At 32.3% G+C, this 191,744-nt stretch carries 186 protein-coding genes, 1 tRNA gene, 4 pseudogenes, 2 riboswitches and 1 other annotated feature (1 of these 194 only partly in view); of the genes and pseudogenes, 50 read left to right on the top strand and 141 right to left on the bottom strand.

Features of this window, described 5'->3' with window-relative positions:
• From BUA82_RS15165 to purR, 6 genes are all read right to left on the bottom strand, one after another.
• A protein-coding gene (locus BUA82_RS15165) for a HAMP domain-containing sensor histidine kinase (protein ID WP_073010087.1) crosses the window boundary here: on the bottom strand, positions 1–599 show its 5' portion. Its footprint begins 823 nt before the window's first position; the window shows 599 of its 1,422 coding nt (coding positions 1–599); the start codon lies at positions 597–599; the stop codon falls past the left edge of the window.
• A complete protein-coding gene (locus tag BUA82_RS15170; protein ID WP_073010091.1) occupies positions 600–1,286 on the bottom strand; it encodes a response regulator transcription factor in 687 nt (228 codons plus the stop codon).
• Positions 1,287–1,466: 180 nt separating this feature from the next.
• A complete protein-coding gene (locus tag BUA82_RS15175) occupies positions 1,467–2,426 on the bottom strand; it encodes a ribose-phosphate diphosphokinase (protein WP_073010094.1) in 960 nt (319 codons plus the stop codon).
• Positions 2,427–2,487: 61 nt separating this feature from the next.
• The gene (gene glmU / locus BUA82_RS15180; RefSeq protein WP_073010097.1) at positions 2,488–3,867 is read right to left on the bottom strand and encodes a bifunctional UDP-N-acetylglucosamine diphosphorylase/glucosamine-1-phosphate N-acetyltransferase GlmU; all 1,380 of its coding nucleotides are present in this window, start codon (positions 3,865–3,867) and stop codon (positions 2,488–2,490) included.
• 215 nt (positions 3,868–4,082) lie between these two features.
• On the bottom strand, positions 4,083–4,373 hold the full coding sequence (gene spoVG / locus BUA82_RS15185; RefSeq protein WP_073010100.1) for a septation regulator SpoVG: 291 nt from the start codon (positions 4,371–4,373) through the stop codon (positions 4,083–4,085).
• 195 nt (positions 4,374–4,568) lie between these two features.
• Positions 4,569–5,384, bottom strand: coding sequence for a pur operon repressor (purR, locus tag BUA82_RS15190; RefSeq protein WP_073010103.1), 816 nt, complete (start codon positions 5,382–5,384; stop codon positions 4,569–4,571).
• A gap of 211 nt (positions 5,385–5,595) precedes the next feature.
• Between purR and BUA82_RS15195 the strand changes: the two genes are divergently transcribed.
• The 4 genes from BUA82_RS15195 (at position 5,596) to BUA82_RS15210 (ending at position 12,198) form a co-directional block, all read left to right on the top strand.
• The gene (locus BUA82_RS15195) at positions 5,596–6,645 is read left to right on the top strand and encodes an HD-GYP domain-containing protein (RefSeq protein WP_073010106.1); all 1,050 of its coding nucleotides are present in this window, start codon (positions 5,596–5,598) and stop codon (positions 6,643–6,645) included.
• A 187-nt stretch (positions 6,646–6,832) separates the two neighbouring features.
• Positions 6,833–8,206 (top strand): UDP-N-acetylmuramate--L-alanine ligase, encoded by a 1,374-nt coding sequence (murC, locus tag BUA82_RS15200; protein ID WP_073010109.1) that lies wholly within the window; start codon positions 6,833–6,835, stop codon positions 8,204–8,206.
• A 468-nt stretch (positions 8,207–8,674) separates the two neighbouring features.
• Positions 8,675–10,411, top strand: a complete 1,737-nt coding sequence (locus tag BUA82_RS15205; protein ID WP_073010112.1) for an ABC transporter ATP-binding protein — start codon at positions 8,675–8,677, stop codon at positions 10,409–10,411.
• Positions 10,411–12,198: an ABC transporter ATP-binding protein gene (locus tag BUA82_RS15210; RefSeq protein ID WP_073010115.1), complete on the top strand. Its 1,788-nt coding sequence runs from the start codon at positions 10,411–10,413 to the stop codon at positions 12,196–12,198. Before BUA82_RS15205 ends, BUA82_RS15210 begins: the two co-directional genes overlap by 1 nt.
• A gap of 133 nt (positions 12,199–12,331) precedes the next feature.
• Here the strand turns inward: BUA82_RS15210 and BUA82_RS15215 are convergent.
• Positions 12,332–12,523 (bottom strand): annotated as a pseudogene (locus BUA82_RS15215) (Rdx family protein); the annotation flags it as partial.
• 344 nt (positions 12,524–12,867) lie between these two features.
• Here BUA82_RS15215 and BUA82_RS15220 point away from each other — a divergent pair.
• Positions 12,868–13,641: a L,D-transpeptidase family protein gene (locus BUA82_RS15220; RefSeq protein WP_242948988.1), complete on the top strand. Its 774-nt coding sequence runs from the start codon at positions 12,868–12,870 to the stop codon at positions 13,639–13,641.
• A gap of 67 nt (positions 13,642–13,708) precedes the next feature.
• On the opposite strand, the gene BUA82_RS15225 is transcribed toward BUA82_RS15220, so the two are convergent.
• Genes BUA82_RS15225 through BUA82_RS15235 form a run of 3 tightly spaced genes read right to left on the bottom strand, consistent with a single transcriptional unit; the run spans position 13,709 to position 15,605 of the window.
• Positions 13,709–14,470, bottom strand: a complete 762-nt coding sequence (locus BUA82_RS15225; RefSeq protein ID WP_073010121.1) for a hypothetical protein — start codon at positions 14,468–14,470, stop codon at positions 13,709–13,711.
• Positions 14,463–15,383 carry an ABC transporter ATP-binding protein gene (locus tag BUA82_RS15230; protein ID WP_073010124.1) on the bottom strand — a complete coding sequence of 307 codons (921 nt, stop codon included), beginning with the start codon at positions 15,381–15,383 and terminating at the stop codon, positions 14,463–14,465. The genes BUA82_RS15225 and BUA82_RS15230 overlap by 8 nt, the downstream gene beginning before the upstream one ends.
• A 24-nt stretch (positions 15,384–15,407) precedes the next feature.
• Positions 15,408–15,605 (bottom strand): PLD nuclease N-terminal domain-containing protein, encoded by a 198-nt coding sequence (locus BUA82_RS15235; RefSeq protein ID WP_073010127.1) that lies wholly within the window; start codon positions 15,603–15,605, stop codon positions 15,408–15,410.
• Between the two features lie 177 nt (positions 15,606–15,782).
• On the opposite strand from BUA82_RS15235, the gene BUA82_RS15240 reads away from it, so the two are divergent.
• Positions 15,783–16,046, top strand: a complete 264-nt coding sequence (locus BUA82_RS15240; RefSeq protein ID WP_073010130.1) for a GIY-YIG nuclease family protein — start codon at positions 15,783–15,785, stop codon at positions 16,044–16,046.
• Positions 16,047–16,218: 172 nt separating this feature from the next.
• Here BUA82_RS15240 and BUA82_RS15245 read toward each other — a convergent pair whose 3' ends face one another.
• From BUA82_RS15245 to sigY, 3 genes are read right to left on the bottom strand one after another with little or no spacing between them, the layout of a single operon-like run.
• Positions 16,219–16,431, bottom strand: coding sequence for a hypothetical protein (locus BUA82_RS15245; RefSeq protein ID WP_073010138.1), 213 nt, complete (start codon positions 16,429–16,431; stop codon positions 16,219–16,221).
• The gene (locus BUA82_RS15250) at positions 16,431–16,829 is read right to left on the bottom strand and encodes a hypothetical protein (protein ID WP_073010145.1); all 399 of its coding nucleotides are present in this window, start codon (positions 16,827–16,829) and stop codon (positions 16,431–16,433) included. The genes BUA82_RS15245 and BUA82_RS15250 overlap by 1 nt, the downstream gene beginning before the upstream one ends.
• Positions 16,822–17,358, bottom strand: coding sequence for an RNA polymerase sigma factor SigY (gene sigY / locus BUA82_RS15255; protein WP_073010148.1), 537 nt, complete (start codon positions 17,356–17,358; stop codon positions 16,822–16,824). The genes BUA82_RS15250 and sigY overlap by 8 nt, the downstream gene beginning before the upstream one ends.
• Before the next feature lie 289 nt (positions 17,359–17,647).
• On the opposite strand from sigY, the gene BUA82_RS15260 reads away from it, so the two are divergent.
• A complete protein-coding gene (locus BUA82_RS15260) occupies positions 17,648–18,346 on the top strand; it encodes a metallophosphoesterase family protein (RefSeq protein ID WP_073010151.1) in 699 nt (232 codons plus the stop codon).
• A gap of 114 nt (positions 18,347–18,460) precedes the next feature.
• Positions 18,461–19,483, top strand: coding sequence for a mediator complex subunit 15 domain-containing protein (locus BUA82_RS20745; RefSeq protein ID WP_073010154.1), 1,023 nt, complete (start codon positions 18,461–18,463; stop codon positions 19,481–19,483).
• A gap of 87 nt (positions 19,484–19,570) precedes the next feature.
• On the opposite strand, the gene BUA82_RS15270 is transcribed toward BUA82_RS20745, so the two are convergent.
• Complete coding sequence (locus BUA82_RS15270; RefSeq protein WP_073010157.1) at positions 19,571–20,062, bottom strand: cytochrome b5 domain-containing protein; 492 nt, start codon at positions 20,060–20,062, stop codon at positions 19,571–19,573.
• Between the two features lie 146 nt (positions 20,063–20,208).
• Positions 20,209–20,444 (top strand) — a binding site (T-box leader).
• 58 nt (positions 20,445–20,502) lie between these two features.
• On the opposite strand from BUA82_RS15270, the gene asnS reads away from it, so the two are divergent.
• Positions 20,503–21,894 carry an asparagine--tRNA ligase gene (asnS, locus tag BUA82_RS15275; protein ID WP_073010160.1) on the top strand — a complete coding sequence of 464 codons (1,392 nt, stop codon included), beginning with the start codon at positions 20,503–20,505 and terminating at the stop codon, positions 21,892–21,894.
• A 164-nt stretch (positions 21,895–22,058) separates the two neighbouring features.
• On the opposite strand, the gene BUA82_RS15280 is transcribed toward asnS, so the two are convergent.
• A complete protein-coding gene (locus BUA82_RS15280) occupies positions 22,059–23,135 on the bottom strand; it encodes a M24 family metallopeptidase (protein WP_073010163.1) in 1,077 nt (358 codons plus the stop codon).
• A gap of 229 nt (positions 23,136–23,364) precedes the next feature.
• Between BUA82_RS15280 and BUA82_RS15285 the strand changes: the two genes are divergently transcribed.
• Positions 23,365–24,186, top strand: coding sequence for an undecaprenyl-diphosphate phosphatase (locus tag BUA82_RS15285; protein WP_073010166.1), 822 nt, complete (start codon positions 23,365–23,367; stop codon positions 24,184–24,186).
• A 100-nt stretch (positions 24,187–24,286) separates the two neighbouring features.
• Here BUA82_RS15285 and BUA82_RS20750 read toward each other — a convergent pair whose 3' ends face one another.
• Entirely contained in the window at positions 24,287–24,439 is a 153-nt protein-coding gene (locus BUA82_RS20750; protein WP_178140746.1) for a hypothetical protein, read from the bottom strand.
• A gap of 77 nt (positions 24,440–24,516) precedes the next feature.
• Between BUA82_RS20750 and BUA82_RS15290 the strand changes: the two genes are divergently transcribed.
• Complete coding sequence (locus tag BUA82_RS15290; protein ID WP_073010169.1) at positions 24,517–25,410, top strand: alpha/beta fold hydrolase; 894 nt, start codon at positions 24,517–24,519, stop codon at positions 25,408–25,410.
• Between the two features lie 377 nt (positions 25,411–25,787).
• Here BUA82_RS15290 and nrdG read toward each other — a convergent pair whose 3' ends face one another.
• Together nrdG and BUA82_RS15300 are read right to left on the bottom strand one after the other, a co-directional pair.
• Positions 25,788–26,294: an anaerobic ribonucleoside-triphosphate reductase activating protein gene (gene nrdG / locus BUA82_RS15295; RefSeq protein ID WP_073010172.1), complete on the bottom strand. Its 507-nt coding sequence runs from the start codon at positions 26,292–26,294 to the stop codon at positions 25,788–25,790.
• A 183-nt stretch (positions 26,295–26,477) separates the two neighbouring features.
• A complete protein-coding gene (locus BUA82_RS15300) occupies positions 26,478–27,002 on the bottom strand; it encodes a hypothetical protein (RefSeq protein WP_073010174.1) in 525 nt (174 codons plus the stop codon).
• Positions 27,003–27,233: 231 nt separating this feature from the next.
• On the opposite strand from BUA82_RS15300, the gene BUA82_RS15305 reads away from it, so the two are divergent.
• Positions 27,234–27,632: a hypothetical protein gene (locus BUA82_RS15305; RefSeq protein WP_073010177.1), complete on the top strand. Its 399-nt coding sequence runs from the start codon at positions 27,234–27,236 to the stop codon at positions 27,630–27,632.
• Positions 27,633–27,650: 18 nt separating this feature from the next.
• Positions 27,651–27,851 (top strand): annotated as a pseudogene (locus tag BUA82_RS15310) (VanZ family protein); the annotation flags it as partial.
• Between the two features lie 95 nt (positions 27,852–27,946).
• Here the strand turns inward: BUA82_RS15310 and BUA82_RS15315 are convergent.
• Positions 27,947–28,786, bottom strand: coding sequence for an AraC family transcriptional regulator (locus BUA82_RS15315; RefSeq protein WP_083599991.1), 840 nt, complete (start codon positions 28,784–28,786; stop codon positions 27,947–27,949).
• 171 nt (positions 28,787–28,957) lie between these two features.
• Between BUA82_RS15315 and BUA82_RS15320 the strand changes: the two genes are divergently transcribed.
• From BUA82_RS15320 to BUA82_RS15330, 3 genes are all read left to right on the top strand, one after another.
• Complete coding sequence (locus BUA82_RS15320; RefSeq protein ID WP_073010186.1) at positions 28,958–30,415, top strand: UDP-N-acetylmuramoyl-L-alanyl-D-glutamate--2,6-diaminopimelate ligase; 1,458 nt, start codon at positions 28,958–28,960, stop codon at positions 30,413–30,415.
• A gap of 100 nt (positions 30,416–30,515) precedes the next feature.
• The gene (locus tag BUA82_RS15325) at positions 30,516–31,805 is read left to right on the top strand and encodes a dicarboxylate/amino acid:cation symporter (RefSeq protein WP_073010189.1); all 1,290 of its coding nucleotides are present in this window, start codon (positions 30,516–30,518) and stop codon (positions 31,803–31,805) included.
• Positions 31,806–31,981: 176 nt separating this feature from the next.
• Positions 31,982–32,055 (top strand) — tRNA-Gly (locus BUA82_RS15330).
• Positions 32,056–32,170: 115 nt separating this feature from the next.
• Here BUA82_RS15330 and BUA82_RS15335 read toward each other — a convergent pair.
• From BUA82_RS15335 to BUA82_RS15350, 4 genes are all read right to left on the bottom strand, one after another.
• Positions 32,171–32,680, bottom strand: a complete 510-nt coding sequence (locus BUA82_RS15335; RefSeq protein WP_073010192.1) for a hypothetical protein — start codon at positions 32,678–32,680, stop codon at positions 32,171–32,173.
• A 226-nt stretch (positions 32,681–32,906) separates the two neighbouring features.
• Positions 32,907–33,854, bottom strand: coding sequence for an anti sigma factor C-terminal domain-containing protein (locus BUA82_RS15340; RefSeq protein ID WP_073010196.1), 948 nt, complete (start codon positions 33,852–33,854; stop codon positions 32,907–32,909).
• Entirely contained in the window at positions 33,847–34,353 is a 507-nt protein-coding gene (locus BUA82_RS15345) for an RNA polymerase sigma factor (RefSeq protein ID WP_073010199.1), read from the bottom strand. Before BUA82_RS15345 ends, BUA82_RS15340 begins: the two co-directional genes overlap by 8 nt.
• Positions 34,354–34,681: 328 nt before the next feature.
• Complete coding sequence (locus tag BUA82_RS15350) at positions 34,682–35,269, bottom strand: nucleotidyltransferase family protein (RefSeq protein ID WP_073010203.1); 588 nt, start codon at positions 35,267–35,269, stop codon at positions 34,682–34,684.
• A gap of 186 nt (positions 35,270–35,455) precedes the next feature.
• Positions 35,456–35,637, top strand: a riboswitch (Lysine riboswitch).
• Positions 35,638–35,806: 169 nt separating this feature from the next.
• Between BUA82_RS15350 and BUA82_RS15355 the strand changes: the two genes are divergently transcribed.
• The 3 genes from BUA82_RS15355 to BUA82_RS15365 are packed head-to-tail and all read left to right on the top strand — an operon-like array spanning position 35,807 to position 38,221.
• Positions 35,807–36,637, top strand: coding sequence for a transporter substrate-binding domain-containing protein (locus BUA82_RS15355; protein WP_073010206.1), 831 nt, complete (start codon positions 35,807–35,809; stop codon positions 36,635–36,637).
• Between the two features lie 55 nt (positions 36,638–36,692).
• Entirely contained in the window at positions 36,693–37,460 is a 768-nt protein-coding gene (locus BUA82_RS15360; RefSeq protein ID WP_073010209.1) for an amino acid ABC transporter permease, read from the top strand.
• Between the two features lie 17 nt (positions 37,461–37,477).
• Positions 37,478–38,221: an amino acid ABC transporter ATP-binding protein gene (locus BUA82_RS15365; protein ID WP_073010213.1), complete on the top strand. Its 744-nt coding sequence runs from the start codon at positions 37,478–37,480 to the stop codon at positions 38,219–38,221.
• A 92-nt stretch (positions 38,222–38,313) separates the two neighbouring features.
• On the opposite strand, the gene BUA82_RS15370 is transcribed toward BUA82_RS15365, so the two are convergent.
• The 4 genes from BUA82_RS15370 to BUA82_RS15385 form a co-directional block, all read right to left on the bottom strand.
• Positions 38,314–39,243, bottom strand: coding sequence for a DUF4097 family beta strand repeat-containing protein (locus BUA82_RS15370; protein WP_073010216.1), 930 nt, complete (start codon positions 39,241–39,243; stop codon positions 38,314–38,316).
• Positions 39,240–39,902 carry a permease prefix domain 1-containing protein gene (locus BUA82_RS15375; RefSeq protein WP_073010219.1) on the bottom strand — a complete coding sequence of 221 codons (663 nt, stop codon included), beginning with the start codon at positions 39,900–39,902 and terminating at the stop codon, positions 39,240–39,242. Before BUA82_RS15375 ends, BUA82_RS15370 begins: the two co-directional genes overlap by 4 nt.
• Before the next feature lie 13 nt (positions 39,903–39,915).
• Positions 39,916–40,236: a PadR family transcriptional regulator gene (locus BUA82_RS15380; protein WP_073010222.1), complete on the bottom strand. Its 321-nt coding sequence runs from the start codon at positions 40,234–40,236 to the stop codon at positions 39,916–39,918.
• A 260-nt stretch (positions 40,237–40,496) separates the two neighbouring features.
• A complete protein-coding gene (locus tag BUA82_RS15385; RefSeq protein ID WP_207650309.1) occupies positions 40,497–41,315 on the bottom strand; it encodes a class I SAM-dependent methyltransferase in 819 nt (272 codons plus the stop codon).
• A 744-nt stretch (positions 41,316–42,059) separates the two neighbouring features.
• Between BUA82_RS15385 and BUA82_RS15390 the strand changes: the two genes are divergently transcribed.
• Positions 42,060–42,686: an SIMPL domain-containing protein gene (locus tag BUA82_RS15390; protein ID WP_178140747.1), complete on the top strand. Its 627-nt coding sequence runs from the start codon at positions 42,060–42,062 to the stop codon at positions 42,684–42,686.
• 50 nt (positions 42,687–42,736) lie between these two features.
• On the opposite strand, the gene BUA82_RS15395 is transcribed toward BUA82_RS15390, so the two are convergent.
• Positions 42,737–43,639 (bottom strand): GNAT family N-acetyltransferase, encoded by a 903-nt coding sequence (locus tag BUA82_RS15395; protein WP_073010226.1) that lies wholly within the window; start codon positions 43,637–43,639, stop codon positions 42,737–42,739.
• A 383-nt stretch (positions 43,640–44,022) separates the two neighbouring features.
• Here BUA82_RS15395 and BUA82_RS15400 point away from each other — a divergent pair, with 383 nt between their 5' ends.
• The 3 genes from BUA82_RS15400 (at position 44,023) to BUA82_RS15410 (ending at position 46,810) form a co-directional block, all read left to right on the top strand.
• The gene (locus BUA82_RS15400) at positions 44,023–44,853 is read left to right on the top strand and encodes a hydrogenase small subunit (RefSeq protein WP_073010601.1); all 831 of its coding nucleotides are present in this window, start codon (positions 44,023–44,025) and stop codon (positions 44,851–44,853) included.
• Positions 44,854–44,933: 80 nt separating this feature from the next.
• A complete protein-coding gene (locus BUA82_RS15405; RefSeq protein ID WP_073010229.1) occupies positions 44,934–46,340 on the top strand; it encodes a nickel-dependent hydrogenase large subunit in 1,407 nt (468 codons plus the stop codon).
• Positions 46,337–46,810 carry a hydrogenase maturation protease gene (locus BUA82_RS15410; protein ID WP_073010232.1) on the top strand — a complete coding sequence of 158 codons (474 nt, stop codon included), beginning with the start codon at positions 46,337–46,339 and terminating at the stop codon, positions 46,808–46,810. Before BUA82_RS15405 ends, BUA82_RS15410 begins: the two co-directional genes overlap by 4 nt.
• A 94-nt stretch (positions 46,811–46,904) precedes the next feature.
• Here the strand turns inward: BUA82_RS15410 and BUA82_RS15415 are convergent, their stop codons facing one another.
• The 7 genes from BUA82_RS15415 to BUA82_RS20760 form a co-directional block, all read right to left on the bottom strand.
• On the bottom strand, positions 46,905–47,456 hold the full coding sequence (locus BUA82_RS15415) for a GNAT family N-acetyltransferase (protein ID WP_073010235.1): 552 nt from the start codon (positions 47,454–47,456) through the stop codon (positions 46,905–46,907).
• A 156-nt stretch (positions 47,457–47,612) separates the two neighbouring features.
• Entirely contained in the window at positions 47,613–48,254 is a 642-nt protein-coding gene (locus tag BUA82_RS15420) for a lactate utilization protein (RefSeq protein WP_073010238.1), read from the bottom strand.
• Between the two features lie 244 nt (positions 48,255–48,498).
• A complete protein-coding gene (add, locus tag BUA82_RS15425; protein ID WP_073010241.1) occupies positions 48,499–49,491 on the bottom strand; it encodes an adenosine deaminase in 993 nt (330 codons plus the stop codon).
• 196 nt (positions 49,492–49,687) lie between these two features.
• Positions 49,688–49,787: riboswitch (purine riboswitch) on the bottom strand.
• The gene (locus BUA82_RS15430) at positions 49,784–50,239 is read right to left on the bottom strand and encodes a YhfM domain-containing protein (RefSeq protein WP_073010244.1); all 456 of its coding nucleotides are present in this window, start codon (positions 50,237–50,239) and stop codon (positions 49,784–49,786) included. Its footprint overlaps the riboswitch before it by 4 nt.
• A 752-nt stretch (positions 50,240–50,991) precedes the next feature.
• Positions 50,992–51,633, bottom strand: a complete 642-nt coding sequence (locus BUA82_RS15435; protein ID WP_242948989.1) for an HAD-IA family hydrolase — start codon at positions 51,631–51,633, stop codon at positions 50,992–50,994.
• 248 nt (positions 51,634–51,881) lie between these two features.
• Entirely contained in the window at positions 51,882–53,807 is a 1,926-nt protein-coding gene (abc-f, locus tag BUA82_RS15440; protein WP_073010246.1) for a ribosomal protection-like ABC-F family protein, read from the bottom strand.
• Between the two features lie 389 nt (positions 53,808–54,196).
• The gene (locus BUA82_RS20760) at positions 54,197–54,340 is read right to left on the bottom strand and encodes a hypothetical protein (RefSeq protein ID WP_178140748.1); all 144 of its coding nucleotides are present in this window, start codon (positions 54,338–54,340) and stop codon (positions 54,197–54,199) included.
• A 279-nt stretch (positions 54,341–54,619) separates the two neighbouring features.
• On the opposite strand from BUA82_RS20760, the gene BUA82_RS15445 reads away from it, so the two are divergent.
• Positions 54,620–55,396, top strand: a complete 777-nt coding sequence (locus tag BUA82_RS15445; protein ID WP_073010247.1) for a 3-hydroxybutyrate dehydrogenase — start codon at positions 54,620–54,622, stop codon at positions 55,394–55,396.
• A 290-nt stretch (positions 55,397–55,686) separates the two neighbouring features.
• Here BUA82_RS15445 and BUA82_RS15450 read toward each other — a convergent pair whose 3' ends face one another.
• The 4 genes from BUA82_RS15450 to BUA82_RS15465 form a co-directional block, all read right to left on the bottom strand.
• Positions 55,687–56,175 carry a hypothetical protein gene (locus BUA82_RS15450; RefSeq protein WP_073010249.1) on the bottom strand — a complete coding sequence of 163 codons (489 nt, stop codon included), beginning with the start codon at positions 56,173–56,175 and terminating at the stop codon, positions 55,687–55,689.
• 163 nt (positions 56,176–56,338) lie between these two features.
• Positions 56,339–56,794, bottom strand: coding sequence for a hypothetical protein (locus BUA82_RS15455; protein ID WP_073010251.1), 456 nt, complete (start codon positions 56,792–56,794; stop codon positions 56,339–56,341).
• A 174-nt stretch (positions 56,795–56,968) separates the two neighbouring features.
• Positions 56,969–58,771, bottom strand: a complete 1,803-nt coding sequence (locus BUA82_RS15460; RefSeq protein WP_073010252.1) for an LTA synthase family protein — start codon at positions 58,769–58,771, stop codon at positions 56,969–56,971.
• Positions 58,772–58,786: 15 nt separating this feature from the next.
• The gene (locus tag BUA82_RS15465) at positions 58,787–60,235 is read right to left on the bottom strand and encodes a glycosyltransferase family 39 protein (RefSeq protein WP_073010254.1); all 1,449 of its coding nucleotides are present in this window, start codon (positions 60,233–60,235) and stop codon (positions 58,787–58,789) included.
• Between the two features lie 227 nt (positions 60,236–60,462).
• On the opposite strand from BUA82_RS15465, the gene BUA82_RS15470 reads away from it, so the two are divergent.
• Positions 60,463–60,675 carry a hypothetical protein gene (locus tag BUA82_RS15470; RefSeq protein WP_073010256.1) on the top strand — a complete coding sequence of 71 codons (213 nt, stop codon included), beginning with the start codon at positions 60,463–60,465 and terminating at the stop codon, positions 60,673–60,675.
• A gap of 85 nt (positions 60,676–60,760) precedes the next feature.
• On the opposite strand, the pseudogene BUA82_RS21020 reads toward BUA82_RS15470, so the two are convergent.
• The 9 genes and pseudogenes from BUA82_RS21020 to BUA82_RS15505 all read right to left on the bottom strand — a co-directional run.
• A pseudogene (locus tag BUA82_RS21020) lies at positions 60,761–60,863 on the bottom strand (IS982 family transposase); the annotation flags it as partial.
• Positions 60,851–62,344 (bottom strand): glycosyltransferase family 39 protein, encoded by a 1,494-nt coding sequence (locus BUA82_RS15475; protein ID WP_073010607.1) that lies wholly within the window; start codon positions 62,342–62,344, stop codon positions 60,851–60,853. The gene BUA82_RS15475 and the pseudogene BUA82_RS21020, both read right to left, overlap by 13 nt.
• A gap of 424 nt (positions 62,345–62,768) precedes the next feature.
• A pseudogene (locus tag BUA82_RS21195) lies at positions 62,769–62,924 on the bottom strand (serine hydrolase); the annotation flags it as partial.
• A gap of 104 nt (positions 62,925–63,028) precedes the next feature.
• Positions 63,029–64,513 carry a sulfatase gene (locus BUA82_RS15480; RefSeq protein WP_073010258.1) on the bottom strand — a complete coding sequence of 495 codons (1,485 nt, stop codon included), beginning with the start codon at positions 64,511–64,513 and terminating at the stop codon, positions 63,029–63,031.
• A 106-nt stretch (positions 64,514–64,619) separates the two neighbouring features.
• On the bottom strand, positions 64,620–66,068 hold the full coding sequence (locus tag BUA82_RS15485) for an arylsulfatase (protein ID WP_073010260.1): 1,449 nt from the start codon (positions 66,066–66,068) through the stop codon (positions 64,620–64,622).
• Between the two features lie 99 nt (positions 66,069–66,167).
• Positions 66,168–66,980, bottom strand: coding sequence for a PTS system mannose/fructose/sorbose family transporter subunit IID (locus tag BUA82_RS15490; RefSeq protein WP_073010263.1), 813 nt, complete (start codon positions 66,978–66,980; stop codon positions 66,168–66,170).
• The gene (locus BUA82_RS15495) at positions 66,980–67,762 is read right to left on the bottom strand and encodes a PTS mannose/fructose/sorbose/N-acetylgalactosamine transporter subunit IIC (protein ID WP_073010266.1); all 783 of its coding nucleotides are present in this window, start codon (positions 67,760–67,762) and stop codon (positions 66,980–66,982) included. The genes BUA82_RS15490 and BUA82_RS15495 overlap by 1 nt, the downstream gene beginning before the upstream one ends.
• 36 nt (positions 67,763–67,798) lie before the next feature.
• The gene (locus tag BUA82_RS15500; protein WP_073010269.1) at positions 67,799–68,272 is read right to left on the bottom strand and encodes a PTS sugar transporter subunit IIB; all 474 of its coding nucleotides are present in this window, start codon (positions 68,270–68,272) and stop codon (positions 67,799–67,801) included.
• Positions 68,273–68,296: 24 nt separating this feature from the next.
• On the bottom strand, positions 68,297–68,728 hold the full coding sequence (locus tag BUA82_RS15505; protein WP_073010272.1) for a PTS sugar transporter subunit IIA: 432 nt from the start codon (positions 68,726–68,728) through the stop codon (positions 68,297–68,299).
• Positions 68,729–69,210: 482 nt separating this feature from the next.
• Between BUA82_RS15505 and BUA82_RS15510 the strand changes: the two genes are divergently transcribed.
• Positions 69,211–72,069: a sigma 54-interacting transcriptional regulator gene (locus tag BUA82_RS15510; protein ID WP_073010275.1), complete on the top strand. Its 2,859-nt coding sequence runs from the start codon at positions 69,211–69,213 to the stop codon at positions 72,067–72,069.
• Positions 72,070–72,107: 38 nt separating this feature from the next.
• On the opposite strand, the gene BUA82_RS15515 is transcribed toward BUA82_RS15510, so the two are convergent.
• The 9 genes from BUA82_RS15515 to BUA82_RS15555 all read right to left on the bottom strand — a co-directional run bounded on the left by BUA82_RS15515 (position 72,108) and on the right by BUA82_RS15555 (position 79,324).
• Positions 72,108–73,226, bottom strand: coding sequence for an anaerobic sulfatase maturase (locus tag BUA82_RS15515; RefSeq protein ID WP_073010279.1), 1,119 nt, complete (start codon positions 73,224–73,226; stop codon positions 72,108–72,110).
• Positions 73,227–73,421: 195 nt separating this feature from the next.
• Positions 73,422–74,006, bottom strand: coding sequence for a chromate transporter (locus BUA82_RS15520; protein ID WP_073010283.1), 585 nt, complete (start codon positions 74,004–74,006; stop codon positions 73,422–73,424).
• A gap of 3 nt (positions 74,007–74,009) precedes the next feature.
• Positions 74,010–74,594, bottom strand: a complete 585-nt coding sequence (locus tag BUA82_RS15525) for a chromate transporter (protein WP_073010286.1) — start codon at positions 74,592–74,594, stop codon at positions 74,010–74,012.
• A 96-nt stretch (positions 74,595–74,690) separates the two neighbouring features.
• On the bottom strand, positions 74,691–75,908 hold the full coding sequence (locus BUA82_RS15530; RefSeq protein ID WP_073010289.1) for an ROK family protein: 1,218 nt from the start codon (positions 75,906–75,908) through the stop codon (positions 74,691–74,693).
• A 181-nt stretch (positions 75,909–76,089) separates the two neighbouring features.
• On the bottom strand, positions 76,090–76,941 hold the full coding sequence (locus BUA82_RS15535) for a tagatose bisphosphate family class II aldolase (protein ID WP_073010292.1): 852 nt from the start codon (positions 76,939–76,941) through the stop codon (positions 76,090–76,092).
• Positions 76,942–77,003: 62 nt separating this feature from the next.
• Positions 77,004–77,522 carry a galactose-6-phosphate isomerase subunit LacB gene (lacB, locus tag BUA82_RS15540; protein WP_073010295.1) on the bottom strand — a complete coding sequence of 173 codons (519 nt, stop codon included), beginning with the start codon at positions 77,520–77,522 and terminating at the stop codon, positions 77,004–77,006.
• Between the two features lie 19 nt (positions 77,523–77,541).
• Positions 77,542–77,970: a galactose-6-phosphate isomerase subunit LacA gene (lacA, locus tag BUA82_RS15545; protein ID WP_073010298.1), complete on the bottom strand. Its 429-nt coding sequence runs from the start codon at positions 77,968–77,970 to the stop codon at positions 77,542–77,544.
• Positions 77,971–78,009: 39 nt separating this feature from the next.
• The gene (locus BUA82_RS15550) at positions 78,010–78,765 is read right to left on the bottom strand and encodes a DeoR/GlpR family DNA-binding transcription regulator (RefSeq protein ID WP_073010301.1); all 756 of its coding nucleotides are present in this window, start codon (positions 78,763–78,765) and stop codon (positions 78,010–78,012) included.
• A gap of 352 nt (positions 78,766–79,117) precedes the next feature.
• Positions 79,118–79,324 carry a hypothetical protein gene (locus BUA82_RS15555; RefSeq protein ID WP_073010304.1) on the bottom strand — a complete coding sequence of 69 codons (207 nt, stop codon included), beginning with the start codon at positions 79,322–79,324 and terminating at the stop codon, positions 79,118–79,120.
• A gap of 409 nt (positions 79,325–79,733) precedes the next feature.
• Here BUA82_RS15555 and codB point away from each other — a divergent pair, with 409 nt between their 5' ends.
• The 3 genes from codB to BUA82_RS15570 all read left to right on the top strand — a co-directional run bounded on the left by codB (position 79,734) and on the right by BUA82_RS15570 (position 82,763).
• On the top strand, positions 79,734–81,005 hold the full coding sequence (gene codB, locus BUA82_RS15560; RefSeq protein WP_073010307.1) for a cytosine permease: 1,272 nt from the start codon (positions 79,734–79,736) through the stop codon (positions 81,003–81,005).
• A gap of 69 nt (positions 81,006–81,074) precedes the next feature.
• Positions 81,075–82,340, top strand: coding sequence for a cytosine deaminase (locus BUA82_RS15565; RefSeq protein ID WP_073010310.1), 1,266 nt, complete (start codon positions 81,075–81,077; stop codon positions 82,338–82,340).
• A gap of 75 nt (positions 82,341–82,415) precedes the next feature.
• Positions 82,416–82,763 carry a hypothetical protein gene (locus BUA82_RS15570; RefSeq protein WP_073010313.1) on the top strand — a complete coding sequence of 116 codons (348 nt, stop codon included), beginning with the start codon at positions 82,416–82,418 and terminating at the stop codon, positions 82,761–82,763.
• A 30-nt stretch (positions 82,764–82,793) separates the two neighbouring features.
• Here the strand turns inward: BUA82_RS15570 and BUA82_RS15575 are convergent, their stop codons facing one another.
• The 8 genes from BUA82_RS15575 to BUA82_RS15610 all read right to left on the bottom strand — a co-directional run bounded on the left by BUA82_RS15575 (position 82,794) and on the right by BUA82_RS15610 (position 89,881).
• Positions 82,794–83,915: a ribose-phosphate pyrophosphokinase gene (locus BUA82_RS15575; RefSeq protein ID WP_073010315.1), complete on the bottom strand. Its 1,122-nt coding sequence runs from the start codon at positions 83,913–83,915 to the stop codon at positions 82,794–82,796.
• A gap of 146 nt (positions 83,916–84,061) precedes the next feature.
• Positions 84,062–84,883, bottom strand: a complete 822-nt coding sequence (locus BUA82_RS15580) for a MurR/RpiR family transcriptional regulator (protein WP_073010317.1) — start codon at positions 84,881–84,883, stop codon at positions 84,062–84,064.
• A 150-nt stretch (positions 84,884–85,033) separates the two neighbouring features.
• Positions 85,034–86,548, bottom strand: coding sequence for a DUF4127 family protein (locus BUA82_RS15585; RefSeq protein ID WP_073010319.1), 1,515 nt, complete (start codon positions 86,546–86,548; stop codon positions 85,034–85,036).
• Positions 86,548–86,847, bottom strand: a complete 300-nt coding sequence (locus tag BUA82_RS15590) for a PTS sugar transporter subunit IIB (RefSeq protein ID WP_073010322.1) — start codon at positions 86,845–86,847, stop codon at positions 86,548–86,550. The genes BUA82_RS15585 and BUA82_RS15590 overlap by 1 nt, the downstream gene beginning before the upstream one ends.
• A gap of 1 nt (position 86,848) precedes the next feature.
• Entirely contained in the window at positions 86,849–87,157 is a 309-nt protein-coding gene (locus BUA82_RS15595; protein ID WP_073010324.1) for a PTS sugar transporter subunit IIA, read from the bottom strand.
• Positions 87,150–87,911, bottom strand: coding sequence for an HAD-IIB family hydrolase (locus tag BUA82_RS15600; protein WP_073010326.1), 762 nt, complete (start codon positions 87,909–87,911; stop codon positions 87,150–87,152). Before BUA82_RS15600 ends, BUA82_RS15595 begins: the two co-directional genes overlap by 8 nt.
• Complete coding sequence (locus BUA82_RS15605; protein ID WP_073010328.1) at positions 87,904–89,187, bottom strand: PTS sugar transporter subunit IIC; 1,284 nt, start codon at positions 89,185–89,187, stop codon at positions 87,904–87,906. Before BUA82_RS15605 ends, BUA82_RS15600 begins: the two co-directional genes overlap by 8 nt.
• Before the next feature lie 7 nt (positions 89,188–89,194).
• Positions 89,195–89,881 carry an N-acetylmannosamine-6-phosphate 2-epimerase gene (locus tag BUA82_RS15610; RefSeq protein ID WP_143148648.1) on the bottom strand — a complete coding sequence of 229 codons (687 nt, stop codon included), beginning with the start codon at positions 89,879–89,881 and terminating at the stop codon, positions 89,195–89,197.
• 649 nt (positions 89,882–90,530) lie between these two features.
• On the opposite strand from BUA82_RS15610, the gene BUA82_RS15615 reads away from it, so the two are divergent.
• Complete coding sequence (locus BUA82_RS15615) at positions 90,531–91,031, top strand: GNAT family N-acetyltransferase (protein WP_073010332.1); 501 nt, start codon at positions 90,531–90,533, stop codon at positions 91,029–91,031.
• A gap of 727 nt (positions 91,032–91,758) precedes the next feature.
• Here BUA82_RS15615 and BUA82_RS15620 read toward each other — a convergent pair.
• The 21 genes from BUA82_RS15620 to BUA82_RS15715 all read right to left on the bottom strand — a co-directional run bounded on the left by BUA82_RS15620 (position 91,759) and on the right by BUA82_RS15715 (position 116,942).
• Complete coding sequence (locus BUA82_RS15620) at positions 91,759–92,007, bottom strand: DUF1653 domain-containing protein (protein ID WP_073010334.1); 249 nt, start codon at positions 92,005–92,007, stop codon at positions 91,759–91,761.
• Positions 91,991–92,212, bottom strand: a complete 222-nt coding sequence (locus tag BUA82_RS15625; RefSeq protein WP_178140749.1) for a hypothetical protein — start codon at positions 92,210–92,212, stop codon at positions 91,991–91,993. The genes BUA82_RS15620 and BUA82_RS15625 overlap by 17 nt, the downstream gene beginning before the upstream one ends.
• 30 nt (positions 92,213–92,242) lie before the next feature.
• Complete coding sequence (locus BUA82_RS15630) at positions 92,243–93,910, bottom strand: DNA cytosine methyltransferase (RefSeq protein WP_073010337.1); 1,668 nt, start codon at positions 93,908–93,910, stop codon at positions 92,243–92,245.
• A gap of 275 nt (positions 93,911–94,185) precedes the next feature.
• The gene (locus tag BUA82_RS15635) at positions 94,186–96,264 is read right to left on the bottom strand and encodes an AIPR family protein (RefSeq protein WP_073010339.1); all 2,079 of its coding nucleotides are present in this window, start codon (positions 96,262–96,264) and stop codon (positions 94,186–94,188) included.
• A gap of 12 nt (positions 96,265–96,276) precedes the next feature.
• Positions 96,277–97,233 carry a PD-(D/E)XK motif protein gene (locus tag BUA82_RS15640; RefSeq protein ID WP_207650310.1) on the bottom strand — a complete coding sequence of 319 codons (957 nt, stop codon included), beginning with the start codon at positions 97,231–97,233 and terminating at the stop codon, positions 96,277–96,279.
• A complete protein-coding gene (locus BUA82_RS15645; RefSeq protein WP_073010346.1) occupies positions 97,202–99,955 on the bottom strand; it encodes a Z1 domain-containing protein in 2,754 nt (917 codons plus the stop codon). Before BUA82_RS15645 ends, BUA82_RS15640 begins: the two co-directional genes overlap by 32 nt.
• A 1-nt stretch (position 99,956) precedes the next feature.
• Positions 99,957–101,414, bottom strand: a complete 1,458-nt coding sequence (locus BUA82_RS15650; RefSeq protein WP_073010349.1) for an ATP-binding protein — start codon at positions 101,412–101,414, stop codon at positions 99,957–99,959.
• Positions 101,415–101,427: 13 nt separating this feature from the next.
• Positions 101,428–101,667 carry a methionyl-tRNA formyltransferase gene (locus tag BUA82_RS15655; protein ID WP_083599979.1) on the bottom strand — a complete coding sequence of 80 codons (240 nt, stop codon included), beginning with the start codon at positions 101,665–101,667 and terminating at the stop codon, positions 101,428–101,430.
• A 5-nt stretch (positions 101,668–101,672) separates the two neighbouring features.
• Positions 101,673–101,804 (bottom strand): hypothetical protein, encoded by a 132-nt coding sequence (locus BUA82_RS21150; RefSeq protein ID WP_278321592.1) that lies wholly within the window; start codon positions 101,802–101,804, stop codon positions 101,673–101,675.
• A 92-nt stretch (positions 101,805–101,896) separates the two neighbouring features.
• Positions 101,897–103,072 carry an HNH endonuclease domain-containing protein gene (locus BUA82_RS15660; protein ID WP_073010355.1) on the bottom strand — a complete coding sequence of 392 codons (1,176 nt, stop codon included), beginning with the start codon at positions 103,070–103,072 and terminating at the stop codon, positions 101,897–101,899.
• Complete coding sequence (locus BUA82_RS15665) at positions 103,065–103,376, bottom strand: nucleoside triphosphate pyrophosphohydrolase (protein WP_073010358.1); 312 nt, start codon at positions 103,374–103,376, stop codon at positions 103,065–103,067. Before BUA82_RS15665 ends, BUA82_RS15660 begins: the two co-directional genes overlap by 8 nt.
• Before the next feature lie 666 nt (positions 103,377–104,042).
• A complete protein-coding gene (locus BUA82_RS15670; protein WP_073010361.1) occupies positions 104,043–104,681 on the bottom strand; it encodes a hypothetical protein in 639 nt (212 codons plus the stop codon).
• An 11-nt stretch (positions 104,682–104,692) separates the two neighbouring features.
• Positions 104,693–106,840 carry a hydantoinase/oxoprolinase family protein gene (locus BUA82_RS15675; protein WP_073010610.1) on the bottom strand — a complete coding sequence of 716 codons (2,148 nt, stop codon included), beginning with the start codon at positions 106,838–106,840 and terminating at the stop codon, positions 104,693–104,695.
• 69 nt (positions 106,841–106,909) lie between these two features.
• Positions 106,910–108,211, bottom strand: a complete 1,302-nt coding sequence (locus BUA82_RS15680) for a transporter (protein WP_073010364.1) — start codon at positions 108,209–108,211, stop codon at positions 106,910–106,912.
• A gap of 105 nt (positions 108,212–108,316) precedes the next feature.
• Positions 108,317–110,218 (bottom strand): leucine-rich repeat domain-containing protein, encoded by a 1,902-nt coding sequence (locus BUA82_RS15685; protein WP_073010367.1) that lies wholly within the window; start codon positions 110,216–110,218, stop codon positions 108,317–108,319.
• 23 nt (positions 110,219–110,241) lie between these two features.
• Positions 110,242–111,693, bottom strand: coding sequence for a hypothetical protein (locus BUA82_RS15690; RefSeq protein WP_073010370.1), 1,452 nt, complete (start codon positions 111,691–111,693; stop codon positions 110,242–110,244).
• Positions 111,694–111,712: 19 nt separating this feature from the next.
• Positions 111,713–113,071, bottom strand: a complete 1,359-nt coding sequence (locus tag BUA82_RS15695; RefSeq protein ID WP_083599980.1) for an FAD-dependent oxidoreductase — start codon at positions 113,069–113,071, stop codon at positions 111,713–111,715.
• Between the two features lie 13 nt (positions 113,072–113,084).
• On the bottom strand, positions 113,085–114,626 hold the full coding sequence (locus tag BUA82_RS15700; RefSeq protein ID WP_073010372.1) for a DUF4127 family protein: 1,542 nt from the start codon (positions 114,624–114,626) through the stop codon (positions 113,085–113,087).
• Positions 114,614–115,333 (bottom strand): beta/alpha barrel domain-containing protein, encoded by a 720-nt coding sequence (locus BUA82_RS15705; RefSeq protein WP_073010375.1) that lies wholly within the window; start codon positions 115,331–115,333, stop codon positions 114,614–114,616. The genes BUA82_RS15700 and BUA82_RS15705 overlap by 13 nt, the downstream gene beginning before the upstream one ends.
• Positions 115,334–115,575: 242 nt before the next feature.
• Complete coding sequence (locus tag BUA82_RS15710) at positions 115,576–116,424, bottom strand: MurR/RpiR family transcriptional regulator (protein ID WP_178140752.1); 849 nt, start codon at positions 116,422–116,424, stop codon at positions 115,576–115,578.
• A gap of 92 nt (positions 116,425–116,516) precedes the next feature.
• Positions 116,517–116,942: a hypothetical protein gene (locus BUA82_RS15715; protein ID WP_073010380.1), complete on the bottom strand. Its 426-nt coding sequence runs from the start codon at positions 116,940–116,942 to the stop codon at positions 116,517–116,519.
• A 214-nt stretch (positions 116,943–117,156) separates the two neighbouring features.
• Between BUA82_RS15715 and BUA82_RS15720 the strand changes: the two genes are divergently transcribed.
• From BUA82_RS15720 to BUA82_RS15730, 3 genes are read left to right on the top strand one after another with little or no spacing between them, the layout of a single operon-like run.
• A complete protein-coding gene (locus tag BUA82_RS15720) occupies positions 117,157–117,807 on the top strand; it encodes a cobalamin B12-binding domain-containing protein (protein WP_073010384.1) in 651 nt (216 codons plus the stop codon).
• Positions 117,804–118,961 (top strand): ABC transporter permease, encoded by a 1,158-nt coding sequence (locus BUA82_RS15725; protein WP_073010387.1) that lies wholly within the window; start codon positions 117,804–117,806, stop codon positions 118,959–118,961. Before BUA82_RS15720 ends, BUA82_RS15725 begins: the two co-directional genes overlap by 4 nt.
• A complete protein-coding gene (locus BUA82_RS15730) occupies positions 118,954–119,643 on the top strand; it encodes an ABC transporter ATP-binding protein (RefSeq protein WP_073010390.1) in 690 nt (229 codons plus the stop codon). The genes BUA82_RS15725 and BUA82_RS15730 overlap by 8 nt, the downstream gene beginning before the upstream one ends.
• A gap of 129 nt (positions 119,644–119,772) precedes the next feature.
• On the opposite strand, the gene BUA82_RS15735 is transcribed toward BUA82_RS15730, so the two are convergent.
• On the bottom strand, positions 119,773–121,299 hold the full coding sequence (locus BUA82_RS15735; protein WP_073010393.1) for a PucR family transcriptional regulator: 1,527 nt from the start codon (positions 121,297–121,299) through the stop codon (positions 119,773–119,775).
• A 139-nt stretch (positions 121,300–121,438) separates the two neighbouring features.
• On the opposite strand from BUA82_RS15735, the gene BUA82_RS15740 reads away from it, so the two are divergent.
• From BUA82_RS15740 to BUA82_RS15750, 3 genes are all read left to right on the top strand, one after another.
• Positions 121,439–123,376 carry an NAD(P)/FAD-dependent oxidoreductase gene (locus BUA82_RS15740; RefSeq protein ID WP_083599982.1) on the top strand — a complete coding sequence of 646 codons (1,938 nt, stop codon included), beginning with the start codon at positions 121,439–121,441 and terminating at the stop codon, positions 123,374–123,376.
• A 249-nt stretch (positions 123,377–123,625) separates the two neighbouring features.
• Positions 123,626–124,090, top strand: coding sequence for a LytTR family DNA-binding domain-containing protein (locus tag BUA82_RS15745; protein ID WP_073010398.1), 465 nt, complete (start codon positions 123,626–123,628; stop codon positions 124,088–124,090).
• Positions 124,074–124,739 (top strand): DUF4318 domain-containing protein, encoded by a 666-nt coding sequence (locus tag BUA82_RS15750; protein ID WP_073010401.1) that lies wholly within the window; start codon positions 124,074–124,076, stop codon positions 124,737–124,739. Before BUA82_RS15745 ends, BUA82_RS15750 begins: the two co-directional genes overlap by 17 nt.
• 137 nt (positions 124,740–124,876) lie before the next feature.
• On the opposite strand, the gene BUA82_RS15755 is transcribed toward BUA82_RS15750, so the two are convergent.
• The 7 genes from BUA82_RS15755 to BUA82_RS15790 all read right to left on the bottom strand — a co-directional run bounded on the left by BUA82_RS15755 (position 124,877) and on the right by BUA82_RS15790 (position 131,165).
• Complete coding sequence (locus tag BUA82_RS15755; RefSeq protein WP_073010404.1) at positions 124,877–125,476, bottom strand: hypothetical protein; 600 nt, start codon at positions 125,474–125,476, stop codon at positions 124,877–124,879.
• Positions 125,477–125,778: 302 nt separating this feature from the next.
• On the bottom strand, positions 125,779–126,168 hold the full coding sequence (locus BUA82_RS15760; protein WP_143148649.1) for a hypothetical protein: 390 nt from the start codon (positions 126,166–126,168) through the stop codon (positions 125,779–125,781).
• A gap of 317 nt (positions 126,169–126,485) precedes the next feature.
• Positions 126,486–127,277, bottom strand: coding sequence for a sugar phosphate isomerase/epimerase family protein (locus BUA82_RS15770; protein WP_073010416.1), 792 nt, complete (start codon positions 127,275–127,277; stop codon positions 126,486–126,488).
• Positions 127,278–127,364: 87 nt separating this feature from the next.
• On the bottom strand, positions 127,365–128,156 hold the full coding sequence (locus tag BUA82_RS15775; RefSeq protein ID WP_073010419.1) for a tryptophan-rich sensory protein: 792 nt from the start codon (positions 128,154–128,156) through the stop codon (positions 127,365–127,367).
• A gap of 135 nt (positions 128,157–128,291) precedes the next feature.
• Positions 128,292–128,795 carry a hypothetical protein gene (locus BUA82_RS15780; RefSeq protein WP_073010422.1) on the bottom strand — a complete coding sequence of 168 codons (504 nt, stop codon included), beginning with the start codon at positions 128,793–128,795 and terminating at the stop codon, positions 128,292–128,294.
• Between the two features lie 40 nt (positions 128,796–128,835).
• The gene (locus BUA82_RS15785) at positions 128,836–130,272 is read right to left on the bottom strand and encodes a potassium/proton antiporter (protein WP_073010425.1); all 1,437 of its coding nucleotides are present in this window, start codon (positions 130,270–130,272) and stop codon (positions 128,836–128,838) included.
• Between the two features lie 158 nt (positions 130,273–130,430).
• Positions 130,431–131,165 (bottom strand): SagB/ThcOx family dehydrogenase, encoded by a 735-nt coding sequence (locus tag BUA82_RS15790; RefSeq protein ID WP_073010427.1) that lies wholly within the window; start codon positions 131,163–131,165, stop codon positions 130,431–130,433.
• A gap of 353 nt (positions 131,166–131,518) precedes the next feature.
• Between BUA82_RS15790 and BUA82_RS15795 the strand changes: the two genes are divergently transcribed.
• Both BUA82_RS15795 and BUA82_RS15800 read left to right on the top strand, forming a co-directional pair.
• Positions 131,519–133,774 (top strand): ribonucleoside-diphosphate reductase subunit alpha, encoded by a 2,256-nt coding sequence (locus BUA82_RS15795; RefSeq protein WP_073010429.1) that lies wholly within the window; start codon positions 131,519–131,521, stop codon positions 133,772–133,774.
• 49 nt (positions 133,775–133,823) lie between these two features.
• Entirely contained in the window at positions 133,824–134,858 is a 1,035-nt protein-coding gene (locus BUA82_RS15800; protein ID WP_073010431.1) for a ribonucleotide-diphosphate reductase subunit beta, read from the top strand.
• 145 nt (positions 134,859–135,003) lie between these two features.
• Here the strand turns inward: BUA82_RS15800 and BUA82_RS15805 are convergent, their stop codons facing one another.
• The 10 genes from BUA82_RS15805 to BUA82_RS15850 are packed head-to-tail and all read right to left on the bottom strand — an operon-like array spanning position 135,004 to position 145,561.
• Positions 135,004–135,879, bottom strand: a complete 876-nt coding sequence (locus tag BUA82_RS15805) for a ribokinase (RefSeq protein WP_073010433.1) — start codon at positions 135,877–135,879, stop codon at positions 135,004–135,006.
• 24 nt (positions 135,880–135,903) lie between these two features.
• Entirely contained in the window at positions 135,904–136,890 is a 987-nt protein-coding gene (locus BUA82_RS15810; RefSeq protein WP_073010435.1) for an ADP-ribosylglycohydrolase family protein, read from the bottom strand.
• A gap of 20 nt (positions 136,891–136,910) precedes the next feature.
• The gene (locus BUA82_RS15815) at positions 136,911–137,672 is read right to left on the bottom strand and encodes an alpha/beta hydrolase (RefSeq protein WP_073010437.1); all 762 of its coding nucleotides are present in this window, start codon (positions 137,670–137,672) and stop codon (positions 136,911–136,913) included.
• Entirely contained in the window at positions 137,673–139,775 is a 2,103-nt protein-coding gene (locus tag BUA82_RS15820; RefSeq protein ID WP_073010439.1) for an ADP-ribosylglycohydrolase family protein, read from the bottom strand.
• A gap of 49 nt (positions 139,776–139,824) precedes the next feature.
• Complete coding sequence (locus BUA82_RS15825) at positions 139,825–141,294, bottom strand: extracellular solute-binding protein (RefSeq protein WP_073010441.1); 1,470 nt, start codon at positions 141,292–141,294, stop codon at positions 139,825–139,827.
• Between the two features lie 25 nt (positions 141,295–141,319).
• Positions 141,320–142,210 (bottom strand): carbohydrate ABC transporter permease, encoded by an 891-nt coding sequence (locus BUA82_RS15830; RefSeq protein ID WP_073010443.1) that lies wholly within the window; start codon positions 142,208–142,210, stop codon positions 141,320–141,322.
• Between the two features lies 1 nt (position 142,211).
• Complete coding sequence (locus BUA82_RS15835) at positions 142,212–143,177, bottom strand: ABC transporter permease subunit (RefSeq protein WP_242948990.1); 966 nt, start codon at positions 143,175–143,177, stop codon at positions 142,212–142,214.
• 15 nt (positions 143,178–143,192) lie between these two features.
• A complete protein-coding gene (locus BUA82_RS15840) occupies positions 143,193–143,504 on the bottom strand; it encodes a DUF4387 domain-containing protein (RefSeq protein ID WP_073010444.1) in 312 nt (103 codons plus the stop codon).
• The gene (locus tag BUA82_RS15845; protein ID WP_073010447.1) at positions 143,497–144,867 is read right to left on the bottom strand and encodes an acyclic terpene utilization AtuA family protein; all 1,371 of its coding nucleotides are present in this window, start codon (positions 144,865–144,867) and stop codon (positions 143,497–143,499) included. Before BUA82_RS15845 ends, BUA82_RS15840 begins: the two co-directional genes overlap by 8 nt.
• The gene (locus tag BUA82_RS15850) at positions 144,860–145,561 is read right to left on the bottom strand and encodes a FadR/GntR family transcriptional regulator (protein ID WP_073010450.1); all 702 of its coding nucleotides are present in this window, start codon (positions 145,559–145,561) and stop codon (positions 144,860–144,862) included. The genes BUA82_RS15845 and BUA82_RS15850 overlap by 8 nt, the downstream gene beginning before the upstream one ends.
• A gap of 500 nt (positions 145,562–146,061) precedes the next feature.
• Here BUA82_RS15850 and abc-f (BUA82_RS15855) point away from each other — a divergent pair, with 500 nt between their 5' ends.
• Positions 146,062–147,801, top strand: a complete 1,740-nt coding sequence (abc-f, locus tag BUA82_RS15855) for a ribosomal protection-like ABC-F family protein (RefSeq protein WP_073010453.1) — start codon at positions 146,062–146,064, stop codon at positions 147,799–147,801.
• A gap of 205 nt (positions 147,802–148,006) precedes the next feature.
• Here abc-f (BUA82_RS15855) and BUA82_RS15860 read toward each other — a convergent pair whose 3' ends face one another.
• Positions 148,007–148,285 (bottom strand): hypothetical protein, encoded by a 279-nt coding sequence (locus BUA82_RS15860; protein ID WP_073010456.1) that lies wholly within the window; start codon positions 148,283–148,285, stop codon positions 148,007–148,009.
• 84 nt (positions 148,286–148,369) lie between these two features.
• Here BUA82_RS15860 and BUA82_RS20770 point away from each other — a divergent pair, with 84 nt between their 5' ends.
• Positions 148,370–148,546: a hypothetical protein gene (locus BUA82_RS20770; RefSeq protein WP_178140753.1), complete on the top strand. Its 177-nt coding sequence runs from the start codon at positions 148,370–148,372 to the stop codon at positions 148,544–148,546.
• Here BUA82_RS20770 and BUA82_RS15865 read toward each other — a convergent pair whose 3' ends face one another.
• The 9 genes from BUA82_RS15865 to BUA82_RS15905 form a co-directional block, all read right to left on the bottom strand.
• Entirely contained in the window at positions 148,547–150,193 is a 1,647-nt protein-coding gene (locus BUA82_RS15865) for a hypothetical protein (protein ID WP_073010459.1), read from the bottom strand. It lies immediately after the preceding gene.
• A 1-nt stretch (position 150,194) separates the two neighbouring features.
• Positions 150,195–150,986 (bottom strand): ABC transporter ATP-binding protein, encoded by a 792-nt coding sequence (locus tag BUA82_RS15870; RefSeq protein WP_073010462.1) that lies wholly within the window; start codon positions 150,984–150,986, stop codon positions 150,195–150,197.
• 89 nt (positions 150,987–151,075) lie between these two features.
• Positions 151,076–151,531: a hypothetical protein gene (locus tag BUA82_RS15875; RefSeq protein WP_073010465.1), complete on the bottom strand. Its 456-nt coding sequence runs from the start codon at positions 151,529–151,531 to the stop codon at positions 151,076–151,078.
• Positions 151,532–151,721: 190 nt separating this feature from the next.
• Positions 151,722–153,500, bottom strand: coding sequence for an ABC transporter ATP-binding protein (locus tag BUA82_RS15880; protein ID WP_073010619.1), 1,779 nt, complete (start codon positions 153,498–153,500; stop codon positions 151,722–151,724).
• A gap of 55 nt (positions 153,501–153,555) precedes the next feature.
• On the bottom strand, positions 153,556–155,292 hold the full coding sequence (locus BUA82_RS15885; RefSeq protein WP_073010468.1) for an ABC transporter ATP-binding protein: 1,737 nt from the start codon (positions 155,290–155,292) through the stop codon (positions 153,556–153,558).
• A gap of 162 nt (positions 155,293–155,454) precedes the next feature.
• Positions 155,455–156,354: a GNAT family N-acetyltransferase gene (locus BUA82_RS15890; RefSeq protein ID WP_073010471.1), complete on the bottom strand. Its 900-nt coding sequence runs from the start codon at positions 156,352–156,354 to the stop codon at positions 155,455–155,457.
• A gap of 39 nt (positions 156,355–156,393) precedes the next feature.
• Entirely contained in the window at positions 156,394–156,849 is a 456-nt protein-coding gene (locus tag BUA82_RS15895) for a hypothetical protein (RefSeq protein WP_073010474.1), read from the bottom strand.
• Between the two features lie 142 nt (positions 156,850–156,991).
• Positions 156,992–157,753, bottom strand: a complete 762-nt coding sequence (locus tag BUA82_RS15900; protein WP_073010477.1) for a class I SAM-dependent methyltransferase — start codon at positions 157,751–157,753, stop codon at positions 156,992–156,994.
• A gap of 111 nt (positions 157,754–157,864) precedes the next feature.
• Positions 157,865–158,662: a M55 family metallopeptidase gene (locus tag BUA82_RS15905; RefSeq protein ID WP_073010480.1), complete on the bottom strand. Its 798-nt coding sequence runs from the start codon at positions 158,660–158,662 to the stop codon at positions 157,865–157,867.
• Positions 158,663–159,198: 536 nt separating this feature from the next.
• Between BUA82_RS15905 and BUA82_RS20775 the strand changes: the two genes are divergently transcribed.
• A complete protein-coding gene (locus BUA82_RS20775; RefSeq protein WP_178140744.1) occupies positions 159,199–159,360 on the top strand; it encodes a hypothetical protein in 162 nt (53 codons plus the stop codon).
• A gap of 611 nt (positions 159,361–159,971) precedes the next feature.
• Here BUA82_RS20775 and BUA82_RS15910 read toward each other — a convergent pair.
• The 6 genes from BUA82_RS15910 to BUA82_RS15935 all read right to left on the bottom strand — a co-directional run bounded on the left by BUA82_RS15910 (position 159,972) and on the right by BUA82_RS15935 (position 164,680).
• The gene (locus BUA82_RS15910; protein ID WP_073010483.1) at positions 159,972–160,943 is read right to left on the bottom strand and encodes a MerR family transcriptional regulator; all 972 of its coding nucleotides are present in this window, start codon (positions 160,941–160,943) and stop codon (positions 159,972–159,974) included.
• Positions 160,944–161,106: 163 nt separating this feature from the next.
• Positions 161,107–161,559: a GNAT family N-acetyltransferase gene (locus tag BUA82_RS15915; RefSeq protein ID WP_073010621.1), complete on the bottom strand. Its 453-nt coding sequence runs from the start codon at positions 161,557–161,559 to the stop codon at positions 161,107–161,109.
• A gap of 360 nt (positions 161,560–161,919) precedes the next feature.
• On the bottom strand, positions 161,920–162,432 hold the full coding sequence (locus BUA82_RS15920) for a hypothetical protein (RefSeq protein WP_073010486.1): 513 nt from the start codon (positions 162,430–162,432) through the stop codon (positions 161,920–161,922).
• A gap of 97 nt (positions 162,433–162,529) precedes the next feature.
• On the bottom strand, positions 162,530–162,991 hold the full coding sequence (locus BUA82_RS15925) for an NUDIX hydrolase (RefSeq protein ID WP_073010489.1): 462 nt from the start codon (positions 162,989–162,991) through the stop codon (positions 162,530–162,532).
• A gap of 69 nt (positions 162,992–163,060) precedes the next feature.
• Entirely contained in the window at positions 163,061–163,696 is a 636-nt protein-coding gene (locus BUA82_RS15930; protein WP_073010492.1) for a hypothetical protein, read from the bottom strand.
• A 114-nt stretch (positions 163,697–163,810) separates the two neighbouring features.
• Entirely contained in the window at positions 163,811–164,680 is an 870-nt protein-coding gene (locus tag BUA82_RS15935) for a LysR family transcriptional regulator (protein ID WP_341430544.1), read from the bottom strand.
• Between the two features lie 115 nt (positions 164,681–164,795).
• Between BUA82_RS15935 and BUA82_RS15940 the strand changes: the two genes are divergently transcribed.
• Both BUA82_RS15940 and BUA82_RS15945 read left to right on the top strand, forming a co-directional pair.
• Positions 164,796–166,118: an MATE family efflux transporter gene (locus BUA82_RS15940; protein ID WP_073010499.1), complete on the top strand. Its 1,323-nt coding sequence runs from the start codon at positions 164,796–164,798 to the stop codon at positions 166,116–166,118.
• A 230-nt stretch (positions 166,119–166,348) separates the two neighbouring features.
• Entirely contained in the window at positions 166,349–167,224 is an 876-nt protein-coding gene (locus tag BUA82_RS15945; RefSeq protein WP_073010502.1) for a helix-turn-helix domain-containing protein, read from the top strand.
• A gap of 87 nt (positions 167,225–167,311) precedes the next feature.
• Here BUA82_RS15945 and BUA82_RS15950 read toward each other — a convergent pair whose 3' ends face one another.
• The 15 genes from BUA82_RS15950 to BUA82_RS16015 form a co-directional block, all read right to left on the bottom strand.
• Positions 167,312–167,650, bottom strand: a complete 339-nt coding sequence (locus BUA82_RS15950; RefSeq protein ID WP_073010505.1) for a magnetosome magnetite crystal formation protein family — start codon at positions 167,648–167,650, stop codon at positions 167,312–167,314.
• Positions 167,651–168,006: 356 nt separating this feature from the next.
• On the bottom strand, positions 168,007–169,119 hold the full coding sequence (locus BUA82_RS15955; RefSeq protein WP_073010508.1) for a PQQ-dependent sugar dehydrogenase: 1,113 nt from the start codon (positions 169,117–169,119) through the stop codon (positions 168,007–168,009).
• Positions 169,120–169,504: 385 nt separating this feature from the next.
• Positions 169,505–169,642 carry an OadG-related small transporter subunit gene (locus BUA82_RS20780; RefSeq protein WP_178140745.1) on the bottom strand — a complete coding sequence of 46 codons (138 nt, stop codon included), beginning with the start codon at positions 169,640–169,642 and terminating at the stop codon, positions 169,505–169,507.
• 95 nt (positions 169,643–169,737) lie between these two features.
• Positions 169,738–170,874, bottom strand: coding sequence for a sodium ion-translocating decarboxylase subunit beta (locus BUA82_RS15960; RefSeq protein ID WP_073010511.1), 1,137 nt, complete (start codon positions 170,872–170,874; stop codon positions 169,738–169,740).
• A 23-nt stretch (positions 170,875–170,897) separates the two neighbouring features.
• A complete protein-coding gene (locus BUA82_RS15965) occupies positions 170,898–171,272 on the bottom strand; it encodes an acyl-CoA carboxylase biotin carboxyl carrier protein subunit (RefSeq protein WP_073010514.1) in 375 nt (124 codons plus the stop codon).
• A gap of 32 nt (positions 171,273–171,304) precedes the next feature.
• Positions 171,305–171,508 carry a hypothetical protein gene (locus tag BUA82_RS15970; RefSeq protein WP_073010518.1) on the bottom strand — a complete coding sequence of 68 codons (204 nt, stop codon included), beginning with the start codon at positions 171,506–171,508 and terminating at the stop codon, positions 171,305–171,307.
• Between the two features lie 22 nt (positions 171,509–171,530).
• Positions 171,531–172,931, bottom strand: a complete 1,401-nt coding sequence (locus BUA82_RS15975) for an oxaloacetate decarboxylase subunit alpha (protein ID WP_073010521.1) — start codon at positions 172,929–172,931, stop codon at positions 171,531–171,533.
• 135 nt (positions 172,932–173,066) lie between these two features.
• Positions 173,067–173,612, bottom strand: coding sequence for a citrate lyase holo-[acyl-carrier protein] synthase (gene citX, locus BUA82_RS15980; RefSeq protein WP_178140754.1), 546 nt, complete (start codon positions 173,610–173,612; stop codon positions 173,067–173,069).
• Between the two features lie 28 nt (positions 173,613–173,640).
• Positions 173,641–175,173 (bottom strand): citrate lyase subunit alpha, encoded by a 1,533-nt coding sequence (gene citF / locus BUA82_RS15985; protein ID WP_073010525.1) that lies wholly within the window; start codon positions 175,171–175,173, stop codon positions 173,641–173,643.
• Positions 175,163–176,062 carry a citrate (pro-3S)-lyase subunit beta gene (citE, locus tag BUA82_RS15990; RefSeq protein WP_073010528.1) on the bottom strand — a complete coding sequence of 300 codons (900 nt, stop codon included), beginning with the start codon at positions 176,060–176,062 and terminating at the stop codon, positions 175,163–175,165. The genes citF and citE overlap by 11 nt, the downstream gene beginning before the upstream one ends.
• Positions 176,062–176,361, bottom strand: a complete 300-nt coding sequence (citD, locus tag BUA82_RS15995; RefSeq protein WP_073010531.1) for a citrate lyase acyl carrier protein — start codon at positions 176,359–176,361, stop codon at positions 176,062–176,064. The genes citE and citD overlap by 1 nt, the downstream gene beginning before the upstream one ends.
• 13 nt (positions 176,362–176,374) lie before the next feature.
• Complete coding sequence (citC, locus tag BUA82_RS16000; protein WP_073010534.1) at positions 176,375–177,418, bottom strand: [citrate (pro-3S)-lyase] ligase; 1,044 nt, start codon at positions 177,416–177,418, stop codon at positions 176,375–176,377.
• 119 nt (positions 177,419–177,537) lie between these two features.
• Positions 177,538–178,413, bottom strand: coding sequence for a triphosphoribosyl-dephospho-CoA synthase CitG (gene citG, locus BUA82_RS16005; protein WP_242948991.1), 876 nt, complete (start codon positions 178,411–178,413; stop codon positions 177,538–177,540).
• A gap of 54 nt (positions 178,414–178,467) precedes the next feature.
• Complete coding sequence (locus BUA82_RS16010) at positions 178,468–179,163, bottom strand: GntR family transcriptional regulator (protein WP_073010539.1); 696 nt, start codon at positions 179,161–179,163, stop codon at positions 178,468–178,470.
• 179 nt (positions 179,164–179,342) lie between these two features.
• The gene (locus BUA82_RS16015; protein WP_083599989.1) at positions 179,343–180,656 is read right to left on the bottom strand and encodes a CitMHS family transporter; all 1,314 of its coding nucleotides are present in this window, start codon (positions 180,654–180,656) and stop codon (positions 179,343–179,345) included.
• Positions 180,657–180,899: 243 nt separating this feature from the next.
• Here BUA82_RS16015 and BUA82_RS16020 point away from each other — a divergent pair, with 243 nt between their 5' ends.
• The 4 genes from BUA82_RS16020 (at position 180,900) to BUA82_RS16035 (ending at position 185,772) form a co-directional block, all read left to right on the top strand.
• Positions 180,900–181,592, top strand: coding sequence for a response regulator transcription factor (locus BUA82_RS16020; protein WP_073010545.1), 693 nt, complete (start codon positions 180,900–180,902; stop codon positions 181,590–181,592).
• A gap of 54 nt (positions 181,593–181,646) precedes the next feature.
• Complete coding sequence (locus tag BUA82_RS16025; RefSeq protein WP_073010549.1) at positions 181,647–182,699, top strand: sensor histidine kinase; 1,053 nt, start codon at positions 181,647–181,649, stop codon at positions 182,697–182,699.
• A 354-nt stretch (positions 182,700–183,053) separates the two neighbouring features.
• On the top strand, positions 183,054–183,821 hold the full coding sequence (locus BUA82_RS16030) for an ABC transporter ATP-binding protein (protein WP_073010554.1): 768 nt from the start codon (positions 183,054–183,056) through the stop codon (positions 183,819–183,821).
• Positions 183,808–185,772, top strand: a complete 1,965-nt coding sequence (locus BUA82_RS16035; RefSeq protein ID WP_073010557.1) for an ABC transporter permease — start codon at positions 183,808–183,810, stop codon at positions 185,770–185,772. The genes BUA82_RS16030 and BUA82_RS16035 overlap by 14 nt, the downstream gene beginning before the upstream one ends.
• A 146-nt stretch (positions 185,773–185,918) precedes the next feature.
• Here the strand turns inward: BUA82_RS16035 and BUA82_RS16040 are convergent, their stop codons facing one another.
• Complete coding sequence (locus BUA82_RS16040) at positions 185,919–186,377, bottom strand: DUF3888 domain-containing protein (RefSeq protein WP_073010560.1); 459 nt, start codon at positions 186,375–186,377, stop codon at positions 185,919–185,921.
• Positions 186,378–186,678: 301 nt separating this feature from the next.
• Positions 186,679–187,368, bottom strand: coding sequence for a Crp/Fnr family transcriptional regulator (locus BUA82_RS16045; RefSeq protein ID WP_073010564.1), 690 nt, complete (start codon positions 187,366–187,368; stop codon positions 186,679–186,681).
• 92 nt (positions 187,369–187,460) lie between these two features.
• Between BUA82_RS16045 and BUA82_RS16050 the strand changes: the two genes are divergently transcribed.
• A complete protein-coding gene (locus tag BUA82_RS16050) occupies positions 187,461–187,883 on the top strand; it encodes a DMT family transporter (protein WP_073010567.1) in 423 nt (140 codons plus the stop codon).
• Positions 187,884–187,894: 11 nt separating this feature from the next.
• A complete protein-coding gene (locus tag BUA82_RS16055) occupies positions 187,895–188,359 on the top strand; it encodes a DMT family transporter (RefSeq protein WP_073010571.1) in 465 nt (154 codons plus the stop codon).
• A gap of 94 nt (positions 188,360–188,453) precedes the next feature.
• Here BUA82_RS16055 and BUA82_RS16060 read toward each other — a convergent pair whose 3' ends face one another.
• Positions 188,454–188,705 carry a kinase to dihydroxyacetone kinase gene (locus tag BUA82_RS16060; RefSeq protein ID WP_073010575.1) on the bottom strand — a complete coding sequence of 84 codons (252 nt, stop codon included), beginning with the start codon at positions 188,703–188,705 and terminating at the stop codon, positions 188,454–188,456.
• A gap of 216 nt (positions 188,706–188,921) precedes the next feature.
• Between BUA82_RS16060 and BUA82_RS16065 the strand changes: the two genes are divergently transcribed.
• Positions 188,922–189,617 (top strand): YjjG family noncanonical pyrimidine nucleotidase, encoded by a 696-nt coding sequence (locus tag BUA82_RS16065; RefSeq protein ID WP_073010578.1) that lies wholly within the window; start codon positions 188,922–188,924, stop codon positions 189,615–189,617.
• A 120-nt stretch (positions 189,618–189,737) separates the two neighbouring features.
• Here BUA82_RS16065 and BUA82_RS16070 read toward each other — a convergent pair whose 3' ends face one another.
• From BUA82_RS16070 to BUA82_RS16080, 3 genes are all read right to left on the bottom strand, one after another.
• On the bottom strand, positions 189,738–189,929 hold the full coding sequence (locus BUA82_RS16070) for a hypothetical protein (RefSeq protein WP_073010581.1): 192 nt from the start codon (positions 189,927–189,929) through the stop codon (positions 189,738–189,740).
• A 191-nt stretch (positions 189,930–190,120) separates the two neighbouring features.
• The gene (locus BUA82_RS16075; protein ID WP_073010585.1) at positions 190,121–190,972 is read right to left on the bottom strand and encodes a pentapeptide repeat-containing protein; all 852 of its coding nucleotides are present in this window, start codon (positions 190,970–190,972) and stop codon (positions 190,121–190,123) included.
• A gap of 138 nt (positions 190,973–191,110) precedes the next feature.
• Positions 191,111–191,641 (bottom strand): GNAT family N-acetyltransferase, encoded by a 531-nt coding sequence (locus BUA82_RS16080; protein WP_073010589.1) that lies wholly within the window; start codon positions 191,639–191,641, stop codon positions 191,111–191,113.
• Positions 191,642–191,744 lie beyond the last annotated feature (103 nt).

Here is a 191,744-nt window from a genome sequence, read left to right on the forward strand (position 1 = left end):
ATTAAAATTCTTTGAGCAAAATAGTATATTACTATACTTGATACTATCAGAGCCAGTATAGCTGAAATCCATATTATAGCATAAACCTTTTTTAAAGGAGTTTTTATCTGCTCTAATGGAGTAGACATTACAATAACTCCTTTAAACCACTTACCATAAAATACAGGTTTCATATATACATATGCCTTTCTATTGAAAACATCATCATGTACAGCTCGCTTTTCTACTGCCTTCCCCCCAGAAAGTTCATCCATTTCATCAATACTCAATTTTGAAAATCTAATGTTATTATATTTGGGGTTAGAAACCGCAAATACATAGCCATTATTATCAGTTAAAAGTATATCTGCTTTTAAAGAATCCCCAATAAAGGTTAAAACATTCTGAAGATTTAAAAGCGAAGCTTCTTGGTGTTCGTTTAAATGACCTACCATAGCGTTAGCGATGAGCTTACCTTGATTATCCAATTGATCCTTAGTCTGTTCAAAATAATAGTTCTCAAACCAAATGGATAATACCGTAGCTATGATGATAAAAGTAAAGGCAATAATGGCAGTGAAGGTTACCAACAGTTTAGAAACCAAACTGTTTTTTCTCATCTACTTGACCTCAAATTTATAACCCACGCCCCATACAGTTTCTAATTGCCAATTTGCTCCTCCGTGCAGTTTTTCTCTCAATCTCTTTATATGAACGTCTACAGTTCTTGAATCACCAGGGTAATCATATCCCCAAACCTCGCAAAGTAATTGTTCTCTAGTAAATACCCTATTTTTATTGCTAGCTAAATAGTAAAGTAATTCAAATTCTTTTGGAGGCATCTTAATTTCATTTCCATTGTAGGTTACATTATAAGAATTTACATCCACAGTAAGATCAGGGTAAGTTATGGCTTCTTTAACCCCAACTTCTACGTTATATCTTCTCATAACCGCCTTAACTCTCGCTATAAGCTCTTTTGGCTCAAAAGGTTTTACTATGTAGTCATCTGCTCCTAGCTCTAAAGCTAGAACCTTATCAAAAGTTTCCCCTTTTGCAGTAAGCATTATTACAGGAGTTTCACTGTCTTTTCTTATCCATTTTAGCACATCTACCCCATCCATATGAGGTATCATAACATCTAATAAAACAAGATCAGGCTTATATTCCATAAAGAGCTCTTGTGCTTCTTTACCATTATGACCAACCTTGGTATCATAACCCGAATTTTCTAAATACATTTTTATTACTTCACATATATTTTCATCGTCATCGATAATTAATATCTTACCTAATATTCCATCCATTTAGCACACTCCTTAGTTTTAGTTTTTGTTCATAATTTAAATTTATCAAATTTATTAAACATTTTATATAGCTTTTATTAAAAGTTACAAATATTTAAAATGTGATAAAAAAAGGAATTCCTTTAAGAAATCCCTTTTTATGTCACTTTGTGCATATTTCATGTTTTAATAATTATAATTTTAATCTTCAAAAAGCTTGCTTAGTGGAACATCATCATATATTCTTCTAATAGCTTCTGCAAAAATTGGCGCTACTGATAAAGAAGTAAACTTATGTAATTCTGGTATATCAGGAAGTTTAATAGTATTTAGCATTACTAATTCTTTTATTGCACTATCGTTAATTCTTTCAAAGGCAGGTCCTGAAAGAACTCCGTGAGTACAACAAGCATAAACTTCTTTTGCTCCAAGATCCATAAGCGCATTAGCAGCATTGGCTATGGTTCCTGCAGTATCTATCATGTCATCAATAAGTATGCAAGCCTTATCTCTTACATCTCCTATTATATTCATTATTTCAGATACATTAGCTTTTGGTCTTCTCTTATCAATTATAGCTATAGGTGCATGAAGTTTATCTGCAAAGTTTCTAGCTCTAGTTACGCTTCCTAGATCTGGAGAAACCACTACAATGTCATCTCTTTGCTTCATACCTTTTTCCACAAAATGCTTAGCCAATATAGGTGCACCTAATAGGTGGTCAAGAGGTATATTGAAGTAGCCTTGAATTTGAGGAGCATGTAAGTCCATAGTAAGGATTCTATCAGCACCTGCAGTAGTTATGATATCAGCAACAAGCTTTGCTGTAATAGGATCTCTAGATTTTGCTTTTCTATCCTGTCTTGCATACCCATAGTAAGGTATAACTGCAGTAATCCTTCCTGCTGAAGCTCTCTTGAAAGCATCAATCAATATTAATAGTTCCATAAGATGGTTATTTACAGGTTGATTAGTAGATTGAACTATAAAAACGTCTGCGCCTCTCACCGTTTCGTTAATATCTACTTTTATTTCTCCATCGCTAAAACTTCCAACTTCTGCATCTCCTAATGGGACTCCCAATATTTCAGCTATATCTCTGGCCAATTGTGGATGAGAATTACCAGAAAATATTTTAATATTCTTTCCATGGGTTATCATCTGTGGAAACCTCCTTGTAAATAATTATGAGTGTGACTATAAAGATTAAATATATTTAAATTTATTTATCTTTCCTTTTTATTAGGCCCTTTTTTTCTACCCAGCCTTGAATATTAACCTGTCTAGCTCTTGCTATAGCCAAACTTGCTTCTGGAACTTCCTCTGTTATAGTAGAACCTGCAGCTATATAACTATAGTCTTTTACTTCCACAGGGGAAACTAAATTAGTGTTACAGCCTACAAAAACATTATCGCCTATTTTAGTTTTAAATTTATGGGTTCCGTCATAATTTACAACTACTGTTCCACAGCCAAAATTACAATCACTACCTACTTCCGCATCTCCTATATAGGTTAAGTGTGAAACTTTAGTTTTATCTCCTATAGTAGATTTTTTAATTTCCACAAAATCTCCTATACGAGCCTTTTTGCCTATGATGCTTTCAGGTCTAATATATGCATAAGGTCCTACGGTAGTTCCTTCTCCAATTTTACTTTCCAGTACCACGGAGGCTTGGATAGTTACACCATCTTCTATAATACTGTTAAATATTCTAGAATTAGGATATAGCAAACAATCCTTACCTATCACTGTATCCCCTTCAATTACATTATTTGGATATATCACTGTATCTTGACCTATTTCTGCTTCTAAAGATATATAAGTACTATTTGGATCAATAAGGGTTACCCCATTATCCATATGCTTTTTATTTATTCTATCTCTTAAAATCTTTTCAGTAACAGCTAATTCTCCTCGTGAGTTAACGCCAATGGTTTCTTCAAAATCTACTGGTAAAGCTCCTACCTTCTTATTATCTTCTTTTAATATTCCAATTACATCTGTTAAATAATATTCACCTTGTGCATTATTATTTGAAAGCTTATTCAATGAAAATAATAAATCCTCTATATCAAAACAGTACATTCCAGCATTAATTTCTTTAATTTTTAATTCTTCTTCATTACAGTCTTTATGTTCAACTATTTTTAAAACAGCTTCACCTTCTCTTACTATTCGTCCATAACCATTAGGATTGTCTATAATGGAGGATAATAAGGTAGCTGAGTTTCCTTGTTCTTCATGAAGCTTAATAAGAGCTGAGGCTGTCTCTGCCCTTACAAGAGGAGCATCCCCAGTAAAAATTGCTACCGTTCCCTGTTTTCCTTTTAAAAAGTCCACAGCACAAAGGACAGCATGACCTGTTCCTAGCTGTTCTTCCTGTAGAGAATAAGTTACATTCCTAGAAGCCGTAGCACCTTTTACCATTTCTGAGCCTTTTCCTATAATCACATTCACATCTTCAAGTCCAGCAGTTCTCATAGTGTCAATAACATGATTTACCATTTCCTTGCCACATACCTTATGCAGTACCTTAGGAGTATTAGATTTAATCCTCTTTCCTTGTCCAGCAGCTAAAATCAAAGAACATTTATACATTGTAAACACCTCTATAAACCATTTTAAAGTTTAAATACTATATTCTAATTAAAAAATAATCTAACATAATACCATACCTTACTATTATATTTTAACACATATATTATTGCAACGTAATAAAAAAAGTTATACTTTTCATACTCCCTTAAGTAAACGATTTTGCTTAGTTTTTTAAGGATTCCCACAAAAAAACAAAAGGGAGATAAATCTCCCTTTTACTCCTCAACTGTTTCTTCAGATTGTGGCTCCTCGTTCTTAACTTTTTCATACTCGCTTAAAATAGCGTTCTGAATCTTTTCTCTTGTAGTAGTATTGATGGGGTGAGCTATGTCCTTGAATTCTCCATCAGGAGTCTTCCTGCTTGGCATAGCAATGAAAAGACCATTTTGACCTTCTATAACCTTAATATCATGAACCACAAATTCATTATCAAAGGTTACGGATACTATGGCTTTCATTTTTCCATCCGCTGCTATCTTTCTTATTCTAACATCAGTAATCTGCATTAAAAAACACCTCCAGTAGCTTTTAACGATGATATATAATTCTCTATATAATTCAATATTCCTCTTTTTTTCTTAGAATTTTTTGAAAATTAAATATTTATTAATAAATTTGCACATTTTGTTCACATTTTAACCTATTTATATACGGTTGAGAGTATACTACAAGGTTATTGGCCACAATGATAATACTTTAATTTATTTATATAAAGATGAAAGACTCATATTTATATTTCCTTCTTCATCTACAGAATTAAACTCTATGATGGAAACCCTTTCATCCACTAATTTTCTAGCACTTGCTACATTGTCCACCAATACACCAATTCCCACCAGCTGACTTTCAAATTCATTAAGCAAATCTTTTATTCCTTTTGCAGTTCCTCCAGCTCTCATAAAATCGTCTATAAATATGCATTTACTCCCTTTTTTTAAACTTCTTCTAGCTAAAGACATATTTTGTATGCGTCCAGAAGAACCTGATACATAGTTTATACTAACTGTGGGTCCCTCAGTCACCTTATTTTCTCTTCTTACAGTAACTAACTGTACTCCAAGGTTCTTAGCTACTTCATAGGCTAAAGGTACCCCTTTAGTTTCTACAGTAACCACACAGTCTATGTCTATATCGTAAAAATTTGAAGCTAAAATTATCCCTGCTGTACTTACTATCCTTGGATTAAACATAATATCTGTCATATAAATAAAGTTTCCTGGCACTACCCTGCTTTTATCCATAAGAAGTTCACATAAATTTTCAGCAAATATTTTTTTATCCTCATAGCTTATGTCAGGAATATACTTCACTCCTCCAGAGGCTCCTGCTATGGTCTCCACTTTTCCAAAATTTAATTTTTCCATTATATCTCTTACAATTACTATATCTTCACTTATGGTGGATTTAGCCCCATTTAATAATTCAGAAAAGTAGTTAAGGCTCATAACCTTATTTGGATTTTCTGCTAATATTCTAGTTATAGCTGATATTCTGCTGTTTCGACTTAACTTTTCCATAAAAATCACCTTCGCTATTTTATTATTATTCCCACAAATACGAATTTTATAACACATTTCTTTATCTAATATTCATATTTTATTTCATTTTTTCATTCTTGGCAACAAAAAGGCCGTGAAAATCTGTGCTTTGTACTGTCTCATCAGTTTACATTTAATGATATTCTTGATAAAATTAAGGTAAATTTATGTAAAAAAAGGTAGGATTCTCATGAAGAAATTAATTAAATCTTTAAAGAGTTTGGACTTACAACCTGGTATGATATTAGCAGAAGATTTCATAGTTAATGGAGTAAAGCTACTAACAAAAGATATGGAAATCTCATACAAAGCAATTCTTAAGATTACGAATCAATTTCCTGAGGAATACCTTGAAGTTTATTGTGATGATAATATAAATTATGAAAGCCTTGATGCTAAGAAAGAAAAAATCGAAAAAAACTTAACCTTTCTTACCAACATAACAGAAAAAATTTTTTTTAAGATCAGAGAAAATGATAAGATAGAAATTAATGATGTAAGAAATCTTTCTGATATGCTGTTAAATACTAAAGATGATTTTGGTTTAATACTTAAGAGCATAATAGTATCTAGAAAAGTTGATGAATATACCTTTAGGCATTCTGTAAATACTGCTGCTCTAGCTGTAATGCTAGGTAGATGGTTGGATTTTTCTGAGAGATCCCTTAGGCTTTTATGTTATTCAGGATTACTTCATGACGTAGGTAAATCTAAAATAAAGCCTGAGATTTTAAATAAAAAAGGTCCATTAACTCATAAAGAATATAAAGAAATGAAAGGTCATGCAAAGATTGGATACGATATAGTAAAGAAGATTCCTTATATAGATAATAGCGTTAGTTTAGCAGTACTTATGCATCATGAAAGAGAAGATGGTTCTGGATATCCACTTAAGCTTAATGGTGGTAACATACACACCTTTGGCAAAATAATAGCTATTGTAGATACCTTTGATGCTATGACTTCTAACCGGGTTTACAGAAATAAAATTTCCCCATTAAATGTGCTAAAAGTCATAAAAGAAGAATCTTTTTCAAAACTTGATCCTGTGTATTGTAATATATTTATCACTAATTTATTGGATTATTATATAGGTGATAATGTGGTTTTAAGTAATGGTAAAATAGGTAGAATAATAAAAATGAATATAAATGATATAACTTGTCCTTTGGTTAAAGTGGATAGCACCTTCTTTGACCTTTCCAAAAATAAAGATATAACTATACAGGATATGTTATAATGTAATAAGTCAATGTCTTTAGATAATCTATGGATATTGACTTATTTAATGCTTGCATTAATATTATATTTATTGTATCCTAATACACTTTTTAGAATAATATAAAATATAATCATTAAATTATGTGTGTTTTTTCTAAAAAGTGTATATAATTATTGATGAACTTGTAATAGAGGGGTTGGTTTATATGTCATTTAATTTTATAAAAGATAAGGATAAAAAAGTCCATTTTATTGGAATAGGCGGCATTAGCATGAGTGGCCTGGCAGCGGTATTATTAAATGCAGGCTACAAGGTATCTGGTTCCGATGCCAAGGAGTCACACATCACTGATAACTTAAAAAAACTTGGAGCAGAGATTTACATAGGACATAATGCATCAAATATATCAGATGTGGACTTGGTGGTTTATACAGCAGCAATACCAAAGGATAATCCTGAACTAATCTATGCTGAGGAAAATAATATAACACTCATGGATAGAGCAGAATTTCTTGGTCACATAATGCAAGGGCATAAATATAATGTGGCTGTAACAGGAACTCATGGTAAAACTACCTGTACTTCTATGATTTCCCATATAACATTAAAGGATAATTTAGATCCTACTATACTGGTAGGTGGAGAATTAGATGTTATAAATGGAAACTTTCGTGTAGGTGATAGCGAGTACTTCATCACAGAAGCTTGTGAATATAAAGCCTCTTTCTTGAAGTTTTTCCCTTATATCGGCATCATATTAAATATAGATGCAGATCACTTAGATTATTATAGAGATATTAACCATATAAAAGATACCTTTGAGGAGTTTTCTAAGCTAGTTCCCCAAGATGGCTATCTTATTGGCTATGCTGAAGATGAAAGAGTACAAGACATCTTGTCTAAGTCTACCTGTAATATCCTAAGCTATGGTATTGAAAAGGGCGATATTACAGCTAAAAATATCTCCTTTGATAAAAAAGGCTGCCCTATATTTGATGTATATAAAAATGAGGAAAAACTATATACAATTCACCTTGGAGTTCAAGGAAAGCACAATATATTAAATGCTTTATGCACTATTTGTGTAGGTCTTATATTTAACTCTTCCAAGGAGGCTATAACCCAAGGCTTGGCAGAGTTTAAAGGCGCTCATAAGAGATTTGAATTTAAAGGAGACAAAAATGGTGTTACAGTTATCGATGACTACGCTCACCATCCCACTGAGATAAAAGCTAGTTTATCCACTGCAAGGGACTATCCTCATAAAAAGATTTACTGTGTATTCCAGCCTCATACTTACACTAGAACTAAGGCCCTCTTTAATGATTTTACAGAATGTTTTAATGGTGTAGATGAATTAATATTAATGGATATCTATGCTGCTAGAGAAAAAGATACTGGAGAAATAAGCTCACAGATGTTAGGAGATGCTATAAGAGAAAAAGGCATTAGTTGTGTAAATGTTCATTCCCATCAGGAAGCCTTGGAATATGTATCTAAAAAACTTTCACAGGGAGACTTACTTCTTACTGTGGGAGCTGGTGATGTGGTTAAGGTTGGAGAATTGTATCTAAAGTAAAAGAAATTCATATTAATAATTGTGTAATACTCCTTAGCTGACCTTAAATCTTAATTTATAATATCAAATAAAAATTATTAAATAATAAAAAACATATTGCTTATCCTTGGATAATACTGTAATATGGAAATGTAATTCATTATTCTTAAGAAAGGAGATAGGAACATGAGAACTAAAAACTTTAATAATTCAGCTAACTTAAATAAAATTAAATATGTTATCGGTGGCCTATCTTTGTCTTAGTTAAGTAAATAATGAGTGTATTACTTTTATTTTAATTAACAAAGCCCGGGCTATCTCCCGTGGCACTTACAACCTGTATATCTTTTTGAAATTGGATTTATTGCCATGGGATTCCCATGGCTTTTTGTTTTGTTAAAATTCAATAATAAACACCAAAATTTACTTATAGGGCATTATGAGGGTTATATAAATGTCAGTTTGCTTGCAAAGGGGGTTTAAGCAAGAATGAAAAGAACTTTAAATTATGTACTAAAGTATAAGCTGCTATTAATCATACCCACTGTGGCCATGATATGCGTAATTGCAGTGGATACCGTTAACCCATATCTAACTAAACTTATAATAGACAGGGTTATCATCGGAAAAGAAACTTCTCTATTGAAGCTTCTTATAGGACTTATGATTGGAATTACCATTATTAAGGCAATCTTTGGATATGCAAAAGAATATCTCTTCGACGTACTTTCTTCAAAAGTAGCAGAAGATATTAAAAATGATGTTTTTAACCATATTCAAAGTTTGGAATTTAGCTATTTTGACAAGATGAATACCGGAGAGCTGATGTCAAGGATAGGTGAAGATGTAGATAATATTTGGAGAACCATCGGCTTTGGCCTCAGACTCTTTGTGGAAAATATATTTTATTTTGTACTAAGCTCTATAGTACTATTTTCATTAAATTGGAAACTAGCATTAGCTTGTATCAGTATAATGGCGCCCATTGGGTATATAGCTATTAAGCTAGAAAATAAAATTCTTCAAAGTTATGAAAAGATATCAGACCAGGCAGCGGTAATAAATACCACCGCTCAGGAAAATATAGCTGGTGTAAGGCTGGTTAAAGCTTTTGCCAGAGAAAAACATGAAATACTAAAGTTTTTAAAGATGAATAGAGCCAATTATGATTTAAACATGGAACAAGCAACAAGCCTTGGAAATTACTATCCTCCCATTGAACTATTAACTAACTTTTCTATAGTTATTATGATAATTTTTGGAGGGGTATTGGTGATAGGTAAATCCATGAGTATTGGTACCTTAGTGGCTTTCAGTCAATATATATGGAGCCTTATTTGGCCTATGAGAATGCTGGGCTGGCTTACTAATATGCTGGCTCAAAACAAAGCTTCTTCTAAGAAAATTTTCGATATTTTAGATACAAAGCCTACAATTCAAACTCCTATAGATGCTGTTAAACCAGAAAGTATTCAAGGAGATATAGATTTTAATAATGTATCCTTTAAATATAAAGAAGAAACTGTACTTCATGATATAAATCTTAATATACCTGCTGGAAGCACAGTGGCAGTTATGGGTGGAACAGGTTCTGGTAAATCTACTCTTCTTCATCTTATAGGAAGATATTATGATGTCAGTGAAGGTGAAGTAAAGGTAGATGGTATTAATGTAAAGGACATTGACCTAAAAACTTTAAGAACCCATATGTCCGCTATACCTGAGGATACTTTCCTATTTTCAGACAGCATAGAAGAAAATATTAAGTTTGGTAAGAGAGACGCTTCTGATGAGGAGGTTATAAAAGCATGTAACATCGCCTGCTGTTATGACTTTATAACAGAATTTGAAGAAGGCTTTAATACACTGGTAGGAGAAAGAGGTATAGGTCTTTCCGGTGGACAAAAGCAAAGAATATCCATTGCCAGAGCTTTAGTGAGAGATGCCTCCATTTTAATATTAGATGATGCCACTTCTGCTTTAGACATGGACACAGAATATAATCTATTAAAAAATCTTAATGAAAGAACAAAGCAATGTACGACCTTCATTATAGCTCATAGGATTTCTGCTGTAAAAAATGCAGATAAGATTATATTCTTAGAAAATGGAACCATATTAGAACAAGGAACTCATGATGAGCTCTTAAAACTTAAAGGCAGATATTATGAAATATACTGCGAACAATTTAAAGACTTTGAAGCCTTTGAAAGCGAGGTGGTATAATGGCTAAAAATACTGTAAAACAAGACGAGGATCTTCAAAGGCATTCAAAATTAGAAATAACCACAAGGCTCTTAGGCTATCTAAAGCCCTATAAATTCAAGGCTACATGGATAGTACTCCTTATGATATTTGTAATGATATGCGGTATACTAAACCCTTATCTTCTTAAAATCGCTATAGACAATAATATTACTAATGGAGATATTAAGGGTCTACTTATAATCGGAGTAATATTATTAATACTGAATATATTAGCAGCCATAGCTACTCGAATAAGGATTATATCCATGTCCTCTATCACAAATAATATACTAATTAATATAAGAGAGGAGCTTTATACTCATATTCAAAAGCTCTCCTTCTCCTTTTTTGATAATAGGCCTGTAGGCAAAATACTAGCTAGGGTAATAGGTGACGTAAATGCTCTTCAAGAGCTATTCACTAACAGCATAACCAGTTTCATACCTGAACTTTTAAGCTTGGTATGCGTTACTATAATGATGTTCTTTTTAAACTTTAAGCTAGCTCTAGCCAGTATAATAATTTTACCCATACTTTTTATAAGTATGTTTGCTGTAGAAACCATATCAAGAAAACGTTGGGATGCTTATAGAAAAAAGCGTTCCAACCTAAATGCCTTTACTCATGAGGACTTTGCAGGTATAAAAGTTGTTCAAGCATTTGCCAACGAGGACCATACCTCAAAAACTTTTGACAAGCTTATAAAAGACCTTATGGGCACCTTTGTAAAAACCGTAAGATTAAACGATCTATTCTGGCCTCTAGTAGAATTATCCTGGGGTGTTGGAACCATAGTAGTATTTTTAGTAGGGGTAAGGCTAATAAATGACGGATCCATAACTGTAGGTACCCTTATCGCCTTCACCATGTATATAGGCATGTTCTGGAGACCTATTATGAATATAAGCAACTTCTACAACACATTAATATCCAACTTCTCCGCTGCAGAAAGAATATTTGACATACTGGATATAGAACCAGAAATCGTAAATATTAAAGACGCAGTTAAGATGCCTAAAATAAAAGGTAATGTAGAGTTTAAAAATGTAACCTTCTCCTATGAAGAAGGAAACCCAGTGCTAAATGATATAAGCTTTAAAGTTTCTCCTGGAGAAAACATAGCCCTAGTAGGTGCCACAGGAGCTGGTAAAACCACTATAACTTCACTCCTTAGCAGGTTTTATGACACTGAAATTGGTGAAGTGCTTATAGATGGAAGGAACATCAAAAAGGTAGACTTAGAGTCCTTACGTTCTCAAATGGGTATAATGCTTCAAGATACCTTCTTATTCTCCGCCACCATTAAAGAGAATATCAGGTACGGTAAGCTAGATGCCACAGATGAGGAAGTTATAGCCGCAGCCAAAGCTGTAAATGCCCATGACTTTATCATGAATATGGAAAAAGGTTATGACACAGAAGTTAATGAAAGAGGCTCAAGGTTGTCCCTAGGACAAAGGCAGCTAATTTCCTTCGCTAGAGCTATGCTGGCTAACCCCAGAATACTAATTCTTGACGAAGCTACCTCCAACATTGATACCTTCACTGAAAAGTTAGTTCAACAAGGCATCAAAAAACTTCTAAGAGGCAGAACCTCCTTTGTCATAGCCCACAGACTCTCTACCATAAGAGACTGTGACCGCATTATGGTAATAGATGACGGCATGATCAAAGAAAGCGGCACCCACGAAGAGCTGCTATCACAAAGAGGTATTTACTTCAACCTCTACATGTCCCAGTACAAATTCCTCAACGAAGGCGCCTAATATAGTTAAATATTGATATGACAATATTTCCATCGCACACTGCAAAAAAAATGTCAGCACCTCAGGGGTGCTGACATTTTTTGTATCCGCCCCTGGAGTGCATCCATTTTATGGAATCACCCCAGAGGTGGTTCTATTTTATTCTTTCTCTTATAATATTTTCAACTTCTCCCTCTTCTGGGAACCTGTCCAATTGTTTTTTAGAAAAAATAAGTTCATCATTAAGGCTTATTTCAAATACACCACCTGAAGATGGAAGTATTATAAGCTCTTGGATTTTATTTTTATGTTCTTTTAGCAATACTTGAGAAAGACTCACGGTCCTTGGAACATATCCTCAAGAGGTGCAGTACTCTATACTTATTTTGAAGTTTTCCACTTTTACTCCTCCTTGTCCAATAACTATTTAATATCATTATAAGTATTTTGTGAACTATTATAAAGTTAAATACTATGAAAAAATTGTTAAGTATTATAATTTTTGTACAGAATACTTTATGATATTTTGTACATCTTAATTATTAGAACTGTTTTTATTTAATTTCTTAATTTATTAACTTATTAACTTATTAGCTTATTAATTAATTGCATTGTCCCATTATAAAATTATAGTTTTATCAACTTATTTAAATATATTAAGCTTATTATATTGATAATATGGAGGTTTCTATGAATAAGACTCCTTTTGTTATATCTTCAATGAACTATACCTTTAGGATATCAACTTTATCCACTACTAGATCAAAAATCATCTCAAAAGCTATAATAAAAATTATTATAGTAACTTTGTTTTTAGCATATTTGCCATGTATATCCACTAAAGCACAACCTGGCAAAAATCCAGAGCAACCTATAAAAAGGAATTATGTTGTTTTAATAGATGTAAATGAATGCAGACTCCTCCTTATAGATAGTGACACTAAAGAAATAGTAAAAAATTATCCTGTAGCCCTGGGGAGATTAGACCTTCCCTCTCCTATGGGCACTTGGAAAATCATAAATAAAGGTCATTGGGATGAAGGTTTTGGTGGAAGGTGGCTTGGTTTAAATGTCCCTTGGGGTACATATGGTATTCATGGAACCTCCAAGTCTTCTTCCATTGGAAGTTATGCATCTCATGGATGTATAAGAATGTTTAACTCTGATGTAAAGGAGTTATATAATTACGTAAACCATGGTACAACAGTTATTATATATGGAGGTTCTAGCTGGCTCTTCACCAGCTACTCCAGAACTATACTCCCTGGGGACAGAGGTGCAGACGTTTATGATGTTCAAAGAAGACTCAAGGACTTAGGGTATTATAAGGGGACTTTAGATGGAATTTACGGTGAAGGCATGAAAGCTGTGGTTATAAAATTCCGTAAAGACAACAATCTATCTCCTTCTCATAATGTGGATAAAGACTTATTAAAAGCTTTAGAAATATATAAATTTGAATAACAATAAATATATAAAATTCAATACCTTACAAATAAATTCCTATAAAAAACCTATTAAACTTTAATAATTAATTTATATTAGATTTTTTTATATCAAATATCTTTATAGCAAAAATCAATAAGAGCATAGTATATAAAATTGTTGCGGGTATAGACCAATGAAATTCTATTGGTTTAAGAGCATTTGCTTCACTTACAAGATTATAAGGAATAACTTTACTTATGCTTTTAATACCATTTAAAGCAGCCATAGTATAGGTAACTATCAAGCTCAATATACCCGCGATAAAGCTTTTAGATAACAAAGCGCTAAAAAATAGCGTTAAAGCGATAATAAAGCAGTAATATATAGAAAAATAAGTAAATCCAGCTAACACTCCCTTTAAATCTATGTTACCACCTGTGAAGAGTATATTCACATAGTAATAATTTGTCATAAATCCTATGGAAAGTGTAATTATCACTGTCACTGCAAAATGAGCAAACTTAGCTAATACTATACTACTTGACTGTGCCCCTTTGGATAAGGGAATCATTAGCTTTTTAGAGTTGATTTCCTCACATATACTTGAAGAAATAACAAATACCAAAATCATACTTCCTATTTGGAAAAGATCCTTAAAATAGTTAGTCACTGCAGTATCTCTTGTAACCTTCATTATATTAACTAGCTCTGCTGGAATCTCATTAGCTAGCAGTTTGGGTAAAAGTTTTAACAACATAGGATCCAGTATGGCAAAAAACAATATGGCTGCTCCTATAATTATATATTTATGCTGGCGCCTAGCCTCTAAAATTTCTTTACCAAAATAAGCGGTAAAACTATTCATTACCCTTCACCGTCCTTGTAAAAATATCTTCTAAACTCATTTCTCTAGGGTTGTAACTTTTAATAATCCCACCCAAACTAATTATTTCAGGTATTAGCTTTACCCTTCCCACCTCAGTATCCTTTAATAGAACAGACATGCTATCTTGAGATATCTTAATTTCATCTATCCATGAAAATTCTGAAAGCTTACTAGAAATATTCTGTATATCCCCTTCTATATTAATATCAAACACAGGTTTAATATACTTATGCTTCAGATGCTTTAATTCATCTGAAATTAGTATTTTCCCCTTTTCAATTATGGTTACATCATCACAAACTTTCTCCACATCGCTTAATATATGCGTGGATAAGAATACTGTAATTCCCTTATGCTTTAAAAGTCTTATAAATTCTAGTATCTCTGCGCGTCCTTCAGGGTCTAAAGCAGAAGTAGGCTCATCTAATATAATAAATTCTGGATTATTAAATATAGCACTGGCTAAGGCTAATCTTTGCTTCATTCCTCCGGAATATTCACCTATTAATTTTCTTTTGTGCTCTTTTAAATTCATAAAGTCTAGTAAACTATCTATTTGATTTTTTAATGCCATGCCCTTAATATTTGTTAACTTTCCCAGAAACCCAAGATATTCCTCTGCAGTCATATATTCATAGAAATGATGATCCTGAGGAGCATAACCTACACTGTTCAGGACTTGACTTTTAATGTTTTTATAATCTTTCCCCTTATAACTTATTAATCCTGAATCATAGCTTAATATACCAGATAGAATATTCATGGTGGTGCTTTTACCAGCTCCATTTCTACCTAAAAATCCATGTACTCTACCTTCTCTTAGTTCAAAGCTTATACTATCTAAAGCTTTAAAACTTCCAAAGCTCTTAGTTAAATTTTCAATTTTCCACATACTAATTACTTCCTTTAACTTTAATTAATATTTCTGTCTACCGAATATAAGATATGCAATAGATCCAAAGGTATTTATAAGAACTATTACTAATACCCAACCTATTTTAGGTAGATATTTAACCTTATCCTTTTTTAAAGAAACGAGGCAAAATATTTTCAATGCAACTTCTAATACAATAAATGGTGCCAAAAGCTTTAACATTTCCATGGCTTCATTCATTTAAACTCTTCCTCTCCTATATGAATTTATAAATTAAACGAAAGAAAGGATAAATAGTTCATTTAAAAATCTTTATTCTTTGAGAAATTTCATATATTATAAGTTTTAGAAATAGAATTATTTTTATTATGTAAAGATCTCTTGTTAAGAATTAGTGATAAGAAGGTGGAATAGCTAATGTGTTATGTATATATATTAGAATGTGGTGATAACACACTTTATACAGGTTGGACAAACAATCTAAATAAAAGGATACAAACTCATGCTGAAGGAAAAGGTGCAAAATATACCAGAGGGAGATTACCTGTGAAGCTTGTATACTTTGAAAAATTTGAAGATAAGGTTTCAGCTCAAAAAAGAGAATATGCTATAAAAAAACTTTCTAAAGAAAACAAATTAAAACTATTAAATAAGGAAAAAGCCCCGGAATTAGATTACTAATTTCCGTGGCTTTTTCCTCTATTAAGTTCCCCCTTAATGATTAGCTATATTTTATCATTTATTAAATCTAGAATCAAATTCCTAGTACAATAATCCATGTGGTGTAAAAGTGTTCTTTTAACTACATTGATAATTGATGCTGTGTATCCATTTAATACACCTTCTCATTAAATTAAGTGTTATTGTTCTTCCTTTTTTCTCTTATAACTCTAGAAAATAACAGGTAAATTAATAGGTTTGTGGGGGTATTCATGGTACACAATATTCCCCAAATCCAATAAAACTTTATTCCTCTCTTTTTAGCATCATTAAACACCCAAAAGCCTTGGAAAAGCAGTAAGGGTACTAAGAACATAAGTAGTATTATTTCAAATTTACTTAGCATTAATCTCTCCCCTCTTCCACCCGTTTATAGCTATATACGCAAAATGCAACTACACAAATGGTAATAATTACTTGTATGGTAATAAATGCTTTATGTCCTGCAAAGAATGCTAAAGAAAAGATAAAAGAAATAACCCCAAAAGCGCTTAGTAAAAAATACAAATTCTCTTTTTTATCTTTTTCTTCTTCTCTTATCCTTTCTCCTTTATCAATAATTGAGAGAAAGTTTATATCTTCCACATAATTATCTTCTGCTTTATCCATAATGATTTTCATATGGCTAAGCTCTTCTATTAATTCATCTTTATTATCCTTATGGCACCATGATTTTATAGATTCATCCTCTAATTCTCCATAGAATCTATCCACTGCTTCTTTAAAATCTTTATCTTTATTCATTCAGCATTCCCCTTTCTTTCATAATCTTTAGTAGTTCTTTTATGGTATTATGAAGCCTTGAACGAACAGTACCCACAGGGCATTTCATTATTACAGCTATTTCTTCATATTTATAATTGTAATAATGCTTTAGTATAAATACCGTTCTCTTTTCGTAAGGCAGTTCTTTTATAATTTTCATAACTTCTTGCTGCTCTATTAACTCCAAAGCTTTCTCCTCTGTTTCAGAAATACTGGGTTCAGCTATTTCTTCTAGGGATATTACCCTTTTATTCTTTCTAAGATAATCTCTATAAAGATTAGTAGAAATTGTAATAAGCCAAGTAGAAAACTTTGCTTTAGGTGTAAATTTTTCTATGTTAATAACAGCCTTCAAAAGTGTTTCCTGAACTAAGTCCTTAGAAATTTCCTCATCTCCAGTTAGCTTTATCATATATCCATATAGTATTTTATAATTATCTACAAAAAGCTGATTTAAAGCGCTTTTATTTCCCTGTATTGCTTTTTCAATAAGTTCTAACTCTGCCAAAGCGCTCCTCCTCCCCATGTAATAAGCATTTTAACACTTTACATATTTTCTTTTTAGTACATTATTAAAAATAATAAAACTTACATCAACCATATAACGATTTACTGTAGAAAAAGTTCATTTAAATGCTATAATATTTTTTGTAACAAAATATTCATATTTATTTATTTTATCTATATAATAATATTATTATATTTTTTCATAATTTCCGATACAAATAATAGATTTTATAAATATTTATATAAAACACATATAAGTCAACTTCTATAAAGATTAAGGCGGTGTAACTATGAGAATTGCATGTATCAGTGATATTCACGGAAATATTTATGCACTAAATAAAGTTCTTGAAAATATTGAAGAAAACAATATTGACCAAATAATATGCCTTGGAGATTTAACCGGTTATGGCCCTCACCCTAATGAAGTAGTGGCTCTTATCAGACGTAGAAAAATATTATGCCTTAAAGGTAATTATGATGCTTCAGTGGTAGAAAATAAATTTAGTTACATAAGAGAAACAGATATAAATAGTTTTTCACTTCCTTGGACTGTGGATGAGCTTAGAGCATCTCATAAATTTTACCTAGAAAGCCTCCCAGAGAAATTAACCTTAACTTTTGAAGAAAAGAGTATATTGCTAGTTCACGGAAGCCCTAGAAGTATTAATCAATATCTCCACTATGAATCCTTGGATGCAGAAGAAATTATGCAAAGTATACTGGAGGATGTTTTAGTATGCGCTCATACTCATATACCTTATGTTAAACAGTATGAGAATAAGCTTCTTATAAATGATGGAAGCGTAGGAAAACCTAAAATAGGCAGGCCTAATGCAACTTATGTGATATTAGATATTGAAAAAAATAGAGATATAAAAGTAGAAATAAAAGAAGTATCCTATGATATATTAAAAACTGTAAAAGACATGGAAATGAAGAACTTTCCTACAAAGCTCGTATACTCCATTAAATCAGGAAATGAATAGAAATTAATTAAAACCTCTTGTGCCCAGCTATTTTAAAGTAAAATATACAAACTATCACTTTCAGAAAATTTTAGCATATATTAAAAATGTGGTTAATATTTTTTGGAGGCAGTTATGTACATTAATGACAATGATTCTAATAAAAACTATGATTCATCGGTTTTTGGCAATGATGCCGTAGAATCCACAGATGATAATGAATCAAAAAGAGAAGAAAATTCTCCTATGAACAGCCCTATGCAGATGCAAGATCCTTCTTCCTACATGGGCTATCCAATGATGGGAGCCAACCCTACTGGAGAAGGTACTATGCCTATGGGAACCCCTATGATGGGTTCAACACCTTGGGAACAAGATAATCCTTCTATGGGTTATCCCATGGGGCAAGGCTCTCCTATGAGTGGTTATCCCATGGAACAGGATTATCCTATGGGTCAAGGTTTCCCTATGGGACAGGGTTATCCTATGAGTCAAGGTTATCCCATGAGTCAAGGTTATCCCATGAATCAGGGTTATCCCATGAGTCAGGGTTATCCTATGGGTCAAGGTTATCCTATGGGACAGGGATATCCTATGAGTCAGGGCTATCCTATGAGTCAGGGATATCCTATGAGTCAAGGTTATCCCATGAATCAGGGTTATCCTATGGGTCAAGGTTATCCTATGGGACAGGGATATCCTATGAGTCAGGGATATCCTATGAGTCAAGGTTATCCTATGGGACAGGGCTATCCTATGAGTCAGGGATATCCTATGAGTCAAGGTTATCCCATGAATCAGGGTTATCCTATGGGTCAAGGTTATCCCATGAATCAGGGTTCCCCATATATGGGTCAAGGCTATCCTATGATGCCTAGTTATCCATATATGAGCCCTTCTCCATATTCAAATGAACCTTCTTATGAAGAAGACTCAGATAACAGCAGACAGAAAAAGAGTAATAAAAATTATTATCCTCAATCCCATCATAATAAGCCTTATTATCATTATCCTAATCATAACTATTATTATCATCACAACTACCCTGGTTCCCACCACTACAATGATTATGATTATTACTATGATTATGGCTACAATAATAATATTCCATACTTTTTACTTTATCCTTTACTCTTTAACCTTGGCAGAGATGAATAAGAATATTTAAAATTTAACTTTACATTAAAATCTAAAGGCTGTGAAATAAATATTCCACAGCCTTTGGATTTTAAAACTTTTCATGTACTATTGGTTATTTATTATTCCCACCACGGGAAGCTTTTTTATGGCTTTCATATCCTTATGACAGGCTGCATATTCATTGGTTAAATCTTTTCCTGCCATTACACCGAAATGACTCCCTCCTCCCCAGCTGCTTTCTTTACTTACATCATAAACCCTTCCGTTAATAGCTACGTAGGCTGGCTTACCTCCTTTACCATCATAGGTAGCTAACTCCTCAATGGTGAAGGTCTTCATAGGAGCTGTCTCTCTATAAGGTCCAAAGCGTCTTACAGGCTCATTCTCCTGAAAATTATCATTTTGAAGGGTTACTGTTCTTCTCATATTTTTTATTTTACATTCTTCTAAATAGTCTTCAATTTCCTGGGACTTATCTAAAAATGCTCTTTTGTAATACTCTTTCATCTTTTCAGTAGGGGCAAAAATCATAAGCTGTCTCAGATAGCAAAGTTCTTGATGTTTTGTATCAAGAATTTGCTGACCATTATCTCTCACTAAACCACCTCTAAATAAATTAACTATCAATTATATATATGAAAATTCCAGTGTGTTAGTGCTTAAATCTATTTATTTTAATTATATATAAGTTACTAGTTGATTATTTTATTTAAGTATTGTAAAATTAAATTTAAATTATAAAGTTAACTACTATGATGAGAAGAGTAGATATAAGAAGTAGTTTCAGCGAGTGAATGATGGTGCAAGGTTCACACGAAGCTTATATTGAAGAACATCTCTGAGTTTCTAACCGAAATCCTTGTGGAAAGTAGACTTAGACGGCATTGGTACCGTTATTACCAAGCAGCATGTTAGTGCTGATAAAGTGGTCATTTTTGACAAGTAGGGTGGTACCGCGAGCAATGCCTTCGTCCCTTTTTGGATGAATGGCTTTTTTTATTTAAGAAAATAATATATATAAGGAAAGGATGATTATAATGACTATGGTTACAGTTAAAAAACTCTATAGAGAGGATAAAGCCTTCTATGGACAAAAAGTTCAAGTATCCGGATGGGTTAGAACTTTAAGAGCTTCCAATGCTTTTGGTTTTATCGAACTTAACGATGGAACCTTCTTTAAAAATCTTCAAGTAGTATTTGATACTAAACTTAATAACTTTAAGGATATTTCTAAGCTTCCTATAAGCTCCAGCATAAAGGTATCAGGTACCATTGTAGAAACTCCAGAAGCTAAACAACCTTTTGAAATTCATGCTGAAACAGTAGAAGTTGAAGGTCTATCATCAGCAGATTATCCTCTTCAAAAAAAGAGACACACTTTTGAATATTTAAGGACTATAGCTCACCTAAGACCAAGAAGCAATGCTTTTTCAGCAGTATTTAGAGTTCGTTCCGTAGCAGCTTATGCTATTCATAAGTTTTTTCAAGAAAGAGACTTTGTTTACACCCATACTCCTATTATCACTGCCAGCGATGCTGAAGGTGCGGGGGAGATGTTCCATGTAACTACCTTAGACATAGCAAATCCTCCAAAAACTAAAGAAGGAACCATAGACTTTTCAGAAGACTTTTTTAGCAAATCTGCAAATCTAACAGTTTCTGGCCAGTTAAATGCAGAATGCTATGCTTTAGCTTTTAGAAATGTTTATACCTTTGGGCCTACCTTTAGAGCTGAAAATTCAAATACTGCAAGGCATGCAGCAGAGTTTTGGATGATAGAGCCTGAAATAGCCTTTGCAGATCTTAAAGATGATATGGCTTTGGCAGAAGATATGCTTAAATATGTTATAAAATATGTTATAAATGAATGTCCTGAAGAGCTAGAGTTCTTCAACTCATTTATAGATAAAACCCTTTTAGAAAGATTAAATCATGTAGTAAACTCAGAATTTGGAAAAGTTACCTATACTGAAGCTGTAGAAATGCTTAAAAAGTCAGGTAAACAATTTGATTACCCTGTAGAATGGGGTATAGACCTACAAACTGAGCATGAAAGATATCTAACAGAAGAACTATTTAAGAAACCTGTTTTTGTAACTGACTATCCAAAGGAAATTAAAGCTTTCTATATGAGAATGAATGAAGATGGAAAGACTGTAGCAGCCATGGACTGCCTAGTGCCAGGAGTAGGAGAAATCATAGGCGGAAGCCAAAGAGAAGAAAGGCTGGATATTCTTGAAAAGAGAATGGAAGAGCTTGGACTAGAAAAAGAAGATTACTGGTGGTATTTAGAACTTAGAAAATTTGGTGGTACAAAACATGCTGGATTTGGTTTAGGTTTTGAAAGACTTATCATGTATGTCACAGGAATGCAAAACATAAGAGACGTAATTCCATTCCCAAGAACACCAAACACTGCAGAATTTTAATAAAGGATTATAATTTTAAGGGCACTGAAAAATTTATGATTTATCAGTGCCCTCTTGATTATTCAACTTTTTATCAATGTTAAATTTTTCTCTTTTACACTTAGAAAATTAATTTAAATTAGCCATCATGGACTATTAATAATTAAAAACATACTTTTGCTTCTTTATTTAACTATAATTAAGTCCTTTGTAAATTTATTTAACACTTCTACTCCTGTTTCTGTAACCAGTACCAAGTCTTCTATTCTAACTCCTATGTCTCCAGAAAGGTATATTCCTGGTTCTATAGAAAATATCATACCTGGTGCTACTTCTTCAGTATTTACAGAACTTACATCTCCAAAATCATGCACCTCTATACCTATAGAGTGACCTGTTCTATGGGTAAAATATTTACCATAACCTGCATTTTCTATAACATCTCTCGCTGCCTTATCTATATCGCAGAACCTAACTCCTGGCTTTACTTTATCTATGGCTGTAAGGTTTGCTTCTCTTACAAGGTTATAAACAGCTTTATGCTCATCGCTAACTTCCTTATAAAAAACAGTTCTTGTCATATCGGAGCAGTAATGTTTTCTAACTCCTCCAATATCGAAAATCACATTGTTTCCTTTCTGAACCTTAGAGGAATCTGAATCATGATGAGGATCCGCCGCATTAGCTCCATAAGCTACTATAGGTGAAAAGGAAAATCCGTCTGCTCCTTTGTTTTCATATATTTCTGCTAATATATTCACCATTTTCTTTTCACTATATTCTTCAGATAAAGTTTTTATAACCTCTTCCATAACACTATCATTTATCCTGGAAGAATCTTTCATAAGCTGAATTTCTTCAGCATCTTTTATCATTCTGGTCCTGTCTATAATAGGAGAGCCATTTACAAAGCCTGCTGCTGCATTTCTTTCCATAAGCTTTATTAAAAAATGTGCTGGCCAAAATTTATCCACACCTAGTACTTTAGTTTTGTCCACAATGTTAATTAATCTGCCTATAGGTTCATCAGTATCCTTATACCATATAAGTTCTACCCCTTCTATAGCATTCACTGGGAAAAGTTCATTAATTAGCAGCTTTTTATCTCCATTAGTATTTATATATAAAGTAAGCATTCTTTCTCCAGGTTCAATCCATTTTCCAGTTAGATAAAATATTGAAGCTGGTGAAGATATAAGCATTTGAGGTATGTTTTGCCTCTCCATTTCTTGAAGAATCTTGTTTAATCTCTGCTGTTTCATACTGCTTTTTACCTCCGTGTTTATTTAAAAAATTATATAGCTAAATTATACCACAGCCTTGTAGTTTACAGTATGATATGTAATTTTTATCATTAAATATTTTTAAACAAATAGTAAATCATTAAAAATTTTAACTTATTTGTAGCTTTTCAAAATAATTTTAAGGTTATAATTACATAATGTATTTTAATTTCCATTATCATTTATATAGTTCTTCGAGGTGACTATTTTGGACTTTGATGTATATTTTATTTTAAAAGCTATAGTAATAGCCATAGTTGAAGGAATTACTGAATTTTTACCCATATCCTCTACTGGACATATGATTCTAGCCGGACGATTTATTGGGTTTGAGGGATCCTTTGAAAAAATTTTTGAAATAACTATTCAAGTAGGAGCCATATTAGCTATAGTGGTGCTCTTTAAGGATAAAATATTTAATTCTTTTAAGAATCTTTCTCCTGGAGAAAGCGGCTTTAAACTATGGACAAATATCGCAGTGGCATTTATCCCTGTGGGAATAGCAGGATTATTACTGCATGAAAAAGTAATTAGCTCTCTTATGACTCCACTTCCCGTGGCTTTAGCATTGCTGGTGGGGGGAATATGGATGTTATTTGCTGAAAAGAAGTTTAGAAGGGATGACAAGATCCTTCACATAGAAGATGTATCCTATAAACAAGCCTTTATGATAGGATTATTCCAAGTCATAGCGGTAGCTTGGCCGGGTTTTTCCAGGTCTGCATCTACCATTATTGGAAGCTGGATTGTAGGACTGTCAGCGGTAACTGGAGCGGAATTTGCATTTTTTCTAGCATTACCCACCATTATCTCAGCATCTACCTATGCCCTTTTTCAAACTGGCTTTGCACTAAATTCTAAAGAGATTTTGGCAATAATAGTGGGCTTCTTTGTATCCTTTTTTATAGCTTTGGTGGTGGTAGAGCAGTTTGTAAACTACATAAAACATAAATCCCTAAAAGGCTTTGCTATTTATAGGATAATCATAGCTATAACTATTATATTTTTATCTTTAATTAATGTTATATAAGCTCAATATTCCTATGTAGTAATATATGCAAAAAATGGAGAGTAAAGCATTGGTTTAATTAATATTTTAGCCAATACCTTACTCTCTATTTTTTATAAAATTATGGATACTTTATTATGTCTCTTTCTATACTATTAATGCTTTCCTTATCATTAAGCATGGCTTTTCTATCATGAGTAATATTTAAGCCTATGGCTAATACTAAAGTAAGAATGGATGCAATAATGGCTAGTCTTATAAATTTATTTCTCATTAAAGTCCTCCTTTACCTTTTATAATATATATCATGTATAAATTTCCTAAAATTATTCCATGAAAAGGAGCATATTTATGAGTATAAAAATTAAGCATAGTATTTTTATTTTAATTACTATAATTATCTTTTTAATTTCTTTTGAAGTGATATATCACTTACTTAATTACTGTTTATATTCTAATAAGATGTCCAACTTTAAAAATGAGTATATAGAAGGGGTTAGAGTCCATTATCGAGAGGAAGGTACTGGTGAGCCTCTATTATTAGTACATGGATATATGAGTTCTCTTAATTTTTTTAGCCCTGTATTTAAAGAGCTATCAAAAAAATATAAGGTAATATCTATAGATATGCCTGGATATGGTTTATCAGATAAAAGAGGTGAACTAAGCTATACCAAAGAAGCTACTGCAGACTTAATAGTTAAATTTATGAGCCAAAAAAACATAAAAATATTTAATATTTTGGGACATTCCATGGGAGGAGAGGTGTGTTTAAATATAGCTTACAAATATCCTGATGCAGTAAACAAGCTAATACTAGTAGCTAGCACAGGTTATTATGAAACCCCTAAAACCTGCGCCCCTGCTTTTCTTCAAAAAATCGCTTGTAACAGCTTTACCCTTCACGCTGCAATGATGGGTAGAAATCTTTATAACAAACAAATTCTCTATCCTCAGTACTTAGATACCATATATTACTTAAATTCCTCCTTGCCTAAAGAAACTATCTACAAAATTAACGCCTTTAACGATAGTGGCAGGCTTAAAAATAATATACAAAATATAAAAGCCCCCACTTTAGTTATATGGGGTAGCAAAGACAAAGTGGTCCCCCCTAAAGATGGGATGAAATTTTCTAAAACTCTTCCTAACAATAAGTTTATAACCTTCACCAATACTGGACATATGCCCTTTTTTGAGTATAAAGATGTGTTTATTACAGAAATAATTAATTTTCTAGAATAGCGTACTTTATCATGAAGCGGTACTTTTCACCTTTTATAGCATGACTATAAAAACTTGTTTAAAAGGTGTTTTGTCGTAAAAAGTGCTTGTCCATTTGAAGGTGCTTTGTCATAAAAAGTGATGTCTATTTAAAGTGTTCTGCTACAAAAAAGCGCTTGTCACTTAAAGGTGTTTTTCTACAAAAATAGCTTGTCCATTTAAAGTACTTTGCTATAAAAAATACTTGTCACTTAAAGATGCTTACAAAAAAATGCTTGTCCATTTAAGTTTCTTTGCTACAAAAAACACTTGTCACTTAAGGGTGTTTTGACACAATGCTTGTCCATTTAATTGTAACCCCTTCAGTATTGTTAATATGCATACATCGTCCTGCTGCTTTATTGAATTACCACCGCTTTTCTTTCCTTAAGGCTGCTTTGCACATTAATTAATCTTTGATTATTAGAGCCTCTATATTTTAAACCTTCTTGCATGTTATCCACCTCAAACCTTCCATCCACTAGAACATCTATGCTTTCTATAAGATCTTTCCAGTGAGGATGTTCTTCAAGGTTATCCAATATATACTCAAAGGTATATCCTGTATAGCTCCATATATTAAGTCCGGCTTCCTTAAATTTTCTAGCCATGTAAGCAAATTTCTCAGCCTGTTCTAAAGGGTCTCCCCCTGAAAAAGTCACTCCTTTTATCATAGGATTACTTTTTACATCTTCAATAAGCTCATCCATATCCCATAAAAACCCTCCGTTAAAATCATGCGTTTCTGGATTAAAACACTCAGGACAGTTATGCTTACACCCTTGAGAAAAAAATACTCTTCTTATGCCTGGACCATTGGCCAAGCTTTCATATAAAATTCCTGATAATCTTATATTCTTATCCATTTTATCCCCTTCACTATATTAAATAATACTTGTATTTCATTATGTATGTTTATTCATCAAGTGATTCTTAGCTTCAGGTGGAGTTTGCTTAAAAGGAATACGCCTCTATCTGAAGCTAAGGAATATAATCATTATTATATTCCCTATTATAATACCATCATTTTTCATAATTTATAATAAATATTATGGTTTTACATCTTTAACACACCAAAAATCTTTTTGTTTCGTAACTGTTAATTTTACTTCACTGGGGGTAATTTCTCCTGTGGAGGTGGTCCAATAATATATGATTTTTATCTCATAGGTATTTTTATCTATTTCCTTCTTAGGCATTATTTTATAGCTCTTAACCCAGGGGCTGGAGGTACCAATTACCCAAAGATTATCCTCCATACCACCTAACTCTTGCTGAATTTTATTTTTCAATTCATCACAGGCCACCACATACTGAAAAATGCCATTTCTCTCTTCCTCTCCCTTTGCCCAAAACTCTGCAGCTTCTTCTGGTGTTTGTGCCCCAAACTCCTCCAATACCTGTTTTAATAGATGAATTTGTGCCTTTGCCTTTTGTAGTTGTAAATCATCTCTCATATTATCAAAAGTAGTATTTTCTGCTAAATCCTCTTTTAAATTATTAGCTTGAGTAAAATCTACATTTAAAGAAATGAATGTGACTATAACTATGATTAATAGCGATATTTTCCTCATTTTTCACTCCCCTTCCATTATAACTATTTTTTGTAGTTTTAATACTTTTATAGATTCTTATTATAATTCTTTAGCTTTATTTATATTATTACGTTAAAATCACCAGGTTATGAATTTTAATAGAGTTATTTAGTAAAACAATCTCTATTGTATATCTTAATAAAGATGAATCTGAATATTTATATACCCAAATTTATAACTTATAATGTAAATAAAGGAGGCGAAAAAACTATGCCTAGATATTTAATTAATTCATTTATAGAAGTATTCATTATCTCTATACCCTTATGGTTAATATTTAGAGGCCTTTATTTATTCAGAATTAGAAGAAAAAGTTATATTTATAACAGAATCCATTATAAAAGAGAAGTTTTATTGTTTTTATTTTTTGCATACTTAATGATGATAGTTAGCATAACTATATTCCCTATTAACCCTGCACCTAGAGAGTCTAGGATGGCTCCTGGCATAAATATAATTCTTTTTAAACCTGCTTTTGATGATTTTAATAGTATGTACTCTAGAGGACATTGGCGGTATTTTGACTTATTTAAGGACATGCTCCTTAGAAATTTAGGAGGAAATTTTCTGTTATTTCTTCCTCTGGGTGTGGGACTACCTCTTTTCTGACAAAAACTTAAAAGTTTTAAGAGTACTTTATTGATGTGCTTTTTATCTTCTTTATCTATAGAACTTACCCAAGCTATTTTGTCATATGCTGGACTAATTATTCCTCGTGCTGTTGATATAGATGATATCATCATGAATGTTTTAGGTGGAGTTTTTGGATATATTATTTACTCAGTCATTTTGTCCAAGCTTAATATATTTAATAAAGCAGCTGTATAGAACATAATATGATTCCATAAAATGTCACCACCCCTGGGGTGCTTCCAGGAAAAAGGAAGCAACCCAGGGGTGGTGACATTTATTGCCACATATTATTAAATATCCATATCTTCAATATTTCCATTTTCGGTGTTTTGGAGGTTATGATAGTATTCTCTGGGGGACATGGAGAAGTTCTTTTTGAAGGCACGGACAAAACTAGAGTAATCTCCGAAACCCGTGTTGGTAGCCACCTGAGTCATGGGGTACCCTTGGCGGATAAGGGCTTTAGCTAGTATTAGTCGTTTTTGAATTATATAGCTATAGATGGAGCTTCCAGTTTCTTGTTTAAACTTATGCATCAGGTAATACCTACTCATAAAAAATTTAGAGGATATGTCCTCTATAGAAAGATCCCCTGCTAAATTTGCATTTATATAGTTAATGATGGAACTGATATTTTTATCATACTCTATACCCTTTTCTTCTTTTGAGTTCTTACTTTCTAAAAAAAGCCTGTTGAGCATTATTATAAACTGTATAAATAGTGCATTTTTAAGAATATCATGGCCAAAGTCTTTACCTTTTCTCGCTAGTTCTAGATTGTTTAATAGTCCCCGCACAGCTAATATCTTTTCTTTATTTAATCTCAATAGGTGATATTCTTCTTGAGACGCTTTGGAAAAGCATGATAAGAGATCGCTTTCTTTGGAGCTGCTCTTTTCAAGAAAATCTGGATAAACCCAAAGCACCATCCTTTCATATACCTCACTGGCATCTATAACAGGCTTATGAATTTCCGTATTCCCTATGAGGAGTATATCCCAAGGTTCAAGCTTATAGGCCTTTCCTTCAATATGATAAGTTACCTTACCAGAAATAAACACCACTATCTTATGGAAATCATGATGATGATAATCAAACTCCATACTTTTTTGATCCTTTATATGAAACATCTCAAAATCACTTTTTAGATATCCTCGTTTATTACTCTCCACGTTCTCACCTACTTTACTGTAATTTCTGAATTCTCATTAATATTATAGCACTTTTTACAATGTTTAAAGCATTATTAACAATATATATAGTAAATATTGTGGATATACTGTTATTAGGAGGGATCGAATATGAAACTTAAACAACTTTTAAACAACATTAACTATGAACTAATTCAAGGATCTGATGAAACTGAAATTAAAAATATTAGCTGGGACTCAAGAAATGTAGGTGAAGACTCTTTATTTATCTGCGTTAAGGGTAAAAATGTAGATAGACATGATTATGCTCTTACAGCTGTAGAAAAAGGTGCCATAGCTCTTGTTATCCAGCATGAAGTAGAAAATATTCCAGAAGGTATAGCTGTAATAAAAGTAGAAGACTCTCAAGCTTCCATGGCTGTAATTGCCAGTGAATTTTATAATCATCCTTCAAGGAAATTCAATTTAGTGGGAATTACAGGCACTAACGGTAAAACCTCTACCTCATACTTTATTTCAGAAATACTAGAAAGTCTAGGGAAAAATGTGGGTGTTATAGGTACCATTGAAAATAAAATCGGCAATCAATCTTTAAATGTGGAGAAGAAAAATCCTACTACACCAGACTCTTTAGACCTTCAGTCATCCTTTAACGAGATGGTTAAAAACGGTGTAACAGATGTGGTTATGGAAGTAACTTCCATTGGACTTGATCATCATAGGGTGGATGAATGTGATTTCAATATCGGAGTGTTTACAAACCTCACCCAAGACCATTTAGATGAACACGGCACCATGGAAAATTATAGGGATGCAAAAATAAAACTTTTCAAAATGTGTAAAAAAGGAATTATAAATGTTGACGATCCTTATGCACAAGATTTTATAAAGGCAGCCACCTGTGAAGTGCTTACTTACGGAATTGATAAAGAGGCTGATTATAAGGCAGAAGATATAGTTTATTCCTTAGAAGGAGTTAAATTTACACTAAACTATCATGGTGAAAAGAAAGCTATAGATCTTAAGATACCTGGAAAATTCAGTGTATATAATGCTTTGGCAGCCATAGGTTCTTGCCACTCACTAGGATTATCCTTAGAGGATATAGCTAAAGGTATCTCTTTTATCCATACCGTAAGAGGAAGATTTGAAACTGTACCAAACTCCAAGGGATATATGGTAGTAGTAGATTATGCCCATACTCCTGATGGATTAGAAAATATACTAAGCTCCGTAAGGGCCTTAACTGATAAAAAAGTAATATCAGTATTTGGCTGCGGTGGAGATAGAGATAGGACAAAGAGACCTGTTATGGGCGAAATTGCAGGAAAACTATCAGATTACTGCATCATCACCTCTGATAACCCAAGGACAGAAGACCCTGAAAGCATACTTAAAGATGTGGAAGAAGGTATTAAGAAAACTAATTGCTCTTATGAAATGGAAGTAGACAGAAAACATGGTATCTATTCTGCACTAAGTAAAGCACAACCAGGAGACATCATAGTAATTGCAGGAAAAGGACATGAAACCTATCAGATATTTAAAGATAAGACAATACACTTTGACGACGTAGAAGTGGCAAAAGAATTTTTACAAAAACAATAGAAATTGACTTATTAATGATTTCAAAAATCGTGAAGCTTATATAAATAAAAAATAGTGTAAATAAACTTTACACTATCCATTCTATGAAAGGAGTGAAAATATGAAAGCTTTTTGGAATTCTTATAAATCTTCATTAATATTACTAGCCTCCATTTTAACGGGTGGCATTTTAGGAATGATTCTTGGTCCTAAAGCAGTGGTGGTGGAGCCTCTAGGTACTTTGTTTATAAATCTTATGTTTATGATAATAGTGCCTTTAGTATTTTTCAGTGTTAGCTCTGCCATAGCTAATATGAGCGGTATGAAAAGATTGGGTAAAATCATGGGAAATACTTTCCTTGTTTTTACACTTACAGCCCTCACAGCTGCTGTTATAGGACTTCTAGGAGCTGTAATAGCAAACCCCACTAAAGGATTAAATGCTTCAGCTTTTAGTACCCTTATGGCTAAAACTGCAGAAGCTACAACAAAAGCTGAGAATGTAACGTTACTTGGACAACTAGTAAAAACTTTCACAGTTTCAGACTTCTCCATGTTATTTTCAAAAAGTAATATGCTTCAGCTCATAGTATTTTCAATATTATTGGGAGTTTCCACAGCCTTAGTAGGTGAAAAAGGAAAACCTGTAGCCAAGTTCCTATCCTCAGCCTCTTCAGTAATGATGAAAATAGTAGAAATAATAATGTATTATGCCCCTATAGGCTTAGGCTGCTATTTTGCCTCAGTGATAGGACAGCTTGGCACACAAATCCTTCAAGGCTATGCTAAAGTATTTGTATTATACCTAGTTCTAACTGTAATATACTACTTTGGTTTCTTTACACTATACGCTTTTATAGCTGGTGGAAAGCAAGGTATAAAAAATTTCTGGAGAAACTCAGTGGCGCCTTCAGTAACGGCTCTAGCCACTTGCTCCAGCGCTGCTTGTATACCAGTAAATCTTGAATATAGTAAGAGGATGGGTGTACCTGATGATATAGCTGAAACAGTAATTCCTCTAGGTGCCAATACTCATAAAGATGGTTCCGTATTTGGAGGAGTTATGAAGATAACTTTCATCTTTGGATTGTTTGGTAGAAATATGGCTGATCCAAAAGCACTTCTAGGAATATTAGTAGTATCCTTCTTAGTAGGTGCAGTAATGGGAGCTATACCTAACGGCGGCATGATAGGTGAAATGCTTATACTCAGCGTTTACGGTTTCCCACCAGAAGTACTCCCTATTATAGCTGTAATAAGTACTATCATAGATGCTCCTGCCACCTTATTAAACTCTACCGGAAATACAGTTTGTTCTATGATGGTGGCCAGACTAGTAGAAGGAAAAGATTGGCTAAAACATGCTATTGAACCGGAAAAGAAAAAAGATTTAAATCCTATAAGAGGATAATTAGTATAAGGGATATGGAGGCAGATTCCCCCTAAAAGTTTTTAAGTGTATAAAAATCCAGTACTACCCCCAAGTACTAACCCAGGAGTTAAAATTAACATCACTAAAAAATTTGCCTCCCCCTTGTTTATTTTACAAAGTAGTGCTACAATATAGTATGTAAATAAATCCCACATGCAGGTATGATTCAATGGCAGAATGTCGCCTTCCCAAGGCGAACGTGAGGGTTCGATTCCCTTTACCTGCTCCATAAGAAATTTGGTGAAAAAGTAAATCCACTATTTAGATTACTAAATCAATAATCTAAATAGTGGATTTACTTTTATATGCTTTTCATAAAAGGCATATATCATATTATAAAATTATCATTGGAATATGGAAATTATCTTATCCTCATTCATGCCAACAAATTCATCAATTCTATAATCTATAACCTTTTTATCCTTTACCACTAAATATAGCGCTGAAGACTCTTCTCCCTTTAATATATATATATATCTTTTATTGTTAAAATCCCTTTCTGACCCTTTCCTTGTATAAGAAAGTTCATAAGTTGGTATACCTAGCTTAGCCATGATAAATTCTTCGCTTTTACCAACAAAATCATCCTTACAGGACTTATCATACTTTGATATATAATTAGCCATAGCTTTTCTATCTAATGAGCTGTTATTTTCCTTTGATATATAAATATTTTCTATAACCTTTTCTTCAGCTTTATTATCTGATTTTTTATTATTATCATTATTATTTTTATCCTGCTGAGATTGTGATGACGCTATATCGTTATTCCCCTGCAATTCTTTAGGTTTAGTTGCGCACCCCGCTAAAGTTAATGCTATAAATAAAGTTATCGGTAATATAATTTTTTTCATGTATCATCCCTGCCTTTTAATTAAAGTTAATATCTTTTTAAAGTTATAAGCTGTATTTTAATAGTAAATAACTATCTAAATTTCCCATTTTGACTTAATTAAAAATAATTAGTATAAAAAACAATTAGTATAAAATTTTTTTCTCTATACCATATAATTATACGTAAAAAAACCTAAAATAGTCAAAAAAATGTGTGGTTACACTTATTTACATTTTATCAAAACCTTAATATTTATCCGTAAATACACCTACGCTTATTGCTTTAATGTGTGGGTTGTCCTTAAGTGCTTTCAGCTGTTCCTTATTTCCTTGAACTATAAAGCCAAGCACCGGTACATCCCCTGGGTCTTCATAGTTTTTGGCTTTTTGTATATTATAAATATCCTCATATCTTTTAATTCCACTATCCTTCATATTGTGCATAAGTTCTTTATAATTAAACTTAAAGTCGTAGGAAGAATAGTTTACCCTTATTGTTAATATTTCGTCTTCTCTAATAAAGCATGCACTAGAGTCATAATCCTTAACCATTTTTTTATACTCACTAATCTCATCTTCTTTGAAAGCATCTATCCAATACCAAGCTTCATTAACTTTAGGAAGCATATCAAATACTTCCAGTGGCTTATAAGCTTTATCTAATGAGACCCCTACCTCTATTATTTTATCATCTGGAAGCTTATCAAATAGCTCCCAATCATTTCTGTATTCTTTATATTGAATCTCAGGATGAAAAAACATCATTTTTCTATAACCATACTCCCAATTATCATTTGGCCATTTACCTAAATTTCTAAAACCATTTGCGTACACTGTAAAGATGTTCCTAGGGAACTTTCCAAAAACCATAACCTTATCTTCTAATATTACTGATTTATTACCAATTCTTTTAGATATTCTGTAGGTTCCATCCCCTCCCATGAATCCTATGTTTAAAAACATTCTGCTAACATATCCATTGGGTATAGATAATTCTACCAAATTATTTATTTCATTAGATTTTTTAAATGCCATTTTGTTAGTAATTTTATTATTAGCTGTAATGCCTGTTACCACCACAAATACAGCCACAAGCATAGATATTAATATAATTTTAATACTAGATTTTCTTTTAGCTTTTTTAAGAGCTTTCTCTAATTTACTGTCATTGAACATATCATCCAAATTATTCATAAATATCCCTCCAATTCCTTTTAAATTCATTTCTTGCTCTGTATAAATAGGTTTTAATAGTATCTTCTGATATACCAATAAGTCTTGATATCTCCTTATAGCTAAGCTCCATATCATATTTAAATATTAAGAGCGTTCTATATTCATCTTTTAGGCTTTCTAAACATGATCTTATTTCTTTAGAGTTTTCTTTTGATAGCATAAATTCTAAGATATCTACATCATTAGATAGATTTTCTAAAAAATGATTTTCATCAATATTTACTTGTCTTATCCTATTCTCTCTCTTTTTACTGTTTCTAAAGTTGTTAAGAGCTACAGTAAAAAGCCAAGAACTCAGTTTTTCTGATGAAATTCCATCCATATATTCAATTGCTTTCACAAAACTATCTTGAACTATATCCTCTGCTTCTTCCTTGCTGCATCCGCATTTAATTAAATAGCCAAAAATAATTTTTCCCTGACTCTTATACAATTTTAGTAAAATTTCATTGTCCATTTTAACCTCACATATAAAAGCTAATGTCAAACCTTTTACCTAAGATATCCTTTTTTTAATAGCATTATTAATATCAAGAAAACCTAAAACACCTCTAGTACTCTATGGAAACATCTTTTATGCTAGCCTATTAAAACTCATTCTACTAATAAGACAAACGAATTGGTAAAATGTATACAAAAAAATAAAAAAATCTCACTTTTCAATTTTAAATGAGATTTCCTTCTTTCAATGCATTTTACATAATATGTAACCACCCCAGGGGTGCCCCCATAAAATGGGAGCGCCTCTGGGGTAGTTACATTTATTTACATTTCATTCACAAAAATTATAACATCATAAAAGCTTTTATTCTTTTTTCCACCTTATAAGGCAGCGGCTGGTTTAAAGTTCTTTTTAAGATGTCCACCCTACACGTTCCTTTTGCTTTTAGGTAATCTTCTATAAGTTGCACTTTATTTTCTCTGCCAGGAATCAGCTGGTATATAACATACCAATCTTCCAAGGTGGTAAAAGGAAGTGTAATATAGTCTAGGTTAAATTCTCCACTAGGATCATTACCAATGTCATTTCCCTTTGCAAAAACTAGGGAATCTTTATGAAAAGCATATTCATACCTTCCTTCCTCATGATTTATTGTTAATCCTGCCATAACATCTATGTCCACACCTTGAAGCTCGTATTCGTAAAAATATTTTGTGGAGTATGTTTTAATGGGATTTAAGGGTTTCTTTTCCCCCATTTCCTTTAAGATACTATCTACTTTCTCAATATCTTTTATCTCTACCAATATATCAATATCATTAGGCATAGATACTAGTCCATAATGATGGAGCATTACAGAAGCTCCTATTCCCCAGGTAATATTTTCTTTGTTTAATTTATCTGCTACCATGCTTAATACTTTAAATAACATTGATGCCTCCGTATAAATATTTAATAATTTTTTTTAATGCTTTACATCGCTGATAATTCTAGTATATTCATCTATTATATTAACATAATCCATGTCCACATTAGCAACTTTTTTTGAAACAAGCTTGACAAATATATTTTCTTGTTGTAGATTAGATTTAACAATTTAATAAGACCTCACTTTTACTAGTGAGGTAGAGGCGCGATATTTAACAGTCCTTAGAGGAGTTTGAGAAACTGTGATACTAGGGAGAAGGAAATGTCGCCGAAGCTTATAATATTCTCAGTATTATTTGCTGGGTCTGCAGTTAAGAGCTGCAGGACTGTCTCAATAAACGTCCCGGTTTATTGAGTTGTGCTATCTCATTTGGGGAAGAAGAGGTATTGGTTTAATTACTATTTTAAAACCTTGGCTTGCCTTAGGTTTTTTTTATTTGCCAAAAAACCTAAAAATGAAAAAATCCCTTATAGTGAATAGCAAATTGTACAATTGTATAAAATATCATATTAACTTAAGACTAAAGGAGGAAAATTAATTATGAGAAAAAAAGTAGCAATACTATTATCAATGGTTTTATCAAGTGCAATGTTATTTTCAGCATGTGGAAAAGGTGATAATGCAAAGACTTCAAAGGAAGATACCTTTAAAGTAGGATTAGAAGCTGGATATGCACCCTTTAACTGGACTCAAAAGGATAGTTCCAATGGTGCTGTTAAAATAGAGGGTAGTTCAGAATATGCCGGTGGTTATGATATAGAAATTGCAAAAAAAATAGCTGAAGGTTTAGGTAAAAAACTTGTTATTGTGAAAACTGAATGGGATGGTCTTGTACCAGCGGTAACATCAGGTAAAATAGATGCTATTATCGCAGGTATGTCACCTACATCTGAACGTAAAAAGACAATAGACTTTTCAGATAACTACTACAAATCAAATTTAGTAATGGTGGTTAAAAAAGGTGGAAAATATGATGGAGCTGCTTCTCTTCAAGATTTTAATGGAGCAAAAGTAACTGCACAATTAAATACCTTCCACTATTCCGTAATAGATCAAATTCCAGTAGTAAATAAGCAAACAGCCATGGATAATTTCCCTGCCATGAGAGTGGCACTAGAATCTGGTGTAATTGATGCTTATGTATCAGAGCGTCCTGAAGGAATTAGCTCTCAAGAAGCTAACAGCAACTTTAAAATGATAGAACTAAAAGATGGATTTACTACCTCTGAGGAAGATACCTCCATAGCTGTGGGTGTAGCAAAAGGTAGCAATTTAACAGAAAAAATCAATAAAATTTTATCAGGTATATCAGAAGAACAACGTAGCACTATTATGGATAACGCTATTAAGAATCAACCTGCAGCACAGTAGTTTTGAAAAACCCAACCTGTCTTTATACATCGGGTTTCATTAAAGGAGGAAAATCATGAACTTTCAGTGGATAGTAAAAATCGTTTCAAGCAACTGGCAAATGTTCCTTCGTGGGGCAGGTATGACACTATTAATTTCTATTCTAGGTACTATTATAGGCTTTTTAATTGGTCTAGTAGTGGGTGTTATAAGAACCATTCCTATGCCAGAAAGAGGATTTAAGAGAATACTTCTTAAAATTGTAAATGCTATACTTCTTGTTTATATAGAGATATTACGTGGAACACCAATGATTGTACAGGCCATGGTAATTTATTATGGCTCTGCCTTAGCTTTTGGTATAGATATGAATAAATTATTTGCCGCCATATTTATAGTTTCAATAAATACTGGAGCTTATATGTCAGAAATTGTTCGTGGAGGTATAGTATCCATAGATAAGGGGCAATTTGAAGCTGCTGAGGCTATAGGAATGAATCATTTTCAAACTATGCTAAATGTTATATTACCACAAGCCATTCGCAACATATTGCCAGCTACAGGTAATGAATTTGTTATAAACATAAAGGATACATCAGTACTTAACGTAATTTCTGTAACAGAATTATACTTCCAGACAAAGTCTGTAGCAGGAAATAACTTCAGATATTTCGAATCCTTCTTTGTTGCCTGTGTGCTATATTTCGTAATGACTTTTACAGTAACAAGAGTTTTACGTTATATCGAAAAGAGATTAGATGGTCCTAAAGATTATATAATGTATGCTAACCAAATGCAGGTAGCAACACCTGAGGATATCCTGCGCAAAGAAAAAGTATATTAAATGAGGAGGGATAAGAAATGGAAAAAGTAATTGAGGTTCAACACTTAAGCAAAGCCTTTGGAACTCATGAAGTGCTAAAAGACATTGATTTTTCAGTAAACAAAGGAGAAGTAGTTTCCATAATCGGTTCCTCCGGATCTGGAAAATCCACCCTTCTTCGTTGCATTAACCTTTTAGAAAAACCCAGTGGTGGCGAAATTATTTATAATGGGGAAAATATTTTAGATGACAAACATGATATATACTCATACCGCACAAAATTAGGAATGGTTTTTCAGCAATTTAATCTATTTAATAATCACGATGTTTTAAGTAATTGTGTTGTGGGACAAATGAAAGTTTTAAAAAGGTCCAAAGCAGAAGCTGAAAAAGTTGCTATGAAATACCTAAAAATCGTGGGAATGGAACAATATATTAATGCAAAACCTAAGCAGCTATCCGGCGGTCAAAAACAACGTGTGGCCATTGCCAGAGCACTTTCCATGGAACCAGATGTGATGCTCTTTGATGAGCCCACCTCAGCCCTGGACCCAGAAATGGTTGGAGAAGTTCTTAAAGTTATGCAAGACCTAGCTAAATCAGGGCTTACCATGCTAGTGGTGACTCATGAAATGTCCTTTGCAAAGGAAGTATCTCACCGTGTGGTATTTATGGACAAAGGGGTTATTGCCGAGGAAGGAACCCCTCAGCAAATCTTCAACAATCCAACCCAAGAACGTACTCGAGAATTCTTAAAGCGTACATTAAATCCTATATCATGATAAATAAGAATATGTAAAAATATGTAATCACCCCTGGGGTGATTCCATAAAAAGGAATCACCCCAGGGGCGGTTACATTAATTTCCAACCAATTACTTCTTATATATTTTTGCTGAACCTGAAGTAATCTTAATATAAAATTCACTGCTTCCATTCTTGTAACTTACATTTCCGCTTCTATTTTGTGAATCAAAACCGGTAAGGTCAAAATCACTCCTAATACTTCCAGAGGTCTTATTATACTGTAATTTAAAGCCATCATTCTCTGGAATATATATTTTGCTGCTTCCTGAAGTCATTTCTGCATTTATTTTTTCTGGCATCTTATTACATTCTAAGGTTGAGGAGCCGCTGGTGGTGCGAAGGTTAATATTATTAAATTCACCATTTAATTTGATGCTCCCTGAAGTTTGCTTAGAATCAAGGGTTTCTCCTATGATATTGTCCCCTTTAAAACTGCCGCTGGTAAGGTCCACTTTAATGTTCTGCGCTTTAACCTCTTCCATTTTAGTACTGCCTGAGGTTTGCTTTATAGTTAAATTTCTTAGGGTTTGGTTATAAATTTTATTGCTGCCAGAGCTAGAAGTTATAAATAAGTCATTATTATAGTTTTTAGGAATATACACTTCTATATTTTGTGGTGTAAAACCAAATCCAAAGAAGATGATTCTTGGCCTTAACTTCCCATGCTTTACTTCTAAGTTTCCACTGGTGTTGTTTACCGTTATCAGTTCGTCTTTATCTAATTTATCTAAGGCCAGTTGAACTATTTTTATATCTTTTTCATCTGTTTCTTTAATGATGATATTTTCACTTCTAAATTGTAAATTAATGTTTTTAATCCCTTCTAAAGGTACATTATGCTCACTTACCACTGTCATATCAGCACTATCCTGCTTTATTACGCTCCACATGCTTATTCTCCCATTGCCTGATGTAGTCCAATATATTAATAATCCTGTAAGATAAATGGCTACCACAGACCAGATAATTAATTTTAAAACAGATAACTTTTTATTCATTTATCTGACCCCTTTATATCAAAATAAGCTACAATAACCTGTTTAATAGCTGCACCTATTATAAAGATTATCCATGAATAAGCCCAAATACCAAATCCGAAACTAACTATAAAATATATGGCAACTACTATAGACCAAAAGGCAGAGATTACAGATTTTTTCATTTGATTCTGTCTGGTATTTTCTGATTTCCATTCTTTAAATTCTTCCACTATAGTATCATCCTGCTTATTATACCTGGGTCTTGTCATCCCGTTGTATATTAAGAGTCCTGTAGCTATAGCCACCATAACAAACATTACTAATAGAGATAAAACTGATTCTTCACCTGATTCTTCTGACACTATTAATGCTATTGGGCTTAATATATACATCATAACTGCTACAGAAACTAAAAGGGCAGATTTTTTTCTCTCTTTTTGCATATAGTTTGCATCAAAAACATTGCTTTCTTTTAACCCAGCTATTAGCTCATCCACATCACCTATGCTTGCAATAGCAACGGTATATGCTTCACTTTCATTTTGTCCAGAGGCAATAAGATCATTATATTTATCTATAAGGTTTGCTAAAAGTTCCTCCTTAAGTTCATATGCCTTTCTTGTTTTAGGAGCTCCTTCAAAAAGCTTTTCCACATATAATCTTAATTTATCTATCATTCATATTCCTCCATTATATTAATTTATCTATTAAATTCTTAGCATTTTCCCAATCCGCTTTATTTTGTAAATAAGCAGAACGACCTAAATCCGTTATAGCATAATATCGCCTTCGTGCCCCTGTAGTTTCATCCCCCCAATATGAGGTTATTAAACCTGCTTGCTCTAATCTTCTAAAAGCAGTATATAATGTAGCTTCTTTAAGCTCATATTGATTATCTGTTTTCTCTTGAATGGATTTGTTAATTTCATAGCCATAACTATCTTTTTTAATAAGGTGAGAGAGTATAATTGTTTCAGTATGACCCCGAAGTATATCTGAAGTAATAGGCACTAAACCTCCTCCTTTTCTATTATATTCTTAATGTATAATATATAATTCATCTCTATATGTATATATTATTCTTATATACCTCGCCTGTCAAGGTATATCATAGAAATATTTACCTCTATGCTAAATTTTATCTAAAAAGCAAAAATCCATAAGATGTATAAATAAAATGTACCTTAATGTAGACTTTTTATAGTCCTACCCTGTAAAGTACCTTTTACACATCTTATGGATTTCTAATTATTAAAACATAATGCTTTCATTTACACTTTCTTGCACACCACTATCATACTACTACTCTTGGGAGTAAGTTCACGCTTATCCCAGTATCCATATATATTCAGTATCTCAAAACCATACTGCTGTAAAACCCTTCTCATTTCCTGGGGGTATACATATCTCAATGAAATATTAGTTTCTTGGCTTTTTTCTTTAAACGTATCTTCATTATATATTCTTATAGTTTTATAATGCTGAATCTGATTTAGTGCATCATAACTACTTAAAGTATAGAGATCAACTTTTCTATTTTTTTCATCTATATATGACTTCCAGTACTCTTCCTTCTCAGGCTGAAGCAACTCTTCTAAAGAAGGGAATCTAGTATCAAATATGAAAATTCCATTTATATCTAAATAATTACTTACGGACTCAAATAGTTTATCCTGAGATTCATTTGTAAGAAAATGCTGAAAAGAATTTCCTACCATATATATGAATGTACTCTTTATATTTAAATTTAATTCTGTACAATCCTGAAGTATCCATTGAACATAAAGATTTCTTCCCTTAGCTTTCTCTTCAGCTTTTTTGAGCATTTGCTTATTTAAGTCAACGCCAACTACTTCCATTCCTCTTTCAGCCAGCTCCAGCGCTATCCTTCCTGTACCACAGGCCAATTCTATAATTTTACCTTTAGTTTTTTCAGCCCATTCTAATATTAGCCCCAAGTCATCTTTATACATTTCATTTTCACTATCATATAAATCTGGATCCTCATATTCTTCCATATTATTTAAGAATATCTCCTTTGATTCATCACTACCATTATTAGAATTTTTTAATATATCCTTATTATTCACTTATATCCCCTCTTCTCATTATTAATTATCTCTAGTAATTAATATTTTACTTCTTCATGACCTCTTTATCTGCTTCATAAGATTATTAATTGACCTTAGCCATAAGTATTTCATCACTATATTGTCCATTTCTTAAAGCTGAACATTTTAAAATACCCTCTTCTTGAAATCCAAACTTTTTATAAAGATTCCGCGCTCTTGCGTTTTCATAAAATACATAAAGTTCTATTTAGGCTCTTCTGGATAAGAAAGTATATTTTCCATAACCCCTTTCATTTGCCTTATGTTATATATCTCTTCTGCATCCTGTAACTCCACACCTCTTATTTCCACATTCATATTCCTCTTCCCCCTTAGCAAATATAAATATATTTTAACTCCTTTTAATTGCACCGTTTTAAATTTGATTTATGCGTCATGATTTTTATGCTTACTTAATCATTTTATAATTGTTATTTAATACATTTTGTACTAGGAAGTAAATTCCTACAAGGCTTATTAAAATAAACTAAATAACTTGATTTATTTTAATGCATTTATAGCATAAAAGGAATTAACTCATATAATATATGGAGACTCTGATAGAGCTTGATATCTTATAATAACAAATATCCATTTTTTGTCTCTACCCCTGGGGTGCTCCCATAAAATGGGTGCACCCCAGGGGTAGAGACAGGAATTTACATATCAATATATGAAAGGATAATTATTATGATGAATTACCCCTTTTGCAATTATGGAGCTATGAAGGTTAAGGAGGAGGAAGGAAAGATAACAGTTGTAGGAAGTGGAACTGTTCCAGTAATACCAGATACAGCTATTATAAATATTGGAGTTGTAACCGAAGGCTCAAATCTCCAGGAGGTACAGCAAGAAAATGCAGCCACTACCACCAAAGTAGTAAACTCATTATTGTCTTTTAATATCCCTAGAGAGAATATACAGACATCCTTCTATAATATTGAGCCAAGATATGACTATAAGGATGGAACTCAAATTTTTAGAGGTTATAGGGTAACAAATATGCTTACTGTTAAAGTTAAAAGTCTGAATGACATAGGGGCAATAATAGACAGCACTGTAAAAAGTGGAGCTAACAGAATAGATAACATAACCTTTACTGTGGAGAATCCTTCTGCTTTTTACAATGAAGCTTTAAGGTTAGCTGTTAAAAATGCAGAAAACAAAGCTCTTACTATAGCAAATACATTAATGGTTCAATTGATTAAAACTCCTATAAAAGTCACTGAAGAAAGTCCTGTAGTACCCATAAATGAATATTCAATGATAAAAGCCTCCGCTGAAACTCCAGTGCTTCCAGGTCAAATCACTATAACTGCTAAAATTACTGCCATTTATGAGTATGCATAAAAAATAAGAATATCAAGATAATTAGAAAAGTACCATAAGGTCTCTTAACCCTATGGTACTTTAATCATGAGTCCCTTTTCCGCCAGGGAAGTAAATCCTAACTTTTTATAAAATTCTTCAGCATCATTTCCTACAGTAACATTTAATCTTAATGCTGGGTAATTGTTATGAGTTAAATTTAGTACTCTTTTAATCAAATTAGATGCTATTCCTTTTCTTTGATAACCATAATCTACCACCATATCTAGGATATAGGGCAATTCATTCACTAAGCCCACAGTACATGCTGCTATTAACTTATTACTGGATTTATCATAAACTAATGCAGACCAATAATCAGGAACCTTTAAATCCTCTTTATGTTTAAAGTAAATGTCTACGCTATTCAATTGAAAATCATAGGTTTGAGAGGCAATATATTCTACCTTACTTCTACTATAAGTTTCATAATAAAGCTTAGCCATATCTTCAAAATGCTGTTTTTCTGGAATAACGACTTTATATTTTTCATCCCAATACACAGGATATTTATTGGTGGCGCACACCATTAACTTCTCTATTCTACTGAGCTTAAATCCACTATGTTCATAAGCCTCTCTCATGGATAAATTAGCATCTGGAACTATAATCTCTTGTCCACCATCACTCCTGGACTTAACATAATCCACCAATGCCTTAATTAACTCTTCATAGTTATCAAAGGGCGGTATAGTAAATATGCATTTAATGGTATTTGATTTTATAAGTGCTCCGCCAATTCTTTTATTATCTTTTACTATCCAATAAGAAAAATTACTTTTATTATAACGCTGAATTTCCCCTTGAAGGCTTAAAGGCATCCATTCATTAAAGCTGCTTAACCTATAAATTGCATGATGCCTAGCCCAATCCTCGGCATCAGCCTCATAAATGTAATATTCTTCAGAAATGTTAAATACGCTCATAGGAATCATAATATCTCTCCTTAATTAATACTATTTCTAAATGACTATATCCTATGTTACCATCTTAAAAAATAGTGTTGCTAAATATCATATCTACTAAATATCATTGTAAAAAATTCAATATAATAGCATTGTACCATAATATTACATGGCTATAAATGTATTTTTTTCTATTAATAAAATTCTTAACCTACAGAAATATTTCTTACCAATACTATTAATAAGATTTTTAGTTCTATTCTTTACAATAAAATAATACATATATATGTATGGCTTTAGTAAATTTATTAAAGTCTAATAATCTAACATTCTTAAAATTATTTATTAATAAGATTGGAGTGTAGCCTTTGGAAAATATAATTTCCTGCCCATTAATACAAAAAAATAATCATATGGCTATGACTATGGTAGATGAGGCACTAGAAAGCATTAAATCTTCTAAAAAGAAAAAGATAAACGCCCTTTGGATTGAAGCTACCGGCTGCTCAGGAAATATTATTTCACTTTTAGATGCAAAAGATCCAGATATAATCTATATGCTAAATAGAATGGTAAACCTAACCTATAATAACAGCATCATGGCAAAGGAGGGGCAAGACGCTTTTAATGAGTTTATGAAAACTTTAGACACAGAATTTATTTTAATGGTGGATGGTGCTGTAGCTTTAAAAAATAAAGGAAGATATAACATCATAGCAAGGCATAACGGACAAGATATAACCGCTTTAGATGCGATTTTAATGGCTGGCAGTAGAGCAAAATATGTTTTAGCTGTGGGGACATGCGCTTCTCATGGTGGTATTTCTGCTGCCCGCCCTAACCCTGCTGAATGTGTAGATGTGAGTAAAGTGCTGAGCAGAAAAGTTATAAATCTTCCTGGATGTCCATGTAATCCCAGGTGGCTAATAGGTACATTGGCTCATATAATAACAAAAGGAACACCAGAGCTTGATAACTTAAATAGGCCTATACTATTTTATGGCACCACCATCCATGATAGATGTACCCGAAGATCTTTTTTTGATAAAGGTATATTTGCTACTAAATTGGGAGAGGAAAGCTGCATGTTTAAACTTGGCTGCAGAGGCCCTGTTACCCGTACAGATTGTCCAATAGGTCAATGGAATGGACACGTAAATTGGCCTATTGGTAGTAATACTCCTTGCATAGGCTGTGCTCAAGCTTACTTTCCTGATGGCATGGAACCCTTCGTTAACTATTAAGCTTTAAGAGTTTGTAATATGTTCAGCTATGACTTCTGTGGTATTTGCCTTCATTACTATTAATTATTAAGAGGTGGTATATGAGTACAACTATTTCTATAAACCCCATAACCAGAATCAGCGGGTTTTTGCAAATTGACGTGGAGATAGAAAATCATAAGGTAGTAGATGCAAAGAGCAGCGGGTTGCTTTTTAGAGGTTTTGAAAAGATGCTTTTAGGAAGATCTCCCTTGGACGCTATATATTTTACAGAAAGAATTTGCGGAATATGTTCTACTGCCCATTCCGTTACCTCTAGCTTGGCCTTGGAAGACGCCTTTAAAGTAACACCCAAGGAAAATGACCTCAGGATTAGAGATATTATTCACGGACTGGAGTTTATACAAAATCATCTACGTCACTTTTATTTATACACTCTCCCAGATTTTATAGTAACTCCAGATATTCAACCTGTATACTCCCAGGGTAATTACGATCTGAGACTTCCAGATAAGCTCAATAAGACTATATCTTCTCACTATTTAATGGCGGTGGAATATAGCATGCTCGCCCATGAGGCCTTAGCAATATTAGGTGGAAAGGCTCCTCATAATCACGGTATATTTGTAGGCGGAGTTACTGAAAAGCTCAACTCATCAAAATACATTGAAATAAAGTCTATAATAGATAAAATAAAGGATTTCATAGTAAACCATATGATTGAGGATGTTTATACCATATCAAAATATTACAACGATTATTTTAAGATAGGAGCTGGTTATGGCAATCTTATGAGTTATGGATTATTTGATAGTTATTTAAAAAAATCTGTGTACTATGTTTCTCCCAGTACATTAATTAATGGAGAATTGAATAAATTTCATATTGAAAAAATTACAGAAAATATTTATAACTCCTGGTATCAAGGGGAAACTCTTCAAAAGGATATGCAGCTCGAAAACACCGTTGCTGATATGGATAACCCTCAAGGATATACCTTTGTTAAGGCTCCAAGATATGAAGGTTATGCCATGGAAGTAGGGCCTTTGGCTAGAATGATCTTAAGTAAAAACTATGAAAACCAAGTATCTATGATGGATAGAACCATAGCCAGGGTATTAGAAGCTAAAAAAGTAATAGAAACCCTTGAAGATTTACTAGAAGAAACAGCTTATGAAGATATAAACCAAGACATATATGAAATACCTAACAGAGCTTTTGGTGTTGGTGTTACAGACACTACCCGCGGTGCTTTAGGGCATTGGATATCTATTGAAGATAAAAAAATAAGTAACTATAACATAGTTACTCCCAGTGTATGGAACTGCTCCCCCACAGATTCAGAAGGGATAAAAGGGGTAATAGAAAAGGCTTTAATAGGTACAGAGATTCAAAATATCAGTAAACCCGTAGAAATAGGGAGAATAGTAAGATCCTTCGATCCTTGCATCTCCTGCGCCACCCACGTAATTACAGATAGAATGCCTCCCTTGGAGATATTCATATGAGTACTAAGATTATTGCTATAGGCAATAGACTTATGAAAGATGATGGTGTGGCTCTTCATACTGCAGAATATCTAAAGAGTCAATTGGATAACAGCGAAATTGAAGTAATAATAGGAGAAACAGATTTTCAATATTGCCTTAAAAACATTAATCCAGGAGACTATATAATTATTATTGATGCTACTTGCTTTGGAGTAGCTGCTGGCACCATTACAGCCTATCCCATAGAGCTATTCCTTAAAAGTCCAAAGGCACATATAAGTTATTCTCAACATGGATTCAGCCTTTTCAATTTATTAGCCTTCTATAACAATATCAAAGGTATAGTTCTAGGAATAGAAGGTGAAAAGTTCGAATTTGGACTAGATATGAGCTGCAACCTTAAAAGCACCTTTGATAGTGTATGCAAAGAAATACATCAAATAATATTAGATAATATAAAGCCTACTAAATACAAATTACCCTTGTAAAACTTAAATTGCCCCCATTATTCATTAATAAAACCAGGCTTGTCCACTCAAATGAACAAGCCTGGTTTCAATTCACTCAGAGCTTTATAATATTTTATATTTCCTTGCTATTTACTTTACTTTTCCAATCCTCTAATAGTAACCCCATAACATATTCATCATGATACTCACCATCTCTAAAAAGTTCCTGTCTTAATATCCCTTCTACCTGGAAACCGCATTTCTCATAACATTTTCTTGCTCTTTCATTAAAAGAAAATACGTTTAATTTTATTTTATTTATATTCATCTGCTGAAAAATGAACTTATTCAAAACCTTAATTGCATCAGTTCCATAGCCTTTTCCCCAATAGCGCTTATCTCCGATCATTATCCCTATAGTAGCAACCCTATTTAGCCAATCTAAGTTATTAATACCACATCCACCTATATAGCTTCCCGTTTCCAAATCTTCTATAGCGAAATTATAATTATTCTTTTCCTTTAAGAGGCTTTCAAACCATGACTCTTCCTGTTCATATATAGTAGGGAAAGGAACATCAGTTACAAGTAATCTCTTTACTTCCATATCATTTACATAGCTATAAGCTAAAGCAATATCTTCTCTCTTGTACTCCCTTAATTTAATTTTATTTCCATAATACATATATATCCCCCTCTTTTTCTATATTATACCATAATTAATATTATACACTTTTATCTATGTGCAATCTCCTATTATATCCTTTTTAAAATTAGAGTAAATGCATGCTTATAAGCATTATCAATAATTTGTTCCTTGTAACTTCACTATCACCTTTTATTAATATCCCAAGATTTTATTAACTATTATTACTTTTACTCTCCCTTTAATGAACTGTCCCTTAATCACAACAAAATCATTACAAATTCTATTAGGACTGCTGCAGTCCACACAGCATCCAAGTTTTGTGCAAGGAGTATCTTTTCCTAGTCTTTTAGCATCTATAGGTGCCGAATAATTTCTAACTCTATTTTCTGCTTCCTCCAAATTTCTTACTAGTTTATTAAAACCAACTACAATAATTACCTGTTTGGGTCCGTAAATTATAGGCGCTACTCTGCTTCCATTGCCATCTATATTATATAACTCTCCATTTTCTGTAATAGCATTACACCCAGATAGAAATGTATCAGAAGAAAAATTTTTCAAATAAATTTCTCTTTTTTCTTCCGTAGAAATGTCTGCTTTGTACTTGTCTATAAAATTATAAGGTTCATTTCTAAGAAAGTCCCGTACTCCAGTTTCTTTAAGGGTTACAGAATCTCCTACTCCCACGAGAGAACCTTCAGGTATAAGATTTCTTATTTTTTCTATTAATTCCACTTCGTTTTCCACATAATATCCTTCCATATTATGCTTGTTTAAATTGTTTATAGTTTTTTCTATCCTTTTCTCTATAAACCATTTAATATTTTCTTCCATGTATTTTCCTCCTAATTCAATAGTAAATTCTAATTTTTTTCATAGCTATCTTTATGTTATTTATTAAAATACACAAAAAAATTATCTGTATTTATCCATTCATCTATGTAAATTTTACCCTAATCATTTAAAAGGTAAAAGTTAAATATAATTATATTTCATAATGCTTAAGTACATCTAGTAAATTAACATAAAAAGTCTTCCTGTATTGTTTTTTATATACAGGAAGACTTCTTATTATTAATTATATTATTGCCCTAAGAGCTTTTTTAGTTTCTTCATCTATAAATGCTGCTTCTACACTGTTTAGATAGATGTTTTTATAATCTTCAATGGTTAGGTGGAATTCTTTATCTATCTCCTGCAATTCCCTGGTTAATGTAGTATTAGAAACTGTTCTGTTGTCAGTATTCATGGTAACCTTTATACCATCTTTCAAAAATTCGTAGAAAGGATGCTCCTTTAAACTTTTTACTGCTTTGGTTTGAACATTGCTAGTAGGACATACTTCTAGGGTTATGCCTTTGCTCTTCACTATTTCATAGGCTGTAGGGCAATTTTTAATATATATTCCATGTCCTATTCTTTCTGCCCCTAATAGCTCTATAGCTTCTAAGACATTTTTCCCAATGCCGTTTTCTCCTGCATGTATGGTTAATTTATATCCTAAAGCCACTGCCTTTTTAGCTGCCTCTATAAACCTTAATGAAAATCCTTCATCTTCTGCTCCTGCTAAGTCTACAGCTACAACACCATGATTCAAAAACTGCGTAGCCTCTTCTATGACTTCAAATATTGTTTCCTCAGGAACATTCTTTAAAAAAGATAAAATAATATTTCCCTTGATATTATATAATTCTTCAGCAGCCTTAATACCTTCTAGTACGCTTTCAATAACATCATTGGTGGTAAGTCCTTTATTGACATGCTGCAAGGGTGCAAATCTTACCTCCAAGTACTTTATGTTTTCTTCAGCAGCGTCTTCAAAAAGTTCATAGGCAACTCTTCTTAAGCTTTCTTTAGACTGCATTACCATAATAGGTATTTGAAACCTAGATAAATACTCCTCCAAGGACTTACACTCTAGAGGTGCAATAATCAGCTTCTTAATATCATTAATATTATACGATGGTATTTCAATATTCTCTTTTTTAGCTATATCCATAATAGTTTCTGGTCTCACACTTCCGTCTAAATGACAATGTAACTCAACTTTAGGTAACAACTTAAAATCCATAATTTCTCCTTTACTAATTATTTTAATATTTTAGTTTTTTAATTTTTTATTATTTAATTTTTTATTATTTAATTTATATTGCTATTTTCATTTATTATATTTCTTTATTAATACTTAGAGTATGCTATTTTAAAAAATATAAATTACTATGATATTTTTTAAAGGTATAAAAAAATCCTGATCACAAAGAAAATACACCAAAATGTACCTTCTTCGTAATCAGGAATTAATGGTTCCTGGTAGAAACCCCTAACCCATATCGTTAGAGTTATACGAATTTATATTATAATTACTAATTACCTTTTTCAAATAATAAAGTTTTTATTTCTTCAGTAGTTTCCTCATCTAAATAAAAATATCCAATATTACTTATTACTGCTCTTTTTGAATTCTTGTCCACCCACAGGCTAAAACTTTTTTTATCTATATTTTTATATATAAGCCTTATTTCATGATGCAGCTCATTTTTTTTAACATACCCCAGATCCTTAGGCTCTTCTTCAGCACTCTCAATGGAAGCAACTATTTTATTTATGATTTTTTTGTCCTTTATTGTGCTAATAACTTCTGACTTAAAACTATTGTCTTGTCCAGATATTGGAGTTAGACGTTGAATCTTAATCTCAGTAAGTGAAAATTTATTTATTTTATTTTTTTTATAGCCACAACCACCGAGAGTAAAAATCATAAAAATAGACATGAGAATAACTAAACTGTTAACATATTTTTTCTGTCTAATGTTCCCCATAATATTTATACACTCCCCCACATTATCCATTGTTTCTATAACAAATATACTTATAAAGCATTAAACATGAATGTGTTTAAATCAACCTATTTAAATCCTTTATTCCCCCAAGCCTTATTATGAATCATGGATAAATCATATCACTACAAATATTATTATACTATTATAATCACTGTAATTGTCAAGCATTACCATAAATTTGCATTTTGTGACGATTAATGTCGATGGGTTTTAAAACATAAAAAAGAAGTTAGAACCGTTGCTTAAATAAAATTTTCTTAGCAACAGTCCTAACTTCTTTGGTGTTTTGGCGGATTATTATCAGTCAATAAACCTGGTCTCCTTCCTAAATGCCAATCCATTATTCTCTCTAAAAGCTAAATGATTCTCTTTTAATCAATTCATTTATATTAACTCTTTATTAAAGAGGAATAAAGAATGGAAAGTATGTTTGGTAAATCAATAATTATATTGGTGGTCTCACTCCTTTAACTAATTAATATTTTAGAAGTACCCTTCTAAGATTAATTACTATCACCTCCAGAAATTTAAATTTTAAATCTAAAACTTGAAACTTTAAAAATAGAGGTTAGTAAATATTGTTTTGATTTATTGAAGTATTTATTAATATCATAATACATTATTCAGAATATTATGTCAAGCTTTATCATAGTGAATTATTTGTTAAGGAAATAAATGGAACTGCCCCTGGGGTGATTACATTTTATGTAATCACCCCAGGGGCAGTTCCATCATTTTCCACCAATTATGTTTTCTAATTCCTTTAATGAGGTAATATTGTAATCTGGCATTACACTGCTTACTATGTTGTTAGTGTCATATAGACAGCTCCTAACCCCTGCCTCTTTGGCTGCTAATATTTCATATTCTCTATCGCCTACAATTAGGGCTTCACCTTTGCTTATGTGATATTTTTCTATAAGATACAAAAAGGCTTCTGGATGGGGTTTTCTTTTAAATCCATTGTGTTTTGTTACAATTTCAGTAAATAAATCCAGCATGCCTTGATACTTTAGAAACTTTTGGGTTGTACCACCTCTATGAGTTACAATAAAGTTTCTTCCTCCTGCTGATACTATGCCTTCACAAATTTCTTTAGCATAATTAAAAGGAATTGCAGACTCAGGTTTCACATTTCTATGGTAGGCTTGGAATTTTTCCATAAAATCTTCTCTCAGCTGGTACATCCCACTATAATGTTTTGCAGCGTCTCTAGCAGAAACTTTCATAAACCCCAATATTTCTTCAGGATCCGCCTCCACCCCACTATCTAATAATGCTAATCTAAAGGCATTTACCATTCCAGGATAAGTATTGAAAAGTGTACCATCAAAATCCCATAAAACATCAGTATATCTAATTTCCTTAATCACAAAGTCACTCTCCTTATATATTCATATCTTAATACTCTTAATAAAAAAGGACTTATTACTAACAGCTTTATCTTGTAATAAGTTCTTTTAGCTTCTAATTTTCTTATATTCTGCCTTTAGTATAATACCTTCTTCCTTGTAATTTCAAGACAAATAGAAAACAGTTAAACAACCTTTCTAAAACTTATCTTCATACCCCTGAGTCACTTACATAAAATGTAAGTACCTCAGGGGTAGACCCATATTTTTTACATATGTATCCAGAGTTCCATTAGTTCATCTAACTTGCTGGTCAATAATCTTTTTTTCTGTTCACACTTACTTAGCTTTTCATAGTCATATCCTATTAGGAGCATTTCTTCCTCTATGGATTTAATTTGTAACTCCAAGGTTGCGATATTTTCTTCCAGTTGCCTCTTCTTTTCCTGTGCTTTCTTATTTGCTTTTTCATCTTCAGATTTTAGTATCACAGGCTTATTTTTTTCAACTTGGGGAGAAATGGTTCTATCAACTAAATTAGCCTTACTTCTTTCAGCTAGAAGCTGTATCTTCTTTTCTTTATAATACTCATAGTTACCTTCATAGCTTACAAAACCCTTGTTTTCTAGGGATACTATCCTTTTAGAAATCTTATTTATGAAGTATCTATCGTGAGATATAAATAATATTGTGCCTTTGAAGTTAATTAAGGTTTCTTCTAAAGTTTCTATGGAATCAATATCTAAATGGTTAGTAGGTTCATCTAGAATAAGAAGATTTACATCCTCATAAAGAAGCTTAGCTAGCATAAGCCTGCTCTTTTCTCCTCCAGATAAATTTTTAACCTTTCTATAAACCATCTCACCAAAAAACATAAATTTAGAGAGATACTCTCGTGCTTTGCCTTCTAATATCTCTATATCTTCTCTAAAACACTCAACTATGGTTTTATCTTCATCCTTAAAATTAATTTGCTGCGGAAGATATCCTATCTTTGTGCTAGCACCTAGTACAGCTTTTCCCTTGTCAGCTGCTTCTTCATTTAGAAGAATCTTTAAAAGCGTAGACTTACCACTGCCATTAGGACCTATTAAAGCTACTCTTTCAGCATATCTTATGAGCATCTCACCATTAAGGAACAACTCTTTATCTCCAAAGCTTTTACATAGCTCCTTTACCTTCACCACTTCATTTCCAGACCTATCAGCGGCGTTAAAATTAATTTTCATGTTTTGCTTCTCAAGTATTGGCTTATCTATCCTCTCCATTTTATCTAATCTCTTTTGCATGCTAGCAGCTCTTCTAAAAAATTTATTGTTATCTGCTCTTATTGCCCAATCCCTTAAATCCTTAATAGCTTTTTCCATAGCTTTTATCTTTTTTTGCTGCTCTTGGAAAGCTTCAAACTGAAGCATCATATTATTTTCCTTTTCATTAACATAGTGAGTATAATTACCCTTGTAAGTCGTTGTTTCCATATCCTCTACTTCCACAATCTTGGTTACTACTCTATCTAAAAAATATCTATCATGAGAAACTATAACCACTATGCCTTTATAAGTATTTAAGTATCCCTCCAGCCATTCTAATGTGTCCATATCTAAATGATTGGTGGGTTCATCTAATAAAAGTATATCGGGATTCTCCAAAAGTATTTTACCTAACACTACTCTAGTTTTTTCTCCTCCACTTAAACTTCGAAACTTCTGTCTTAGAAAATCTTCTTTAAAATCTAAGCCTGTGCATACCTTGCTTAGCTTTTCTTCCTTTTCATAGCCACCTGAGCCTTCATAAAGGTGTTGAACTTGACTGTATTTGTTCAATATGCTTTGAAACTCTTTTTCACCAAAGGTACTCTCATCACTATTTTGAAGTTTTTCTTCCAGATTATTCATTTTAATTTCTAAAGGCTTAAGAGAGTCAAAGGCTTTTGATAAAACTTCCTCTGCAGAATAATCCTCACTGTATTCTGGTATTTGATTAAGATATCCCAAGGTTAAACCTTTTTTTATAAACATATCTCCCTTGTCTAAACTTTCAATACCTGCAATAATTTTTAGAATGGTGGTTTTTCCACTTCCATTAGCCCCTACTATACCAACTCTCTCCTTTGTTTGTACCTCAAAGGTTACATTGCTAAGCACCTGTACTGCTCCAAAATATTTTACAACTCCATTTAATGCTAATTCAATCATTATTAACTCCTCCTTTTAAGGATACCCTTAAAGGCACTTGCCGAATTTTTTCTTTTAGCTTCTACAAAAATCATAACCTTAGTTACAATTTTCCAATGGTAAATATGAAAGCTCAAAAAATCCGGGCAAGTAGTTCCTGCCCGGATTATAATTATACTATGATGCAATTACCATGATTTTAAAATAATTAAATATTATCGCTCATGATTTTAATGTTATAGCTTAACAAAAAATATGTTAACCACGAAATAACAAAAAAGCTTAACAATTAAATAGTGACATAATTAATGATCATCATAAATATAAATAAAAACCGGGCAAGTTCACCTTCACCCGGATATCTTCTTAATTTTCTTTTTAATTATGTTATTAATTAATGATAATTAATCTTATCTGGTAAAAAGATGATTACTTACTTTTATTAAACCATATGCAATTTTGGACGCACTTCTAGCCTGGAATGCAGAATTTGCTGAAATTCTGTTAGAAGTTGGTATTATATTTTGCAATGTGTTTAATACGCAAACTGCCATCTTTAAACCTCCTAAAATTTATTTTCACTTCTATTATATCCTTATTTCTATATAATATCAACCATAATTTGTAAGCACCCCTGGGGTGCTTACATAAACTGTAAGTTCCCCAGGGGCAATACCTATTTTTCCCAAATTATCTGCACATTTTTATTGTAACACATCAGCAAAATTGCATAAATAATCAGAATATTTTGCTTTAATAATTTCTTTCTATGATATAATTTATTTAGGTAAACAAAACAAACATAAAGTTGAAAACTCAAGGAGGTATTGAATATGTTTCAAGGCAAGGTTGCCATGATAACCGGATCTACTAGCGGTATAGGCTATGAGATTGCAGAAAAATTAGGTGAGCAGAAGGCAAAGGTAGTTATAATAGGTAGGAATCAAGGTAAGCTTAACGCTGCTGTAGAAGGTTTAAGATTTAAAGGCTACGATGTTTTAGGTCTTCCATTAGATATGGGGGAAGAACAAAATGTAAAAATAGCTATTGATGAAACTGTAAAGAAATATGGCAGATTAGATATTCTTATAAATAATGCCGGTGTGCAGCATGTATCCCCTATTGAAGACTTTCCTTCTGAAAAGTTTGAAGCTATGATAAAGCTTATGCTTATAAGCCCCTTTTACTCTATTAAATATGCCTTCCCTATAATGAAAGAACAAAAATACGGTAGAATAATAAACATGGCATCTATAAATGGTTTAGTCGGCTTTGGAGGAAAAGCTGCTTATAACAGTGCCAAGCACGGTCTTATAGGCCTTACCAAAGTTTCCGCCTTAGAAGGTGCTCAACATGGTATTACAGTAAATGCCCTATGTCCTGGATATGTGGATACTGAGTTAGTTAGAAATCAACTTTCAGACCTAGCCAAAACAAAAAATGTAGCTTTAGAAAAAGTTTTAGAAGAAGTTATTTACCCCTTAGTACCTCAAAAACGATTGCTAGATACAAGTGAAGTAGCTGATTATACCTTATTCCTTGCTAGTGACAGCGCTAGAGGGGTTACTGGACAAGCAGTGGTTATAGATGGCGGGTATACTGCTCAATAAAGCCATTTAGTGATCAAGTGATTCTTAGCTTCAGATGGACTTACTTAAAAAGAATACCCTCTCCAGCTGAAGCTTAGAAGAACTTATCCAGGATCTTAGCGCTCATTACACCACCAATTGAATAAGTGGGGGTATTAGGAGCGGTTAGCTATCGGATAAACAATAATTAAATATAAATATGATTAACATGATAGGCAGGCTTTAAGAATGAAGCCTAAAAACATAAAAGATTCTCCTAACCTCACGCTAGGAGAATCTTTTATTATAACTTTAATTATTAAAGTAAGGGGCTATTTTAAAGCAGTCTTTGTTTCTTGTAAATAATCAGAAAGCCATTTAGAATTAATGAGATAACCTGTTTCTATGGTCTCACCCTTCTTGTGGTCTTTAACCTTGGCAATAATATAAACAGAATTACTATTATTCTGAATTAACAGGAACTCCCTGTTTGCATTTATAGTTCTGCTGCTATCCTTATCATTATTTATTATACTGCCATCTAAAAACATTTGAAGCATAGGAGCATCACTAGGATATGAAAGATTTTTTGTTTTTACTTTCTTTTTATTACTGCTTAAAAGTTCAGTGCTTATCTTGTCTACATCTTGAGACGGAATTTTATAATCATAGGATAAGCCCTTTTTACCTTCAAAGACCAAATTGGTTACAATATTTTTACCCTCAAAGGTAAAATATGAATCAGTTTTTTTCCCATCAAATAATAGCCATGCTCCTAAAATCAAAAATCCAGCTACTATTAGAATATAAGTCCTGCGCATAAATTAAATCCTCTCCATAATCCATTCATGTATATTATATTTACTTTTATAACCCTCATTACTTTAGGGATACAAAATATTCTATCTCTTATATAAATATATTGCTACAAATTAACTTAAGGCTATAATTTGCTTAATAATTCTGAAAATTTATCATAGAAATTCACTCTTCGTCAATTACATTAAAAGTGAAATCCTTTGGCAATATTGACTTAATAAAGTCTGCATCTTCATCTTTTAACCATCCAGTTACAAACTCACTGCCATAATGCTGACAGGATATTAAATATTCCTCGTCCTTTTTTAGGTTTACTCCAAACCACTTAATTTTACCTTCTTTATCTAAAGGAAAATTCAGCACCTCATCTATAAATTCTTCACTTATGCTGTTTTGGAAAGAAACCATCTTTGCGGCATAACTTTCGGTTTCTTTACCTAACTTAGAAGCAGAATCCACAGCTTCCTTTTCATCTTCCCAACAATCCAATCTAAAGCCAGTACACTTGTCTATAAAATATTCCATTAAAGGCTTCCAATATTGGTAAGTAACAGGAATACTGATTCCACTAGCTGTGTCTTTAGTCACGTTGTTCTCGAAGTTAACATAAAACCTTCCCATAATTATCACTACTCCTTTATACTTTTAGTCTGGAACATAATGCATATTCCTTTAACTATTATTGTTCCATAAACACCTTAGAAAATCCTCTATAAAAATCAAATATATTTTATTTTTTTTATAATGTTAACTTTATATCAGTTAATATTATATATGTATACATTAAGTAATTATTTAATTAACCTTTTTGGTATTAACATAATAATTATTTTTTATTATTTTATCTGAAATGTCATAGGCTTTCTCTAATTTTCTCTTTTCTTCCTCTGTAGGGTTTCCTACTACTGTACCACCCTTTATAACAGATGCATCTCTTTTTGTATTTAATAAATTCCTTCCCATCTGTACATTTTCTGTATCTACGCCTAATAAATATGCTACAGTTGGCATAATATCAATGTGTCCACCTGTTGTGGTTATGTTTTTTGATGGTATTCCTTTACCATATACTATAAAAGGTACTTGTCTTTTATTTTCTTGCCACCATTCTCCCGGCATATCTACTGCTGCTACATCATCTTCATAATACTTATGAATTCCCCCATGATCACCATATATAACCACAATAGTATCATTAATAAGTCCTTCTTCTTCTAATAGTTTTAGGAAGTGACCTATTTGTTCATCTGCATAATGAATACTTTGAAAGTACCCCCCCATTTTATTTTCATCTAATTCTTTTGGTAAATTTAATTTTCTATAATCCTTTTTTATATCAAAAGGTCCATGACTGGCTAAGGTGCATACTGTTGCAAAAAATGGTTTCTCTAATTTTGATAGCTTTGGAGCAAACTGATTATATAAACTTCTATCTGATAACCCAAATCCAACATACTCATCTATCTTATACTGTTCAATATCCCATATTTGTTCAAAACCTAATGCCATCTTAGCAGCTTGTGTAAAATTCCAATCTCCGCTTCTTTCAGCATGAGACAAAACTGTTGTGTACCCCTCTTTTTCTAATAACCTTGGTAAAGATTTATACTTAACTTCTGGATGTGTTAAAAATGTTATACTATCTCCTAAAGGTAATACTCCTGAACCCGCCATCATATCCATGTCAATGCTGTTTCCTGCATTGTTTTGCTCATATATGTTATTAAAGTATAAACCATCTTTTATTATCTTATTTAAATTAGGAGTTATTTCTTGTCCATAGGCCTCTTGATTTACTACGAAATTTTCTAAAGACTCAATTTGAAGAAACACCACATTTTTATTCTTTGCTAAAGCATAGTATTCATTATTAGGTAAATTTTCATTGTTCCAATTTAACCACTCATCAATATCTTTAATATCCTTTTCATCTATTTCAGGTCTAACTTTATTTATTGTTTCATATATCTCATATACATGATGTCCAAGTGGTGACCTGTATGCAACCTTAGAAGAGGTGCTCCAAGATGCTTGCCAATCTTTTTGAACAAACCTTACATTATTTCCAGCAATTTTTTTAGTATCAAACAAATAGTGCCATCCAAATACTATCCCTAAGCACATTATAATACCTAAAAATGATATTTTAATGCTTCTATGAAACTTCAGCTTATTCCCTTGCTTAAAGTAAATAAAAATAAATATTAATATATCTATAAGGAATAATAAATCAATTATATTGGGATTAAACATCTTTCCCCCTAAGGAATTAAAAGCTTCCTTGAAAAAGATATATTTTAATTCTAATAAATACCCGCTTCCTCTATAAACCCACATATCAGCAATTAATAAAATTGAATATAAGGTGTTTATTATAATTAGATATTTAAATGAGTTTTTGTGCTCAAATAAAAATGCTGGGAAAATCAATATTCCTAGTATAGCTAAATGTGGTACTAACCCATATATATCAAAACTAGTTGCATAAAAACTTTTACCAGTATTTGACGAAATAATAGAGGTAAATATAATGCTTTTTAAATGCATCAGTACAAAGATTTTAATTATTAACATCAATTCTTTACTCGTTTTTTTCATCTAAACTCTACTCCCCTACACTTCTTCTTTTTTCCTATGTTTAAAAGAAATAAGCTCTATTCCTTCAATAGCTAGTACAATTAAAACCCAAGAAGCAATATATGAATATCTCCCTTGAGCTTCTGTAATTAAATATAGTAATGCATATCCACAAAAAATTATATAGAATAAATTTATCTCTTTATTTTCATCTATCTTTTTCCTATTAAATAGTCCTATAAATATTAAAAGAATAATACAATTATATATTAATTGTAAAACTTTCCTTCCTGAAGGCATGATATCAAGTTTTATATCATCCTTGGGTACATCTAACTGTGACCAGAAAACCCCTGACAAGTCCCCTTCATTCCATTGATCTGCAAATTTATTAATATAAAAATTTAATAATTTACGTGGTGGTGTTGTAGTCAATCTTTCAACTATGATTTTCTTGCTAGCTTCATGTATCTTGTCATAATCATAATTATACATTTCTGATATGGCTGCATCTTCACTATTCCACTTCCCCTTATTTTCATAATTTGTACCTTTAAGAACATTTGTTATCTTAGGTTCAATGCCTTTTGTTAATGAGTTTTCTGTGATTTTCATATATTGCAAAGAAGCGCTTACTACAAACATTACTAATAAGTATGGCACTAAGTACAGAAGTAAGTGTTGTATCTTAACTATTAGCTTATCATCCCTATATATTAATAAATACATACCATAAGCAATTACCATAATTATTGCTACCATTCTAAACAAATTTCCAAAGGCTAATACTACACCTGAAAGCACAAAATAATATCCACTATTCTTTTTCTTCATTGCTCCTAATAACAGGTAAATGCTTAATAAGTAAAAGGGGATAGCTATATTTTCTGTGCAAAACACCGCCGTATAGGTTATTAACGGCGGAAACACTGAAGCTAATGCAGCTGCAATTAATCCCTTCTTTTCACTATTAAACATTTTCCTAACTATTAGATATATTAAAAACACACTTAAAACTCCTAAGGATAAATTAACCATTTTCATTATTAGTAGATTATGAACAGGAAATAATTTTATCATCAATGCCATATATAAAACCATTATTGTTAAGTGAGGAAACCTAGCCATATATGAGGTTCCCCAAAACATACTTCTATCACCTTTAAGGAAATATCCAGCACTATCATATATTACTTTAAAATCTGAAACTGGAATGCTATTAACGTTTAATAACCAAAGTGCTCTTAATGCAAAAGCACATACCAAAATTAAAACCACCTGATTTTTAATGTTTATAGTACTATTAATTATTTTATATAGTGAGAATATTACTATAGCAAATATAAAAAATACACAAGCTATATTAAAACTAAATTCTTTTATTATTTTAGATATGATATCTCTACTCGTATACAAAATTATTGCTATTAAAATCTTAAGTGCAGTCAATATAAATGTCGTAAACTTATCTTTAAATCTTTTCAAGGATAAGCTCCTCCTTATCTATTATAATTAGCTATTTACATAATATTATTTTTATAGATTAAACAGTTATTGATAATTTTGACAATCAACTGTTTTAGTATATCATTTATTTAAAAAAAGTTCATATTTCTTACATTCATAAATATTTTATTTTATCTATAAATTAAAAACATAGGTTATAAAATTAATCTTATTCTCATTTAATATATTATAAGGAGTGAGAAGAGATGCTAGATTTTAATAATTGTACTCCAGAAGAATTAGCTCTAGCAGCAGAAGCTCTAGCTCTTGCCTTAGCTAAAGACCGTAGTTCAGATTATATAAATGTATTAGGAAACCTACTAGTAGCTGTGGGTAGCATAATGCTCACCATTGCCGCTCAACAGCAAAACATTAAGAGTATGCAGGAAAGTATGAATAATAAAAATACTAAAGATTAAGTATACTCATGGTTATACTTAATCTTTAGTCTGTAAGAAAATAACCTGAAAATTTTAACCATACTTTTTCAGAATCAATAGTTTAAATTTCATCTACTATAAATTAAAGTTATGATTTCACTGTCTGACATCACAGCTTTATCTATAGTACTACGATACTTTATATGTGCTGGAGTTACTTTTTGAAAACTGTTACCGACATCATTGTCATCATCTTTATTTTTCTTTGGCTTTTATTATTCCTAATATTAAAAACAATAAGATCTATTCCTTCAACAGCTAGTACAACTAAAACCCAAGAAACTATATATGCGTATCTTTGTTGAAATTCTATAATTAAATGTAACAGCCCATATCCGCAGAAAATTATATAAAACAGATTGATTTCTTTATTTTTATATATACCTTTTCTATTAAATAATCCTATAAATATCAAGATGATTATACAAGCATAAATTAGCTGAAAAATCATTCCTCCAGTATTGGTTAAGTCAAATCTTATGTTATCTTCAGGCACATATAACTGAGACCAATACACTCCTGACATATCTCCCTCACTCCATTGAAGAGCAAACTTCTTAATGTAAAAAGCAACTAATTTAAGAGGTGGAGTAGTAGTTAATCTCTCAATTATTATTTTTTTACTAACCTCATTTATCTTATCATGATCATAATTATAAATTTCTGGTATGGATGCATCTTCAACATTCCATGCACCTCCATTTTCATAATTCGTACCTTTAAGAATACTGATTATCTTAGGTTCACTACCTTTTGTTAATGAATTTTCTGTAATTTTCATATATTGCAAAGAAGTACTTACTAAAAATATTATTAAGAAATACGGTACTATATATAAAAGCAAGTATTGTATCTTCTCAGTTAATTTATTTTCACCATATACTAATAAATACATAACATAGGCAATTACTATGACTATTGCTACCATTCTAAATAGGTTTCCAAAGGCTAATAATATTCCTGAAAGAATAAGATAATATTTACTTATTTTTTGCTTCATTACCCTTAATAAAAGATAAACACTTAATATATAAAATGGTATAGCTATATTTTCTGTACAAAATACTGCTGTATAAGTTATGAAGGGCGGAAATACTGAAGCAAAAGCTGCTGCACTCAAGGACTTATTTTTATCATTAAATATTTCTTTAGCTATTAGATATATTAAAAATACAGATAAAACACCTAAAGATAAATTAACTATTTTCATTATTAATATATTATGAACGGGAAATAATTTTAGCATTAATGCCATATATAAAACCATAATTGTTAAATGTGGAAATCTAGCTATATATGATGTTCCCCTGAAGACACTTGTATTACCTTCAAGGAAATCCTTAGCACACTTATATATTGTCCCAAAATCTGAGGTTGGAAAGCTATTAACATTTAATAGCCAAAGTCCTCTTAAGGCAAAAGCGCATAGCAATATTAAAATTAACTGCATTTTAGTGTCCATTTTACTGTTAATTACCTTATATAATAAAAATATAGCTATAGCAAATATTAAAAATACCAAACAAAGAGTAAAATTCAATTCCTTACTGAACTTAAATGTGGTACCTATACTTGTAAGCATAATCACTGCCATTAAAAACTTAAGCGCATTTAATATAAATGCGGTAAACTTATCTTTAAAACCCATGAACAATAAGCTACCTCCTTATAATTTATAATTAGTTAATTATCCAATAATATACTTGTAAAGAAAATACTGCTAATAATTTTAACAGTCATGTTTTAGTATATCATCCGCTTACAAATATGTCATATTTTATCAGTACCTTTTTATTGGTAAAAATATAGTTTTTCATTTGTATTCTTAGGAAATCTAGAAATATGTATTAGGAAACCTATTAGTAACTGTAGGCAACATAATGCTCATCATTGCAGCTCAAAAGCAAAATATTAAGAATATGCAGGAAAATATCAACAGTAACAAGGAAAATTTATAACGCTCTACCGTACTTAAGCCTTGTCTTTATAAAATAAATAACCTCTAAAAGATTGATAGTTTAAGACCGTGAGATTCAGCCTATATCAACCTTTTAGAGGTAGTTAGTTAGTTACTATTTATTTTTTTGATAATCGTATATGATTTGTGAAACCTTTGCTATGGATTCAGATGCATTAGAGAGATTATTAGTATAAACTACTAATATGTAAGGTTTATTTGTATAGATAATACCTACATCACTAATATATGAGCCATAGATACCAATTTTATGAGCACAAGTGCTCCTTGGTAGATTTCATAAAAAAATGCAACATAGAAGGTTCTTTTTATCTGCAGCAATATAATCATTTATTATATTCACAAAATGTGGATTTAGCAATTTTTCCCAAGACTCAATCTCTCCAATTGCTCCTCTGGCGATTCCATTTCTTTTAAACCCTTCATAAGTAATTTTATATATTTATTTTCTAAAGCCTCATCTTTAATTGGCTTCGTTTGTAAATAGTCCTCAACTATATTAAAAAGCATGTTTTCCTTTGTATAACTGATTCCATCTACTACATTATCTATTATAGAAGGATTTTCTATTGGTATTTTATAAACTGGATAATTTGTTCTTTTTAAGAATCTTCCCATTTCAATTTTCTCTTCTATTCCTTTACCTAAATACTTTCTTATAGTTGTAGGTATACAAGTATATTCATAACAAGGTTTATTTTCTTCATTATGTCCTCTAAAGTAGGTGTATTTTCCATCTGTTACATTTACGGCTAATCCATGATATCCATATAAAGCATATTCTCTTTCATAACAACAGTTTTCTGCTATAGGTTTCCAGGACTTGCCCTGAACCTCATTGGGTATATTAAATTCATTATAGTCAAGAACCGTTGGCATAATGTCAATATTTTGTGTTATATCATTAACCCTTTCCCCTGCTCTATTTCCTCCTGGGAAACGTACCAATAGTGGAATATTAGATAATTCATTATACATATGCATATAATTCTTTCCGAAATAATTCCTTTCTCCTAAGAAATATCCATGATCTGTGGTTACTATAATTAAAGTATCCTCATAAATATTTAAATCCTTGAGTTTTTGTACGAACTTTCCGAAATGATTATCTGTCATAGTTAACAAAGCTGCATATCGTTTATTTATATATTCTAGAGCATCCTCTGGGACATCCACTTCACTATAAGTAGGAGTTTCAAAATACGGTCCCTTATATGTACAATTGTACATGTCCATATATTTATCAGGCACATCAAAAGGTTCATGTGGATCAAAGGTTTCCACCAACAGGAAGAAATCATCATGATCTTTATTATCTTCTAACCAATTAGCTGCTGATGCAAATGTCTTTGGAGTAGGGTATTCTTCTTCTGTTTTCCATTGTGTTCTATTCCACTGATATTGTTTTCTTAACTTGCCATAATAATCCTTTGGCATGTAAGAAGGATCATCTAACCTCGATATCCATGGATCTCCTTCCTGTCCTCTATAAAAATCCCAGGTATTAAATTGTTGCACATAGTCTTCCCCACCCAACCTAAAATAATGAGGATGATCTGTTACTATATGGCTAAAGATATTTCTTTCAGCTAACACCTTTGGTAAAGTCATGTCAAAAGGCTCTATAGGCCCCCAGGATCTTTCTAAGAAATTTAGTCTTCCTGTTAATATATCTCTTCTTGCAGGCATGCAGGGGGCTGATCCTACCCAATGATTCTCAAAAGTAACCGATTCTTTTGAGAATGCAGTTAAGTTAGGAGTTTTTACCCAAGTGTTCCTATTATATACCTCAAGATAATTTCTTTTTAGTGTATCCATTAAAACAACTACAGTTCTCATTACCATCCCTCTTTCCTAGTTTACTTAAAGCAGGTTCTTCTAAGTATAAGATGAAATTTATCTTTTTAAGCTCTTATCAAAATATTCTTATGAGAATTTTCAATTATTATAATATGTGACTTAATACATCCAAAGGCTTTCTTTTAATAATAAGCTCTTTGCCATTTGTATATCCTTCTTCTCTTCCTTCTAGATCTTTAATTAATAAGCTTCTAAGATAATTTATTCTATCTTTATAAACTTCTTCGCTTATACGATTTTTTAACTCAAAAGGATCTTCTTCCAAATTAAAAAATTGTTCTTTACCAGTTTGAGAAAACCATATATATTTTTCTCTTCCATTTGTTATATAATGATTGGAGTCTTCTCCATAGGCATGTTCACCATGAATGTATTCTCTCCATTTTACATTTTTTTCATCTTCAATAAGGTTTTTTAAACTTAATCCATCCACAGTATTAGGAATATCTATACCAGCACAATCTAATAATGTTGGCATAATGTCCATAAGTTCTGTTGTTTCCTTAAATACTTTTCCCTTTTCTCCCTTTAGGTGATTACCTGGATCATATATAATAAACGGTATTTTTGCACTACCTTCATAAGGTAATGCTTTTCTAAGTAAATTATGATCTCCTAGCATATCACCATGGTCTGATGTAAATAATATAATAGAATTTTTCAATTCTTTATATTCATCTAAAGCTATTAAGAATCTTCTAATCTGATGATCTATATGTGTTATTGAACCATAATAAGCTGCTCTTGCCTTTTTTAACGCAGTTTTATCTAACTTTCCCTTTTTAGCATTAATGTCTAACCCTTGTCCAACTTGTAAATCCTCACACCATTCTCCCAAAACAGGTTCTTTAAGATCTTTATTTATATATTCATCATAATAAAACTGTGGAGGATCTAATGGTGAATGCGGTCTCACAAAAGACATCTTTAAAAAGAATGGTTTTGTATTGTCCCTTCTTCTTAAAAAGTCTATAGACTCTGATACTACCCAATTGGTTGGATGACTTTGTTCCTTATATCCCCAAGGTCTAGCTACCCATGAGTTACGATCTAAACCTATATCCGTTAAATCTACTGAAGCTCCTTCTTTTTCTTTAAACCACTTTAAATAATCATCGCTTTGTTCAAATTGCGTGCCACTTTCTTTATTTCTACCTCTGCTAAATAGGAAATATCCATTATGAAGAACAACATTATGAAAGCCACACAAATATCTTTCTGGATACACATGCATTTTTCCAACGCACTGAGTATGATATCCAGCCTTAGCAAACTCAGAAGCTATAGTATTTTCATACTTCCAGGGTATACCGTCTTTATATCCTACTCTTCCATGATTTTTAGGTGCCATTCCAGTTAAAACTGAGGCACGAGCTGCTATACAGCTTGGAACTGCAGCATATGCGTTTTTAAAATTATATCCTTGCTTTGCCATCATATCTAAATTTGGCGTTTCTATATCAGGATGTCCATTTATACCAAGACAATCTCCCCTCATTTGGTCCACCATTATTAAGATTATATTAGGTTTCATATATAATGACCTCCAAAATTAATATTAACCTATGTAGCTATTATGCATCACAAAGCTAGCTACATAGGCATATTTATTTCATCCAACTAAATACTTTTATTAAACTAATATACCTGCCATGGAAAGTACCACTGCAATTATTAAAATACTAAATATAATTGCAACTGCATGCTTACCATTCCATTTTTTCAGTAAGTATAAACATATCATTGTAATTGCTAAAGGAAGTAAATTAGGCATAACTTTATCAAGCATTTCTTGTAGCATTAATGGCTTCTCTCCTGCTGCAATTTGAACACCTAAACTAACTTTTACAGTAGTTGCGATTAATCCTCCTGCCACAATAACTCCAAGAACATTTGCCATATTAGCTAGTCTATCCAGCAATCCTTTCCCTTCACCAGAACTTAAGATTTCTCTACCTTTGGAATATCCAATATTAAGGCCATAATATTTAATTGGAATATATAATGCGTTTACAAGAATAAACATCAATATTGGGCCAAGAATATTTCCTTGAACTGCAAATGCTGCTCCTATACTGCCGCATATAGGCATCCATGTAAAGTTTAATAAACTATCACCAATACCTGCTAAAGGTCCCATTAAACTTGTCTTTATAGAAATTACGGAATCCTTTTCATCCTCCTCAGTTTTCTCTTCCATAGCAGATGTAACTCCTAATATAAACGGGATAGTTACAGGATGACTATTAAAAAATTCCAAGTGTCTTTTCATTGCTATTGTTTTTTCTTCTTTTGACTTATCTTTATATAGCTTTTTTAGTATTGGCTTTAAGCAATATAAGGTTCCTAAGCTTTGCATTCTTTCATAGTTATGTGACATTTGAATTAATTGAGATCTCCAAAAAACATCATTAAGTTCCTTTTTAGAAATTTTTTGTTCTTCCATTATAAATCCAAACCTCCTTCATAGTCGTCTGATACACTATTTACCGCAACAGGACTGCTTTGTTTTCTCATAATCAAATCATATAAGCCTGCAAAACACGCACCTATTAAAGCCAGGGCTACTGTTGGTAATTTTAGGAAGGTTGTTAAAGTAAATCCAAGAATTAAAAACATCCACATGTTTTTTCTTAACATCATCATAAGCAGCATTGCAATACCTACTGCTGGAATTATTTTTGATGCAACTGTTAAACCCTTCATAACGCCTGCTGGAATAATAGTCAAAACGTATTCTACTGCTGGAGCTCCTAAATATACAGCTATAAATACTGGTACCGCTCTACTTAAGAAGTAAAATATTGCTCCCATATATTGCAATTTATCAATCTTATCAAAATCACCGGTTTCTGCAATCTTATCCGCTTTATGTACTAAGCTAATATTTGAAGTCATAATTAACATTGATATTTGTTGAACTAACAATGAAACTGGTATGGCAACAGCAATTCCAGCTGCTTGTCCACCTCCTGATAAAATACCTATTGCAACACCAACTATAGATCCTGAAATTACATCTGGTGGCTGATATGCTCCTACATTATTTACACCTAGCCACATAAGTTCAAGTGTTCCTGCAATTATAAGTCCGCTTTTAATATCTCCTAAGATTACTCCTACCATAAAACCTGCAAGAAGTGGCTTTCTAAAACCTAAATGTGGACCAAATTGATCCCATGCACATAAACCCGCCCATGCAGCAATTAATAATGCTTTAATTAACATGAATAATGCCTCCCTCTCTTATATTTTTCATTTTGCTTATTTAATTAAATCTGAAAAATTTACACTATCGTCCTTTGGAACCATTTGAACCTTAACTTGGATGCCTTTTTCCATTAATTTTACAAATGCTTGCTCTTCTTCTGGTGTAACAGAAATAGCCTTAGTTAATCTTTTTCTTGTACTATTAAATCTCATTCCCCCTGCATTTATTTCTTTAATATCCCCTCCTCCTTCAACTACCTTTAATACATCCGTTGATGTTGTAAATAGCAGCATAGTGGTTTTCTTTATTTCATTTTTCTTTAAGATGTTTATGAATTGATTAACTCCAAACACTAAAACCTTTACACCTGGTGGCACTGCAAGACCAACCACAGATTTTTGTATTGGATCATTAGCAACTTTATCATTAATAATTAAAACTTGTTCTATTGCATAATCTTTAATCCAAGTAGTTGCAACTTGTCCATGAATTAACCTATCATCGATTCTAACTAATTTAATCCCCATACTTAATACCTCCTACTGTATTATTTATAATGAATCATATTCAAAGATTTCTTTACGCCCTAATTTATCATTTACATTAATAAATGTTTCTTTGTACACATTTTCCACTCTTCTTTTTATTTCTTCTATTGGTAATTCTCTAATAAGAAGTAATTCTAGTAGTACTGGTAAATTAAATCCTGTATAAACTACTACATCAGCACCACCTAATAATAAACTTGAACTAGAATTACTTGGAGTACCTCCAAATATATCTGCTAGTACTATTACTTCCCTATCATTTTTTACTTTTTCATATACTGCCTTTAATTCTTCAACTACATTCTGTAAATCCTTGTCGTCAGTTACAGATACAATCTCATAGTTTTCTTGCTTTCCTACTATCATTTCAGCACTTTTCATTGCGTATTTTGCAAATTCACCATGACTTATTAAAATAATTCCAACTTCATTCATTAGTTTTAACCCTCCTTCCACAAATATAAATAGCAAGTTCCATGCCAACAGGGTTAAGCCCTTGAAGTTTAGCAGTTTAATATTTTTTTCAATACTCATTAATACTATTAATTTTTATAAATACTCTTACCAATGTGAAATTAATACTCATAAAGGTGAAAAACACCCTTTAGCAAATATAAAAATACTCTTTATTAGCAATAAGTATTTAAATTAAATTATATAAAATAATGAAACAGCCCCTATTTTTATAATATCTTCTAATAATTCACTCTAAAAAAAAGGGTATTTTCGTTATTTTTGTAACTATATATACTCAATAATCTGTTATAATAACTTTATTGAATACCATATGTGAAAACTTATAAGAAGTATAAAAGAGCAATATTTAAATTTCAAAAGAATTCTGAAAGGAAAGTTGAGGTGAATAATCCTGGTACTTAATCAAAAGTATTTTTCTTAAATCCACTACCAGGAACTATATGCTTAGAATTGATTTAGTAAGTAGGTTTATTCATGATTATTGTGTTTCACTTACAGTGGAAGAAATAACAAAAAATCCATTAATAGGTCTTTCATCCATAGATGTATCCAACAGCTTAAGCATATTAAGAAACAATGCTTCTGCTGACTTAAACAAGTTATATAAAGATGGTGTATTAATTAAAATTAAAGGAAAACCTACGAAGTTTTTCCATAAACAAGTTTTTGAAAACCTTTTTAATGTTTCAATCCAAAGAGAATTTATAGAATGTTCAAGCTTAGACGAGTTAGTTAACATTACTTTTAAAGAAATTAGAGAGGTTTCAACGGATTACTCTGACCCCTTTCATGAACTGGTGGGTTATAATAACAGTCTTGCTAATATCATTAAAATAGCTAAGTCCTCAATTCTATATCCTAACGGTCTTCATACCCTTTTGCTGGGTGAGTCTGGAGTTGGGAAAAGTTATTTCGCTGAATTAATGTATAAGTTTGGTTTACAGCATAAGATTTTTGACAGTTCTTCTTCTTTTGTAATCTTTAACTGTGCTGATTATGCAAATAACTCTAACCTTTTAGTGTCACAACTTTTTGGATCCATGAAGGGAGCTTACACCGGTGCTAACTGCGATAAGCAAGGTCTCATTGAGCAAGCCAATGGGGGTGTATTATTTTTAGATGAAATTCATCGTTTACCTCCAGAAGGTCAGGAAATGCTATTCCTTTTTATTGACAAGAAAAAATTTAGAAGGCTTGGAGAAATTTCCTCTCAAAGAACTTCTAACGTACTAATTATTGCAGCCACCACTGAGAATCCCAATTCTTATTTGCTAACAACCTTTATGAGAAGGATTCCTTCTTGCATTAGGATACCTAGCTTGAAGGAAAGGTCTGTAACTGAAAAGTTAAGTTTAGTAAATAGACTTTATTCTATGGAAGCAAAAAAGATAAATAAACAAATAATTGTTTCTAAAGAATGTATTACGGACTTAACATTGTATAATCCCCCTGGCAACATTGGTCAATTAAGAAGCGACATACAACTTTCCGTAGCCCAGGGATTTTTAGATTGCAAGTTAAATAATACTAATAGTCTTGTTATAACAAAGGATTTTCTCCCTCTTTATACCAGTAGTAATCTTCTTAATATTGATATGGACACGAGAAAGAATGTAACCTTGATTATTAATAAAAGTGAATATGTTTTTTCTCCAAATTCCGGAGTTACTAATAATAACAGCGTTAAAGACTATGATTTTATCAAAATTTATAATGAAAAGCTTTGCAATTTAGAAAATGACAGTCATGAATTACAAAATATCTTTAATAGTTATACTGAATTAATATCTAAAAACTTTGTGATTCAAAATAATTACCCTGATTTTATTGACGATGAAACCTCTGAAATAGTTTCAACCTTATCTGATATCCTATATAGCGAACTCAATCTTATAATAGACAAGAGTTCCTATGTCGCTTTAGCATTATATTTAAAAAACCTTAAAGACATTCCCATTGCAACTAGAACTTCTGAGAAACCCTTAGATTTATCAGAGGTTCCTAGAAATATATTTACGGTATGTCAAAACTTAATTGAATTATTAGAAAGAAGATTTAATATTTATTGCCCTGTAGAAGAATTAAACAATTTAGTTATAATTATTAATTCTCTGAAGAATAAAGAGTCTTTTCAGCCTGTTGGTATTATGATAGCTGCTCATGGTGATTCCTTAGCTACAAATATAGCTTCTGTTGCTAATGAACTTCTTGGTATAGACTTTGCTTTAGCAGTGGACATGCCTTTATCAGAAACTCCTTCTAATATTTTAGAGCATGTTATAAATCATATAAAAGACAAATGTTTTTCTAGAGGATTAATATTGTTTGCAGATATGGGCTCTTTAACAAATTTTGACGATACTATAAAAGAAAAAACCGGGGTAAATATAGTAACCATAGAATCTACTAATATCATTTTAGTAATTGAAGCTATAAGGAAATCTATATTTTTAAAAAATGATTTAGACCACATACTTCACGATCTTATAAGTATAAATAACAAACTTAACCTAAAGTTTAACAAAAAAATAGAGCAGCATCTTTCTATTAATAAAAAAAGAATAATATATACCGTTTGTAATTCTGGAGAAGGGGTTGCGTATTATTTAGAACAAACAATTAAAAATCTTCTAGATGCTTATAATATATTCGATGCTGATGTTATGCCATTGAATATTAAAAGTACACTACAGCTTCGTGAAATAATTATTAAAACTTCTTTGAATAAAAAGCCTATTGCTATTGTTGGAAGTATAAATCCAGATATTAACGACATCCCATTTATTCCTTTGGATGATGTGGTACTTCATAATGGATTAGATAAAATAGCAAACTTGTTAGGAATTAAGAATAATAATACTGCCAAGAAAATAACTACTAATCTCACAAAAAATATAATTATTAATGTTACTAGCGATACTGTTGATAAATATCTAACAGTTCTTTCAGCAGATAAGGTTAAAAACATAATTATTGAATTTATTAATAAGATTGAAAGTGATTTAGAAATCATTGTAAGTAATTCTAGTCTTACCAAGATTTTTATACATTTAACCTGTCTCATTGAAAGGATTTTACTTAAAGATTTCATTTTAACTCCTCAAGAGGAGATTACATCATATATAAAAAATAATAGCAAAATTATAAATAGTATTAAGCATGCATTACTTATTGTTGAAACAGCTTTTAATATTGAAATTCCAGAAAATGAACTGTATTATCTATGTGAAATAATAAAAGATGCTATTAACAACTCTTTATTTTCAAAAAAAACTTACCCTCAGAAGACTATAAAATAAGTATAGCCCGTGGATATATATCCACGGGCTATACTTATTTATCTTCTTGAAACTAATCTTGCTAATTCTAAAAGCTTATTCTCACAGGTATCAAAAAAGTATTTATAAGAAGAACAGAAGTAATTTATAGCTGGCTTTTCATTTACAAAAGGTTCTCTATACCTTCTGCATCCGCCTCTACACAAATTTAACCACTTACATTGTATACATTTATCATCAACATGTTTAGAAACTTCTATAAACTTCTTTGCTACCTGAGACTTACTTAATTCATGAAAATCCATTTCTTTCAAATTGCCCATTTTCCATTGATCTATTACATAAAAGTCACAGGGATATACCCCTGCATTTGATTCAATAATATACTCACAGCTGCAAGTACCGCTCATGCCACAAGCTTCTGGAGCATATCCCATTATCATACTTAAAATATTATCAAAATACCTTATACTGACAAACTCACCTTTAATAAAGTCTTCATACCAACAGTTAAACACCTCTACAAGAAAATTTCCATAAGCTTCTGGCTTTAGAGAATATTTTCTAAAACCTGGTTTTTCATCAAGAGGATCTAAGCAGGGTATAAATTGAATATACTTAAAACCGTTCTTTTTAAAGAAATTATATATCTTTCTTCCATGCCTTGCACTTATTGAGCTTACTACAGATAAAATATTGTACTCTACCTTATATTTGTTAAATAAATCTATAGTTTTCATTACCTCATTATATGTACCACTGTTATTTACATCCACTCTATTTAAGTCATGTATTTCTTTAGGTCCATCTAAAGATATCCCCACTAAGAAGTTATTATCATGCAAAAATTCTGCCCATTTTTCATCTATTAATGTACCATTGGTTTGAAGCACATTATTTATTTTAACTTTACCTGTATTATACTTTTCTTCAATCTTCACAAGGTGCTTATAGAAATCCAATGCTGAAAGTGTTGGTTCCCCTCCTTGAAAGGCAAAGGTACAACTTCCTTCCGCATAGTCTAAAGCTTTTTTTATAATAGTTTCTAAAGTATCAATATCCATCATGTTATAGGCTTTTACTTCTCTTTGCATAGATAGAGAATGATAAAAACAATAATTACATCTTAAATTACAATTACTAGATGAAGGTTTAATAAGCACTGATAATGGCGGCATATCCATCCCTACTTTCTATTAAAATATCCTATACTCCAAAAGATTAATTATTCTCTTCTTTTATTTTAGCATTTTTCATGTAATATTAACATGGAACGAATTTACTACCCGTGATGCTATAACTAATAAATTACACCTATTTCATGTGATATTTCCATTATTTACTTTCTAAACGCAATTCTAAATCAATTAAAACTAAAATATACTAAACACTACTACCCCCAATATACCAGAACCTAAAATTGCTAGTATAGGGTTTATTTTAAATTTTATCAAGGACACAAAAGTTATTATAAGTATTATGATACTGGGTATGTCTATAACACCTAACGGATTAGAAAACAGTCCCCTTAAGGATAAATTAGATAGCCCATTAGGGAAAATACTGGTTTCTGCTACAAAAATTGCTGCAGTCATTATAAGAGCTGGAATTACAGGTCTTATTCCATAAAATATAGATTCATTTAACGGATGATTTTGATATTTAAAAAACATTCTAGATATTAGTATGGCAATTATTAATGAAGGTAAAGCCACACCTATAGTTGCAAATAAAGATCCTAAAACCCCTGAAACCTTATATCCTACAAAGGTTGCTGAGTTTACAGCAATAGGTCCTGGAGTCATCTCTGCAATGGCAATAATATCAGCAAACTGAGAAGCTGGCAAATAGTTATTAGTTTCAATTTCCTTTTGTATTAAAGGAATCATTGCATATCCACCACCAAAGCTAAACAACCCTATTTTAAAAAATGATAGAAAAAGCATAAGAAGTTTCATTTGCTACACATCCTTATTACATATATATTTTGATTTATTATTGGGTATTTTATATAAAACAAGCCCTACTACAGCTCCACCTATTACTGCAAAGATAGCATGTACATCAAACACTAGTATTAATGTAAATGCAACTAGTGCAATTACTAAACTTATTTTATCCTTTATTGCAGTTTTACCAATATTTACTGCAGCTATAAATATTAAAGCTACTACTGCTGGACGTATACCCTTAAAAGCATTTTGAACTATTATATTATCTTGAAATTTTGAAAAAACCGTAGCAATAAGTAAAATTATTAGAAATGAAGGTAATATTACTCCTAGAGTTGCAGCATAAGACCCCTTTTTCTTTTTTATTTTATACCCTATTAAGGTTGCGGAATTTATAGCAATAGCTCCAGGTATAGATTGAGCTACAGCAAAAACATCGATAATATCCTCTTTACTTATCCAAGCCTTTTTATCCACTACTTCTTTTTCTATAAGAGGTATCATGGCATATCCCCCTCCAAAGGTAAAGCTTCCTATTTTGAAAAAAGCCAAGAAAATTCCCCATAGTTCTCTAAATTGTGATTTTTCATTCATGTTATTCCCCTCATCTTTCATTTTTATTTTGAAACTTTTAACCATTTTGGTTATAAGTCTCCGTGAATATAAATTTTATATGTGTTTATAGAAGATTTAGCTTTTTAAGCACTCTTCTATAAATGAGGCTGCTGCCCCTATTGAAATAGCATCATATTTAAAATATCCTTGCTTATTAAAAACAACATTTTTTTTCTCATTGCTTTTTTCTTTTACAAAGTAAGCTTTCTCCACCGTCTCAATGCAAAGTTCATAGAAATAATTAGAATGTTGAACTAGTGGACCACTTAATATTATCATTTCAGGATTTACAATATTTATATAGTTAACTAAACCAATACCAAATATTCTAGCCGCTTTTTCTATTACTCTCTTAGCCAGTTCATCACCATTTTCAGCTCCTTGGCATATATCTTTATAATCCACTTCATTTATAGGTTTTTTAATAGTAGTGCAGCCCCTATTTTTCATTTCTTCCTTAAAGCTATTAACTATAGCTATTATTGTAGAATAACACTCCACACAGCCCCTATTTCCACAAGAACATTCTTTGCCGTCCATGTCTACAATCATGTGGGCAAACACATCTTCCTTATTAAGGTGAGTTTGAATAATAGCATTGGAAACACAAGCTGCAGTTCTTATACCAATACCACAGTTAATATAGAGAACATTTCTTAAACCTTTGGCAATTCCATAATACTTTTCTACAAATAATGCAACATTTGCCCCATTGTCAATAATCACAGGCAAGGTTAACTCATATTCCAACATACTTTTAATACTTACATCTTTCCACCCTAAGGCTTCGAAATTTTTAGCATTAAGCAATTTTCCACTGTCTTTGTCTAAAGGCCCTACAGTACCTAATCCAGCACCTAAAACATCAGATTTATTAATATTATTTTCCAGGATTGCCTTTTCCACTAAGCTTCCAATTAACTTAACAACCTTTTCTGGGGAAAAAGAAGCATCTAAAGTAAAACTTTTTTTATCTATTATTTTAATAGTTAAATCGCATATTACCACCGTAACATAAGTTCTTGAAATATCTATGCCTATAATAAAATAATTATTTGGTTTAACTCCATAAACACTTGGCTTTCTGCCACCAGTGGATTCTGCCATTCCAATCTCTTCAATTAACTTTAGTTCTTCTAATGGTTTCATTACTCTGTTTAAAGTAGTTAATTTCATATTCATTTTATTGCATATTTCCTGTTTTGTATGATAACCTTCTTTTTGTAACAAACTAAATACCTCTTTTGAGGATAGATGAAGTTCCTTTAAAAATCTATTTTCTATTTTTCTCACCTCTTGAGACCCAACATAATATACTTTTATTATAATAACTTTTAACCATTTTGGCAATAAGTTTTTTCATATATACGAATAACTTTGCAATATTTTCTACTTCTCTTCCTATTAGGTTTTTACCTATTATCACAGCTTACATTTTACACCTTATATACATGCCTTTAAATTTATTCTCTGCCTATGCCTTGTTTTCACTTCCGCACATTTTTATTTTTGCCTCTACTATCGCTTTCATAGCTTCTTTTCCTGGAGTCATGTATTTTCTTGGATCATTAGCCTCTGGATTTTCTCTAAAGTAGCTTTTTACCGCCTCTGCAAAAGGAATTTTCAGATCAGTAGCTATATTTACTTTTGTTATTCCTAAACTTATAGCTTTCCTTACTAAATTTATTGGAACATCAGAAGCTCCATGCAATACCAAAGGTACTTTCACCTTAGACCTTATTTCACTTAACCTTTGAAAATCTAATTTTAGCTCTCCTTTATATAGTCCATGGGCTGTCCCAATAGCTACCGCCAAAGAGTCTATACCGGTTCTTTCCACAAATTCTTTTGCAGAATTGGGATCTGTATACATAGCATCCTTTTCATCTACAATTAAATCATCTTCTATACCTCCTAATTTACCAAGCTCTGCTTCCACTACAGCACCTTTTTCATGAGCATAATCCACTACTTCTTTAACCTTTTTTATGTTATTTTGAAAATTTTCTTTTGAAGCATCTATCATAGCTGATGTAAATCCTAAATCTAAATATTTTTTTATTTCCTCTATATCTTCAAAATGATCTAAGTGCAATGCTATAGGCAAATTATATTTTTTTGCAGCAGCTTTTGCAATAGCAACTAAATATTCTCCACCTGCATAACCTATGGTTCCTGGAGTCCCTGCAAGAATCACTGGAGATTTCAGTTCTGCAGCAGTTTCTACTACCACACTGATAGTTTCTAAGTTGTGTATATTAAATGCAGGTACGGCATATTTTTCTTTTTGAGCTTTTAATAACATTTCTTTTGTTGTTACTAACATATTACCAACTCCTTATAATTAGAATTTAATAAACTTTATCTTGGCTTCCTTTGTAATTAAATTTAATCATGATAATATCCTTGCTGCCATTTTTCTAGGAATTCATCAAAGAAATTCTCATTCCCCAATTGATCTTCATTTATAGTTTCTATGGAATGAATTTTCTTTATTAATGCCTCTTTTTCTGGTGTTTCTTCATATTTTGTATTTAGAAATTCATCTATTATATTTTCTATAAGCCCCACTCCGCTTATACGTCCTCCTACTCCTATGACATTTGCATTTAAGTATTCCTTTGCATATCTTGCTGTAGCTATATCTCTTACTAGAGCTGCACGAATTCCATTTACTTTATTAGCACTATTAGTTATTCCTACTCCAGTTCCGCATATCACTATCCCCAAATCCGCTTCCCCTTTTATAACTCTTTCCGCTGTTTTCTTACCATATATAGGATAATGTGTACGTTCTTTATCATATGTACCATTATCTATAACTTCATAACCTTTACCTTTTAAATACTCTACTATACCATCCTTTACTTCTGTTACTATGTGGTCGCAGCCTATTGAAATTCTCATTATCTTATCCTCCTCAATACTATAGCATCTTATTTAACATATCTATTCTTATTTGATGTCTTCCACCAGAGTAATTTGATTTTGCAAAGGCATCTACTATGGTTTCTGCTAATTTTACGCCTACAATTCCTGAACCTATAGCTATCATACGAGCATTATTATGGTCTCTTGTCATTTTAGCTGAATGTTCCTCTGAAACTTCTGCACAAACCATTCCTTTATACTTACAAGCTACCATGAAAGAGCCTGCACCATATTCATCTATAACAATTCCTTTTTCTGCTTCTCCTTTTAATATAGTTTCTGCTACTAATTTTGTTGAATCCACAAAATCTAGTACTGCTTTTGGAGTCTTATCTAAAACTTCATACCCTTTTTCTTTTAAATATCCTTTCAAATGTTCTTTTAGTGGGAAACCACTTTTATCGGATCCTATAACAATTTTCATTTTTCATCCTCCTTATTTAAGTTGTTATTTTTATAATATTTACTCAGTTATTATTTTTACAATGCTATTGTATTTTTCTTTAAGTTCATCATTAATATTTTTATCTGTTACAACTGCAGTTACATCCTTTAAGTTATAGAAACTATAAAAATCCTCTTTATCTATTTTATTGCTATCACATAATATATATCTTTCAATAGAATTATCTAAAATTATCCTTTGACAAGCGCCCTCCTCTTCATTAGAATTTGTAACGCTTTCCCCTAGAATACCGTTTACTCCTACAAAGGCTTTTTTAACTCTTATTTTCTCTAATAATTCATTGGTAAAATTCCCAACAAAAACATCTGTTCTTGAACGAAATCTGCCGCCTATAAGTATTAGCTCAAATCTTTGGTCATCTTTAAATTTTGAAAATATGGACATAGAATTTGTTATGATCTTTGCATAAGAAATGTCTAGATATTCATATATCAATTCATTAGTAGTTCCTGGACCTATATAAACTATGTCATTTTCTTTTATAATACTGGCTGCAATCTGAGCTATATATCTCTTTTCCTCCACATGTATTTTTCTTTTTTCATTATGAGAAAGCTCCGCAGCCATTCTTTCTTCTTTCTTTTTAGCTCCACCATGAATACGGATTATTTTCCCTCTCTCTTCTAGCATTTTTAAATCTCTTCTTACCGTCATTTCTGTTACATTAAGAATCTCTGTTATATCATTTATACTAACTATGTTGTCTTTTTCTATCATCTCAAGAATCTTTTCTAATCGTTCCTCTCTTAACACTGTTATACCTCCAAGGTTTTTAATATTAATGAAAATTTCACACTACACTAACTTTATTCTTTTATTTTAGTAATTATTATCATTTATGCTTTTAAACAGGTTTTAACCTTTATATTTTTGTGCGTTTTTGTTATATTTTGTTCTATTAACATAATTTTATCACTATTTTTTTATATTCGTCAATATAATTTGTTCTGTTTTGTTATTATTTGTTCTTATTTTTATAAGTTATTAATCACTATGAAATTCATAAAAAGACATAAAAAAATAGACTTATGCAAAAGTTATTTTACACTTTTAGCACAGCCTATTTAAACTGATAAATGATTTACTTATGTATACTATAACCTTTCTAAGAATCACTTGGTTTCTTTCCAAATAACTTATATAACACCCTATCGTACTCTGAAAGCTTATCTGCCAGTCTATGCCAGTTTTCATGCTCTGCATTAGCCACATTTATTTGATTATTTTCTATGACATTAACCTTCTCTTTTATTTCTTCTATATCCAAAATTATTTTTTCTAAAAGTTCCTTTATCTCCTTATTATCTTCCACTGAAATTCATCCTTTCTTATAGACATTAATATATTAATTATATATCATGAAAGCTTTTTAAGACAGGTGTAAATTAGCCTAACACTTATTTAACTTTATTTCTTCTACTTTTAGGAATACACTATGGCTAAAATTAAAGATAATATTAAAGCTTCTAGTATATTTTTTACATTGACTTGAAGTTTTAATGGTGCTATTATATTAAAAAAAGAGAATTAGTACTTTTAAATTTAGTCCAGAGAGGCTAACAAAGTGATAGAACTTATAAACTTAATATTTTATTTGGAGTTTATGATTAATATGGCATTGTTACGACCTTTTATACTAATATAAAAGGTCGTTTTTTATTTGATCATAATGCTTACAATAAAACATGGTACTACTTCTCCAAAAAAGGAGGACAAAAATAATGAGCACAAATCAACATGAAGACAAGGATTATTCCTTAGAAGCGGTGAAAGATAAGGACAAAAGAGGGTTTATTTCAATGTTTTTGGTTATGCTAGGCTTTACCTTCTTCTCTGCAAGTATGCTTACCGGTGGAACTTTAGGTTCTGCTCTATCTCTTAAAGAATTTGCTTTGGCAATATTTTTAGGGAACCTAATCCTGGCCATATATACAGGAGCACTGGCATATATAGGAGCTGATACAGGTCTATCTATGCACTTATTAGCTAGATATTCCTTCGGAGAAAAGGGCTCTTATTTAGCATCTTTCTTAACAAGTTTCACTCAAATAGGATGGTTTGGTGTGGGGGTAGCTATGTTCGCCATCCCTGTAAGCAAGGTAACAGGGATAAATGTGTATGTATTAGTGGCCATTTCAGGAGTATTAATGACTTCCACCGCTTATTTTGGAATGAAATCTTTAACTATATTAAGTGCCATAGCAGTACCTTCCATAGCTATACTCGGCTGTGCATCAGCCTTTAGCGCAATAAACTCTGTAGGTGGTGTGCAGGAATTATTAAGTATACCTTCTAGTGGAAAAATGGGCTTAGTAACAGCTGTAACCTTATGTGTAGGTTCCTTTATCAGCGGTGGAACTACTACTCCTGACTTTGTACGTTTTGCCAAGAACAAAAAAGTAGCTGTTTCCACTACAGTTATTGCATTCTTTATAGGTAATTCTTTGATGTTCTTCTTTGGAGCCATAGGTGCAATGTCTACAGGACTTTCAGATATATCTGATGTTATGATAAAGCAAGGGTTAATCCTGCCAGCCATAATAGTATTAGGCTTCAATATATGGACAACCAATGATAATGCCATATACACCTCAGGCCTAGGTATTTCTAACATCACAAAGATCCCAAAAAGTAAAGTAGTATTATTCAATGGACTTCTAGGAACTGTAAGCGCCCTATGGTTATATAGCAACTTTGTAAGCTTCCTAAGCTTGTTAGGATCCATGATCCCAGCAGTGGGAGGAATCATCATAGCAGACTTCTTCATAGTTAAAAAAGGTAAATATGAAGACTTTAAAGATGCTAAGTTTAAGGTTATAAATTATAAGGCTATAGCAGCCTGTGTCTTAGGAGTAATAGCAGGAAAATATCTAACTATAGGAATTCCTCCTCTAAACTCCCTGCTTGTCACTGGTTTAACCCATGTGGTATTATCAATAATCATTAAAGATGAAGCTGAAGAAAAAATACAATTAGATAAAAATATAGCATAAACCTCAAGGCTCCTCTTTAAGAATTGGAGCCTTTTCAATATGAAAATCACATTAAAGGAGAGTAAGCACATGTTAATAAAAAATGTTAAGTTAAGAGATAAAGATGAACTTATTGATATAAAAATTGAAAATGGTATATTTAAAGAAATAAAAAGTAATTTACAGCCTCAGGAAGGTGAAGAAGTTATAGATGGACAAGGTGCTTTGGCACTGCCTCCATTTATTGAGCCCCATATTCATTTAGACACCACCCTTACTGCTGGGGAGCCTAGCTGGAATGAAAGTGGAACTTTATTTGAAGGAATACAAAGATGGTCTGAGAGAAAATCCTTTTTAACAAAGGAAGATGTTAAGGAAAGAGCTAAAAAAGTAATAGGCTGGCAGATAGCTAATGGTATACAGCATATAAGAACCCATATCGATACCACAGATTCATCCTTATTGGCTTTAAAGGCTATGCTGGAAGTTAAAGAAGAGATGAAAGATTATGTAGATATACAACTAGTAGCCTTCCCTCAAGAAGGGATTTTATCTTATCCAAAGGGTTTAGAGCTTTTAGAAGAATCCTTAAAATTAGGAGCAGATGTTATAGGAGCTATCCCTCATTTTGAGTTTACTAGAGAATATGGAGTAGAATCTATAAACAAAATCTTTGAACTTGCTGCAAAGTATAATGTGCTTATAGATGTGCATTGTGATGAGATAGATGATGAACAGTCTAGGTTCTTGGAAACCGTAGCCACTAGAGCCTTAGAAACCGGCATGAAAAATAAAGTTACAGCCAGCCACACCACTGCCATGCATTCTTATAACAATGCCTACACTTATAAATTATTTAGATTATTGAAAATGTCTAATATAAATTTTGTATCCAATCCTCTGGTAAACACTCACCTTCAGGGAAGATTTGATACTTATCCAAAACGTAGAGGAGTTACTAGAGTAAAGGAATTAAAAGATGCAGGTCTTAATGTGTGCTTTGGCCATGATGATATCTTTGACCCTTGGTATCCACTAGGCACCGGAAATATGCTGCAAGTGCTGCACTTTGGATTGCATGTGTGCCAAACCATGGGATATAGTGAAATCAACGATTCCATAGACTTTATAACCACTAACTCTGCCAAGGCATTAAATATTCAAGATAGCTATGGCATAGAAGAAGGCAAGCCAGGAAATCTTATACTTTTATTAGCTGAAAACGGCTATGATGCCATAAGAAGACAAGTTCCTGTATATTATTCCATAAGAAAAGGAAAGGTTATTAGTAAAACTGAACCTTCTGAAACAAAGATATACTTAGACAAGGAAATAGATGTAACCTTTAGAAAGTAAAACTTCCATATGTGTAGCTTCCTGGGATGTAATTGAATATATTGTACTAAGTATTATTATACAGGAGTGTCTGTTATGTTATTTAATGAATTTCAGAGCACACTTAATAATGTATCTATAGATGCTACCCTAGATTCCATTGGAGCAATTGATAACAAATTACCTGTATGGAACTTTTTCGAGAATATCTTCTTAAATAAACCGAGTATTATTAATATCTTAGCTTATAATATTGATGGAGAGCCTATAATTAAGATTTTAAACTTTGATGGGGATAAAATTATATATAAATATATCTCTAAAATAGGCACTATAGAATATATGGGTAATGGGTTTAAGAAGGTAAAAAAAGGCAGCAATATAAGCTATGATTTATATGACAAGACTAAATTTGTTATAAATATGTTTTCTTACTCAAATTAAAACGGCAAGGGAAATGTCCCTTGCCATTTTTTATCCTTGATTTAATAACTGATTTATATTATGTGTAGCATCTAGTAATGGGCTGATGGAGTTGTCCTTATTTATATAATCTACTATTTTTGATAAGTATTTGGACATATCTACTTCTACAAACCATTCAGCTTCTTTAGCTTGTGGGGATATGTAGGTTAGGTTTGTAGAATAAACTCTATGTATTAATCCAGCTTCATAATATTCATTAAACTTATTTACCCCTTCTGTAAATAATGCAAAGGTAGTAGCTACAAATACCCTTTTGGCATTTCTCCTTTTAAGCTCCTTGGCTATGTCAAATACAGATTCTCCTGAGGCGATCATGTCATCTACTATTAAAACATCCATGCCCTCTACATCTTTACCGATATACTCATGTTGTACTATAGGATTCTTTCCTTTTACCACGGAGGTATAATCTCTTCTCTTATAGAAAAGCCCAATGTCCAGGCCTAGAACGTTGGCATAGTAAATAGCTCTATCCATGGCTCCAGTGTCGGGGCTTATGGTTAACATTTTAGATTTATCAATTTCAATATCCTCGTGTCTTACAAAGGTTTTAACTATTTCATAAGTTGGGTATATATTTTCGAAGGTTAATAGGGGTACGGAATTTTGTACATTTGGGTCATGAACATCAAAGGTGTAGATATCTCTAACCCCTAGTCTTTCAAGTTCTTGTAAAGCTAAGGCACAGTCTAAAGATTCTCTTCCTTTTCTCTTATGCTGTCTTCCTCCATAAAGCATAGGCATTATTACAGTTACTCTTCTTGCCTTGCCTCCTATGGCAGATACCACTCTCTTAATATCCTGAAAATGCTCATCAGGGCCTTTGTGGTTTGTAATTCCATACATTTCATAGGTGCAGCTGTAGTTTCCTACATCACATAATATATATATGTCTTTACCTCTTACGGTTTCTGACAGCTTAACTTTACCTTCTCCATTGGCAAATCTTATTTCATCAATGGCTATAAGGTAGGTCTCAGGGCTGTCTACATAATCATTGCGTCTCTGTAGAAGATATTTATCAAGCTTAGCCCCCAAGTCTTTACAGCTTTCTAATGCAATTATACCTAGCTGGCCATAGGGATTTGATTTTTCAAAATTATTACTCAAAAAAGAATCCTCCTCGTAAGTTGTTATATTATAATTTTACTTCCGTAACCATTTTCATCTATGAATTATTGTAATCCATTGTAAGAGGTATTACAACCTTAAGTGGGAGTTTTTTTATGTGAATAACCGTTAAAGATTTTTTCTTATTATTCCAAATCAAACTCAATACTAGATAAAGTATCATTAAGCAGCGAGGACTTTTCGTTATAGTTGCTGTTTAAGAAATGTGAATATAAGATATCTACTACCACAAGCATAGGAAACTGAGGGGAAATCACGTTGCCTATAGCTAAATTTTTTGTAACAGCAATTAGCACCATTTCATCACATAATTCATGGAGCTTAAAATCATTGTTGGAAGTTATGATAATGGTTTTTGCCTTTCTTTCTTTAGCGGCTTTGAGACCATTTAATATTATTTTAGTTTTTCCGCTTACAGTAAAACCTATTACCAGGGTATCTTCATCCGTAAGTACAGAATTCATCTGTATTATATGGGCATCCACCACCGATTCAACATTTAATCCAAGTCTCATAAACCTTATTTTAAACTCCATCGCCACTATTCCTGAGCTTCCAATTCCATACACATACACCTTTTTATATTTAACCAGCATATCAGCAATTCTCTCGATCTGGGCTTCATCCGTTAGAGTATAGCTTCTATCCAAAAGCTGTTGATAAGTATTTAGAACATTCTTTTTAAGCTTGCCTACATTCTTCACTTCTTCATTGAAGGACTGCTCGTACATGTAAATAAATTCTCTATAGCCTTTAAAACCACACTTCTTCGCAAATCTTGATAATGAAGCCTTAGAAACAAAAAGCTTGTCTGAAACATTTTGAGCAGAAAAGTCCTGCTTATTATTGTTATGTATGAAAAAATCTGCAATAATTGTTTCGGTACTTGTAAAATTACTATATAAGGATTCTAATAAAGGAATTATACTCTTATCATGTTTTGACATTTAATGTGCATACTCCTTTCGCCAAAAAATCTATTTGGCATTACTTATATATAATAATACCAAATAGATTCCTTTAATTAAATTTGTATATGTGTAAATTTTAAATATATAAGCTGAATAATATGGAACTTAGAAAAGTATTATATCTGGTTAGTTGCTTACATTTACCTCAATTTCCATACCTATTTCAAACATTCTTCTCCATGGGGTTACTACCTTGTTTAGCTTAAGCTTCAGTTCCTTAGATATATTAAGCTTATTATACTCCTCAATAAGCAGTTCTTTTATGGTATCTTCCACTTGAAGCTGCATGTCCTTAAATTCATAATAACTTAAGCCATGTTTAGGGAGATAATTTTTTATTACCTTCTGTCTTACCACAGCCTGATAAAGAGAATCTTCTATAATTCGGTAAACTAAATGTTTTGTTTGATTTTCATTTTTTGAGTTGAGGCAGTATATTCCCGAAGCTAAAACAGTTCCAAGGGTGTTGCAGTTTGTGTTCCACCCTGCATAGGCTGTAAGTCTACTCAATATACCCAGCCTGTCTAAATAGTCAATAAGTGTAAGATCTCCGCCATTAGCGAAAGCTGAGTCACTTAAGATAACCTTTTTACCAGCTTTTATATACTTTTCTATTTTATACACAAAATCTAATAGATTTCTATGAGATGTATAGGTAAGATCAATACCTGCTGCCTGCTCCGGAGCTTCCTGCATCTTTTTGCCTGGTGAATTTACAGCAAGTATTATATCAGCTTCCTCTGGAGTTTCCACTAACTCTCCCCCGCATACCCTTACATGATATTTAAGGCTTTCATTCATAGGACGGTCTTCGTATAAAGGCGTAATAGTGTGTCCTAAAGTTGAGGCATAAAAAGCGTATACTTTAACAGTTCTATTTAGATAATCATTTAAACATCTAGCTAATAAGGAACTTCCCACTTCATCTGCACCAGGATACACGTAAGCCCTAAACTCCAGTTGTTTCTCCTTTATAAAATCTAAAACTCTCTTTTGAGAAATAGCTGTATAACCAAATTCCGAAGAATCATCCTGAGGAATTACCAGAAAATCTATAGTGCCATCTTCAAGAAACTTAGCTACACTAAGGTTTATGTCCTCGTTAAATTTTCTTCTATTTTCATAATCTAATAATATATCTTCAGGGACTTTTATGGAGTTTAGTTCCTTTTCCTCTACTGTAGTAATTCCAAACCTTGCTTTTTTGTCCATAAGGTACTTTCTTCTAAAAAGGTTGTAGCCATGCTCTGCGTAATAGTGAGGCTCCTCCTCGGAGGAATCGTACTGAGGAGCTCTCATAATACAATTAAAGGCATATATCTTTATGTTTGGATTAATTTCTTTAATTCTTCTTATATTGCGAAGGCAGCCCTCAGCCTCATCTTTAGATAGATAGTGAAGCCTAGATGGGATTAATCCTCCGTAAATAAGCATATCCATGGAGAGCACTGCATAGCTGCAGCTTTTTACATTTTCAAATATAAAATCCCATAGCTTATTAGTATCAGCTGGTATTTTTTTGTCCCCTAATATACTTTTAGGAGGAGCAATAAGCTTAACACCTTCCCCTGAAGCTGCAATAAACTCAGGAAATTTAGTATTACAGGGTCTTTCATCTAATGGAATAAACAATATATTCATCACTTTATTAAATTCACCGCCTGCTCCAAGGCCCCAACTCCGTCTATAGTTCCATAGATACGCATGTCTATTACTCCTAAAGGTTTATCCTTAAAGCTGTTTTGTATATCCTTTGCTGCAAACTTAAGCTGTGGTGCCACAAGCACTACATCAACTTCTTCCTTAGTCTTTTTTGCCTCTACACTGGATAAGGCCCATATTTTTGCTTCAATACCTTTCTCAGCAGCAGCCTTTTTCATCTTTTCTACAAGAATTGATGTGGACATTCCAGCATTACAAACTAATAAAATATTTACCATATTACAAAACCTCCTTATATAAGTGCATAAATTTTTGTGCTAAAAGCTTAATTAATTCCGCATTCATAAGTTGATCTTCAGCATGCATAAGGAGCAGGGAAAGCTCCACCTTATCCCCTGAAGCCTCTCTTTGAACAAGCTCCATATGCTTTTTATGCCCCTGAAGTAAATACTCTTCTGCTTCCTCAAGCATTTCCTCTACAGAATCAAATTCTTTATTTTCACACTTGTTTATTATCTCCATATAAATGGATTTTGCTGCACCCACATTAGATATTATCTCAAAGGAGATAAGCTCATTATTATCCATTTTTCTCCTCCTTTAAAATATTTTCTAAAGCTTCCTTTATAGAAGGAACATCAAAGTCTGCTTTTCCAAAGCTGCTTCTTCCCACATAGTAGGAAGCCTTTGAGTAGGGAAACATGGAAAAGTCACTTTCTGAATCCCCTATGGAGATTATTTCGGCCTTGGGATACATTTCTTTAAGAGCTAATCCCTTTGACACTCCCTTAGGAAGTATTTCTAAGGTCTTATCTGAGGTCTTAACCGCCTCTACATCGTCAAAATTTTCATATATATATCCCTTAACCTTGTTTATTTCCTCCATATCTCCAATCAGTAAAAATATTATAACAGGCTGATAATTAATAACCTGTGTAAAATCTTCTATTACATTAGAAGAATCATAGAACTCTCTAGGAAATTCAGGATCTCTTTCACTGTGCCAATATCTATTACTTATGGTGTTCATCTCCACACGAAGATTTTTATCCTTTATATATTTGTATACCTTAAGAGCAACTTCTTTATTCAGGGCTTTAGCTTTTATACCATGTTCATCCTGCATTACCGCTCCATTTTGAGAAATTCTATATTTAATATTTAAATTATACTTTTTGGCAATATGAATTATATCATGATCTAAACGTCCTGTAACTACTACTACTTCATATCCTTCTACTTGTAAATTTTCTAGGAGACTTAAGGTTTCTCTCCCTCCAATTATTTCATTATTTTCATTAATTAACGTCCCATCGAGATCTAGGGCTAAAACTTTAGTCATTAGCTACCATCCTTTGTTTATTTGTTATTGCCACAAATGGCATGTATATTAAAACTGAAATTACTAAAATAACAACTGCTGTCACTGCTGACATAATATGTCCACCTGTAGCAAAGAAGGCGCTTAATATAGGTGGAGTTGTCCAAGGAATCAACACATAAGTATGAGCCATAACTCCTAAGGAGGTTGCCACACTTCCTATAATAAGTCCTGTAAATGTGGACAAAATCATTGGAATGATTAATATAGGATTCATTACCACAGGAAGTCCAAACATTATAGGTTCTGAAATGTTAAATAGTGCTGGTACAAAGCCTATCTTTCCAATCTTTCTGTAATCTTCTCTTCGAGATACAATAAATATAGCTATAATAAGAGCAATCATATTTCCAGCTCCACCCATGAAAGCAACAGAGTCTAGGAAGGGCTTTGTCATAATAGCAGGTAAAGCCTGTCCTGCAGACATTGCTGAAGCATTTTCAGTTAAGGAAGCCAGATAAATAGGCTCTAATATAGGATTAAATATAAAGGCAGTGTGTATTCCCAATCCCCAAAGCAGCATGTATAGGAAGTAAATAACTCCTAAGCCAAGGGTAGAGTTAACTATATTTGTAAAAGGTGTCTGTATGGATTTAAATATAAGATCATTTAAAGGCATTCCAAAAGAATTAGTAATTATTCTTAAGATTCCAAACACTAAAAGAGTTATAATAACTGGAATTAGCTTGTTAAAGGATCTTGCAATAGAAGGAGGAACACTATCAGGCATCTTAATTATTAGTATATCTATTTTAGAAAGCCCTCTTATAATCTCCACTGTAGCTATGGCAGCAATAAAAGCCATAAACATAGCAGCAGCACCGGTATAGTAGGTATTTATGTATTCTATTCCCATTTTACCGTCAAAAGTTATAGGCATTAGTATAAAAAGTACCACTACAGCAATAGAAGGAACTATAGATGTATCATCGTTATAATGCTCTGACAATGCCTTGGCTGTAGTAAAAGTTAACAGTATAGCCATTATGGACATGGTAGCAGGAATTATTGCTCCTCCCAGCTGTGTAACCCCTGTAAAGGGCCTTCCAAAAAGCTTGTTAGTAAAACCGTTTTCTCCTATAAATACATTGTTTATAAGCACGAAGAAGGAGCCTGCAATCATAATAGGAAGTATAGATATAAAGCCTTCTCTTATAGCAGTTAAATATCTGTTTGATGCTAACTTATTTGCTAAAGGAAGAAATAATTCTTCAATTTTATTCATAAACTTATTCATAATATTATTACTCACCTATCCTTTTAATTTCATCTATAAATTTTCCTGTAATTATCTGTGGACGGGTAATGATTGAGCCCACCACTACACTGTAGCAGCCTATTTCAAGTACACGTCTTGCCTTTTCTGGAGTGTCTATATTACCTTCTGCAATAACAGGCTTCGAAACTGATTTAAGAATATTTTTAATAAGTTCAAAATCATTGCTGTTTATGTGTATACCTTTACTTTTTTCAGTATATCCCACTAAGGTAGTACCAATAAAATCAAACCCCAACTTATCTGCATTAACTGCCTCCTCATAGGTAGAACAATCAGCCATAAGAAGTACATCCTTGTATTTTTTTCTTATTTCACTAACAAAGTCCGTAAGAGTAATCTTATTAGGTCTTAAGCGGTTGGTAGCATCTAAAGCTATAATTTCCACTCCAGATTCCATAAGCTCATCTACTTCCTTCATGGTGGGTGTAATATAAATCTCACTATCCTCATAATCTCTTTTAACTATTCCAATAATAGGAAGGTCTACATTTCTTTTAATTTCTAATATATCCTCTTTAGAGTTAGCTCTTATCCCCACTGCTCCACCTTGCTTAGCAGCTAAAGCCATTCTTCCCATAATAAAGGATGAATGAAGAGGCTCATCCTCCAAAGCCTGGCAGGATACGATTAATCCTTTATAAACACTTTTCACTTTATCCCTCCTTACTAATTTTAAAATTAAAAAGTACTTTTCATGTGTTCATTTTAAAGGAGTTTGTATTTAATTTCAATTGATAGAGTATATTTAGAAAGTAGTTTCACATAATGATTAATTTATAGAGAACTTTTAGAAAATTATAGTGAAAAATTGAAAATAAAATCATTAAAATTCTAATCCCAAGGGAAATCAACAAAATAATTAGTTGGAGCCAACAAATTAATTAACTACAAAAAGCCCTGGTCATACATTTCACTGTATTGTCACTTTTAATGTTATTTTGCACTCCTTTCGGGAGATATTTTGCACTGTGAATATAAATAAAAAAGCTATCTCCAATAATGATAGCTTTTTATATTTACTTGATTCCCATAACTAAACTGTCACGTGAAGTTTCCACAACTTCTGTTGTTATCAATTAATCTAGCTTGTAAGATATTAACATGTTATTATTTAGATTAAAGGGGGCTTTTTAATTTAGTTCAGCAATCTTTTACGGAACAAGGATTAGAAATCACAGGGGGAGAAAAGTTTAGCATTGGTGAATATTTTGTGTACCCTATTTTGAGAATAATGGAAATGATACTTAGAATGTTTTAGACCATGTGTGGTAGTGGATTGTCTTAGGAGAGGAGATAAAAAAATGATTGAATTACGAAAAATAACTAGGGATAACATAGATGAAGTAATAGCACTTGAAGTTGGAGAAAACCAGAAAGACTTTATAGAAACTACTAACCTCAGAAGCTTTGCAGACGCCCATGTGTTGAACGCAGACGGGATACCAGCAACTCCCTTTGCCATTTATGCCGATGAAGTTGTGGTTGGATTTTTGATGTATATTTATGATACGTTGGATCACGAATCATTTGAAAATGAAGTTTTTTACGGGAAGAAGAGCTATTTTATTTGGCATATTATGATTGAAAAGAGTTATCAGGGGAAAGGATATGGCAAACTTGCCTTTGAAAAAATGTTGATGGATATTGAAACTATGCCATATGGGGAAGCAGAATATGTATCCCTCTTTTATCGAACAAGTAATGTCAAAGCTAAAACATTATACGCTTTATTTGATTTCGTAGATACAGGCATCATTCAGGATAATTCGATGTTGGCGATTAAAAATCTAGTTAGAAAATAACAGAAGCCGTAGTGGAATAGGCTCTCTCGGAAAGCTGGCTTTGTTAACTCTGTCTAAGCAAAAATATGATATTTGCACCGCAATCAGGCGCGTTTGTGAATTAAGCAACTGGTCCAATTTCTTAATTTTAATGTTGAGAAATTGGACTTTTTATATTTATTCATAGTGCAAAATAACTCCAAAAGTGACACACTGTATGCTCTGGGCTTTAAATGAGTAATAACTAATTTGTCTGCCATTATAAAAATATAAATAGGGATGGTATAAAATAAAAAAATAGAAGAAGAGATTTAAATATATCCTATGTTATTTGTTGTTAAATACAGAACTCGGCTTATAGACTTTTATATGTAGACCTAAAAGGAGATAATGGATCTAAATACATCTAATATTAAGGTTAAGCTCTTTTAAATCATTGCTTAATGAATTGTCTTAATTTTGCTTGTAAGCATCTTTTAAAGTAAAAAACTCCTTATCCTTAAAACCCTTATAAATGGCATTAGCTAATCCTTTCATTATGACTCTTTCCTCCATTATTATGGTTTTCTTTTGTAAAATATTAATTTGCCATAGTTTCACTTATGATAAGTGATCCGATCTTATCATAAGAGGGAGAGAATATCAATTATGAGTTTCTGTATTGGAATCTAATAAAAACTGCTGACAATAACTATCAGCAGTTTAAAATTTTAGATTAATAATTTTTATTACATATGCATTCATTATGTTACTTTTCCTTTTCCTGAAACCTATTCACAAGTTTGCCTTCTATTTCTACTTGCTCTAAGAACATTTTTAGAGGTCTTACCCATATGCCTCTTTCACCGTATAGTGCTTGATATACAACCAAATCCTCTAAGGTTTCGGAGTGCTTTGCTTTGTGTAGTACAAGGTATTCATTTCCTTTAAAATGCTTGTATATACTGCCAACTTTTAATTTTCTTTCAGTTCCATTATCATTAAGATATTCGTCCATAATATTCCTCCAGTTTTTTGTCACACCATTCTTCAATCCATATTTTTTCTTCTGCGCTTAGCTTTTTCCATATGTTCTTATTAAACTCCACATATTCTAATTCTTTGCTGCGTTTCATAAATCGCATGTCTTCAAATCTTTTAAAAGGATTGGCAAAGATATTTTTCTCTACTTCTTTCCTTGTTGATTTTCCTATCATCTTCATGGCTTTGTTATATCTAGTATTTAATATCTGTTAATCTGCATGATCTTCTCTCACTATTATATCACTTAATTTTTCATCCGGTTCATCACCAAGTAATTCCAACAATTTCTCAGCAATGGCCCTTCCAAGTAAAGGCGGCACTGCATTTCCTATCTGTTGATATTGAGAGTCTTTGGTCCCATAGAATTTAAATGAATCTGGAAAAGACTGCAGTCTAGCTGCTTCCCTTATGCTGATAGCTCTATTCTTCTCTGGATGTATCCACATTGACTTTCTGACATTTAGAACTGTACCAGATGGCATCTCATAGTTTAAACGCAAATATATAGTATTCTGTGTCCTAGTTGGATCGCTATACGTAGTCTTAAGATCATCGTCTAAATCATGAAAATTTTGTCCAGGCTTTAATTTCTCAAAACGCCCCAATGCTGTATCCCTAGTATCTGTGGTAATATGATTATAGATCATGTTATCATTATTAAGGTATCTCTGTAAGGGATTTAGAATTATTCCTTCTTTAATATCTTTCTGAACAGCCAAAGCTTCAACACTTGTTGATGTATCATATTCAGCTAAGTCCTTGATTGCATCCCCTATTTTATAAAATTCTCTATCTGTTTTCAGTACTGGCTCCGGCAACTCTACATCATTTTTTTTCAAATAAACACTTTTTACACCAATAAGTATAAATCTTTCTCTACTTTGAGGTACACCAAAGTTAACAGCATTAAGAACATCCCCTTTTACAGCATAACCCATAGACACAAACTTCTTAATTGTATAGTCAATAACATTATAAGTATTAACAACTAAACATATATTGTTTTTCTCTACGATCATGTCCAGTAGAATTATATCATGATCTCTAACTTCCTTCATTTTATAAATTGCTTTTTGAGTCTCTATAATTATTTTTAAATTATTTTTTATACTTTCATAACCAGTTCTGCTAACTAAAAATGTGCGTATCGAATCTTTTGTCTTATTAAAAATTTCACGATAGTAAGGATTCCAAAATCTTATATTAGTACTTTCTAGGTCCACTATGATCTTTTTTATAGCCAATTCAGATTTTTGAAAGTATTCATTTAACTTCTCGGGTGTTTTACATTTACGATATATAGTATTCAATTTTATATAATTTTTTTGTTCTAATATATATACATCTAAAAATTGTTCCCTCTTCAAGAATTCAATAAATTCATCTGGACATATTGTAGCTTCAGCAATTGTTATTGTTTCTTTTTTTAGCTCAACACCTAATTTTTCTACAACTTTCTCAGTTTCCTTACTACAGAAAAATTTATGTTTGTCTGATTTAATCATTTTAACATTTTCCATTACAAAAGCTTTCGGTTCAAGGTTCTCAACTGCCCTAATATACTGGTTAATTAATTGATTATTACCGCTAATTAATTCATTTCTTTGTCGATTAGCATTTGAAAAACCTTGACATGGTGGTCCTCCGATAATTATATCTATGTCCCCATATTTTTTTCTAATATTTTTGTAATCTGAATCTGTTATTTTTGTTATATCAGATTTAATATCAACATCTCTATGATTTTTTATATAAGTTTTTTGAGCATTTTTATTATATTCTACAGCAATTTTCACATCAAATTTTCCAGTTTCCAGGAAGCCATAACTTAATCCACCCGCACCGGCAAACAAATCTATTGTTGTGTACTTTTTCATTTAAATTCACCCTGTAAATATTTTTCCCTTCAACAGTTAATTTGAATTAGCATTTCAAATTATAAGTTTGTTATAACCGCATAAAAGTGTATTATAATTCTTATAAATATATATTCTCTTATAATTATACATTTGCCTTCTATTATACTACATTACATAATATCAGAATCGACAATGCTAGTAAAGTAACAACAAAATATAATAATGCTGACATTTTGAAAATTATATAGTCCTTTATTATTTATTGCTCAATTAAATATACTCTAATAAAAACTTTAAGATATTTTATATCCCTCCGAGCAAGCTATATCAAGAATTTCTAATAACTTCTGACATTGATATGAATTTGGTAATTTTAAAGGTATTTTAGTTGCTATTCTTAATGCTGCGATCCCCTCAGGAGTTGACAACTTCTTTGCCAATATAAAATCAAGAACTCTTCCCCAGTTTTCCGGACCATATTCTAACACCTTCGTTTGAGCCTCAAGATCAGAAACTATTTTCTGATCTTTTCTTGCCTCTTTCTCAGCAGATTTAATTTCAGACTTTTCAATAATAACTTTTTCAAATTGATTATCTAATACAATTTTTTTGTCTTTTACTCTAATCCAGCAAGCTTCTCTTTTACACCATTGAGTTACATTTATTGTATCTCTTTTAGGATCTGTTATTGTTTCAAATACAACTTTTGTAATTTTTATTAATTCATTTGTTATTACTTCAGGTACTGATTGACGATTCCAAATAGATTGCAAATCAATTTCCTTACCCGGAAATTGAGACTTCGCTAATTTATTTAATAACGCAATAGAGTAAGTAACTATATTTGCTCTATAACCTTGCTCATACCAAGGTTGATGTGTAACAACATTTTCCGTATGCTTAAATAATATAACCAACGCAACTGACTCCTCAAAATATTTTTCATTAAATTTATCATCTGAATTAGACCATTCAGAATCTATCCACTCTGCAAAATTCATAAAATTAGTTTGTGCTCCACGGCTAACTATATGTGGTATACCTCTCCATGAATTTCTTACTTTTGCAAAATCTGTTTTAGTTAACAATTGTCTCTTAGGATGTTGCGCTACAAACTTATTCTTCTCTGACTTTGTCATACGCATTTGAGCCTGTAAATATTGCCCTCTTGCTCTCTCATAAAACCATTTTGTGTCATACTGTGTTCCCCCCACAGCTGGAGCATATAATCTTCTTGAAATTTGCTCCATCCTGATATGAAATGGATGAGTGGAGAAAAAGTCCGCATCACTTACTTTATTTTGACTATTAGAAGACCTTGATATATTTCGTATTAAATCTCCAGATTTATCTGGATTAGAATCTATTTCCGTTAATTTCATCTGAACAAAAATATCTTTAAGGTTTGCTTTATCCTTATGCCTAGCATTAGATAGTGAGGCAGTAGTTTGTCCTCCATTTATTATTTGGAAATCTTTTGCGTAAGTAATATATTTACCATCCTGTAAATCTTCTATAACTAAGTCCATTGCTGTTGCCGATACTCCGTTATTATATGCGAAAAACATATTTGGTGACTTCAATATTGTTTCTCGTATTTTTTTATTTACAGCAACTTTAGTAGATAAAAATGATCTTACATTTCCTTCAAGTAATTGACTTCCAAAGTAATCATAAATATCTGCCAACGCTTCCCCAGGAATGATACATAGAAAACTTGTGTAGTCACTAGTTGATGCACCACTTGCCTCAAGACACGGTATTCCTTTTCCTGTGTATGCTTTAAAATCAATTTCTATATTTTGTCTTCCCAAGTCTGAGAAACAAACTTTAAACAATCTCTCTATGTCCCAAATTTGAAATTCCACTGGAATATCATCAATGTTTTTAGAAGGAAGTGTGTCAATACGATCACTCATAAACCCGTCTGTTAATAATAATAATCTGTACTTTCTAATTCTATTTTTATTAGTACGTAGCAACTCTATTAAATCTGAACAAGGCGTACTTTCCTCAACCTCTTTATACAACTTATTTCCAAATGATTCTTGAATAAAGTAAAATAGTTTATCGAAAATTTGAATTGCTTGTGAACGTTTTAATATACTCTCCTCTTCACTTCCAGAATAATTTGCTATTATTAGATTCATCGTAAAATCAAATTCGTCAAAAGCATATCCATCAACCCTAAGTTTCCTATTATTCTTACCTGTTCCAATGTAAAATGAAGGCGTGAAGTCTGGTAAAACTTCAGCACTTTCCAAATATTCAGTAGAGATTTTTACAAAAGCTGATGATGAGCCCTCCCCAATGGTGGCCGCTGTTGATTTTATATCCTCAAGAAAATCTTTACGAAAATCTTGAATATCCATTCCCATTCACCCCTAATTAAATTTCCAGTTTTCTATAGCAGATAGACTTATACTATATTTTACCGCTTCTACCTCAGGCGGTATATTGTTTTTTATAAGCCTTGGAAAATTACTATCAATTTTGTAATTATTCACGCCATTACATCGATATTTCTGATCATTATATTCTTGCCTATCAGAGTACCCATATTTAAAAATCTTATTTTCAAACACTTCTTTTGCTTTTTTATTACTTGCAAGCATACACCTTAATTGTTCAACTTTCTCCATTAAGGTAAATCCATATGAATTTTCTAGTGTTGTCTTATCTAAAAAATATACACAGAGAAATCCAGGTAATTCAGCATCTAGCTGTTCAGCAGAAGATATTGATATTGCATTGGAGGATGGTCCTGTGCACTTTACTTCTACCCAACCATCAGCATAAACGAAATCTTGATCAGCTCCATCTGGTCCAATCCACCCTTCTACAGCTACTTGTACATCCATGCCGTTTTGTATTCTTTTCTCCAGATATAACATTTCTCCCAAAAGCCCTTTTCTATTTAACTCGTCCATAAGATCAGGTCGTTCATACTCCATTAACTTAAGCCATTGGCTATATCTTTCTACAATATAGTCAATAGATTCCTGTCCGAAAAATTTATCTCTGGAAAACTCAATAATATCCCAGCATAAACGTATAAATACATCCTCATTATGCTTTTTGATTAAACGCAAAGATAATGCCCATTTACCATCGATCCTTTGACCTGTCGAGGCAATTATTGATTTTGAAGATGCAATGTTACTTGGTTTAAAGTTTGTTACTAGAAGTAATGTCTTCTGATTGATATCTTCATAGCCAATATACCATTCAAGTGGATGAGTATCATCTATTCTCTTAAAGCCTCCACCATAAAACGGAATTGAATTCCACTTTTCTAATAATTCTTTGTTAGATAGCATCTTCATCATCCTCATCTTCATCCATATCAATCCAATTTTTAAGATCAACCATATTGACAACATAATTAGCAACCTTTGTGCCTTTTTCAGTAGCTGGAAAACCGACCCCTAATGCAAATAAATGCTCAGGTATATTAGGTGACAGCTCTTTTCCATCTTCTGATTTGCTCTTAATTACATGCAACATTAATATAGGATTTCTCCCCTTAATCAAATATGCACTATCAGATGGTGATTTTTGGGGATTTTCAGGATGTAGCGCTGCAAAATCGGCTTTTGCCTTTTCTATCTCTTTTTCAGACAAGCCAATCTTTGTTGATCCACCTGATCCTACCTTAACCTTCGTACCATTAATAAGTATCATCTTTTTATCTTCTACCACCGTACGAATAGAAGGATAAACTTCAATATCATTATAGGCGCCTGCAAAAACATATGGTTCTTTACAACTTCCTTGCGGAATTGCTACATCCCACTCAAGCAATTCATTATCACTTTCTATATAATCAGCAAGAGCTCTCCCTTGAAAAGCTAAGTGCCATGGATGTGTATCGAAATTTCTTAGCAGATTTGCCACCAAATTCTTAGGAATACCCCTCCACAATTTTGCATTATGGCAATGTCCTGCATATGATCCAATACTATCTAAATTTGCAACAAATAATTTAAATACTTGCTCATTAGCCTTTAGGACATCCTTATCATTCTTAAGTCTTGGTGTTTCAAGAAGTCTACCAGAGACTGTAATAGGCCTACTCACTTGTGTACCTGTTCTCATCTTGTTTCTTGCAGTAACAATAAGTGAATTAGGGTCTTGGCGTACCTTTAACCCAAACTCTGAAGGTGTTTGCTTAACTGCTCTCATCCTTGCTATTTCAAGCTTTAACTCGTTAGTTGCATCAGTTATATACCCATACCAATCAACTGCATCTTCCGCCATCCATATTTTAAATAAATCATCATAATTTTCTCTATATCCAAACCATCTTCCCATTTGTAATAGAGTATCATACATTTGTGAATTTCTATAAAAATAACTTACACATAACCCCTCAAGAGTTAATCCTCTAGATAAGCTATTCCCCCCTACAGCAATAACTCTAAAACCATCAGACTTATGTGCATAATAATCCAAACTTGCTGAGCCTGTCCTCTGATTAACTGCTCTAACGTCAATTGGCATTACTGCTTTATATAAATACTTTTGCTGCAAATCTATCCATGAACATCCAGCAACCTCTTCCAGTTTATGCTTATCCCAAATTGCCTTTAAAAGCTTTATAGAATGTATCTGTGATGATTCACTTTCATTTAATGCTGCATAGTTTCTTAACTCTGATCTAACCTTTATAAGCCATTCATTCGCCAACTCGCTAATTTTTGTTTGTACATCGGTATACCTGCTAACATTTATAAGCATTGATCTGTGTTCTGAATTATCACCTCGTAAATCTCTAATTGCATTAACAATCATGAAATAGCCCATTGCCTCAATCATACTTGGTGGTAATGCATACACATCAATATCTTTTTTATGTTTAAACGGAAAAAATTTATTCATCTCTTCATTCTTAATATCTAAAATAGAGCTAGTATAAGGTGCCTCAATACCAAAAATAGCATCGGCACCGATATAATTTGATGGTGGTGATAGAGAGTAAATAAAGTCTCTTGGAAATAATTCATCGCCTAACATATCATCTTTTGTTTCTGGGTTAATAAATATATTTGCAAAAGGTGTTGCCGTGATTCCAAGATAGGACGCTTGATAAAAACTATTTAGTATATTTCTAATAGCTGAATTAATTGCCGTCGGATTCTCATCTTCATTTCTAGTGTTTACAGATGCATTATCTGCTTCATCATCAATTAGAAGTAACGGTAGATTTATTTTGTTTTTAGTATCTGCATTATTTGCAACTAACCAACTGTGAAGATTATTTAATATCCTTTTATTTTTCTTAACTACAAAAATTGCTGGTTCGCTAATATTTGCAAGTGTCAAATCATTACTTTTCAAAATAACCGAGTTAAAATCTGTATTTACGGATGTAAAGCATGAAATTCTTTTATTAGGATTTATTCTTCCAACACCAAAAGGTGTATTTTTTATAGCTTGATCTGCCTTAGGGTCTAGCAGGTATTTACTCCGCCTTCCTGCAAATTCAGTATCTAGTCTTTCCTGGGTTTGTATTCTTAAATTCTCCATAATTCCTGCTAAAACTATAATAACCCTATACCCACAATCTGCAGCTTTGTTGCAAATTGCAGTAAAGTTAGCAGTCTTACCTGATTGTACATCACCAAGTACAAGCCCTCTTCTTTGAAAAGAATTAGTTGTATCTTTAGGATCCCCTAATAAATCTATAATTTCATCCGAAACTTTATCAAGTGTCGCTGTAACTCTAGTATTCCAGCGTTTTTCATCTTCAAGGTATTTCTTATATCTATCCCAATAAAAAAACTCTATATCGGCACGCCTTGCTGGAAGCCAAGATTGATGCTTACTATCTGGATCAAATATATATACCCCATCATCCATAATAATAACTGTTGAAGCCTTTAACTTTTTAAGTATAGATTCATACTCTTCATCAGTTAATTGGATGGTAGATTGAGTCATATTCCTAATAGTATCAGCTTCACTCATAAACTGAGTCTCAGTTGGCGGAACTTCTTTATATTTAGTATTTATAGCAGCGGAAATAAATCTTTCAATCATCTCCATATTTATCTTATTCATCTTATTCCTCACCTCCAAATTTATTCTCTATCGCTTCGCGATAATCTGAAAATGGTTCTGCAAGAAGCAATCTCTCTAACATTTCTTCTCTTTCTTCATCATATCTGCACCCTGATAATAACTGATCCAGCAATTCAATAGTCTGTTTCTCTGAAACTATAGATTCATTCTCTACTTTTTCATCATTAGTTAAGTCTATATATAATGAATTTAAAGGTAAATTTCCTTCTATCTGCAACAGTAACTGTTCTAATAATTTTTTCACCTCTATGCTTATATTCTGCATTCTTTCAACCAAAGGATAATCTCTATTTATCTCATAAACGATCCCAAGCTGTCTAGTCTTTAACCTATTCCATACATGAACTTTGGAATCATCAGTTTCTTTCTTCCCCCTATATGTCCAAGTCCTTTTGCTACCTTCTGATATCCTTTCGATGATAGTGCCCAAATTTTTTCTTACTTCTTCTGGGGGTACCGCTGTTGATTTCTTTATATCCAGTGTCCATAAATCATCAAGTGAATTCGGTATATCTACTTGAACCCTAGCAAGTTTCGAAAGATCTCCCTGTCTCATCAGCCTAAACCATGTTCCCCAAACAAGTAATCTTTTGTTTCTATAGACATAGAAACCCTGTTTCTTTCTTAATCCGTCCTTACCCCCAAGATCGCTTATCTCTGATTCAGTTAGTTTTGAAATGTGGGGTAATATATAAGGCGTAACAACAACATTCTGACCTTTAATATTTATTGATTCATCATCCATTAGCTGTGTACTTTTCTTTATCAAAAATGGATCTGAAGCTTTTAGATTATCGCTATTAATTAATATTTTTATCTTATTTAACCCTTGTTCACCAGATAAATACCTGTGGAATACTAGCGAAATATGTTCTCTTACAACATCCATTTTAAATCCGAATGATGTTACAAAATCACTTTCTCCAACACTTAATCTATCAAGATTTTGCCAAACCACTAGTGTCCCATTTTCATTTTCAATTAGTTCATTAAACTGAGGCATCTGCTTCATTTCGTAATCTTCAAGTATAATAAGCGACCATTCTCCTGTATTTAGGACATGATCCACATCCCATCTTCTACCTGATAATTCACCATTTTTCAAGCTAATGACTGATAATGTTCTGCACTGTGATAATGATGCAGTTTTTAGTCCAAGTCCAAATCTTCCAAGGTCTCTTAAATCCCTTTTTTCATTTGGATTTTTGCTCCCATACTGCATAGCTATATTTAGTCCATTTCCTGTCATACCAAGCCCATTATCAAGGATTGAAATATACGGCTCACCTACAGGAAAGAATTTAATACTAATTTTAGATGCTTGCGCTGCAATGCTATTATCAATAATGTCAGCAATAGCTGTTTCAAGCGAATACCCTATTGCTCTTGTGGACTCCATAAGAGTCGGTGCATATGGTGGCAAGTTAATAGTTCTCATAAAACACCTCACATCAATTAATATTAAACTCTTTTACAAGTAAATTTACTAAAAACTTTGCTGTTTCATTATCAAATTGTATAGACTGACTTATCTTTTCAGTCATTTTCCTGTCCTCTGATCCATATGTATCTATCTGAAAATATTTAGTATCATCAACATTAAAAACTGTGTATGTACTTTGAACTTCCTTGTGAACTGAATTTCTGGTTTTTTCGATCCTCTCTAATTTACAATCCTTTATTAATGCCATTAATATCACCATTCCTTATATTTATTAATAATATTACTTGTCCAAGATAATGTTTTTCTTGATATTATCGAGAATTCTGGTTTTCTATTTTCAATGGGTTCAAAATTTGCTAATACTCCCCATAAGCTTGCTTTCATAGCTGCTTCCAAAAAAGCTCTTCTTTATTGAATCAAACATCCCCATAAAATCTCCAAGTTACAATAACTTGTTTTCTATCTTTCTATAAGTATCATATATTAGCAAAGCTCTTATTACTCACTTCAAAGCCGTGATTTAAGGCTATAATATGCAGTGGCCGTATGCATCCTTTGAGCCTTTTTTTGAACTCTACTTCTTTGCTCTTCTTATAGTATTCATGAAGATTGTCCAGTTTTAGTATGTTAACATAATCCTCTAGTTCAATGTCCATATTTTTGTTGCACATATAGGAAAAGGCTTTATATTGTATTTCACAAAAGCCATCAATATAAGTTTTATAAGGCATCAAGTGGTTATTTTTTGAACTATTTATGTTTTTAAATGTAGGCAGTAGGTTCCACATTTCATCATGCAGTACAAAGCTCCAGGGTACGAAGTGATCTATGCTTAACACCCCATAGCTTTTATAGTTATGTTCATTAAAAGGCTTTCCAGTATACATATCTTTTATATCTTTATTCAATATAATTTCACTCCAAAGCCTTGTTGCCTTTGTAAGATTTCTAATTTTAGGTGCCTCTAGTTTAAAAGATATAGCTGGAGTGTTTGGGTTTCTCTTTTGCAAAAACCCTACTAATTTATAGTAAATCCATGCCTTTATGATCCTATAATTATCCTTTAAATATTTATCCCAATCTTCATTAATAATGATATAATCTTTATCCCCTTTAATGATTTTATATAAGCATCTATCGCTACTTAAGGATAGCTGCACTATAAGTTTGTTTCTATAATGATCCTTAACCCCATTTAGCTCTGTGGTAAAGAAGGGTGATAGCAATCTATAAGGAACTTCATTGGTTAAATCTTTCATCATTTTCTGTAATATGACATCCTCACCAGAACATAGAAAATCTAACAGTTTCTTTTCATTAGAATTGGATTTATAACCATGATTATCTGCTACATAATTGATTGGAGTCTTAAGGTTATCAAAACGCCCAAAGCTAAGCATGTACTGCTTGTGAGGATACCATGCATTAACAATCATCCTAGCTACTATTTTATTAAATTCAATTTCTCTATTTCCTAAGCTTACCTCTTCTAATACGCCTAACAACCAATACATCTTATAACTAGCTACAACTTTATTATCATCTAAAAGCCTTGAAAAAGTTCTGGTGTCCACTTTTTCACTGCAGGGTACTGGAGCTTCTATCTCTTTTGTTATAATTGCATCTTGCGGTAAATAAACTCTATTATTCATATACCTCAAGAAGAACAACCCCTTCTTCAAAGCCCCCTCTTTTACTTCTCTTGTCTTCTCTACATTTTAAGAGATCTTCTTCACAAAACCCTAAATTCTTAGCTAGTCCAAATAAAACTTCCATTATATCTGCCAGCTCTTCCAAATTTTTAGCCTCTATATATTCTGAAACCTCTTCTTGAAGTTTTTCCTCTAACAGCTTTAGCTGCTCTTTTTCATCAGCATATCTAATATTGCAGGTTTTTCCTGCTTCTTTTATTATTTCTGGTATTTTATCTCTAACTAATTTGTTATAAGATTTCACTTTATAACACCTTCATTCTTATGATTTTTTGAATTAACCCATTCAATATAAATATGAAATTCTATTTTTAATGTCATTATAGTTATTATTTATCCATAATGTTGCACAATTGCTATTTTATAAATTTTAATATATTTCCCAGAAAATTTTTCCTACTTAAGTAAGAATACCATTTACATTATAACATAATTTAACAATAAATTCATTTTTAACATATACTTCTACATATTTTTAATTTCTACTAAATTAATACTTTTTTATAGTAAAAAAGGATTATTCCATTGCTATTTATGTAGCTGGGAATGATCCTTGAAAGTTTTATTTTTAATTTTTTATTGGATGTTGTTTAGATATTTTTTATAGATATTCTAAAAACCTGTAGTTATTCAGTTTATCACAATCTATCAGTATAATCTCAATTCCCTACAGGTATACTAAAAAAGAAGATCTTGTGTTAGATGGTAGAATTGCAGAGTAGTTTCAATTTCTTGCATTTATCCTAAAAAATACCACAACTTACTATACCATAGTTATATAGTTTTGCAAAAATTGAACATTATTATTTAATTCTCTTTAACCATTGATTTAGCTATAAAAAGTTTTCAGTCCACCTACTGTTTTTTTACCTTATCAGTGGTGGACTGAATTTTATAGAATTATGCCTTCCTATAAATACTCTTTACTCAAATTTTCCGCATAACTTTTCAACTCTTCTAAAGAAATGGTATTATTCTTTAATAGATACATATAGTCAAAAAGTTTAGGATGAAACTCTAACCCTAATATACTCTTACAAAAACTATGAGCTGCTAATTCTCTAGTTTTTAATATGGTAGCTTTTCTTTTTAGGGGTCCTATTGAAAACACTGTTATCTTATTTAACATGTCATTGGTATAAGCTTTATTCTTATATTCTAAATAATGATAGAATTCATGGGCTAAATGCATATTGTAAACATCTTGTTCCTCTAATGAAAAATTATACTCTTTTAAAACTTCGTAAATTTGATCAATAGAATCTTTATATATTATTATCTTTTTATTATCATCTTCAAAAATTATTTCTCCTCTGAGGCTGAGTTTTCTAACCTCACAACTTTCCTTTATTATTACATCTATACACTTAGCCTTTAAAATTTCCTCTAAATTAGAATTTTTAAAAACCTCAGCACTGCTTTTACCTATTCTGTTAGCTTCATCTATATAATATTTAACATCTTCTTTAGGAATCTTATTAAATAAAACATCCTCTCTAAGTTCCATCAGACTTAGAACTTCATCACTTAAGAATTCTAATTCCTTCATTTAAACCACTCCTATATCTCTTGAGTAGCCACAACAATTATTTTATTTTCTTCATCTAAAAGCTCTATTTCTAAATTAGTTAAGGATAGCACTTGTTCTTTAGTTATTATTCCTGATAAATCTATAAGCTTTTGATTAAACAAAAGGAATAATTTAGGCACTTGTGCTCCTACATCAGAAAATATTGTGTTATCATCTATAAAACTAGAAAAACAATTAAATAATTCTCTTTTAGTACAGCACAATACCTTAGCCTTGTCCTTTTGTAATCTTATAATACCCTCATCATCTAATACTCTAATTAATTCTTTTTTCTTTTTCATTATGCCAAATAGCTTCTTGTCTATACTAGTAGCTTTAAAAACATTCCATCTGCCAGCTTTACCAATTAACTCTATGGATTCCTTAGACACTCCGGTAGCCTGATTAACTATGTTTACCAATTGTTCATGGGATTTTTTTTGAGAAGTTAGGTCCCTTGTTCTAAGCTCTGTGGCACCACTAGCTATAGCTCTTAATATGTTTTTTTGTGCATCAACCTCTACGGAAATTTCTACTGTATCTGGATTAGCTCCTGATTTTACTACTGCTTCTAATACATCCATTCTTATCCTTTTTATATCTTGTTCATTTGGATTTATAACACTTCTTTCAATTTGCTCTCTAACTAGAGCTAGTGCCACACCTATAGTGGATATATACGGAGCATTCTTAGCTATTTTAAATTTAACACCCATTGCCTCTGATAAATAAGGGGTAATTATAGCTGCTGATCCCCCGCCGCCTACTAACCTAGTTATTGATCTATTTAATTGATATTCTGAAATTAACTCTTCAACTATGCTTTTTACTTTGTTGATAGCTATATTCATAACCTGCCTTGCAGCTTCTTCTACAGACAAATTAACTTCTTTAGCTAGTATTTTCCAAGCTTTTTCCCCAGCCTCCAGATTTCCTTTGGCATAGTCACCTTCTGGAACATAACCAAGTATATTTGCAGCACCAGCAAGGGTTAGAGCAAAGCTGTTTTCCTTATTACTGATAACAACATAGTTACACTTATCCTGAGGCTTAGGTGAGATATATTCTATCCTGCAATCATTAATTTCTTCAGTTTTTGCAAATATTTCATATTCTTTTTCAGCTATATGAGCACTTCTTGGCCCTACATCAATTATTTTGTTGTTTTCTACCACGATCATACTGCCGCCAGCTATGCCTAAAGTTCTCACATCTAGAGATTTCAAATATAATTTATGCCCTCCAACCTGAGAGTTTTTAATCATGACTTTTCCATCTTTAATTACAGATATGTCCGTAGACGTTCCCCCAACTTCAAAAAATATGCCGTCAGATACCTTTTCGTACATTAATGCCCCTGCTACTCCTGCAGCTAAACCTGAAAGCATGGTTAGTATGGGTCTTTTTCTTACCTCCTCCACAGTCATAACTCCGCCGTCGCATCTCATTATCATCAGAGGCTTTTTTATATTGGCTTCTTTCACTGATTTTTCTGTCATATTAGCTGTTTCCATCATCTTAGGTATTAAAGCTCCGTTTACTATAGCAGTTCTTGTTCTTGCTCTTAAGCCATATAATTGAGATATCTCGTATCCTCCAGTTGCATACATATTATTCTTCATTGCTATCTGGTTAACAAAAATTTCATTCTCAGGATTATCTACAGAGTAACTTTCAGAAGCTACGATTACTTCTGCTCCCTCTTCCTGCAACTCTTTTATTTTTTCTTCTACATTCTTCTCCTTTACAGAATTAGAATCTATGAATCTATGACAAGTATAAAGATATTTATTAGGTGATAGTTCTATATGATCAATGTTAGTTTCTCCTTTAACCCGCTCTGCTTCTATACCCTTTCCCATACCAATAATTCCAATTTTAGCAACATCACCTTCTAATAAAGCATTAGTAGCCTGAGTTGTTCCATGGGCTATAAAGACCACATCCTCCGGTAATATGTTATTTTCAGCTAATACTATATTTATTACTTCCATTATGCCTTTAGCAACACCTTCTTTTGCATTATGGGTTGTAGGGATTTTTGCCTTTGCCATAACCTCAAAGGTTTCATTATCAATTATTACTGCGTCTGTAAATGTTCCTCCAACATCAATTCCTATTCTAACTTTTTTACTCATATATCTAATTTCTCCCCTTGTGGTAAAGGTGCGCATAAAATACGCACCTTTGAACTTTATAACACTTTTTTAAAATAATACAACAGCTGTATATACTAATGATAAAAATGTAATTAGCACTGTGTATGGTAATGTTGATTTTAATACTGTATTCACATCAACCTTAGCAAAATCTGAAACTATTACATTGTGCGTATTAGTTGGATCTGATATTCCTTGAACAACTCCAGTAGATCTTAAGGCCATACCTATGGCTGCTGGACTTAAAGTACCTGCTGCTATCATTACATTTCCAACTCCAGAACCTAATCCATACATATTTAATGGACCTCTATATAGAGCTAAAGGTGATGCTAATGTAAACACGATTATATATGGTATTGGAGTAGTTGGCAGTACTGACTTTATAAGTGGCTGCATCAGTGCTACTGTTGCAGTAGCTGAAACTCCATTTAATAATATTCCTATACCTATCATAAGTCCTATTACTCCTGCTACATCTTGTATACCTTCAATCAGTGAGCTTGTCAACACTTGTATCATATGTGAAGGCTTAGTAACAATAATAGCATATAAAGTAGCTATTATTAGTGATACTTCTGCGGTAAATTTAAAGAAAAATACTAATAAAATAGGTACTATTGGAGCTATTAAAGCTAAAATGTTTACATCATTTTCTACTTTAGTTTGAAAATTAGTGTTAGGCATAGACCAAGTGCTTCTTGTACTAGTCTTTTTAACGTTTATTATTATATAAGCTAAGGTTACAACTATTGAAATACCAGCTAAAACCAATGATGATGATTTTACTACTTCTATATCCATTTTAATTGCATCTACATAGAATTGATAATTAGCTACATTAAATAATCCCCCTAAACCAAGTCCCATAAGAAAAGAGCCAGCTGCCACTTCTGCTTTAATTCCTGCTGATAGCATAAGTGGAATCACAATTGTTGCTACCATAATAACCGCTCCTGCACCACTTATAGTGGAAAATACTAATGCACAGGCCGCAGTTAATACTATAGCTATAGCAAGAGGCTTGTCTCCTGCCAGCTCCGCAGCTTTTCTTATAATAGCATTTGAAATTCCTTGTTTTTGAATTACCTTAGCAAACATAGCTCCAAATATAGTAGCCATGATGGTACTTGCAAGCCTTATGCTTCCCCCACTAATAACATGTGCCATTATAGTCTGTCCGCCTTTTTCTGCTGGTGTCATAAATGGAACTCCTGCAATAACCGCAATAGCAATTCCTAATAAAGGTAATGCCAAAAGCGTAGGTAGCTTCTTTGTAATCATTAGCGCTGTACACAGCACAAAAACCATAAGAATGAGAACAACTTGTAAATTTAATGCTCCGTTCATTTATATATCTCTCCCCTTTGATAATATTAATTTATATTAAATAATAATTTGATATCTTTAATTTTTTCTTATCCCATAAATTTCTACTAAGGCATATTAATAAATTTACCTTACTCTTACCTGTACTGTAGTAGCAGAATTATTTCCAACAGAATTCTTAATCCTAAGAACTAATTTTCCATTTCCTTTTCCCTTAGCAGTTATTGTTGTTGACTCTCCCTCAATATCTATAATGCCTTTATGTGAAATTTGCTCTACCTTCATTACTTCTTCATGAAGCTTTCTATCACTGCCTTCAATCATTATATAATCTATTAATCTAACTTTTTCACCTATAGACACCTCTATCTTTTTATTGGATATGGTTTTTAGCTTTAATTGTTCTGACTCACCTGGTATGAAATTACCACTTAATTTAACAGAGATTTCTTTTTTAAAATTATTAGTTGATAAATAATTGTTTCTTAAATCTACTATTTTTAGTTTATTTAAATTTTCTATGGACTTTGGAAGAAAAGTTAATCTATTATCTACTGCTTCTAGAAATCTTAAGTCTTCCATATTTCCTATATTCTCTGGTAAATATAATAAGGAGTTTCCACTAAGGTATAGCCCTTGTAGTGCCTTTAACTTAGTAATTTCATCAGGTAATGCTGTTAACTTATTATTAGATAAATTTATTCCTGTCAAAGACACCATATCTCCTAAAATACCAGGTATCTCCTTTAGCTCATTAGAATTTAAACCTAAGTAAGTTATGGATTTCACTCCAACTATGCTTTCTGGAATATTTTTTATATTATTGTTAGCTAATTCTAAATGTTTAATATTCTCTACTAGAGGTATATTCTCTAACTCATTATTAGATAAATCTAAATATTGCAAATTGCTAGGAAGCATTTCATTTTCCATGATATTTATATCATTCTTAGCAAGGTTTAGCTTCCTAAGATTTGAAAGCTTTGATATATTGCTTAATGTCTTCATATCATTGTTCATAGCATTTATTTCTTTTAAAGATGTTATTTCACCTAATTTATCTGGAAGTTTTCTCATATGATTATGTGCTATGTCTAATTCTGTCAGCTTCCTTAAATTACATAATGCTTCTGGTAATTCCTCTATATTATTATTAGCCGCAGAAAGATGATACAAGTTTGCAAGGTTAGAAATACTTTCTGGTAATTTATTGAGCTTATTATTGGAAACTCTTAAATACATTAGGGCAGGAAAAGTTCCAATATTATCATGTAGCCCTTCTATTTTATTATTAAACAGATTAATTTCCCTTAAACTTTTCAGATCCCTAATTTCTGGTGAGAATTCAGTAAGTTCATTACTATAAGCTACCAGCCTAATTAATTTACTTAAATTTTTTATTTCTGCTGGCAGTCTTTTAATCTTATTTTGAGAAACATCTAATCTATCTATATTGTTTAGATTTCCAATTTCCTTAGGCAGTTCTGTTAAATTGTTTTGAGATAAATCTAACCAGCGTACATTTTTTACTTCTCCTATCTCCTTAGAAATAAAGGTAAATTTATTTCTGGAAAGAATTAGCTTGTCTAATCTTTCTAGTTTAGCCATGTCTTTAGGTAGCTCTTCTATATGATTTCCATCTAAATTTATTTCTTTTAGTTTTGTTAAATAACTTATTCCATTTATAGACTTTATACCTTCTTCCATAGCCATTAAATACTCTAATGCTTGTAACTTTCTTAAGGTTATTCCACCGGATTGTATATCTGGAATACTTTGAGGATTATTGTGAACCGTCCAAGTAACATTTCTTATTATTACTTCTCTAAACTTCTCATCTGGGAACATATCCTTTAGTTTCTCCTGACTTATTTCAGCGTCTAAGTCACCGCCACCAATTATGTTAGTTTCCTCAGCAACATTGTTTCTAGTAGCATATACAGCTTTATTAGTAAAGTTACTTATAAGTCCAAGCATCAATGCACAAGAAACCGCTATGGTTATGTTTCTTCTCGTTCTCAATACCATCTTTATTCCCCCTAATAACTTTATTAATACTTCAAATGTATTTTTATATTTGTCCAATTAGCCACTGGTGATTTTTCAAAGGAAGCAGGGTTATCAACGAATCCGCTTAATCCCATAATTGTAGGACATTCTTGCCAGGATTTTCCGAAGTCTTCTGATACAACAAACATGCTGCTATTTTCTCTGTCTCCATCTATATACTTAGGCTTTAAATACTGAGAATAAAGAGGAGCCACAGCTTCCCATATAGGATCATAAGTTATGGAATCATTTATAGCATATTCAGGATTATATAAATCCTTTTTATCAGCACCTACATGTGCTATTATTCCATAATGAGGCTGTTGGGAGAATGCATTATCTATGAAGGATTTCTGTTCTAGATTGTAGCATAAAAATTTAGCATGATTTGCAGGGACAAATTGTATTCCTCCAGAGTAATTTATATAATTTCCCCAATTGCTTTTTCCTACCTTTGGAGATGTTGACAGGCATATAACCCCTGGATGACTTGCTCTAAAAGTTCCAACATGTGAATATTCACTTCCACCAAACCTTCCAGTACCTTTTACCCTTTGAATTATATCTGCTATGTGTTTTGTAGTTCCATCTTCATAATATAATAAAACTCTTCCATTCTTTTCTTTAACCTCTCCATTTATGATATCTCCAGCCGCCCAATTTTCAAATTCAATGCTTTTTGGTGAACCATGAGAGGTATAAGGCTTACTTACAATAATTCTCAGATTCTCAGGGATAGGTTTATCATAGGAACCATTATAATAAAAATCTAAGGATTTCCATTGATCATCATTATCCAAGAACTGTACTGGGTTTCCAACAAAAGCTCCACTATCTCCCCCAAATATCTCATTTCCTCCCTGAATGTCTGTATAAATTATGCTATCAGTAAATTTGTTGGGATTATTTATTTCTGCATATGTGTAATCATCCTCTGTTCCTATAGTAAATTGTTTAGGCATCCATACTCCTTCAGCTTCTATATCTTGTGGTGACAAACTAGGAACAGTCTTTTTAGTGATCTTCGCTGCTTTTATTGGATCATAGCTTTCATTTGGTCCAACTCTCACGTGGATATTATTTGAAGCTGAAGCTGTAACGCAAGAATGAGTTCCATCATTAGCGGCATCGTAGTGAGAAGCCCAAAAACCTGCTGAAGAACTTGTAGGATGCTTACCTGCTCTTAATATGTTCCCCAAGTATCTCTTAGAGCCATCTGGAAATTCCTGATATATTTTCCCCCCATCTACATTTTCAATATATACCCTATACATAAGCTCCAAATTTGGCATGTTTTCCTCTAATGCCTCTGTAGGTATACTAGAGTTTATACTGTCAGCAACTATATGCCCTTTGCTAACATCTTCTCTGGCGTAAACGGTTTTATAAAATACTGATGTCATAATAAAGATAGAAACAATCAGATAGGATGCCTTATTTATATAACCTTTCATTTAATCCTCTCCCTTTATATTAATTTAATATCTGACCATTATTTTTAAGAAGTAAGCTTAAATCTTTATAGTCTATTTGGTGAAAGTCTTCATTTGCATTTAAAGCTAATTGTGCTGCTGTTCCAGCGGCTTGTCCTAAAGCCATGCATATGGGAGATACTCTTATGGAAGCAAAGGCCTCATGGGTACAGCTTATGGCTCTTCCAGTTACAATGAGGTTTTTTGTTTTTTCAACTAAAAGACATCTATAGGGTATTCCGTAGTAATCTCCCATTTTCATCTCTTTTATATCTATATTTTTTCCTTCTGGGTCATGTATATCTATAGGCCAGCTTCCTAATGCAATAGTGTCTTCAAACTTTCTTCCACTAACTATGTCATATTCAGTAAGCTCGTACACCCCTTTTATCCTTCTGCTTTCTCTAACTCCAATTTCATCTCCAGATTGAATTAATTTTGCATTTTCAAATCCTGGCAAATATTTTCTCATGAAATTAAATATCTCAAAGACCTGTCTTCTTCCTTCTATAGTAGCTTCTGATAACTCAAACCTCTTTACTGCTATTTTATCTATAACTCTGCTTATATTTACGGCGATTTCCCCTCTATCACATAGCTCAAAGAATAATACTCTGTCTCTGCTTACAGTAAAATCTTTATTCTCAGCAGCTTCCTTAACCTTAGAAAAAAATCCTGCAATTCCTATTCTTTTTACTTCCTTTAGAGATGTAATCATTGAATCTAATACAAATTCTTCCTTATTATTGTCCACATACTCTATAACCTTTTCTATATCAACATTGCCTACCTTAAACATCATAGACATAGGCTGACACTTTCCATCTTTCTCCCTTCCAAGCTTCATTTCATTGCCAGATAAATATGCTAATTGCCCTTCTCCAGTGGCGTCAATAAAACTTTTTGCTTTGATGTTATAGGCTCCTGACCTTGTATTCACAGTTATGTTTTCAATTCTATCTTCATTTAAGTCACAGCCTAAAAGCTCGCAATGATAAAGAATTTCCACCCCTGACTCTAATAAAAATTCTTGAGCAGCATATTTATATACCTCAGTATCTACGGGAGTAAAGGTAGCTCCAACTCCTAAGGGATCCTTTACATGACCTATAGCACCGCCTTCTTGGCAAATCCTTTGAATTAGTTCTTCAGCATATCCTTTTATTATTTGCTTTTCCCCTGCATGAAAGGTCATAAGAGGAACTACTAAACTTTTAGTGGCACAGCCTCCTAGGTAACCTTCTCTTTCAATAAGAATAACTTTGGCCTTATCCTCTGCTGCTGCTTTCGCAGCCATTATCCCTGAAGGTCCACCTCCCACCACTACAATATCGCAGTTTAAAGTTTCTAATATATCCACCTTTTCATTCCTCCTAGTTAATTTTCAGCGTTACATCGCAATCTACTTCGAAAACCCTATACCAAGGAAGATTAGCTGAAAGCTTTATTTCTTCAACAAATCCTGAAAACCCCATGTAAGAAAATTTATGATTTTCAAAATAATCCTTCAACAGCTGATACATTTCTTCCCAAACATATTCATCTATGCTTTCATATTTTTTTCCCATATTAAATATGTTTAATCCTTGTTCTTTTATAATTTTTATAGTTTTGTTTCTCACAATGCTTTGATAAATGTAATCGTCAGCATATCTTTTTATTAAAAACTCTAGACTTTTTTTCTTAGACTCCTTTAGAGTACTTTTAGTTTTAATTACTGTATTCAATATACTTCCTATAGCTATAGATGTTCCTATGGTATTACCTGCTGTATTCCATGCACTATAGCCAGCTATATCTAATAACAGACCATTCTCTTTTAGCTCTTCTAATAAGTATGGGTCTCCGCCATTAGCACAAGCAATATCGGCTATGGATATTATCTTTCCTTCTTCAATATATTTCTTTAAAGTTTTTACAAAGCTCTTAATAACACTTTTCTTATTGTAGTCCTTCATATCGCTGCCACACATATCTATATAAGGAGTATTGGGAGTAGTTACTGCTAATATAAAATCACACTCTCTTATATTTCTTGTAATTTCAGCTCCTATAGCTTTTAAATGTTCTTGTATATTTACATCTAATGGTCTGTCTTCAAACTTTGGTATGACATTCTTGCTGCTAACATCGTCATACTGAATATATACCCTAGGATAAATATTATTAAAGTCATTAACAACCTTACTCAATAGCACTTGTCCGATTTCGTCAGCACCTGGAAATATATTTATTTTACTATTTAATCTCTTATCATTGATTATCTTATGTAAAACCTCATGCTCTGATAGATGAAGTCCATATGGTGAACAATCCTCTTGAGATAGTATTAAAAAATCTATTATGTCTTGTTTTACAAAATCTATAGCCATTTTATTGATATTATGATTTCTTTCTCTAGCACTTAAATAAGTCTGGAGTACCTCCTCGGGCAAGGATTCTATTAATTTTTCTAGTTCCATTTTATATTGGTTCTGTCCTAGGCAATCTATCCTATATCTAAGCTCATTATACTTATTTATTTGCTGCCACCATTTTTCACTTTCTTCTCCGAAAACTGAAATTGATAGTCTCATTATGTTACTAAAAGCATATATTTTTATATTAGTTTTCTCTTTGTAATCCTTTAACTTTCCCATAAACTGAACAGCCTCTTCATAGGAGGTATCAATATTTCTTGAAGCCACTAAGCCGCCATACAAAAGCATATCTAAGGATATTACAAGCACATCGCCTTCTTCATTACTTAGCCAATTATATATATTATCTCTATCTGCCTTTGTCATAAATTTTCCTAAATATTCTTTAGGCGCAATTTTCAAATTAACCTCAGCTATATCAGCTAATATTTCTACATCCTTAGTATTTACAGGTCTATCATCAAGAGGAATATATACTAATTTTAATGGATACATTTATCTTTCTCCTTATTATTAAAAGTATCTATTACTTTTCTAAAATCACTGGTTGCTTTATAAATAGAGCTGCTACTCTTTCCTGTAACTACTGCCCCGATCATCACTGCATTTACCCCTATTTGCTGTAAAATTATACATTGCTCTGGAGTTATTGCTCTTTGACTTGGTATTACCATAGGCTTGTCTGTTGTATTCCTTATAGCCTTATATTGTATTATCTCTCTAACAGTAAGAGGCTGGCCATAAGTTTCAGGAGCCATGATTGAACACTCTAAAACATCAATAGGTAATGAGTTTATGGCATTAACGTAATCTAGATTATACTCATTATCTATGGCAACCATTTTGTATAAGTCCTTACTAAGTACTTCAGGATTCATATGCTTATCATAAATTGAAATAAATTGAAATCCTATTTTTATTATTCCTTCAATTTCTTCCATAGGTATTTTTTCATGACCACCAGCTACAATTCCTATGGACTTTTTATATAACTTACAAAGTGTTACCATCTCTTTAAGCACTGGCAATTCTTCTTTAAGGGATTTAAAATGAGTTTTACTAGCTCTATGCTCCACATTAATATGAACCTTTATCACATCTGCCCCAGCTTCTAAGGCCGCCTTCGCTAATTCCAAATTATTTTCTGGAAGGCTGACAATTAGTGTGAGCTTTTCTTCTTTTAAAAGTTTTATGAAATCCATACTTTCAACTCCTTTTCAAAATCTAGCTGTGTAATAATATACTAATTTTAGTATTTTTTGTTTACGTTTTCTGTTTACATGTAAAATGTTATCATCTGGTAAATTCATAGTCAATAGTTTTTGGTTCTTTTTTTCATAATTTATAAAAAAAATTTTCATAAAGCTATTTGAGCTCAAAAATAAAAAAACTAGAAAAAAATGTACCACGGTAATCCGTGGCATATTTCTTCTAGTTTTTATAATCACTGTTGTTTACTTATTAGTTCTAGAGCATTGCTAGTTTTTTCTTTATTTTCTGAGGCATTCTTTAGATTTTTTCTTACTACATTTGTATATATTAAATCTATTATAAACATCTCAGGTATCCTTGAGGTGAGAATTTCATTCTCTAATTTAGTTTCTTGTTCCTCATAATTAATTACATAATCACTTACTCTTACTAATTTTGATAGCAAATTTTCAGTAATTGATACTATTTTCACTCCATTTTCTTTTGCTATCTCTGCTGAAGTATTTATCTCAGGAGTATTTCCTTTTCGAGATATGATAAACATAACTTCTCCGGTCTTCATCAAAGGGGACATCATTGCAATAGTATGACTTTCTTTATAGAAATTGCAATTTAATCCAATTTTCATAAATTTATAATAAGTATCCTCTGCTATTATCCCTGAATTTCCTACCCCTACAAAATGTATTCTATTAGCATTAAGGAGCAGTTCTGTAATCTCTTCCAACTGTCTAAAATCTATCTTATTCAAACTTTTATCTAAAAACTTTACGCTAGTATCATAAAATTTTTTTGCAATTATCTCTATAGAGTCCGACTCTTGTATTTTACCATCTTCTATTTCATCAAAGTTGGAAGATCCCTTTAGTTCTTGAGCCATAGTCATCTTAAATTCCAAGAAACTTCTAAATCCTAATTTCCTACAAAATCTAGTAACAGTGGCTTCTCCTACTCCACAGTTATTAGCAATTTCAGTAACTGTCATGTATATGCTATTATTCATATACTCTTCAATATAGTCACAAATCTTATTTTCAGATTTTGTTAACTCACTTCTATCTTTTATCAATGTAGTTTTCATTGTAAGTATTTCAACACTCCTATACCCTAAAATCATATTTTTTCTCATGTTCTTCTTTAATTAGGGTTTTAATAATAAAATTATATCACACTTCACTTCTTAACCCAATAACTCCCTTCCTTCTCTTCTAACACCACCCTATTTTCAGCAAGCACCTTCCCGTTGCCCTTATCTTCCAACTTTAAAGTTATAGTTATGCTTTTCTCAGCTTTTTCTCCCCCATCTGTTATAGCTGTCCACAATACCCCTTCCCCTTTGTTCTTAATTTCTTTGGTAGTTGTATTGCCTTCTGTATTAAGAAATCCTCCGGAGGTCGTACTCCAATGATATATAAGGTTAGAGGTTTTATCCTCTGTCTTTAAGCTTGGACTCAAAGTTATTCCTCGGATAGATGACATGGCAGGGGAATAAGAATTTTTATCAGTATTTATAGAAAACTCATAAGCAGGCTTTTTACAGCCCATCATCACTGCGGCAAATAACACCATAGAGCAAACAATAGAAACCATTCTTTTCATATATAATTTACCCCTCCTTAATATTACTTACTAATATAATTATATACAATATTTGTAAACTGTTATATAGTCAGAAGAACACTTTTACAAATTTTAATTCTTAAAATATTTTATCACAATTCGTGATATTTTATTTAAAATTACTTGATTTATTTCAATACGTGATATATTATAAAAATATAAACAATAATAATTATCCATAAGGAGTTTTATTATGAATAAAATATATGATGAATTCATGAAACTAATTGAAAAAGAGGATAAGGAAGGCGCTTTAAGATTTGCCTTAGAAAAGCTGGAAAATAAAGAGTTAGACATAGTTGGGTTATATAATCAGGTGCTCACTCCTGCTTTAAATAGTATGGAAGCTAATGAAGATAACAAGGTTTTAATATGGAGAGAGCATGTAAGGAGTTCTATTATTAGGACGATCATTGAAAACTGCTACCTGTATGTTGTTAAAGAAAGAAAAGAAAAGTATCAATTTAATATAAATAAGAAGGTAGCGGTGGTTTGTCCTAGTGAGGAATATCATGAGATTGGTGCTAGGATGGTGGCGGATTACTTTACCCTTTTAGGATATGATGTTATGTTTGTGGGAAGCAATACCCCTACAGATGAGTTTGTGGGCGCCATGGAAGCTGTGGATATAAGCTACATAGCACTTAGCGTTACCAATTACTATAATATCGTGAATACCCAAAGAACTATAGAAAAAATCAGAGAAACCAGTTCCAAAGTTATGATTATTGTTGGTGGAGCTGCCTTTAACAATAACAAGGATGTGTACAAAGAAATAGGAGCAGATATGCAGCTTCAAAGCTTTGAGGATTTGGTTAAATTGGCAGAGGGGGACACAAAATGAGACTTCCATTTAAGATTGCTGTGAGATTTTTAAAATCTAATAAAGGACAAACTATATTAATAGCCTTAGGGATAGCTGTGGGAGTGTCTGTTCAAATTTTTATCGGCTCATTAATTCAAGGACTTCAAAAGAGCTTGATAAATAAGACTATAGGTAATTCTCCACAGATTACAGTGACTTCTAATGAAGATAATAAATTAATTGATAACTATGAAGACAAAATAAACAAGATTAAAGATGCAGACAACAGGATAATAAACATATCTGCTACTGCAGATGCTCCTGCTCTTATTAAAAAGGATGATAAAACCTATTCTATTTTAATGAGGGGCATGGACATTAGTAGTTCTGATAAGATCTATAATATAAAAAACAGATTATACGCTGGAAAGTTTCCTGAAAATGATAACGAAGTTATTATTGGTAAGGAACTGCAACAGGAACTTTCCGCTGACACTGGAGATACTTTGGATATCATAACCTCTTCAGGAAAAAGCCATAAGGTGAAGGTCACAGGATTTTATGATCTTAAGGTAGCTTCCTTAAACAAATCCTGGATGATAACCACCATGGCAGCTACTCAAAATATATTTACCATGGACAACAAAGTAACAGGTATTGAAATGCAGGTTAAAGAAATTTTCAAGGCAGATGAAATAGCTAAGAGTGTTTATTCTAATTTAGATAACAATTTAATAGTAGATAACTGGAAAAGCCAAAACGCTGAGCTACTTAGCGGATTAAATGGCCAAAGCGTATCTAGTATAATGATTCAAGTTTTTGTGTTAGTGGCAGTGGTGCTGGGAATAGCTAGTGTACTTGCTATCACTGTGGTACAAAAATCAAAGCAGATTGGAATACTAAAAGCCATGGGTATTAAAGATAGAAGCGCAAGTCTGGTCTTCTTGTTCCAAGGACTTTTACTAGGAGTATTAGGCGCAATATTAGGATTAGCCTTAGGTCTTGGATTAAGCTTTATGTTTACAAAGTTTGCTTTAAATCCCGATGGAACCCCTGTGGTGGACCTTTATATAGACTATGGATTTATAGCTCTTTCAGCTTTAATAGCCGTAGCCTCTGCTGCCTTAGCTTCCCTTATTCCTGCAAGGCGTTCATCTAAACTTAATCCTATAGAGGTGATAAAAAATGGCTAATAATATAATTAACTTAAAAGATATAAATAAGATATACGGCACCACTATAAAAACTCAAGTGCTTTATGATATAAATCTTTCCTTTGAAGAAGGAAGCTTCAACTCCATAATAGGTGCTTCCGGAAGTGGTAAAAGTACCTTACTAAACATATTAGGCACCTTGGATAAACCCACTAGCGGAGAAGTATATATAGATGGTACAAGAACTGACACCATGAAGAAAAATAAATTAGCCGACCTTAGAAACCAAACCATAGGCTTCATATTTCAGTTCCATTACCTTCTCCCAGAGTTTACAGCCCTGGAAAATGTGTTGATGCCTTATAATATTCAGTACTCTAAACCTTCCAAGGAAACAATAGAAAGAGCTGAAGAACTCTTAGATATGGTAGGTCTAACAAAGGTAAAAAACAATCTAGCTACCAATATGTCTGGTGGTCAGCAGCAAAGAACAGCTATAGCTAGGGCACTTATCAATAATCCTAAGATAATCCTTGCAGATGAGCCCACAGGAAACCTAGACTCGGAATCCACTGAAAATGTCTATAACATACTAAGGGATATAAACCAAAAATTTAATACCACCCTAGTGGTTATAACTCATGACAGGCGCATTGCTGAGAAGGCAGATAGAATAGTGGAAATAAAAGACGGAAGAATCAATTTGGATATATATAAATAAATTAATATATACTCTTTTACTAACCAATTAAACCAAATCCAAAAAATTAATAATGCCAACAAATTAATTCACTCTAAAAACCCTGGGCATATGCTTCACAGCATGTCCAGGGTTTTAATAAGTTATAACTCATATGGCAGCTATTATATATTTTAAAATTCTACAACTATAGCTGATGTTGAATATTTGCTGGCTATCTTTTAAATTAAGGCCTGTAATAGTTTCAATCTTATCTATCCTGTAGCTTAGAGTGTTTCTGTGAAGGAATAAGGCTTCCGCAGTTTTGTTTATGTTTTCATTATTTTCTATATAAGTACAAAGGGTTTGAAAATAGTCGGTGTTATTGGTCTTATCATAGTCATATAGCATTACCACTGAGGTATTACAAAACTCCATAAGGTTTCCATGAACTTTGCTTAAGAGATCATAGAATTTGTAATCTTCGTAGTAAAATAAAGAACCAAAAGCCTTTATTCTATCAGCTAGTTCTAGAGTTTTTTTAGCTTGCAAAAAGCCCTTTTTAACATCTGTAAGATTGTATATCCTAGAGCTTACTGCTGCTTTTATGCTTACCTTTCTTAAAAACTCCTCTAACTTTTTAAACGCCCCTTCTCCTTCTGTAACATTTCTTAAGTCAAAGAGCACCATGATGTGATCTTTATAATAAAGAGCTTTGGAGTTTGGCAGCACATATTCTATGGATTCACTTAAGCTTTTCCCTGCCCTCTTGTCCATATTGTAATATAATATATCTAAAGTTATTACATATAGGTTATCTGAAAAATTAAGCTGGTTACTTTTTGCCCTTTCCATGGCCAACTCTTCGCTTTCCATCTTACCTTGTATTAGGTCAAGCAAGAAATTTTCATACTTAACCCCTTTTAAGTTTTTGTTATAACTATCCTTATTCAGCTCTTCTTTTACTGCATAATTAAGAGTTTTAAATATAATTAAGGTATCATCAGTTATCCTTCCTTCACACTCAAGAAGGATTAAAAAGCCTACAGGTTGTGCATCGATTATAATCTTGCTTACCAGTTTTCTTACTGGGCTTTCATCACAAACTACAACAAAAGGTTCGTTATTATTCTCAGCTTCTTTTACAGACTTAAGTCTTTTAACCGCAGCTATAAATTCATAGCTGCAGTACCCTAAAGATATATTTCTTTTCCATATTTCATCTGTTATATAATTTTCATTTGTGTGTGCTATTACTGAATAACTTGCATCTATTACTACTAGTGGATTGCCTAATAATCTTGCACCGGTTTCAAGGATTTCTTCCATTCCCTTTCCCTCTGCTAAAGTGGATAAGAATTGAGATGCAGGATTTATAGTATTTTTCTCTTTAAGCAGTAATTCTACCACCATATTAAACACCTTGTATACATCCTCTTCATTAGATAATTCTATATAATCTACAGAGCTTAAGTGTTGCAATTTCAAGTTATTATCATTAATAATTACCAATGAAGCTTGGGTTATTTCCTGACTCTCTATTTTAGATGCTTTTCCAATAAATAAGCATGAGTTGTTATTAAAATCTGAACCTTCAGTTATGAATTCTATAGATTTTATGAAGTTATCCTTCTTTAGATTGTAACCTCTTATATTACATGAAGGGTTTATTTTGTTATATATTTCACTAAATATCATTTTATCCCCCACCCCTTTTCATTAATTATAGCTATTATGCACAGTAAATACAACATTGTTTATGCACCATGCATATAGTAAAGGGGGTTTAAATATGTTAAATTATAGACATAGTCAACGTTTTCAGGAGGGATTGTATATGAAATACCAAAAGTTATTTTCTAAAGGGAAAATTGGTAACCTAGAACTTAAAAACAGAATAGTTATGCCAGCTATGGGTACAAGCTTGGCCAGTTCTACAGGAGAAGCCTCAGCTGAAATAATAAGATATTATGAGGAAAGAGCCAAAGGCGGATGCGGTCTTATTATAACAGAGATAACTAGGGTTGATGAGGAAACCGGAGTTGGTACCATGAATCAGCTTAGCGTTACTGACCTAAAGCATGTGGTGCAGCTGGAAAGACTAGCTAGAACAGTGCATAAGTATGACACAAAGATATTTCTTCAACTTCATCACCCTGGAAGACAAAGTCATGCTCAGCTTATAGGTGGAAAACAGCTAGTAGCTCCTAGTGCAATACCTTGCAAGGTTTGTAAAGAAGAGCCAAGAGAGATGACTACTGAAGAAGTAGAAGCAATGGTTAAAAACTTTGTAAAAGGAGCAAAGATTGCACAAACTGCTGGTATAGATGGGGTAGAACTTCATGGTGCTCATGGATATTTAATTTGCCAATTTTTAAGTCCTTATACCAATAAGAGAACGGATAAATACGGCGGAAGCTTTGAAGGAAGAATGAGATTTGTAACTGAAATTATATATGGCATTAAAAACATTTGCGGACCTGATTTTCCTATAAGCGTTAGAATAGATGGCGATGAGTTTGTACAAGGTGGAATAACCCTAGAAGATGCAGTTAAAAGTGCCGTATATCTAGAAAGCATAGGAGTTCATGCTATTAATGTAAGTAGCGGTAACTATGAGTCTGGATATACTATAATAGAGCCTATTGCCTTTGAAGAGGGCTGGAAAAAACACTTAGCTAAAACTATTAAGGAAGCTGTTAAAATACCTGTAATAGCTGTAAATAACATTAAACTTCCTAATACCGCTGAAGCACTTTTAGAAGAAGGCGTTATGGATTTTGCAGGAGTAGCAAGAGCTCAACTAGCAGATCCTGAATGGTCATTGAAAGCCATGGAAGGTAGAGATGAAGATATTAGACCATGTATATCCTGCCTATATTGTATTGAAGACTTATCTGCTGGAAGAACAATAAAGTGCGCTGTAAATGCAAGGTTAGGAAGAGAATTAGAATTTGCAAACCTTAAGAAGGATGGTAATGACAAGGTAGTTGCTGTTATAGGATCTGGTCCTGCTGGATTAGAAGCTTCAAAGAACTTAGCAGAGAGAGGCTTTAAAGTAGTTGTATTTGAAAAGGAAAAAGAATTAGGAGGAATGGTGGCTTATGGTACTAACCCTCCTAAAAAAGAAAAATTAAGATGGTTCCTAAATTATTATGAAAATCAACTTAATAAGCTAAATGTGGACATAAGGTTAAATACTGAGGCTACTATAGATGAACTGAAAGCTCTAAATCCTTATGCAGTTTACTTAGCTGCAGGTTCCACACCAGTTGTCCCCCCTGTAGAAGGCATTAAAGGAGAAAATGTTCATAGTGTAACTGATATATTAGGTGAAAAAGTAAAATTACAAGGTAAAAAGGTTATGGTAGTGGGCTTTGGCATGACAGGGCTAGAAACTGCAGAGTACTTGTCTGTTAGAAATAATGACGTAATTCTTGTAGACATGCTACCTGGCATTGGAAAAGGAATATATCCTTCAAACCTAGTTACTGTAATGAAAACACTAAAAGAGCATAACACCACCATACTTCCATCTCATAGATTATCAAAAGTTAATGAAAGTTCTGTAGAACTTATAAACTTAACAAAGGATGAAAAAGTTACAGTAGAAGCTGATGATGTGGTTCTATCCTTAGGAATAAGACCAAATAGAACACTTCTTGAAGATCTGGAAGCTAACTTTAACAAGGTGTATGTCATTGGAGATGCTAACTCCCCAGCTAGAATATTAGAAGCCGTAAGACAAGGCTACGAAAAATCATATATCCTTTAGTTTTTAACATTACCGCTACAAATAAGGCTTTCAGATTTCAACTTTAACTATAAAACCTAAAATTAAATTATTTATAACAAAAACCTTAGCTTTTATAAGTTTAAAGCTAAGGTTTTTTATATATTCTAATTATAATTGAATTTTCACCACAACCTTAATCCACTTACATGGAATTTCAGACCACTAACCTGTAGGATATAGATATTTTATTGATAAACCTGTATTCTATAAAAAAGGAGGATGGTACCCATGAAAGTAGAGATACAGTATGTAAATTCTCCAGAAGAGGAATGTGCAACCTTAAGGGTTTGTAAAGACCATAATGGAATTATTAAACTACAGGAAATCATCGAAAAAAACTCATATCAGACAATGACCATCTCTTGTTTTCAGCAAGAAAAAATATATTCAATTTCTTGTGATCATATCTTATACTTTGAGACGGTTCAGGAGATGTTGTTAGTACACACTGGCAGCAAAGTATATGAGGCTAATAAACGTCTATATGAACTGGAGGAGATACTTCCAGAACAATTTGCCCGTATTTCTAGGTCAGTGATAATTAATCTGAATCAAGTAGAATATTACAGTCCCCTGGCGAACGGTCTGATGAAAGCAACCTTTTACAATGGTGAAGATGAGTTTATTTCTAGAAAATATCTCAAACTTCTTCGAGCAAAGATTGGAGGTAAAAATCATGACAAGGGAAGATAAAAAAGAAATTGCTGTGAAAGGACTTTTTTTAGGGCTAATATTATTTGTAAGTACCCTTATTTATTTACTAATCGATATGGATATGCCTCATTTACAAATTGTTGGAGCTTTCATTATTCCAATCATAGTTGGTTATTGCCTGCTAGGTATGTTCCTTAGATGGATGGCATATCGAAGCACTATTAGAAAAAAAGAATTTCATTTGTTTTCAGGCGCCGCCATTGTTTACTGGATATGGATCCTTAGCATATTTTTTATGGTTGCTGCTCATTGGATTCCTCAGATAATTCGTTATATAGTTTTAGTAAACGTTGCAACATTACTACTAGTTTGGTTGTTAAATTTTATGTACTTGAAAAATATTGCTAAGGAATTGAACTCCAGCTTGAAATACTATAGCCGCACTCTAATAGAAGATCTGCCAAGGAAACCTCAGACAGAAGATATATTTATGCAGGAAATCGAAAATTATTGTACAAAAAACTACCTTTCTTTTGAAATCATAAATTATGGAATTCCAGCTGAGGTAAAAATTGACAATACTTTGTATACAGTTAAACTAGGGCAATACTATTCTGTGCTAGGAAGCCCCATATACACATTAGAATTTCATAATATAGCTTCCAAGGTTGAAAATAGAGCAAATTAAATATCTACGATGATTCTTTGAAGGATTTTATATGAAAAAATAAATGGGTATAAAAAAACTACAGTACCTAATTAAAACCCGCTTAAAGCTTTATATATCATAGCTTTAAGCGGGTTTTATTGAGTTCAATTTAATATTCATTGTGTGAAATTAAGAAATGTGCATATTGAATTGTTACCAATAATTGGTTCTATGGCATATTCTCTATAAGAAACTTTATTTATATCTGATATTTTTACATTTTCCTTTTGTGTATTTACTATTTTGAATTTAATATTTTTTACTTCATCTTTTCTTAAAGATAGTGGAAAGCTCTCAATATTAGGGTCTGATAATCCCAATGCCCCTATATAATCCCATAATATATCCGTTTCATATATTTGCTTTTGCTTCTCTGTTACTACAGTTATAGGAAGTTCATAAAGTAATTCCTTTTTATTTACACGATTAGTTATCTTAATTTTCAACACTGTATATCCTTGTGAATATGCGCTTATTATGGTATCAGCACAGTCTATAATTTTAGAATCATATTTTAAATACTCAATATCATAAAATTCAGGATTAAGTTTATCATTTTTATTTAAATTATGTTTCTCATTAATACTTAATATCAATATGCTAGGAAAATGTCTTTCTATATAAGTGCTATTATCAACTTCATCAATTTCTTTATAACAAGCACCTAGAATCATCATAGGAATTAACATAACTAAAACCAATATTTTTTTAATCATTATTTATCAATCCCTCTTAATATATAAAATAATACATCCTACCCTTAATTATATTGATTTACTTAAGTAATCGTAGGTGAATTTTTACCAACCCCCATTTATATAAATATATTGTTATTATTTTCAAATCATGTATATATTTTTTTGACTTACAAGAACTAAAAGAACTTGAAAAATACTTCGCTTAGGCCTTATTTGATTAATTACTATTAAAATCAATAAGGGTATATACATAGATTTTTAATAATTTCTATGTATGTACCCTTTTATTCTGAGATGACTAATAACTCATATGGCTGCCATTATTTATCTATTCCATACCTTTTATGAAGCCTCTCCATTTTAACTTTATATTCTTCTTCTCCTAATATTCCTCTATTTCTTAGTTCTTCTAAGAGTTCTGTAAGCTCTTTAAACTTGGTATCTTCTTCTTTTTTAAACTCATTATCTTTCATACTCTTGCTTATTTTTTTATATTCATCCAAAGTGATAATATTCATCATTTGAAGCTGAGATAAAACATATCCTTTTCTATCTCTATACTCCTTCTTATTATCTTTTGCTAAAGGCCTAACAGCTAATTTTACTGCTAAGAAGATAATAATAAATAAAAGAAGAAAAAATAAAAAACCATCTTTACTAAATATAAATTCAGTCATATTAAATTCTATCACCATAATTAACATTTTCACCCTTTACCCTTTTTTATTTCTCCTCTCTTGTCATAAGGAGTATTGCAAATATCAAAATGCCTGCAGGGATTAATAATACCCACTGCCTAGTAATAAATTGTACTATCAGAATTGTATAAACAGTAATTTGCAAAAATCTCACTTTTTTATCATTAGTACCTTTTATTAAGTTCACTCTCTTACGCAATAGGTAGTATACAGCAAGGATTATTGCTATAGTAAAAATTAATAAGTAAACTGTGTTTATATTAAAGTTTTTCATAATTAAGCTATCTCCACATTATAATATTTTTTGTTTCTTAATAATAAGTTATAACTCATATAGTTGCTATTGATTTAATTAATTCAATGGAATCAATAATACCTTCTTTGCTGAAGATCTCTAGGGACCAAGGAGCATTAGGTACTGTGAGTTTTAATTGATTTAATGTAGTTTTTATGTCTATGGTTCCATTAGTCAAAGGGTTGTGATAATCGTGCTTTCCGTCATTGTTATGGAGGTGCACGTAGCCTATACTTTTGCCCAAACCTTTGATCCAATGGTCTAAGCTCTTAGGAGAACTTGCATTGGCGTGTCCTATGTCCAAGCAAGCAGAAACACTAGGGTAATTTATATATTCTATCAATTCCTTTATAAGAACATAATCTTCGTCGAAGACATTTTCTATGTGTATCTCCAATCCCTCATGATTCATATTTGTTTTCAGATCATTAAGGTTGTCCTTAGTAAATCCCCTCCAAAATTCCTTAGAATTTTCAAGCCATTCCTCTGCATAGCTAACCTTTGGAATATATCCGCTATGGAATATTATATGTTTTGCCTTAAGTTCTTTTGCAATGTTAAAGGCTAGTTGAAATCTATCCCTGGTTACCCTTCTTATTTCTTTATCCGGGCTGCCAGGGGACATATCCACAAAAGGTCCATGGATAGTTACTTCCCTTTGGGAAATGAACTCTTCCATGTCCTTTTTGTATTCTTTTAAATAATGCTGCCAATTATCTAGAATCATTGCACTTCCAAAGTTTACGATTTCTAAGTTTATAGGATATTTCCGTAAAATATCTTTCATTTCTTCAGTTTCTATAAGATGTGATGCGTATATTTTCATTTTCAAATCCTGACTTTCTTATGTTTTATAATTGCTTTAAAAAGCTTCAGCAATTAAATTATATTAACTTATTACTGAAGCTGTTTTTCAATATTCAAACCATTTCTTTGCTCTTAATAAAATCCCTATAGCTATTACTACAGTACAAGCTATACAAGTGGTGACAATAGGTTTTGCTTCTGCTCCTCCTTGGGACAACCTTTTTGAAATAATGCCTATAAATGCCCATATAGGTACCAAACTGTAGAAAATGTCATTATATTTGTATAACATAAGTAGTGTTATTATAGTTCCAATTATTATTACCGTCACTGTCCAAAATACTTCTGATAAGCCAAATCTGTCCCAGTTAGCATTTACTAAACCTGCGGTAATATTGGCTATGGTGGCTATAGAAATCCAGCCTAAATATATGCTGAAAACTATGTGTACTGCATACTTTTCCCCTTTGGATGTGGCTTCAATGCCTATTTTAAGACTTCTATGAAGTATAATTAAAGTTACTAAGAAAGCTAACATTACTATTATGGATAACCCTACCTGTAAATAATGCCAAGCAAATATCCAAGATATATTGAATATGCAGGTAACTATAAATAGTATTCCTATTTTATCTAGCACTTCTTTTCTTACTTCATTACCATTTATTATTCCCTTTAGCTGATATATGCAAAATATTAAAAGAAGAATATAAATTAAGCCCCAAATAGAAAAGGTAAACCCTGCAGGTACAAAGAGATTAGGGTACATATCTGAAAGTTCACCTGTGGTATAGCCATTAATAGGCAGCAAATTTGCCATAGCGTTTACCGCTACCACTGCAATAAAAAATAAAACATTAAGTATTTGCAAGGATCTGTATGATTTTGATTCCTTCATCATTAAAACCTCCCTGTATTTGTATTAAATTTCTATATTCCACACATTATGTTTATTATTCTAATTATACTTCAACTTAATACAAACAAATCATAACATTTTGCAAATATTGTAAATATATCTTTAAATCTAACTTTAAAATAGGAAAATTATAAATTGCACTATTAAGTATCCTATAGCATCTGCTATAAGCCCGCCAACAATAATTCCTATATAAATTTTAAAGTTTGCTGTAAGAACATCCTTTATCACCTTAAATATATTATAGTTCTTCTCTCTATAAACATCATTAACGCTTAATTTTTCTTTCTTTTTTAAGGGCCTTTCGTACTTAAACCACCCATAGAATCTAATATATATTGTAAGTATCATTAATCCTAGAGCTAGTGGCCAATATTTAATGCCAAATATAAATAAGAAGATAATGAAAATTAAATTAATAATTATTAATTCTACAATACCGTATATTCCGTTAGATGGGATATTTGAGCTAAAAAACTTATCATACCATTTTATATCTTGATATTTTCTTTCATAACATTCCTTGTGCAAGGGAGTCGTAGCCATTATTAATAATTCCTTCGTATCAGTGATTTCATCATAGCAAATTTCACAAAGTATAGGTTTTTCTTTTCCCATCTATATTCCCTCTCATAATTTATATTTTACTAATCATAAATTATATTTCCAAATTGCTTTCCAAGGTCTGTAGGTTGTCAAAATTATTTGCTGTAAGTACCATGATGTCTCCTTCAAAGATCATGGTAGAACCGTTGGGTATGATGATGTCTTTGTTTCGCTTTATCATAACAACTAGAATGTCATCATCTATGTTGGCATCCATTATTGTTTTTCCAAGCCATGGGCTGTCCTCTTCCACTAAATATTCTTTTAATTCCGTGTGCAGCTCCTCTTCATAATCATTGAAGGTTTTTAGTACGGAGTTTTCTGGCTCCACTAAGTCCAGCTTCTTTGAAAAATAAGGTATTAAAGAACCTTGCACCAAAACAGAAAATAAAGCTACAAAGAATATTATATGAAAAATATCATTTTTAATGGATACGTCGTTAGTAACTACAAAAATAGCAAAAACTATGGAAGCAGCTCCTCTAAGCCCTACCCAAGAAACAAATAATTGTTGCTTTATAGGAATCTTAAACCAGCTAAGTATGCTGAATACCGCTACTGGACGAGCTACTATAATTAAAAATAAAGAAACCAGTATTCCAGGCAGTATAATAAACTTCATTTGAGAAGGAAAAGACAAGAGTCCTAGAGTAAAGAAGAGCATTATCTGCATAAGCCAAGATATACCATCGAAAAAATGTACTAAACTCTTCTTATGCGTAATTTTACTGTTACCTAATATAATTCCTGTTACATAGGCACATAAAAATCCATTGCCACCAATTAAATCGCTTAAGGCAAACCCTAAAACTACAATGGCAGTGATAAATATAGGGTACACACCATCTATCTCAAATTTAATCCTGTTTAAAACAAATATAGTTAAGGATGCAAGTATTATCCCCATGCCTACCCCAAATACAATTTGCATGGTAAGAAGCTTAAATATAGATCCCTGAGCACTGTTGTTTATAAAGCTTAATACCACTATGGTAAGCATATATGCAAAAGGATCATTACTTCCGCTTTCTACCTCCAGGAGGGATGCAAGTCCACCCTTAAGGTTAAGTTCCCGAGAACGCAAAATGGAGAATACCGATGCAGCATCAGTAGATGCTACTACAGAGCCAATTAAAAAGCCTTCTAATAAAGTAGTTCTAAGTACAAGATGACAAAAAAGCCCTGTAAGTCCTGCAGTTATGGCAGTTCCCAAAGATGATAGCAATACGGCCTGCATGGCCACAGGTCTTGCAACCTTCCAGTTAGTTACAAACCCACCGTAAAACATGATAAATATAAGCCCTAAAGAGCATAATTCCTGTGCTAATTCATAGTTATCAAAATATATTCCTCCAATACCATCAGAGCCAAAAAGCATACCTAACAGCAAAAATATAAATAATGCTGGTACTCCAAATCTGTATACTATCTTGCTTGAAGTAATACAAACCAATATAACTACTCCGCATAATATCATTAGTTGTGTCATGATATAACCACCTCGCTAAAAATATTTCTGTAAAGAAAGTTCTATGTATAATACTAAAAACAATGTGAATTTATTCTTTATAATATTGCTTTTTAAAATTATAGGAAAGATGTCGCTTTAGGGTTAAATGAAACTTCTTCGTAGCACTATTATCTCCATTACTTCTTACCCACCGCAGCTACATAGATAGCAAACTGATCCTTGCCATCTATTTTAAGCAAGTCATTTAATTCGTCATCTTCAAAGGCTGCCACAGCACAAACTCCACAATCTATAGCTTCTGCTGATAGATATAAGTTTTGGCATACATGTCCAGCATCTAGATGTAGATATCTATAGGCTCTTTCGCCATATCTCCAGCTCATCCTATAAGGAACCGCTGTCCATATAAAGGTTACTGCACTTTTGTTTATAAACTTTTGACCTGCACAAGCTTCTACCACTTTATCTTCTATGCCCGTTTCCATATTTATTTCTATGAGCTTGTTTTCTATGGCTATATATCTATAAACACCTGTGGAAAGTCCTTCCACATTATTAATAAGCAAGTAGGTTTCAAAGGCATGTCTTGCTCCTGCTGAGGGTACATTTCTAAAGGTAGCCTTACCTACCCTTATGTCCCTTATACCTTGGGTGCACCATAGAAGAAAGTTTAATTCCTCCAGGGTTAATTTCTTGTCGCTATAGCTTCTTAGGCTATGCCTCTCTTCAATGGCTTCCCTTAAACTTATATCCTTAATATTAATTTCTGAAGGGTCAGGAAGGTCTACTATATTGCATTTATAATCGTATTTTAATTCTAGAGGAGGTTGCTTTATACCCTTTTCCTGATCGCTTTCTTCTTCATATTTATACTTAGTTTTCTCCATAAACTCTTTACCTATCTTTTTCATACTTTACCTCCATTTTTAATTTCATATATATGAACTTATAAAATGTTATAAATCCCTTATTCTATATTTTACCATAAAAAAGGTAAAATTATTAATGTAAATATTCAAAACAATTTGTAACATAATTTTTATTTTCTAAATTTAATTTATAATAACTATTTAATAATTATCATTCTAAATAAAAGCTTTTTATAATTACACCTAGATAAAGTAGTCTATTTAGTTAATTTCTGCTTTTTTAGATTTTACAACCTTGGCACTTATAACTTATAATTACTTCTGCAACTACATATTGTGTGTATATATTTTACAATTACTATATGTAGTATGTTTTGCTAAGGAGTGTTAATGTTATGGATTATAAATTAGAGTTAAATAAGGATAATTTAAAGGAAATATGCCAGTTTGCTTGTAAGGAAATTTATGAAGAAGATGAAAAGTATAGTCCCCAAAAGCTTTTAAAGACTTTAGAGAATATTTTAAGAGCTGGAGCCAGTGAAAAGGAATTTTTTCAATCCATAATACAAGGTGCTCTAGAGCTTACAGATGACTCCAATCCAAAATGGGAATTTGCAGCCTCTAAGCTTTTTATACAGGGCATGTACAAAGAAGTTGCAGAAAACCGCAGTCTAAAAGATAAAACTATAGCTTATGGACACTTATATTATCTTATAAAAGACCTTACAGATAAAGGGCTATACGGGAAATACATATTAGAAAATTATACTGAAGAAGAAATTAATGAAACAGAAAAATACATAGTGCCAGAGAGAGATTACTTATTCGGTTATAGCGGAATAAATTTAATATATAAAAGATACTTGATACAAAGTGGAGATAGAAAGGTAATGGAGCTGCCTCAGGAGATGTTCATAGGAATTGCCCTTCACCTAGCTATGAATGAGAAAAAGGAAAATAGATTATATTGGGTTAAGAGGTTTTATGATGTATTAAGCACCTTAAAAGCTACCATGGCAACTCCTACCATGTCCAATGCTAGAAAACCTTATAATCAGCTAAGCTCCTGCTTTATTGATACTGTATCTGATAGCCTCCAAGGCATATACAAGAGCCTAGACAATTTTGCTAAGGTTTCAAAGTTTGGTGGAGGTATGGGCATATATTTAGGCAAGGTGAGAGCTTTGGGCTCTGATATAAGAAACTATAAAGGAGCCTCCGGCGGTGTCATCCCTTGGGTGAAGCTTTTTAATGATACTGCCATTGCTGTAGATCAGCTAGGCATGAGAACCGGAAGCGTATCTATATGGCTGGATGCTTGGCATAAAGATCTTCCTGAGTTTTTGCAGTTGAAAACCAACAATGGAGATGATAGAAAAAAAGCTCACGATGTTTTTCCAGGTATAAGTTATCCGGATTTATTTTGGCGTTTAGCTGAAACTGATATTAATGCCACTTGGTACATGATGTGCCCTCATGAAATAAAAAAGGTAAAAGGCTATGAGCTCTGTGACTTTTATGGGGAAGAGTGGGAAGAGAGATACTATGAATGCGTAGAAGACCCTAATATAGATAAAAGAGAAATGTCTGTTAAGGACCTGGTTAAACTAATAATCAAGAGTGCTTCTGAAACAGGAACCCCCTTTACCTTTAACAGAGATACTGCCAATAAATTAAATCCTAATAAGCATAAAGGAATGATTTATTCCACTAATTTGTGTACTGAAATTATGCAGAATATGAGTGCCTTAGAATTTGTCCAAGAAGAAATATTGGATGAAAATGGAGACATAATTATAGTAGAGAAAACAAAACCAGGAGATTTTGTGGTATGTAACCTTTCTTCCATAGTTCTTGGAAGAGTAAATGTGGAAGATGAAAAGGAACTCCAGCATGTGGTGGAAACCCAAATTAGAGCTATGGACAATGTTATAGACTTAAACTACTATTCAGTGCCCTATGCAAAGGTAACTAATAAAAGATACAGATCCATAGGTCTAGGCACCAGCGGTTATCATCATATGCTGGCAAATCATAATATTTCCTGGGAAAGTAATGAACATATAGCTTTTGCTGATAAAGTTTATGAAAATATAAACTACTTTGCCATAAAAGCCAGCATGAGTATAGCTAAAGAAAAAGGAAGGTATAGTTATTTTTCAGGTTCCGATTGGGAAAATGGAGAATACTTTAGTTTAAGAAATTATACCTCTCCTAGATGGCTAGAGCTTAAAGAAAAGGTGAGTGCCAATGGTCTAAGAAATGCTTATCTTTTTGCAGTAGCTCCCAATGGCTCCACAGCTACCATTGCTGGTACTACGGAAGGTATTGACCCCATAATGTCTAAGTTCTACTTTGAGGAAAAACGAGGCATAATAACCCCTAAGGTAGCTCCAGATATTAATAGCAGTAATTCAAGTATTTATAAATCTGCTTATGAAATAGATCAGCATTGGTGCATAAAAGCTAATGCTGCAAGGCAAAAACACATAGATCAAAGTCAATCCTTTAATCTTTATATAACCACAGACTACACCATGAGACAAATACTTAATCTTTATATAGATGCTTGGAAAAGCGGCATAAAGAGTATTTACTACGTAAGATCCAAATCCTTAACCGTAGGGCTTTGTGAAAGCTGTTCTTCATAGGACTTAAAGAAATACATAATTGAGAATTCTAAGGAGGTAGTAATTTACTATGGAAACCTTAAATAAGAAACCATTATTTAATGAACTAGGAGATACAGAAACATCAAAAAAGAGACTTATAAATGGAAATACCACTAATCTTAACGATTTTAATAATATGAAATATACCTGGGCCTCAGACTGGTATAGGCAGGCTATGAATAACTTTTGGATACCTGAAGAAATAAACATGGCTCAAGATCTTAAGGATTATAAAATACTTACAGAAGATGAAAGAACCGCCTATGATAAGATCCTTTCCTTCTTAATATTCCTAGACAGCGTGCAAATGGAGAATTTAGGCAATGTAAACAACTATATCACCGCTAGTGAAGTTAATTTATGCTTGACCATACAAGCTTTCCAAGAAGCCATTCATTCTCAATCCTATAGCTATATGCTAGATACCATATGTCCGCCAGATAAAAGGAATGAAATACTATATCAATGGAAAGATGACAAAATACTTCTTAGCAGAAATAAATTCATAGGAGATCTTTATAATGAATTTTTAAATAATCCTGTTCCTCAAAACCTTTTAAAGACTCTTATGGCCAACTATATATTAGAAGGAATATATTTCTACTCTGGCTTCATGTTCTTCTATAACCTAGAAAGAAACTCTAAGATGCCAGGCAGCGTTCAAGAGATAAGATATATTAACCGAGATGAAAATACTCATCTATGGCTCTTTAAAAATATAATAAAAGAGCTAAGAAAAGAAGAGCCTCATTTATTTACTGAAGAAGTATTAAAAGAGCTAAGAAACATGATAAAAATAGGTGTAGAAAACGAAATAGCCTGGGGCCACTACGTCATAGGCGATAAGATTCAAGGCTTAAATAAGAAAGTTATCTCTGAATACATACAATACCTAGGCAACCTAAGATTAAAAGACCTAGACATGGAACCCCTATATGACATCACAGAAAATCCCCTCCCCTGGGTGGATCAGTATGCAGATGCCAACTCGGTTAAAACAGACTTCTTCGAGGCAAAATCCACCGCTTATGCTAAGGCTGCAGTTTTAGAGGATGATTTATAAAAAAATACAATGGCAGCCATATGAGTTATAACTTATTGAGGCATATCCAAAAGTCGTAATTGTATTTTGTTAAAGTCATATGTGTGAAGTGCAAAAAACACTGGCTTATCCCTTTGGGGGGTAAGCCAGTGTTTTGCTTTATATTCTATTCCAAAATCTCTTTCATATAAGGTATGGAATCAGCAGCCCCTTCTCTAGTAACTGTTATAGAAGATGCTACTGTGGCGGTTTCTAGAGCTTCTTGTACACTTTTCCCAGAAAGCATAGAAGCTAGATAATAACCTGTAAAGGTATCGCCGGCAGCGGTAGTATCCATTGCTTTTACCTGTTTTGCATTTACTTCTATTCTCTCATCTTTAAATCCATATCTTACTCCCTTTTCTCCTAAAGTCAGTACGAACTGAGCTTTTAGATATTTAGAAATAAGTTCATTTAAAATATCTTCTTCCTTTTCTTTATTAGTTAATTCTTTACCTTCCACCTCATTTAATATAAATATATCTACTTTATCTAAAGGATAGGATTTCAATTTTGAATTTATAGGAGAAGGATTCAATACTATGATTAAACCTTTTTCAGATGCCTTATTTATTATATACTCCATTAAATTTATTTCATTTTGTAAAAGTAAATAATCACCCTTATTAAAGTTTTCCAGTATACTATCCACTATTTCTTCTGTAAATAACTGATTTGCACCACCATGGAGGAGTATGCAGTTATCTCCGCTTTCATCTACTTGAATGATAGCATGTCCAGAAGGAGAGTTAACAATGCTGATAAAATCAGTATTTACCTTTTCCTTCTCTAATAATTCTTTTAAAAAACTTCCATCCTTACCTATTAACCCACCGTGATAAACCTCTGCTCCTGCTCTTTTTAGGGCTATGGACTGGTTTAGTCCTTTTCCGCCGCTATAAATATTAAGTTTATTTGATAACTTGGTTTCACCTTTTTTAACAAAGCTATCCACTTCGTACACATAATCTATATTTAAAGAGCCAATATTAATTATTTTCATTTAGAAACCTCCAAAGCAAATAAACTATTTGATTAAATCAGCCAGGTTTTCACTGAGTTCCTTTATATCCAAGCCTTTAGTAAAGCTTAGGCAGGTTCCAGAAGGGTATCTTGTTTTTTCTATCCACTTTTCAGGCATATTTTTAGCACCGTATTTTGCTCCTAGTATGGCACCTACAATAGCTCCTATGGTGTCAGCATCTCTGCCAAAGTTGCCTGCAGCAATAACTCCTGATTTGAAATCCTTGTTTACTAACTTTAATACTCCAAAGGCGCTGGCTACGGCTTCTGGTACTATGGCTTTATAACTTGTCCATAGTTCATCATGAAGCACCATCCAGGAATTGAAAAAGTCTCCCTTTTGTTCTTCCACAATTTCTAATGCTCTATTTATTGTATAATATAGCCATGAATCTTTAGGAATAACACTTATTGCAGCTTCAATTATTTCATCAATGGTTCCATCCACCATAGCCACGGATACCGCTGCAGCCACAGCTTGAGCTCCCCAAATTCCTTCTCTGTAATGACTGATGCAAGCATCTATTTCTGCAAGTTCTGCTGCTTTTTTAGGATCTCCAGCGCATATTATTCCTATAGGAGATATCCTCATAGCGCTTCCATCGCTATTATAGTAAGAATTGTACATACCAGAATAAGGTGGCATTATACCTCTCTTAATATTTCTAGCTCCCTCTATTTCGCTGGAACCTCCTCTTGGGAAGTCATCTTGTACAGCAACATTTTCAAGCCAAGCCTTTACCACATCTTCTGTAGTAAAATCCCCCTTAGAATCAATTACTATCTTTGCAGTTAATAAAGCAAACTCTGTATCATCGGTACTCCAGGAAGCTCCTTTATTAAAATCAGTGGTTATACCATATTTCATTTGATTTTCCTGGTTTCTAGATGCGTCTCCGAAAGAATCTCCAATAGCTAACCCTGATAGTGCTCCTAAAGCTTTATCTAGTGCCAATTCTCTGTTGTTTATTAAATCATTTCTACTTAACATTAGCTTCATCTCCCTTTATTTTACTTTGAAATTAATCTAAAGTATCTTTCAATTTCCTTGTCCCAAGAATCAAAGGAATGTTGTCCTTCATCCTCAGTAAAATTAAATCTTATGCCTTTATCTTCTAAAAAGTTTATATATCTTTTATTTACCTCATATAGAGAATCTTTTCTACCACAGTATATATCTAATTCAGGAAGTGTTTTCTTCTCATATAATATTTTATTTGTAAGATAATATATATCATTTTCTTCATATACTTTATCATTGCAATCTCCAAAAGCTAATTTCAAATCCATCCTATTTTCATGCTCTATCTTATACTTTGTATCAGCTAAACTTCTTAAACTTCCTGAAAGACTGCAAATTCCTTTATATTTATCTGGATTTGTTAACCCAAGCTTTAAGGCTCCAAAACCACCCATGGAATATCCTAAAAGGAAATTATATTCTTTTTGGCTATTAAGCCTTAATGTGTTGCTTAAATATAGTGGCAGCTCTTCTGATAGATAATCAAAATATCTCATTCCATGCTCCATATTTAAATAAAAGCTATTTGCCATGCTTGGTATAACTAATATAAGACTATATTTATCCGCATAGTTATAGGCATTAGAATAATCTCCAAAGCTTTCTTCATCTCCATTCTTACCATGGAGCATATATACTACCTTACTTTTTTCCACCATACCCTTTCTTATTAGCTTATCTGGTATATAGATTATAGTACTGTTAGGTGAATCTATATATTTTGAATTTATTTTAAAGATTAGCTTTGCCATCTATATTTCCTTAACCTTTAAATCTCCAAACAAGCTTCTCCCTAATGAGTACTTAGCATAACCCACCATTCCATAGGAGAGGGTTGAGTCTTTTGCTTCTAATACCTTGTGTCCATCTATGCTAAATATTAATGAATCATCCTTTAACTCAAATTCAAAGATATATTCTTTGCCTAGCTCCCACTTATAATCTGCTTTTGCTAATACCATTAGCCCATGGTTATTAAGGCATAAGCTCACTTCATTTTCTCCTGTGAAACCTGCATAGTATCCCTTAAGAGCACCTTGTACTCTACCGCTTATTAAATGGCTTGTTCCATTTTGAGGTATTACAGAGCCAGTTAATTTAACATTTTTGGTGAAATAATTTCCCGTTACAGCCTCTGCATGGTTAACGGTGATAGCTTCCATATATCCTTGTTCTATGCTCCATGCCCCATGATTGTGTGAAAAAGGAATGATGGATGCAAATTCTTTTTTCTGTTTAGAGATTTTTATTTCATAATCTGCTTTTCCAGAGATTTTAAATTCATCAATGTATAGTATGCCTAAATCCTTGTACTTTCCTGGAGAGTTTCCTTCTAGTAGTATCCCTATTTCATCTACCATGGCTCCATCTAAATCAGGTATGGTAAATTTAATTTCATTCCATCCCTCATCTTTTATAACCATGCCTTTTAATAGTATGTCCTCCTTTGTAGTGGTATTTCTCACATAAGGGGATAGATATATACTTTCTCCATTCCATCTTTCTGAATAAACAAACATGGATACTTCTTGACCTGAATAAGCTGTAGGTGAAAATACTGGCATATATCTTTCATCACTAAAATCAGTTCTTCTATAGAAAGGCTTGTAGAAGATCTTGCACTTTTTCCCTCTTTCCATCCTATCAAATAATACAGCTAAAGAACCATTACCCTTATATGCCTTATCTGTACTATTTTTTAATGAACAGTAGAAGGGATCTGATACTCTAAAGTTATGGGTGGATCCGCTTAATTCAAAATCAAAATGTATTTCTCCTTCTTTAAAGCTATCCTTTAAATATTCTGGTATCTCTTCCTTTGCCAACTTATATCCTAATATGGCAAGCTCCTTTGAATAGGTAGGTATGTCTAAAATATTTAAATATCCTGATATCCCTGAAAGCACCACAGAGTCATTAATAGGATTTCTATAACAGGATTTAATGCCTTCCAAACCACAAGCTACTCCCATAATGGTGCCTACATTCCCTGCATTACAATCCGTATCCCAGCCACACATAGTAGCAATTTCTATGGTTCTATTGAAGTCTCCTTCACCATATAAAAGGGAAAGTACACAAACTCCTGCATTGGGTATAATATGGCACACCCCTCTGTATTTATCATATCCCCAGTTTTCCTCTAGATACTTCATGCACTTTCTAAAGTCTGTGGGGTGCTTTTTATAGAAATCTATTACCGCCTGGGTTACCTTACTATAGGTGGATTCCTCAGGAATTACTTCTAAGCCTGCTTCAACTATTTTCATAGGATCTTTCTCATTAAAAGCTTTGGAAATACAAGCGGCTATAAACCTAGCACCATTTAATCCTTCCCCATCATGGGATACACTTGCTGCAATCATGGCATAATCTGCAGCCTTTTCTATATTGTTTGGCAGCACTAGTCCCCAGGTGTCTATAAATATTTGACCACCTATTTGCTCTGCTAGTATTATTCCATTTTGTTCAATGGATCCTGATTTTGGAGCATCAATACCATTTATTAAATTTAGGTATGCAGTGTGCTCGGTACTGGTGCCGTAACCACCCCACCAGAACATCCCCACTCCTTCTCTTGCATAGTTTAACCATGCCTTTGCCACATGCTGTGGTTTTAATCCTTCTTTTTGATCTTCATCATATAAAGCTCTTAGAAAGTAAACAGGACCATTAACATCATCATCTGCGGCAAAATTTATGAATTCTTTCACATAATTAGTAATATCACCATAGGTTCTTTCTATTCTTTCATAAGTCCAGATAGTAGGTTCTACAGGAGCACCTAACCTAATGCCTGCATTCATTCCTATGAATCCAGCATAAACTTTTTCTAAATAATTATGTTGTATCATATAATTCTCCTTTTTTAAAAAGCGGCAAATAAATTGCCGCTTTGTTGTTTTATTTACCTAATGTCTTTTCTAAATAAGGGGTAAATTCTGTGCCTCCAGCAGCATTCCATTTTTGTACAAATTCATCAAAGGCACTTATAGGCTTAACTCCTCTAATTATGTCTGAAGCATATTCTTTATAAACAGCCTTCATCGCATCCCATTGTGGTGTTAACTCTGCAGGTATAATAACGTTAGTATCCTGCTTATAGTATTGTTTAGCCTTTTCAAGAGAATCTAGAGCTGGCTTTGACATTATTGGGTTAGCTAATTCTGGCTTTGGCTCAAACTTATTTAAAGTTTCGAAGAATCTTGGCCACCATTCGCTGAATTTATCTGTATAAACTATCTTTCCATCTTTCTCAGTGTAATGAACATCTTTTATTCCTAACTTGTCAAGTTTCATACCTTCTGGGCCAGCCATAAAATCTAGCACAGCAAAAGCAGCATCTTTAACTTTGGATTGTGAATTTATAGCAAATCCTCTTGATTCTTTAGTTACATCCACTGAAAGATATGCTTGTGAAACACCTTTTGCAGGAGGTAAAACTACTAATTCTGCTTCTTTTCCATGAGTTTGAGTCATTTTATTGTTGTATACATCTATAACTTTTCCTGCTGTAGCAGCTACGAAAGAAGATTGTCCTTCATAAAAGGATTTTTCCATAGCATCCCACTTTTTGGTGATATATTCTGGGTCTATTAAGCCTTCTTTATATAATTTTGCAAAATACTCAAGTTTGTCTCTTTCAAATTTAGTAGCCTTGGAGAAAACCCATTTATTATCTACTTTAACCACTGTGGCTGTAACACCAAAGGCATGATTAAATACACTATCCATTCTAGTTAAATCTCCATCTGAAGTTATAGCATATTTAGCTAGCTTTTTATCCACAATTTCCTTAAACATCTTTTCGTAGTTTTCTGTGGTTGGATTTGCTACCACTTCTTTATAGCTATCTAGCTTATCTGCTATATCTTTTCTCATAACAGGAGTACTAACTCTAGCTGGGGCAAGCCATAATAAATATGGATAATTTTTCATTTTCTCTTTATTATGATCTTCTAGTACATTCTTGATATTCTTTGACTTTTCAATATAGGGGTTTAAGTCTTCTAACATTCCATCATTGGATATAGGTAAATCTCCACCTTGGAAGTAGATGATATCTGGTGAAATCTGTCCAGTTCTAAAGGCTAAGGGTACTGCTTCACCATAGGTTCCAGTAGGAGCTTCAAGGTATTCTAGCTTTACAAATTTGTTTTCTTTGGCAAGTCCAGCTTCAATTTGTTCCACTAACTTTTTCACATCTTCATCCTTTGGACTTACATCTTTAGTTATGATGGAAACTTTTACTGGATTGTCCTTTGTACCTATGTTTTGTGCACCTCCGGCAGTTTCTTTTGGAGTTTTGTTACAACCTGCCAACAAAGCAGAAGTCATAAGAGCAGCTAAAAAAACAGACATAATTTTTTTCATTACTTTCCCTCCATATATATAACTTTTATTCTTTAACTCCTCCAGCCATTACATCCCCAGCATAATATTTAAGAACTAATGGATAGAGTATTAGTATCGGTATTATTGCAACTATAATAGTTGCGTATTTCAGTGCATTATAGTCTAGCTTTGCCAGCTCGTTGTAGTTAAGTATATTTTGTGCTCCCAGGATGGATACTGTATCATCTAACACTATAAACTGCCTTAGTATTACTTGAAGAGTAGTTTTCTTAGCATCACCTATATAGATGCTTGCCTTGAAATATTCATTCCATCTTACAACGGCATAAAACATGGTTATAGTAGCTATCCCTGCTTTGGATAGTGGCCAAATTATTTTAAACAACATTTTTATATGTCCACACCCATCAATTTCAGCAGCCTCTATTATTTCTTTTGGTACTTCATTAAAAAACCTCATCATTATAATTAAATAGTATACGTTTACCGCATTTACTAGAATTACTGACCATCTGCTCCCCATAAGTCCAATATCTTTAATAACAAGATATTCGGGTACTATACCAGGATCAAATAACATCATAAATATAAGAAATACCATTAAAAGTTTTTTAAATACTAGCCCCGGTCTAGTTAAAACATAGGCTGCTGTGGTAGTTAATAACATATTTATAAGTGTTCCTACTACGGTGATGAAGATAGAATTTAGCAGGGATGGTACTAGCACTGGATGGCTTAGTATCACCTTATAATTTATTAAGCTTAATTTCTTTGGTATGATCTCTAATCCTGACATTTTAGTGGATACTGATGGATCTGATAAAGAAACTGCAAGAATATTAAGCAGTGGTATTAACATGGTTAATGTTATAAATGTAAAGATAATTATTAAAATGAGCTGGTAAAAACTAAACTTTTTTATTATTTTTTTCATCCTACCAAACTCCTTTTCCTGTTAACTTTTTAGAGATAAAGTGAGTGGTTAACACTAAAAACACCCCTACTACCCCTTTAACAAATCCCACTGCAGTACCTAAGGAGTATTGTCCGTTTATTACTCCTATTCTATAGATATAGGTATCTAAAATGTCGATCTTACTGTTTACTGCATCATTGGTGAAGTTAAGAACTTGATCAAATCCAGCATTTAAGAAGAATCCTAGGTTTAAAATAAACATTGTTACCATTGGTATTACTAGGGCAGGTAGAATAATATACTTAATTATGTTCAACCTGTTAGCTCCATCAATCTTTGCTGCTTCATAGATGCTTGGACTAATTGAAATAATGGCAGCGTAATATATTATGGAATCCCATCCTATACTTCTCCAGGCTTCTGAAAACAGTAACACCCATCTTATGCTCCCCTTATCTGTCATAAAGCTCACTGAAGGCATATTAAATATATTTAATATTTGATTTACCCCTCCATTGGATGGGGATAAAAAGGATATCCAAATTCCTGCTATTACTACCCAGGATAAAAAGTGTGGTAAAAAGGATACTATCTGAACATATTTTCTAAATATGGTGCTTCTTAATTCTGCTAGTAAAATCGCAAACAATACCACAAAAGGGAAAAGCAGTACATATTTCATAAAGCTGATTATTAAAGTATTGGTTAAAATCACTTTTATGGATGGCGATTTAAAAATAAGTTGAAAATACTTTAACCCCACAAACTTCCAGGGTCCAACGGCTTTATAATCATAAAAAGCTAATTTCATGTTTAAAATAGGCCACAATCTAAAGATGAAAAAATATATTAAAGTTGGCGCTATCAGTAAATATAAAATTCTATCTTTTTTTATTTGTGCCATTTTTTCATTTAATGGCGACTTTTCCGTTTTTCTGCTTAATGATAGTTTTTCACCTTTTTTGTTTAATGATAATCTTTCCACCATTACCCTCCTCTCTTATGGTATTAAAATATCAAAAAGCGGGGCGTGCTGCTGGGCTCCATAAACGTCTCTATCCCCTGCTGTTCCCGATGATATTCTTCTATTCATGGTTATCTTAATGCCTAAGCCTTTATCAAAGAAAACTAGTTCTGTGATTTCCTCTTTTCTTATTTTATATAGCTTTGAAATACTCTCTAATGTAATGGTATTGGAATCCACAACTCTTTTGTATGTATCATAATTATCAAATAGTATGTCCAAGGTTATAGAGAAGGGTCCGCTGTTCTTGCTCCTTAAAACCTTTGCCAAATCTACTAATCTATCCATGTTTAACCTCCCTATATTCTATAGGAAATACTTCTTTTCCATCCTTTACTTCCATTAAATGATATACACTAAATTCATACACTGGCCCAAAATTAATATCGCTAGGTGAAAAAGGGAATGCCAGGTTTCCTGAAGTAGATTTTCTTCCTTTATATCCATAATGCATGAAAGAAGATCTAACGGAGCTGCAGATGGCTGAAGCTAGTTCTTGGGTTTTTGCTAAAACCTCAAATACCACTCCTGCTTCTTTTGAAATTTCTTCATTAGGTTCTAAGTCTCCCATAACACCATTAATTCCATAATTTATAAAGTTAATTTTATAATGGCTTTCTGGAATCTCTGAAAAATATTCTTTAACTCCTTGTATCACTAAGCCTTCTACTTCCTCTAGCTTATTGATAAGCAATGGATCTCTAACACCTGCCACCACAAAGGTTCTATATAATATCTTCCTTGCTCCTTCAAGCTTTATATAATATTTAGGTGTTTTTATGAGCTTGCTGTTTTTAACCCTTACAGTGCTGTCATCTATGGCTGTAAACTCACAGGATTCTAGGTGTAATTCTATACCTGGTCCCTTTAAAATGTATGGATGATCCTTTTCGTAAAAGGTATGTGCTGCTACACTAGTTGGTGTGCATTTTCTTAAAGGATTTGTGGGATAAACATAAAAGCTATCTTCTTCAATAACCCCCATAATACAATCCTTGGTGGTTCCCGGTTCTGCACACAAAGCACCACATTCTAATATCTTTCCTAAGTGATAAGATAAGGCTGGGTCACATCCATTATAGATTCCTACTGCAGCAAAGGGAGCAGGATCATAGGCTCTTCCACATACGATAATTTCAGCTTTTTCTTTTAAGGCTTCAATTATAGGTTCATCTCCCATTTGAGCCACAATACTTTTTGTTGTGTCTATAATCTCATCATTTAGCTTTGGTATATTAGTACCCATATCTAATACTTGTCCCAATTTATTGGATTTTTTTACTCTCTCATTGTCAATATCTGCCCAAATAATTGCTAACTTTGTATTTATCTTTTCTTCTTCTAAAATTTCATTTATAATATCTAAAGTCCATTCTGTGTGAACCTTTGCTCCTGAGCCGCCAGCAGAGCCAATGATAAGAGGAATGTTAAGCTCTCTGCTACCTTTAATTAATAATAATAAGTCCTTTTTACAAGCCATCCTGCTTACTATAGAAACCCCTGCCCCTAGCTTGTGTGGACCTGCATCCGTAGAGCCTGCATCCACCACTATAGCATCCGGTTTATCCTCTAGCCCTTTCTGAAATGACTCCACTGGAAATCCATATCCCAATATTCCACAAGGAGATAATATTTTTATTTTTTTACTCATTTTTCTCCTCCTTTGTAATATCATTTTTACTGATTATTTGTTTTACCTTTCTTAAGTGATAGCTTAATGCTTCTCTTGCTTCTACCACATCTCTATTATAAATAGCATTAATTAATCCCTTGTGTTCTTCTATTATTTCTAACTTTCTTTCTCTCTTCTTATTACTCTTTTCTCCTAACTCTTCAATTAATCCATAGTAGTTATCAATGAAGTTTATTAAAAGAATATTCTTAGATAGTTCAGCTATTTTAAGATGGAAATTATAGTCCATAATGTTGTAGCTTTCATCGTCTACTTTTACTCCATTTAGATAATTTTTTATTTCTACTATCTCTTCATCTTTAGCTCTTTGAATAGCCAGCTCAACAGTTCTTAATTCCAATGCTTCTCTTAATTCCACAAGATCCATGTAAGTGGCATCTTTTAAAGACTCTGTTATAGATTGATTAGCTTTCTTATAATCTTCTAATTCTCTTATATAGGTTCCATCTTTAGGCTTTCTGCTGATAAAGCCTTGGAACTGCAGTATAGTTAAAGCTTCTCTAAGAATTCCTCGACTAACGCCTAATTGTTCAGCAAAAATATTCTCTGGCGGCAGTTTGTCCCCAGGCTTTAATTCTTCTGATTCAATTAATCCAATAATCTGTTTTACCACCATCTCAGATAAGTTTTGAGCTTTAACCTGTTTAAACATTTTTCTCCTCCACAACTAAATACTATTTTATATTGTAATATTGTTTAATTGTTTAACAATTAACTTTAAAAATATATAACGATTAATATCGTTTACATTTTCAATATAGCACATTTTTTTCGTATGCACAATACACCTTTTGAATATTCTTAATATTTATATATTATTTATCATCCCCCCTTGATTTTCATAAAAGTTCTGTTACTATATAAGTTGATACAATTATCAAATAATATTAATATGAGGTGTGCAATGTACAATTGTTTTTAACTGTGAGTAATTTAATAAGCTTCTTTAAAAATGCATGGGATAGTTATGCACTTTTTTAATAGAGGCGACAGTTAAAAACTAGTACTATTAAAAGCACGTGGGTTAAGAGCATATATTTATATGCTTTATATATTTGCCTATTAAGCTGCAGTTATTTTAAAGTACTGCAGCTTTATTTTTTTCTGTCGTCTCTTTCATTTCATGCTAAAAGTAGAAATGGAGATGATTTTATGAATATCTATTTTGATGATTTAACTAAGGACTTCCAAGGAAAAATAGTTTTTGAAGACATATCTGGCAGCATAAATAATAATGAAAAGGTTGGACTTATTGGCTCCAATGGAGTAGGTAAAACTACCCTTGCAAGAATTATAGCTGGTATGGAAAGCTATGAAAAAGGCAGTATAAACTATTCTCCTTATGGACTTAAAATTCAATATCTTAATCCTAATGATTTCAACTTTGAAACAATAAAGGTTAGTGAGTATTTAAGTCCTTTATCAAAGGAAGATAATAAACTTTTAACCGATACCCAGGTAAGAATAAAAAAAGCTCTTTCTCAAGCTGGTTTAGAAGAAGATATTTTAGCAAGGCAAATTAATTCCTTAAGCGGAGGAGAAAAGACCAAAGTAATGTTGTGTAGAGCAATTATAGATGACTTTGATCTTTTGATATTAGATGAGCCCACTAATCATCTAGACTTAGAAACTCGAGCCTGGCTGGAGGGCTTTATTAAAGTTCTTAGCAAAACAGTGCTCATTATTTCTCATGACAGGTACTTTCTTGATGAAGCAGCAACCTGTATATGGGAGCTAAACAAGGATGAGCTTAAAAGCTATAGCGGAAACTTCAGCTCTTATAAGCTGCAAAAAGAAAATGAAACAAAGAATACTATAAAAGAATATGATAAACAGCAGCAAAAAATTAAAGAGCTGGAAAGGAATATTGCCCTAAGGAAAGAATGGTATGATAAAGCCCATAAGGCTGCAGGGCAAAATGACTTTTGGAGATCAAAAGCAAAAAAGCAGGTAAGCATAATGCACGCTAAGGAGAAGGCTCTAGAAAGGCTTGAAGATAATAAAGTAGAAAAACCTAAAGCTGATGCAGCTCCAGCCTTTGATATAATAAATAAAAATCTAAGCAGCATAAAACTGCCAAAATATCTAATGCGTATTAATGATTTGCACAAAAGTTTTGGAGAAAGAGTTCTTCTAAAAAATGCTTCATTAAACCTTATAAAGGGAGATAAGGCCGCCATAATAGGCAAAAACGGCTCCGGGAAAACTACCTTGCTTAAAATGATAAATGGTTTAGATAAAAACTATTCAGGCTCAATATCCATAAATCCTTCTGTGAAAATTGGATATTTCGCTCAAGAACTAGAAACCTTGGACCTTAATAATAGCATATTAGACAACGTGCTTTCGTCGCCTTTTACAATTTCAGAGGTAAGGCTCCTTTTAGCTTCACTGCTATTTAAAGGAGATGATGTTTTTAAAAAGGTTCATAGTTTAAGCATGGGTGAAAAAAGCCGCGTTGCTTTTGCAAAGCTTATGCTGTCCCAAGCCAATGTTCTTTTACTGGATGAGCCCACTAACTACCTGGACATAGTATCTAGAGAGAAAATAGAAGAAGTACTTCAAGGCTACAAAGGAACTATCCTTTTAGTGTCTCATGATAGATATTTTATAAATAATATAGCAACCAAAATATTTGAACTAAACAATGAGACCATTGTAACCTGGGAGGGAAACTTTAAGGATTACACAAAAAATAAAAACACTCCTAAGGATAGCAGTAAAGACCTCTCCCTAAAGAGCGTTAAAGAAGAAATATCAAAATTAGACCTAGAACTTGCTTTCTTAAGCGGAAAACTAAGCGAAGCCTCAGATGAAGATGAGAAAGAAAAATTGAATAATAGGTTTTTAGAAGTTTCTAGACTATTAAGGGGATTAAAGGATAAAATTTGAATTGATTTAAGCAGATTAAAGGAAGTCCGAGGAGTTCCTTTAATTCAAAAATATTCAGTAAAGCTTTTTGCATTTATCCGATAGCTAACCGCTCCTAATCCCCCCACTTATTCAATTGGCGGAATAATGAGCGCTAAGCTCCTGGATAAGTTCTTCTAAGCTTCAGCTGGAGTAGGTATTCCTTATAAGTAAATTCCATCTGAAGCTAAGAATCACTTGATTCTTGATATCTGTATATATATACCCACTTGAATCCATAGGAGTTTGCATAAAATGCAGGAATAATGGGTATGTTAATCATCCTTGGTTGCTCCAGCATACAAACATACTTTTCCCCATCTATTAGTACAACGGGTTCCATGCCTTCATGGAGAATGGTTAAATCTTTGTTTTCTTTTTTGCAATACTTAATTAACTCATCGGTAAATTCTCTTTTAGTTGTTATAGGGTCGTCGGGTTCAAAAAAATATGCATACTTTTCCATTTTATTGTCCCTCCTTTAAATAAAAAGTTAATAATATTTATAATTTAGCAGATAATATTTATATATTATCTGGAGGTGTTTAGTATGAAAAGAAGAAAAAGTTATACCCTTTCAAAAACTGAGTCAAATCTTAAAGGTAGTAATAATGAAATAACTCAAGGTTCAGATGTGAGAAGTGAACCCTTTCCTTTTTCGGAGGAAGAAAACTCTACTAAGGAAAAGTTTCACTTTGGTGCTGTAGATTCTAATGAACCTCTTTAATTAAATCCCTAGTTTTTCCCAAGGGATATTAAATGATTTTCTCCAAAATACCAGGTTTAAAATTACTAGTATTACTCCTAAAATATATATTCCAAAGGGAATCAAGGTGCTGGCATAATGGGCTCCAGCGATGATACCAAGGACAATTAGCAGCGGAAACATCTTCATACCTTCTGTTTGTTGTGCTGCTTCAAAGGCTTCAGAGAAAGGCAATGCTTGCCTGAATGATTTAAAGCATATAATGGTAAACAAAAGTACTACTAAAAATACCACTATAAGATCTGGAATTATCCTTGTTCCAAATATTACTATAAATATTATGCTTTCTAGTAAATATATAGGGAACATTAAATTTACTATGAAGGCTTTTAGTGTGCCTTTGAATATTGGAGCAGAATTCTCTATAGGAAGAGTTCTATATATCCACGCGCCTTTATATTTTTCAGAATATCTCATCATCATAATTATTGTGGGAAGCATTAAAGCAGTAAAATATATATTTAAGTAGCTCTTTCCTGCAGCTACTTCAGCAAAACTGCTGCCTCTAGAGGAATTCATTATAAAAATAAATGGGAATATCAGTGAAAATCCTAAAGAAGGATATACCTTAAGTTTAAAGCTTCTTTCATTTTTCATCATATCAGAAGCGAACCTAAAAAATACTCTTTCTTGCTTATCTCTGCATATAATTTTTGCTATAAAGTCTGAAAGCTTTCTATTTGGCTTCTCTGCTTTAGAAGCATTATTATTTAATTTCTGAAGGTTTCTTTCAAAAGCAGGTATAAGCTTTATATATAAAATTATAGAAATTATAGGTACTGCTAAGGCTAATATTGAAAATATTATAAAATGTGTATTAGTATTTTTATTTATTATAAGTTCAAAAGGTGCTGCAAACCACATAGGAGGTAGTAAATACTGCCACCACTTAGGATTAAACACTATTTTTAAATCCACTACATCAAACAATCTTCCTAAAAACTGATATCCTATGGCCATGGCAATGGACAATACTATTTGTACATAGTTTATTATGTCTTTTAACTTTTCTCCATCAAAGAACTTTAATATTAATAGATAAATAAGAGCGGTAATAACCACCACAAATAGATCTATAAGTATTATTTCTAATAAGAATATTAAAAAGAATACAGGTCCTCTTCTAAATAAAGAGGCTATTAAAGCTGGTCCTGTTATGGCAAAGGTTATAAAAAACATATATATAAATACATGTATTGCTTTTGCCACACTTAAGGTTTTGCTTTCCACTGGCTTAGATGCAATAATATTTTTATCTCTGATATCCAAAAGTACAGAAGAAAAATCTGATATTAATGAGGTCATTACCATAAACATCATTATGGCGAATACTATGCTCATCATGTATATATATTTATCCCCTATAAGTACCATGGGTATTAAGAATAGCCCCATGATAACATACATAATTAAGGATTTTAAAAACATATTACGATCTTCACTATCGGGTTTCTTTTTTGTGTTGTTGCTGATTATGGTAGGTACTCTTCTGCCATCCATAATAAGTTTTACCCTCAGTATGCTTCTCATTATATCATAATCTATTCCAAATTTTTCAAATGCCCCTCTAAACTTGTCCAAAATTTTTAAAGCCTTAAAGTCCTTCATCCTATAACACTCCTTGTACTACAGCTGCAAATTCCTCTGCTAAAGCTTTATGTTGATTAAATCCTGTAAGGTCATTGAAGATTTCTTCTAAGGAGCCTTCCTTAGACTTGTGCTTAAGATCTTCAAAGCTTCCATCAGCTACAATTTCTCCCCCATTTAAAAGTATAATTCTGCTGCTTATCTTTTCTACCACATCCATGATGTGAGAGGAGTAGAATATAGTCTTTCCTTGAGCTGCCAGCTGAGCTAATATCTCTTTAACTATCATTACACTATTAGCATCCAAGCCACTTAAGGGTTCATCTAAGAATAATATGTCTGGGTTATGCAAAAGACTAGATATTATTAAGACCTTCTGCTTCATACCTTTAGAAAAAGAGCTTATTCTTGAATCATAAACCTCTTCTATGGAAAATACCTTCATAAGCTTTATAGCTTTGCTGTCTACTTCTTCATAGCTTAAACCATATAACTCACCTATAAAGGTTAGATATTCCCTAGCTGTAAGGTTATCATATATCTCTGCAGTTTCAGGCACATAACCTATCTTTCTTTTATATTCTACACTGGCATTTCTTATATCCTGTCCAAGTATTTTAACCTCTCCAGTATATCCTTCTAAAAGTCCAAGCATTATCTTAACTGTAGTACTCTTACCTGCACCATTTGGTCCAATGTATCCTATAATCTGCCCTTTATAAACCTCTAAATCTAATCCTTTCAATACCTCTTTTGTAGCATAGCTCATTCTAAGGTCTTTCATACTTATTGCTATTTCATCTTTAAAATCCATAAAATCTTCTGCTCCTCTCTAAGCACCCTGTGCTGTTGTTTTATATTAATATATTCAATAGATACTATTTAATTATATCCTGCATGTCTTTAATTGATTTGTAACTGAGCTTCCTTAGGCAAATTTTCTTTCAGAAAGGTTAAAACTTTTTCGTAATCACCATTTTTAAAATAAAATGTTTGCTCCATAAAATCACCAAACAACTTAACTTTTACATCCTTTGAACTAGTTACTATAACTTTTTCAATTTCATTCCAGGATATAGTCTCTTTGTATCTATACATGGATACAAAACCCTTTGAGTTAATTCCTTGTTTAATCCACATGCATATATAGGTAGAGCTTGCTAATACTCCTACTATATAATGAATCCACTTATTGCCGTAAAAATATGTAATACTTATTAAAATTATCACACTAATCAGTACAAAAATAATTTGTATATAACTTTTTCTTGTGGGTATTATTAATTTCTTTATATATTTCAACTGTTTTAAAAGAAGCACAAGTAAAAGTATTGGAATAATAATATCAAAAATTCTCATTAACCCCTCTCCCTTTTATAAGTAATTTTGAATTCTATTATTTAACTTATATTTTATATAAGTTATGCTTTAATACTATTATATATAGTAAATTTATAGTCTATAATACATAGTCTGCAAACTATACACTTTTCACTACCAAAGGTCGGGAATGTTAATTTAAAGTCAATGTTTTTCAAGGACACCATCACTAAATTAGGTTTCTTGCCACTAGGTCTTCGTACTTACCTTGAGCTTTGATATTTCCTTGGTCTATGACCATGATGTTATCTGCGTCGCGTATGGTGCTGAGCCTGTGGGCTATGATGAAGCTGGTGCGTCCTTTCATGATATTGAGCATAGCTTTTTGGATATTTAGTTCAGTACGGGTGTCTATGCTGCTAGTGGCTTCATCCAGTATTAGTATGGATGGTTTAGAAAGTATTGCCCGAGCTATAGCTAAAAGCTGTCTCTGTCCTTGGCTTAAATTACTGCCGCTTTCTGAAAGTACGGTGTCGTAACCTTTGGGAAGTCTGTTTATGAATACATCAGCATAGGCCATGGCTGCTGCTTTTTCCATTTCTTCGTCCGTAGCTTCTGGTCTTCCGTATTTTATGTTTTCTTTTATGGTGCCTGAAAAAAGATAGGTGTCCTGAAGCACTATACCAAAGGTTTTTCTTAGGCTGTCTCTAGAATATTCTCTTATATCTTTTCCATCAATTAATATTCTTCCGGAGGTCACATCGTAGAATCTGGTTATGAGATTTACTATGGTAGTTTTCCCCGCTCCTGTAGGTCCTACTAAAGCGGTATTGCTGCCTGCTGGGGCATAAAAGCTTACGTTTTTAAGTATTGGATTTTCTTTATTGTATCCAAAGGTTACATTTTCAAAAATCACTTCACCCTTGGGGCTTACAAGTTCTTCTGCTCCTAGTATATCTTTTTCCTCTTCCTTTTCATCTAATACTTCAAATACCCTTTCAGCTCCTGCTACTGCAGATTGAAGGTTATTGAAGATGCTGGCTAAATCATTTAATGGCCTTGAAAATTGTCTCGAATATATTAAAAAGCTGGCAATGCTACCTACAGTAATCATGTCTTTTACCGCAAGTATTCCGCCTACTCCTGCTACCACTGCAAAGCCTAAATTATTTATTACATTCATTAATGGCATTAGAAATCCTGACCATATTTGAGCTTTGGTGCCCACCTCAGAAAGCCTTGAGTTGATTTCATGGAATTCCTTTATGGTTTTATCTTCGTAATTAAAAGCTTTCACCACCTGAATTCCAGAGATATTTTCCTCTATATGTCCATTTAACATACCTAATTCTATCTGCTGGCTCTTAAAAAGAACCTTAGTTTTTTTTGCTATGGTTTTAGTAAGTAGAAATACTAAAGGAACGGTAATAATACTTGCCAGGGTAAGGATAGGACTAAGCTTTATCATCATTATTAAAGAACCTATTACTGCTATGGAACCTGCCATAAGCTGAGTGGTAGATTGCGAAACCGTACCGCTGATATTTTCAATATCATTGGATAATCTACTCATTATGTCCCCATGGCTATGGGTATCAAAAAATGATACTGAAAGCTTTTGAAGCTTATTAAACACTGCACTTCTAAGATTTTTTACCATGCGCTGGGAAACTCCAGCCATAAATAATCCTTGAAGGAAGTTTAACAAAGCACTAAAAGCGTAGGCTGTAATTAGAGCTAACATAATGAACTTAAGCCTAGAAAAATCTCCCCCTATCTTTAAATAAGTCATAGCTTCTATAGCTTTTCCTATAAGGTATGGTACAGATAAGGTTAACAAGGAATCTACCAGTATAAATATAAATATTAAAAATAATACTCTTTTATCTTTGCCAAAGTATGCCCATAGTCTCTTAAGTGTCCCTTTAAAATTCTTAGGTTTAATCACCGGTGCCATATTTCTATGACTTCCAAACCTTCCTGCTTTAGGACCTCCTCCCATTCTCATACCAGCAGGGCTAAAGCCTTGACTTTCGCTATTTCTATTATTTTCATTTCCCTCTTTAACCATGCTGTGTCATCTCCTTACCCACTTGAGATTTATATATTTCTTGATATATACCGCAGGAATTTATAAGGTAATCATGGGTTCCCATGCCTGCTATTTCTCCATTATCTAGAACTATTATCTTATCTGCCTCCATGACGGAACTTATCTTTTGGGCGATAAGAATAGTGGACAGATTTTGAGAGTATTTCTTTAAAGCTCCCCTTATTCTAGCTTCTGTAGCTGTATCCACTGCGCTGGTGCTATCATCTAAAATAAGTATTTTAGGTTTTTTAATTACTGCTCTAGCTATGGATAGCCTCTGCTTCTGACCTCCAGAAAAGTTTACCCCTCCCTGCCCTACCATGGTGTTGTATCTTTCGGGCATATTTTTTATAAATTCATGGGCATCAGCAATTTCCGCTGCTCTTTCCACCTCTTCTAAGGCGGCATCTTCTTTGCCCCATCTTATATTTTCTGCCACAGTACCAGTAAAGAGCACTGATTTTTGAGGCACTACGGCTATATTTTCCCTGAGAACCTTTATGGGCATATCCTTTACATCTATACCTCCAACTTTTACTATGCCTTGGCTGGCATCATAAAATCTGGGTATTAAATTTATAAGAGAGGTTTTTCCTGAGCCCGTAGAGCCAATTATTCCAATAGTCTCCCCAGGCATACAAGTAAAAGTAATGTTTTTAAGAACGGGATCGCCTTTTGCCCCTTCATAGGAGAAAGATACATTATTAAAATCTATTCTGCCAGATATGTGATAATCTTCTGACTTATCTTCTTTTATTTTCATAGTATTTTCTTCATTAAATACTTCTTCAATACGTTCTGCAGATGCCCTGGCTCTTACAAACATAGTGAACACAAAGGAGATCATCATCAGTGAAAATAATATTTGAGTCATATAATTAATAAAAGCTATTATTTGTCCTACTTGTGTTTCTCCGCTGTTTACCTTAATTCCACCTAACCATAAAATAGCTACTATACCCAGATTTACTGTAAGGGTTATCCCTGGGGAAAATATAGCCATAACACGCATAGCGGTGGTAGATACCTTTGCCAAATCCTCATTCCTTTTCCCAAATCTTTTAACTTCGTAATCAAAGCTATTAAAGGCTTTTACTACCCTAACTCCAGATAAATATTCTCTAATTACACCATTTACCTTATCTAGGACCTTCTGCACCTTTATAAAAAATGGGTACCCTACTTTCATATTAGTAAAGATAATTAAGCTCACCACAGGAACTATTATGAGTAAAATCCATGACATACCTGGATTAAGACGCGTAGCCATAATAAGGCTACCTATACATAGAAGAGGAGCCTTAACAAATATCCTCATAAGACCATTAACAAAAATTTGCACTTGGTTTACATCGTTAGTGAGTCTGGTTACCAAGGAAGCTCCTTCAAAATTATCTATATTTTGAAAAGAAAATCCTTGTATCTTCTTAAAAAGGTCTAATCTAAGCTCTGCTCCAAACTTCTGTGACACCTTACTGGAGATTATATTTCGTCCTGTAGCTGCTAAGGCTCCTAATGCTGTAACTAAAAGCATTAGCCCTCCTAAGCTTAGGACATAGTGCATATCCTTCTTTGCTACCCCCACGTCCACAATCTTTGACATTATAGTGGGTTGCAACAGATCACAGGCAGTTTCAAAGGTTAAAAACCCTACTGCTGTTAAAAAAGGCTTCCAATATTTATCTATATATTGTTTTAAGAATTTCATTATGTCACCTCATACATATTATAAAATCCATAGTGAAAATATTAAGTATGCTTATGAGTAATTTGCATATATCCTATACCTAAATTTGTAATATAATTATATCTTATTTTCTATATATATCCAAAGGTCAAGGAAATTACTCCTTGACCTTTATTTTTATTACTAATTGATTCTGTTTTTTCTATAGAAGGCTAATTCATTAATCTCTTTAAATCCTACTGCTTTATAAAGATTAATAGCAGAATTTTTACTGTTTACACATAAATTTATCTCTTTTATTTCTGGAAATGTAAATATCCAGTTTATAGCTTTATTAATTAGCTTAAAGCCTATACCTTGTCCTCTATAAATTTCATCTACTGCAAAAAACTCTATGGAAGCCTCACTAAATTCAGGATCAGCTTCTACATATATATATCCTAAAAGCTTTTCCTCTTTAATAGTAACAAATACTTTTCTAAATTGGTTTAGTCTTTTAATAATTCTCTCTCCTGAATAATATGCCTTCTTAAAGGTGTTATTATGCAAACTCACCATTTCTTTATTAAAAGTATCATTGATTTCAATTATTGATTCATCACAGTCATAATTAAAATCTTTTTTTGTTAGCTTTAAGGTTTTAAACAGATTATCCTTTTCAGAGAAAGTGAAGTTATTTTCTTCAGCAAAGGAAATACATCTTTTATTTTTAACATTAATGAACATGTGATAGTTCTCTATGCTTTCATGAGCTTCTTGAAATAAGCTATTCCATAACATAGTAGCTATGTCTGACCATTGTCTCTCTTCTACATTTTCTATAAAAGGTCCCCAAAGCTCTCCATTACCGCTTTCTAGATCTCCATCTACACCCATAACTCCTACAAGTTTGTTTTTATATCTAGCTATGAAAAACGGACTACTTTCTCCCTCTTCTTCTATGTATTCTCTTAAGGCTTCTTCTACCTCTTTTTCATCTTGTCCACAATATCCTATATGGCTTGTACTATCTTTATTCAATTTACTCAAAAAAGAGGAGACTTCTGAAATATCCTCTTTTTCAACCTTGTACACATTAATCATTCTCTTCTCCCTTTTAAGCATTACAATAATTTTAATATTCTATAGTTTTACCTTACCTAACTCTTCATCCACAGCTTTTTGAATTCTACCAAAGGATGTTTCTTTGTCATCAGCTCCTAAAGTAACAAAGCTTTTTGATAAATCCTCCACTGTACTTTCTAAAAGGGTCATGAACTGAGTGTAAGCAAAATTGAATTTAGCATCTTCCTCATTATTACCGAAAACACTAAATATAAGCTGCTCTATCATTTGATCCATGCCCCAAAGCTTTAAATGAAGTAATTCATGTATAATTAAAGCTTCTAAATTCGTCTGCTTAGGGTTAAAATTATTTACCATTAAAACAGCTTTTTTATCATCCATGTCTATTTTAATATCCCCTGTTTTTCTCCACTCTTTGTCCACTATTTCATATTTTATATCCCAATCTCTTAACCTTAAAATATCCTGCCATTTATTTAAATACTTTTTTAATTCATCTTCTTTGACAAACATCTCTAATCCCCCATTAAACTTACACAATTTAAACTATAATTTTAATTTTTATATTAATTCCTCTAAGCTTATTATAATTTTTATAGTTATATCACCAATAAAAATAAATATATAATTATTATTTTTTTACATTTTGACTCTTTTATTTCATTTTGCAGTAATAAACCTCAGTTTCATATTCTAAAACTACTTTTCCATTATCATTATATTTATTAAATATATTTTCAAGTTCTACCATCATAGGCACAAAGTCCTCATGATCTTCATTAGGCATATAGGAAAAGGAAGCTAATTCCCCTTTTAGCCTTTCAAAGTTATAATGTTGAGAATTTGAAAAATCTTTTTTATTCAAAGCTCTACTATTAAAAAACTTAGGAACAACGCAGTCATGAGTTTTTTCAATTTCCATTTTTCCATATCTTTTTATAAAATTTAAATATTCACCCATAAATCCTGTGTTTATTCTTTTACGTTTATTCCATAACAGCACTAAATAACCTTCTGGCTTAAGTATCTTCAAAAACTCTTCTTTAGTTGGTTCAGGCTCAAACCAATGGAAGGCTTGTGCGGCAACAATAACATCAATGGATTCTGCTTTTAATGTAGTGTTTTCAGATGAACCATCAACAGAATGAAAATTATTATAACCTTGAAGTAGTCCTTCTGCTGCTTGTCTCATATCTCCGTTAGGTTCCACAGCATATACAGTGTTTCCATTATCTAAAAACAGTTTAGCTGAAATTCCTGTTCCTGAACCTACATCTGCAATAATAGAATCTTTGCTAAGCCCTATAGCTTCCTGTAGAAACTCAATTATCTCCTTAGGATAACTAGGTCTATATCTCACATAATTATGAACACGACTGCTAAATCTGCCTTTTGGATCTAACTTTTCTAACTCCATATTATCCTCCATACTTGTATATAATCTCCCCTTTTAGAGTTGATTAATTTTAATCTAAATTTATACTCTTTTTTCTTGGTTCTCCAATTGCTTCTTTTTTGAAATGAAATCTTAGGTTAAAAAATGGAATAGTCTTAGGACTTCGTAGTAATCATGGGTGCTATAAGCTATTACCTTAGGGCTAATCAATTTTGCCCCTGGATAAAAGGAATTTCTAAAAGCGGTTTCATGATTTTTGTAGGCTATTTCTACTTCAAAGCCCTTTGGCAATTCTATTTTACATAAGCTATAGTCACCTTTAAGGACATCTTTTACCTTAGCTTTAATCTCCTTAACTGCCTTCTCAGGATGAATGCTAATGGTGGATTTACCTATACCTTCTTTTACTGAAACAGTTGATATGTGGGAATTAACTTGGTTAACTTCTTCTGTTAAACCTTTATCTCCACTTAAAAACGCTACGGGTACCCCATGCAAAGCAGCAGCATAAGCATTAATTAGAAACTCACTGGCATATGTTCCATTTATCTTAATATAATCTAAATCGGTATCTAAGGTATGAGCTAGTGGACTGTCTCCACTACCTGCTCTGGAATGATACCCTATAAATAGCGCCGCATCATAGCTGCTATCTAAACCGCTTACCATACACATAGGCTCTCCTGCCCAGCCTCTCTGAATTAGTACCTCTTCTGGTAACTCATTAATATCAATGTTCCTTGCACTGTCATGGGCATCTTTTATATAAATTTCTGAAGCCCCAGCTTCAAAAGCTCCTTCACAAGCAGCTTTTACCTCTTTGGTCATCTGCTTTGCAAAATCTCCATGATCACTATGATTTTTCTCAGTTTCACTCCAGCTGGTGACCCCTGTTATCCCTTCAATATCTGCACTTATATAAATTTTCATAAATTATCTTTAATGAGAAAACGTATAACCAACACGCAAACTCATTAAATACTCACTCCCTTTCTTTTTATATTATTAAATAATAGGTAAGAACTAAGAGTGAAGAGTTATGGATAAAACTCGTAGAGTTTTTTATAATTAATTTGTTGGTAAGTAAGAGCTAAGAGCTAAGAAGTAATAGTTGTGGTGAAAATTCAGTCTTGCTGAATTTTTTCAAAAACTCTTACTTCTTACTTCTTACTCCTTACCTTTTACCTATTTTCTTACTTCTTACTTCTTACCTAAATAATTACTTATCCCTTTAATTATAACATATTTTGTAAACATGCTATTACTTATGATACTATTCAGCGTAACTATTTTAAATGAGGTTTTTCCATTTTATTCTTGTGTATATATTCTACATAAATATGGTATAATTCTAAAGTAATATTTTGAAATCCGTAGTAGGATGGCTACGGGGGTTTTGAACGTTTTATCCTCCTTATGGGCTATTGGTGAATTATTTCACTGTAGCTTAGGAGGTGGTATTGGATATGTTTGATACTTTTATAAAGTGTATATCAGTTGTTTATATAATTAGATTAATTCTAAAACATAATCTTTTTATAGATCATTTAAAAATTAAGATTAAATTTCTTGGTCTTGATATAGAAGTTAAAAGCAAAGAAAAAAGTGCTCCATCCTCACAAGATTAGCACCTTTTCTTAATTAAACTTATTAATTTCATCCAATAGCCCTAAAACAAAATAAATGTTCTAAGGATTAGATTAGTGTTGACGCACTAAGTTTTTCTTATTTATATTATATCAAATCTTCATAAAAAATAAACCTATATAATTTTTTATTTTAAAAATTTTAATTTCAATAATATAAATTAGAATTTATAGAATAGATAAGAAGTAAGAGCTAAGAATTAGTAGTTGTGGTGAAAATTCAGCCTTGCTGAATTTCTTCATTAACTCTTACTTTTTACCTATTAGTTCTTACCTAAATAATAAATTCTTATTTACCTTATACTTGAAAATCTGATTTTCATTTATTTGAGCTCTTTTAATTGTAACATATTTTGTAAATTCTTACTGCTAACCTTATTATATTTTATTACTTGTAATATGGTATTTTCCACTGTAAAGATAGCCTCAAGCAAGTAATTTAATGTTACTATTTACAGCAGGTATATTCTTAATAGCAATGTTAACATTTACACTCTGTGAAAGTTCCAGTGGGAAAATCAAAGATTTTGACTGTCACTTTTATTTTTACTTATAGAAAAATCCGAAAAAATATAATGTGAGAACATAGATATTTATTTTGCCTTTATGGGTGTAAGCAAATCAAGCTGAATAAACTTTGCCACTTTTTCGTTACCTGCAAAATATGAATATGCATTGAGGTGTTCTTCCAAGCAACCACCCATTCCAAATGGCTCGCGCGCGTCATATTCATATTCGGTGCTGTTTTCAACCCATTTACTAAGAAGCTGCCATTCATGAAAATCGCCCATTTTGATGCAATGTGCGGCATACAATCCACCGTCAAAATGCTTCTTTTGAAGCGGTGCTGGCACATCTAAATCTTCGGGTATGGTTACCCAAAATTCATATCCATATGTTTCGTTACCCTTTGGAGATGGATTATTAAATCCAAACATCCTCAAATCGGGTTTGATTTTTTGGAGTTCAATTTTTTTGATAAACTCATCCAAAGATTTGATGGCATTATCTTCAGGGTTTTTACCAAAATAGTGACTTGCTGCAACAGTACATGGAGGCAGATAAATAATACGCACATTCTTTAAGGTTGATAAAGTTTCATTTGCTTTATTAAGGTCGTCCATTGAACGTTCCTCCTTAAAATTAATTTTAGAAAGGCTGAGTGTTTGAATGACACTCATAATTTCAACATCGTCGAACATGTCCAGCTTGACATTGGTATGTGCAGCTGTGTTTAATCGTGTGATGAACATACGTAAAATATCCCGTATGGTTTGAAGCGCCGATATCTCATCATCAAGCTCATTCATGCTTTCATGAAACACTTCCACAATTTTTGTTTGCTCTGGACACTCTAAAATCAAAGCAATCTTTTTTAAGGAAATACGCAGTTTTCGTAATGTAAGTATCTGTTGTAGACGTCTTACAGCAGACTGGTCATACACTCGATAAGCGTAATCTTCCATGCGAGTGCTGGGTAAAAGCCCAATTTCATCATAATACCTGAGCATTCTTGTGGAAACATCAAAGGTATTAGCTACCTCACTGATTGTCATCAATTTCATTCTCTCTCCTCCTCTCTAAAATCATTGTAATGGGCGACACGACGTCAAAGTCAATGGTTTTTTAAAGATTATATAAATAACTTTACTAAATACCTAATAGCAAAAAATCATGACAGGAATACTTGCAAGAAGTACTAGAATCTATAAAAACTACAAAAAATTATTATTTTAAAATCCATTCATATATACACTTTTGTGTTTCCCCATTTTGATACATCTCATTATGTGGCGGCAAATCTACTATCTCCTTAAGTTTAAGGCCTGCTTTCTCACAAGTCCTTCGAGATGGAAAATTATCTGGATTACAAGTTATTATTAATCTATCCATTCCATGAACAATGGCTATCTGTTTAATGATCTTACAAGCCTTTGATGCATAATTATTACCTCTATAAGATTTTTCAATACTATAGCCAATATGACCACCATAATATGTATTCTCATTATATCCAATACGAATATCAATATCGCCTATACTATCCTTTGAATTGTGCAGAGTAATCTTATATTTGTATGCAGGTACATAACCTTTCTCCTCATTAGAGGGTGTTTTATCTTCTATTATTAAATCAATCTCACCATCTGTTAAAAGGTCAAAATTTTTAAATTCAAACATCCCTATTCCCATCCTTTATCTCATCATATCCACCAATTATTTCCCCTTACTTCTTACCTCTTACCTCTTACTTCTCACTTCTCACTTCTCACTTCTTACCTCTTACTTCTTACTTCTTACTTCTTACTTCTTACTTCTTACTTCTTACTTCTAAGTATATCACTTCCACTTAAATTAAAAGATATTTCTACAGGGATCTTTGATTTAGAAAAATTAAAGGCACTTGAAAGATACTTCGTTTAGTATTCTTTAATAAGTTATTATTAGAATAAAAGTTAGGGTACATCCATAGATTTTTTGATAATCTCTATGCATGTACCCTTTTCTCTCACTCATACACAAAAAAACAGAATTAAATATTTACTTTGGGAAAAGTACTTCCTTAAGGCTTATATTAATCTTATCTGCCATCTGGTTTAGATTGTCTAAATATTCCTTAGATCCATTGGCGGATTTGTAGGCTTGTGAAGCTAGTACCAGCTTTTTAAGGTTGGATATATACTGATTATGGATTATATTACTTTCTTCGCTGTGCTTCAAGGCCTCAGCCTGCTTTTCTAGCTTTTGCAGGTTTTCTACATTCTTAGGTATATCTTTATCAGCTTTTATTTCTTTTATGGCTTCATAGACTTCTTTGTTGATACTTCCCATTTCTTTAAAATATGCTATATCCACTTTATATCTATTTACTTCATAACTTAAAGGTTTCTGCGCTATAAAGATATTGTATAAGCTTATTCCTAAGGTAAATATTAAAATAAGGGATATAACGAATCTCAATACTCCTTTTAAGAATTTAAAGGCAAAATATAAAATAACCATAGCTATGAGTAAAATAATTATATTTTCTGAGTTTAATCCTGGAAAAGTCATGATCATCATCTCCTCTAAATATATAGTGTAAATTTCCGTGTTTATAATTATATATGCTTCTAAATCCTCCAATCAAGTAATTCTTCTTATATTCTCTCTACCTTTTAAACTTCTCTCGAAACACTTCAATAAATTTTCTATGGCTCCTTACCATATTCTCTGGTAGCTTATCTATATTAATAAATTTAAGCTCTAAACCTTCAGTTTCATCCATGTTGATATTTCCACTTACTTCCTCTGTATAATAAGCAGTGGTGACAGAGTAAAACTCATCCCCATTATCAAGCTTTAAGAAATATTCAGGTCCTGAAAATATATCTATAAGATTTAACTTACCAACTGTTAAGCCTGTTTCCTCAAAGACTTCCCTCCTGGCTGTATCCTCTGTAGATTCTCCCAGCTCCATTAATCCTCCGGGCAGTCCCCAAACTCCATAATGAGTAGTCTTTCTCTTCTGCAATAATATATTTTTATTTTTATCTATAATAATCACCGCTGACCCCAATAGTATCAGAGGCATGTGTCCCACTAATTTTCTTAAATCCTCCACATAGTTCATTTGTGCTTCCTCTCATTTCTTAATGTTATTGTTTTGAATATTATTACTATATCATATTATGCTGTGAAATTAATTAACACTAAATGTCCCCTCATTTTTAGAGGTTAATCTAAATTTTATGTTGTACCATTGGGAAAAGTACTGTTCTAAAGTACTATATTCCACTGCCACCATGAGATTATTATTTTTTGTTCTTTTCAAATCATTAATAGAGTCTATTTTAGAATAGCTGTTCACTGCTGTAATTTTATTTATTTTAATATTTTCATTTTTCAAAAGATTTTTTGCAAAACCTACCGCCATAGTTTCTGAGTATATCTCATTAGACTTTGTTGCAACTTCATAATTCATTTTGAATTCACGCTTACCAGTATATTTACCCCCAAAAGCCTTTTCCTTACATCCTATAGGAATAACTTCCATGTCAGTATTCTTTAATACATAATCTATCTCTTTATCATCATATTCTATTTCTGTATAAAGCTTTATCTCCATCATGGAGTAAGAAATAGGAATATCTTTCCCTAAATTAACCCTGGTAGTAAATAAATACTTATTACCCTCCAATAAAGTTCCTGTAACCATAATATCTTCCTTGGTTTCTTTTAAGTCATAACCTTCACTTTTTCCTTCCTTAATATAAATTATTGTCCCAGTAATAATTATACTAATACACAATGCTATTAGGTTGAATTTTTTCTTCACTCTAACTCACCCTTTTTAAAATAGTAACCTTTATCAAATTATACCATTTTTACCCTTTAACATATGCATTAATCGAAAAATCTTTTATTTAGAAAAACACATAATAACTTTAAGTTATTTAAACATTTTCAAAAAGTTTTTCGCTGCAGCTGATAGGAATCTATCCTTTGCTGAAACTATGGCGATTTGAGTATAAAGGGATGGTTCATCTATTATTTTGTATTTTAAATTTTGACCCATTATAAGATTTAATGAGGATATTGGAACAACTGCAATACCAAGTCCAGAATTTGCCCATAAAAGGGTTGTACGCGAATCATCATTAATACAAAATACATTGGGTTCAAAGCCAGCTTTTTCGCAGGTGGAAATTATTAGTTTTTCGAATCTTCGATAAATTGTAATAGGTTTTTCCTTTAAATCAGTAATAGAAATTTTGTTACTTTCATTATGAATTTCATAGTCTAAACTATATGCCGCAATCATAGGTTCTGGTTCTAAATACATTACATCTAACCCCTCAGCTTTAAATGGTGTTCTTACAATGCCTATTTCAATTATTCCTGCATATAATAATTCTATTATTTCCGGAGTTATACCTTCATGTAACTCATATTTAATTTCAGGATAATTTTTATTATAGTAATTAAGTCTTCCATTTAACAGCGTAGAATCTATAGCAGATATTGTACCAATTCTTAAGGTGCCTTGTAGCCCCTTATTAAAGTCTCCTAGCTCTTTATACACTGATTGTTCAAGTTCCAATATGTGATTAGCTTTGTTTAACAATATTTTTCCTGCATCAGTTAAAGTTATCTTTCTTGAACCACGTTCTATTAGTTTAACTCCAAGCTCATCCTCTAACATCTTTAATTGATTGCTAAGTGCAGGTTGAGCAATGTGTAATTTTTTTGCTGCAGCAGTAATATTACCTTCTTCAATTATGGTTACAAAAAAAGTTAATTGCTTTATATCCACTTTCATCACCTCACAAACTATATAAAAAAACATATAGTATCTATAATAAACTGGTATTTTTATTATAGTATATTCTTTGTTATACTACTATGGACTAGCTTAATTTGAGGTGAGTTTAATAATGAAGGATATGACAAAAGGAAATCCAACGAAAATCATTCTTTTTTTTGCCTTTCCAATGTTATTGGGAAATATATTTCAACAATTATATAACATGGTGGACTCCATAGTAGTGGGGAAATTTGTAGGTAAAGAAGCCTTAGCTGCAGTAGGATCTTCCTTTATGCTAATGAACTTTTTTTCTGCCATAATAATAGGTTTATGTATGGGAACCTCTGTGGTTTTATCACAGTATTTTGGTGCAGGAGATTATACTAAGCTTCGCAAATCCATTTCCACAGCATTTATATTTATGCTGCTGCTAACGATAATAATGTCCCTAACTACAATTATCTTTACAAAGCCAATGTTAATTATTATGAAAACTCCAAAGGAAATACTTAATAGTTCTACCAATTATCTGCAGATAATTTTTGGAGGATTGATTTTTACATTTTTATTTAATTTTTCTTCTGCAGTGTTACGTTCCGTGGGAGATTCCAAAACCCCCCTTTATTTCTTGATACTAGCTTCCATTATAAATATTATTTTGGATCTCTTGTTTGTAATAAATTTTAATATGGGAGTTATAGATGTAGCCATTGCTACTGTAATAGCTCAAGGGGTTTCTTCCCTTTTATGCTTAGTTTATGCTTTTATAAAGCTACCTGTTATTAGGATTAAAGCTAAAGAATTTGTATTTGATAGAGCACTTTTTTCTATGATAAAGAAATACAGCTTACTCACTGCATTACAACAATCCATTATGACCTTTGGTATGGTATGTGTACAAGGCCTTGTAAATTCCTTTGGTACAGATACCATGGCAGCCTTTACTGCTGCAGGAAAAGTTGATTCTCTTGCATATTTACCGGTGCAGGATTTCGGCAACGCCTTTGCTACCTATGTAGCACAGAATAAAGGAGCAGGAAACTTTGAAAGGATAAAAATAGGCGTAAAATCTGCAGTGAGAACTATAATAGTATTTTGTATTATATCTTCTACTGTTATATTGCTTTCTTCAAAACATTTAATGCAGATTTTTGTAAGTTCTAACGAAGTTAAGGTAATCCATATAGGAATCCAATACCTATCCGTTATCTCTGTATTTTATGTATTAATTGGTTTTCTGTTTATGTTTTATGGATATTTTAGAGGTATGGGAAACTTAAAAACCTCCATTGTATTAACTATAGTATCCTTAGGAACTAGGGTTTCCATGGCATATTTCCTCTCAAGCTTTCCTAAAATAGCTGAGAAAGGTATATGGTGGTCTATTCCACTGGGATGGGCTCTTGCTGATATGTTAGGACTTTATATTTATAAACGTAATTCTCATCCCTAATCATTGAAGCTTACTCATATATTGGTAAAAAGATGGAGCTAACCTCTGCTTTAGCCCCATTTAGCCCTTAACATCATATAATAAAATAAATATGACAAAATCAGCAGTATAAAATTTACATAATCATATAAATTTATTGACAGCTTATACTAATTATATTAAAATTATTTCTAATACTTTAAAATATTACCATATTTACTTCATGTTTATTGCTAAGTATTAATCTTAACATGGAGGTGATTCTAATAGAAGAGTTTACAAAGACCATCTTAAAAGAACTACCTATAATCCTTCCAAAGGATTTTCCAATCTATGAATTTAATAATGTAATTATATTTAAGCCAAATTATATAATAAATAAACAATTTCAACTCAGCTGTTATCACTTTATTATTTCTTCTATGAATGCTAATTTACCAAATATTATAGTAGATAATAAAAAATGTGCAGTGGAAAATAATAAGATATTTTCCACTAATCCTGGTCAGGTTATCCTAGGAGTTGAGGAAAAAGTAGTAGAACCCTACATTTCCCTGTTTATACATCCAGATTTTCTTTCTGGTGTTTCAGAATTTATGTACGGTAAATCTAAGGTTTGTTTTGATAATATCAGTTCTATCTATAGTAATGATCTTATAAGCTATACAAGTCTTTTTATTAAGGAATTTCAGAATAAACACAGTGGCTATGAATTTATTCTTCAGAGTATTACCCTTCAGATAGTAATACATTTATTAAGACATTGTAAAAGCAATATTAAGCTTTCAGAGTTACAGAAAAATCACTCTAAAAAAGATAATATTAACAAAGTAATAGATTTCTTAAAATCTGCTTATAACTATGATTTTTCACTACAGCAATTATCTAGTATAGCCAATTTAAGCCCTTATCATTTCCTAAGGATATTTAAAGCAGAAACCGGTAAAACTCCCTATAATTATCTGATGGATATTAAAATTGAAAACTGCAAAGAACTTTTAAAAGGCAATCAATATTCTATTACTGAAATAGCACTAGCCTGTGGTTTTAATAGTCCAAGCCATTTTTCATCGGTTTTTAAAAAGAGGGTTGGCGTCACCCCCTCCGCTTATAAAGAAATGATTTAATAGCAAAAGATGTACGAGAAGATTGCCTTCTTGTACACCTTTTTATACTATTTTTGCACTGCTACTAAATTATTAATATATATGCTACTATTTTATGATCTCTATATTGCCTATAATAGGGAGCTTTTTAGCCTTACCATTGATTGCATTTATAATTCCTATTATACCTAATACGAATACAGCTAAATTACCTAAAGGTAAAATTAATAACCATCCAATGAAGGGTATTATAGCTCCTACTATATTAACTGCTAATGCAGCAAGAAATACTAACAAACCTTGATTTGTATGGAACTTAGCAAAAGGAGAATCCTTAGCTGCCAACAAAGGAATAAGGAATAAAATATAAGCCAATACCCCCATTACCTTATTTTGTTCTATATCCTCTTTAGTAAATTCAAAAACATTATTCTCTTTAACTTCCATATATATCTCCACCTTTTAATTATTTTTATCCTTAATATCAACTACAGGATATTGTTACAATCTTTTTTATATTATTATTTACCTCCTAAGAAATAAACTATCTATTAATAATGAATATTATCTAATATATAGATTTTATTAAAAACTCAGAACTATTACAATAAAGTTATTGCTATATTCTTTTAAAATATTGCTATCTTTACATAATCATAATCACTTTCATGCTGTGCAATTAATAAATATTTTTCAAATATATTATAGGTGGTCAAGAAAATAAATTCCTTGACCACCTATAATTATTCAATAAGCTATGAAATGATGAGTAATAGAAATTAGTACATAAAGTCCTAACTTCTCTAAATATCATTTTTTTTCAGATTAAGCCGAATAATTTTATCATCATATACATCTGGATTGCCTCTACCATCTCTATTACTTGTTGTCAGGTAAATTGATCCATCTTTCCCCTGAACAACGTCACGTAAGCGCCCATATTCATTTTTAAGCCATGATTCTATATTGTTCACTTCTGTTCCATTTTCATTAAGTGATATAGTAAGTAATTGTTGTCCACGCAAATTAGCAACCAATAATTTACCTTGCCATGGTCCTTGATTTACGAAGGCAATACCAGAAGGTGCCCAAGTATCTTCTCCACTGTGTACCAAGGGCTTTTGTATCATCACTTCCTTGGAGTCTTTATTCCCTTGAACCAGGGGCCATCCATAATTAGCTCCTGGTTGTATAATATTTATCTCATCATGGCCCGTCTGTCCATGCTCTGATGCATACAATATATTTTTTGAACTCCATGCTAGGCCTTGGGGGTTTCTATGACCTAAGCTATAAATCGGTGAATTAATAATTGGATTATCTTTAGGTATTCTGCCATCTAACTCTATTCTTAATATTTTTCCCGCTGTACTTGTGAGATCTTGTGCCAATTTAGAATTCCCTGCATCTCCCGTAGTTATATATAATTTCTTATCGGGGCCTATCTTTATCCTTCCTCCATTGTGAATTACTCCACCAGGAATTTTATCCAGAAGAACTCGTTCAACAGATGCATTATTATTATTTTCAACCAATCTAACAACACGGTTATAGATCTTACCACCTTGTGCATATGAATGCATAACATAAATATAATGGCTTTGTGAATAATTTGGGTCTAGAGCAATACCCATCAAGCCACCTTCCCCTTGGCTTACAAAAGGTGGACCAAAGGTAATGAGTGGCTGTAGATTAAGTTTTCCATTTTCAATTATCCTAATTGCACCAGATCGCTCCGTAAAATATATTTTGCCTTCATCACTTATGTCTACAGCCCACGGTACATATAAATTTTCAGCTACAACATCAATTTCATAGGGTAATTCCCTTGAGCTAATTGCATTTGCTTTGATATAAACCTTATTACCCTCCCGCAATATAATATCAGGTAAAAAATTAAAAATTATTCTTTTCATATATTTTTCCTCCATATTAAACAAATGAATATATGAATACATTTTAATTATATTACAATATATTTAGGTTAATGCTTAATTACCCCTTCATATCTTTCTATCTTTATAGATTGCTCTAATCCTCATAAAGTAATAATTAACCATTTTTATTCCATATCGTATACTATAATATCCTATTAACTTTATTTAATAATATTTTTGCTAAATTGGTTAAAGTTATTTTCACTAAATTTCTTTATATAAGGATAAAAATAAAAAGCACCCCCCAAATAAATGAAGTACACCCAAAATATTAAATGTAATTATATAACATTTCCATTTTTTAGGTGCACACCAATAAGGTTTAGTGCTTTAATTTCCTCTTATTATTTTTTCACTTTTGTGCCTACTTACCTGGGAAGACTTTTAGCAGGATCTTTATGGCTAGGAATATTAAGGATAGAACTATGAAAATTCCACCCATTCCAAATGCCATAATTTTTAGCCCCTCTAAAAATACTGGCAGATTATTAGTTATATTCATATTCACTCATCATCTCCTAATTTATTAGTGAAAAACTCTTAGTTGAAAAGTATTGGCTTAAAAATCCTTGTACAAAAACCTTTCGTACTTTAGTTTTAAGCAAAATATGCTAGAATAAGTCCACCAGCTATTACGGAGGCTATCTGTCCTGCTACGTTTGCTCCTACGGCATACATAAGTACAAAGTTTTGAGGGTCTTCTTTTTGTGCCATCTTTTGTATAACTCTTGCAGACATAGGGAAAGCTGAAATTCCTGCAGCACCTATCATTGGATTCATAAGCTCTTTTCCTGTAGCTTTTCTAAATACATTAATTAATTTTGCAAATAAAACTCCACCAATGGTGTCAAAGATAAAGGCTATAAGTCCGAAACCAATGATTAGTAAGGTTTTAAATTGTATAAATTCTTCTCCAGTCATCTTTGTGGCAATGGTAATTCCAAGCAAAATAGTAACTATATTAACCAATTCATTTTGAGCTGTATTAGATAGTCTATCTAAAACTCCACATTCTCTTAATAGATTTCCAAACATTAAGAATCCTATTAAAGGCAACGATATAGGAGCTACCAAACCAGCTATTATGGTTATTACTATTGGAAATAATATCTTAGTAGTTTTAGATACACTTTCTGCATTGTATTTCATTCTTATGCCACGTTCTTTTTTAGTGGTAACAAGCTTTATTGCAAAAGGTTGGATTATAGGCACTAATGCCATATAAGAATAGGCAGCAATGGTTACAGGACCTATAAGGTTATAGGCTAACTGACTGGTTACAAATATGGAAGTTGGTCCATCTGCAGCACCTATAATGCCTATGGAAGCTGCTTCTCTTATGTTAAAGCCTCCAAAAAGTCCTGCTATACATATGGTAAAGAATATTCCAAACTGAGCTGCTGCTCCAAATAAAAGCATGAAAGGGTTTTGTAGTAAAGGTCCAAAGTCTATCATGGCACCTATACCTATAAAGATTAAGAGTGGAAACATTTCTGTAGCTATTCCACCGTTAAACAAGAAGTCTAATATTCCCTCAACCTTTGTACCTCCCACCATTTGTGTTAATACTCCAGTTCCAGGGAAGTTAACTAATATGGCTCCAAAGCCCATAGGTAGAAGTAACGCTGGTTCATACTCCTTTTCTATAGCTAGATATATTAAAATTCCACCTACTATCCACATTATGATTTGTTTCAAAGTCAAAGACATAATTCCTTGTATTAATATTCCCATTTGTATTTCTCCTTCCTGAGCGGTTAAGCTATGACTACAAGGGTATCCCCAGGGTTTACGGTTTGTCCTTTAGTAACATTTACATTTGTAATAGTTCCATCTACAGGAGATACTATCTCATTCTCCATTTTCATTGCTTCTAGTATAACTAACAGATCACCTTTCTTTACTGCCTGACCTGGATTTACAGCTACATTTAAAATGGTTCCAGGCATTGGCGCTTCAATAACCTCTCCTTTTGCACTGATAGCAGAATTATTTTGTGAGGTGCTATTAGATGGTGTGTTATTTCCTCCTGCAGCAATTTTGTTAGTTTGTGAAACTGCAGTTTCTTCTGTCACTTCTTCCATCTCTACTTCATAAACTTTATTGTTTAATTTTATAATATACTTTTTCATTGTATGTCCACCTTCCTATGTAATTAAGATTATTACTTAATCCTAGTAATTTTTGAAATATGAAAATATGAATTAGGTTTATCTTCTGAAGCCATAATAGATGCTGCCAGGGCCACTACCACTTTATCTTCTTCATCTATCTCAAGTTCTATGGGATTTGTCACCTTATCTTCCGCCATAGCTTGTGGTGCTTCTTCTTTCTTAAAAATATTGCTTAGCTTGCTTAGTATACCCATTTTTTCACCACCTTTATCATTACTACATTGTCACTGTAATATAATGTACTATGTCTTCTTCCTTTTTATCTTCCTTAAAGTCACCTTTTAATCTATCTTCAAAGAACTTCTTAGCAACTTGTGGAAATAAAATATAAGATAATACATCCTCAAAGGAAGCAGCTAAATCACCAATTTCTTCTTTATACTTTTCAATGCCAGGTTCTAAAAGGTCAGCTGGTCTTACAGTTATAACTTCTTCATTTCCTATAATCTTTTCTTTTATGGTTTCATTAATAGGTGCTGGTGAACGGCCATAAAGTCCCTTTACATATTCCTTTATTTCTTTTGGCACCATTTTATATCTTTCCCCAGCTAAAACATTAAATACCGCTTGTGTTCCTACCATTTGACTAAGTGGTGTAACTAGAGGGGGATATCCTAAATCTTCTCTAACCCTTGGTATTTCTTTTAATACCTCTTCATATTTATTTAAGGCACCTTGCTGCTTTAATTGAGATAATAAATTAGAAAGCATCCCTCCTGGTACCTGATAGGTTAAGGTCTTAGGTTCCACATCCATAACCCTTGGGTTAAAGATTCCATTTTCTCTATACTTTTCTTTTATAGGTTTAAGGTACTCTGCTATTTCGTTCAATAAATTTATATCTAACCCTGAAGGTCTTTCACTTTGACTCAATGCTACTACCATGGACTCAGTAGCTGGCTGAGAGGTCCCTTCAGCAAAAGGTGACATGGCTGTATCAATAATATCCACTCCTGCTTCCACCGCCATCATATATGTCATTGAAGCAATTCCGCTAGTGCAGTGAGTATGTAATTCTATAGGAACATCAACAGCTTTTTTTAGCTCAGTAACCAATTCTTTAGCTGTATAAGGAGTTAATATCCCTGCCATATCCTTTATACAAATAGTATCTGATCCTAATGCAACCAATTCTTTAGTTAAATTTACATAGTATGGAACTGTATGTACAGGGCTAATGGTATAGCTGATAGCGCACTGACAAATGGCTCCAACCTTTTTAATAGCCTTTATGGAGGTCTCCATATTTCTTACATCATTAAGAGCATCAAATACCCTGATAATATCTATTCCATTTTCCACAGACTTTTCAATGAAAGCTTCTACCACATCATCTGGATAGTGCTTATAGCCTAAAAGGTTCTGTCCTCTTAGAAGCATTTGAAGCTTTGTATTCTTAACCCTCTTACGAATTTCCCTTAATCTTTCCCAAGGATCTTCATTAAGAAAACGAAGGCAGGCATCAAAGGTTGCTCCACCCCAAACTTCCAGTGCATAATACCCTACTTTATCCATTTTTTCTAGTATGGGCAGTATTTCTTCTGTGGTTAATCTAGTGGCAATGAGAGATTGATGTCCATCTCTTAATGCAGTTTCTGTTATCTTTACTGGATTCACTACTTCTTCACTCCCTTGTTTAAGTTTCTTCCTTGCAAAGCCAAGAGTTTTATGTAATTATGAAGCTCTTGGCTTTACAAAGAAGTACACTACCATATCCAATAAAAAGAATTAGATGTGGTTACTTATTGTAAATTAATTGTTTTTAATGCTATTAAAATATTCTAATGCCATGTCCTCTATCTTATAGATTAATTCTTTTACGCTATGATTTCTACTCCTGCTGCAAAAAAAAGCATTCTGGTGACACAGCAAGCACTCTCTTGGACTCATTCCCATTTCTTCTCTTGAAAGCTGGTGTTCTAGTCCTTCCCACACATCGAAATCATAAACTCTCCCTAAAGGGTGTTTATCTTCAATTTCTATAGTAATAGACTTTAAAGCCTTAGCTTCTTTTTCAAGAATAGCAAAATACTCTGGCCCACTGTTAGTATAACTCACTTCTTCTACTATTATTTTAGCCTGGTTATTTTTTATAGCTATTTTAAATTCCTTGATTCCTTCATCAAATATGGATTTTATAAGCGGGTTATACTTCACTGGGCCTGGTATATTAAGCTTAAAAGATACCAAGGTATTACCAAAATTATTTAAAAGATATCTTTGACGCTGCTGTCTTATTTCTCTAGCCTTTAAAATATCCTGTAAACTTTGCTCTTCCCCTTGAAAGTATATCCCCACTATAAAACCCTCCTTTGTTGATGATATATTATTTTACTTTTCTAACTACGTCTATTATACTACCATCTCTGTATTCTACCACTGCAATAACTTCATCTTCATATTCTATCTTATCTGGAGTGCCTACGATGCTGATAGATTTTTCGTAAAGTTCTTCTATGGTGTACACAGGGATATCGCCATTTTTATAAATTTCCATTAAATCCTTTCTTCTTGGATTTATGGCAATACCAATCTCTGTTACTAACACGTCTATGCTTTCTCCTGGAGTAATAACCGTATTCACTGAATCCACTACGCAGGGAATTCTTCCTCTTACTAGAGGGGAAACTATAACAGTTAACTTAGCACAAGCTGCGGTATCACAGTGTCCGCCGGAAGCGCCTCTTAAAACTCCATCGGAACCTGTCATAACATTTACATTGAAGTCTTTATCTATTTCCAAAGCAGATAACACAACTACATCTAATTTGTTTGCTATACAACCTTTATTGTGTGGGTTAGCATAAAAAGAAGCATCTATTTCATGATGCATGGAATTCTTAGATATAGATTCCACTGCTGTTAAATCAAAATCTTGAACGTCAAAAATATTCTTGATTAAACCTTCTTCATGCATTTCTATCATAGGTTTAGTTATTCCACCTAAAGCAAAGCTGGCTTTAACATTGCTTTTTATCATTTCTTCCCTTATAAATCTGCTTACAGCTAAGGTAGATCCACCAGTACCGGTTTGTAGTGAAAATCCTTCTTTAAAGTAAGGAGACTTGGTGATAACTTTACTTGCATACTCAGCTATTAAAAGCTCTTTTGGATTTTTAGTATATCTAGTAGCTCCAGAAACTATACCTGATGGATTTCCTATTTCCTCTACCTTTACCACATAGTCTACCTTTTCTTGACTGATGCTTGCAGGCATATTGGGGAAATCCACTAGGCAGTCTGTGATGATAATCACTTTATCGGCATACTCTGCATCTATCTTTGCATAACCTAAGGAACCACAGTTAGCTTTTCCGCCGGTGCCGCTGGCATTACCATATTCATCGCAGGAAGGAGCTCCTAAAAATGCTACATCTATCTTTATATCTCCAGCTTCAATGGCTCTAGCTCTTCCTCCGTGAGATCTTATAATTACAGGCTCTTTCATTAATCCCTTGGAGATTTCTTCTGCTAATTCTCCTCTTAAACCACTAGTGGTAATTTTAGTGATTACCCCATTCTTTATGTGCTCTATTAATGGACTATGCACTCCGCTTAAGGAACTGGAGGCCAAGGTTAAGTTCTTTATACCCATAGCAGCTATGATATCCACCACTTTATTTAATATATAGTCCCCTTCTCTAAAGTGATGGTGGAAGGATATGGTCATTCCATCTTTTAAATTGCATTTATTTATAGCCTCTTCTAGACTTTGTAATAATTTTTCTTCTCCTGGTTTTACAGCTTTTACTTTAGTAGCTGCTTTTATAATCCTCTCATTATGAGCAAAAGCTCCTTGAAATAAGCCTTTATCCTTTATAATTTCTTCTGGAATCTCTCTTCCTATACTATTTTTCATCTTCCAAAACCTCCTTGTAAACCCCTGCAGCACTAGCTAGTTGCAGTACTCTTTCCGCTCTTTCTACAATAGGCTTGTCTATCATTTTTCCATTTAGAGATATAACCCCTAAACCTCTTACTTCAGCATCCCTAGCTGCTTTTTTAACAGCTATAGATTTTCTTATTTCTTCAGGAGTGGGTGTATATATTTCATGTACAGGTTTTATCTGTCTAGGATTTATAACGGATTTGCCGTCAAAGCCTAATTGCTTAATAAGCTGAACTTCATTTCTGAAGCCTTCTTCGTTGTCTACATCAGAATAAACAGTATCTAAAGCATAGATTCCTGCTGCTCTAGCTGCAATTATTATTTGGCTTCTAGCTCCAAAGAGTTCTTGTCCATTAGGATATCTCTTAGTTTTTAAGTTAGTTACATAGTCTTCTGCTCCTAAAGCCATGGCTATAAGTCTTGGGCTTGCTGTGGCAATGTCATAAGCATTTATTATACCTATAGGGCTTTCTATAGCTGCCATCATCTTTGTGCTTCCTACTTCTCTATGGCACTTTCTTTCTACTTCTTCAATGACTTTTTCCACTTCAAGGATGTCTTCTCTTCTTTCTGTCTTTGGCAATCTAATTACGTGTACTCCTGCTCTTACCACAGCTTCTATATCTTCTCTTCCAAAAGGAGTATCTAGTCCATTTATTCTTACCACTAGCTCTGTATTACCATAATCTATAGTTTTTAAAGCATTGTACACTAGAAATCTCGCTGAATCCTTTTCTGTTATTGCCACTGCATCTTCTAAGTCAAACATTAAAGAATCTGCTCCGTAAATATATGCTTCCTTTACCATGCTTGGATTGCTTCCTGGAACAAACATCATGGTCCTTCTTAAACGTTCCATTATTCCATCGCCTCCCAATTGTATTTTTCTTTTACTCCTGCTGCTCTGTGCGCTGCACATTGCACCCTGGCTTTTATGGTACAATCTAAAGCACCTTTATCTGTAGCTATAACTTTTATATTATCCATTTCTAACCCTTCTAAGGTTGCTTGGATTAAATTTCTTATTTGTCTTCCAAACTGCTTTTCCACAGTACTTTTTAGTTCTATTTCAATTCCTGCTTCTTCCTTTGGTTCAATGATGATTTGAATATCACTGGACTCTAAGGTTCCTGCTAGAGCATTATTTATAGCTTTCATCTTCCTTTTCCTCCTAATGTCTCGAATAGTTTTTCTTAATTCTTTCAACTAACACTTTTGCTTCTTCAGATTTAAAATAATTATAGGTAGTAATAGGAACTAAATTTTTTATATCTTCCAACTTATCTTCCCTTATAAATTGTCTTACTTTGGAAGCGCTGATGGCAGCACCGTTTTCAGTACGCCTTGGGATTATATTGCATTGAAGCCCTTGCTTTTCAAGCTCTTCCTTCATTACCTGATTATAGGTTCTAGTAACCTCATCATAAGGTTCTTCTCCTACATATCTCTTTTTAATACCTAAGGCTGGAGCTATGTGGTTACAGAAGATTTTTAGATCTAATTTGGCATGAAGCTCTACCACACTGTCTTCCTCTTTAATAAAGTAGGATGGAAAGCTGGCACTGGATATAATATAATCTCCTGTTTCATGAAGAATGACATTTTTTAAATGGCTTGTTCCTTCCTTCACCAACTGGTACCTGGTATAAAAAGGAATTACTGAAGCCTCTTCAGAAACCACAAAAATATGCACTGCATCATTTTCTGAAGCAGCTTTTTCTACGAGGCTCTGATGGCCTAAAGTGAAAGGATTTGCATTCATAACTATGGCTGCTATTCTATTTCCCTGAACCTTTTTAAGGGATAACTTTTCTAGGTATTCCTTGATTCCCCTTGGCCTATTTTCCATAAACACTAAGGAATCATCTACTCTCTCTATCTCATAAAAGCCCATGTCCAGGAAGCTTTTTGCGGCACTGCCTTTGGTGTAAAGAAATAAGCTGGTATAACCACGTTGATACTGCTCATTTATTAAATGAGACACCACTTTATTCATGATACCCAAGCCTTGGTATTCTTTTTTTACCGCTAAGCATCTTAAGGTATTTTTTAAAAATGCCCCTGTGGCTATAAGCTCATCCTTATGATAAATCCCCATGGTGTAATCTAAGTTTTTATCCAATCTTATACCTTCATTGTTTAAAAATAACTCTAGTGCCTCTTTTTCAGAAGTATATTCTAAAAATATTCTCTCTTCTCTTAACTCATAATCCATTTTCTTATACAATTCCTTTCAAAGGGAAAGTTTAGCGCTATACTTTTCTCATTTAATTATATAAGAAGTATTATGCCCGCTAAAGTTTTTTAGGTGTACTTTAGTGTATTTTAGGTGTTCTAAAACAGAAATCCTTCTATCATAGCTAAAAAAATGCTCACAGAAAGAAGGTCCGCAGATCCACCGGGACTTATATTCTTTTCTATGAAATCTTTATTTATATCTTCTATCTTTTCTTTAAAGGCTGGCTGACAAGTACCTCCTTGAGCTAGAAAAGCTTTGGCAGTGTCCTTTGTATATTGAAGTCCTTCTATCCCTGCCCTGGTAATAACATTAGTATCGTCATTCTCAGCCATTAGACGAAAAAGTATCTCAATAAACAGTTCATTTAAAGGCAGGTGTTTTGAGACTTTCCATTTCATTAATAAGGGTAAAACATTTTTTTGTATGGTACTAAAACCTGACTCCACTTCTCCTCTTATACCCTTTAAACCAAAATCTTTGTACAGTTTTTCTCCATGGGTAAGCTCCGTTTTATTATGGATATTTTCAAAGTCTTTGGTGGTGAGATTTTTTGCCATAGCTTTAACCTCATTACAGAGGTTTAAGATGGTAAGGTTAGAATTTTTATCTTTTTCATAAAGCTTTCCTACTGCTGCACAAAGGATTCCCATGGAAAAGATCATACCTTTATGGGTATTTACCCCACTGGTAGCCTGAAACATGGCTTTTTCACAGTGCAATCCTGGCTTTCTTATGTTATCCAATAGTTTTGTACTATCTTCTTCTTTAAAGGAAAGGCCTTCTAATATACATTCATAAAACCCTCTATATAATACAGAGCTGCTAGCCATAAATGTATAAAAATCCATATCCTTGTGAGCACCGTTATTATCCCTATCTACCAAGCCTGGCTTTGGAGTGGTGCTTACTTCGTATAATACCGCCCTTTGTGCTAATGAAGCATAATAGTGTGCAAATTCTTCTGTTTTCAAGTTTCCTCCTATTATTACCTGGGTACTTAAGTCCTTATATTTTAAAATCATTAATTACTTATCAATTCCTTGAGCTCTAATTTCATTAATAACTATTTCCATAGAAAATTGCAAATGCCTTTTTATAATTTCATCAATATCTTTATGGTTCTTCTCCACAATGGCATTTAAAATTTCTCTGTGTTCCTTTAGTCCTTTTTCTCTTCTTTTATTTTCGGACATAGAAATATCTCTAAATCTTTTCAGGTATTCTGAAAGCTTGCTTATCATGGTAACCAGCCTCTTCATCCTGCTTGCTTCATATATCTGTGCATTAAATTCTGCAAATAACCTCACAACTTCTTTCACATTACCCTGGTTATTCATCTCCTCAGTTAAATCTAATAGATCTTGAATTTTCTTTATTTCTTCAGGAGTAATATTTTCCATGGCTTCTTCTGCAGCTAGAACTTCTAGATTTGCTCTTATCTTATATATCTCTATAACTTCTTCTACAGTAATCTTTTTTACCACTATACCTTTTCCCGGAATTGACTTTACTAATTCTTCCATTTCTAATCTTCTTAAAGCATCTCTCACTGGTGTCCTGCTTATGTTAAGCTTATCTGCAAAAACTTTTTCTACAATTCTTTCTCCTACAGGTATTACACCCTTTATGATATTTTCTCTTAAACATTCGTATACAATTTCCCTTATGGGCTTATCTTGATTAAAATTTATGCTTTTAAGAATTTTGTCCATATACTCCATGGTAAATGATTCCTCCCTACTATAAATAAATTTTTCATACACAATTTATTATCTCTATATATACTCTAGTTTATAGCAGCCTGCGGTATATAGGAATATAGAATTTAAATATAGTTTATATAAATGCTGTGCCAAAGACTGGCACAGCATTTCTCAAGTAGAATTTTATGGTTATGATATTATAGTGGGAAGGCTCCGGTGGCTACTGCTGCCCCTACGAATATTAAGAAAATGCCTATAGCCCATTTTGCAGAATGTCTCTGCCATTCTCCCATATCTACTTCTGTTAATTGCATTAATAAATATATGAATGCAACTAGTGGACTTAATAGATGGAATGCTTGTCCCATACATGATGCAACACCGATTTGTAAGTTTGTGAAGCCATAAGCTGCACCAGTCTTAGCAAGGATTGGAAGCACACCATAATAGAATGCATCATTGGATAGTAAGAAAGTACCAGGTATACTAATAATAGCTGTAATGAATGGGAAGTGTGATCCTAAGGATTTAGGTATTAAGTTAGTCAAGCTTAAAGCAATAGCTTGCGCCATTCCTGACTCTGTTAATATTCCCATAAATATACCAGCTGCAAGTACCATAATTATAACTTGAATAGCGCTTCCTGCATGGTGTTCTATAAGTTCTCTTTGTAATTTTAGTGATCTATAGTTTATCATAAGTGCTAAAGCTGTTCCCATTTCAAAGATAACTACTGCTGGAAGTGTTCCTTTAACCAGTAAGAAAACCACTAAAAGTGTTAAAATTAAGTTTACCCATATAAGTTTTGGTCTTTTTAAAGCTATCTCTTCGTCAGAAAGCTCTGCTTCTGATGCTGCAGAAATCTCTGCTAAAGCTTTTTCATCGAAAACTCTGTTGCCTAATCTCTTACGTTCTTTCTTTCCAAGGTAGTATGCTACGAATATAACATATATCACTGCTAATATCATTCCTGGCACTAAAGGTCTTAATATTTCTCCACCTTCAAGGTTTAAGGCTGACATTATTCTTGCAGTAGGTCCACCCCAAGGCAAAAGGTTCATAATGGAGTTTTGTAGTATTATGATGGTTGCTAAATAAAGTAATTTAAGATCAAGTTTTTTGTAAATTGGCACTAAAGCTGAACAGCAGATCATAGTAGTAGTTGTTCCATCACCGTCTAGGGATACCACTGCAGCTAATATAGCTGTTGCTACAAGAATTCTAACTGGGTCTCCTTTAGTTTTCTTAATTGCCCAGTTTACTAATGGATCAAATAGTCCAACATTTATCATAAGTCCAAAGAAAAGGATTGCAAAAAGCAGCATAGCAGCTGTAGGTGCAACACTACCAATACCTGTCTTACAGAACTTTCCTATTTGTTCAAGACTAAAGCCCCCTATAAGAGCAAATGCCACAGGAACCAAAATCAAAGATGTCATGGCAGACATTTTTTTTGTCATTATCAAAACCATAAAGGTAATAACAATTCCGTAACCTAAAAAAGTTAACATAATAAGAACACACCCCTTTATATATTTGTAAACGTTTTTTTAAGAGACATAATTATAATATAGTTAGCTAACTTATATTAATTATATAGAGGTACATTTACAAGTACAATATCTTATTACCATATACTTCCATAAATTATGTATTTTGAGTGTTCTTTTTTAATATAGTCTACTTGCCAAAAATATAATGTTTTTATGGTAAAATCTAAGTATGATAATAAAGCAATTAAAAGAGGTGGAAAAATGTACCTTATAATGATAGTTGAGGATGATAAAAAATTAGGTGCTCTTATGCAAAACCATATGGAACGTTATGGATATAGTACTTATTTAGTAGAGGACTTTTCTAATATTAAAGGAGAATTCATTAAAAATAAACCCGATGTTGTGCTTATGGATATTAACCTTCCCTATTATGACGGATTTTACTGGTGCAGACAAATAAGAGAATTATCTAATGCGCCTATAGTTTTTGTATCTGCCAGAGAAACTGATATGGATCAGGTTATGGCCATAGAAAATGGTGGAGATGATTATATAACCAAGCCCTTTTCCTATGACCTGCTTTTAGCAAAGCTTAAAGGGGTTATAAGAAGAGCCTACGGAAGCTATTCGGAATACGTAAATAATGAAATCTACGAATTAAGTGGATTATTTATATATATCAATGAAAATTCCATAGAATATAAGAATAAGAAAATAGAACTTAGCAAAAGAGAGTTTCATCTTTTATACTGCCTTGCAAAAAATATAAATAAAATAGTATCTAGAGAAACGTTATTAGAAGCTTTATGGAACGATACAGAGTTTGTTGACGATAATACCTTATCTGTAAATATAACAAGGCTTAGGAAAAGGTTAGAGGATATAGGTATAAAAGAGGCTATTGAAACTAAACGTGGTCAAGGTTATATGCTTATTAATAATTGGAATTAGTCATGCTTATTTGATTTACAACTGCTTTTAATATATTTTAAGATGGTGAAATTTATGAAATTAAAAGACTTTATTAAGGATAGATTAAAATTTGCTATTATATACTTTATGAATACCTTTTTAGTTATCTTGGTGCTGTATCTCACCTTAGTTATAAATAAAATAAAAATAAAAGAAAATAATATACTTTATGCTATACTTCTTTCTATATCATTATTTGCAATTTTTTTAATATACGATTATTACAAAAATAAAAGTTTTTATAAGCATCTTAATAACCTTCTCAAGGCTGAAGATGATTTAGATTACATATTAAACATAGGTAATACTGCCAATAGAGAGCAAGAAATGTATAAAGAAGTTTTAATTAAAGCTTATAAAGTCTTTGAAGGAAGATCTTTAAGGCATGAAGATAATCATAAAAAATATATTTACTTTATAAATCAATGGGTGCATCAAATGAAAACTCCTGTATCTGTAATAAATCTTATTGTCCAGGAGCATATAAACGAAGAAAATAGAAAAGTTCTTGACAGTATCTATGAAGAAAATGAAAAACTGTCTCATGGACTGGATATAATGCTTTATAATGCTAGGATTAATGACTTCAACATTGATTTTAATGTAGTGGATTTGAACCTAGTGCAAATAGTGAGAAAAGTAATTAATGATAATAAAAAGCCTCTTATAAGATATAATATCTTTCCAAGAATCAACAACACCGATGATATAAATGTTAACACCGATGAGAAGTGGCTTTATTTTGTTATAAATCAAATTCTTAATAATGCCATTAAATACTCAAAAAGTAAAAATAAAGAAAAAAGGTTTATAACTTTTACCATGGAAGAAGAAGCCTCTAAAGTTATTCTTTCTATAAGCGATGAAGGTATTGGTATACCTAAAGAGGATTTAAACAGGATATTTCAGCCTTTTTTCACTGGGAAAAATGGAAGGGAAACTTCCGAGTCCACTGGTATGGGTATGTATCTTTCTAAAAAAATATGTGAACATCTGGGTCACGAACTATTAGTAGAATCTTCACAAAGAAAAGGAAGTACTTTTTCTATAGTTTTTTATAAAGGAAAGAATCTATTTAGACTCTAGTATTTAAGATTATGCATATCTACATTGTTCTTTCTATAATTCCTTTGATAGAAAGCTTTCAATATTGTAAGGTTAATTTTAAATTTGAAAGAGAAATCCATACATTGGTTTCTCTATTTTTTTTATAATGTATATAGATTAAGGAATGATACCATTTCACATTTAAAGAAATACAATCATTCTTTTTATCTGATCGCTACCATTGCTAACCCCCCCATCTTCTATCAAAGTGGGGGATAAGCACTGCTACGCGCCTAGATAAGTTCTTCTAAGATTCAGATGGGGTCAAAAAACAAACCCCACCTGAACCTAAGAATCACTTGATTAAATTTTATATAGGAAAGGAATGATACTATGTCAGTTTTAAAAGCTGAAAATATAACTAAAATTTATGGTGATAAAAGAGGAGGTCTGAAGGTTAAAGCCTTGGATAAGTTTAGCATTAACATTGAAAAAGGTGAATTCGTAGGTGTAATGGGACCTTCAGGCAGCGGTAAAAGTACCCTTTTAAATATACTAGCTACCATAGACTCTCCCAACTCTGGAGAACTTTTTATAAACGGTGTAAATCCTACAAGTTTAAATGAAAAAGAAAGCGCCTTGTTTAGGAGAAGAGAGCTTGGATTTATATTTCAGGATTTTAATCTCTTAGACACCTTGTGCATAAAAGAAAACATTATCCTTCCTTTGGTTTTAGACAAACTTAAGGTAAAAGACATAGAAAAAAGGGTGGAAGATATAGCTTCTCTCTTGAATATAAAGGATATTCTAGAGAAGAGACCTTATGAAACTTCAGGGGGACAGCAGCAAAGGGCAGCCTGTGCCAGAGCACTTATCCATAATCCTTCTATTATTCTAGCTGATGAACCTACAGGCAACCTAGATTCTAAGGCTTCTCAAGATGTTATGGAGTCTTTAACCCATCTCAATACAGAAAAGAATGCTACTATTATGATGGTTACTCACGATCCCTTTGCCGCTAGCTTTTGCCATAGGATAATAATGATTAAGGATGGAAAATACTTTTTAGAAATAGTAAGAGGAGGCACAAGGCAAGCTTTCTTTAAAGAAATAGTAAATTCCCTGACATTGTTAGGAGGAAAATATAATGACATTGCGTAATATTGCTTTAAAAAATATAAAAGGTAACTTAAATAAATATGTAATGTATTATTTAAGCAACACCTTAGTGGTAATGATTTTCTTCATATTTGCAAACTTTATATTTAATCCTGAGATTAATAACGTAAAAGTTATGGGAAGCATTGGAGCTTTGGCTTCTAGGGTTATGTTACTTTGTGAGTTTTTAATAATAATTTTCACCTTGGTTTTCACTATATACTCCTTATCCAACTTTTTAAAAAGCAGAGAAAAAGAGTTTGGACTTCTTTCCATGTTTGGACTTACAAAAAGAGAAATAAGAAGCTATGTTATGTTTGAAAATATTATAGTGTCCATAGTTTCTATAGCTACTGGTTTGTTACTGGGAATATTATTTTCCAAACTATTTTTTATGGCTATTGCAGCTATTTTAACTTTGGACCAGGAAATTCCTTTTAATATATCATTAAAAGCACTCCTTATCACAGTAATATCCTTTATAACTTTATTTCAAGGCATAGCCTTTATAACCAGCTATAAGATTAAAAACAACAATATAATTCAGCTATTAAAAGGAGAAAGAGTTGCAAAGCCAGCTCCTAAATTCTCAACTTTTAAAGCTATTTTATCCATACTACTTATTGCAGCAGGTTACATTATGTCTATATATTCTGGTACAGCAATTATATTTACTATGTTTCCCATATTAGCTGTTACTGTGCTGGGAACTTATCTCTTATACTCTCAATTTAGCGTGTTTTTTACCAACAAGCTTCAGAATAATAAAGGTGTTTACTATAAAGGCATTAACATGATAACCTTGTCCCAAATTATATATAAACTAAAGGATAATGCTAGGATACTATTTATAGTTTCCATACTAGGAGCAGTAACCTTAACCGCTTCTTCCAGCGTATATTCTTTTCAAAAAAGTCTTCAAACAGGTCTTACTTTAAACTATCCTCAGGATATAAGTTTTATTGAACAAGGAGAGGATTCTCACAAAGTAATACCTCCTGAAACCGTGGAGGATATATTAAAAAAAGGCGGGCATGAAATAAATCATAAAAACAAACTTATTCTTCTAAAAGCCCATAATGCTGCTTTTCCTACTAATAGTGATTCCTCAAAGGATAATAACCTTACAAATAAAAAAGATTTTTATATTATAAGCATCAAAGATTACAACCTATTAGCTAAACAACAAAAAAAACCTGCTATTGCCTTAAAGGATGAAGAAGCAGTTATTCATTCTTACAGCTTCATGGGTCCTAAGGAAGTAAAATTATTTTCTAACTCAGATACAATAAATGTACTGGTGGAAGAGCAAAAGAAAAGCTGGAAGATTAAAGAGGAAATTAGCGGTGGAATAATAAATGCTGATGCAAAAAACACTAATACTATTGTAATTTCTGATGAAGAATTTAATAAGCTATTAAATAAAGTCCATGAAGATAAAGTACTTACTTACTATAGCTATAATATGAAAAATTGGATGAAATCTGCAAATGAGGTATCAAAAATAAAGTCCATGGTACCAAAGGAACAGCAAAAAGCCTTTACGGAAAGAGTGGTAGACTTTTCCGCATTAATGAAGGGTATGTCCTTATTCTTCTTCATAGGAACTTTCATAGCAGTGCTATTCTTCATAGCCACAGGAAGCATATTATACTTTAAACTATTTAATGAAATCCAAAAAGATAGGCAAGAATTTATATCCTTAAAAAAGATGGGTATGTCCCAAGAAGAAGTGAAAAAAATAATAAGCGCTCAATGTTTCATACTATTTTTCCTCCCCTTCGCCATATCCTTCAGCCACACTTGCTTTGCCATCAAAGCCCTAAGCAATCTTTTAGGAGGAAACTTAACCCTATACTTAATGACCATAGTATCAATATACCTAGCACTGCAAATTATTTTTTATACCTTCTCCAAAACCATGTACACCAAGCAAATCAACCACTGGCAGTAAGAGGCTTTATGTGTGCAGAGGAAGTTACATTATCAAGAATTCAATACATTAAACAAGGTAAGGGAGCTAGTATAGCCTAGTTTCTCTTACCTTGTTTAATAATAGAATTAATTAAAACTTTTCCCATTGAAATTAACTAAATCCAGTTAATATGGCTTCTTTATTATATGCTGCCAATTCCATGGCAGCGGATAACTTTTTATATGCTCAAACTTTTTAACCTTAACGCTTCCAAAGGCTCCAGTCTCAATTATTATTCTATCATCCCCCACAATATTAACAGGACCAACAAATGGGTGTACTATAACTTCTAATTGAATTAAATATCCACTATCCCTTTTAACACTTACTATATCCACACTATAGGGAAATATTATGGGTAATTCACTTAAATATTCTTTATAATAATTATTAATTTCTTGTTGCATATATGGAATTAGTAATGAAATGACCATATCTTTATATATTGCTTCCTTTGAGTTTTCAGATGCTTTGCTTTGTTCAATCTCAGTCCTTGGTTTTACAGTTATTTCACTAGCATAACATGGTATAGTAAAAGTTGTTATGAATGTTATAAAGAATATAAAACTCATAATTTTTTTCAATAGTATCACCTCTTACAAATCTTCTCAAAATAGTTTTTGTTAATAATTAGATTTATATTCTGAAAATGCAAAGTGATACTAAAATGGGAGGCTTATTCTGAATAATAAATAATCTCAATAAATGTCTATAAAAATCTTTCAAACTTTATTTTAAATTAGTATTCAAAAAGAAGTTCACAGTTCCCCTTTTCTAAGCAATGATGGAATAAAAGCAAAAATATTTAATATTGGAATAATTAAAAGTGACAGAGGCATGTACACTGCTATCTCCATTAAACTCATCAATGGAATATAAATAGAATTAAAGAGATTTTATATACAAGTTTTTAGATAACTCACAAAGCCTCTCCTCATCTAAGATATATACTTTTTTATTCTCGTACTTTATAATTGATTCTTCCTCAAGCTCTTTAAAGGTTCTATTTAAGTGCTTATAACTTGTTCCTAAAAATTGAGCAATTTCTTTTAAGGATGAATTTAAATCTATATAATTTCTATCTGTTATATGCTCTACTAAATAGCTAGATAACCTATTAATAAGTGGATATACAAAGTTGTATGAACTATTATTAATGGTGGCATAAAGTTTGTCGCTTAAAGAGTCTATTAAATGGTGTAAAAACTTTAGGTTATTTAAATAATCTTTTCTAAGTATGTCTACTGGTATTCCTATCAAATAAGTGTCTTCTACAGCATCAATATTACAGAGTATAGGAATGTTTTTTAAAAGCTCTAAATCTCCTATGGAAATAAAATCTTTATAAAACTTCAAAAACATGGACTTACCATTTTCAAAAAGATAAGAAATTTTGATTTTTCCATGCACAAGCAAATAATAATATTCAAGATTACACTGTGCTTCTAATATATATTCATCTTTTTCATAAAAATGAAGTTGTGCATGTTTTAATATATCCTTATCTAATATATCTTCTATATTATGCTTATCAATATAATGGCTTAAAAGTTTATTGTCCAAAATTCTTCTCATAATCTCTCCTTAATATCTCATATGTCATATACAGCTTTATATAAATATTGTAATTTATTTATAAGATGCAGTAAATCATAGGAGGTATTTATATGTATAAAAACTTAGCTCTTATAAACGGTGTTATACTTGCTATTATGGTTTTCTTTAACGGGATGCTAGCAGGTATAACAGGACCTTATATGAGTACGCTAATATTTCATATGCTAGGATTTATACTCATTATAATTATATCTATAATAAAGAAAAATAAGTTTTCAAATTTAAAAGACTTACAACCCATCTTTTTCTTATCAGGTGTACTAGGTGTTATAACTATACTCTTAAACAATTTGTCTATACCTAGAATAGGGGTAACCCTTGTTACAGGAGTAAGTTTATTTGGACAAATTGTAATGTCTAGCTTAGTAGAACATTTTGGATTGTTTGGAATGCCAGCTAATAGATTTAAGAAAGAAAAAACCTTAGGGTTTTCAATGATTTTACTTGGAATAATAGTGATGATCACTATGTAAGGAGGGAAAAAATGATATATATATTCTTAGCTTTTCTAACTGGGATAACAATAGTTATGAATATGATGCTAAATGGAAAGCTTGCTTTAAAAGAAGGCATGATAAATGGAGTTATTATAAACTATTTTATGGCTACCATATCATCTATTATACTCTGTGCTATTATGTTGGAATCCATGCCATCTTATTGGGCTATAAAGTCTGTTCCCCTGCCATATTTTTTAGGAGGTTTATTGGGAGTTTTTACCACCTATATGTTTAACATTATAGTGCCAAAAGTACCAGCGGTATATATCGTTATACTTCGCTTTATAGGTCAAATCCTTACAAGTGCTATTATAGATTATATATATTTAGGCATTTTTTCTAAGGGTAAGGTGATTGGTGGACTATTGTTTCTCATAGGGCTTATAATCAATGCAAAAGTTGATAATAAATATGCTGAAGTTAATTATTCATTAAATAAAAATTATTAAAGATATTATAAATTATAAGATTATGCTTTAAGTCAGTGTTGATAAACAAAACGGACAAGTCCGTGCTTGTCCGTTTTAGCATTATATTTATTGCTTAACCTTGAAGGCCATTGGCTTGTCGTTCCATGTTTTCTATAACAACATCATGTATATCACCTAAGGAAGCACAATATTCAAGCACTTTCCATGGGGTATTTGTGTGAAAATGTATTTTTATAAGTTCATCATCTCCCACTGCAAGTAAACAATCACCTTCAATGTTCTTTGTAATATAATCATTTATGTCATCTTCTGAAAGATTTTCTCCTTCAATTAATAACTGTGTATCAAATTTGTATTCAAGCATAATTACTCTCCTTCTCTTTTTTACAAATTTACTGCTTATATATCAGTTAAGTAAAAGTCTAACTCACAATATAATAACAAATATTAGTTAGTTTCTATACTCTATTATACATAACTTGTAGATAAATAATCCAGTGAATATTGATAAATTATTACCTATAAGGATTAAAAAATTGTATTATATAACTAGTAGAATAACTATTTTAGGAGGATTCTTATGAAATACCAAGTGATAATATTTGATGCAGACGAGACTCTATTTGATTTTAAAAAGTCTGAAAGAGAAGCTCTTAAAAATACCATGGTTGAATTTCATATAGATTACTATGAAAAATACCATTTAAAAATATACCAAGATATAAATTCAGCTATATGGAAAGATTTCGAAAATGGACTTATTACCCAGGAAAAATTGAAGGTAGAAAGATTTAAAAGATTATCCCGCAGCCTAAAGGTTGACTTTGATGAAGTGAAATTTGCACACTCCTATATGAAACATTTATCCAATGCATCCTTTTTATATGATGATAGCATCAGCCTTGTGGAGAGCCTTTATAAAGATTACAGGCTTAGTATCATTACCAACGGCCTTACAAAGGTTCAAGATAAAAGGATAAGAAAATCAATTATTGCAAAATATTTTGAGGACATAGTAATCTCGGAAGAGGTAAAGGTATCAAAACCAAGCCCCAAAATATTTGAGTACGCATTAAACAATTTAAATTATAAGGACAAGAGTAAGGTGTTAATGGTAGGTGATAGCTTAACCTCTGATATACAAGGAGGAATAAACTTTAGCATTGATACCTGTTGGTTTAACCCTTGTAAATCTGCAAATGAAACAGGAATAAAACCAACTTATGAGATCTCTAACTTAATGGAACTTAAGGACATGCTACTAGCAGCCATATGAGTTATAACTTATTGTGGGCAGAAGGACAAGATTATGCACATCCCAAATTTGCATTCTAAAACTTTTTCTTCCACTTGGAATTTCTGCCCTTACCTACAACTTCTATCTTTCCTTGAGACTTTAATTTATCAAAACCCCTGATGATTCAGCACTTTGTATTACTACAATCTCTTTTAATTTATTAAGCATTTGAGGTGACTGTCTCTTATATAACTCTTGTTTTCCTTTATATTTATTTATAGCAGTTAACATCCTTACTAAATTCATAGGTAAAACTATATAGTTCAACTTATTATTTTCAAAAAATTTCACGGCATCATCTCCTTAAAATCATTATTATCATTTTAGATCAATAATTATCATTTATACCTATAATGATAATATTTATATACTAATTATTATAATAAGATCAAAATAAACATTATCATTTAATCACATATGATAATGTTTATTTCCACAAAGCATTTAATGTTTATCAAATTTATGTGTAATTTATGAGTTAATTACTTTGACCAATAATCTGGGCGAACTATCATCATAGGAAGCTTTGTTTGAGAATCTCCTTTAGCTGTATTTATCTGGGCTTGAGTAAGGAATATGCTATTTGTAAGATTAGCTCCGCTAAGATCCGCATCTCTTAAATCGGCCCCAATAAGGTCCGCAAAGCTTAAATCAACAGCTCTAAGATTTGCTGCAATAAGACATGCTCCTCTTAAGTCTGCACCTCTCAAATTAGTTTTTCTTAAGTCTGCCCCAAAATAATCTGACTTCCGAGAATTTATATTCCTGCTTCTTGAATTATGGTTTCTTCCACCTTCAGCTTTACTACGTACTAGCTCACTGGTGCTTTTAAGCAGACTGTTAACCTTATTTCTATGCTCTGCAACATCTAGAGCTAATAAGGAATTAACTTCAAGAAGGGTAAGGCTCTCAGTGTCCTCTATAAACAACCTTATCTCCTCCTTAATACCCTGATCAGTTTGAAGAATAAATGCTTCAGAAAGGTACCATAGCATTTCATGAAGCTGTCTCATAATCAAGAAAGCTTGAAACATCTCATCAGCAGATTCAGGAGCTTGTCGCCAATCTCGTCCGCGAAAAGTAACTTGAGCTACCTTTTGCCCAGCACCAAAACAGTCATAGGCCGTGCAACCCTTAAGACCCTTTTTCCTAAGACTTTTGTGAACAGAGCAAGTAAAGTCTGATTGCAGGTTTATGCAAGGCTTGCCAGCATCTTTATTGGTGGGAAACCCTTCCGAAGCTGAAAAGTACAAGGCTACACAGCATAATCCAAAACAATTTTTACAATCAACTCTCAACTCTTTATTACGTTTATCTTCATATGTATATATCATATTCATTTACCTCATATTTAAAAAATACAAATGCCTAAAATATTTATAGTTCATATCTATTAATTCGATATTTGCGCTTTAATATTTCAATTGCTTCTTGCCTTTTTATTATACATTCCTCATATTCACATTTATATATTAAAACGATAATTTTTCTAAATTTAATTCATAATATAATAGTTCTACACCAAAATGCTTTGCCATACCTTTATATTCAAACCCGATTTTCTTAATAACATTACTTGATCTATCATTGTTTGGGTAAGCTAATGCAACTATAGGATTTAGCTTAAAGTTTTCAGAAAAAAATTTAATTGCGGCCATGGAAGCTTCAGTAGCATAACCCTTTCCCCAAAACTTACTGTCAAAAGCATATAAAAGTTCTGTTTCTTTAGTATCTTCAAGAATATTAAATCCACACTGGCCTATAAGTTCATTAGTCTCTCTATTTATTACAGCCCAAACTCCATAATCATTTAGAGCCCAATGTCTTTCAAAGTATTTCATGACACGTTTAACATCTTCCGGACTTTTTCTTTTTCCATTTCCAAGCCACATACTAACTTCTTCCTGCTTTAAAATGTCATAATAGCTTTCAAAATCATCATCCTTAAATCTTCTTAGAAGTAATCTATCAGTATAAATCTCATTAAATTTATCATTGTTCATTTTTAATTACCGTTGCCAAAAATCTATAAAAATCTATAATTCTTGTTTAATTCCCTGTTCAACGTGTCCGATTTTGTAATTCAAGAGAATATACTACTTTCGT

Source organism: Clostridium amylolyticum (assembly GCF_900142075.1).
GTDB lineage: Bacteria > Bacillota > Clostridia > Clostridiales > Clostridiaceae > Clostridium_AA > Clostridium_AA amylolyticum.

Excerpts from the sequence above, each read along its gene's own strand:
- BUA82_RS15170 (WP_073010091.1), bottom strand. The coding sequence starts at position 1,286 with ATGGATGGAATATTAGGTAAGATATTAATTATCGATGACGATGAAAAT.
- BUA82_RS15175 (WP_073010094.1), bottom strand. The coding sequence starts at position 2,426 with ATGATAACCCATGGAAAGAATATTAAAATATTTTCTGGTAATTCTCAT.
- glmU (WP_073010097.1), bottom strand. The coding sequence starts at position 3,867 with ATGTATAAATGTTCTTTGATTTTAGCTGCTGGACAAGGAAAGAGGATT.
- spoVG (WP_073010100.1), bottom strand. The coding sequence starts at position 4,373 with ATGCAGATTACTGATGTTAGAATAAGAAAGATAGCAGCGGATGGAAAA.
- purR (WP_073010103.1), bottom strand. The coding sequence starts at position 5,384 with ATGGAAAAGTTAAGTCGAAACAGCAGAATATCAGCTATAACTAGAATA.
- BUA82_RS15195 (WP_073010106.1), top strand. The coding sequence starts at position 5,596 with ATGAAGAAATTAATTAAATCTTTAAAGAGTTTGGACTTACAACCTGGT.
- murC (WP_073010109.1), top strand. The coding sequence starts at position 6,833 with ATGTCATTTAATTTTATAAAAGATAAGGATAAAAAAGTCCATTTTATT.
- BUA82_RS15205 (WP_073010112.1), top strand. The coding sequence starts at position 8,675 with ATGAAAAGAACTTTAAATTATGTACTAAAGTATAAGCTGCTATTAATC.
- BUA82_RS15210 (WP_073010115.1), top strand. The coding sequence starts at position 10,411 with ATGGCTAAAAATACTGTAAAACAAGACGAGGATCTTCAAAGGCATTCA.
- BUA82_RS15220 (WP_242948988.1), top strand. The coding sequence starts at position 12,868 with ATGAATAAGACTCCTTTTGTTATATCTTCAATGAACTATACCTTTAGG.
- BUA82_RS15225 (WP_073010121.1), bottom strand. The coding sequence starts at position 14,470 with ATGAATAGTTTTACCGCTTATTTTGGTAAAGAAATTTTAGAGGCTAGG.
- BUA82_RS15230 (WP_073010124.1), bottom strand. The coding sequence starts at position 15,383 with ATGTGGAAAATTGAAAATTTAACTAAGAGCTTTGGAAGTTTTAAAGCT.
- BUA82_RS15235 (WP_073010127.1), bottom strand. The coding sequence starts at position 15,605 with ATGAATGAAGCCATGGAAATGTTAAAGCTTTTGGCACCATTTATTGTA.
- BUA82_RS15240 (WP_073010130.1), top strand. The coding sequence starts at position 15,783 with ATGTGTTATGTATATATATTAGAATGTGGTGATAACACACTTTATACA.
- BUA82_RS15245 (WP_073010138.1), bottom strand. The coding sequence starts at position 16,431 with ATGCTAAGTAAATTTGAAATAATACTACTTATGTTCTTAGTACCCTTA.
- BUA82_RS15250 (WP_073010145.1), bottom strand. The coding sequence starts at position 16,829 with ATGAATAAAGATAAAGATTTTAAAGAAGCAGTGGATAGATTCTATGGA.
- BUA82_RS15260 (WP_073010151.1), top strand. The coding sequence starts at position 17,648 with ATGAGAATTGCATGTATCAGTGATATTCACGGAAATATTTATGCACTA.
- BUA82_RS20745 (WP_073010154.1), top strand. The coding sequence starts at position 18,461 with ATGTACATTAATGACAATGATTCTAATAAAAACTATGATTCATCGGTT.
- asnS (WP_073010160.1), top strand. The coding sequence starts at position 20,503 with ATGACTATGGTTACAGTTAAAAAACTCTATAGAGAGGATAAAGCCTTC.
- BUA82_RS15280 (WP_073010163.1), bottom strand. The coding sequence starts at position 23,135 with ATGAAACAGCAGAGATTAAACAAGATTCTTCAAGAAATGGAGAGGCAA.
- BUA82_RS20750 (WP_178140746.1), bottom strand. The coding sequence starts at position 24,439 with ATGAGAAATAAATTTATAAGACTAGCCATTATTGCATCCATTCTTACT.
- BUA82_RS15290 (WP_073010169.1), top strand. The coding sequence starts at position 24,517 with ATGAGTATAAAAATTAAGCATAGTATTTTTATTTTAATTACTATAATT.
- nrdG (WP_073010172.1), bottom strand. The coding sequence starts at position 26,294 with ATGGATAAGAATATAAGATTATCAGGAATTTTATATGAAAGCTTGGCC.
- BUA82_RS15300 (WP_073010174.1), bottom strand. The coding sequence starts at position 27,002 with ATGAGGAAAATATCGCTATTAATCATAGTTATAGTCACATTCATTTCT.
- BUA82_RS15305 (WP_073010177.1), top strand. The coding sequence starts at position 27,234 with ATGCCTAGATATTTAATTAATTCATTTATAGAAGTATTCATTATCTCT.
- BUA82_RS15315 (WP_083599991.1), bottom strand. The coding sequence starts at position 28,786 with ATGTTTCATATAAAGGATCAAAAAAGTATGGAGTTTGATTATCATCAT.
- BUA82_RS15320 (WP_073010186.1), top strand. The coding sequence starts at position 28,958 with ATGAAACTTAAACAACTTTTAAACAACATTAACTATGAACTAATTCAA.
- BUA82_RS15325 (WP_073010189.1), top strand. The coding sequence starts at position 30,516 with ATGAAAGCTTTTTGGAATTCTTATAAATCTTCATTAATATTACTAGCC.
- BUA82_RS15335 (WP_073010192.1), bottom strand. The coding sequence starts at position 32,680 with ATGAAAAAAATTATATTACCGATAACTTTATTTATAGCATTAACTTTA.
- BUA82_RS15340 (WP_073010196.1), bottom strand. The coding sequence starts at position 33,854 with ATGAATAATTTGGATGATATGTTCAATGACAGTAAATTAGAGAAAGCT.
- BUA82_RS15345 (WP_073010199.1), bottom strand. The coding sequence starts at position 34,353 with ATGGACAATGAAATTTTACTAAAATTGTATAAGAGTCAGGGAAAAATT.
- BUA82_RS15350 (WP_073010203.1), bottom strand. The coding sequence starts at position 35,269 with ATGTTATTTAAAGTATTAAGCATGGTAGCAGATAAATTAAACAAAGAA.
- BUA82_RS15355 (WP_073010206.1), top strand. The coding sequence starts at position 35,807 with ATGAGAAAAAAAGTAGCAATACTATTATCAATGGTTTTATCAAGTGCA.
- BUA82_RS15360 (WP_073010209.1), top strand. The coding sequence starts at position 36,693 with ATGAACTTTCAGTGGATAGTAAAAATCGTTTCAAGCAACTGGCAAATG.
- BUA82_RS15365 (WP_073010213.1), top strand. The coding sequence starts at position 37,478 with ATGGAAAAAGTAATTGAGGTTCAACACTTAAGCAAAGCCTTTGGAACT.
- BUA82_RS15370 (WP_073010216.1), bottom strand. The coding sequence starts at position 39,243 with ATGAATAAAAAGTTATCTGTTTTAAAATTAATTATCTGGTCTGTGGTA.
- BUA82_RS15375 (WP_073010219.1), bottom strand. The coding sequence starts at position 39,902 with ATGATAGATAAATTAAGATTATATGTGGAAAAGCTTTTTGAAGGAGCT.
- BUA82_RS15390 (WP_178140747.1), top strand. The coding sequence starts at position 42,060 with ATGAAGGTTAAGGAGGAGGAAGGAAAGATAACAGTTGTAGGAAGTGGA.
- BUA82_RS15395 (WP_073010226.1), bottom strand. The coding sequence starts at position 43,639 with ATGATTCCTATGAGCGTATTTAACATTTCTGAAGAATATTACATTTAT.
- BUA82_RS15400 (WP_073010601.1), top strand. The coding sequence starts at position 44,023 with ATGGCTATGACTATGGTAGATGAGGCACTAGAAAGCATTAAATCTTCT.
- BUA82_RS15405 (WP_073010229.1), top strand. The coding sequence starts at position 44,934 with ATGAGTACAACTATTTCTATAAACCCCATAACCAGAATCAGCGGGTTT.
- BUA82_RS15410 (WP_073010232.1), top strand. The coding sequence starts at position 46,337 with ATGAGTACTAAGATTATTGCTATAGGCAATAGACTTATGAAAGATGAT.
- BUA82_RS15415 (WP_073010235.1), bottom strand. The coding sequence starts at position 47,456 with ATGTATTATGGAAATAAAATTAAATTAAGGGAGTACAAGAGAGAAGAT.
- BUA82_RS15420 (WP_073010238.1), bottom strand. The coding sequence starts at position 48,254 with ATGGAAGAAAATATTAAATGGTTTATAGAGAAAAGGATAGAAAAAACT.
- add (WP_073010241.1), bottom strand. The coding sequence starts at position 49,491 with ATGGATTTTAAGTTGTTACCTAAAGTTGAGTTACATTGTCATTTAGAC.
- BUA82_RS15430 (WP_073010244.1), bottom strand. The coding sequence starts at position 50,239 with ATGGGGAACATTAGACAGAAAAAATATGTTAACAGTTTAGTTATTCTC.
- abc-f (WP_073010246.1), bottom strand. The coding sequence starts at position 53,807 with ATGATTGAATTAGCATTAAATGGAGTTGTAAAATATTTTGGAGCAGTA.
- BUA82_RS20760 (WP_178140748.1), bottom strand. The coding sequence starts at position 54,340 with ATGGCAGTTTGCGTATTAAACACATTGCAAAATATAATACCAACTTCT.
- BUA82_RS15445 (WP_073010247.1), top strand. The coding sequence starts at position 54,620 with ATGTTTCAAGGCAAGGTTGCCATGATAACCGGATCTACTAGCGGTATA.
- BUA82_RS15450 (WP_073010249.1), bottom strand. The coding sequence starts at position 56,175 with ATGCGCAGGACTTATATTCTAATAGTAGCTGGATTTTTGATTTTAGGA.
- BUA82_RS15455 (WP_073010251.1), bottom strand. The coding sequence starts at position 56,794 with ATGGGAAGGTTTTATGTTAACTTCGAGAACAACGTGACTAAAGACACA.
- BUA82_RS15460 (WP_073010252.1), bottom strand. The coding sequence starts at position 58,771 with ATGAAAAAAACGAGTAAAGAATTGATGTTAATAATTAAAATCTTTGTA.
- BUA82_RS15470 (WP_073010256.1), top strand. The coding sequence starts at position 60,463 with ATGCTAGATTTTAATAATTGTACTCCAGAAGAATTAGCTCTAGCAGCA.
- BUA82_RS15475 (WP_073010607.1), bottom strand. The coding sequence starts at position 62,344 with ATGGGTTTTAAAGATAAGTTTACCGCATTTATATTAAATGCGCTTAAG.
- BUA82_RS15480 (WP_073010258.1), bottom strand. The coding sequence starts at position 64,513 with ATGAGAACTGTAGTTGTTTTAATGGATACACTAAAAAGAAATTATCTT.
- BUA82_RS15485 (WP_073010260.1), bottom strand. The coding sequence starts at position 66,068 with ATGAAACCTAATATAATCTTAATAATGGTGGACCAAATGAGGGGAGAT.
- BUA82_RS15490 (WP_073010263.1), bottom strand. The coding sequence starts at position 66,980 with ATGGAAGAACAAAAAATTTCTAAAAAGGAACTTAATGATGTTTTTTGG.
- BUA82_RS15495 (WP_073010266.1), bottom strand. The coding sequence starts at position 67,762 with ATGTTAATTAAAGCATTATTAATTGCTGCATGGGCGGGTTTATGTGCA.
- BUA82_RS15500 (WP_073010269.1), bottom strand. The coding sequence starts at position 68,272 with ATGGGGATTAAATTAGTTAGAATCGATGATAGGTTAATTCATGGACAA.
- BUA82_RS15505 (WP_073010272.1), bottom strand. The coding sequence starts at position 68,728 with ATGAATGAAGTTGGAATTATTTTAATAAGTCATGGTGAATTTGCAAAA.
- BUA82_RS15510 (WP_073010275.1), top strand. The coding sequence starts at position 69,211 with ATGCTTAGAATTGATTTAGTAAGTAGGTTTATTCATGATTATTGTGTT.
- BUA82_RS15515 (WP_073010279.1), bottom strand. The coding sequence starts at position 73,226 with ATGCCGCCATTATCAGTGCTTATTAAACCTTCATCTAGTAATTGTAAT.
- BUA82_RS15520 (WP_073010283.1), bottom strand. The coding sequence starts at position 74,006 with ATGAAACTTCTTATGCTTTTTCTATCATTTTTTAAAATAGGGTTGTTT.
- BUA82_RS15525 (WP_073010286.1), bottom strand. The coding sequence starts at position 74,594 with ATGAATGAAAAATCACAATTTAGAGAACTATGGGGAATTTTCTTGGCT.
- BUA82_RS15535 (WP_073010292.1), bottom strand. The coding sequence starts at position 76,941 with ATGTTAGTAACAACAAAAGAAATGTTATTAAAAGCTCAAAAAGAAAAA.
- lacB (WP_073010295.1), bottom strand. The coding sequence starts at position 77,522 with ATGAGAATTTCAATAGGCTGCGACCACATAGTAACAGAAGTAAAGGAT.
- lacA (WP_073010298.1), bottom strand. The coding sequence starts at position 77,970 with ATGAAAATTGTTATAGGATCCGATAAAAGTGGTTTCCCACTAAAAGAA.
- codB (WP_073010307.1), top strand. The coding sequence starts at position 79,734 with ATGAGCACAAATCAACATGAAGACAAGGATTATTCCTTAGAAGCGGTG.
- BUA82_RS15565 (WP_073010310.1), top strand. The coding sequence starts at position 81,075 with ATGTTAATAAAAAATGTTAAGTTAAGAGATAAAGATGAACTTATTGAT.
- BUA82_RS15570 (WP_073010313.1), top strand. The coding sequence starts at position 82,416 with ATGTTATTTAATGAATTTCAGAGCACACTTAATAATGTATCTATAGAT.
- BUA82_RS15580 (WP_073010317.1), bottom strand. The coding sequence starts at position 84,883 with ATGTCAAAACATGATAAGAGTATAATTCCTTTATTAGAATCCTTATAT.
- BUA82_RS15585 (WP_073010319.1), bottom strand. The coding sequence starts at position 86,548 with ATGAATATATTGTTTATTCCATTAGATGAAAGACCCTGTAATACTAAA.
- BUA82_RS15590 (WP_073010322.1), bottom strand. The coding sequence starts at position 86,847 with ATGGTAAATATTTTATTAGTTTGTAATGCTGGAATGTCCACATCAATT.
- BUA82_RS15595 (WP_073010324.1), bottom strand. The coding sequence starts at position 87,157 with ATGGATAATAATGAGCTTATCTCCTTTGAGATAATATCTAATGTGGGT.
- BUA82_RS15600 (WP_073010326.1), bottom strand. The coding sequence starts at position 87,911 with ATGACTAAAGTTTTAGCCCTAGATCTCGATGGGACGTTAATTAATGAA.
- BUA82_RS15605 (WP_073010328.1), bottom strand. The coding sequence starts at position 89,187 with ATGAATAAGTTTATGAATAAAATTGAAGAATTATTTCTTCCTTTAGCA.
- BUA82_RS15615 (WP_073010332.1), top strand. The coding sequence starts at position 90,531 with ATGATTGAATTACGAAAAATAACTAGGGATAACATAGATGAAGTAATA.
- BUA82_RS15620 (WP_073010334.1), bottom strand. The coding sequence starts at position 92,007 with ATGGACGAATATCTTAATGATAATGGAACTGAAAGAAAATTAAAAGTT.
- BUA82_RS15625 (WP_178140749.1), bottom strand. The coding sequence starts at position 92,212 with ATGAAGATGATAGGAAAATCAACAAGGAAAGAAGTAGAGAAAAATATC.
- BUA82_RS15630 (WP_073010337.1), bottom strand. The coding sequence starts at position 93,910 with ATGAAAAAGTACACAACAATAGATTTGTTTGCCGGTGCGGGTGGATTA.
- BUA82_RS15635 (WP_073010339.1), bottom strand. The coding sequence starts at position 96,264 with ATGGATATTCAAGATTTTCGTAAAGATTTTCTTGAGGATATAAAATCA.
- BUA82_RS15640 (WP_207650310.1), bottom strand. The coding sequence starts at position 97,233 with ATGAAGATGAGGATGATGAAGATGCTATCTAACAAAGAATTATTAGAA.
- BUA82_RS15645 (WP_073010346.1), bottom strand. The coding sequence starts at position 99,955 with ATGAATAAGATAAATATGGAGATGATTGAAAGATTTATTTCCGCTGCT.
- BUA82_RS15650 (WP_073010349.1), bottom strand. The coding sequence starts at position 101,414 with ATGAGAACTATTAACTTGCCACCATATGCACCGACTCTTATGGAGTCC.
- BUA82_RS15655 (WP_083599979.1), bottom strand. The coding sequence starts at position 101,667 with ATGGCATTAATAAAGGATTGTAAATTAGAGAGGATCGAAAAAACCAGA.
- BUA82_RS21150 (WP_278321592.1), bottom strand. The coding sequence starts at position 101,804 with ATGAAAGCAAGCTTATGGGGAGTATTAGCAAATTTTGAACCCATTGAA.
- BUA82_RS15660 (WP_073010355.1), bottom strand. The coding sequence starts at position 103,072 with ATGAATAATAGAGTTTATTTACCGCAAGATGCAATTATAACAAAAGAG.
- BUA82_RS15670 (WP_073010361.1), bottom strand. The coding sequence starts at position 104,681 with ATGAAGGAATTAGAATTCTTAAGTGATGAAGTTCTAAGTCTGATGGAA.
- BUA82_RS15675 (WP_073010610.1), bottom strand. The coding sequence starts at position 106,840 with ATGAGTAAAAAAGTTAGAATAGGAATTGATGTTGGAGGAACATTTACA.
- BUA82_RS15680 (WP_073010364.1), bottom strand. The coding sequence starts at position 108,211 with ATGAACGGAGCATTAAATTTACAAGTTGTTCTCATTCTTATGGTTTTT.
- BUA82_RS15685 (WP_073010367.1), bottom strand. The coding sequence starts at position 110,218 with ATGGTATTGAGAACGAGAAGAAACATAACCATAGCGGTTTCTTGTGCA.
- BUA82_RS15690 (WP_073010370.1), bottom strand. The coding sequence starts at position 111,693 with ATGAAAGGTTATATAAATAAGGCATCCTATCTGATTGTTTCTATCTTT.
- BUA82_RS15700 (WP_073010372.1), bottom strand. The coding sequence starts at position 114,626 with ATGTATCCATTAAAATTAGTATATATTCCTCTTGATGATAGACCTGTA.
- BUA82_RS15705 (WP_073010375.1), bottom strand. The coding sequence starts at position 115,333 with ATGGATTTCATAAAACTTTTAAAAGAAGAAAAGCTCACACTAATTGTC.
- BUA82_RS15710 (WP_178140752.1), bottom strand. The coding sequence starts at position 116,424 with ATGAAAACTACATTGATAAAAGATAGAAGTGAGTTAACAAAATCTGAA.
- BUA82_RS15715 (WP_073010380.1), bottom strand. The coding sequence starts at position 116,942 with ATGAAAAGAATGGTTTCTATTGTTTGCTCTATGGTGTTATTTGCCGCA.
- BUA82_RS15720 (WP_073010384.1), top strand. The coding sequence starts at position 117,157 with ATGAATAAAATATATGATGAATTCATGAAACTAATTGAAAAAGAGGAT.
- BUA82_RS15725 (WP_073010387.1), top strand. The coding sequence starts at position 117,804 with ATGAGACTTCCATTTAAGATTGCTGTGAGATTTTTAAAATCTAATAAA.
- BUA82_RS15730 (WP_073010390.1), top strand. The coding sequence starts at position 118,954 with ATGGCTAATAATATAATTAACTTAAAAGATATAAATAAGATATACGGC.
- BUA82_RS15735 (WP_073010393.1), bottom strand. The coding sequence starts at position 121,299 with ATGATATTTAGTGAAATATATAACAAAATAAACCCTTCATGTAATATA.
- BUA82_RS15740 (WP_083599982.1), top strand. The coding sequence starts at position 121,439 with ATGAAATACCAAAAGTTATTTTCTAAAGGGAAAATTGGTAACCTAGAA.
- BUA82_RS15745 (WP_073010398.1), top strand. The coding sequence starts at position 123,626 with ATGAAAGTAGAGATACAGTATGTAAATTCTCCAGAAGAGGAATGTGCA.
- BUA82_RS15750 (WP_073010401.1), top strand. The coding sequence starts at position 124,074 with ATGACAAGGGAAGATAAAAAAGAAATTGCTGTGAAAGGACTTTTTTTA.
- BUA82_RS15755 (WP_073010404.1), bottom strand. The coding sequence starts at position 125,476 with ATGATTAAAAAAATATTGGTTTTAGTTATGTTAATTCCTATGATGATT.
- BUA82_RS15770 (WP_073010416.1), bottom strand. The coding sequence starts at position 127,277 with ATGAAAATATACGCATCACATCTTATAGAAACTGAAGAAATGAAAGAT.
- BUA82_RS15775 (WP_073010419.1), bottom strand. The coding sequence starts at position 128,156 with ATGAAGGAATCAAAATCATACAGATCCTTGCAAATACTTAATGTTTTA.
- BUA82_RS15780 (WP_073010422.1), bottom strand. The coding sequence starts at position 128,795 with ATGGGAAAAGAAAAACCTATACTTTGTGAAATTTGCTATGATGAAATC.
- BUA82_RS15785 (WP_073010425.1), bottom strand. The coding sequence starts at position 130,272 with ATGACACAACTAATGATATTATGCGGAGTAGTTATATTGGTTTGTATT.
- BUA82_RS15790 (WP_073010427.1), bottom strand. The coding sequence starts at position 131,165 with ATGAAAAAGATAGGTAAAGAGTTTATGGAGAAAACTAAGTATAAATAT.
- BUA82_RS15795 (WP_073010429.1), top strand. The coding sequence starts at position 131,519 with ATGGATTATAAATTAGAGTTAAATAAGGATAATTTAAAGGAAATATGC.
- BUA82_RS15800 (WP_073010431.1), top strand. The coding sequence starts at position 133,824 with ATGGAAACCTTAAATAAGAAACCATTATTTAATGAACTAGGAGATACA.
- BUA82_RS15805 (WP_073010433.1), bottom strand. The coding sequence starts at position 135,879 with ATGAAAATAATTAATATTGGCTCTTTAAATATAGATTATGTGTACGAA.
- BUA82_RS15810 (WP_073010435.1), bottom strand. The coding sequence starts at position 136,890 with ATGTTAAGTAGAAATGATTTAATAAACAACAGAGAATTGGCACTAGAT.
- BUA82_RS15815 (WP_073010437.1), bottom strand. The coding sequence starts at position 137,672 with ATGGCAAAGCTAATCTTTAAAATAAATTCAAAATATATAGATTCACCT.
- BUA82_RS15820 (WP_073010439.1), bottom strand. The coding sequence starts at position 139,775 with ATGATACAACATAATTATTTAGAAAAAGTTTATGCTGGATTCATAGGA.
- BUA82_RS15825 (WP_073010441.1), bottom strand. The coding sequence starts at position 141,294 with ATGAAAAAAATTATGTCTGTTTTTTTAGCTGCTCTTATGACTTCTGCT.
- BUA82_RS15830 (WP_073010443.1), bottom strand. The coding sequence starts at position 142,210 with ATGAAAAAAATAATAAAAAAGTTTAGTTTTTACCAGCTCATTTTAATA.
- BUA82_RS15840 (WP_073010444.1), bottom strand. The coding sequence starts at position 143,504 with ATGGATAGATTAGTAGATTTGGCAAAGGTTTTAAGGAGCAAGAACAGC.
- BUA82_RS15845 (WP_073010447.1), bottom strand. The coding sequence starts at position 144,867 with ATGAGTAAAAAAATAAAAATATTATCTCCTTGTGGAATATTGGGATAT.
- BUA82_RS15850 (WP_073010450.1), bottom strand. The coding sequence starts at position 145,561 with ATGTTTAAACAGGTTAAAGCTCAAAACTTATCTGAGATGGTGGTAAAA.
- abc-f (WP_073010453.1), top strand. The coding sequence starts at position 146,062 with ATGAATATCTATTTTGATGATTTAACTAAGGACTTCCAAGGAAAAATA.
- BUA82_RS15860 (WP_073010456.1), bottom strand. The coding sequence starts at position 148,285 with ATGGAAAAGTATGCATATTTTTTTGAACCCGACGACCCTATAACAACT.
- BUA82_RS20770 (WP_178140753.1), top strand. The coding sequence starts at position 148,370 with ATGAAAAGAAGAAAAAGTTATACCCTTTCAAAAACTGAGTCAAATCTT.
- BUA82_RS15865 (WP_073010459.1), bottom strand. The coding sequence starts at position 150,193 with ATGAAGGACTTTAAGGCTTTAAAAATTTTGGACAAGTTTAGAGGGGCA.
- BUA82_RS15870 (WP_073010462.1), bottom strand. The coding sequence starts at position 150,986 with ATGGATTTTAAAGATGAAATAGCAATAAGTATGAAAGACCTTAGAATG.
- BUA82_RS15875 (WP_073010465.1), bottom strand. The coding sequence starts at position 151,531 with ATGAGAATTTTTGATATTATTATTCCAATACTTTTACTTGTGCTTCTT.
- BUA82_RS15880 (WP_073010619.1), bottom strand. The coding sequence starts at position 153,500 with ATGAGAATGGGAGGAGGTCCTAAAGCAGGAAGGTTTGGAAGTCATAGA.
- BUA82_RS15885 (WP_073010468.1), bottom strand. The coding sequence starts at position 155,292 with ATGAAATTCTTAAAACAATATATAGATAAATATTGGAAGCCTTTTTTA.
- BUA82_RS15890 (WP_073010471.1), bottom strand. The coding sequence starts at position 156,354 with ATGATTAATGTGTACAAGGTTGAAAAAGAGGATATTTCAGAAGTCTCC.
- BUA82_RS15895 (WP_073010474.1), bottom strand. The coding sequence starts at position 156,849 with ATGTTTGTCAAAGAAGATGAATTAAAAAAGTATTTAAATAAATGGCAG.
- BUA82_RS15900 (WP_073010477.1), bottom strand. The coding sequence starts at position 157,753 with ATGGAGTTAGAAAAGTTAGATCCAAAAGGCAGATTTAGCAGTCGTGTT.
- BUA82_RS15905 (WP_073010480.1), bottom strand. The coding sequence starts at position 158,662 with ATGAAAATTTATATAAGTGCAGATATTGAAGGGATAACAGGGGTCACC.
- BUA82_RS20775 (WP_178140744.1), top strand. The coding sequence starts at position 159,199 with ATGTTTGATACTTTTATAAAGTGTATATCAGTTGTTTATATAATTAGA.
- BUA82_RS15910 (WP_073010483.1), bottom strand. The coding sequence starts at position 160,943 with ATGAAATTGATGACAATCAGTGAGGTAGCTAATACCTTTGATGTTTCC.
- BUA82_RS15915 (WP_073010621.1), bottom strand. The coding sequence starts at position 161,559 with ATGTTTGAATTTAAAAATTTTGACCTTTTAACAGATGGTGAGATTGAT.
- BUA82_RS15920 (WP_073010486.1), bottom strand. The coding sequence starts at position 162,432 with ATGACTTTTCCAGGATTAAACTCAGAAAATATAATTATTTTACTCATA.
- BUA82_RS15925 (WP_073010489.1), bottom strand. The coding sequence starts at position 162,991 with ATGAACTATGTGGAGGATTTAAGAAAATTAGTGGGACACATGCCTCTG.
- BUA82_RS15935 (WP_341430544.1), bottom strand. The coding sequence starts at position 164,680 with ATGAAAGTGGATATAAAGCAATTAACTTTTTTTGTAACCATAATTGAA.
- BUA82_RS15940 (WP_073010499.1), top strand. The coding sequence starts at position 164,796 with ATGAAGGATATGACAAAAGGAAATCCAACGAAAATCATTCTTTTTTTT.
- BUA82_RS15945 (WP_073010502.1), top strand. The coding sequence starts at position 166,349 with ATGGAGGTGATTCTAATAGAAGAGTTTACAAAGACCATCTTAAAAGAA.
- BUA82_RS15950 (WP_073010505.1), bottom strand. The coding sequence starts at position 167,650 with ATGGAAGTTAAAGAGAATAATGTTTTTGAATTTACTAAAGAGGATATA.
- BUA82_RS15955 (WP_073010508.1), bottom strand. The coding sequence starts at position 169,119 with ATGAAAAGAATAATTTTTAATTTTTTACCTGATATTATATTGCGGGAG.
- BUA82_RS20780 (WP_178140745.1), bottom strand. The coding sequence starts at position 169,642 with ATGAATATAACTAATAATCTGCCAGTATTTTTAGAGGGGCTAAAAATT.
- BUA82_RS15960 (WP_073010511.1), bottom strand. The coding sequence starts at position 170,874 with ATGGGAATATTAATACAAGGAATTATGTCTTTGACTTTGAAACAAATC.
- BUA82_RS15965 (WP_073010514.1), bottom strand. The coding sequence starts at position 171,272 with ATGAAAAAGTATATTATAAAATTAAACAATAAAGTTTATGAAGTAGAG.
- BUA82_RS15970 (WP_073010518.1), bottom strand. The coding sequence starts at position 171,508 with ATGGGTATACTAAGCAAGCTAAGCAATATTTTTAAGAAAGAAGAAGCA.
- citF (WP_073010525.1), bottom strand. The coding sequence starts at position 175,173 with ATGAAAAATAGTATAGGAAGAGAGATTCCAGAAGAAATTATAAAGGAT.
- citE (WP_073010528.1), bottom strand. The coding sequence starts at position 176,062 with ATGGAACGTTTAAGAAGGACCATGATGTTTGTTCCAGGAAGCAATCCA.
- citD (WP_073010531.1), bottom strand. The coding sequence starts at position 176,361 with ATGAAAGCTATAAATAATGCTCTAGCAGGAACCTTAGAGTCCAGTGAT.
- citC (WP_073010534.1), bottom strand. The coding sequence starts at position 177,418 with ATGGATTATGAGTTAAGAGAAGAGAGAATATTTTTAGAATATACTTCT.
- BUA82_RS16010 (WP_073010539.1), bottom strand. The coding sequence starts at position 179,163 with ATGGAGTATATGGACAAAATTCTTAAAAGCATAAATTTTAATCAAGAT.
- BUA82_RS16015 (WP_083599989.1), bottom strand. The coding sequence starts at position 180,656 with ATGTTAACTTTTTTAGGTTACGGAATTGTTATTACCTTTATGGTTTTG.
- BUA82_RS16020 (WP_073010545.1), top strand. The coding sequence starts at position 180,900 with ATGTACCTTATAATGATAGTTGAGGATGATAAAAAATTAGGTGCTCTT.
- BUA82_RS16025 (WP_073010549.1), top strand. The coding sequence starts at position 181,647 with ATGAAATTAAAAGACTTTATTAAGGATAGATTAAAATTTGCTATTATA.
- BUA82_RS16030 (WP_073010554.1), top strand. The coding sequence starts at position 183,054 with ATGTCAGTTTTAAAAGCTGAAAATATAACTAAAATTTATGGTGATAAA.
- BUA82_RS16035 (WP_073010557.1), top strand. The coding sequence starts at position 183,808 with ATGACATTGCGTAATATTGCTTTAAAAAATATAAAAGGTAACTTAAAT.
- BUA82_RS16045 (WP_073010564.1), bottom strand. The coding sequence starts at position 187,368 with ATGAGAAGAATTTTGGACAATAAACTTTTAAGCCATTATATTGATAAG.
- BUA82_RS16050 (WP_073010567.1), top strand. The coding sequence starts at position 187,461 with ATGTATAAAAACTTAGCTCTTATAAACGGTGTTATACTTGCTATTATG.
- BUA82_RS16055 (WP_073010571.1), top strand. The coding sequence starts at position 187,895 with ATGATATATATATTCTTAGCTTTTCTAACTGGGATAACAATAGTTATG.
- BUA82_RS16060 (WP_073010575.1), bottom strand. The coding sequence starts at position 188,705 with ATGCTTGAATACAAATTTGATACACAGTTATTAATTGAAGGAGAAAAT.
- BUA82_RS16065 (WP_073010578.1), top strand. The coding sequence starts at position 188,922 with ATGAAATACCAAGTGATAATATTTGATGCAGACGAGACTCTATTTGAT.
- BUA82_RS16075 (WP_073010585.1), bottom strand. The coding sequence starts at position 190,972 with ATGATATATACATATGAAGATAAACGTAATAAAGAGTTGAGAGTTGAT.
- BUA82_RS16080 (WP_073010589.1), bottom strand. The coding sequence starts at position 191,641 with ATGAACAATGATAAATTTAATGAGATTTATACTGATAGATTACTTCTA.